The 230,686-nt window shown below is 61.1% G+C and carries 203 protein-coding genes and 2 tRNA genes (2 of these 205 cut by a window edge); 104 read left to right on the top strand and 101 right to left on the bottom strand.

Translation table 11 applies throughout. From position 1 onward, the window contains the following. Positions 1–2,797: the 5' portion of an insulinase family protein gene (locus IPK79_05330; GenBank protein ID MBK8189855.1), read on the bottom strand. 44 nt of this gene lie to the left of the window's left edge; only the first 2,797 of its 2,841 coding nucleotides appear in the window; it begins with the start codon at positions 2,795–2,797; the stop codon falls past the left edge of the window. A 142-nt stretch (positions 2,798–2,939) separates the two neighbouring features. On the opposite strand from IPK79_05330, the gene rimO reads away from it, so the two are divergent. Further along, positions 2,940–4,322, top strand: coding sequence for a 30S ribosomal protein S12 methylthiotransferase RimO (gene rimO, locus IPK79_05325; GenBank protein ID MBK8189854.1), 1,383 nt, complete (start codon positions 2,940–2,942; stop codon positions 4,320–4,322). Positions 4,323–4,356: 34 nt separating this feature from the next. On the opposite strand, the gene IPK79_05320 is transcribed toward rimO, so the two are convergent. The 11 genes from IPK79_05320 to rpmF form a co-directional block, all read right to left on the bottom strand. Further along, on the bottom strand, positions 4,357–4,806 hold the full coding sequence (locus IPK79_05320) for a bacterioferritin (GenBank protein ID MBK8189853.1): 450 nt from the start codon (positions 4,804–4,806) through the stop codon (positions 4,357–4,359). Between the two features lie 45 nt (positions 4,807–4,851). After that, positions 4,852–6,069, bottom strand: a complete 1,218-nt coding sequence (locus tag IPK79_05315) for an anhydro-N-acetylmuramic acid kinase (GenBank protein ID MBK8189852.1) — start codon at positions 6,067–6,069, stop codon at positions 4,852–4,854. Beyond that, entirely contained in the window at positions 6,053–6,538 is a 486-nt protein-coding gene (locus tag IPK79_05310; GenBank protein ID MBK8189851.1) for a YqeG family HAD IIIA-type phosphatase, read from the bottom strand. The genes IPK79_05315 and IPK79_05310 overlap by 17 nt, the downstream gene beginning before the upstream one ends. Beyond that, entirely contained in the window at positions 6,529–7,812 is a 1,284-nt protein-coding gene (fabF, locus tag IPK79_05305) for a beta-ketoacyl-ACP synthase II (GenBank protein ID MBK8189850.1), read from the bottom strand. The genes IPK79_05310 and fabF overlap by 10 nt, the downstream gene beginning before the upstream one ends. Before the next feature lie 91 nt (positions 7,813–7,903). Beyond that, the gene (locus IPK79_05300; GenBank protein ID MBK8189849.1) at positions 7,904–8,155 is read right to left on the bottom strand and encodes an acyl carrier protein; all 252 of its coding nucleotides are present in this window, start codon (positions 8,153–8,155) and stop codon (positions 7,904–7,906) included. A gap of 158 nt (positions 8,156–8,313) precedes the next feature. Beyond that, entirely contained in the window at positions 8,314–9,042 is a 729-nt protein-coding gene (gene fabG, locus IPK79_05295; protein ID MBK8189848.1) for a 3-oxoacyl-[acyl-carrier-protein] reductase, read from the bottom strand. 26 nt (positions 9,043–9,068) lie between these two features. Continuing rightward, positions 9,069–9,974, bottom strand: coding sequence for a hypothetical protein (locus IPK79_05290; GenBank protein MBK8189847.1), 906 nt, complete (start codon positions 9,972–9,974; stop codon positions 9,069–9,071). Between the two features lie 97 nt (positions 9,975–10,071). After that, positions 10,072–11,016, bottom strand: a complete 945-nt coding sequence (gene fabD, locus IPK79_05285; GenBank protein MBK8189846.1) for an ACP S-malonyltransferase — start codon at positions 11,014–11,016, stop codon at positions 10,072–10,074. A gap of 57 nt (positions 11,017–11,073) precedes the next feature. Next, a complete protein-coding gene (locus IPK79_05280; protein ID MBK8189845.1) occupies positions 11,074–12,159 on the bottom strand; it encodes a ketoacyl-ACP synthase III in 1,086 nt (361 codons plus the stop codon). Beyond that, a complete protein-coding gene (plsX, locus tag IPK79_05275; protein MBK8189844.1) occupies positions 12,156–13,175 on the bottom strand; it encodes a phosphate acyltransferase PlsX in 1,020 nt (339 codons plus the stop codon). The genes IPK79_05280 and plsX overlap by 4 nt, the downstream gene beginning before the upstream one ends. A gap of 57 nt (positions 13,176–13,232) precedes the next feature. Next, on the bottom strand, positions 13,233–13,445 hold the full coding sequence (gene rpmF, locus IPK79_05270) for a 50S ribosomal protein L32 (GenBank protein MBK8189843.1): 213 nt from the start codon (positions 13,443–13,445) through the stop codon (positions 13,233–13,235). A gap of 281 nt (positions 13,446–13,726) precedes the next feature. Here rpmF and IPK79_05265 point away from each other — a divergent pair, with 281 nt between their 5' ends. Further along, a complete protein-coding gene (locus IPK79_05265; protein ID MBK8189842.1) occupies positions 13,727–15,190 on the top strand; it encodes a matrixin family metalloprotease in 1,464 nt (487 codons plus the stop codon). A gap of 30 nt (positions 15,191–15,220) precedes the next feature. On the opposite strand, the gene murJ is transcribed toward IPK79_05265, so the two are convergent. Both murJ and IPK79_05255 read right to left on the bottom strand, forming a co-directional pair. Next, complete coding sequence (gene murJ, locus IPK79_05260; GenBank protein ID MBK8189841.1) at positions 15,221–16,861, bottom strand: murein biosynthesis integral membrane protein MurJ; 1,641 nt, start codon at positions 16,859–16,861, stop codon at positions 15,221–15,223. Further along, positions 16,845–17,594 carry a class I SAM-dependent methyltransferase gene (locus IPK79_05255; GenBank protein MBK8189840.1) on the bottom strand — a complete coding sequence of 250 codons (750 nt, stop codon included), beginning with the start codon at positions 17,592–17,594 and terminating at the stop codon, positions 16,845–16,847. Before IPK79_05255 ends, murJ begins: the two co-directional genes overlap by 17 nt. A 207-nt stretch (positions 17,595–17,801) precedes the next feature. On the opposite strand from IPK79_05255, the gene IPK79_05250 reads away from it, so the two are divergent. Both IPK79_05250 and IPK79_05245 read left to right on the top strand, forming a co-directional pair. Beyond that, positions 17,802–19,130: a hypothetical protein gene (locus tag IPK79_05250; protein ID MBK8189839.1), complete on the top strand. Its 1,329-nt coding sequence runs from the start codon at positions 17,802–17,804 to the stop codon at positions 19,128–19,130. A gap of 391 nt (positions 19,131–19,521) precedes the next feature. Further along, positions 19,522–20,754 (top strand): site-2 protease family protein, encoded by a 1,233-nt coding sequence (locus IPK79_05245; protein ID MBK8189838.1) that lies wholly within the window; start codon positions 19,522–19,524, stop codon positions 20,752–20,754. On the opposite strand, the gene IPK79_05240 is transcribed toward IPK79_05245, so the two are convergent. Beyond that, positions 20,672–21,472, bottom strand: a complete 801-nt coding sequence (locus IPK79_05240) for a sulfite exporter TauE/SafE family protein (protein MBK8189837.1) — start codon at positions 21,470–21,472, stop codon at positions 20,672–20,674. The two genes, IPK79_05245 and IPK79_05240, sit on opposite strands and share 83 nt — an antisense overlap. Positions 21,473–21,642: 170 nt before the next feature. Between IPK79_05240 and IPK79_05235 the strand changes: the two genes are divergently transcribed. Then, on the top strand, positions 21,643–23,739 hold the full coding sequence (locus IPK79_05235) for a hypothetical protein (protein MBK8189836.1): 2,097 nt from the start codon (positions 21,643–21,645) through the stop codon (positions 23,737–23,739). On the opposite strand, the gene IPK79_05230 is transcribed toward IPK79_05235, so the two are convergent. From IPK79_05230 to IPK79_05195, 8 genes are all read right to left on the bottom strand, one after another. Further along, entirely contained in the window at positions 23,736–25,100 is a 1,365-nt protein-coding gene (locus tag IPK79_05230; protein ID MBK8189835.1) for a glycosyltransferase family 4 protein, read from the bottom strand. The two genes, IPK79_05235 and IPK79_05230, sit on opposite strands and share 4 nt — an antisense overlap. Before the next feature lie 106 nt (positions 25,101–25,206). Further along, positions 25,207–26,394: a glycosyltransferase family 4 protein gene (locus IPK79_05225; GenBank protein MBK8189834.1), complete on the bottom strand. Its 1,188-nt coding sequence runs from the start codon at positions 26,392–26,394 to the stop codon at positions 25,207–25,209. Then, positions 26,394–27,629, bottom strand: a complete 1,236-nt coding sequence (gene hemL / locus IPK79_05220) for a glutamate-1-semialdehyde 2,1-aminomutase (GenBank protein MBK8189833.1) — start codon at positions 27,627–27,629, stop codon at positions 26,394–26,396. The genes IPK79_05225 and hemL overlap by 1 nt, the downstream gene beginning before the upstream one ends. 164 nt (positions 27,630–27,793) lie before the next feature. Then, positions 27,794–28,231 carry a hypothetical protein gene (locus IPK79_05215; GenBank protein ID MBK8189832.1) on the bottom strand — a complete coding sequence of 146 codons (438 nt, stop codon included), beginning with the start codon at positions 28,229–28,231 and terminating at the stop codon, positions 27,794–27,796. 65 nt (positions 28,232–28,296) lie between these two features. Next, entirely contained in the window at positions 28,297–28,863 is a 567-nt protein-coding gene (locus IPK79_05210) for a hypothetical protein (protein MBK8189831.1), read from the bottom strand. Beyond that, entirely contained in the window at positions 28,860–29,717 is an 858-nt protein-coding gene (locus IPK79_05205) for a nucleotidyltransferase family protein (GenBank protein ID MBK8189830.1), read from the bottom strand. The genes IPK79_05210 and IPK79_05205 overlap by 4 nt, the downstream gene beginning before the upstream one ends. A 25-nt stretch (positions 29,718–29,742) precedes the next feature. Then, positions 29,743–31,572 (bottom strand): N-acetylmuramoyl-L-alanine amidase, encoded by a 1,830-nt coding sequence (locus tag IPK79_05200; GenBank protein ID MBK8189829.1) that lies wholly within the window; start codon positions 31,570–31,572, stop codon positions 29,743–29,745. After that, positions 31,569–32,453 carry an orotidine 5'-phosphate decarboxylase gene (locus tag IPK79_05195; protein MBK8189828.1) on the bottom strand — a complete coding sequence of 295 codons (885 nt, stop codon included), beginning with the start codon at positions 32,451–32,453 and terminating at the stop codon, positions 31,569–31,571. Before IPK79_05195 ends, IPK79_05200 begins: the two co-directional genes overlap by 4 nt. A 409-nt stretch (positions 32,454–32,862) precedes the next feature. On the opposite strand from IPK79_05195, the gene IPK79_05190 reads away from it, so the two are divergent. Both IPK79_05190 and IPK79_05185 read left to right on the top strand, forming a co-directional pair. Next, positions 32,863–33,297 (top strand): hypothetical protein, encoded by a 435-nt coding sequence (locus tag IPK79_05190; protein ID MBK8189827.1) that lies wholly within the window; start codon positions 32,863–32,865, stop codon positions 33,295–33,297. A gap of 31 nt (positions 33,298–33,328) precedes the next feature. Continuing rightward, positions 33,329–33,784: a hypothetical protein gene (locus IPK79_05185; GenBank protein ID MBK8189826.1), complete on the top strand. Its 456-nt coding sequence runs from the start codon at positions 33,329–33,331 to the stop codon at positions 33,782–33,784. A 72-nt stretch (positions 33,785–33,856) separates the two neighbouring features. Here IPK79_05185 and IPK79_05180 read toward each other — a convergent pair whose 3' ends face one another. Then, positions 33,857–34,372, bottom strand: coding sequence for a DNA-processing protein DprA (locus IPK79_05180; protein MBK8189825.1), 516 nt, complete (start codon positions 34,370–34,372; stop codon positions 33,857–33,859). A gap of 390 nt (positions 34,373–34,762) precedes the next feature. Here IPK79_05180 and IPK79_05175 point away from each other — a divergent pair, with 390 nt between their 5' ends. Then, the gene (locus IPK79_05175) at positions 34,763–37,159 is read left to right on the top strand and encodes a UvrD-helicase domain-containing protein (protein MBK8189824.1); all 2,397 of its coding nucleotides are present in this window, start codon (positions 34,763–34,765) and stop codon (positions 37,157–37,159) included. Between the two features lie 16 nt (positions 37,160–37,175). Here the strand turns inward: IPK79_05175 and IPK79_05170 are convergent, their stop codons facing one another. After that, the gene (locus tag IPK79_05170; GenBank protein MBK8189823.1) at positions 37,176–38,171 is read right to left on the bottom strand and encodes a hypothetical protein; all 996 of its coding nucleotides are present in this window, start codon (positions 38,169–38,171) and stop codon (positions 37,176–37,178) included. Positions 38,172–38,265: 94 nt separating this feature from the next. Between IPK79_05170 and IPK79_05165 the strand changes: the two genes are divergently transcribed. Together IPK79_05165 and IPK79_05160 are read left to right on the top strand one after the other, a co-directional pair. Then, positions 38,266–39,213, top strand: coding sequence for an isocitrate lyase/phosphoenolpyruvate mutase family protein (locus tag IPK79_05165; protein ID MBK8189822.1), 948 nt, complete (start codon positions 38,266–38,268; stop codon positions 39,211–39,213). A gap of 344 nt (positions 39,214–39,557) precedes the next feature. Continuing rightward, positions 39,558–40,724: a citrate synthase gene (locus IPK79_05160; protein MBK8189821.1), complete on the top strand. Its 1,167-nt coding sequence runs from the start codon at positions 39,558–39,560 to the stop codon at positions 40,722–40,724. Between the two features lie 84 nt (positions 40,725–40,808). Here the strand turns inward: IPK79_05160 and uvrA are convergent, their stop codons facing one another. Next, the gene (gene uvrA, locus IPK79_05155; GenBank protein MBK8189820.1) at positions 40,809–43,670 is read right to left on the bottom strand and encodes an excinuclease ABC subunit UvrA; all 2,862 of its coding nucleotides are present in this window, start codon (positions 43,668–43,670) and stop codon (positions 40,809–40,811) included. Positions 43,671–43,716: 46 nt separating this feature from the next. Here uvrA and IPK79_05150 point away from each other — a divergent pair, with 46 nt between their 5' ends. The 4 genes from IPK79_05150 (at position 43,717) to IPK79_05135 (ending at position 47,936) form a co-directional block, all read left to right on the top strand. Continuing rightward, entirely contained in the window at positions 43,717–43,884 is a 168-nt protein-coding gene (locus tag IPK79_05150; protein ID MBK8189819.1) for a hypothetical protein, read from the top strand. A 92-nt stretch (positions 43,885–43,976) separates the two neighbouring features. Next, positions 43,977–45,473: a [FeFe] hydrogenase H-cluster radical SAM maturase HydG gene (gene hydG / locus IPK79_05145; protein ID MBK8189818.1), complete on the top strand. Its 1,497-nt coding sequence runs from the start codon at positions 43,977–43,979 to the stop codon at positions 45,471–45,473. 15 nt (positions 45,474–45,488) lie between these two features. Then, complete coding sequence (gene hydE / locus IPK79_05140; GenBank protein ID MBK8189817.1) at positions 45,489–46,580, top strand: [FeFe] hydrogenase H-cluster radical SAM maturase HydE; 1,092 nt, start codon at positions 45,489–45,491, stop codon at positions 46,578–46,580. A 612-nt stretch (positions 46,581–47,192) separates the two neighbouring features. After that, complete coding sequence (locus IPK79_05135) at positions 47,193–47,936, top strand: hypothetical protein (GenBank protein ID MBK8189816.1); 744 nt, start codon at positions 47,193–47,195, stop codon at positions 47,934–47,936. A gap of 43 nt (positions 47,937–47,979) precedes the next feature. Here the strand turns inward: IPK79_05135 and IPK79_05130 are convergent, their stop codons facing one another. Continuing rightward, the gene (locus IPK79_05130; protein MBK8189815.1) at positions 47,980–49,173 is read right to left on the bottom strand and encodes an acyl-CoA dehydrogenase family protein; all 1,194 of its coding nucleotides are present in this window, start codon (positions 49,171–49,173) and stop codon (positions 47,980–47,982) included. Positions 49,174–49,378: 205 nt separating this feature from the next. Between IPK79_05130 and tpx the strand changes: the two genes are divergently transcribed. Then, positions 49,379–49,912 (top strand): thiol peroxidase, encoded by a 534-nt coding sequence (tpx, locus tag IPK79_05125; protein MBK8189814.1) that lies wholly within the window; start codon positions 49,379–49,381, stop codon positions 49,910–49,912. 477 nt (positions 49,913–50,389) lie between these two features. Here the strand turns inward: tpx and IPK79_05120 are convergent, their stop codons facing one another. Further along, positions 50,390–51,118, bottom strand: a complete 729-nt coding sequence (locus IPK79_05120) for a hypothetical protein (GenBank protein ID MBK8189813.1) — start codon at positions 51,116–51,118, stop codon at positions 50,390–50,392. Positions 51,119–51,341: 223 nt separating this feature from the next. On the opposite strand from IPK79_05120, the gene IPK79_05115 reads away from it, so the two are divergent. Then, positions 51,342–51,827, top strand: a complete 486-nt coding sequence (locus tag IPK79_05115) for a pilus assembly protein (GenBank protein MBK8189812.1) — start codon at positions 51,342–51,344, stop codon at positions 51,825–51,827. A 184-nt stretch (positions 51,828–52,011) separates the two neighbouring features. Further along, entirely contained in the window at positions 52,012–52,794 is a 783-nt protein-coding gene (locus IPK79_05110; protein MBK8189811.1) for a hypothetical protein, read from the top strand. 43 nt (positions 52,795–52,837) lie between these two features. Here the strand turns inward: IPK79_05110 and IPK79_05105 are convergent, their stop codons facing one another. The 5 genes from IPK79_05105 to smc form a co-directional block, all read right to left on the bottom strand. Next, positions 52,838–53,269, bottom strand: coding sequence for a hypothetical protein (locus IPK79_05105; GenBank protein ID MBK8189810.1), 432 nt, complete (start codon positions 53,267–53,269; stop codon positions 52,838–52,840). 55 nt (positions 53,270–53,324) lie between these two features. Next, positions 53,325–54,731 carry a replicative DNA helicase gene (gene dnaB, locus IPK79_05100; GenBank protein MBK8189809.1) on the bottom strand — a complete coding sequence of 469 codons (1,407 nt, stop codon included), beginning with the start codon at positions 54,729–54,731 and terminating at the stop codon, positions 53,325–53,327. 179 nt (positions 54,732–54,910) lie between these two features. After that, complete coding sequence (locus tag IPK79_05095) at positions 54,911–55,519, bottom strand: SMC-Scp complex subunit ScpB (protein ID MBK8189808.1); 609 nt, start codon at positions 55,517–55,519, stop codon at positions 54,911–54,913. A 30-nt stretch (positions 55,520–55,549) separates the two neighbouring features. Continuing rightward, a complete protein-coding gene (locus IPK79_05090) occupies positions 55,550–56,398 on the bottom strand; it encodes a segregation/condensation protein A (GenBank protein MBK8189807.1) in 849 nt (282 codons plus the stop codon). Then, entirely contained in the window at positions 56,388–60,155 is a 3,768-nt protein-coding gene (gene smc / locus IPK79_05085; GenBank protein ID MBK8189806.1) for a chromosome segregation protein SMC, read from the bottom strand. Before smc ends, IPK79_05090 begins: the two co-directional genes overlap by 11 nt. A gap of 364 nt (positions 60,156–60,519) precedes the next feature. Between smc and IPK79_05080 the strand changes: the two genes are divergently transcribed. From IPK79_05080 to IPK79_05050, 7 genes are all read left to right on the top strand, one after another. Then, positions 60,520–61,005 carry a hypothetical protein gene (locus IPK79_05080; GenBank protein ID MBK8189805.1) on the top strand — a complete coding sequence of 162 codons (486 nt, stop codon included), beginning with the start codon at positions 60,520–60,522 and terminating at the stop codon, positions 61,003–61,005. A 78-nt stretch (positions 61,006–61,083) separates the two neighbouring features. After that, a complete protein-coding gene (locus tag IPK79_05075) occupies positions 61,084–61,437 on the top strand; it encodes a hypothetical protein (protein ID MBK8189804.1) in 354 nt (117 codons plus the stop codon). A 15-nt stretch (positions 61,438–61,452) separates the two neighbouring features. Next, a complete protein-coding gene (locus tag IPK79_05070; GenBank protein MBK8189803.1) occupies positions 61,453–61,785 on the top strand; it encodes a nucleotidyltransferase domain-containing protein in 333 nt (110 codons plus the stop codon). Beyond that, on the top strand, positions 61,751–62,170 hold the full coding sequence (locus IPK79_05065; GenBank protein ID MBK8189802.1) for a nucleotidyltransferase substrate binding protein: 420 nt from the start codon (positions 61,751–61,753) through the stop codon (positions 62,168–62,170). Before IPK79_05070 ends, IPK79_05065 begins: the two co-directional genes overlap by 35 nt. Continuing rightward, positions 62,167–62,460 (top strand): hypothetical protein, encoded by a 294-nt coding sequence (locus tag IPK79_05060; GenBank protein MBK8189801.1) that lies wholly within the window; start codon positions 62,167–62,169, stop codon positions 62,458–62,460. The genes IPK79_05065 and IPK79_05060 overlap by 4 nt, the downstream gene beginning before the upstream one ends. A gap of 54 nt (positions 62,461–62,514) precedes the next feature. Further along, positions 62,515–63,750 carry a tyrosine--tRNA ligase gene (locus tag IPK79_05055; GenBank protein MBK8189800.1) on the top strand — a complete coding sequence of 412 codons (1,236 nt, stop codon included), beginning with the start codon at positions 62,515–62,517 and terminating at the stop codon, positions 63,748–63,750. Positions 63,751–63,759: 9 nt separating this feature from the next. After that, positions 63,760–64,770 carry an ABC transporter ATP-binding protein gene (locus tag IPK79_05050; protein MBK8189799.1) on the top strand — a complete coding sequence of 337 codons (1,011 nt, stop codon included), beginning with the start codon at positions 63,760–63,762 and terminating at the stop codon, positions 64,768–64,770. Here the strand turns inward: IPK79_05050 and IPK79_05045 are convergent. Further along, positions 64,742–65,719, bottom strand: a complete 978-nt coding sequence (locus IPK79_05045) for a GGDEF domain-containing protein (protein MBK8189798.1) — start codon at positions 65,717–65,719, stop codon at positions 64,742–64,744. The genes IPK79_05050 and IPK79_05045 overlap by 29 nt on opposite strands. A 121-nt stretch (positions 65,720–65,840) precedes the next feature. On the opposite strand from IPK79_05045, the gene IPK79_05040 reads away from it, so the two are divergent. Further along, the gene (locus tag IPK79_05040; protein MBK8189797.1) at positions 65,841–67,271 is read left to right on the top strand and encodes an HD domain-containing protein; all 1,431 of its coding nucleotides are present in this window, start codon (positions 65,841–65,843) and stop codon (positions 67,269–67,271) included. Here IPK79_05040 and IPK79_05035 read toward each other — a convergent pair. The 3 genes from IPK79_05035 to IPK79_05025 all read right to left on the bottom strand — a co-directional run bounded on the left by IPK79_05035 (position 67,268) and on the right by IPK79_05025 (position 69,264). Continuing rightward, positions 67,268–67,750 carry a helix-hairpin-helix domain-containing protein gene (locus IPK79_05035; GenBank protein MBK8189796.1) on the bottom strand — a complete coding sequence of 161 codons (483 nt, stop codon included), beginning with the start codon at positions 67,748–67,750 and terminating at the stop codon, positions 67,268–67,270. The genes IPK79_05040 and IPK79_05035 overlap by 4 nt on opposite strands. A gap of 272 nt (positions 67,751–68,022) precedes the next feature. Next, entirely contained in the window at positions 68,023–68,409 is a 387-nt protein-coding gene (locus IPK79_05030; protein ID MBK8189795.1) for a hypothetical protein, read from the bottom strand. A 162-nt stretch (positions 68,410–68,571) separates the two neighbouring features. Then, on the bottom strand, positions 68,572–69,264 hold the full coding sequence (locus IPK79_05025) for an endonuclease III (protein MBK8189794.1): 693 nt from the start codon (positions 69,262–69,264) through the stop codon (positions 68,572–68,574). 61 nt (positions 69,265–69,325) lie between these two features. Between IPK79_05025 and IPK79_05020 the strand changes: the two genes are divergently transcribed. Beyond that, the gene (locus tag IPK79_05020) at positions 69,326–70,528 is read left to right on the top strand and encodes a tetratricopeptide repeat protein (GenBank protein ID MBK8189793.1); all 1,203 of its coding nucleotides are present in this window, start codon (positions 69,326–69,328) and stop codon (positions 70,526–70,528) included. On the opposite strand, the gene IPK79_05015 is transcribed toward IPK79_05020, so the two are convergent. Further along, the gene (locus IPK79_05015; protein ID MBK8189792.1) at positions 70,525–70,662 is read right to left on the bottom strand and encodes a hypothetical protein; all 138 of its coding nucleotides are present in this window, start codon (positions 70,660–70,662) and stop codon (positions 70,525–70,527) included. The genes IPK79_05020 and IPK79_05015 overlap by 4 nt on opposite strands. A gap of 222 nt (positions 70,663–70,884) precedes the next feature. Between IPK79_05015 and purH the strand changes: the two genes are divergently transcribed. Next, positions 70,885–72,489: a bifunctional phosphoribosylaminoimidazolecarboxamide formyltransferase/IMP cyclohydrolase gene (purH, locus tag IPK79_05010; protein ID MBK8189791.1), complete on the top strand. Its 1,605-nt coding sequence runs from the start codon at positions 70,885–70,887 to the stop codon at positions 72,487–72,489. 11 nt (positions 72,490–72,500) lie between these two features. On the opposite strand, the gene IPK79_05005 is transcribed toward purH, so the two are convergent. Next, a complete protein-coding gene (locus IPK79_05005) occupies positions 72,501–72,812 on the bottom strand; it encodes a hypothetical protein (GenBank protein MBK8189790.1) in 312 nt (103 codons plus the stop codon). Between the two features lie 183 nt (positions 72,813–72,995). Further along, a complete protein-coding gene (locus tag IPK79_05000; protein ID MBK8189789.1) occupies positions 72,996–73,664 on the bottom strand; it encodes a hypothetical protein in 669 nt (222 codons plus the stop codon). A gap of 257 nt (positions 73,665–73,921) precedes the next feature. Between IPK79_05000 and IPK79_04995 the strand changes: the two genes are divergently transcribed. After that, positions 73,922–74,179, top strand: a complete 258-nt coding sequence (locus tag IPK79_04995) for a hypothetical protein (protein ID MBK8189788.1) — start codon at positions 73,922–73,924, stop codon at positions 74,177–74,179. Between the two features lie 13 nt (positions 74,180–74,192). Here the strand turns inward: IPK79_04995 and IPK79_04990 are convergent, their stop codons facing one another. Further along, positions 74,193–75,335: a polyprenyl synthetase family protein gene (locus IPK79_04990; GenBank protein ID MBK8189787.1), complete on the bottom strand. Its 1,143-nt coding sequence runs from the start codon at positions 75,333–75,335 to the stop codon at positions 74,193–74,195. Positions 75,336–75,388: 53 nt separating this feature from the next. On the opposite strand from IPK79_04990, the gene IPK79_04985 reads away from it, so the two are divergent. From IPK79_04985 to IPK79_04975, 3 genes are read left to right on the top strand one after another with little or no spacing between them, the layout of a single operon-like run. Continuing rightward, positions 75,389–75,868, top strand: coding sequence for a hypothetical protein (locus IPK79_04985; protein ID MBK8189786.1), 480 nt, complete (start codon positions 75,389–75,391; stop codon positions 75,866–75,868). Further along, positions 75,865–79,254 carry an ATP-dependent helicase gene (locus IPK79_04980; GenBank protein MBK8189785.1) on the top strand — a complete coding sequence of 1,130 codons (3,390 nt, stop codon included), beginning with the start codon at positions 75,865–75,867 and terminating at the stop codon, positions 79,252–79,254. The genes IPK79_04985 and IPK79_04980 overlap by 4 nt, the downstream gene beginning before the upstream one ends. After that, positions 79,247–82,927 (top strand): ATP-dependent helicase, encoded by a 3,681-nt coding sequence (locus IPK79_04975; GenBank protein MBK8189784.1) that lies wholly within the window; start codon positions 79,247–79,249, stop codon positions 82,925–82,927. Before IPK79_04980 ends, IPK79_04975 begins: the two co-directional genes overlap by 8 nt. A gap of 31 nt (positions 82,928–82,958) precedes the next feature. Here IPK79_04975 and IPK79_04970 read toward each other — a convergent pair whose 3' ends face one another. Next, on the bottom strand, positions 82,959–84,668 hold the full coding sequence (locus IPK79_04970; GenBank protein MBK8189783.1) for a hybrid sensor histidine kinase/response regulator: 1,710 nt from the start codon (positions 84,666–84,668) through the stop codon (positions 82,959–82,961). 158 nt (positions 84,669–84,826) lie between these two features. Here IPK79_04970 and gmk point away from each other — a divergent pair, with 158 nt between their 5' ends. From gmk to IPK79_04950, 4 genes are all read left to right on the top strand, one after another. After that, positions 84,827–85,366, top strand: a complete 540-nt coding sequence (gene gmk / locus IPK79_04965; GenBank protein MBK8189782.1) for a guanylate kinase — start codon at positions 84,827–84,829, stop codon at positions 85,364–85,366. Between the two features lie 414 nt (positions 85,367–85,780). Further along, positions 85,781–86,062 (top strand): HU family DNA-binding protein, encoded by a 282-nt coding sequence (locus IPK79_04960; GenBank protein MBK8189781.1) that lies wholly within the window; start codon positions 85,781–85,783, stop codon positions 86,060–86,062. Between the two features lie 281 nt (positions 86,063–86,343). Further along, entirely contained in the window at positions 86,344–86,748 is a 405-nt protein-coding gene (locus tag IPK79_04955) for a hypothetical protein (protein MBK8189780.1), read from the top strand. A gap of 142 nt (positions 86,749–86,890) precedes the next feature. Beyond that, the gene (locus IPK79_04950; GenBank protein ID MBK8189779.1) at positions 86,891–87,940 is read left to right on the top strand and encodes a tetratricopeptide repeat protein; all 1,050 of its coding nucleotides are present in this window, start codon (positions 86,891–86,893) and stop codon (positions 87,938–87,940) included. Here IPK79_04950 and IPK79_04945 read toward each other — a convergent pair. From IPK79_04945 to IPK79_04925, 5 genes are read right to left on the bottom strand one after another with little or no spacing between them, the layout of a single operon-like run. Continuing rightward, positions 87,937–89,082: a glucose-1-phosphate thymidylyltransferase gene (locus IPK79_04945; protein MBK8189778.1), complete on the bottom strand. Its 1,146-nt coding sequence runs from the start codon at positions 89,080–89,082 to the stop codon at positions 87,937–87,939. The two genes, IPK79_04950 and IPK79_04945, sit on opposite strands and share 4 nt — an antisense overlap. Then, positions 89,079–90,092 (bottom strand): glycosyltransferase family 2 protein, encoded by a 1,014-nt coding sequence (locus IPK79_04940; GenBank protein ID MBK8189777.1) that lies wholly within the window; start codon positions 90,090–90,092, stop codon positions 89,079–89,081. The genes IPK79_04945 and IPK79_04940 overlap by 4 nt, the downstream gene beginning before the upstream one ends. Beyond that, positions 90,089–90,301: a hypothetical protein gene (locus IPK79_04935; protein ID MBK8189776.1), complete on the bottom strand. Its 213-nt coding sequence runs from the start codon at positions 90,299–90,301 to the stop codon at positions 90,089–90,091. Before IPK79_04935 ends, IPK79_04940 begins: the two co-directional genes overlap by 4 nt. A gap of 15 nt (positions 90,302–90,316) precedes the next feature. After that, a complete protein-coding gene (gene radA, locus IPK79_04930) occupies positions 90,317–91,780 on the bottom strand; it encodes a DNA repair protein RadA (protein ID MBK8189775.1) in 1,464 nt (487 codons plus the stop codon). Between the two features lie 17 nt (positions 91,781–91,797). Next, the gene (locus IPK79_04925) at positions 91,798–92,853 is read right to left on the bottom strand and encodes a hypothetical protein (protein ID MBK8189774.1); all 1,056 of its coding nucleotides are present in this window, start codon (positions 92,851–92,853) and stop codon (positions 91,798–91,800) included. A 725-nt stretch (positions 92,854–93,578) separates the two neighbouring features. Here IPK79_04925 and IPK79_04920 point away from each other — a divergent pair. The 6 genes from IPK79_04920 (at position 93,579) to IPK79_04895 (ending at position 101,186) form a co-directional block, all read left to right on the top strand. After that, entirely contained in the window at positions 93,579–94,712 is a 1,134-nt protein-coding gene (locus IPK79_04920) for a hypothetical protein (GenBank protein MBK8189773.1), read from the top strand. Between the two features lie 79 nt (positions 94,713–94,791). Beyond that, positions 94,792–95,757, top strand: coding sequence for a cysteine synthase A (gene cysK / locus IPK79_04915; protein MBK8189772.1), 966 nt, complete (start codon positions 94,792–94,794; stop codon positions 95,755–95,757). A gap of 2 nt (positions 95,758–95,759) precedes the next feature. Next, complete coding sequence (gene cysE, locus IPK79_04910) at positions 95,760–96,476, top strand: serine O-acetyltransferase (GenBank protein ID MBK8189771.1); 717 nt, start codon at positions 95,760–95,762, stop codon at positions 96,474–96,476. A 560-nt stretch (positions 96,477–97,036) separates the two neighbouring features. Then, a complete protein-coding gene (gene coaBC / locus IPK79_04905; protein ID MBK8189770.1) occupies positions 97,037–98,335 on the top strand; it encodes a bifunctional phosphopantothenoylcysteine decarboxylase/phosphopantothenate--cysteine ligase CoaBC in 1,299 nt (432 codons plus the stop codon). Between the two features lie 112 nt (positions 98,336–98,447). After that, the gene (locus IPK79_04900; protein MBK8189769.1) at positions 98,448–99,728 is read left to right on the top strand and encodes an extracellular solute-binding protein; all 1,281 of its coding nucleotides are present in this window, start codon (positions 98,448–98,450) and stop codon (positions 99,726–99,728) included. Between the two features lie 9 nt (positions 99,729–99,737). After that, positions 99,738–101,186 (top strand): aldehyde dehydrogenase family protein, encoded by a 1,449-nt coding sequence (locus IPK79_04895; protein MBK8189768.1) that lies wholly within the window; start codon positions 99,738–99,740, stop codon positions 101,184–101,186. Here IPK79_04895 and IPK79_04890 read toward each other — a convergent pair. Then, on the bottom strand, positions 101,183–101,458 hold the full coding sequence (locus tag IPK79_04890; protein MBK8189767.1) for a zinc ribbon domain-containing protein: 276 nt from the start codon (positions 101,456–101,458) through the stop codon (positions 101,183–101,185). The two genes, IPK79_04895 and IPK79_04890, sit on opposite strands and share 4 nt — an antisense overlap. Before the next feature lie 3 nt (positions 101,459–101,461). Next, positions 101,462–102,274: a glycosyltransferase gene (locus IPK79_04885; GenBank protein ID MBK8189766.1), complete on the bottom strand. Its 813-nt coding sequence runs from the start codon at positions 102,272–102,274 to the stop codon at positions 101,462–101,464. 168 nt (positions 102,275–102,442) lie between these two features. Between IPK79_04885 and IPK79_04880 the strand changes: the two genes are divergently transcribed. The 8 genes from IPK79_04880 to IPK79_04845 all read left to right on the top strand — a co-directional run bounded on the left by IPK79_04880 (position 102,443) and on the right by IPK79_04845 (position 112,246). After that, the gene (locus IPK79_04880) at positions 102,443–103,201 is read left to right on the top strand and encodes a YebC/PmpR family DNA-binding transcriptional regulator (protein MBK8189765.1); all 759 of its coding nucleotides are present in this window, start codon (positions 102,443–102,445) and stop codon (positions 103,199–103,201) included. Next, on the top strand, positions 103,191–104,747 hold the full coding sequence (locus tag IPK79_04875) for an anthranilate synthase component I family protein (protein ID MBK8189764.1): 1,557 nt from the start codon (positions 103,191–103,193) through the stop codon (positions 104,745–104,747). The genes IPK79_04880 and IPK79_04875 overlap by 11 nt, the downstream gene beginning before the upstream one ends. Beyond that, entirely contained in the window at positions 104,744–105,286 is a 543-nt protein-coding gene (gene pyrR, locus IPK79_04870) for a bifunctional pyr operon transcriptional regulator/uracil phosphoribosyltransferase PyrR (GenBank protein ID MBK8189763.1), read from the top strand. Before IPK79_04875 ends, pyrR begins: the two co-directional genes overlap by 4 nt. A gap of 128 nt (positions 105,287–105,414) precedes the next feature. Next, entirely contained in the window at positions 105,415–105,723 is a 309-nt protein-coding gene (locus IPK79_04865; GenBank protein ID MBK8189762.1) for a hypothetical protein, read from the top strand. Between the two features lie 148 nt (positions 105,724–105,871). Further along, positions 105,872–107,011, top strand: coding sequence for a UDP-N-acetylglucosamine 2-epimerase (non-hydrolyzing) (gene wecB, locus IPK79_04860; GenBank protein MBK8189761.1), 1,140 nt, complete (start codon positions 105,872–105,874; stop codon positions 107,009–107,011). A gap of 16 nt (positions 107,012–107,027) precedes the next feature. Beyond that, positions 107,028–108,233, top strand: coding sequence for a methionine gamma-lyase family protein (locus IPK79_04855; protein MBK8189760.1), 1,206 nt, complete (start codon positions 107,028–107,030; stop codon positions 108,231–108,233). Positions 108,234–108,410: 177 nt separating this feature from the next. Then, positions 108,411–110,519, top strand: a complete 2,109-nt coding sequence (locus IPK79_04850; GenBank protein MBK8189759.1) for a hypothetical protein — start codon at positions 108,411–108,413, stop codon at positions 110,517–110,519. 128 nt (positions 110,520–110,647) lie between these two features. After that, on the top strand, positions 110,648–112,246 hold the full coding sequence (locus IPK79_04845) for a ShlB/FhaC/HecB family hemolysin secretion/activation protein (GenBank protein ID MBK8189758.1): 1,599 nt from the start codon (positions 110,648–110,650) through the stop codon (positions 112,244–112,246). A 61-nt stretch (positions 112,247–112,307) separates the two neighbouring features. Here the strand turns inward: IPK79_04845 and IPK79_04840 are convergent, their stop codons facing one another. Together IPK79_04840 and lptC are read right to left on the bottom strand one after the other, a co-directional pair. Then, a complete protein-coding gene (locus IPK79_04840) occupies positions 112,308–113,252 on the bottom strand; it encodes a tetratricopeptide repeat protein (protein ID MBK8189757.1) in 945 nt (314 codons plus the stop codon). Positions 113,253–113,395: 143 nt separating this feature from the next. Then, positions 113,396–113,974 (bottom strand): LPS export ABC transporter periplasmic protein LptC, encoded by a 579-nt coding sequence (gene lptC / locus IPK79_04835; GenBank protein MBK8189756.1) that lies wholly within the window; start codon positions 113,972–113,974, stop codon positions 113,396–113,398. 166 nt (positions 113,975–114,140) lie between these two features. Between lptC and IPK79_04830 the strand changes: the two genes are divergently transcribed. Genes IPK79_04830 through IPK79_04820 form a run of 3 tightly spaced genes read left to right on the top strand, consistent with a single transcriptional unit; the run spans position 114,141 to position 118,239 of the window. Next, entirely contained in the window at positions 114,141–115,595 is a 1,455-nt protein-coding gene (locus tag IPK79_04830; protein MBK8189755.1) for a hypothetical protein, read from the top strand. Then, positions 115,577–117,004 (top strand): hypothetical protein, encoded by a 1,428-nt coding sequence (locus IPK79_04825; protein MBK8189754.1) that lies wholly within the window; start codon positions 115,577–115,579, stop codon positions 117,002–117,004. The genes IPK79_04830 and IPK79_04825 overlap by 19 nt, the downstream gene beginning before the upstream one ends. Beyond that, a complete protein-coding gene (locus IPK79_04820) occupies positions 116,965–118,239 on the top strand; it encodes a hypothetical protein (GenBank protein ID MBK8189753.1) in 1,275 nt (424 codons plus the stop codon). The genes IPK79_04825 and IPK79_04820 overlap by 40 nt, the downstream gene beginning before the upstream one ends. On the opposite strand, the gene IPK79_04815 is transcribed toward IPK79_04820, so the two are convergent. The 4 genes from IPK79_04815 to IPK79_04800 form a co-directional block, all read right to left on the bottom strand. Beyond that, the gene (locus IPK79_04815) at positions 118,236–118,628 is read right to left on the bottom strand and encodes a DUF721 domain-containing protein (GenBank protein MBK8189752.1); all 393 of its coding nucleotides are present in this window, start codon (positions 118,626–118,628) and stop codon (positions 118,236–118,238) included. The genes IPK79_04820 and IPK79_04815 overlap by 4 nt on opposite strands. Then, complete coding sequence (recF, locus tag IPK79_04810) at positions 118,618–119,874, bottom strand: DNA replication/repair protein RecF (protein MBK8189751.1); 1,257 nt, start codon at positions 119,872–119,874, stop codon at positions 118,618–118,620. Before recF ends, IPK79_04815 begins: the two co-directional genes overlap by 11 nt. Positions 119,875–119,901: 27 nt before the next feature. Next, positions 119,902–121,038: a DNA polymerase III subunit beta gene (dnaN, locus tag IPK79_04805; GenBank protein MBK8189750.1), complete on the bottom strand. Its 1,137-nt coding sequence runs from the start codon at positions 121,036–121,038 to the stop codon at positions 119,902–119,904. A 198-nt stretch (positions 121,039–121,236) separates the two neighbouring features. Next, entirely contained in the window at positions 121,237–122,241 is a 1,005-nt protein-coding gene (locus IPK79_04800; GenBank protein MBK8189749.1) for a hypothetical protein, read from the bottom strand. 588 nt (positions 122,242–122,829) lie between these two features. Between IPK79_04800 and lpxK the strand changes: the two genes are divergently transcribed. The 5 genes from lpxK to IPK79_04775 all read left to right on the top strand — a co-directional run bounded on the left by lpxK (position 122,830) and on the right by IPK79_04775 (position 129,143). Then, positions 122,830–123,876 (top strand): tetraacyldisaccharide 4'-kinase, encoded by a 1,047-nt coding sequence (lpxK, locus tag IPK79_04795; GenBank protein ID MBK8189748.1) that lies wholly within the window; start codon positions 122,830–122,832, stop codon positions 123,874–123,876. A gap of 12 nt (positions 123,877–123,888) precedes the next feature. Beyond that, positions 123,889–124,902, top strand: a complete 1,014-nt coding sequence (locus IPK79_04790) for a glycosyltransferase family 9 protein (GenBank protein MBK8189747.1) — start codon at positions 123,889–123,891, stop codon at positions 124,900–124,902. Then, positions 124,872–127,379: a Smr/MutS family protein gene (locus IPK79_04785; GenBank protein ID MBK8189746.1), complete on the top strand. Its 2,508-nt coding sequence runs from the start codon at positions 124,872–124,874 to the stop codon at positions 127,377–127,379. The genes IPK79_04790 and IPK79_04785 overlap by 31 nt, the downstream gene beginning before the upstream one ends. Before the next feature lie 367 nt (positions 127,380–127,746). Continuing rightward, positions 127,747–127,923 (top strand): hypothetical protein, encoded by a 177-nt coding sequence (locus tag IPK79_04780; GenBank protein ID MBK8189745.1) that lies wholly within the window; start codon positions 127,747–127,749, stop codon positions 127,921–127,923. Positions 127,924–128,279: 356 nt separating this feature from the next. Beyond that, positions 128,280–129,143 (top strand): hypothetical protein, encoded by an 864-nt coding sequence (locus IPK79_04775; protein ID MBK8189744.1) that lies wholly within the window; start codon positions 128,280–128,282, stop codon positions 129,141–129,143. An 82-nt stretch (positions 129,144–129,225) separates the two neighbouring features. On the opposite strand, the gene corA is transcribed toward IPK79_04775, so the two are convergent. Together corA and IPK79_04765 are read right to left on the bottom strand one after the other, a co-directional pair. Next, positions 129,226–130,263, bottom strand: a complete 1,038-nt coding sequence (gene corA / locus IPK79_04770) for a magnesium/cobalt transporter CorA (protein ID MBK8189743.1) — start codon at positions 130,261–130,263, stop codon at positions 129,226–129,228. Positions 130,264–130,336: 73 nt separating this feature from the next. Beyond that, positions 130,337–131,056 (bottom strand): pyridoxine 5'-phosphate synthase, encoded by a 720-nt coding sequence (locus tag IPK79_04765; GenBank protein MBK8189742.1) that lies wholly within the window; start codon positions 131,054–131,056, stop codon positions 130,337–130,339. Between the two features lie 372 nt (positions 131,057–131,428). Between IPK79_04765 and IPK79_04760 the strand changes: the two genes are divergently transcribed. The 5 genes from IPK79_04760 to IPK79_04740 all read left to right on the top strand — a co-directional run bounded on the left by IPK79_04760 (position 131,429) and on the right by IPK79_04740 (position 137,595). After that, on the top strand, positions 131,429–132,298 hold the full coding sequence (locus IPK79_04760) for a M23 family metallopeptidase (GenBank protein MBK8189741.1): 870 nt from the start codon (positions 131,429–131,431) through the stop codon (positions 132,296–132,298). 57 nt (positions 132,299–132,355) lie between these two features. Then, positions 132,356–133,240 carry a hypothetical protein gene (locus IPK79_04755; protein ID MBK8189740.1) on the top strand — a complete coding sequence of 295 codons (885 nt, stop codon included), beginning with the start codon at positions 132,356–132,358 and terminating at the stop codon, positions 133,238–133,240. Between the two features lie 54 nt (positions 133,241–133,294). Beyond that, positions 133,295–135,196 carry an N-6 DNA methylase gene (locus IPK79_04750; GenBank protein ID MBK8189739.1) on the top strand — a complete coding sequence of 634 codons (1,902 nt, stop codon included), beginning with the start codon at positions 133,295–133,297 and terminating at the stop codon, positions 135,194–135,196. Between the two features lie 185 nt (positions 135,197–135,381). Then, complete coding sequence (locus IPK79_04745) at positions 135,382–136,668, top strand: cation:dicarboxylase symporter family transporter (protein ID MBK8189738.1); 1,287 nt, start codon at positions 135,382–135,384, stop codon at positions 136,666–136,668. A 51-nt stretch (positions 136,669–136,719) separates the two neighbouring features. After that, on the top strand, positions 136,720–137,595 hold the full coding sequence (locus tag IPK79_04740; GenBank protein ID MBK8189737.1) for a bifunctional 5,10-methylenetetrahydrofolate dehydrogenase/5,10-methenyltetrahydrofolate cyclohydrolase: 876 nt from the start codon (positions 136,720–136,722) through the stop codon (positions 137,593–137,595). A gap of 81 nt (positions 137,596–137,676) precedes the next feature. Here IPK79_04740 and IPK79_04735 read toward each other — a convergent pair whose 3' ends face one another. The 6 genes from IPK79_04735 to IPK79_04710 form a co-directional block, all read right to left on the bottom strand. Continuing rightward, positions 137,677–137,889, bottom strand: a complete 213-nt coding sequence (locus IPK79_04735) for a hypothetical protein (GenBank protein ID MBK8189736.1) — start codon at positions 137,887–137,889, stop codon at positions 137,677–137,679. Positions 137,890–138,367: 478 nt separating this feature from the next. Continuing rightward, positions 138,368–139,015 (bottom strand): hypothetical protein, encoded by a 648-nt coding sequence (locus IPK79_04730; GenBank protein ID MBK8189735.1) that lies wholly within the window; start codon positions 139,013–139,015, stop codon positions 138,368–138,370. A 171-nt stretch (positions 139,016–139,186) separates the two neighbouring features. Beyond that, entirely contained in the window at positions 139,187–140,053 is an 867-nt protein-coding gene (locus IPK79_04725) for a GHKL domain-containing protein (protein MBK8189734.1), read from the bottom strand. A gap of 242 nt (positions 140,054–140,295) precedes the next feature. Continuing rightward, on the bottom strand, positions 140,296–141,006 hold the full coding sequence (locus tag IPK79_04720) for a response regulator transcription factor (GenBank protein MBK8189733.1): 711 nt from the start codon (positions 141,004–141,006) through the stop codon (positions 140,296–140,298). A 70-nt stretch (positions 141,007–141,076) separates the two neighbouring features. Continuing rightward, on the bottom strand, positions 141,077–141,664 hold the full coding sequence (locus IPK79_04715; GenBank protein ID MBK8189732.1) for a hypothetical protein: 588 nt from the start codon (positions 141,662–141,664) through the stop codon (positions 141,077–141,079). A gap of 89 nt (positions 141,665–141,753) precedes the next feature. Continuing rightward, entirely contained in the window at positions 141,754–142,995 is a 1,242-nt protein-coding gene (locus IPK79_04710; GenBank protein MBK8189731.1) for an NAD(P)/FAD-dependent oxidoreductase, read from the bottom strand. A gap of 132 nt (positions 142,996–143,127) precedes the next feature. On the opposite strand from IPK79_04710, the gene IPK79_04705 reads away from it, so the two are divergent. From IPK79_04705 to IPK79_04695, 3 genes are all read left to right on the top strand, one after another. Further along, positions 143,128–144,042: an NAD(P)-dependent oxidoreductase gene (locus tag IPK79_04705; GenBank protein ID MBK8189730.1), complete on the top strand. Its 915-nt coding sequence runs from the start codon at positions 143,128–143,130 to the stop codon at positions 144,040–144,042. 82 nt (positions 144,043–144,124) lie between these two features. Beyond that, the gene (locus tag IPK79_04700) at positions 144,125–145,360 is read left to right on the top strand and encodes an aminotransferase class I/II-fold pyridoxal phosphate-dependent enzyme (protein ID MBK8189729.1); all 1,236 of its coding nucleotides are present in this window, start codon (positions 144,125–144,127) and stop codon (positions 145,358–145,360) included. 38 nt (positions 145,361–145,398) lie between these two features. After that, positions 145,399–146,424: an SDR family NAD(P)-dependent oxidoreductase gene (locus IPK79_04695; GenBank protein MBK8189728.1), complete on the top strand. Its 1,026-nt coding sequence runs from the start codon at positions 145,399–145,401 to the stop codon at positions 146,422–146,424. On the opposite strand, the gene IPK79_04690 is transcribed toward IPK79_04695, so the two are convergent. Genes IPK79_04690 through IPK79_04680 form a run of 3 tightly spaced genes read right to left on the bottom strand, consistent with a single transcriptional unit; the run spans position 146,413 to position 148,759 of the window. Then, positions 146,413–147,183 carry a hypothetical protein gene (locus IPK79_04690; GenBank protein MBK8189727.1) on the bottom strand — a complete coding sequence of 257 codons (771 nt, stop codon included), beginning with the start codon at positions 147,181–147,183 and terminating at the stop codon, positions 146,413–146,415. The two genes, IPK79_04695 and IPK79_04690, sit on opposite strands and share 12 nt — an antisense overlap. An 8-nt stretch (positions 147,184–147,191) precedes the next feature. Beyond that, the gene (locus tag IPK79_04685) at positions 147,192–147,545 is read right to left on the bottom strand and encodes a hypothetical protein (protein MBK8189726.1); all 354 of its coding nucleotides are present in this window, start codon (positions 147,543–147,545) and stop codon (positions 147,192–147,194) included. Positions 147,546–147,595: 50 nt separating this feature from the next. After that, on the bottom strand, positions 147,596–148,759 hold the full coding sequence (locus IPK79_04680) for a septal ring lytic transglycosylase RlpA family protein (protein MBK8189725.1): 1,164 nt from the start codon (positions 148,757–148,759) through the stop codon (positions 147,596–147,598). Between the two features lie 737 nt (positions 148,760–149,496). On the opposite strand from IPK79_04680, the gene ribD reads away from it, so the two are divergent. From ribD to secA, 4 genes are all read left to right on the top strand, one after another. Beyond that, positions 149,497–150,933: a bifunctional diaminohydroxyphosphoribosylaminopyrimidine deaminase/5-amino-6-(5-phosphoribosylamino)uracil reductase RibD gene (gene ribD / locus IPK79_04675; GenBank protein ID MBK8189724.1), complete on the top strand. Its 1,437-nt coding sequence runs from the start codon at positions 149,497–149,499 to the stop codon at positions 150,931–150,933. Between the two features lie 114 nt (positions 150,934–151,047). Beyond that, positions 151,048–151,302 carry a hypothetical protein gene (locus IPK79_04670; GenBank protein ID MBK8189723.1) on the top strand — a complete coding sequence of 85 codons (255 nt, stop codon included), beginning with the start codon at positions 151,048–151,050 and terminating at the stop codon, positions 151,300–151,302. A gap of 135 nt (positions 151,303–151,437) precedes the next feature. Then, positions 151,438–151,710, top strand: coding sequence for a hypothetical protein (locus tag IPK79_04665; protein MBK8189722.1), 273 nt, complete (start codon positions 151,438–151,440; stop codon positions 151,708–151,710). Positions 151,711–151,831: 121 nt separating this feature from the next. Next, a complete protein-coding gene (gene secA, locus IPK79_04660; GenBank protein MBK8189721.1) occupies positions 151,832–154,900 on the top strand; it encodes a preprotein translocase subunit SecA in 3,069 nt (1,022 codons plus the stop codon). A 5-nt stretch (positions 154,901–154,905) separates the two neighbouring features. Here secA and IPK79_04655 read toward each other — a convergent pair whose 3' ends face one another. Together IPK79_04655 and aspS are read right to left on the bottom strand one after the other, a co-directional pair. Further along, positions 154,906–156,468, bottom strand: coding sequence for a tetratricopeptide repeat protein (locus tag IPK79_04655; protein ID MBK8189720.1), 1,563 nt, complete (start codon positions 156,466–156,468; stop codon positions 154,906–154,908). Positions 156,469–156,811: 343 nt separating this feature from the next. Beyond that, the gene (gene aspS, locus IPK79_04650) at positions 156,812–158,650 is read right to left on the bottom strand and encodes an aspartate--tRNA ligase (GenBank protein MBK8189719.1); all 1,839 of its coding nucleotides are present in this window, start codon (positions 158,648–158,650) and stop codon (positions 156,812–156,814) included. Between the two features lie 414 nt (positions 158,651–159,064). Between aspS and IPK79_04645 the strand changes: the two genes are divergently transcribed. The 6 genes from IPK79_04645 to IPK79_04620 all read left to right on the top strand — a co-directional run bounded on the left by IPK79_04645 (position 159,065) and on the right by IPK79_04620 (position 165,239). After that, positions 159,065–159,433: a flagellar FliJ family protein gene (locus IPK79_04645; GenBank protein ID MBK8189718.1), complete on the top strand. Its 369-nt coding sequence runs from the start codon at positions 159,065–159,067 to the stop codon at positions 159,431–159,433. 53 nt (positions 159,434–159,486) lie between these two features. Next, positions 159,487–161,976 (top strand): flagellar hook-length control protein FliK, encoded by a 2,490-nt coding sequence (locus tag IPK79_04640; GenBank protein ID MBK8189717.1) that lies wholly within the window; start codon positions 159,487–159,489, stop codon positions 161,974–161,976. Between the two features lie 75 nt (positions 161,977–162,051). After that, entirely contained in the window at positions 162,052–162,483 is a 432-nt protein-coding gene (locus IPK79_04635; protein MBK8189716.1) for a hypothetical protein, read from the top strand. Between the two features lie 50 nt (positions 162,484–162,533). Further along, positions 162,534–163,721: a flagellar hook-basal body complex protein gene (locus IPK79_04630; GenBank protein ID MBK8189715.1), complete on the top strand. Its 1,188-nt coding sequence runs from the start codon at positions 162,534–162,536 to the stop codon at positions 163,719–163,721. A gap of 181 nt (positions 163,722–163,902) precedes the next feature. Next, positions 163,903–164,499, top strand: coding sequence for a hypothetical protein (locus IPK79_04625; protein MBK8189714.1), 597 nt, complete (start codon positions 163,903–163,905; stop codon positions 164,497–164,499). An 86-nt stretch (positions 164,500–164,585) separates the two neighbouring features. Then, entirely contained in the window at positions 164,586–165,239 is a 654-nt protein-coding gene (locus IPK79_04620) for a hypothetical protein (GenBank protein MBK8189713.1), read from the top strand. Between the two features lie 104 nt (positions 165,240–165,343). On the opposite strand, the gene rplT is transcribed toward IPK79_04620, so the two are convergent. From rplT to IPK79_04600, 4 genes are all read right to left on the bottom strand, one after another. Further along, on the bottom strand, positions 165,344–165,700 hold the full coding sequence (gene rplT / locus IPK79_04615; protein ID MBK8189712.1) for a 50S ribosomal protein L20: 357 nt from the start codon (positions 165,698–165,700) through the stop codon (positions 165,344–165,346). A 74-nt stretch (positions 165,701–165,774) separates the two neighbouring features. Beyond that, positions 165,775–165,984: a 50S ribosomal protein L35 gene (gene rpmI, locus IPK79_04610; GenBank protein MBK8189711.1), complete on the bottom strand. Its 210-nt coding sequence runs from the start codon at positions 165,982–165,984 to the stop codon at positions 165,775–165,777. Beyond that, entirely contained in the window at positions 165,977–166,558 is a 582-nt protein-coding gene (locus tag IPK79_04605) for a translation initiation factor IF-3 (protein MBK8189710.1), read from the bottom strand. The genes rpmI and IPK79_04605 overlap by 8 nt, the downstream gene beginning before the upstream one ends. A gap of 103 nt (positions 166,559–166,661) precedes the next feature. Beyond that, positions 166,662–166,745: transfer RNA gene (locus tag IPK79_04600), tRNA-Leu, on the bottom strand. Positions 166,746–166,982: 237 nt separating this feature from the next. Here IPK79_04600 and recA point away from each other — a divergent pair. The 4 genes from recA to rsfS are packed head-to-tail and all read left to right on the top strand — an operon-like array spanning position 166,983 to position 170,190. After that, positions 166,983–168,113 carry a recombinase RecA gene (gene recA / locus IPK79_04595; GenBank protein MBK8189709.1) on the top strand — a complete coding sequence of 377 codons (1,131 nt, stop codon included), beginning with the start codon at positions 166,983–166,985 and terminating at the stop codon, positions 168,111–168,113. A 42-nt stretch (positions 168,114–168,155) separates the two neighbouring features. Next, positions 168,156–168,980, top strand: a complete 825-nt coding sequence (locus IPK79_04590; protein ID MBK8189708.1) for a YmdB family metallophosphoesterase — start codon at positions 168,156–168,158, stop codon at positions 168,978–168,980. A gap of 60 nt (positions 168,981–169,040) precedes the next feature. Then, positions 169,041–169,832, top strand: coding sequence for a bis(5'-nucleosyl)-tetraphosphatase (symmetrical) YqeK (yqeK, locus tag IPK79_04585; protein ID MBK8189707.1), 792 nt, complete (start codon positions 169,041–169,043; stop codon positions 169,830–169,832). 55 nt (positions 169,833–169,887) lie between these two features. Further along, positions 169,888–170,190: a ribosome silencing factor gene (rsfS, locus tag IPK79_04580; GenBank protein ID MBK8189706.1), complete on the top strand. Its 303-nt coding sequence runs from the start codon at positions 169,888–169,890 to the stop codon at positions 170,188–170,190. On the opposite strand, the gene msrB is transcribed toward rsfS, so the two are convergent. Next, positions 170,178–170,618 (bottom strand): peptide-methionine (R)-S-oxide reductase MsrB, encoded by a 441-nt coding sequence (gene msrB / locus IPK79_04575; GenBank protein ID MBK8189705.1) that lies wholly within the window; start codon positions 170,616–170,618, stop codon positions 170,178–170,180. The genes rsfS and msrB overlap by 13 nt on opposite strands. A 128-nt stretch (positions 170,619–170,746) precedes the next feature. Between msrB and IPK79_04570 the strand changes: the two genes are divergently transcribed. From IPK79_04570 to IPK79_04540, 7 genes are all read left to right on the top strand, one after another. Then, positions 170,747–171,106 (top strand): DUF1290 domain-containing protein, encoded by a 360-nt coding sequence (locus tag IPK79_04570; protein ID MBK8189704.1) that lies wholly within the window; start codon positions 170,747–170,749, stop codon positions 171,104–171,106. A 140-nt stretch (positions 171,107–171,246) separates the two neighbouring features. Further along, complete coding sequence (gene ftsZ / locus IPK79_04565) at positions 171,247–172,530, top strand: cell division protein FtsZ (protein MBK8189703.1); 1,284 nt, start codon at positions 171,247–171,249, stop codon at positions 172,528–172,530. Between the two features lie 6 nt (positions 172,531–172,536). Continuing rightward, positions 172,537–173,634, top strand: a complete 1,098-nt coding sequence (mtnA, locus tag IPK79_04560; protein ID MBK8189702.1) for an S-methyl-5-thioribose-1-phosphate isomerase — start codon at positions 172,537–172,539, stop codon at positions 173,632–173,634. A gap of 234 nt (positions 173,635–173,868) precedes the next feature. After that, positions 173,869–174,462 (top strand): hypothetical protein, encoded by a 594-nt coding sequence (locus IPK79_04555; protein MBK8189701.1) that lies wholly within the window; start codon positions 173,869–173,871, stop codon positions 174,460–174,462. Positions 174,463–174,554: 92 nt separating this feature from the next. Further along, on the top strand, positions 174,555–176,324 hold the full coding sequence (locus tag IPK79_04550; protein MBK8189700.1) for a methionine--tRNA ligase: 1,770 nt from the start codon (positions 174,555–174,557) through the stop codon (positions 176,322–176,324). After that, positions 176,321–177,118 (top strand): TatD family hydrolase, encoded by a 798-nt coding sequence (locus IPK79_04545; GenBank protein ID MBK8189699.1) that lies wholly within the window; start codon positions 176,321–176,323, stop codon positions 177,116–177,118. The genes IPK79_04550 and IPK79_04545 overlap by 4 nt, the downstream gene beginning before the upstream one ends. Further along, positions 177,112–177,351: a hypothetical protein gene (locus IPK79_04540; GenBank protein MBK8189698.1), complete on the top strand. Its 240-nt coding sequence runs from the start codon at positions 177,112–177,114 to the stop codon at positions 177,349–177,351. Before IPK79_04545 ends, IPK79_04540 begins: the two co-directional genes overlap by 7 nt. A gap of 28 nt (positions 177,352–177,379) precedes the next feature. On the opposite strand, the gene IPK79_04535 is transcribed toward IPK79_04540, so the two are convergent. Continuing rightward, positions 177,380–178,060 (bottom strand): retroviral-like aspartic protease family protein, encoded by a 681-nt coding sequence (locus IPK79_04535; GenBank protein MBK8189697.1) that lies wholly within the window; start codon positions 178,058–178,060, stop codon positions 177,380–177,382. 267 nt (positions 178,061–178,327) lie between these two features. On the opposite strand from IPK79_04535, the gene IPK79_04530 reads away from it, so the two are divergent. Together IPK79_04530 and IPK79_04525 are read left to right on the top strand one after the other, a co-directional pair. Beyond that, complete coding sequence (locus IPK79_04530; protein MBK8189696.1) at positions 178,328–179,203, top strand: GTP cyclohydrolase I FolE2; 876 nt, start codon at positions 178,328–178,330, stop codon at positions 179,201–179,203. A gap of 5 nt (positions 179,204–179,208) precedes the next feature. Then, positions 179,209–180,045 (top strand): 6-carboxytetrahydropterin synthase, encoded by an 837-nt coding sequence (locus tag IPK79_04525; GenBank protein MBK8189695.1) that lies wholly within the window; start codon positions 179,209–179,211, stop codon positions 180,043–180,045. Between the two features lie 40 nt (positions 180,046–180,085). On the opposite strand, the gene IPK79_04520 is transcribed toward IPK79_04525, so the two are convergent. The 3 genes from IPK79_04520 to IPK79_04510 all read right to left on the bottom strand — a co-directional run bounded on the left by IPK79_04520 (position 180,086) and on the right by IPK79_04510 (position 183,627). Further along, positions 180,086–181,000: a hypothetical protein gene (locus IPK79_04520; GenBank protein ID MBK8189694.1), complete on the bottom strand. Its 915-nt coding sequence runs from the start codon at positions 180,998–181,000 to the stop codon at positions 180,086–180,088. Beyond that, positions 180,997–182,670 carry a CCA tRNA nucleotidyltransferase gene (locus tag IPK79_04515; GenBank protein ID MBK8189693.1) on the bottom strand — a complete coding sequence of 558 codons (1,674 nt, stop codon included), beginning with the start codon at positions 182,668–182,670 and terminating at the stop codon, positions 180,997–180,999. Before IPK79_04515 ends, IPK79_04520 begins: the two co-directional genes overlap by 4 nt. A gap of 81 nt (positions 182,671–182,751) precedes the next feature. Then, entirely contained in the window at positions 182,752–183,627 is an 876-nt protein-coding gene (locus tag IPK79_04510) for a hypothetical protein (GenBank protein MBK8189692.1), read from the bottom strand. Between the two features lie 276 nt (positions 183,628–183,903). Between IPK79_04510 and IPK79_04505 the strand changes: the two genes are divergently transcribed. From IPK79_04505 to IPK79_04495, 3 genes are all read left to right on the top strand, one after another. Continuing rightward, on the top strand, positions 183,904–185,163 hold the full coding sequence (locus IPK79_04505; protein MBK8189691.1) for a PQQ-binding-like beta-propeller repeat protein: 1,260 nt from the start codon (positions 183,904–183,906) through the stop codon (positions 185,161–185,163). After that, a complete protein-coding gene (gene kdsB / locus IPK79_04500) occupies positions 185,160–185,942 on the top strand; it encodes a 3-deoxy-manno-octulosonate cytidylyltransferase (GenBank protein MBK8189690.1) in 783 nt (260 codons plus the stop codon). Before IPK79_04505 ends, kdsB begins: the two co-directional genes overlap by 4 nt. A gap of 89 nt (positions 185,943–186,031) precedes the next feature. Beyond that, complete coding sequence (locus IPK79_04495; protein ID MBK8189689.1) at positions 186,032–186,457, top strand: hypothetical protein; 426 nt, start codon at positions 186,032–186,034, stop codon at positions 186,455–186,457. Here IPK79_04495 and IPK79_04490 read toward each other — a convergent pair. Next, complete coding sequence (locus IPK79_04490; GenBank protein MBK8189688.1) at positions 186,454–187,401, bottom strand: universal stress protein; 948 nt, start codon at positions 187,399–187,401, stop codon at positions 186,454–186,456. The two genes, IPK79_04495 and IPK79_04490, sit on opposite strands and share 4 nt — an antisense overlap. 149 nt (positions 187,402–187,550) lie before the next feature. After that, positions 187,551–189,728 (bottom strand): adenylate/guanylate cyclase domain-containing protein, encoded by a 2,178-nt coding sequence (locus IPK79_04485; GenBank protein MBK8189687.1) that lies wholly within the window; start codon positions 189,726–189,728, stop codon positions 187,551–187,553. A 267-nt stretch (positions 189,729–189,995) separates the two neighbouring features. Between IPK79_04485 and IPK79_04480 the strand changes: the two genes are divergently transcribed. Then, positions 189,996–190,358, top strand: a complete 363-nt coding sequence (locus IPK79_04480; GenBank protein MBK8189686.1) for a hypothetical protein — start codon at positions 189,996–189,998, stop codon at positions 190,356–190,358. A gap of 198 nt (positions 190,359–190,556) precedes the next feature. On the opposite strand, the gene IPK79_04475 is transcribed toward IPK79_04480, so the two are convergent. The 3 genes from IPK79_04475 to IPK79_04465 are packed head-to-tail and all read right to left on the bottom strand — an operon-like array spanning position 190,557 to position 193,821. Then, positions 190,557–192,041 carry a menaquinone biosynthesis decarboxylase gene (locus IPK79_04475; GenBank protein MBK8189685.1) on the bottom strand — a complete coding sequence of 495 codons (1,485 nt, stop codon included), beginning with the start codon at positions 192,039–192,041 and terminating at the stop codon, positions 190,557–190,559. Beyond that, a complete protein-coding gene (locus IPK79_04470) occupies positions 192,038–193,282 on the bottom strand; it encodes a TolC family protein (protein ID MBK8189684.1) in 1,245 nt (414 codons plus the stop codon). Before IPK79_04470 ends, IPK79_04475 begins: the two co-directional genes overlap by 4 nt. A 38-nt stretch (positions 193,283–193,320) precedes the next feature. Then, positions 193,321–193,821 carry a hypothetical protein gene (locus IPK79_04465; GenBank protein ID MBK8189683.1) on the bottom strand — a complete coding sequence of 167 codons (501 nt, stop codon included), beginning with the start codon at positions 193,819–193,821 and terminating at the stop codon, positions 193,321–193,323. Positions 193,822–194,012: 191 nt separating this feature from the next. Between IPK79_04465 and IPK79_04460 the strand changes: the two genes are divergently transcribed. After that, positions 194,013–194,636, top strand: coding sequence for a lipocalin family protein (locus IPK79_04460; GenBank protein MBK8189682.1), 624 nt, complete (start codon positions 194,013–194,015; stop codon positions 194,634–194,636). A gap of 28 nt (positions 194,637–194,664) precedes the next feature. Here IPK79_04460 and IPK79_04455 read toward each other — a convergent pair whose 3' ends face one another. From IPK79_04455 to IPK79_04445, 3 genes are read right to left on the bottom strand one after another with little or no spacing between them, the layout of a single operon-like run. Further along, positions 194,665–195,528: an ABC transporter permease subunit gene (locus IPK79_04455; GenBank protein ID MBK8189681.1), complete on the bottom strand. Its 864-nt coding sequence runs from the start codon at positions 195,526–195,528 to the stop codon at positions 194,665–194,667. Continuing rightward, on the bottom strand, positions 195,518–196,390 hold the full coding sequence (locus IPK79_04450) for a sugar ABC transporter permease (protein MBK8189680.1): 873 nt from the start codon (positions 196,388–196,390) through the stop codon (positions 195,518–195,520). The genes IPK79_04455 and IPK79_04450 overlap by 11 nt, the downstream gene beginning before the upstream one ends. Then, on the bottom strand, positions 196,390–197,748 hold the full coding sequence (locus IPK79_04445) for a sugar ABC transporter substrate-binding protein (GenBank protein MBK8189679.1): 1,359 nt from the start codon (positions 197,746–197,748) through the stop codon (positions 196,390–196,392). The genes IPK79_04450 and IPK79_04445 overlap by 1 nt, the downstream gene beginning before the upstream one ends. A gap of 105 nt (positions 197,749–197,853) precedes the next feature. Here IPK79_04445 and IPK79_04440 point away from each other — a divergent pair, with 105 nt between their 5' ends. From IPK79_04440 to IPK79_04430, 3 genes are all read left to right on the top strand, one after another. Beyond that, positions 197,854–198,162 carry a hypothetical protein gene (locus IPK79_04440; protein ID MBK8189678.1) on the top strand — a complete coding sequence of 103 codons (309 nt, stop codon included), beginning with the start codon at positions 197,854–197,856 and terminating at the stop codon, positions 198,160–198,162. Between the two features lie 148 nt (positions 198,163–198,310). Further along, complete coding sequence (locus tag IPK79_04435; GenBank protein MBK8189677.1) at positions 198,311–200,428, top strand: hypothetical protein; 2,118 nt, start codon at positions 198,311–198,313, stop codon at positions 200,426–200,428. A gap of 1,193 nt (positions 200,429–201,621) precedes the next feature. After that, a tRNA-Gln gene (locus tag IPK79_04430) sits at positions 201,622–201,693 on the top strand. 180 nt (positions 201,694–201,873) lie between these two features. Here the strand turns inward: IPK79_04430 and IPK79_04425 are convergent. After that, positions 201,874–202,167, bottom strand: coding sequence for a hypothetical protein (locus IPK79_04425; protein ID MBK8189676.1), 294 nt, complete (start codon positions 202,165–202,167; stop codon positions 201,874–201,876). A 195-nt stretch (positions 202,168–202,362) separates the two neighbouring features. On the opposite strand from IPK79_04425, the gene IPK79_04420 reads away from it, so the two are divergent. Further along, entirely contained in the window at positions 202,363–203,736 is a 1,374-nt protein-coding gene (locus IPK79_04420) for a glutamate-5-semialdehyde dehydrogenase (GenBank protein ID MBK8189675.1), read from the top strand. 68 nt (positions 203,737–203,804) lie between these two features. On the opposite strand, the gene IPK79_04415 is transcribed toward IPK79_04420, so the two are convergent. Both IPK79_04415 and IPK79_04410 read right to left on the bottom strand, forming a co-directional pair. After that, the gene (locus IPK79_04415) at positions 203,805–205,634 is read right to left on the bottom strand and encodes an alpha amylase C-terminal domain-containing protein (protein MBK8189674.1); all 1,830 of its coding nucleotides are present in this window, start codon (positions 205,632–205,634) and stop codon (positions 203,805–203,807) included. 473 nt (positions 205,635–206,107) lie between these two features. Next, complete coding sequence (locus IPK79_04410; protein ID MBK8189673.1) at positions 206,108–206,821, bottom strand: hypothetical protein; 714 nt, start codon at positions 206,819–206,821, stop codon at positions 206,108–206,110. A gap of 342 nt (positions 206,822–207,163) precedes the next feature. On the opposite strand from IPK79_04410, the gene IPK79_04405 reads away from it, so the two are divergent. Continuing rightward, the gene (locus tag IPK79_04405; GenBank protein MBK8189672.1) at positions 207,164–207,652 is read left to right on the top strand and encodes a hypothetical protein; all 489 of its coding nucleotides are present in this window, start codon (positions 207,164–207,166) and stop codon (positions 207,650–207,652) included. A gap of 161 nt (positions 207,653–207,813) precedes the next feature. Here the strand turns inward: IPK79_04405 and IPK79_04400 are convergent, their stop codons facing one another. Both IPK79_04400 and IPK79_04395 read right to left on the bottom strand, forming a co-directional pair. Further along, entirely contained in the window at positions 207,814–210,507 is a 2,694-nt protein-coding gene (locus IPK79_04400; protein MBK8189671.1) for a pyruvate, phosphate dikinase, read from the bottom strand. A gap of 304 nt (positions 210,508–210,811) precedes the next feature. Beyond that, positions 210,812–211,315 (bottom strand): hypothetical protein, encoded by a 504-nt coding sequence (locus IPK79_04395; protein MBK8189670.1) that lies wholly within the window; start codon positions 211,313–211,315, stop codon positions 210,812–210,814. Between the two features lie 144 nt (positions 211,316–211,459). Between IPK79_04395 and IPK79_04390 the strand changes: the two genes are divergently transcribed. Continuing rightward, positions 211,460–211,639: a hypothetical protein gene (locus IPK79_04390; GenBank protein MBK8189669.1), complete on the top strand. Its 180-nt coding sequence runs from the start codon at positions 211,460–211,462 to the stop codon at positions 211,637–211,639. Positions 211,640–211,822: 183 nt separating this feature from the next. Beyond that, on the top strand, positions 211,823–215,365 hold the full coding sequence (locus IPK79_04385) for a calcium-binding protein (GenBank protein MBK8189668.1): 3,543 nt from the start codon (positions 211,823–211,825) through the stop codon (positions 215,363–215,365). A 24-nt stretch (positions 215,366–215,389) separates the two neighbouring features. Here the strand turns inward: IPK79_04385 and IPK79_04380 are convergent, their stop codons facing one another. The 8 genes from IPK79_04380 to IPK79_04345 form a co-directional block, all read right to left on the bottom strand. Continuing rightward, a complete protein-coding gene (locus tag IPK79_04380) occupies positions 215,390–215,794 on the bottom strand; it encodes a hypothetical protein (GenBank protein MBK8189667.1) in 405 nt (134 codons plus the stop codon). A 164-nt stretch (positions 215,795–215,958) separates the two neighbouring features. Then, positions 215,959–217,263, bottom strand: coding sequence for a histidinol dehydrogenase (hisD, locus tag IPK79_04375; GenBank protein ID MBK8189666.1), 1,305 nt, complete (start codon positions 217,261–217,263; stop codon positions 215,959–215,961). Then, on the bottom strand, positions 217,260–218,495 hold the full coding sequence (hisE, locus tag IPK79_04370) for a phosphoribosyl-ATP diphosphatase (GenBank protein ID MBK8189665.1): 1,236 nt from the start codon (positions 218,493–218,495) through the stop codon (positions 217,260–217,262). Before hisE ends, hisD begins: the two co-directional genes overlap by 4 nt. Further along, positions 218,492–219,304, bottom strand: a complete 813-nt coding sequence (gene hisF / locus IPK79_04365) for an imidazole glycerol phosphate synthase subunit HisF (GenBank protein ID MBK8189664.1) — start codon at positions 219,302–219,304, stop codon at positions 218,492–218,494. The genes hisE and hisF overlap by 4 nt, the downstream gene beginning before the upstream one ends. Next, positions 219,294–219,893 (bottom strand): imidazole glycerol phosphate synthase subunit HisH, encoded by a 600-nt coding sequence (gene hisH, locus IPK79_04360; protein MBK8189663.1) that lies wholly within the window; start codon positions 219,891–219,893, stop codon positions 219,294–219,296. Before hisH ends, hisF begins: the two co-directional genes overlap by 11 nt. Continuing rightward, positions 219,890–220,516: an imidazoleglycerol-phosphate dehydratase gene (locus IPK79_04355; GenBank protein MBK8189662.1), complete on the bottom strand. Its 627-nt coding sequence runs from the start codon at positions 220,514–220,516 to the stop codon at positions 219,890–219,892. Before IPK79_04355 ends, hisH begins: the two co-directional genes overlap by 4 nt. After that, complete coding sequence (locus IPK79_04350; protein MBK8189661.1) at positions 220,513–222,213, bottom strand: aminotransferase class I/II-fold pyridoxal phosphate-dependent enzyme; 1,701 nt, start codon at positions 222,211–222,213, stop codon at positions 220,513–220,515. The genes IPK79_04355 and IPK79_04350 overlap by 4 nt, the downstream gene beginning before the upstream one ends. Next, positions 222,210–223,082 (bottom strand): ATP phosphoribosyltransferase, encoded by an 873-nt coding sequence (locus IPK79_04345; protein ID MBK8189660.1) that lies wholly within the window; start codon positions 223,080–223,082, stop codon positions 222,210–222,212. The genes IPK79_04350 and IPK79_04345 overlap by 4 nt, the downstream gene beginning before the upstream one ends. A gap of 308 nt (positions 223,083–223,390) precedes the next feature. On the opposite strand from IPK79_04345, the gene IPK79_04340 reads away from it, so the two are divergent. After that, positions 223,391–223,696, top strand: coding sequence for a hypothetical protein (locus IPK79_04340; protein MBK8189659.1), 306 nt, complete (start codon positions 223,391–223,393; stop codon positions 223,694–223,696). On the opposite strand, the gene IPK79_04335 is transcribed toward IPK79_04340, so the two are convergent. Further along, the gene (locus IPK79_04335) at positions 223,602–225,332 is read right to left on the bottom strand and encodes a glycosyltransferase family 39 protein (protein ID MBK8189658.1); all 1,731 of its coding nucleotides are present in this window, start codon (positions 225,330–225,332) and stop codon (positions 223,602–223,604) included. The genes IPK79_04340 and IPK79_04335 overlap by 95 nt on opposite strands. A 145-nt stretch (positions 225,333–225,477) precedes the next feature. On the opposite strand from IPK79_04335, the gene IPK79_04330 reads away from it, so the two are divergent. The 3 genes from IPK79_04330 (at position 225,478) to mscL (ending at position 227,919) form a co-directional block, all read left to right on the top strand. Further along, positions 225,478–226,464, top strand: coding sequence for a hypothetical protein (locus IPK79_04330; GenBank protein ID MBK8189657.1), 987 nt, complete (start codon positions 225,478–225,480; stop codon positions 226,462–226,464). Further along, positions 226,461–227,405, top strand: a complete 945-nt coding sequence (gene miaA / locus IPK79_04325) for a tRNA (adenosine(37)-N6)-dimethylallyltransferase MiaA (GenBank protein MBK8189656.1) — start codon at positions 226,461–226,463, stop codon at positions 227,403–227,405. The genes IPK79_04330 and miaA overlap by 4 nt, the downstream gene beginning before the upstream one ends. 85 nt (positions 227,406–227,490) lie before the next feature. After that, positions 227,491–227,919, top strand: coding sequence for a large conductance mechanosensitive channel protein MscL (mscL, locus tag IPK79_04320; protein ID MBK8189655.1), 429 nt, complete (start codon positions 227,491–227,493; stop codon positions 227,917–227,919). A 56-nt stretch (positions 227,920–227,975) separates the two neighbouring features. Here the strand turns inward: mscL and IPK79_04315 are convergent, their stop codons facing one another. Next, positions 227,976–228,689 (bottom strand): hypothetical protein, encoded by a 714-nt coding sequence (locus IPK79_04315; protein ID MBK8189654.1) that lies wholly within the window; start codon positions 228,687–228,689, stop codon positions 227,976–227,978. 113 nt (positions 228,690–228,802) lie between these two features. Next, positions 228,803–230,686 carry the 3' portion of an NADP-dependent malic enzyme gene (locus IPK79_04310; protein ID MBK8189653.1) on the bottom strand. It continues 633 nt past the right edge of the window, so 1,884 of the gene's 2,517 nt are visible here — the last part of the coding sequence; its start codon lies beyond the right edge, outside the window; the stop codon is at positions 228,803–228,805.

Here is a 230,686-nt window from a genome sequence, read left to right as displayed (position 1 = left end):
CGACGATCGACAGGACCATTGGCTTTGAGAAGAGGCTCCGCGCCACGCGCTGGATATCTGCGGGCGTGACGCGCTGGATCAGCTGACCATAACGCTGATCAAACTGGTAGCCGACGCCCAGCAGTTCAAACAAGCCCAAGTAATAGGCCTGACGGGCGTTGCTTTCATGATCGAGCAGGAAAGCGCCCATCAGCTTGTCTTTGGCTTGTTGCAACTCGCGGGCGTCTGGCGGAGCGCTTTGCAGGCGCTGAACTTCGCGCTGGAAGCCCGCTAGCGCGCGCGCGCGATTTTTGGGATCCGCGCCGATATACAGCGCCAGACGGCTTTGGTCGCGCAAGCTGGGATAATAGCTCGACACCACGTAGGCCAGCCCCTGTTTTTCGCGCAATTCATGGAAAAGGCGCGAACTCATGCCCATGCCAAGCAAGGCATTCAGCGCCTTCACCGGGGCGTAATCCGGCGAGCTGATCGCGGGAGCGAGCCAGCCTTGGGCTATCCAGGCGGCGGATTGCCGGGGTTTGGCGTCCTGGATGGTTTTATTGGCGGACAGCGTTTCAACCGGCGGCGCCAGCGGTAAGGGGGTCGCAGCGGCAGACGATTTGGCGCCAAAAGCCGCCAGCAGCCACGCGCGAATCGCATCGGGATCGGCGCGGCCGACGACCGTCACTACCAGATTGTCCGGTTGCGCAAGCGCCTCATAAAAGCGGCGGATGTCTTCTGGCTGAATCTCATTCAGACGCGTCTCCACCCGTCGCCCCAGATTCCCATAGGGATGACGGGGATAGAGCGATTGGCCGAGATTTTCCAGCGCCAGCGAGGCGGGCTCGTCGCGGCTGGCCTTCAGCGATTGGGCCAGCGCGTCGCGCTCTTTTGCGAAATCATCTGCGCGGAAGGCCGGATGGGTAAGAACGTCCTGCAGAATCAGCAACAGTTCGCCCAAATCCCCCGCCACGGCGGTTCCCGTCACGTCGAGATAATCTTCCGCCGCCGAAGCGCTGAGAGACATGCCGCGCGATTCGAGTTCGCGGTTCAAGGCTTCGGCCTGACGGGCGCTGGTGCCTTTCTGCAACAGTTGTGCGGTGAGTTGCGCCACGCCGGGAATGCGTTCCGCCGCGCGTCCGCCGCGCATCATTACCTTAACGGCGACCGTATCGGCGTCCGGCTTGTTTTTGAGGATCAGCGTCAGGCCATTCGGCAACTTTTCGCGCAGGATGCTCATCGCACCAGTGGCCGTAGACGCGGACGCCGACGCAGCAGCCGATTTGGAGGCAGGTTGTGAGATGGCAAGGGCGGCGTTGGCAAGCAGCGCTTTCATCCGCGCTTCTTCTGCCGGGGGGGCGCCGAGACTGGCAGCGTCTTTGGGGATCGCCGCCACCCACACCGCACGGTTAAAGTCGAGGTATTGTGCGAGCGCGGCTTGCGCCTCTTCTCGCGTCACGGCCTGAATTCGCTGAACATAATCGGTATAGTCGCTCAGTGAGCCAATGGTGACGTTATAGCCAATCGTGTTGGCTACCCCGTCGGTGGATTCATTCAGAAAGGCGAAGTCTTTCAGCGTCTGGATTTTCGCTTTTTCCAGCTCTTCGTTGGTAATGCCGTTTGCGCGCAATTCCTGGACCATGCGGACGATTTCGGCCTGCGACTGGGCCAGCTTTTCCGGGGCCGTTTCAGCGGCGACATAGAGCAGACCAGCGTAACGCATGGTCCAGTTGCCGCCTTCAATGCTGTTGACGAGATTTTGCCGCTCTTTCAACTCTTTATACAGGCGCGAACTGCGCCCGGAGGCCAGCGCCATCATTGCGACATCGAGTGCGCAGCTTGCCTGGCGGTTTTCAACATCGGGTCCCAAAAACGCCAGCGTGGCATAGGCCTGCGATATATTCGGGTCCGCCAGAACCCGGGTCTGAATGTCCTGCGGTCCGGCCGGTTTTCCCACAGGGGGGGCGCTATAGGCGTTCGGATCGCTTGCAACGGTAGCAGGAGCCGCAGAGACGGAGGCCCCCTTGAAGCCGTTGGCGGGAAAATATTTCTGGACCAGCGCGGCGGCGCGTTGTGGCGAGACGTCGCCCACAATCACGGTATTCATGTGTTGCGGACGGTACCAGTAATGGTAATAGTTGAGGATTCGCGCGCGTGGAACCGACCCGATGCCTTCGCGCGTGCCCAGCGTGTCATAAGCGTACCCATGACCGGCGAACATCAGGCGCGAGAGGGTCATCATCAGCCGACGCTGCGGCTTGTCGTCGTCCATGTTGATTTCTTCCTGAACCACCTTGCGCTCGCGGTCAAGTTCCTGCGGCGGGATGGAGGCGCGTTGCAGCATCGCCGCATGAATGGCGAGCAACGGCTCCAGAAAGCGCGAGGGGGCGCTGATGTAGTAATGCGTAAAGTCATCGCTGGTGGCGGCGTTGAAGCGACCGCCATAAGCCTCGATACGCTGATTGATATCGGCGGCGCTCATGGCGTCGGCGCCTTTAAAAATCAGATGCTCCAGAAAATGAGACACGCCGTTGGTGGCGTCGGTTTCATTCACTGAGCCGGTTTTGACCCAGGTGTCGATCGTCACCACGGGCAAGTCGCGGCTCTCTTTTACGTACAGCGTTTGCCCCGAAGGTAGCTGAAACGTGTGAATACCGTGGTCGGCAGTCGCTGCAGACGCTGGCGCGGGGACGCCAAGGTTTTTCGCAGAAGCGCCTTCTGGCGCGGCGGCGCACGCCAGCCCGTTGAGGGTCATTCCCCCTAATGACAGGGCGAGATAGAGCGCCCCGACGCAACGCCCGATGGCTTGTCCTCTCACGCGCGCAATCTCCTCTCATCGTCTGTGACGCGCCCGCATTATAGTATGATGTCCGCCACGATCACAAACGCCGCGCGCGCGGGTTTTGTTGAATGGCTCCCTTCTGCGCGCAACCGCGATCAATCTGAGACGTTTTGTTCTGATGACGACATCTTCTCTTACGCCCGTCCCCTCCCCCATCGCCCCTGAGGGCGCCGATGCGCTGGCCTTGCCCGTCAAAGCTCAAAAAATCGGCTTTGTGCATCTGGGGTGTCCGAAAAATCTGGTGGACACGGAAACCATGTTAGGCGCTCTCACGCAGGACGGTCATACGATTGTGGCCGACGAGTCGGAGGCGGACGTAGTGCTGGTTAACACCTGCGCCTTTATCGAAAAAGCGCAGGCCGAATCGGTCGAGGCGCTGGCCCAGTTGGCTGAACAAGGCAAAAAACTGCTGATTGCCGGCTGTCTGGCGCAAAAATTCCAGGGCGATCTGCTCACGCTTTTCCCTGAGGCGCAGGCTGTTGTCGGTACGCATCATGTCGGCGATATTGCCCGCATCCTGCGCCAAAGCCAGCAAGGCGAGCGCGTGCTGGCGATTCAGCAGGATCCAGACTATCTCCTGCAGGAAGATCATCAGCGACGTCATATCACCTCGGGCGCGTGGGCATACGTGAAAATTGCCGAAGGCTGCGACTATCGTTGCTCGTTTTGTATTATTCCCTCGTTGCGCGGGGCGTTTCGCAGCCGTCCGCTGCAAAACGTGGTGGAAAATGCCCGCAGTCTGGCACAAAGCGGCGTGCGCGAGATTATTCTGGTCGGGCAAGACGCCACCAGTTACGGCAAAGAATTCGGCCTGACGCTTGCCGATTTGCTGCGTGCGCTCAACACGGTGGACGGCCTCGACTGGATTCGCGTCATGTACGCTTACCCTACGCTGGTCAGCGACGATCTTCTGACCGCCATCGCCGAGTGCGATCGCGTCGTTAAATATCTCGATTGCCCTCTACAGCACAGCCATCCAGACATTTTGCGCCGCATGCGCCGCCCGTCGTTCGATGTAGAGGCCTTTGCGGATCGCGCCCGCGCGCGCATCCCGGGCGTGGCCCTGCGCAGTTCCTTCATCGTCGGATTCCCCGGCGAGACGCAGGCGCATTTCGAGCATCTGCAAGGCGTGTTGCAACGCGCGCGATTTGAGCGCCTGGGCGTCTTTGAATATTCTGACGTGGAGGGGGCCGACAGCCGTGATCTGGACGGTAAGGTCGCCAAAAAAGAAATCGCTGCGCGCCGCCGCACGTTGATGGCCGCGCAACAGGGCATCGCCTATGCGCATAATCAGGCGCTGGTGGGCCAAACGCTTGCGGTGCTGATCGATTCGCAGAATTCGTATGGCCAGCTCATCGGGCGCACGGCCTGGGATGCGCCGGAAGTGGATAACAGCGTCCTGCTTAAAGACCCCGATGGACAGACGCTGCCCGGCGATCTGGTTCAGGCGCGCGTGACATCCGCCGGTCCGTATGATCTCAAGGGCGTGGTGGTTGCCTAAGCTCTTCTGAAATCTGAATTTGCGAGTCTGACTTTCAGCGCATCATTTTGCGCACGTCGCCAATGTGCTGCTCTTCCTGAAAGATATGCTGACGCGCGAATTCCTCGATCAAAACCGACTTGTCTTTCACCAGATCCAGCAGGCGGCGGTAAGCGTAAATGGCTTCGGACTCATGAGCCAGCGCTTCTTCGAGAATACTGCGCGTGTCGTGCTTATGACTTTCCAGCAGCGTGCCAATCTTCAGCGAGGGGTGTCCACCCAGATGCGTAATCAGTTCGCCCGCCTGCTGCGAGTGCAGAAGCGATTCGCTTGCCTGTTGCTGAAGCCAGACTTGCAGCGGCAAACGCTCCATGCCGAATACCATGAACGAATAATGCGTATAGCGCACCACGCCCGCCATTTCGCTCTCCAGAATATGGTTCAGCTGGGCGATAACGGCTTCACAATCGAAATCATACACATCAGACGACGCATGGCAGGACATGAGAGAAATCTCCCCAAATTAACGACAAGGCGAACAGGACGCAGGCTATTCTAGCACGCGCGCAGGCGCGCCGCCCCACATGAATTTACCCAGAAGGGCGCCATAGCGCGCGCCAGTACACGACGGCACGGCGCCTGCCGCTCCGCAGAGCGAGGCCCACGCCAAGAGCGCGAAGGCGAGCGCTTCTTTATAAGCGTTAGGAATCCCGTAATCGGCATGGGTTTTAAGAGCGATGGGACGCCCGAATGCACGGAGGCGACTGTCCAGAAAGCGCATCAACGTCGGATTTTTCGCGCCGCCGCCCCCAATAATCAGCGTGCGGATATCCTCTGCGGGATCAGCGCCCCAGCGCGCCAGAGAGTCGGCAATCGTCTGAGCCGTAAAGGCCGTGAGCGTCGCGATAATATCCGCCGCCGACGCGTCACCGCACGCGCTCAGAGCCGATTCCAGTAACGCCTCATTGAATAAATCGCGCCCGGTGGATTTGGGCGGCGCCGCGTCTAAAAACGCCCGCACCGCTGGATGCGCATTGAGCGCTGATAACAACGATTGACAACACGCCCCGCTGGCTGCGATCGTCCCGTCGCGATCCATCGACGCGTCAAACAGGCGGCGCATCGCCGCGTCAATCAGCAGATTGCCCGGTCCCGTATCGAAAGCGCGAATCGGGCGTCCGGCATTTTTAGGCGGGAGAAGCGTGACATTGCCCACGCCGCCGATATTCTGCATGGCGCAGCCGCTGTCGGGCTGCTGGAAGAGCCAGCGATCCGCCAGCGGGACGAGGGGCGCGCCGTGACCGCCGGCGGCCATATCCGCCTGTCGAAAGTCCGCAATCGTCAGGATAGAGGTGCGCGCCGCGATAATAGCGGGTTCTGCCAGTTGAAGCGTCCCTGACACTGAGGCGCTGCCCGGCGGCATGTGCGCCAGCGTTTGACCGTGCGAGCCAATGACGTCTATATCTTGGGCGCGCAGCCCGCCTGCCGCCATGGCCGCCAGAGCGGCCTGCGCAAAGGCCTCGCCGAGTTCGGCGTTCAGGGCGCAGAATTCGCTGGCGCTGGCCGGCGTATCCTCTAACAGCCGCAGGAGACGCGCGCGCAGGTCGTCTTCAAAAGGGCGCGTCGCTGTCGCGAGAATTTCCCATGACAGCCGACCGTCCTGACCTAAGCAAAAACGCGCCGCGCACGCGTCGATGGCGTCGGCGGACGTGCCCGACATGAGGCCCAAGGCGACCAGGGGCTCGCGTGGATTACGAAACGCGAACAACCCGCCGCTCCATCCATCGCAAAAACCGGATGGCGGGCGGCTCAAACGGCCCCATCAGCGGTTTCACCAGAGCGGTTTGAGCGCCGATGCGCCGACCGCCCCAGATATCGGTCAGCGGGCGATCGCCCACCACGAGCGTTTCATGGGCCGACAAGCCCATTTGCGCGACCGCCGCCGCCAGACTGGCTCCAAACGGTTTGCGCGCATGACCAAATACCGGCATGGACAGCGTTTCCTGGGCCGATTGACAGTAGGCGGCGCGTTTGTTGTTGCTGACGCACGCCAGTTGAAACCCTTCTGCCGCCAACACCGCCAGCCATTGCGAGATATCGGCGTCAAGACGCCCGGAGCGCGGGGCCATCAGGGTATTGTCCAGATCAAAAATCAGACCGCGCACGCCCAGAGCGCGCAGCGTCTCTATCGAGATATCAGTGACGCGCGCGGCGACCAGCGTGGGGATTAACCACATACGCCCGCAGCGTCAGTTTTTCTAAAGATAAGCGAGGCGTTGTGCCCGCCAAAACCGAATGAATTCGACATCACCGCGCGCAGATTATCCACCGGTCGCGGCTGATGCGGCACATAGTCCAGATCGCATTGCGGATCCGGGTGGTCGAGATTGATAGTCGGCGGGGCAATATTATGGCGCATGGCCAGAATGCACAGAATCGCCTCCAGCGCGCCTGCGCCGCCCAGCAGATGGCCGTGCAGGCTCTTGGTGGAACTCACCATCAGGCCTGCCTTGGCGTACTCGCCAAACACGCGTTTAATCGCCAGCGTTTCAGCCACATCGCCCAAGGGCGTGCTGGTCCCGTGCGCATTGATGTACTGAATCGCTTCCGGCGTCAAGCCAGCATCCTGCAGGGCCATGATCATCGCGCGGGCCGCGCCGTCGCCGTCAGGGCATGGCGCCACGATATCGTTGGCGTCAGATGAGCAGCCATAACCCGAGAGTTCGGCGTAGATCTGCGCGCCTCGGGCTTGCGCATGTTCCAGCGTTTCCAGAATCAGGACGCCCGCGCCTTCTGCAATAACAAAGCCGTCACGATCCTTGTCAAACGGACGACTGGCGCGCGTGGGCTCGTCTTCACGCTGGGACAAAGCCCTCGCCGACACAAAACCCGCCACCGCCAGCGCGTAAATGGGCGCTTCGGCGCCACCGGCAATCATCACGTCGGCTTCGCCGCGCTGAAGGGCGCGCAAGGCCTCGCCGATACAATCGGAGCCGGTTGAACACGCCGTAATCACAGCCTTGTTGGGGCCTCTGGCCTTAAAGGCGATGGAGACGCGCCCGGCGCCAGAATCCGGCAGCATCATCGGGACAAAAAACGGGCTTACTTTATGATAACCCTGCTGAATCGCGCGTTTAAGCTGCGATTCCATGGTACCCATGCCGCCCGCGCCACTGCCCAGCACCACGCCCAGCCGTTCGGCGACGATATTATCGCCCACGCGCAGATCGGCGTCCTTAAACGCCAGCGAGGTCGCCGCCATGGCGAATTGCATATAGCGGTCCATGCGGCGGGCTTCTTTTTTGTCCATGTAGTCTTCTGGACAAAAATCCTTGATTTCGCCGCCAATGCGGCACGTCATCTCTTCCGGCAGAATGCTGGAGAGATAGCCGATGCCGCTTTCGCCGCTCATCACCCGCGACCAGATGGCGTCCAGCGAATTACCAATGGGCGTAATCGCGCCCATTCCGGTCACGACGACGCGGGGTTTGCTCAGAGTATCAGGCGCCATATGCAGCCATGGATTCCTGTCGACAACACCGGCGGCACTCCTGCCTCAAACGCCGCCACACCCGAAAAAGAAACAATATCAGCAAGAGACGCTATTTGGAGACGTGCTGCTCGATAAAGCGAACGGCGTCACCTACGGTCTGGATTTTCTCGGCGTCTTCGTCAGGAATTTCCATGCCGAATTCTTCTTCGAAGGCCATAACCAGCTCAACCGTATCCAGCGAATCAGCGCCGAGATCCTGGGTGAAGCTGGCTTCAGATTTCACTTCTTCTTCCGAGCAGCTCAACTGCTCGACGATCACTTTCTTGACGCGATCATATGTAGTGGCGGTGGTACTGCTCATCAGACGGCGTTTAACCTCCAGTGCGATTCATCAAAACGGAAAAGGGATCTGACTCTTGAAAACTTGATGCGGCCAAAGCGAGGCTGGAAAACTGCGATGCGCTGGCATCGCCGATATGCCCTAAACCCGCGCCGTGAAGGCGCTCGCCTGCGCAGACCTTACAAAACGAGTCCGCCATCCACCTGAATGACTTGCCCCGTAATGTAATCCCCAAAGCGTACCAGAAAGAGAACCGCCTTTGCAATATCGTCGGGAGCGCCCAGCCGTCCCAGCGGAATATGCTCGACAATCTGCTCGGCCGGCAGGCCTTCGGTCATATCGGTAGCGATAAACCCTGGCGCAATGGCGTTGACGCGAATATTGCGCGCCCCCAGTTCCTTTGCCGACGCCTTGGTCAGACCAATCAGGCCTGCTTTACTGGCCGCGTAGTTGGCTTGCCCGGCGTTGCCGTAAACGCCGACAACGCTGGAGATATTGACGATCGCCCCGGCGCGGCGCTTCATCATGACTTTGGCCGCCGCCCGCGTGGTGTAAAACGCGCCCGACAGATTGGTTTCGATCACGTGGCGCCAGTCTTCGTCTTTCATTCTCAGGATCAGGCCGTCGCGGGTGACGCCCGCATTATTGATCAGCGCATCCAGACGCCCAAAAGCGTCCACGGTCTGATCTACCAGCAATTGCGCCTCCACCGAATTGGCGGCATCGGCCTGAATCGCCAGGACCCGGCGTCCAAATACCTTGACGCTGGCTTCGAGATCGCTGGCGGCCTGCTTGTTGGCCGCAAAACTAAAGGCGACGTCATAACCGGCTTCAGCCAGCGCCAGCACGCAGGCGCGCCCAATCCCGCGCGATCCGCCGGTGACAATGGCGACAGGAACATCAGACATAAGCAGCGAATCCTTTCGTAAATGGACTATTCGGGCGAGGCCTCGCCCGACGAGGCGGCGCGAAACGATGGTTTCGGCAAATTCTGGGCGTCGAGAAACGCCCGCACGGCGGCCACGTCCAGCTTATCGCCCTGTCCAAGCAACAAGCGGCGATAATCGCGAATCAGGCCAAAAGAATGCGAGTCGCGATTACGCTCCAGAAAGAGGGCGTAACTGGCCAGCGCATCAGCGCGCGGGCGCTGACGCGAATCGGCGAGAACGGCGGGATCCAGCGCGCCCACATAATCCAGCAGAATCCATTCGCGCTCGCAGTCGACGTCGCGACGCCGCACAAAGTGCGGATAGAGCGTCAGAAATTGCTCACGCGCCGTCAGCCGCCGCCGCATCTGGTCCCACGGCACGGCGGGCAAGCCTTCGATTTCCAGTGGCCGATCGATTTCCTCCGCTTGCAAAGCCCAATACGAGCGCCAGGCGGGCCCGGCCAGATCGCCTAAACGGCGGCGCAGGAGTGAAAACCGCGGGATCTGCGCCACAGCGCCGTCTTCCACATGCGCCTCAAAGCCCAAGGGGCGCACCTGCCGACGAATCGCAGACAATTGCGAGGAGCGGTTCAGTGGCTGCGAGACGCCCAGTGCTTCGAGGAGATCGCCGCGCGTCATGGCGCGTTCATAGTATGACTGTAGCCAGACGTCGACAGCATGTTCGCGAAAGGTCAGCGAATCTTGCGGCGTTACGCTTTCGCGCAGAATGCCAATCGACCGGCGAAAGCCGTTTTTCTCGCCAGTGGAGACCGCCTGCAGGCGACGCGTTAGCGCCAGCAGCCGATCCGAAAATGCCGTAGAGGCGTCGACGGCCAGAGGTTTTTCCGCGCGCGCGCAAGGCGTCAACGGCGGCGGTGAGACGACGCAGAGCGTCAGCAGCGTCATCGCCATAACGCCTAACGCCCAGGGTCGTCTCATAGCGGGTTTTAGTGCGATCAAAGCCTCGATCTCCTGTTTTGAATGAAGACAACGCGGAATTCCCGAGACGTCAGGCCACCGGCGCCGAAGCGTTCAGCGCGGAGAGGGTTTCTTCCAGAGATGCCATATCGTATACGTTATACACCCGGACGTCCGGGTAGGTTTTGCGAATCATGCCGGTCAGCACGCGCCCCGGACCGAACTCGATGATGGCATCTACGCCCAGCTCGCCAAGAAGCGCGCGCGTGGTGCGCGACCACAACACCGAGTGATTCACCTGTCGGCCCAGTTTGTCGCGAAACTGCTCGCCGCGCGTGGTGGGTTGAGCGTCTACATTGGCGATCACCGGAATCAGCGTATCGACAAACGATTCGTTGGCTAGAAATGCTGTAAATTCCGCCGCCGCCGCATCCATCAAAGGCGAATGAAATGCGCCGCCCACAGCCAGCGGAATCACGCGCTTGGCGCCTGCTTCTTTAAGGCGCTCGCTTGCTTGCGCAACGCCTTGCGGGGCGCCGGAGATCACGGCCTGATCGGCAGCGTTATAATTGGCGACTGTGACTTCTTCTCGCGGAAATTCAGCCAATGCGCGGTCGACCTGGGCTTCGGGCAATCCGAGAACAGCGGCCATCGCCCCGGGCGGGGCGGCATCCATTAATTGTGCGCGCCGCTGAATCAGTCGGGCGGCGCCCTCCAGCGAAATCGCGCCACTGGCGTATAACGCTCCATATTCTCCCAGGCTATGCCCGGCGGTATAAGCTGGCTTGAGCGCGCATCGTTCACGAAACACCGTCAAGGCCGCCAGCGCTGTGGCCAGAATCGCCGGTTGCGTATAACGGGTGCGGCGCAAGGCGTCTTCGGGGCCCTCAAAGCACACCTGGCTCAGGTCGGCGGACGTAAAACGATTGAAAACCTCAAACACATGGCGCGCCGACTCGCTGGCTTCGGCAAAATCGCGCCCCATGCCCACGCTTTGCGCGCCTTGGCCTGGAAAAATAAAAGCGAATTTAGGCATCGCGACAGACTCTCTCATTGGGTTTCTTGTGACGTGACGTCGAGATGGCGCGTTTTTTTAGGCGCCAGCGCTCACAGGTTGGGCCGGTTCGCTTTGCGCCGTCTGAACCGATTGGGCCGCCTGCGGCCGGCAATCGCTCAGCGTCCAGCGCATCACGCTTGCTCCCCATGCGACGCCGGCGCCAAAGCCGCACAGGGCGACCAACTGGCCGGGTTTGAGCTGGCCTTTGAGAACGGCGTCATTGAGGGCGATGGGAATAGACGCGGCCGACGTATTGCCGACTTCGTCGAGGTTCACGATCAGCTTTTCCGGCGCGATGCCCAGCTTTTCGGACATCGCCTGCATGATGCGAATATTGGCCTGATGCAGCGCCAGATAATCAATATCGTCGATCTTCAGACCGGCGGCGTCCAGAGCGGCCGTGATCGCCGAGGGCACGACGCCCACAGCGAACTTGAACATCTCGCGACCGTTCATCGTCACGTAAGGAGCCACGGTTTGTCGGGGTTCGGCCAGCGGACAGTTTTGCGAATTCAGAAACAGCGTGAGTTCCGGCCCCTTCGTTCCGTCGGTGTACAGCACGTTGGACAGGAAGTTATCCGGCGCGCCCGCTTGCGCCGAAACAATCGCGGCGCCGGCGCCATCAGCAAACAGCACGCAGGTATTGCGATCGCTCCAGTCGACAAAGCGCGAATGAATATCCGCGCCAATCACCAGCGCCATGCGGCGCATGCCGGTGCGTAAAAACTGCTGGGCCGTGGCCAGCGCAAAGACAAAGCCGCTGCAGGCCAGCGCCATATCAAAGCCAAACGCCTGACGCGCGCCGATGGCCGCCTGCACTTGACAGGCCACGCCGGGATAAATCGTGTCGGGCGTCGACGTGGCGACGATAATCAAATCGATGGCCTCAGCGCTGATTCCGGCGCTGGCCAGCGCATCGCGCGCGGCGGCGATCGCCAGATCCGCCACCGTCTGATCGCCAGAAACCACATGGCGCTTGCGAATACCAGTGCGCGTGGTGATCCATTCGTCGGACGTATCGACGAGACGGGCCATATCATCGTTAGTGAGCGCCGTTTCGGGGATACAGGCGCCAATGCCAATCAGGCTCAACCCGATATCCGACGGTGCGCCAATCGTCATGAACAGCCTGCGCTTTCCAGGAGACGTCCTCCCATTTTGCCTAATACGTCGCTCTCGACCGCGTGTTTTGCCACGCGCACGGCGTTAACGATGGCGTTGGCGTTACTCGATCCGTGGGCGATGACGCACACCCCGCGCACGCCCAGCAAAAGCGCGCCGCCGTGTTCATTCGGGTCTACTTTGCCTCTCGCGCTGCGCAGCGCGGGTTTTATCATCATTGCGCCCAGAGACGTCAGCCAGTGAGCGGTCAGTTCCTGTTTGAGATGCGTCATTAACATTTTGCTGACGCCTTCTACGCTTTTCAGCGCGACGTTGCCCACAAACCCGTCGCACACGGCAACGTCGGCGTTGCCGCAGAACAGGTCGTTGCCTTCAATATTGCCAATGAAATTCAGGGCCGGATCCTGCGATAACAGCTCGTAGGCCGCATGGGCCAGCGCGTTGCCCTTGCCCAGCTCTTCGCCGATATTCAGCACGCCGACGCGCGGACGCTCCACGCCGTAGACGTTGTGCATAAACACGCTGCCCATCCGCCCAAACTGCAGGAGCATATGAGGCGCGCAATCGGCGTTGGCGCCCGCGTCCAACAGGAGACACGGCGCAGCCAGAGATGGCAGCACCACGCCAATTGCAGGGCGATCCACGCCTTCAAGGCGTCCCAGCGTCAGAAGCGCCGCCGCCATTGCCGCGCCTGTACTGCCTGCGGCAACCATGGCCTGCGCATTGCCGTTTTTGACGCAGCGCGCGGTGACCGAGATCGAGGCGTCTTTTTTCTTCCGCAGCGACGTGGTGGGCGAGTCGCCCATATCGATGACTTCGCTTGCGGCGACTATTTCAATCGATAAACCGCGCGTGTCGTGTGCCTTGAGGCTTTCTTCGACAATGGCGGGCGGGCCGACCAGAAGCGGCGTAACATGATGCTCTCGGGCGGCAAGAACCGCGCCCCTGACGATCTCAGCAGGGGCGTAATCGCCTCCCATCGCGTCAATAGCGACCCGAATCGGCTGACTGGTCATACTCCCTCGTCGTCAAACGCGCTCGACAATACCGAATGACGCCAACACCGGCGGGTCTTACTCGTTGTCATCCAGTTCGAAAGTTTCCTCGGCCACGGCAAGATCGCGCACGATGCGGTCGCGGTAAAAGCCGCAGGCCCCGCACATAGTATGCGGATGACGAACCGCCCCGCAATTGGGGCATTTGCTGATTTCCGGAATAACGGCTTTCCAGCAGGCGCGACGGTGTCCCTGATCAGAGTGACCCTGGCGCTTCTTGGGAACTGGCATGGTAAAAAATCCTTGTCATGCGGGAGGGGCGCAGCGGAAACGATTCTGGCAAAAAAAAACCGCGTCGGCAAGAGGGGGCTCGCAACGCGCCGATTTGAGCCGAGGCGGCGCGCGATGAAATCCCGTGCGTACGCGTCGATTCTAATCGGGCTCTATCGCCTTGTCACGCGTCTTTTCGGAAACGTTGGCATCTACAGTTCCGGCGGTCTTGGCCCGCGCGCGTTCTATAATAGAATCACCCTCAAAAGGGACCCGATCAAAAGGAGCTGCTTGCCCGGATCATGGCCGACCTGATGGCTGATGGCTTTTACTACTGCGCCCGACTGCTGCTGCGGCAAATAGGGAGCGCGTCTGGCCTGTTGTGCGCTCTGGCTGCGTGCGCCTCTGTGGCGATCGCGCAGTCGCCGCAGCGAAATTTTCAGCCCGGACTCGGGCCTAAAATAGCGCCTATTGCGCTGCCACGCATGGTTGAATTCCTGGAAAATGTCGACAATCCCGCCGAAACCGCGCAAGCGCAAGCTCAGCTCGCCGCCGCGGAAACCCGCCTGTATGGCCGAACCTACCCGCAAGACTTGTTAAAATCCCGGCTGGGGCGAATTGAAAAAACCCTGTTCGGACAACTCAACCCGGCGCCGCGCGCCGCGCGCCTGAAGGCCATTTCCCAACGCCTTCGAGAAAGCCCGTCTCAGGCAGAGCCTCTGGCGAAACGCAACGATGCGCGGCTGATTGCTTATATGGAATCGCGTTTGCTGGGACGTTCGTACGATGCCACGCCAACCCCCGAACGCTTGTCCCAACTGGAAACGTACGTCTTTGGCCGGAGTTTCCCGTATCAGGACGCCTCGGCGCGTTTGAAGCAGCTCTCTTACGCCCTGCCGCTGGCCCCGCGTGAAGTGCGCCTGTCATCAGACGGCGTGGTTACTGCCCGAGCGCATCCCGACTCAGCGGCACCGCCAGACGAGGAAAGCCGCGAACTGCTCGCCGATCCGCCGGTGAGCGTCCCTGTTGCCGCGCAGGCGTCCGGGCAGGCGTCGGAAGCCAGTCAAACCGTTCTGGAGGTGGTGACCATGGCGGCGCCTGCGCTTGGCGCAACAGCCATTACGCCGCCTGCTCCGGTTGAGAAAGCCGTCTGGAAACAGGCGGCTGCGACGCCCTCGCTTTTGGGCCCGGATTACGCTGCGCGGATTTTAAAGCGCCCCAACGGCGCGGCCATGCGTTGGACGACCTTGCCTGTTCGCGTTTATACCGACGCCCCAACCTTACGCGAAACCGCCATGGTTGAAAGCGCGCTGGCGCAATGGCGCTTGTATCTACCCCTGACGCAGACCGTTCAGCCTGAGCGCGCCGATATTATCATTGCCTGGACGCGCACCCCGCAAAGCGCGCTGCATCCCGTCACCCGGCCCATTTTAACCCTGGATCCCGGAGAGCGTATCCGCACCGCGGTTCTCATTGAGATGACAGGAGAAAATCCTTCTGCGCGAGCCGTGGCGCACGAGCTGGGTCATGCGCTTGGTTTATGGGGGCATAGCGACGATCCCGCCGATTTAATGTATCCCGCTTATGGGCTGCGCGTTGACGATATTCCTCTGCCGTGGGACAGCGCGGCCGCCACCCCCGTCCCTCCTCAGTGTGAAAAGTTTCAGCAAGCGCCGGATGGGCCGTCGCCGCGAGACGGCCGCACGCTGCAAGCGCTGTATGCGCGTCCTGCGGATAATCTGGCGCGTTATTCGCCGTACCGCTAGTTTGTTTGGGACGCAGTGGGCTCGTCTATGTCAGGCGTCGTTGAGCCTGTTACGACGCAGGCCCACGCGCGCAAACAGGGCGTCCGCTTCCGGTACGCGCAGCGCCCACGTTAGCGCCAGATACAGCGCGGCCCCTGCCAGCGAGACGACTGCCATCAGCGTCAGATCCGCCCCCGCGCCCTGAAGGCCCCGCGCGATGAGAAAGCGCGTCAACGGGTCTGTCAGCGCCCACAACGCGAGCCCGGTAACGCCCGCCGCGATAGCTAGCTTGCCAAACGATCGCGCCATGGCCGCAACGCCTAATGTCACGCCATGACGGCCCTTGAGCGCAATCGCCAGAACGGTCATATTCAACAGCGTGATCAGCGTGGTCGACAGCGTGATGCCGCCAATGCCGTAGTGCGAGACCAGCGCCGCATTGAGCAGATATTTAACCCCAATCGCCAGAAAGCCAACGAGCATCGGTGTCACAGAATCCTGAAAAGCGTAAAATACGCGCGTTAACGTATCGCGCGCAAAATACGGCAGCATTTGAAATGCCTGAAACACCAGCGCCAGCGTCACCAATCGCGTGTCGCCTGCGTCAAAGCGCCCGTGCTGAAAGGCCACGCGAATCGCCGGCTCGCTCAGCAACAACAGCAAGGTTAAAATGGGCAGGCTGATAAACCACAGCGACACGACGCCCATTCTGAAATCGCGGCGCAGGTCGTCCCAGCGCTGATCCGCCACCGCGCGCGAAAACCGGGGGAACACGGGAACCAGAAACGCTGTTTGAAGCACGCCGATAGGCAATTGCAGCAGGCGATTGCTCAATACAACGGCAGACCAGCCTCCTTCAGCGAGTCGCGCGGCGAAGAGCATATCCACATAGGTCATTAATTGACCAATCGTTACGCCAATCATCATCGGAAACAAGACTTCGCCAATCTGGCGAAGCTCAATTGAGCGCCACGCGGCCAGAGACGGTTTCAGCGTAAACCCAAAGCGCAGAAAATCTGGTAATTGCAGGGCCACCTGAAACACGGCGCCCGCCAGCGTCGCCCACGCCAGCAAATTGCCGTTGGCATGAGCAGGATCTTCCGGAAATGCGATCAGGGCCAGAATCATCGCAACATTGAGCGCCGCAGGAGACAGCGATGGCCAGACATAGCTGTGATACACATTGACCAGCCCGTAAAAGACCCCAATCACCCCGCCCAGAAGCATCACCGGCGCCATGATGCGCAGATGCGTCGCAGCCATGGCGATCATCGCCGGATCTCCGCCGGGCAGCAGCGCGCGCAAGAGCGGCTCAGCGTAGAAAAACACCAGAATCGACAGCAGCGAGAACGCGCCGCCTGTCAGCGTCAGCACTGTACTGGCCAGTTGCCGCGCCAGCGTTGAGGGGCGCTCGCCAGCGTCAATCAGCCGTGAAAAAACTCCCACGATGGCGGTATGGAACGGGCCTCCCAACCCGCCGAGCAACACGATGGCAAACGAGGGAATCTGCACCGCGGCGAAATAGGCGTCCGACGTTATCGACGCGCCATAAGCCTGAAATATCTGCCAGTCGCGCAACGCCCCGAGCAGCTTGGCCAGCACCGTAATTACGGCGATCAGTCCGGCGGCGCGCAGAAGGCTGGGGGCCCGGCGCGCAGGCGCTTCAGGCGCGGCGTCAGGGAGTGGGGGCATAACGGCAGACGAAAATCACCTGGAAGTGCCAGTAAGTCGGAAATGGCAGACGGCGCAACCAGCGCAGCAAGCCTGCTGAGCGCGCCGGATAGCGCATTACCCAGCGATAAATCGGCGGCACGGTCGGGAAAATGCCATGGCGTTCGAGAATCTCAAAGCGATGCCGCGTAATCAGCTGCTGATATTCCAGCGCTGGCCGATCGCCGGGATGATGCGACAGGGCGGCGGTCCGCAGCAGGCGCCCGCGAAACAGCATCTTGAGTCGCGCCGTAAAATGCGCCAGATTGGGAATCGACACAATCAAGAGGCCGCCAGGCTTCATCACACGGGCAATCTCGGCGAGCGCCCTGTCTTGATCGGGATAGAGCAAGTGCTCCAGAACATCCAGACACAGCACCGTGTCGAGCGCCGCGTCCGGGAAAGGCAAATCGGTGAGGCTGCCTTCGCGGACGTACTCGCTGGCGTAGTTTTTATCCACCCCGACAATCTGCCAGCCTTCGCGGCGATAGCGATCCACCAGCACCCCTTCGCCGCACCCGGCATCCAGAATCTGATCGTCCGCAGCGTGATAGCGACGCAACGCCGTATCAATCGCTTCCAGCTTATTCACATAGATAGGATAGTAACTCCAGTTAGGATCGAGGTTGCGGTGAAAATCCCCATGGCGCGCGTACTCGCCCTTGCGAATAACGCGAGGATCTTCAGAAGGCGTTGCAGGAGGCGTCGTATCCACAGTCGAAATCTCGATTAGGCAGAATCTCTTTTGAAGCGCGAATCGGTCCGTCATTCCCATCATCTGGCGAAGGGCGCGACGGCCTTATTGAAGCACAGAAGCGGCGATTCACGCACACGCATCAGCCAAGAGAAAATCCGGCCGTTGCGCGCTATAATAAAACGCACGCAATGCAGGCGCAGGCTTTTTCTAGCGAGGCGCACGCTCATGGTGGATCCGGTTCGGTCGGTTTCGGTTCGCTATTATCCGGCGACGTTTCCGCTGCGCGATGCCCGCGTGGCGGCTTTGGCGCTCGGTCAAACGCCGTCGGCCCCGCCGCCTGCAGCAGAGACGGCGATTTCGCCCTATACGCTGGCGCTGTTTCAGTATGCCGCCAACGCCCTGCGCGCCGATCCCGCGTTTTTGGGCGCAGATCGGGCTCAATTGCCGTTATGGCTGTTGGCGCAAGCCAATTTTGCGCCTGCGCTCGCCGTGCGCGCTTCGGATCTAAGTCAGGCCCCGATGAGTGATCAGACCCGCGCCCTGTTTCAGCGCGCCATTCAATTCTACGATTTGGAGCAGCGCATTTCGCGCGACAAGCTCATGGCATTCTTCGCCGCGTTTGACGCCAACGGCCAGGGCCTGACCTACGACGCCCTGCGCGCGCTGAATCTGGCGACCATGAACCGCGAACAGGCGGAAGTCGCCAAAGCCCTGATGCGCGATAAAGGGTTGTTTCTGACGCTGGCCTCGCTGGATGGCGATCGCGGGGCGCTGTCGCTTCAGGACATCTGGATCGCGTCCGCCGATCAGGATGTGATCGTGTTGAATGCGGATGTTATCAGCCAATTGCGCTCGGCGACGCAGATTCCAGCCTCAATGCCCGATTCGACGCGCGATTTTCGAGAGGTCGCCGGCGCGTTGATGCGTTTGACCGGCCCCGCTGGACATGGCATTTCGCAAGAAGGCCTGCAACGCCTGAATTTGAACGCCGTCACCACGTTGTCGGCGCACGAAAAAGCCTGGGTTGAGCAATTACGCCAGCCCCAGACGCTGGCAACCCTGGCGCCGCTCAATATCGCGCGCGATGAGTTATCGCTGGCGGCGATGCGCGCCTACTGGGCCTTTTATCACCTGCCGGGCGCGCGTTCCGCCGAATCGGGGGCCGCCGCATTAATTCTTCCGCCCGCCAATCTAAGATTGGGGCCGGTGGCGTCGGTCGGCGGCCAGTCTGCCATGGCGGGCGATTTGAGCCAGCCCCATCCCGGGGCGGCGCCCGATCGCGCCGCGCTGCCGATGGGGATCGAGGATCTGACGGCGCTCATGGCTTTTTTACGCTCTCATGGCAGCCTGAGCTACCGCCAATTATTGGAGACAGCGGGAGAAACGCCTGAGCAGACGCATGCCTTGGCGCTTCTGCGCGACCCGGCCCGCTTTCGGGAAATGGCCGCTTTGGACGGGCATGCCGCTTCCCTGTCGATCGGCGACGTAGAAACGCGCGTCCGTCAGCGCGTGAGCGCCGCGCTTACGCCTTCGGGCGAGGCGCCAAACCCTTAGAGGGAGCAGGGGCTGGAGACGTTTTCGCCGTCGGCGCATATCCCTGCGGGGGCGCGGGAGGATATTGCCTCTGCGGCCTGGGCGGATAAGAAGGCTTGGGCATAAGCGAAATCGCGCTCATCAGTCAGACTCCTCAGAGGATCGCCATGGCGTTGATTTCCATCGCTTTAACGGCTGGCGCGCGCCGCCTGGGCGCCGTTTTATCACGGGATTCACGGGACAGGCGCGCGGCGCAGCGGTATTATCGCTGACAAGGGGCGCGCATGGCAAACGGTCCCATGCCGATCATTCTGCGGGCTTGCTCTAATCCCGTGATGAGGGGACGGCGAGGAACGCCGATTCGTATTACAATGGGCCCCATGAGTCCCCCATAACCCGAAAGGGCGTCCAAATGCCCCCGACCGCTATTCATCCCGTCGCTTCCGTCCTGATTATGCTGGGCATGCTCAGCGTGCTGATTATCGCGCACGAACTGGGCCACCTGTGGGTCGCGCGGCGCTGCGGAGTTCGCGTCGAGCGTTTCGGATTCGGGCTGCCAATGGGCCCGACGCTCTGGTCGAAAAAAATCGGGGACATCGAATACTGCCTGCATCTGGCGCTGTTTGGCGGCTATGTCGCCTTTCCTGACGATAATCCGGATTCGCCGATTCCGCCGGATTCGCCGCAACGCTTCGAGAATCGTCCGCTGCCGCAGCGCTTCGCCATTGCCATCGCCGGTATCGCGGTCAATGCGATTCTGGCCTGGCTGATTATGATTTTTGTCGCGATGATGTGGGGCCTGCCCGCCCCGCACGCGCCGGTCGCCATCAAGGAAGTCGTGAGCGCGCACATGCCAGCGGCGCAGGCGGGCCTGCGCCCCGGCGACGTCATTACGGCGGTCGATGGCAAGCCGCTGTCGACACGACGTTACGACGGCAGCTATTTCGTAACGGAAACGATTCGCGCCCACGCCCAAAAACCGCTGACATTCTCGATCCTGAGAGGCGGAAAAAATCCGCCTGTGACGCTCACGATCACGCCCAACGAAAAAGGATTGATCGGTATCCGGATGGAAGGGGGCGGGTCTCAGCGCTATTTAAATCCACTCGCCGCCGCTGGCGAGTCGCTGGCCTTTCTCGGTGATATCACCGTGCGCAATTTTGCGGGTCTGGGCAAGATCTTCAGTGGTAAAGGCAACTGGGACGACGTTGCTGGCCCGGTCGGCATCGTCAAGGCGGGCGGAGAAGCGATCCAGTACACAGGCCTGCAAACCGGCTTTCTGCTGATGGCCATTATCAGCGCCATGCTGGCCGTGATGAATCTTCTGCCCATTCCGGCGCTCGATGGCGGGCATATTCTGTTCCAGGCCATCGAGGCGGTGAAGGGCTCGCCGGTGAGCAAGAAGATCCAGACCGGTTTTACGCAGGCGGGATTTTTCCTGCTGGCGGGGTTAATGGTGTTATTGCTGGGCCATGACCTCTATAAAATTGCGCAGGGCAAATCAGATTTCCGGCGCGAACCGCCGCCTGCGACGCAGACCGCCCCGGTCGGCGCCGCCGCGTCTAAATCCCCAGCAGCAGTTCCGTCAGGGTCCGCGCCAGCGCCAGCCCCATCAAAGCCATCATCAGGCGCTTCAAAACAATAGGCGATACGCGGCTGGTAAGACGCGCGCCCGCCATGCCGCCAAAAAACGCGCCGACGGTCAGTAACATGGCTTCGCGCAGGGGCAGGATATCGGCTTGCCACTTGCCCAATAGGGCTGCCGCCGAAATCATCAGCACGGTCGCCGATCCCGCGCCAATGGCATTGCGCATCGGCAGGCGCAGCAGAATCGTCATAATAGGAATTAAAAACAGCGACCCGCCGATACCCAGCACGCCGGACAACACGCCAACGCCCACCGCGAGCAGGGCTGCTCGTGGAAGCTCCGGCAGGCGCAGCGCATCTCCCACTGACAGGACTAAGGGCGTTTGCTCTCCGTGATGCGCCTTGTTGCGGCCAAACATCGTCATTACGATGGCGATCACGGCAACGAGCAGGTATTTCAGGAAGCGATCATCGAGTTGTCCCGATAACAGGCCGCCCCAGTAGCCGCCGCCCAGCGCCGCCGCGCCCAGAGGCAGGGCGACCCCCCACAGCACCGTCTTACGCCGCGCGTGGGCCCATGAAGAAGACACGCCGCTTGCCACCGCCTGCATGGCGGAAGCCGCCGTCGCCGCCTTGACGCCCAGAGCCGCAAAGCCCATCAGCGGCAGGCCATACATCAACGCAGGAATCATCATCAACCCGCCGCCCACGCCCAGCAGGCCGGACAACACGCCAATCAACGCGCCGAGAATCAGCAGAGCAAGCGGTTCACTCATAAAAACAGGCGAAGGCGAGCGCCAAAGGCCCGCAAAACGATGCGACGCGCGTATTATCGCGCAAACGCATTACAATCTGTAACCAAAATCGGCGGACCGCGCATCTTTTTGACTGGAGGGACCTTGATGCCCTCAAGATTTCGAGCGAGCCCCGGGGAGAGCCTTCAATCATGATCACAACGGGCGCATTCACGCCGCCGCTTGCCTGGCAGAGTGTGAGCGATGCGCCAAGAGCGCTGGGCGCGCCGAGGCCGCGCTTTGGCAAAGACGCCGATTCTGGCGCGGAGGGTATGGATGGCGCTGACAGCCTGAACAAGGTCTTTCCCGATATCGCGGCCCCGTCCGTGTGTGAGGAAGACGTTGAGGCGCAAGCGGCTAAAATCACATTAAAAGACGGTTTCTTTAACGCCGTGGGCCAGTTCGCCCGTTGGCGCTGGATGGCGTGGCAAGCGTCGCGCGGCGAAAAAAAGGCCGATCAGTATCTGCCTCCCTCCGTCAAAACCGCGATTCGTCGCTACAAATGGTCGCAAGCCTATTGGCGCGATAAATGCTTTGGCGCGCCAGGCGCATGCGAGCGGATGATCATCACGCTCAAGGGGCCACCCGCCATCAAGGCTATGCAGGCGCGCGTAGAATCGACGCGTGGAGCCCTTGAAAAACTGCGCGCCATGGATACGTTTTTGCAAAACGTGGTGGGCGATAATATCCTGTCTAAAGGGATTCGCTGGATGGGCCAGCGCGAGATCAGACGCAAAGAGCGCATCATGACGCTCTACGGCCCATTGCTTGATCAAGTGCCCGCCTTGCCCATGCGCGACTATGAACCGGTTCTCAAACGCCTTCAGGCCGTCTTCAATCAAAAACGACCTCAAGACCCCATTCAACAAATCGACAGAACCCTAGGCGTCGGGTCCATCGCCCAAGTGTTTCTGGCCACTACGACGCACGGCGAGCGCGTGGTCATCAAGGCGCGACGTCCGGACGCAGCGCCGCCCGCCATCGAGGCGCTACGCGATTTCCTGTATTATCAGGCGCTCACCCAGGTGAAAGATAAAGCGGCTGCGATGCGCGAAACCAATGCCACCATCCGCGTGCTTCAGGACGAGGTCCAGCTTGAAGGCGAACAGGACAAGGCGCGGCGCGTGGAAAGCTGGCTCCAGAAAAATGGAAGCGATCTGCGCGTACCCACGGTCTTCGCCTCCTGTGAAGACGGTATCGTCCAGTCCTACGCTGGCGAGCGCACCCTCAATCAGGTCGACGCCCAGCAGCCGCAACTCAAGCAGACGCTTCTCAAGCGGATCGCCCCGGATTTGATCATGATGAGCCTGCTCTCCCCCGATAAGTATCTGGATTTCCATGGCGGCAACCTCATTCTGTCGGACGTCGCCGATGAGTCGTCAGCGCCTTCCGCGTCGCTGATTGACTTTGGCCGCATGGCGCGCCTGCATGAGACGCGCCAATCGTCGTGGCTAGCACTGATGCGCGCCGTTTATTCGCAACCTGACTTGAAGTCCGCCGCCTGCGACGATGCGGTCACAGCCGCTCTTTCTCCCCTGCTGGAGAACGGCCAGGCGCAGAAGATGGACGTAGTGAAACGCTACCAACTCCTTCAGTTTGTCTTTGACGACATGCTCGACGCTTGGGTGCAGGCCGCCCAGTGGAGCCATCATTCGCAGGGGCGCGACGAGCCGCTGAAACCGCTGTGTCAGCAAGCCCTGTCACGGGAAGACGCCCGTAATGTCCACGCCAAACTCACCAACCTGATGCGCGGCTACTTTCTGGCCCCGCCCGAAGCGGACGCCGAAAGCGACCCGCAACGCGCACTGGCCGACCCGGCGACGTTTTTAAAGATTTTCGACCAATGCGTCTACGAAAAAACCCAGTGGCGCCAATCCGATTCGCTTTTCAAGCACAACACGACGCTTCCCACGCTGCTGTCGATTGAAAAAGCCCTACCCGGCTTTGATGACGTGCTGCGCGCGGCCATGGCGGGCGATGCGGCTGCCTATCGCCAGCAACTGGACGCGCTGTGTCAGGACCCCGCCAAACGCGCGCGCTGGGCGATGATGACCTGCGTCAATCGACGCATCAACGATCTGGCGACGCGTCTGGCGACTGCCTGGCCGGGAAAAGCCACAAACGCCCAGGAAGCGGCTCATTTCAAACGCAATCTAGGCCATTACCTGCGCCAGACGTTTGGGCTGAACAAGCCTCAGGAGTACTTGCCCGCCGGGCGCGAAAAAATCGCAGCGGCAGCGGCGTCTTAAGCGCGTCCCAGCGCCCACTCCTGAGCCAGCCCGCGATACACCGACACCAGACGCTCAGCGGTCGCCTTCCAGTTGTGGCGTTCAAACACGGCCTCCTGACCGCTGCGCCCCATGCGTTGACGTCGCGAGCGATCGTCGTGCAGCGTCAACACCGCATCCGCCAGCGCGCGCGCGTCGCCTGAGCGATAGGTAAGGCCGCCCTGAGTTTCTGCCAGATAGCGTACCAGCGGCTTGCAGTCAGCGGCGATAATCGGCTTGCCGTACAGATGATAGAGATACGCTTTGTTGGGAAACGTCGCGTCGGTATGTTCATTGGCCAGATGCGGAATCAGGCAGATGTCCGCCGCCTGAATGTATGAGGCGAAAGCCGTTTCATCCAGCCAGCCGGTGAAATCCACGCAGTGGTGCAGGTCCAGGCGATCGATGAGATGATCCAGCCGCTTGCGGTAATCCGGGCGATATTCGCCTGCGGCGACAAACTTCAAGCCATGAATCTGGTCCTTGAGGGTCGCCACAGCCTCCAGAGCGGTCTGGATGCCGCGATGCTCACTGTTGAGATGGCCAACGTAGGTCAGTACAAAATCGTTTTTGTAGTGGCGAATCACCTCAGAGTCTGGCTGCACGGCCAGGAATTTATCAATATCAACGGTATTGGGAATCACCGACACCTTGGGCGCGCGTACGCCCTTGGCGAGCAGGCGGTCGCGCGCTTCTTCGACTACGGTAAGAACGCGATCGGCTTCGCGGCAGACGTAACGCTCAACACGGTCCCATTTTCGGCGCGCGCGCGCCCCGCGTTGCGGCGATTGACGACCTTTGAGCATGGCCATCAGCGCCGGGTAATGTTCGTGGAGATCGGCGACCAGCGGCAAGTCTGCCTGAGACGCCGCCGCCAGCCCCGTGCTGGCCAGACGCAAATCGTGAATATGTAGAATATCTATCTCGTAACGCCGAATAAACCGGCGAATCAGCGTAAACCAGACCGGATCCAGATTCCAGAACGTCTGCGCCGCACGTTTGGCCAGCCCGCGATACGGAAACCGCGTCGGAAACCCAATCAGGGGGACGCGATAAATCACCTGCTCAGGATCCACGCGATGCAGCCGTATTCCTTGATACTCGTCATCTACCGTCCACTCGTCGGCGTCACGCCCATACGCTTCGCCAGGCGCGCGCGCGCACAACAAATGCACCTCAAACCCTGCGCGAATCAACGCCAAGGCTTCACGCTCCACCCTTGCGTCCGGCGGGAAGCGTTGATCGAGCACCATGCCCACCCGCAGCGCCCGACCCGTCCGGGAGGAGCCGTCAGAAGCCGCCGCTGCGCCAGAAGCGGAAGAAGGGGGAATGGGAACAGACATACAGGCGAACCCCCGACAGGTGGATGGCCAAACAGCGGTTGCAAGAGAAATTGGGAAAAACGGGAAAAATCTGGAGAAATCTAAAGACCGAAAATCTCCCGAAAATTCAGCGATGGGCAGTCGTCAGCGCGGCATCATACACGGCGCGCAACGCCTGCATTTGCGTCTCTATCGTAAACCGTTGGGCCGCAGCGCGTCCAGCATTATTTGCCAATGTGCGCCGCAGATCCGGTTCGCGCCAGTAGCGCGCCAACGCCGCCGCCAGCGCGCGAGCGTCACCGCACGGATACAGCAGACCCGTACGCTCGTGTGCAATAATCTCGGGAATTCCACCCGAATCCGCGCCAATGCAAGGCGCGCCGGCGGCCATCGCTTCAATCAGCGCGCGGCCAAAAGGCTCGTCCTTCGACGGCAGCGCCAGCGCGTCGATGCCTGCGTAAAACGGCCGCAGATCGTCCAGCACGCCCAATAGACGCACGCGATCCCCGACTCCCAACGCATCGAGACGCGCGCGGATAAAAGCCTCATAAGGCGCGTCCACGAATTTTCCGGCCACCACCAGCTCAATCGGCGTCGCGTCTCCTAAAATAGCCAGCGCCTCGATTAAATCGCCAAAGCGCTTGCCTGCTGTCAGCCGCCCGACGTAGCCCACGCGTAAGCGCCCTTCTGCGGGCGGCCATAAGGGCGCGACCGGCGTTTGATTCGCCGCCATCGCCACAGCGTTTGGCATCACAACAAGGCGCGCGGTCGCCTCCTGCGAGAACTGCGCCGCCACCGCCTGCGAAATGCATAGAATCCGGGTTGAAAAAGCCTCCACCACGCGCCGAACGCCGTCTGCGCCGAGCGTCGGGCGTAACTTGGGATTATCGCTGACAAACAGCTCGCGAATGTGCCACACATGCGGAATTCCGGCCAATCGCGCGGCCAGCGCGCCTTCCAGCGATACCAGCGAATTGCTGTGAACAACATCCGCCCGATGCGCGCGCAATAAGGCGGCGAGTGCGCGCGCGCGAGGCCATGCGCTGGCTAGAAGCCCTGCTGCGTCTCCCACGCGCTGGAATCCCGAACGTTGATCGTGCTTAAACCACTGCAAGCGCCGGTGCGTCGCCAGCGTCAATCCGGGAATCGACGCCAGTCGCGCCGTGAGCGGACCCGGACGCGCGATCGAGACCACTGGCGCTATGTCAAAATCGCGCGCATGGGCCGCCATTATCGCCAGACTCTGCTGCGAGCCGAACAGATCGCCGTCGTGACAGACGTAAAACGCCCGGATCAGCCGACGCTCAGCGCCCACTACAGCAGCCTGAAACTCTCGCGCGCCGCAGCCAGCGTCGCCGTGATATCGTCGGCGTCGTGCGCAATGGACACAAACAGCGATTCAAACGGCGACGGCGCCAGATAGACGCCACGATCGAGCATCGCATGGAAAAACCGACGGAACCGCTCGCGATCGCAGGCCGTGGCGCTCTCGTAATCGATCACGGGCCCATCGCCGAAAAACAGCGTCAACATCCCGCAGACTGCATTGATTGTCACCGAGACGCCCGCCTGTTGCGCAATTTCGCGCAGGCCGTCAGCCAGACGATGGGTCTTATCGTCAAGATCCGCGTAAAAGCCATGGTCGTTAAGGCGGCGCAAGGTTTCCAGTCCGGCGGTCATCGCCAACGGATTGCCTGACAGCGTACCAGCTTGATACATACGACCCTCAGGCGCAACGCAGGCCATGATGTCGCGGCGTCCGCCGTAGGCGCCCACCGGCATCCCGCCGCCAATGATTTTACCCAGTGTGGTGAGGTCGGGTCGCACGCCGTAGCGCTCCTGCGCCCCGCCGCGCGCCACGCGAAAGCCGCACATCACTTCATCGAAAATCAGCAGCGCGCCATGACGATCGGCCAGCTCGCGGAGCCCCTGCAAAAAGCCCGGCTCTGGCGCGATGCAGCCCATATTACCCGCCACCGGCTCGACCATAATCGCCGCCGCGTCGCCCTCGCAACTGGCCAGCAAGCGCTCGACAGAAGCCAGATCGTTAAAGCGCGCGCTCAGCGTGAGGGCGGCAATGGCTGGCGGCACGCCCGGGCTGGCCGGAATCCCCAGCGTCGCGGCGCCGGATCCTGCCTGCGATAAAAACGAATCGCCATGGCCGTGGTAACAGCCGGCAAAGGTGATAATGCGCGAGCGCCCGGTAAAAGCCCGCGCCAGACGGATGGCGCTCATACAGGCCTCGGTGCCCGAATTCACAAAGCGGATTTTTTCGATGGCGGGCATCATGTCGATGACCTGGTGCGCCAGCGCGGTTTCCAACAGCGTAGGCGCGCCAAAGCTCAGGCCATCTTCCGCCGCCTGCTGAATCCGGCGAATCACGTCAGGGTAAGCGTGCCCCAGAATCGCCGGGCCCCAACTGCCCACGTAGTCAATGTAGCGGTTGCCGTCCTCGTCCCACAGATAGGGCCCCAGCGCGCGCTGCATAAAAACCGGCGCGCCGCCAACGCCTTTAAAGGCTCGCACCGGACTGTTGACCCCGCCGGGCATGACGGCGCAGGCGTCTTCAAATGCGCGTTCAGAAAACGGACGTTGCTGGGCGAGGGTTTCCAACGGGCAAGGCGCTCCTGGGACGTCTGGCGGTCAACGCCCGTCAGTGTACGGCGCCCGCGCGCCGCTCGCAATCTTTCGTCCCGACCGCGCTGGCGCGCCTGCTACGAATAAATCCGTTTCGAATGGCGAGCGTCTTCATGCGCGTGGGGCACGACGCCGACTTTGCTGGCGATGCGGTCTTTGACAAGAGGCGCTGTTGAGTCAGCATTAATCGTCACGAGCCGATCGCCCGGGTTCAACAATTGACGCAGTAGGTTCTTCGCAGTAGTAACCTCCCGTTTGGCAAACAGCCAACGTAAAATGGGATTTTCTGGGGGGCTCAGCACGCCCGACAAGCCCACCAAGCTGGCTTCCTTCCCATGCCCGGATGGGCGGTAGGCATAGAGTTTTTCAGGGCTGTTGCCGGTCCTCATATATACCAGCGAATTGCCGTTAGGTTGTTTGCTCACAGCGATCCTGATTCTTTCTGAATCCAGCAGCGCGTTGAACTCACGGCGCGAGAGCGCGCCAAAGCGTGGGGAGGTGGAGGAGGTGTTCATCACAAAGCATTTCCATAGAAGGGGAACAATTAAGGGGCTGATGAGAATCACCCATGAAAACGCCCTCAAGAGGACGAATTGCCTGCGCGCCGCCACGGCGCTCCTCGTCGCGCGAGCCATTGGGCAAGCGGCCCTAGCGCCGGAGCCAGCATCAGCGCCAGAATGGCCCAGAAAAAACCGGCGTAAGGCGCAAGCGCCTCTCCCGCAAACACCAATAAAGCGTAACGAATCACGCGCCCCGCCGTCAAGGCCGGGAGAATTTCGCGCGGGCGGGCGCCGCGTTTGAGCGCCAGAAAGCGCAGCGGATCCACCGGCAGGGGCAAAGCGTTGGCAAGCAGAATGGCCCACGGCGAGATTTTTGCGCCGTCCGGTTCGTTTTTTGACGGTGACTCTGTCTTATCGGGCGTCCGTTTGGCGCAGAAAGCCCCCAAACTTGGCAGGCGCCTCAAAATAGGCTCCAGCATCAGAAATCCCAGCATGGAGCCCAGTGCGCCGACAAAAATAACCACCCACGGGTGATTGAATTTCCCCATCCACAGGACATACGCCGAGATCGGCAACGGGGCCAAGCCGCCGCCAAACAGCGACATCACGAACAACCCCGCCAACGCCCATGCGAAGGCGACGCTCACGCGCGGGCGCCCAGCCGCATCCAGTCGCCGATTTCGACGCGAGACAGGCCGCGCGCCAGCGGTTCGGTCATCACGCGCCACATGCGTCGCTCAACAAGAATGGCTTCGGCCATAACCTGATCAGAGGGCTTGTCGACATCCATACAGCACTCCGCCCAGGGCATTTCCACGGCGCCCGTAGGGCAGTTGGCCAGGCGCGAAAAATGCCGCGCCAGCTCATGAATATCCATTTGTCGCGACAGGGCGCGAAGCAACGCCAGAGGACCCAACTTAAACAGGCTTTTCCACGGCTTCTTGCGGTTGCGATCCACCCATTCCAGCAGCGTTGCGTCAGCGTCGAAGCGCCGTTTGTCGATATAAATCAGGTTGCCGCCAGAATACGACCCGTTTTTTAAGTGAATATAGCTGCGCTTGGATTGCGGATACTGGCGCCGAACCCGCTCGCGCGCCACCAGAGCCACGCCCATCGTCAGGTCGCGCCGCTGACACTCGGCGATGAAATACGCCAGCATCTCGCTGGTGAGCAACGGGTGATCGCCGGAAATAAATACAACGGCGTCAGCTTGAGCCGCCTCTACCCTTGCCAGCGACCCCAGCAGCGAGCGCACCGCGCCGCCCTCAACCGGTAACGCCGTAAACGGCAGCGGCGAGGCGAGAGAGAGAATCGCCGGATCTTCCGCGCTGATGTACAAGCGTGGCGCAGGCGCACTCAGACCCGCGACGGCTTCGATCACGCGCAACACCATGGGTTTGCCTGCAATGGGCAACAAGACCTTCGAGCTCAGCGCGGTGCCGCCCAAAAGCGCCTGATGGCCTTCGCGCCCGCCCGTAAGAATCACGACAGAAAGTTTCATACGCGCGATTTTAGCACAAGAGAGGTCACGATGAAGAGCTAAAACCGCTCAAGGCCTGAGCGAGGGAATTTGCGACTTTTGTCGCATACTCTGGCGCGCGCACCCGGGCGACATCGCGCGGATGCGTCAGATATCCCAGCTCCAGCAGCACGGCGAGCGTTTGCGTCGGTCGGGTCATGACCAGAGAATCCTCGTAAAGGCCGTCGGCGGCGCACGAGAGGTCAAAAACAAGCGCCTGTTGCAAGTGCGCCGCCAACGCACGCGAAAACGGCTGGTAAAAATACCCGCCAACGCCCTGATGCGTCCCATCCGGCGGTTGGGGCGAGCGTCCGTCAGGTAGGGCATTATGATGCAGGCTGAGACACACGTCGCTGTCTTGCGCCATGGCGGCCCGCGCGGACAGCGAAACGGCGCAGTCGCTTTGGCGCGTCATCGCCACGCGCGTAAACCCAGCATCCTGTAATGCGTCACGCAGCGCCAGCGCCACAGCCAGATTCAGATCCTTCTCTGGCGAGCTGTCCAGCGCCAGCGCCCCCGGTTCATCGCCTCCGTGGCCAGGATCAATCAGCAGGCGCACGTCCTGGATGCGTTCAGGCAGGGTTTTCAAGCGCAGCCAGAGGCCGTCCGCATCGCGCCCCCAATCATACCCGGACAAGGAAGGGCATTCGCACGCGATTTCCAGACAATCGGGCGTAAGCTGCTCCCATCGCAACGCCGTCAAGGCAGGGTGCCGCGCCGGTTGCGGCGCAACATCGCAGGCGGCGACCGTCCGGCTCAGGCGCAGCCGAAGTTGGCGGGCCTGCGCGTCAATCAATGTGGGCCCGTCACCCGCGCCCTCGATCGAAATCTTGACGTCGGTTGGCGATTCGGCGCGCGCGCGCAGCAGGCGTACCGGACGCGCGATAAGCGTTTTTTCGGGCGTGTTTTCCATTGCCGCGAGTTTCATGTCTTCTAATTGAATTTCTTCTAGCGCGTCTGCCCGCGTCCAGCCTGCGCAACCGGCGCCCAGACGCGCGCGATGCCATCGCTCGCCCGCCGTTTCTTCGATCGAGGCGTCAATGGCCAACAGGACGCCACCCGGCTGGGGCGTCAGGCGGCGCGCCTGATGTGAAGGCGCAGTTCTGAGAATCGCCTCTTGTCCGGCCTTCACCCGGGCATAGCGCAGTCGCCCGCCAATCGTCAGCGGATGCGCCAAGGTCAAACGGATGGGGGACTCTCCCTTGCGACTGATGCTCAGGGTCAGCGTCGCGGGTTTCGGCTCAGAGTATTCTCCGGCCTCCCCCGGAATTTCCAGGACGGCTTCGCGCCACCCGGCGGCCGGCAGACGCGGACCCGCCCAGTGTAACGCGCCAAAGCAGTTAATACGCGTATCGACCCACTGACCATCTGGCGTAAGTCTGCCAGCAGGCGAAAGCGTCATTGGCGAAGCCAACAAGCCGGGCGCTGTGAGTTCAATCCTCGCGTCGGGCGATGCCAGCGCGCCCACCCGCAGGTAATCGCCCGGTTGGAGCCAGCAAGGTCCCGCAGGCGTTACCGTCTCTGAATCGATCGTAAGCGGCGACGCGGGCGGAATCGGGCGCGAGTCGCGACGCATCACCGTAAATACGTCCTGCGCCAGCATCTGGCCGTGGGCGTCTTTGGCTGTCAGCGTCAGGCGGTTCTCGCCGGGAGAGACATCCACGCTGTCAGCAAAAAACCCCTCTAAAGACAGAGAGAGCCGCTTCAAGCCCGACTCAGAAGGCGCCATCGGTTCTCGCGCAACTTCCAGCGATGCTGTTTCGGTGGGCGCGCGCCCCAAGACCAGTACGGCGTCTTCGTCGCAGCAGTGCCCGTCGGGCGGATACACGCGCTTCATGCGGCGGCCATTTCTTCGAGAATTCGCGCAACAGAGTGCGCCGGATCGGCGGCTTGGGTCACAGGCCGCCCGACTACCAGATAATCGGCGCCGTTTCTTAAGGCTTGAGCAGGCGTACAAATGCGAGCCTGATCGTCGACCCGCGCCTCAAACGCCGGACGGATGCCGGGCGTCACCAACTGAAAATCCGCGCCGCAGGCCGCGCGCAGCGACGCCGCTTCCTGCGCCGAGCAGACCACGCCGCCCAGGCCTGCGCGTTGCGCCAGTTGCGCCAGATGAACCACCATTGACTCAAGCGCCAAGTCAATTTTGAGATCGCGCGCCAGCGTCTGCGCATCCAGACTGGTGAGCAACGTCACGCCCAGCAACAGCGGCGGCGCGTTGTCTTGCGCCGGGTCTGTTGCTGGGCGCGTCTGGTCGACTTGGCGCGCGCTTTCTGCCGCGGCGCGCATCTGGCGTCCTTGACGCGCGCCTTCTACCGCGGCGCGTATCTGGTGTCCATGACGCGCGCCTTCTACCGCGGCGCGTATCTGGTGTCCATGACGCGCGCCTTCTACCGCGGCGCGCATCATGGCTTCGCCGCCCAGCGCGTGGACATTGAAAAAATCCACTCCCTGCGACGCCAGCGCCTGAGCAGCCATCCCCGCCGTGTTGGGAATATCATGCAGCTTCAGATCGATAAACACGCCGCGCGGGCGCGCTTGTAGGGCGGCAATCTCGCGCGCCAGCGCCATGCCGCCGCGATAGAACAACTCCATACCGACCTTGAATGTTACGCCAAGGCCGCACAGCGTCTGGGCCAGCGCCAGGGCCTGTACCGGGCTCATCATATCCAGAGCGATGATCAGGCGGTGCGACAGGCAAGGGGGAGTTGTCTTCATTTGAGATTCTCCTGGAATTTCCTGCGAGTGGCCCCCATGCGCAGGCGTCTCAGCGGATAAGTCGCCCGGGCCTGCATACTATCTCGTGATGCAGGAGGCAGCCCGTTGCCCATTATCATCTCCGTTGGCTGCTTGCGCGTCAACAAGCGCCTAAACGCGTCCAGCGGCCCCCCCCGACGACCCTGAAGCGCAATTTTGGCCCTTCAGGGCCGTTGGCTCTATCAAGCGCTGTCGCCGCTGTAACAGGGATGTTACGCTCACGGCCGCCCTTAACAACTTCTGCGCGCGCGCCGGTTTGATACGCCCAGTGAGATACGTTCCCAGTAAGACCCATCCCTAGTAAGACCCATCCCATGATCCGCACGACCCTGCGCTCAGATTTCAGATGCTTCAGGAGCAGCCTGTCCCCATGATGTCCGTCTCCGCCGTCTCTAACGCTGCCTCTCCCGCTGGCGCTGTGTCGCGTCTGAGTCCACCTGCGGCGGTCACGCCGTCACGCTTTGGCGGTGACCGCGACGCGTCGCTTCCGCCGAAAAGCTCGCCCACTAAGCCGACGATTCTGCAGCGCCTCACCGCAGGCGTCAAGGCCATGGGCGCCTATTTTACGCCTGCTGACTGGAAGGCGCACCATTATATTTGGCCCGGCTCACTGCCCGGCGACTTGGCGCTGGGAACCGTGAGCGGCCTGTTGCTGTCGATTCCCCTGCTGGGAATTGGTTCGATTGCCACTATTCCCGCCATGGTGGTGACGTTGATTGCTGTTATGCTGACCTCCCGCTTTATGTCCGCCTGCGGCGACCCGACTGCATCCTTTCCCACACCCTCCAGATCCTTCCTTGCCTGAATCTCCCTAACCCCAAGAGGTTTACCCTTCTATGACGATTTCTGCCCTGACGCCTGCCGCCCGTTTCGCCGGATCGATCCCGTCTGCCGCCACGCCGACGCGCTTCGGTCACCAAGAGGATCATGCCCATGTCCACGGCCCCGGATGCGGCCATTCGCATGCTCACGTCGAAGACGTCGCCGCCACGGGGGATTCACTGCCGCCGCAAACCGTGCCGCTGACCCAGCGTCTCAAGAACTTCTTCGCCCTGCCCACCAGTCCCAACGGCAACTGGAAAGGCAACGCCTGGGTGTCAGGCATCGCAGGCGCCGTCCTCGGCTCGCTGGTGTTGCCAGGTCCCGGCACATTGCTGGGCCTGATGATCGGCTGGGGCCTCAGCTTTATATTCGCGCCGACCACGCCGCCGCCGCCGGTAGAAGCCAACGACGCGCCTCTTGATGCGCCGCATGCTGAGGACAAGCCCGCCGCCAGCGACGTCATCGCCTGATTGTCGAGCCATTATGCCAACGCCCGCCCCGGAAATCAGGGCGGGCGTTTTGGATCCAGATTACGCGGAAGCTTAATCCAGAAAGAACGTCGTGACGATCTTATGCTGCTCTTCGGCGTACTCAATCGTCTTGAGCAGCGTGTGACTGTCATGGAACAGCGTCAGAATCAGTTGCTGACAGGCGTCGACAATCTCGCGATTGCACAGCCAGCTGGCGTCGGCCAGCGTCATCATCGCCCAATCCGGGTGCTCAATGATATTCGGCACGCCGATCAGCTGATTCTGCACGTCCGGCGGCTGTTGACCGATGGTCTGCGGCAGCATCACCTTGAGCTTGTCGGGGTTGGCGCGCATCGCGCCGCGAATCGTTGCGGCGTTGGCCCCAGACGATCCGCCGCTGGTGATCAGCGTATTGCCGTCTTTCACCAGCATGTAGGCCAGCGCTTCAATCAGGTTCTGGTGCGGCAGCGGGATGTTACGGCTGCCAATAATGGCGATATTCTTGACCGGCTGGCGAAACGCGCTGAATTCTGCGGCGAGCTGATCTTCGGGATCCGGGTCGTCGGCCCCCTCATCGCGGTTTTGCACGCTGAGAATCTGTCCGGCTTCCGGCAGATCCGGGTCATCGGCGCGGGCCAAAAGGGTTTTCAGGGACAGGGCGCTGAAAGGGGAAAGGGCGGCGGGCCGCAGTGTTTCTATGTCCATAAAGGGCGAGATCCAACACGCTCCAGGCAGACGCTACGCGCTCAAAGCAAACTTCGCAGAGTGGAAACACGCCGCCTTGCGAGAGGAAAGCGTTACATCCGCCAACAAAACCCGGTTGAGCGGATCTATTATAGTACAATTCCGCTGGAGCGCCAGAGGCGGATTGCCCCGCGCCAGCGTCCCGGCCCCGCCGCGTGATGACAAGGCGCCGGGCGCGACGCGAATCCGCAGCGCGCGCAACCTCGCGCAACTTGAGAAGGACGCAAGCAAGGGATGAGAGAACTCGCCGCACCGGAGGCCGCCATGCTCGACAGCCTCAATCTCGACAGTCTGAACCCGAATCAACGCGCCGCCGTCACGCACGAGACCGGCCCCCTGCTGGTGCTTGCGGGCGCAGGCAGCGGAAAGACGCGCGTCTTGACGCATCGTATCGCGCACATGCTTGCGCGCGGGCTCGAATCGCCTCGAATCTTAGCCGTCACTTTTACGAATAAAGCCGCGCGCGAGATGAAAGAGCGCATTAAAAAGCAGGTCGGCGATCAAGCCGCCCGCGACCTGTGGATTGGCACGTTTCACAGCATGTGCAGCCGCATGCTGCGACGCGATCTCTTGCATTATCAAGCGCAGACGGGCCGCACCTGGACCAATAACTTTGTCATTTACGATCAGAGCGACTCTCAAGGGGCCGTCAAGGCTGCTATTCAAGAGCTGAATCTGGATGATAAGGTCTACAATCCTCGCAATATCCGCTTTCTTATCAGCGAACTCAAAAACAAGCTCATTGACGCCTACGATTACGGCTCTTCTGCCAAGGATTTTCGTTCGGAAAAGCTTGCCCAGATTTACGATGCCTACGAGGCGACGCTCTCGCGCAATAATGCGCTGGATTTCGACGATCTGCTGATGATCACCGTCCGCCTGCTTCAGGCGCGCCCCGACGTGCTGGCGCAATATCACGGACAGTTTGAGCATGTGCTGGTCGATGAGTTCCAGGACACCAATGAGGCGCAGTACGAATGGGTGCGCTTGCTGGTAGAAGGCTGCGCCAAAACCGATCGCAGCGTCGTCGCCCAGCGCGAACTCTGGCGCACGCGCAGTCTGACGGTTGTCGGCGACGTCGATCAATCCATTTATAGCTGGCGCGGGGCCAATTTCCGTATTTGCCTTAACTTCCAGAAAGACTTTCCCGACGCGGCGCTGATCAAACTGCAGGAGAATTACCGCTCCACGGCCAATATTCTGGCGGTCGCCAACGCCATTATTGAAAACAACGCCGATCGCATGCCCAAAGAGCTGCAAGCCGTGCGCGGCGAGGGCGCGCAGACCTTCTGTCTGGAATCGCGCGATGAGATGGATGAAGCGCGCTTTGTGGTCGACAAAATCATCGAGATGGCCGATAAAAGCCAGTGTCAGCGCGGTGATTGCGCGATTCTGTACCGGACAAATTCGCAAAGCCGGGCGATGGAAGACGCCTTCATCGCAAAAGGCATCGGCTACACGATGATCGGGGGCCTCAAGTTCTACGAACGCCGCGAAATCAAGGATATTCTGGCCTATCTGACTGTTATTTTTAACGAGCTGGACAGTTACAGCGTCAAACGCGTCCTCAATGTCCCGGCGCGCGGCATCGGCAAGACGTCGCTGGACTACCTCGAAACCGCCGCCCAGCGCGAGGGCCTCGCGTTGTACCCACTGCTTAAGCGCGCTTCAGACGTCCCCGAGATGAAGCCAAAGGCGCTGAAGTCCATTGCGGCTTTCGTGGCCGTTTTAGAGACCCTCAAGGCCGATGCGCAGGAAATGGCGCTGGATGCGCTGATTCTGGCCATCCTTGAAAAAACGGGCCTTTATGAGGCGCTGCGCCTGGAAGACCCCACTGACGCAGAAGGCCGCGTCGCCAACGTCGAAGAATTCGTCAACGTCGCGCGCCGCTTCCTGCAGGAAAATCCCGGCGGCGAGCTGGTGGATTTTCTGACGCAGATGGCCTTGCTCAGCGATATCGACACCGCAGAACCTGCCGAAAACAAGCCTGTCCTGATGACACTGCACGCGGCCAAGGGCCTGGAATACCCCGTGGTGTTTCTGGTCGGGCTGGAAGAAGGCCTGTTTCCGCACGCGCGCGCGCTGGCCGATAAAGACGGCATGGAAGAAGAGCGCCGCCTGATGTATGTCGGCGTCACCCGCGCCGAAGAGCGCCTGTTTATGAGCTTTACGCGTCGGCGCATGGTCTTCGGCGAGTTGCGCTATTCCAAACCAAGCCGCTTTCTGTCGGAAATTCCCACGCATTTGCTGTCGGGCTCTTACAGTCTGGATCGTGACGCCGCCCCCTTGCCGCGCCGCGATGAAACGTCTCGCCCGGCAGGATCCGCATTGGGCCGCGCGGGCGGCAGTTTGAGCCCAGAGGGCGGCTCTCTGTCATCGGCGCGCCCGGCCGTTGCTCGCCCCGGCGGCGGATCGTCGGCGGGCAGTGGTCCGGCGCGGGCCACGCGCAGTTTTCAGGGGACCGCCGGCATTCTGAAAACCGGCCAGCGCGTGCGCCATCCCCGCTTTGGCGATGGCGTCGTCGAGCAGGTGATTGCCACCGGCGAGCGCGCTCTGTATAACATCCAGTTCGACAAAATCGAGGGCAAGAAACTCCTCGATCCGCGCTACGTCAAGCTCGAAGCGCTGTAAGCGCCAATAACAAACGCTATTCTGTGAAAAATCGCCGAATAAACGTTTTATTGCCAAGCGCCTCGGGATCGATTAGGTCCTTCGACAAGGCTTGGCCGTACTCGCCCATGAGCTGATGGCGAAAACGCAGGTTGGGTTCTTGCGCCTGAAGCGTCAGGCGGCGCGGATCATCGTTGACGCGCGGTAATTTCGCCGCCCATTCCCGAATCAGCGCATTGCTATGAGGAAACAGGTCGGCATTGGCCGGATCCAGACGCGTGTCGATAGGGATACGCCGGGCCTGCATTTCTTCGGCTATCGCTTCAAACGAATTGCGGCCGAAGACGTGACGGGCGACCTGATCCGCAAAGGTTTCTTCACTGCCGCGAAGGGAGGCCTTCAGGCCCTCTTCTTCAAGAAGCCCGTCGAGCGAACCTTGCGGATGCTCTGTCGGCTGCGCAGGAGGGGGCGCCGCCGGTCGCAACAGTCCAGCGTCGCGCAAGACGCGCACATGCTCAATATCGGCAAGATAAGCCTGTTGATACGCATGCGATTCATTCAGAGAATCAGCGACGCCTTTTTCAGACGGATTGGACTGATAACCCACGTGGTGCGCCAGCTCATGATACAGGATCCCGCGCGTCACGGCCTCTGGAAACGCGTCAAGATCCATCTCGTCGCCCAGACGCGCGCCGCGCGGCAGCGGAAATGTTTGCGGCATCGCCAGATACGGATAATGGCCCGCGTACGAGAAGCCCCTTGGGAAATAACCGGGCAGCCCCTCCCCAAGCAGAGCCTTCAGCTTGTCAGGAGGCGTATGAAGGGCCGCAGGCGGAACTTGTGAGAGAGTTGTCGATACGCCGATGACCAGCGTGTCCGCCAGAAAGCGCTTCATGCCGGGCCTTAATCCCGCCAGCGCCTGATCCACCGCGTTGCGATGAGACGGCGCCGTCCCCTGCGCCAGATAAACAGGCACGCCCTGAAGCTGCGCGTTTGTATAGCCCGATTGCCGTAACCATTCCAGAGTCGCCATGTCACGGTCTCACCCCATCGAAAAAAGATTATATAAATATAGAAACTGTTGAGTTGAATTTGATGCCATCCGCGCGCGGCCTTACAATGGCAACATGGACCCTGTGAGCGATCGTCTCCCCAATATCAGCCCGCTGCTGAATCCGGGTGTGGATAAACCCGCGCGGCTGCGTCGACTGCTGAACAGCGGCCAGCCTCTGGCGTTGCCGGGAGCCTTTAACGCCATCAGCGCGCAAATTATCGAAGCCGTGGGCTTTGACGCCGTTTACGTCTCGGGCGCAGGCCTCAACAACGGCGTGGCGGGCTACCCGGATATCGGCATGCTGGGACTGGAAGAGATGGCGCAACTGGCCGGATTCATCGCCCGCGCCACCCATTTGCCCGCTATCGCCGACGCCGATACCGGGTTCGGCGAGGCCGCCCAGACCTTTCGCGCCACACAAAGCTATGAGCGCCAAGGGCTGGCAGGATTCCATCTTGAGGATCAGGTGTTCCCAAAGCGTTGCGGCCATCTGGAGGGTAAAACGCTGATACCGGCCGAAGCCATGGCCGAAAAAATCCGCGCGGCGGTCGCCGCCCGTCTCAACCCGGATTTCCTGATTATTGCGCGAACCGACGCGCGCGCCGTCGAGGGGCTGGAGGCGGCTCTTGCGCGGGCGCAAACGTATCTGGCGGCGGGCGCTGACATGATTTTTCCCGAGGCGTTAACCACCCCCGGCGAATTTGAGACCTTTGCTCAAGGCCTGCGCGCCCGTTATCCCGCGGCGTTGCTGCTGGCCAATATGACCGAATTCGGTAAGACGCCCCTGCTGACGCTTTCCGATTTCGCCGCGATCGGGTATAATGCCGTACTATATCCAATGACGGCGTTTCGGGTGATGATGCGCGCGGTGGAAGACGCGATGCGCCAGTTGCGACGCGACGGCGGCCAGGCCGGATTGTTATCGCGCATGACGGATCGCAAGGCGCTTTACGCCCTGCTGCGGTATCCCGCTTACGACGCCTTGGGTCATGGCGACGCGACGACGCGCGACGCGCCCTAAAAACAGCGATCATCAAGAGGTTGGGATCTTGGAGCGCCCATCAGAATGCGCTCTGACAGAGCCGCGCAATGGCGCTCCCTCGATCCATCATCGGCAACTGGGCGCCATTAGCGCGCAGGCATTGAGGTCCCTCTGGCGTAGGAGGCGTTTCTATGGCATTATGGGCATCTGCAAAAAAGGCGTCTGCGGCGACGGCCTCTGATGGGGGGAGCGCTGCGAGCCATGTCGCGTCCGCCTCGCGGATACGCGCGCTTCAACGGGTTTTAGCCGCCTATGCGGCCGATCAGGCGCACGAGCGCCGCCGATTTTATTGTACAGTCCAAACGGAAGGGAAGCTCACGTCCATGTCTACCCAATCTTCTTACAGCCCCGGGCTTGAAGGCGTTATCGCAGGAGAAACAGCCCTGTCGTTTGTCAACCCCGAACGCAGCAGCCTGATGTACCGCGGCTACGATATTCGCGATCTGGCCGAGAAGTCCACTTATGAAGAAGTGGCCTACATGCTGCTTCACGGCCGCCTGCCGCGTCAAAACGAGTACGAGCATTTCTGCGATCAGCTCAAAAAAGGCCGCGAGCCGCGCAAAGAAGTCATCGACTTTATGCGCCTGTTCCCCGCCAACGGCAATATCATGGATCTGGTGCGTTCGGCCGTCTCGGTGCTGGCCCTGTATGACATCGACGTTGACGACAACGCCAAACTCGCCAATCAGCGCAAAGCCATTCGCCTGACCGCCGTCTTCCCGACGCTGGTGGCCTATAGCTACCGCTTGACCCGCGGTCTGTCCATTATCGCCCCGGATCCGGCGCTGGGCCATGGGGCCAACTTCCTGTACATGCTCACCGGCGAGCGCCCGGACGAAAGTACCGAGAAAATCTTTGATATCACCCTCATCGCTTACGCCGATCACGGCTTTAACGCCTCGACGTTTGCCGCGCGCGTGACGGCTTCTACGCTGGCCGATATGCATGCGGCCGTGGTTTCTGCCATCGGCGCTTTAAAAGGACCGCTGCACGGCGGCGCCAATGAGGAAGCGATGAAGATGCTGCTGGAGATCGGCGCGCCGGAAAACGCCGAACAGTACATCCTCAATGCGCTGGCCCACCGCCAGAAAATCATGGGCTTCGGTCACCGCGCTTACAAAAGCGGCGATCCGCGGGCCACGCTGCTCTTTAATCTGGCCAAGCAGCTCTGCGACCAGAAAGGGCAGGAAATCTGGCACCAGATCGCCACGGTGGTGCGCGATACGATGCACCGCGAAAAGAACATCTTCGCCAACGTCGATTTCCCCACGGCCTACCTGTATTACGTGATGGGCCTGCCGATGGAAATCTACACGCCGATCTTCGCGCTGGCGCGCGTGGCGGGCTGGACGGCGCACGTGATCGAGCAACACGATCACAACCGCCTGATTCGTCCCTCGGTGATCTATAACGGCCCGTTGCATCTGGATTATCCCGATATGGACGAGCGCAACGCCCCGGCGGCGGTCGCGGCCGCGCCCTCAGCGTAGGCGACCCTCTTCTCTCCGTCTTCTTCCTGCTGCTGATTCATCTCGCGCCCGTCGATCTGGCGATCGGCGGGTTTGCGTTTGGGTTTAATGCGCCGCTCGGGCGGTCGATTTGCGCAGATAGGCGCCCGTCACGCTCTGCTCGCACGCCTGAAGCCCCGTCAAATCGCCCTGATACACAATCTGGCCGCCTTCTTCGCCGCCATCCGGGCCGAGATCCAGCACGTGGTCCGCATGGGCGATAAAATCGAGATTATGCTCAATGGCGATCACCGAATGGCCATCGTCCAGCAGACGGCGCATGACCGATACGAGCGTCTCGATATCGCTGAGGTGCAGGCCCGTGGTGGGCTCGTCGAACAGAAACAGCAGCGGGTCGCCGACGCTGGCGCGCCCTTCTGCTTTGAGGTACGTCGCAAGCTTCAGACGCTGAGCCTCGCCGCCTGAGAGCGTCGCGGTCGATTGCCCCAGCCGCAGATACCCCAGCCCGATATCCAGCAGGGGCTTGAGCCGGTTGCGAATCGCGGGCGCGGTTTTAAAGAAGGCGATCGCTTCGCTGACAGTCATGCCCAGGACGTCATCAATGGCGCGGCCAAACAAATCGACCGACAGCACGCGGCGCTGATAGCGACGGCCCTGGCACTCGGGACAGCGCATGGTGACATCCGCCATAAACTGCATATCGACGGTGATGACGCCCAGCCCTTCGCATTTTTCGCAGCGCCCGCCGGCGGCGTTAAACGAGAAATCGCCCGGCGTCAGGCCAAGCACCTTGGCTTTGCGCGAGGCGGCAAAGAGCTTGCGAATCTCATCAAACGCCTTCATCAGCGTGACGGGATTGGATCGCATCGAGCGCGCTGGCGGCGATTGATCGGCTAGAATCAGATCCCGAAAACGCGTCAGTCCGCGCAATTCGCGGCAGGCAACGGCGTCCAGCTCCAGCGATTCGCCGCGCTGATGGCGATATCCCGTATACAGCGCGCCCGTAATCAGCGACGACTTGCCCGAGCCCGACACGCCGCTGACGCACACCAGACGATTGAGGGGCAGCCGTACGCTGAGATCGCGCAAATTATGGCCGGTCGCCCCGATGATTTCAATGGCGGGCCCTTCGTCTTCTGGACGCCAGACGCTGGCCGACAACCGCCGGGACTCGCGCGTCTGGCGACGCGTCAGCCATTGACCTGTTTGCGACTGCGCGGCGGCCAGTAAGCCTGGCCAATCGCCTTCATACATGATATAGCCGCCCTCATCGCCGCCGCTGGGGCCCAGATCCAGCAGATGATCCGCCGCGCGCATCACGTCCGGATCATGCTCGACGATGGCCAGCGTATTGCCGTTATCGCGCAGGGCGGTCATCACGGTCAGCAGGCGCTCGGTATCACGCGCGTGCAGGCCGACGGTGGGTTCATCGAGTACGTAAAGCGTATCGGTCAGTGCGCTGCCCAGCGCCGCCGACAGGTGAATCCGCTGGGCTTCGCCGCCCGAGAGCGTCCGCATCTGGCGATCGAGCGTCAGATAGTGCAGCCCGACCGAATCCAGATAGCGCAGGCGATTGACGATCTCGCTCAAGGGACGTTCGGCCGCCTCGCGCTGACGGCTGGAAATACGGGCGGAAAAAGCCTCAAACCACGCCAGTAAGGCCCGAACCGAGCGTTTCGAGAGATCATGAATCGACGGCGCGTCGGCGGGCGTCTCGTCTTCGCCGCAGAGGCGTACGGCGAGGGCATCGGCTCGTAGACGAGAGCCCAGACACTCGGGGCAGTCATAATAGCCGCGATAGCGCGCCAGCGTGACGCGCACATGGACTTTATAGCGCTTGGTTTCCAGCCATTCGAAGAACGCGCGCGCGCCGGGATAATCGCCTTTGCCGTTAATCACCAGCGATTTTTGCGTGTCGCTGAGGGTTTCATAGGGCGCATCCAGAGGGATTTTCGCCTTTCTGGCGGCTTTCAGTAACAGGTCTTGCAACTCGGCGTTGGCAGGCGTGGTGAAGGGATGCACCGCGCCTTCGGCCAGCGACAGCGCGCGATTGGGAATCACCTTGTCCATATCCAGCCCGATAATGCGCCCAAAGCCCTGGCAAGCCGCGCACGCCCCAAACGGGTGATTAAACGAAAAGTGATGCGCTGTCAGCGCGGGCCGCTCCCGCAGCTCAAAGCGCAGCCATTCGCCCGTGTCGGCGCGCAGGGCGACGCAGCGGTTTTGTCCGGTCTTCAGCGCGTTGGCGATGGACTCTTCCAGACGATAACCCGCCTGCTCCGGGGTGAGGCTGAGACGATCGATCACCGCCAGCGCGGTTTCATCAGGGCGCGGCGCATCGGCGCAGGCGTCCAGTTCGTGAATCTCGCCATCGCGCCACAGCCGAAAATACCCGGCCTCGCGCAATGCGTGCGTCCACAACGGCGATTCCTGCCGGCGCTCGGGCGCGATGGGAGCCAATAGCGTCAGGCGGGTTTTGGCGGGCAGCGCGCGTAATGCTGCCAGCAGGGCGGGCATATCGGCGACCGCGCGCCATTCGTCGCCCGTTGGCTCTACCCCGCGTCCCAGCGCAGCAAATAACAGGCGCAGGTAATCGAGAATCTCGGTGGCCGTGCCCACGGTTGAGCGGGCGTTGCGCACGCGATTCTTCTGCTCGAGAGCAATGGCGGGCAGAATATGCTCAATGGCCTCGACATCCGGCTTCTCGATGCGCTCCAGAAATTGGCGCGCATAAGACGACATCGATTCCACGTATCGTCGCTGGCCTTCGGCATACAGGGTATCGAAGGCCAGCGACGACTTGCCCGAGCCGGACACGCCCGTGATCACCGTAATCGCCCGGTGCGGAATCACGCAGCTAATGGTTTTCAGGTTATGCGTACGGGCCCCGCGCACCAGAATCGCCCGCCGGACGTTGCGCCCGCGCGGCTCGTCAGAAGTTAAAGAAGACGCGGGAGAAGACGCCATACGCGCGCAAGGCTCCACTGACAGGGAAATGAGACGCAGGGTGGAGATGAAAGTCTACACGCCTCTTACTATCGTCTCTATTGTGCCGGAAACGGCCGCCGCTGGCGAGCGACTGCCGAGCGGCGAGGCGCGACTTGTCAAAAGTCAAGGCGCGCGCCGCCCGAACTGCGCTACGCTGAAAACCGCGCTGAGCAACCTTGCTGCGCGCAATTGAGTCGCTTGAGGGGCGTTTCCTGCATCATACTTGAATCGCCCCCGCCATTCGGCGATGATCCCAGACGCCCGCTCTCGTTAAAGGATTCCGACATGAAGCATATTGATGAAGGCCGCATCGCCGACTTGCGCGAACAGGGCCGCCGCGCCAGCCGCGCCGATATTCTGGCCATTCTGGAGAAATCCCGCGCGCTCAAGCGTCTGACGATCGCCGAAACCGCCGCCCTGTTAGCGGTTGAAGACGCCGACCTGCGCGAGCGCCTGTTTGAGACCGCCCGCTGGGTCAAGGACGCCATTTACGGCAAACGCGTCGTCCTGTTCGCCCCGCTCTACGTCAGTAACTTTTGCGTCAACCAATGCCTTTACTGCGGTTTTCGCAACGATAATGACGATTTGCCGCGCAAGGCCCTGTCGATGGAAGAAGTCGCCGAGCAAACCCGCTGGCTGCTCAAGCGCGGGCATATGCGCGCGCTTCTGGTGGCTGGAGAATCTGCGCCGCCGGGCATGCGCCCCATCGATTACCTTACCCAATGCATTGAGACCATCTACGCCACCCAGGTCGGGCCGTTTCGCATCAAGCGCATTAACGTTAACTGCGCGCCCTTGAGCGTCGACGATTTCAAAAAGCTGAAAGCTGCTGGTATCGGGACGTATCAGCTTTTTCAGGAAACCTATCACGACGCCACCTATCGCGCCGTTCATGTTCGGGGTCCCAAAAGCGACCCGGATCGTCGTCTCGACGCCATCAACCAGGCCTTCGAAGCGGGGCTGGACGATTACGGCGTCGGCGTCCTCTACGGTCTCTACGACTACCAGTTCGAAACGCTGGCGATGATGCAGCATATCGAGTATCTGGAAACCACGCTGGGCGTCGGCCCGCATACGATTTCGATGCCCCGAATCGAGCCCGCGCAAGGCGTCGCTTATGCCGATAACCCGCCAGCGCCTGTCAGCGACGATGATTTCCGAAAGATCGTCGCCGTCCTGCGTCTGGCCGTGCCGTATACCGGTTTGATTCTGTCGACGCGCGAGACGCCGACGCTGCGCGATCAATTGCTGGATCTGGGCATTTCGCAAATCAGCGCCGAATCGGCCACAGCCCCCGGCGGTTACGGCGATGACGAAGCGCCCGAGCTGACCCGCCGCACGCAAGCGCTGGTCGCCCTGTTGAGCGGCGAAGCGCCTACTGCGGACCCGCTTCCCGTTTCTGCGGTCGCTGCCGCCTCTCCTCCGCCTAATGGCGCCGGCGGTCAGTTCATGACCAGCGATCAGCGCACGCTCGATGAAGTCGTCCTGGCCCTGATGGAAAAAGATTACACGCCGAGCTTTTGCGCGGCCTGTTATCGCAAGGGGCGTACCGGCGAGGTCTTTATGCATCTGGCCCAGCCCGGCGCCATTAAAATGCAGTGCGGCGTCAACTCGCTGGCCACGTTGCAGGAATACCTGCTGGATTTCGCCTCCGACGAGGTGAAAACCGCTGGCAAGGCCTTTATCGAGCGCGCCATGACTCAGATTGACGAGCCCAGCCGTCGCAAGGTCGAGCAACTGTTCGCCCGCATCGCCGCTGGCGAGCGCGACGTCTACGTGTAGCGAGGGCGGCGGCTTGTGACAAGCATCGCGATCGACGCGTCCAAGTCCCGGGTGGCGGCGCGTTTGTACGAAGAGCGGGCCGCGCTGGACGACGACGCCTGCCGAGCGCTGTTGTTGACCTGCCTGCGCTGGGACGATCCCGCCGACGTCGCCCGCCTGCTGGGCGTCGCCGACGAGGTTCGCCGTCAGCATAAAGGTGACGGGATTCTGCTGCGCGGGATTGTCGAGTTTTCCAACCAGTGCCAGAATGCCTGCCATTACTGCGGCCTGTTTCGCGAAAACGCGGACCTGCCGCGCTATCATCTCGATGACGAGGCCATTTTCCACGCGGTTGAGATGATTGCGGGCTTTGGGATTCAAACCGTCGTGCTGCAATCCGGCGAAACCGACGATGACCGTCCCGAGCGCGTCGCCGGGTGGATTCGCCGTATCAAGGCGCAATTCCCGTCGATGGCCGTGACCCTTTCTCTGGGCGAAAAATCTGCCGGCACGCTGGCCCTGTGGCGCGCAGCGGGGGCCGATCGCTACCTGCTCAAGATCGAGACGACGGATCCCGAGCTGTACGCCGCGATGCACCCCGGCATGAGCCTGTCGCAGCGGATGGCTTGCCATCAAACCCTCTTATCGCAGGGCTACCAAACCGGCAGCGGCGGTATTGTGGGCCTGCCCGGTCAAAGCTGCGAGTCGCTGGCCGGGGACCTGCTGTATCACCGGCGCTGGCAGTTTCAAATGACCAGCGTCAGCCCGCTCATTCCGCACCCGGCGACGCCTCTGGCGGACTTGGCGCCCGGCGATCTTGATCTGACGCTGAAAGTCATCGCGCTGATGCGTCTGCTGGTGCCCGACGCCAATTCCCCCGCAACCACGGCTATGGGGAGCATGCAGGGCGTCGATAACCGCCCGCGCGCCTTACAGGCGGGCGCCAACGTCATTATGCTGAATTTCACTCCCCCGGCCTATAAAAAGCAGTATGAGATTTACCCGGGCAAGCGCTGCCTCAACGAAGCCTTTTGCGCCGTCGCCTGTATCGAGAAGATGGCCGCCGGTATTGGCCGCCATGTGGATTTCGCCGCTGGCCATGCGCGCGTCGGCTTGCCCGCTTCCTGAAAAATCCCGCTTAAAAAAAGCCCGACAAAGCGACGTCGGGCAACTCAAGTGGGTTCTTTTTTAGTGAGGGGGAAATTAAAAAATCCAACAAGCTGAAAAGGCTACAAAAGCCCCGGGCGCGCCATCATCGCGCGGAAATTCATTGGCCCCAGCCTAGCGAAATCGGGCGCGGGTGTCAACCTAACTCTGGTTAGTAACATCGGGCGACTCTGCCCGCTCATTCCTCGCTCTTGCGACGATCCTGCGGCGTCCGTCCTTGGCGCATCGACCGCTCTGGCACGCCTGCCCCTGCGCAAGCGTTGATCAACGCTGTCTGTGGCTCGTCTCAAGGCGCGCCGCATCTGCCGCGATTGATCTCCAATGCCTTACCGGATCCGGTATTTTGATCTGACTCGCACCTTGCCCTGTCTCCTGAAACTGCCCTGAAGCTGTCCTGAAGCCGTGGGCCGGGCCTTATAAATCTTAAGATTTAAACACTAGACAAATATAGATATATGCAGTATTGTACTAGTATTGCTATGTGTTTGATGTCTGGCTCGCTTTCCGGGGTTCTGGTTTTAAAATTCTGGACGGGTTGATGCCTGGCGTTTTGCCTTCTGGAGGTATTCTGTCGTGTCTGTCACGCTGATGCGTTCGCGACCTGCCCTGTTTTTCATGACCCTCATGAAAGACGGCCAGCGGATGCGTGATCTCACCCGCGCCGTTTTTCATGCCCCACAACAAGCCGTCTTCGCCTGGGCCCGCGGCCTTTGCCCCGCGCGTCGAAACGACATTCCCGTCTCCAGACGCCGCCCGCTCAACTGCGCCGATTCATGGCGCGCTCCCGATCTCGCGTCCACAACGGGCAGCGTCGAAGCCGACTGCAGGCAGGCGGCTTCAGCAGCGGTTCTGAAACCCGCCGCGCGCCGTCCGGCCTCGCGCGCGATCCCGCGGCAGACGTTAGCCCCCGCTGCGGTTTGCAGTCGGCAAACGCCGCGCGCGGCGCTCTCTCCCACCCAGGTTTTACAACGCTGGCTCACGCGCAAGACCTTCTGGCGGCGCCATCACGCCATGACAGGGCGCGATGGGCGCATTGCCCTGCTGGATGACGTCTGTGGGGCGGCGTTTACGAACACGAGCGCGATGCAGCGACGGCGTCGCCTCGAACGGATGCTGCGCCCACGCAATGAGCGAAAAAGGGACCCATGGCGCGCAACCCAAGCCAACCGGCGTTCTGACGGCGGGCGTTTCTGGCGCTTCGCCCTTACGCCTGCGTCTTCACAATCCGTCGATGCCCCAAGCGCCGCTGCCCGCTATCTCCATGACAGAAGCCCGCCCCAAAAGCTGCCCCGCGCGGCATTCTTAAAAAGAGGCTAGCGCTTCAGGCCCTTAACGCCCCAGCCAATCGGCGGCCGTCCCCTCAGGACAAGCGGTCCAGCGGGGTGGACGGACTGTCGGGACCGTTGGCCGGACGTAAGCCCAACTCATCCTGCGCCAGAATCATACGCTGAATCTGGCTGGTTCCCTCATACAGGGTGAGCACGCGCGCGTCCCGGTACAGGCGCGCCACGGGATATTCTTCGGAATACCCATATCCGCCGAAAATTTGAACGGCGTTATAAGCGGCGCGATTGGCGGCTTCCGAGCAAAACAGCTTGGCCATCGACGTCTCGCGCGTATTGCGAACGCCGAGATCCTTTTTATGCGCCGCCCGCAGCACCAGCAGGCGGCCCGCTTCGGCGTCCACCGCCATATCAGCGATCATCGACTGAATCATCTGGAACTGGCCTATCTTCTGACCAAAGGCCTCACGCTGGCGCGCGTACTGCGTACAGGCGTCAATACACGCCTGAATCACGCCCACGCCGCCTGCCGCGACACTGAACCGCCCCTGATCCAGGCAGTACATAGCAACCTTAAACCCTTGCCCGACGTCTCCCAAGCGTTGAGAGTCGGCGACGCGGACGTTTTCCAGAAACAATTCCGCCGTATCAGAGCTTTTTAACCCCAACTTGGGATGAATCGCCCGCGCGCTGAAACCGGGAGAATCGGTATCTACCAGAAACGCCGCCATGCCGCGCGTTCCAAGCGCCGGATCGGTCTGAGCAATGATAATCGCCAGATGCGCGATGCTGCCGTTGGAAATCCAGGTTTTCTGGCCGTTGAGCGTCCAGTGATCGCCGTCTCGCGTGGCCGTCGTCTGCTGATTAGCCGCATCGCTTCCAGCATTGGGTTCTGTCAGGCCAAAACAGCCGATGCACTCGCCGCTAGCGAGCGCAGGCAGGTAACGCGCCTTCTGTTCAGCCGTACCAAAGGCCAGTAGCGGCTTTTCGACCAACGAGATTTGCACCGAAAACAGGGTCCGGGTCGAGGAACAGACGCGCGCAATGGCTTCGGTCATCAGCGCATAGGCGATGTGGTCCACGCCCTGGCCGCCGTATTCTTCTGGCAGGATAGCCCCAAAGAAGCCCTGCTCGGCGATTAGCCCCAGCAACTCGCGATCAAAGCGCTCCAGCCGGTCATTTTGCGCCACGCGCGGGGCAATCTCGCGATCCGCAAACGCATTGGCCCAGCGCCAGATTTCGCGCTGAGACTCGCTGAGGGTAAAATCCATGGCGCCCGCCTCCCGTCCAAGCCGTTACCCCTCTATTATAGGCCCTGTAGGCGCAACGCCATCTTTCAGCCGGACGATTTTGCGTGTCGTCGCGCTTTCGTGCTACCCTGTGGCTCTGCGCGCAAGGGTTTCCCTCACTGGGCGCAGGCGGGCGAGCGCAAGGCAAGCCCGCAGGAGTTCATACATAAAGTAAGGAGTTGAGAAGATGTCTACCCCTGAACGTCAAGGCGTCATTACCTTTAAAGGCAACCCGCTTACCCTGTTGGGCGCGGACGTGGCCGTTGGCGCCAAAGCCCCGGATTTCACCGTTCTGGCCAATGACCTGTCGCCCGTCACGCTGCAAAGCGGCCAGGGCAAAACGCGTCTGGTCGTCTGCGTGCCGTCGCTCGATACGCCCGTGTGCGATACCGAAGCGCGCCGCTTTAACGAAGAAGCCGCCAAACTGAGCAACGTCGAGACGCTGGTCGTCAGCATGGATCTGCCGTTCGCCCAGAGCCGCTGGTGCGGCGCAGCTGGCGTCAACAACGTCCAATCGGCGTCGGATCACCGCGACGCCTCGTTCGGCGTGAACTATGGCGTCCTCATTAAAGAGCTGCGCTTGCTCGCGCGGGCGATTTTCGTGATTAACGCCGATAACACGGTCGTTTACAAGGAAATCGTCCCGGAAGTGACGTCAGAACCCAACTACGAAGCCGCCTTGAAGGCCGCTGCCAACGCGCAGCCCGCAGGCGTCCGCTAAGGGTTCTTTCCCGAGCTTACGGCCTTATGGCTCCCAAAGCCCTCTCGTGTTCACCGGCGAGGGGGCTTTGGCCTTGCGGCAAGCCAATCACCAATCCTGACGCCCTAAAGAAAACGCTCCCGTTGAGGGGAGCGCCGCTCTCGTTAAAGGGGGATTCATACGAGTAAGGGGGGGTGTTACACAAGCAAGCTGTATTCGGGCGCAAGGGCCGCAAGGGAAGCTTTTGTCGAAAGCGCGCGTCACAAGACCCCGCCTTCGGCAGAAACGCCCGATGCGCCTGAGCATGCCCAGCAGACTCCTCTCATGAGTCTTGCCCGCTCTCCTGAATCGGCCTTTGGCCTCCGCCTGCCGGTCCCCGGCGTCGATTCAAGTGGTGTTACCAGCCTTATCAGCCCGAAGACTGACCCTCCAGTTAGGGTTATTCTGCCTAAAATACCGCTTTGGTAAAACAGCCATTTGGGGAGGCGCGCCTATTAGCTATTCGGCTAGGGCGACGGCCTCGGTCTCAGAGGCGTCCACAGAAGGATGCGCCGCTTCGGGGTCCTGTTCGGGCGCTTGGGCGGGCGTCCAGCCGACGGCGCAGCGAAACCCCCCGCGGCCGTCTGCATAGGCCAGCCCCTTGCGCACCAGATAATTGGCGCGAGAAGAAATATCCGATAACGACAGTCCCTCAAGGGTTTCACCGCTAGAGGGCAACGTCACGCCGCGCGCCATCAGCGATTCCTTGATTTGTCCGCTGCTGGCCCGCCCACCGCTAAAGACCAGCGCGCGAAAGATCTCAAAGTTCAGCGAGGCGGGACGCCGCAGCACCCGCGCCGCTTCGCTCAAGGCGCGATCGGGCAGAAACGACGCGCCTTCGGCTTCCAGCGCGTCAAAATCGTGGCGCGGGCCTGAGCTGCCGCCGGACGACGTTCTGAGCGCCATGACCGGCTCCGATGTCCCTTCCAGCGGGGCCAGGCCGCTGAGGAAGGCCTCGGCCTGCTGGGCGCCAAAGTTCTCAAGAATCGATTGCAGGCTCAGACGTAAGGCGATGAGCTTGCGTTTGGTAAATTTCAACTCGCGCAGGCGCTCAATCTGCTTTTCAAGCCGCTCGATCTGGGGCTGAAGCCGATCCAGCTCGGCTTCGGTTTCCTGTAGCATCTGCTCCAGGCGCTTATGGCTGGAGATGCTCTTGCTGGCGACAGATTTTGGAGACGGACCCGACATAAAGCCTCTGCACGACTGCTGATACGACGGGACGCGCTCGCCCCGCCTCTTATTATAAGGCAATCGCCCGGCGCGCAGCGGAACCCGCCGATGACATTTTGTTACCATCCGCCGCCCGGAATTCAATTTTCCGCCTGCTGCGCCGATACCGCTGATAAACGCGAGGCCTGCCCCCACCCTCCTCCCTTATCGCCCCCGCCTCGCCAACGGTCAGGATACGGTTATGACGACGTTCACCGCGCCATCGACTTCAGGCATTTCTCCCTCTCCCGCCCGCCTCTGCCGCCTGCGCCCGCGCGCTCGGGGGCAGAATCTGGCAGAACTGGCGCTGACGCTGCCCTTCCTGTTTGTCGTCATCTTCGCCGCCGTCGAACTGGCCCATGCGTGGCAAGCCTACGAAGCCGCCAAGCTGGCCGCGCTGGACGGCGCCTATACGGCGGCCGTGTATAACGACGCCGCGCTCGGCGAAACCCAGCTCAAGAATCGAATCGCCAGTGCAGGCCTGCCGCTGAAAAGCGCCGCCATTAAGCCGTTGCTGAGCAACGCCGCCGACCCGGCCTCCACCATTGGCTATACAGCAGATGTCACCGTGACGTACAACCCTCTGTGCGGCGGATTCTCGGTCCCCACGCTGAGCCAGCCCATTGTGGTGATTCCCGGCGCATTCGATATCCAGTATAAAGGCGTGGGCTACCGCAACGTCTACTAGCGATAACCTTTTAAGACAAGACCTCCCTCAAAAGCATTGGTGTGAGCGGATTCAGGGCAATTCTTACGCCTTTCTTAAGGCTAACAATCCATCCCTTTGGAATGTTTTTATTTCTGAAGAGAAGTGCAATCCCCACCCCCACGAGATGCAGAGATTACCCCCCCTACTGACTGAGGAGAGGTTTATGAGCAGCGTTCAATTGTCTAAATTTTCGGGCGATACCGGTATTTTCAAAAAATTTGACAAAGACAACAACGGCCTCGACAAGAAAGAAATTAATGCGGCCGCGCAAGACGCCATCAAGAATAAAGACTACAACACCGCCGGTTTATTAGGCACCATGGCCGTCGGCGGCAAAGACAATCAGGGCCTGATGCATGACGTCAATAAAGACGGTCGCATTTCCCAGGACGAACTTAAGCAATTCGCCGGTCTGGCGGGGAAAAAGGACGAAATCGACACGGCTGACTTTTCTGCCGGTTTCGGCGACGCGGCCAAGGACAATAACTTCTTCGCCATGCTGGACACGGCTTCCAACGCCCAAGGCGCCGACAAATCCGGCGCCAGCGAAGGGGCTGAAGAATCCGGCGACGGCGGTTCGGAAGAGTGCAGCGGCGGCGACTGCGGCGGATCGAAATCCGCTTCGGAGCCGAGCGCAGCGGGTCAAGCCGGCCAATCTGCGCCCTCGGGCGGCGGCGGCGAATCCGGCGGCGGCGGCGCTCCCGCAGGCGGCGCTCAGGGAGCCAATCAGCAACAGCAGCAACCGCAAAACATCCAGCAGATTATGGCGATGATTATGCAGTTACTGCAAGTGCTGATGCAGCAAATGGGCGTAACCGATCCGACGCAGCAACAAGGTCAGACCCAGCCCGGCGCGGCCACCAACGGCCTGACGGGAGCCACCGGCGCGACGGCCGGCGGCGCAGCGCCTGCCCAAGTTGGCGGCAACGTCCGCCCGTTATTCTAAGGCCTTTAACGCCTGAAAAAACGCCATTGCGACAGCCTCGGACTCAGTTGAGTTCGGGGCTGCACGTTTGATCCACCTCAGTGAGCCGGGCCTCGTCCAGAGGCTTGTTCTCGCGCAGGTAGGCGTCGAGATCGCCTTGCGAGAAGCGATCTTTGAAGGTTTCGACGTAGCAGGCGCAATAGCCCTGCATGCGCGCCTCATCCACCGGTTCGCCCGTGGGCGTGGAAACGCCGCCTTCGGCGGGATTCAGGCAGTCGGCGCGTAAATCCTGAAAAAACGTTTGATACACCGGCGCCGAGAACTTCACGGCCTCGGGCGGCTGGGTCAGGGCGGGCGACACGCCGCCGTGGGAGGCCGCGCCATCGACGCCGGGCCGCGCACAACCCGTCAGCAGGACGCAAACGCCCAGCGAACAAAGCAGACTGGCGGAAACTCGCCTGATCATCACCGGCGTTTTGAAACCTTTCGCATCCACACCATGCCGGCCCAGTGTAGGCCGACCGCGCCTGAGACGCAAGCCGACGATGACGCTAAAAGATCTCGATCTTTTTGTCAGCCGGGTTGAGGAATTTGGTCCAACTGTGGCGAAACAGCAGTGAGACTTCGCCCACCGGGCCGTTTCGCTGTTTGGCGATAATGATATCGGCGGTGCCCGGGCGCTCGGTTTCGCGGTTGTAATACTCGTCGCGGTAGATGAACATCACCAGATCGGCATCTTGTTCGATGGAGCCGGATTCGCGCAGGTCGCTGAGCATGGGCTTCTTCTCCTGGCGACTTTCGACGGCGCGCGAGAGCTGAGACAGCGCAATGACAGGGGTTTGCAGCTCACGGGCGATGCCCTTCAACCCGCGAGAAATCGCTGAAATCACCTGCACGCGATTGTCGATATTCGACGAGCCGTTGCCCGAGCCTTCCATGAGTTGCAGGTAGTCGATGACGATCAGGCCGATGTCGCCGGTTTCCATCTTGAGCTTGCGGGCCTTGGCGCGCAGCTCCATCACCGTCATACCGGGCGAATCGTCAATGTACAGCGGCGCATCGCCGAGTTTTCCCATCGCGTTGGACAGCTTGGCGAAGTCTGATTCGGTGAAGTGCCCGGTGCGAATCTTCTGCGCGTCGAGTTCGGCTTCTGAGCAGAGCATGCGCGTGACAAGCTGCTCTTTGCTCATCTCCAGGCTGAACACCAGCACCGGCTTCTGTTCGCGCAGCGACACATGGCTTGCGATGTTCAGGCAGAAAGCCGTTTTCCCCATCGAGGGACGCGCGGCGACAATAATGAGATCGGATTTCTGAAGGCCGGAAGTCATCGTGTCCAGCTCATAGAAGCCGGTGGCCATGCCCATCAGCGCGCCCTTGTTCTCGAAGCGCTCCTCGATTTGCTCAATGGTCGTCGGCAGGATGTCTTTGACATGGGTCAGCTTGTCGGGCATGCCTTGCTGAGCAATGGCAAAGATCGTCTGCTGGGCCTGATCAATGGCCGTCTCGGCGTCGGTTTCTTCGAAGGCGGTCTCAACAATGGACGAGCCGCCATGGATCAGGGCGCGCAACAGCGACTTGGAGCGAATAATACGCGCATAGTATGCCGTATTGGCCGACGTCAGGTGCGCCTGAGCCAAGTCCATCAGGTAAGAGCGCCCGCCGACATCATCGAGCAGGTTCTTGTCCTTGAGCCATTCCGACACCGTGATGATGTCGACCGGCTCGCTCTTGTCAACCAGCCCGCACACGGCCGAGAAGATCTCCTGATGCGCCGGACGATAGAAATCGTGGGGCTTGAGCAACTCCAGCACCTGATTGAGCGCCTGACCATCGACCAGCACGCCGCCCAACAAGGCTTGTTCGGCATCAAGGCTTTGCGGCGGCACGCGCTCCAGCGCGCTTTGGAAATCGAGGACGTTGGCGCCCGGCTCCAGGGCGGCGGCAGGTTTAGCGGCCATCGACATACGGCCCTCTTGGGGGTTGGGGCCTCTGGCGCGCCTGCGGGCAGGCGGCAAGGGGCGAGACGCGCTCCACCATCTTTGGGGCGTGTCTGAGGCTCTCATCATAGCAAATCGGCGCGACCCGCGCAGTCAGTTTGAAGTTTTCCTGCGGGCAGCCTACGCAGTAGACCCGCCCCTCAGGGCTCCATGGCAAGATCTGGTTCGAGCAGATCCTGTTGGCGCGCGCCGCCTTCTTGCAACTGGTCGACCCCCATCAGCGACATCAGCGCAGCCAGCTCTTTCTTATCGCCCGTCAGACGAAAATGCTCGTAAAAGCCGGGGCTCGCCTTGAGGCGATACGATCGCCCCTCGCGCCGCTTGGTCACCAGTTTTTTGGCCAGCAGTTCGGGGATATGATCATAGACGGCGGCGCCGCGAAAGGCCACCAGTTCGGATTGCAACAGCGGGCCCTTGATGGCGATGGCCGACAGGGTGCGTAACGCGCCCTGCGATAGTTCCATGGGCATCATCTTGTCGATGACGGGGCGGTACTCGTCGCGGGCCTGTAGAATATAGCCGTCGGCGTCGTCGACCTCCAGCGCGCAGCCTTCACGAAAGGCGTAGTCGCTGATCAGCTCCATCAGAGCGATTTCGACGTCATCGCACGAAGCGTCGGCCAGCTCAGCCAGTTCCGGGATTTGCAGGGGATGATTGGTGATAAACAGCGCCGCCTCAATGCGCCCCTTCAGCGGGGGCGCGGCGTCCGTCACGTTTAAGACGTCGGCGCTCTGGTCATCCGGTTCCATCAACGGGTCAAACCCTCCCACAGGCGCGCCCTAACTGGCCAGCTCGGCGGGCGTCGCCTCAGAATCCGCCGCCAGCAGCGCATCCGGCGCGACATCCGTATCATACGAAACATACAGCTCGGCGTAAAACTCATTCTGGCGCATGGACACGTCGCCGCGCGCCGCCAGAAACAGCAGGGCCAGAAACGCCGACACTTTGTCGATGCGGCCCTCTTCCATCAGCGTCGTCAGGCTGATTTCCTCGTTTCCCAGCAGCAGGCGCTCCAGCACCGAGGCCAGGCGCGCAATGGTGTCCTCGATAAACTCGTCGTGCGCGAGATTCTCGATATCGTCGGAGGTCAGATGGCTGTAGTCGGTCATGGCGCGGCGGGCGTCGTCGCTTTCGACGCGGCGGCGCAACGAGCGCTGGGCTTCAAGCGCCTCGTATTTCTTCAGCTCGTGAATAAGGTCTTTCAGCGTGACGCGGCGGATGCGCTTCTGCTTGGCGCTATTACGGCGCTGAATCAGCTCTTCGAGCGATTTGAAAGGCGAGCGCCCCTGTTTGAAAGGATTCACGCCCAACTCAGGATCGGCTTCGTCCAGCCAGCCGCCGAGATCGTCTTCTGTCGCGGCTGGCATCAGGTAATCAATGCCCGCCAGCTTATCGGATTTCATCCGCAGGAGAATCGCCAGATACAGCAGAGTCTTGCCGGTAATCTTCAGGTCGGCGTCGCGCCGCTCGGCCACCGCGCGCAGGTACTCATCGGCTACTTGCGCGATATCAATGTTCCAGGGGTCGATAGCCCCGGATCGCGTAAGCTGTAACAGGATTTCCAGCCCGTCATGCTCGGGTTTGGCCGATTTGACAGCGGGCGCGGGGGCGGACGGTTTAACCGGCATGGACAATCCCCTCCTCTTGCGATGTCTCTACGGCCGACGGCTCGGCAGCGGGCGATTTAGCGCGGCGACGGCGCGAGGCGATCACCGGCAGCGGAATCGGCGGCGCGGGCGCCGCGTCGACCTCGGCGTCTTCACGGATTTTGACGCCCGTTACCTTGGTAATGCCGTCGCGTTTCTGCGTGACGCCCACGGTGCGGTTGGAATGCTCGATCATCGGCTTGCGAAGCGAGACGACAATGAATTGCGCGCCCTTTTCGGCCTCCGCCTTCACCATCTGCGCCAGCTTCTCGGCATTGACGCCGTCGAGATTCATATCTACCTCGTCCAGCGCATAGAAAGGCGCCGGCAGCGCGCGTTGCAGCGAAAAGACAAAGGCCAGTGACGTCAGCGACTTCTCGCCGCCGCTCATCGCCTCAATGCGCTGAAGCTTCTTGCCGCGCGGCTGCGCCATAATCGTCATCCCGCCATTGAAAGGCTCTTCAGGATTGGTCAGGACCAGGCGGCCCAGCCCGTCCGCCAGTTCGGCGAAAATCGATCGAAAATGCCCGTCGACCTGATCAAAGGCCTCGCGAAAGGCGTCGAGTTTGAGGTTTTGATAGCTGGCGATGCGGGTTTGCAGGGCTTCTTTCTCCTGCTCCAGGGTGGTGATTTTCTCGCCCAGAGCGGTTTGCCGCGAAGCGACGTCGTCATATTCGGCGATAGCCAGCATATTGACCGGCTCCATTGCCGCCATACGCTTTTGCAGGCGATCCAGATTCCGCTGGACCTCCTCAGCCGAGGGCAATTCGCCCGCGATGGCCGCATCGGGATCGCCGCCCTCGCCCAGCGCCTCCGCCAGCGCGGCGCGTAACTGGCGAACCTGGGGCTCCAGTTCGCGACGACGCGTTTGCAGGGCGGCAATACGCGTATCGATAGCGGCGCGATCGTGCTCCAGCGCGTTGCGGCGCTTCTCTTCTTCGATCAAACGGCGTTGCGCAGCGTCGCGTTCGTCTTGAAGCTTGCGCAACTCATCGTCCAGCACGGCGGTTTGCGCGTCGAGATCCGCAATTTGCTGACGCGTGATCTGGATTTCCTCTTGATGATCGGCCTTCTCGCGGGCCATCTTCTGGTTTTCCTGACCATGCTGGGCAATGCGCTGTTCGTATTCCTGAATACCCACCGACTGATAGTTCTTTTCCATCTCCTTGCTTTGTCGATCGGCCTGCGCATTGCGGATTTGCGTTTCAAAATGGTCTTTTTGAAATGCAACGTCAGCGATTTCCTTGCGCAGTTCAGCGATTTGATCAGAAGGCAGCTTGCTTTCCAGCGCATCCAGCTCATCGCGCAGGCGCTGGACGACAGTTTCGCGCTGAGCGCAGTCTTTAGAAGCCGATTTCAAGCGCGCAGCCAGACCATCTGGGGCGTCAGACGACGCCACGCCCGGCGTCGAGCCGCCCAGACGATCCTGCAGCTCTTCACGTTGGCGATTAAGGGCGTCGCGCTCGGTTTGCGCGCGCGTCAGCGCATTGATACATTGCGCGTAAGCGGCTTTTAAGTCATCCAGACGCAATTCCAGCTTCGTGACGGCCTGATCGAGCGCGTCTTTCTCCGCTTCGGCCTTTTGCAGGCGGGCCTGACACTTTTCAAGTTCCTGCTCCGCCTTGCCGGAATTGGCAAAACGCACGCCAGCCCGTCCGCCGCCGGGCGCAGAGCCTCCCGTCAACGCGCCGGAGCGCTCCAACAGCGATCCGTCGAGAGTAACCATGCGGAATTTGCCGAGATAGCGACGCGCATCGGCCAGGGTTTCGAGAATCAGCGTTTCGCCCAGCGCAAAGGCAAAAACCGGCTCATAAACCGGATTATATTCAACCAGATGGATCGCGTAATCGACAATGCCTTGCCCTCTGGGCAGATACGGCAGTTCGCGAGGCCGTTGCATCTTGTTGAGCGGTAAAAACGTCGCCCGTCCCACTTTGTGCCGTTGCAGATAGGCGATCGCATCTGAGGCAACCTGATCGGTCTCCACCACCACGCTTTGCATGCGCCCGCCCATAGCCACTTCGAGCGCCAGTTCGTAGGATTTTTCCACGCTGCCCAGTTGTCCGAGCACGCCGTGAATGCCCGGGAGGTTGGAATGCAGGATAGTTTCCACGGGACGAGCGAGATTCAGCTCGTCATAGGCTCGTTTCTGACTTTCCAGACGCATGACGTCGCGCTGGAAGGCCTGAACATTGCTGTGCGCCTCTTTCATCGCCAAACGTTTCTTGCTGAGATCCAGCTGGGCCTGTTGCAACTGGACCTCGAAGGCGGCCTTTTCGAGCGTCTGATCATCGCACTGACGCGAAACAGCCGCCAGTCGCTCATCCAGCGATGCCTGCTGGGCGAGCGCTTCTTGCAGACCTTGTTCACGCAAGGCGCGTTCGCTTTGACGATGGCGGGCTTCGCCTTCCAGCGTCATCACTTCGCGTTGAAGCCGCGTCAGCTCGTCTTCTTCGGCTCCGAGGCGCTTGCGGACGTCGGCGCGCTGGGCGCCCAGTTCGCTGGTGGAGTCCGTCACGGCGTCAAAGCGTTTGTTGAGCTTGTCGTATTGGCGCGCTTCCTTGTCATACAAGGCTTGCAGCTCTTTAATCTGGTGATCAAAGGCGGCCGTCTGCGCATCGATAGCTTCAATATTCTGGCGCTGACGGGCGATCTCGGCCTTCATCGTCTCAACGCCCTTGAGATTATCCGCCGTGCGCTGATCGATAAAGGCGATGGCGTCTTCTTTGCGCGCCGCATGCCCTTTGAGGGATTCAATCTGCTTTTTAAGAGCGATTTGCTGGTCTTCGCCCTTGCGTTTGACCTCTTCAGACAGCCTGAGCAATTGCTGACGCGTGGCAGCCACGGCCTCACCCAGCTCCTGCAAGGCTTTTTCGGCCTCCATGCGCTGGCGACGTCCGTCAACAATAGCCTCCTGCGTGTCGCGCAGGCCACGCTGGGCGTCAGCATACTGTGAAGCCAGCAGCTTATGCTCCCAGCTCTGGCGCTCGGCGCGGAGCGTCTGATATTTCAGCGCTGTTTCGCGCTCGGCGGCCAATTGTTCGAGCCGCGCTTCGATTTCGCGCAACAGGATCAGATTGCGCTCAATGTTGGCGCCGGTGGCGTCGAGTTCGCGCTCGGCCTGCTCGATTTTACGGTCGAATTCGGCCACGCCCGCAATTTCATCAATGATTTTGCGGCGTTCGACAGCGGACATGCCCACAAAGCCCGCCACGTCGCCTTGCATCATCACATTAAAGCATCCCGGCGAGATGCGGTAACGGCCCAGCGTCTCATGGATCTCCATCAACGTGGTGGGACGCCCGTCGAGGTAATACGTGCTGGCATAACCACCCGCGCCGCCCTTAATACGCCGCGCGACCGTCAGCAGCGAGGCGTCATCGCTCTGGCTTTCAGAGACATCATCGGGCAGAGCGACGCCTTCCGTGAGCACGTCTTGCGCCGATACGGTCAGTTGCGCGGCCTGCTCGCCCGGCGCCATCTCGTGAGGCTCTTTGCGGAAGGTGATGGCGACCGTACATTCGCGCCGCCGCGAGAGATTATTAATGAGGTCAGAGAGTTTTTCGGCGCGCATGGTCCGAGAACTGGACAAGCCGAGGCAAAACAGGATGCTGTCGACAATATTGCTCTTTCCCGAGCCATTGGGCCCGGAAATGGTGGTAAAGCCCTTGCGAAACGGGATAGCCGTGCGTTCGGCAAAGGACTTGAAATTATCGATATCGATCTGGCAGATATACATGCGCTAGCCGGCGAGAGCGACGCGCGCGCCTTGAAAAGCGCATCGCCAGCCGCCTCGTCTTGGGTCAGGAACTCTCTTGTCCTTATACATCAGTCCGGTATCCGCAGAACAGGGCCTCGACGCGCTTGTAGCGGGTGGCGCTGACGGGCGCTCGTCGGGATGTCGCTTTGGCGTTGCCTCCATTATACCCAATAACCGCCCCCCTGTCCTCCCCTCTTGCCGTCGCGTAAAGCGTGCCGCTTTTATAAAGCAAATGGCAAAAACGCGCTCGCGCCCGCTTTATCGCAAATTGTTACAACAGCAGGCAATTACCCCCCGCGACCCGGTTTAAGAAGACCACAATCGATCACCAGGAGACTCCCACATGCGCCCCATTCGTTTTGGCCAAACCGTCATCTCTTGTGACACGAGATATCTCTCGACGCTGGAACGGATGGTTTATGACGCACAATTCCTACGTGATTATCGAGGATTCAATATTACAACAGATAATAGTGACGAACGCATGTTCCGCGTCACCATCAACCCTCCCTCTGGCGAGGCAGAGAATGAGACGCTTCAAGAGCAATTACGACAAAAAGAGGCGAGTTTAGTGGAATTGCTGGTAGGAAACTTTAACCATAAACTGTACCACAATCTGGGGCACGATCCCCGTAAACACGATAGCCGCCTAGAGGAGATGGGCCCTGAAGAGGCAAACGCCTTCGTAAAAGAGTTTGTTCTTCCCCAAATGTATATGAATGGCCGCCCTTGGGGCATGCATGTCGAATCTGACAATCCGTTTCTGGTAGGAAAAACACTGAACGGCGCTCCCGACGGAATGTTTACAGTCGGTCCTCTCGACCCCTGAACAGCTTCGGCCACAAACTCCTAAACGGAGCGATATGATATGATCGCACGGGTGTGTAAGCCGTAAGGAGCTTTGCGGATGAATCCAGGGTTTGTTTCACGCGCGATGATGGCGCTGGCGGTGGTCGCAACCGTCGCGCTGGGCGGTTGTCAGGAATTGCGCGAAAGCGGCGTCATTGTCCCGAAAACCACGCTGACGCACGCCATTCTTCAGGATCAGGAAGTGTTTGACCAGTGGGTCCGCGACGTCGAAGCCAAAAAGACCGGCGCCACGGAAACCGAAGTGCGTCAGGAAGTCTATGCCCAGGGCGATGCCTACGTGAAGGCGCATCCCGAAGACGAATCGCTGTATAACCTGCGAATCCGCAAGTCAGAAGAAGGCCCCTCCATCAAAGAGAAGGCCAAAAACCTGATTGACAAAGTGCTCGACTGACGACAACCGCCCGCCATGGACGCGCTTCCTCTTGAAGATCCAGCCAATCGGGTCGTAACGGCGCTGGTCGATACGCTCAGCCGCTTTCCGGCAGTCGAGCGGGTGATCCTGTTTGGATCGCGCGCCAGCGGCGCTCAGCGCCCCTTCTCAGATATTGATCTGGCCGTGAGCGGCGTAGCCGACGATCGCGATTGGACCTTTATCCGACAAATCGCCGAAGAAGCCCGCACGCTGCTCAAAATTGACCTGATTCGGCTGGAGACCGTCGACGAGGCCGTTCGTAAAAGCGTCCTACATGAAGGAATCGTACTCTATGACCGCTTCGCTGCGCGCGAATCAGGCCTTTGACAAATTCCAAAGGGCGCTGACGAATTTGCAAACAGAGCTGGACAGCGACGCGGGCGACGCCAAATCCCGAAATTCGGCGCTCCTTACCTTTATGCTGACCTTTGAAACATTCTGGAAGGCTCTCAAAGCAGCCCTCTCCGCCTGTGAAGGCGTGGACGCCGGCACGCCTAAAGAAGCCCTTCGCTCGGCCCGACAGGTCGGATGGCTCTGCGGGGACGAGGCCCAGTGGCTGGAAATGGCCGATGACCGCAACCTCATTGTCCACACATATAATGACGAGCAGGCCGAGACGATTTTCAGGCGGATCAAAGGCTATGCGCCCGCGCTTACGACGGCGCGCGATGCGCTGACCACAGCCCTGAACTCCAAAATAATGTCTCCATGACCGAAGGACGCTGCGCAGCGAGCGATTCCAGCGCCGTTCAGGCGTTTCATCTGTCGTTGACGATTGCCTCGTGGATGGACGACAACGGCGTCGCGCGCGCAGCCACGCCCAACGCCCGGGATCTCGAAGCGGCGATCATCGCGCAATTGCCGCATGCGCAGGCGCGTCTTCTGCGCTGGGCCGTCGTCGCCATTGAGCGGCAAGCGCCAAGCGACGAGGCGAGCGGGGCCCGTGTTACACTGAAGGTGGAAGGCGCGTACCGCCTCCCGCTGTCAGCCGCCGCCCCGTAATCCCCCTATCCTATCCCTATGACGCCCGTCTCCCACGCCATCGACCAGATTTTTATGGAGCAGGCCCTCTCGCTCGTCAAGGGCGGAGAAGCCCTGCCCTCGGTAGAAGCCCTCGCCAAGAGGCTTCAGCGCGCCGCTATCGAGCAAAAACCCCTGCGTGTCAAGCTGGGCCTCGATCCGACGCGGCCTGATTTGCATTTAGGCCACTCCGTGGTGCTCAAAAAGCTGCGGGCGTTTCAGGATTTGGGGCATCACGCGATTCTGATTATTGGCGACGCCACGGCGCTTATCGGCGATCCTTCTGGCAAAAACGAAACCCGGCCGCCGCTGTCGGCTGCGGAAATCGCTGTGAATGCGCAGACGTATCTTGATCAGGCGGGTAAGATCATCGACGTGCGCAAGGCGACCCTGGCGCGCAACAGCGACTGGCTCTCGCCGATGACGCTGGCCGACCTGCTGCGGCTGGCCGCGCGCGCCACCGTTGCGCAGATTCTCGAGCGCGATGACTTCTCCAAGCGCTACGCCGACGGACGCCCCATTTACCTGCATGAATTGTTCTATCCGCTGATGCAGGGCTATGATTCGACGCAAGTAGACGCTGATGTCGAATTAGGCGGCAGCGATCAGCGCTTCAATAACCTGATGGGCCGCGAACTGCAAAGCGCCGACGGCAAGCCTGACCCGCAAATCGTGGTGCTGGCCCCCTTGCTCGAAGGGACTGACGGCAAGATTAAAATGTCGAAAAGCTATCCCGAGCATTGCATCAACCTGACCGATTCGCCAGAAGACTTCTACGGCAAGCTCATGTCCATCCCGGATGAGATGATTGCCCGTTACGAGCTGCTGTTGACGCCCATGAGCGAAGCGCAAATCGCCCAGCAGGTCGAGATGATGCAGCGCCCGGCCGATCAGGGCGGCGTCAACCCGCGCGACGTGAAGGCGACGTTGGCGAAATGGTTGGTCAGCCAGTATTTTTCGATCGAAGAGGCCGATTCGGTTGAGCAGGCCTTTATTCGACGTTTTCGCCATAAGGAAATCCCGGACGCCATGCCCGAAGTGTCAGCGCCTGCCGATACGGACCTGAGCTTGAGCGCCTTGATGACCGAGCACGGCATTTCGCCCAGTCGCAGCGAGGCGCGTCGCCTGATTGTCGGCGGCGGCGTCCGTCTCGACGGCGAAAAAGTGTCGGATCCTGATTTGGCGATTTGTCGCGCGGCGGGCGATTGTCTGACGCTTCAGGTCGGCAAACGGCGCTTTCTGCGTCTGCGTTTCGACGCCGCGACAGGATAGGGCCCTGGCATGTCAGACGCGTGCGCAGAAGCGCTCCTGGCCATTGAAGGCCTCAGCGTACATTTCCCCACAGACACAGGGGAGGCCGCCGCCGTGCATCGGCTCGATCTGACGCTGAATCGCGGGCAGATTCTGGGGCTGGTAGGCGAATCGGGCTGCGGCAAGAGCCTGACCAGTCTGGCGATCCTGCGCCTGGTCCCACAGCCCGGGCGCATCGTGAGCGGGCGCATCTGCTTTGAAGGACAGGATCTCCTCACGCTGCCTGAGCGTCAGATGCGCAAAATTCGTGGCGCGCGCATCGCGATGATTCCGCAAGATCCGCTCACCTCGCTCAACCCTGTCTATACCATCGGCGATCAACTGGTAGAGGCCATTCAGTTGCATCAGCGCCTGTCGCGCGCCGAGGCCCGCCAGCGCGCCGTCGCGCTACTCGATCAGGTCCGCCTGCCGCAGGCCGCTCAACGGCTGGACGATTACCCGCATCAATTTTCCGGCGGCATGCGCCAGCGCGTGATGATCGCCATGGCGCTGAGCTGTTCACCCGACGTCTTAATTGCCGATGAACCCACCACGGCGCTGGACGTTACGGTGCAAGCGCAAATTCTGCGCCTGATGCAGGAGATTCAGCGCGAGCGCCAGCTGGCCATCCTGTTGATCACCCACGATTTGGGCGTAGTCGCCGAAGTCTGCGATTCCGTAGCCGTGATGTACGCCGGACGTCTCATCGAGCAAGGCCCCACCGCCAGCCTTTTTGCGCAGCCGTCGCATCCGTATACCCAAGGCTTGCTGCGATCGCTGCCTGTAGCGGGGCGCCAGCGACTCGAACCCATTGAAGGGCAGCCGCCCACGATTACAGAAATCCCGTCTGGCTGCGCTTTTGAGCCGCGCTGCGCATTTCGTATGCCGCGCTGCGTTGATACGTTTCCACCCGCCTTTGCGGCCGCGCCGGACCAGCCGGATCATACGGCCCGATGTTTCTTGTTGGAAACCCCTAGCCGAGCGTCGGCTGAATCTCGCTGAAATACGCGATGCGATCCACCGGCCGCTCCACTTCGTCGCGACGCTTGGCCTGGTGCAAGGCATGGCGCGCGTATCGCAACAGGGCGTCGGCGTGGATGTCGGCGGCCTCTTCCGGGGCGTCGCCCGCCAGCGAGGGATAGGCAACCACGCCAATATGCAATTCCAGAGACTCGCAAACCGCTTCGCCGTCAGGCGTCGCGCCCGCAAAGGGCGTTTGCGAGAGCGATTGTAGAATTCGCGTCGCCAGGGGCTTGCAGCCTTTTTCGGAGCTGCGCGGCAGCAACAAGGCGATCTCGCCGTCGCCGATGAGCGCCGCAATATCCTCTTGCCGCTTGCGTTCGCAAATAATGCGCGCCGTATGGGCGAGCAGGGCTTGAGACACGTCGTAACCATAACCGTCCCGGTACATCGCAAAGCCGTCAATGGCGATGGCCAGACACGCAAAAGGGCTCAAATGACGTCGGGCCAAGGAAATTTCTTCCTGAAGGCGCGCCATGAAGGGCCGCTGATGATACAGGCCCGTGATGGGATCAATCTGCTCGGCGCTGGCGGCCAGCGCGGCGCTGGAGCGCAAGGCGGCCTGAATCCGGACGAGGGCCTCAGTAGGCGAGGCGTCGGCAGACAGGATATCCGTCTGAGAGCCCATGGCAAACGCGACGTCAGGCGCCGCCAGCGTCTCGCCGTCCAGAGCCTGTTCAATCAGCGCGACGCAGGCCAGCGAGGGAAATTGAGCGCGCCAGGATTTCGCGCGCGCATCCGCCTCAGGCCATCGGCCCGAAAACAGCAGCGCCGCATGAGGCGTTGCGGCCAGCGCGGCCTTCAGGGCGCTTTCATCGGGCGGGGCCTGCAGGGGCGTTGAGGCGCCGGTCGCGGCCCAGACCTCGCGCAAACGCGCAAACGCCTGAGGCTGAGGACATGCGGGATCATCGAAGAAAAACAGGGTCGGCATACGGTTTATTATAGCGGGCGCCGCGCCATTGGCGGCATCCGTTATCCCGATGAATCGCAAAAACGGGCTGAGGCAAAAAGGCGGTCGCCTCGCAAAAAGCCTGTATTAGAATACTTGCACAATGCCGCGCGTGTGGATCAGAGTCGTCGTGCCGCCTTTCGCCAATATCGCCCGTCTGGTGACGGATCGCCCGCTTTCTGCGGCCCCCTCGGGGCCGTCTCTAATGGATATGGTGGTCTTATTGGCCAGCGGAGCGGATTTAGCGGAAGGACGCGCCGTCGGCCACGCGCAGCGCGTCGCCCTGCTGTCACTGGCGCTGGGAGATGCGCTGCAATTGTCGCCGCGACGCAAGTCGACTCTGCTGTTTGCGGCGCTGCTGCATGACGCAGGTCTGATTCCGTTAATTGGCGCGTTGGCGCCGCGCCTGCCCACCGGCGTTTCAGAAAAGCGCTGGTTCGCTGTACAGCCGCGCATGGCGCTGGATCCAGCCGCCCCCGCATACGAGGCGTTCCGGACGCCCGCCATGCCCGACGCCTGTCAGAGCCTGTTTGAATCGCACCCAAAACGCGCAACGTCCCTGGTTGAGGCCCTGCTGCTTTCCGCAGACGTTCATGAGGCGATTGCCGCCACACACGAGCGTCTCGACGGCAGCGGATTTCCCCACGGATTGAGCGGCGGGCAGATTCCGCCCGAGTCGCGCATTATCGCGCTGGCCGACGCATTGGACGCGTCTCTGGGCGATATCAACAGCGCCGCAACGCGATCGCAGATTCTGGAAGCCTTTTTCGATCCAGAGCATGCGACGGCCACTACCCTTTTTGACCCGGACGTTCTGGCGGCAGCCCGACGCTTGTGGGCGCCCCAAACCGGCGATCAGCGCGGCGACACGTCGCTACAGGCGATTTACGGCCCGGCGCCCGACAAGGCCTTTCGCCAGAGCGTCACGGCCGCCCAGTACCCGGAGCGGTTCGCGCCGCTCAGTGGGCGATCGCTGGCGTCGATCGCGCGCGCATTGGGCGCCCTCAGCGATTCGTTGTTACCCGTCTACGCCGACGACCACAGCGAGCGCGCCGCAGAACTCGCGCTGGCCATGGCGCGCCATCTGGAGATAGATGACGCCTCCTGCGGGGCGCTCTATATCGCGGGACTGCTTCAAAACATCGGCATGTGGGGCGTTCCGGGAGCGATTCTGGCCAAACCGCAACCATTAAGCGAAGAGCAACGACTCGCCATGCAGGATCACGCCCGCTTTACCGGCGATCTACTGGCGCGCGCGGGCGGATTCGGCGAAATCGCGCTCTGGGCGGGCGAGCACCACGAGCGGATGAATGGCAGCGGGTATTATCAGGGCAAAAAGGGTCGCGACATCTCGGTCGGCGGGCGTATTCTGGCGCTTGCCGACGCCTACGTGGCGATGACGTCGCCGCGCCCCTATCGCGAAGCCTTTGAGCCCGCCGAGGCGCTCGCGCTGATTCAGCAAGGCCGGGTACGGCTCTATGACGCAACCCTGAGCGGCGTGTTGCGCCAAGTCGTCACCAGCGGACGCAGTTAAAAGCTGACGCGATTGCGAAACGTCGCCAGCAGTCGTGCCCGTTGCGGCGGCTCCAGCCAGGGCGCGCGCGCCAGATCCTCCAGCGCGCGCAAGGGCGTTTGGCTGCGGGCGCGCATAAGCTTCAGGGCGACGTTGTCGTCGACGCCGGGCAAGGTTTTCAACTCGCTCCAGCTGGCCAGATTCAGATTGATCGTCGCCGCCACGCTTTGCGTCGCCCATAAACGGCGATCAGCGCGATCGTCTGACGAAAACGCCCATTGCACGCGCGATCGCGCCTCCACCCGCGCCATGCTCAACGAGCAAATCGCCACAGAACCGATCGCCATGGCAAGCGCCGCCAGAATCCGCGCAGCCCGAATGCTGTTCTTCACGCGCCGCAAGACCCTCCGAGCGCCTACCTGAGCCTCTTGATCGTTACCGGCGAGATTATAGCCAAAAGACGACGAAAAAACCGGCGGAAAAGCGTCACATTGCTTCATATTAAGGCCTGTTTATTCAAGCCCTGGCAGGCATGGATCGATATCGCCCTCATGTGCGGCGTCCTATATAGCGGGGATGCCGCCACTCCAACCTCCCCCTCCTACCCCCTATAGCACTAAGCTACCGTCCCCACGGTAGCTTTCTTTTAAAATAAAAGGCTTGCTGACATGGCCAAAGCGCCGCCCCAGAGGACGGCGCCAAGCCAGAAACTCATATTTGAGACGATAGCACTGCGAAACACTCGGGATGACAGGAGGAGGGGGATCAGACGTTAATAACCGCCGTAACCGCCGCCAAACATGCCGCCGCCGTAGCCGCCGCCGCCGCCAAACATACCGCCGCCGCCTTGACCGCCGGAACCGCCGCCAAAGAAGCCAAAACCGAGCAGGAAGGGCGAAATACCCAGCGTGGAAGGCGTCGGACCCACGTTAATCGGGACCGATTGACCGCTGGAAATGCCCAACAGACGGTTGATGTTAAACGAGCTGGCCGCCGGGGTGAAGAAGAACAAGGGATCCACAAACGGGGGCGGAAAGCCAAACCCCGTAATGCCGGGGAATCCAAAAGACTGCTGCGAAAACCCGCCAGCGGACGTACTCGGGCCAAAGCCCGTCATGTAGGGGAATCCGCCGCCTTGGGCAAAGGGGGAAACGCTCATCGTAAATCCTCTCCTATCGTCTCTCTGTCTGATGAGGGGGCGCAAATGAGTTTAATAGAGCTTCTTAATTAAAATAAAAACAATATAAAGACAGAAATTGCCCTCGGACGAGGAATTGTATCAACGCCCGTTACCTGCGAATCGATCGTCGCGCGTGCGGCGTTATCTGTGAGCGGGGACAGGGCGCGGCTTGACGGCGATTTTTGCGCAATGAGCCGCCACCGGACAGCGGTCGCATTGCGCGCCAATAGGCTTGCAGCAGTCTTTGCCGTGGCACACCAGTACGCGATTAACGGTTCGCCACCAGCGCGGCGGCAATTGCGCGCGCAGGGCCATTTCGGTTGCTTCTGGGGTACGGGCGTCGATGTAACCCAGGCGGTTCATGATGCGATGAACATGGGTGTCCACGCAGATGGCGGGCTTGTCAAAGCCCAGACTCACCACCAGATTGGCGGTTTTACGTCCCACGCCTTTCAGCGTCAGGAGAGCGTCGAGATCGTCGGGCACCGCGCCGCCAAAACGCGCGATTAACTCTTGTGAGACGTGGATAATCGTGCGCGCCTTGTTGCGGTAAAACCCGATCGGGTAAATCCATTGGGCCAGCGTCTCGGCGTCCAGCGCAGCAAACGCTTGCGGGGTCTGCGCGCGCGGAAACAATTGCTCGCAGACGGTCATGGTCAGCTCATCCTTACTGCGCAAGCTCAGCAGGCAGGCAACCAGAACCCGAAACGGCTCGCAACCGGTCACCTCTGACATCGGATGGTACGGGTAGGCGCGCTCGAGAATCGCCAGCGTCGCGTCGATATCGAGTCCAGAGCCGCCGACGGGCGGCGAGCCGGGCATCGCAGAAGGCATCTCAGAGATCCTCTTGAGACAGGAAGCGGCCCGAGGCGGACCGCGCTTCAATGGTATCAGGATGGATGACGCTTTTAAACAGGCGATGGGCGCGTATGACGCCGGCCGTTACGCCGAAGCCCGCCAGCGGTTTCAGCAGCTCGTCAACGCCTATCCACATCACAGCGAACTGTGGCTCAATCTGGGCAATGTCGAATATCGCCTCAACGAGCTGACGTTAGCCGAAAAATACTGGCAGCGCTGCCTGGCGATGAATCCGCTGGAAGCCAACGCTTACCTCAATTTGGGCAACCTCTGCTTTAAACAGGAGCGCTGGCGCAAGGCCGTCGACGCCTGGGAGCAGTTCACCCGCCTGAAAGACGCTCATGCGGGCGTGCGGCTCAATCTGGGGCTGGCCTACGAAAAACTGGGCGATATGGACAGCGCCATGGCAGCCTACAGTCGCTTTATGGCCAGCAGCCCCATGGCCGTGGAAGCCGTTCGCTTGCGACAGCGTTTTGAAGCAGGCCAGAAGCGGCGTGACGCGCGCCTGAGAGAAGCCGAAGCCGCCATGGCGCAAGGCGCGCTGTCCCAAGCGCGAGACAGCTTTGAGCAGGCGTTTACGGATTTCCCAGGAACGGCCCAAAGCTACAAGGCTTATGCCGCGCTACTTTACAAGCTGAACGATTCGCCCGCCGCGCGGACGTTTTACGAGAAATCGTGTCGACTGAACGATCAGGATCCCGTGACACTGGTGAATCTGGGCGTGATTTACGAAAAATCGGGCGCTGTTTTCGATGCGTGCTGGGCGTATCAACGCGCGCTGGCTTGTCGCTGCGAGCAGCCCGACGCCGTAAGCCGCCGATTGTCGGCGCTGATGGCCGCGCAACCGGATCTCCTCTCCATTGCGCTGGACGAGGCCCGCCGATGGCGCGAAAAAGGCGACGGGCGCGCGGCGAAACGGCGTTACGATCAGCTGCAGCAATGGCCCGACTTGCCAGAAGCAATTGCCGAACTGCTGCAAAGCGCTTGTGAAGTCCTCGCCGTTGAAACCGATCCCCGCATGCGCGCAGCCGCCGCCGCTTTTTCGCTCGGAGAAGAAGCCTATGATCACGGGCGATACGATCAGGCATTGGGCCATTTGACGCGCTATCTGGAACTGGCGCCGCATGGCCAGCGCGCAGAACAGGTTGCCCTTAAGAAGGCGGAAATCGAACGTCAGATGGGCGCCGTGATTCAGTCAATGCTACGGGTCGAAAGCGCGCAGCGAGAGGCGAGACGCTAGCCTGTGGCCGCCGTCACTTCTCCACAGGGCGTCACGTCCTGGCCGGGCGGCAGCAAGATGCTTTTCGCCCACATCATTTGGCACACCAGCGCGATTATCAGCGCCGCCAACCACGAAAGTCGTGAACTCGTCATGGGATTCAAGCCCCATACCATCTCTCTGGGCGTCTCTCTGCGGGTAAACCACTCACCCGGTTGATCGCCTCATGGATGTTATGCCCGGCCCGTGAGTTTTCTAAACGGCTTCTCAACCGGGGCGCGTCCTTTTCAACGGGGGTTTTCGTTGTTGTGGCTGTTTGGGCTGTTTGGGCTGTTTTGGCTACAATAGGAGCGTCCCCCAGCCAAGGAGCGCGCGCCATGTCGTTTGTCCCGGAGAATCGCCCGTACGCCTTTATCAGCGTTTACGACAAACAGGGGCTAGAACCCTTGGCACGGGCCCTCAGCGAGGTTTACGGCTACGGCCTGATTTCAACCGGCGGCACGCGCGCCTTTTTACAGGAACGCGGCGTGAGCTGCATCGATAGCGAAACCATCACGGGCTTCGGCGATTTGCTCGAAGGCCGCGTAAAAAGCCTGCATCCCGATATTTTCGCCCCCATCCTCGCCAAACGGGGCAAAGCGGGCCACGAGACGCGATTTACGATTGATGTCGTCGTCGTCAATCTCTATCCCTTTGAGAGCGCTCGCCTGACGCCGCAGGCAACGCAAGATCCGCTCTATCTGCTCGATTACATCGATATCGGCGGCTCGTCCCTGATTCGCGCTGCGGCCAAGAACTATCCCGCCGTCAACGTCCTGTGCGATCCGGCGCAATACGACGGCTTTCTGCAAGAGCTTAAGCTGGGCGGCGGGCACAGCAGCCTGCCATTTCGCCAGAAGCTGGCCTTGCAGGCCTTCCAACGCTCCCAGGCCTATGAGTCGGCGATTTCTCAGGAGTTTGAGCGTCAGACTTCAGACGCCCACGCGACACCAAGCGGTAACGCCGCCGGCGAATCCGCCTTACCGGCGCGCGTGACGCTGGATCTGCGCAAAATCCGCGATCTGCGCTATGGCGAGAATCCGCACCAGCGCGCCGCTCTCTACGGCCTGGGCCATACTCAGGCCGATTTTACCCAGTTACACGGCAAAGAGCTGTCGTTCAACAACCTGCTGGATATGCAGGCCGCCTGGGCATTGGCCTGTGAATTCAGACAATCGGCCGTCTGCGCGATTATCAAGCATAATAACCCGTGCGGCGTTGCGCTGGGCCGCAATGCGGCAGACGCTTATCAACGCGCGTTTTCGGTGGATCCGCTGAGCGCCTTTGGCGGCGTGGTGGCCTTTAATGCCCCTGTGTGCGCAGAAACCGCCCGCCAGATGAAAGACGTGTTTCTGGAAGTCGTCATCGCCCCGGCCTTTGAGCCGCAAGCGCTGGAGATTCTCGAAAGCAAGAAGAATCTGCGCCTGATTCAGCGGGCACTGCCGCCGGCAGACGCGCCCGCGCCCATGGATCTCAAGCCCTTCGGCGCGCATGCCTTTCTGGCTCAGGTCGCCGATGGCGCGGTCGCAAGCGATATCGCCGATCGTCTGCGCGAAGGCTCCTTACAGGCGATCAGCCAGCGCCAGCCGACCGACGAGCAAATGGCCGACCTGCTCTTCGCCTGGCGGGTCGTCAAACACGTTAAGTCTAACGCCATTGTTCTGGCCAAAGACGGGCGGACAGTGGGGCTGGGCATTGGTCAGACCAGCCGCATTGGCGCGCTGGAAATCGCGCTGCGCCAGGCTTGTGACGAGGCCAAAGACGCCGTGATGGCTTCCGATGGTTTTCTACCCGCAGAAGACAATGTCGCGGCGGCGGCGCAAGCCCGCGTGGCGGCCATTATTCAGCCCGGCGGCTCCATTAAGGACAAGGACGTCATCGCGCTGGCCAATCAGAGCCAGATTGCCATGGTGGCCACCGGCCTGCGCGAGTTCCGGCATTAGCGCGCCCGCGTTTAGGCAAACTGCGCGTTTAAGATTTCTGCAAAAGGATTCCCCCGGCTGGCGGTCTTGTTCCCATCGGCAGACGAACGAGGATTCTCATCACGCCGGGTCGTTCGAGGCGGCGACGCATGTTGGCTGGCGCCAAACAGTTGCGCGTAGGAGGCCGTCGTGGTCGGCGCGGCGGTTGCGAGTCCAGGCTGGGCGAACCCAAAGCCCGGCTTGCGAGACAGTTGCGCGAGCAATTGCTGTTCGTAGTTGGTTGCATCTGCCTGCCGTGGCGTCGGCGACGCGTAGGGCGTCGTCCCTTGAACAATCTTCGTCATAATTCCTGCACCCCCTGAATACCCCTGCGGCAATCCCCCCATCCGCCTACCGAGGCGGAAGATTGCCTTCATTTGCATAAAAACAATCTTAAGAGGATTGATGCGACTTCGTTACGTTCTCTTTACGTTTCCTGCCCAGAATTGGCTTTGACGGGCTTTTATGGGCTTCGTCAGGCGCGGATGCTAGGGCTCGCTACAGGAAAGGGCTCCCACATCTGCTTCTTGCAGAAAGCGCGTCAACAGCGCCGGTTCAAACGACGGAACGACGCTATACGTGAACGCCAGATTCTCAGACCCGTCCGCAGACGGGGCAAGGCGAACGGCCGCCAGTTGCAGGGTGCGCGGCTGGCGGTGGCGACTGGTATAAAAGCGCGCGCTTAATTGTCTCGACGCCTGTCTCGCAGCCCCGCCAAGCCCAGCATCAGGCGCAACGTCCAGAACCGACAGGCGCTCCAGCGTCAGACGCTCGGGTTTCGCTGGATTTTTAAGCGCCAGCAGGCCATTGGCGACGGTTTCAAGCTCTTGCGCCGTGAGCGCCTGCTCGAACAGACGGTCGGCCCAGGCGCGGTTCACGCCGGACATCACCACAAAGCCTTGGCGGCGCTGGCGATGGTCCGCCGCGACCGCCTCCACGCCCGCCAGTTGAATCGTCCGCCGCAAGCGATACGCCGAATGCGGATGCGCCATGATCCACTGCCGCGCGCAACCGGCCGTCAATGGAGGACGTGACGCTTTTTGAGGCAGCGGCGCCGGCGGATGCAGAAGCCCCCACGCCACCGCCAGCGCGACCAGCGCCGTGGCCATGGCGGCCCAAACCCAACGGGAGCGAATTTTTGAGAATTGTTGCATCATGTAAACATCTCGTCACAACCGACCGTCTCTCACGCCGTGAATTTCAGAATGGCGCCCGGGCGTCATTCTGGCAATCGCCCGCGGCAGGGTTTCATTTTGAAAGAGCGCTCGCTATAATAAAAGAAGGGATAATAGTGAGTATACTTTTTGAACTTTTAGCGTGTTGCGCAAGTTTCAGCCAGTCCGCTCCGTGTCCCAAGCGCCCGCCTCCGCGCGCTTGAAAGGCCCCGCCAGAAAGGTCTGTTCAGAACCCGGCGATGTATTTTGACGAATGCGTTCACATTGAAGAAGACGATCAGTGCTTCACATGCGAGTATTACCGGAAAGGGGTGTCATGCCCCCTGCTAGAAGCGCTGGCCTTGGGCGTGGTGGACCTGCACGGGGATGTCCGGGTGCGTAACTGCGGATTCTATCGCAAGTTTGAGCGCCGCCTGCGGGTGGTGGAAGACGCTTCCGCCTCAGAAAACGCGCCTGAGACGCCCGACGCGCCGCCCGACGTAAAAAACGCAACCTAGCGCAAGTAACGCCCTACGACCGTCTGGCCAGCGTAAAGCGCGCCAAGGCGATTAAGGCGTCTTTGGCGTCCGACGGGGGCAGAAACCCCAGCGCATCGATGGCCTGATCGACGCGCGATTGCGCCAGCGCTCGCGTCTTGTCAAAGACGCCGGCAGCGCTCATCACGCGCTGAATGTCGGCAAGAGCTGTCTGAATCGCTTGTGGCGATTGCGCAGCATCGAAATCCTGGCCTTGGGCCTTAAACAGCGCTTGCACCGCTGAGCGCATATCGCCGCCATACGACGATTCTAAAGCCAGCAACGCGGGCGCATTCAGCAAGCCGTTGCGCAGATCGTCCATCACCGGCTTGCCCAGTTCGGATTCGCTGGCCGTAAAGTCGAGCAGATCATCCATGATCTGGAAGGCGATTCCCACCTGCTCGCCAAACGCGCGCAGCGAAGCGGCGTTGTCGGCGCAAAGCCCATTGAGATGCGCCGGGGCCTCGCAGCAGGCCGCAAACAGACTGGCGGTTTTTCCGATGGTTTTGCGCCGGTAACTGTCCCAATCGCTGGCGCTGACAGAATAACTGGCGCGGATCTGCTCGACTTCGCCATCGCACAGCGCCGCCAGAACGTCTGAAAACAACGAAACGACGCGAATATCACCCACAGCGGCCAACTTGCGACTGGCCTGGGCCAGGAGGTAATCGCCCGCCAGAATCGCCACGCGATTGCCGAAAGAGGCCCGAACCGTCGGACGGCCGCGCCGCAGATCCGCATCGTCCAGCACATCATCGTGCAAGAGCGTCGCGATATGAATCAACTCGGCGGCGGCGGCGGTTTCCAGATGCCCCTCGTTTGGAGAGGAGCCCGGCGGCAGCGTCGCCAGCGCGCACAGCAACGTCAGCAGGGGCCGCAACAGCTTGCCGTCGGCGCCCAGCGACTGATCGAGCGCGACCATCAGCAACTCGCCCTCTGGCGGGACAATGGCGCGCATCCGCTCGCGAACCGTCTCCAGCCATGGCGCAGCTGGCGCGATCAGATCGCGCAGCGCAGGCGTCGGAGAAAGGGCCGTCATGGCGCTATTATCCGCGAAAGGCGCGCGCGCCGTCAAAACAGGTCGCTTTGCGTACAGGGCTAAAAATGCGACAATAGACGCCAGACGCTGAAAATCCATTTATCTCAAGCATGCATCATCCAGAAGTGGCATCAGAAACGGGAGGCTCACCGATGAACGCCGCGCACGCGCATCTGTTGCTGAATCATTTTCCGGTCATCGGGATGCTGGTGGCGCTGAGCGTCTGGCTCATCGGCCTGAAAACCAGTCAAAACGCGCTATGTCGCGTAGCCTTAGGATGGTTTGTAGTCATTGGCGCCGTGTCGCTGCTAGTCTATTTCAGCGGCAACGGGGCCGAAGCGATCGTCGAGTCGCTGCCTGAGGCATCGCGCGACCTGATTGAAGTTCATGAACGCTGGGGATTGTTTTCGCTGCTGGCGTCGCTGGCAGGCGGCGCGCTGGCAGCCATGTCGCTCTGGCAACTTCAGCGCGCGGGGCGCTTGCAGCGCGCCTTACAGGCCGCCGTAACGGGTCTTGCCGGATTATCCCTCCTGCTGGCGGGGTATGCGGGCTATTGGGGCGGGCAGATTCGCCATAGCGAGATTCGCGCCGATTTTACAGCGCCCGCCGAAGACCGTGACGATCGCCGATGACCCGCGCGCTGCTTAAAGTCAGCGGCCCGCCGGGCAGCGGCAAGTCGGCGCTTTTGACGCGCGAAGCGTTACGCGCCATCGATGAAGACGGCCTGACGCCGCAAAGCGTGTGTCTGCTGGCGCTGGCGCCCGCGCAACAGGCGACGCTTGAAACCTTACTGGCGCGCGCAGCGCAGGGGCGAAGCAACGACAACTGGCGGCAGATTCGCATCTGGACGATGGCGCGGTTTTGCCAATCGCTGTTGCGGCGTTTTCATGCGGCGTGCGGCGAACAGGGGGCCTTTACGGGCATCGTGTCGCCGGTTGAAGCGCGCTGGCGATTCTACAGTCTGTCCTGCGCGATGGCTGAACGTGAATTGACGCCACTTTCGCGGTGGCGCGCGCCGTTACGCCAGCCCTCGCTTGCAACGGATATGTCTCGATTGGCGATTGCGCTCGACGCGCTTCCCCTGCCATTAGAAGCGCGCGAGGGGTGGTTTCATGCCTTATGTGAAACGCCTGACGCCGCCGAGACGGCCTCTCCCTTTAAAGCGATTGCAACCCTGTTGGCGCGCGACGTCGCAAGCCGTGCGCGGCGCGGGCGCCTGACCTTCCATGAAAGCCTGATGGCGTGCGAGCGCCTGCTGAAAGAAAACGACGACGCCCGGAATTTTCTCGCCCAGGACACCCGCCTGTTGCTGATTGACGAAGCGCAAGAGCTGGGACCGCTTCATGTTGGCCTGTTACAGGCGTTACCCGAGGAGACGCGCCTTGCGCTGGCAGGCGTCGACGGGCTGTGTCTGCGCGAGACGCAAGGGGCGCAACCACAATTGTTTGAGGATCCGCGTCGTTTCTGGAGCCAGTCCGATCTGGCCATCACCTTGGCGCCCGCGCCTCACGAAATGACGTGCTGGCGCGACAACGCTGCGCTAATTCACTGGGCTGACGCATGGCTGACGCAGGGGGGCGCCGTCCAAAGCGGGATTCTGGCGCAAGGCGTCTCGTTTGACCCGCAAGCCTTGCGCGACGCGGCGCGTTTTGGATGCTTTGCAGACGCAGACAGCGAGGCGCAGGCGATCGCACAGGCGCTCAGACGTGAACGCCGCCAGACAGCGACGCCCTGGTCACAGATGATGATCGTCTTACGCAGCGCGCATCGAGACGATCCCCTCTTCATCACGCTGACGGCGGCGCTGGCGGAAAGCGGCATCCCGTTTCAGTCGCCCCATGCCTCAGCGCCAGAGACGGCAGATGCGACAGAATCGAAGCCTTCGCAAGAGGAAGCCGGCGGCGTGACGGCGCAGCGGGCGCTGTACTGGGGCCTCAAGACGCTGGAAAGCTGCGCGCGCTGGCAAGCGCTCGATGAAGAAGCGACGGCCGATCAAGCCGCGCTGCGCCGCGCGCACATGGGCGATCTGCTGGCGCATGCGCGCGCCTGGCATAACGCCACAGTGAATGACGACGGCGCGCTCGAGTCGGACATCGCGCAATGTCTGGGCGAATGGGAGGCGCTGGCGCAGGAACGCTCGCCGCAAGCGAGTTGGGACGCCATCCGCGCGAAACAGGCGGATGGCGCCTTGCCGCCGCCGTTTCAACGCCTGCTGGATGCCGGACAACGCTATGAAAACAGCCCGCGCGATCTGCTCGCCTTATGCTGGACGCTCGCTTGCGCGGGATCCCACGCGCCGGTATCGCCGCATCGCGCCAACGCCGCCGCCTGGGGCGGGTTTTTCAGCGCATTGCAAACATGGCGGCGCGACGCCCAGGGCGAGGCCGCTTGCGCCGATCGCGATCCGCTGCGGGATGTCGACGTGTGGTTTGCGGACCTCTGGCCTGTCGATGAGGGGAGACCGGCAACCCCTCGCGATGCCGTATGGCTGCTGACCCCTTTGCAGGCCCAGGGCCGTGAAGCGACGGTCGTCTTCACGCCGTTTCTCACACAAGGCGCGTTTCCGCAAAGCGCGCAGACGTGGCCCGTGTTGGGGGAGTCCGGCCGTGAGCGTTTCGCCGAAGGCTGGCGCGTCGTGTGCGCTGGCGAGATGCCGCCGGCGGCGTTCGATCCGCCCGCGCAACGGCGCGTGCGCGCCCTAAGCGAAGAGGCCCGGTGGCTGGCGCTGGCCTTGACGCGCGCGCGACGGCAAGCGTACGTCTCCACCCATCTAGCGACGCAGAACCGGCAAGGCGTAAGCGAGTCTACGTCGCCATCTGAGTTCTGGACGTCTTTGACGACGACTTACGCTCTGCTAAGCGAGAGCCCGCTTGAAAAGCTGCAAGCAGGAAGTGGAGACGGATGGTTTCCTGCCGCAGCCATTGACCCGCTCCCTGCGCCCGAGCCCTCCGGCCCGACGCGCCATTATACGGGCCGTTCGCCATGGGCGCATCTGAGTCGCCAGCCAGACGCCCTGCTGTTTGCGCCGGAGGAAACGCTCACGCTGAGCGCGAGCGGGGTCAAGAATTATCAGACCTGTCCCCGACAGTTTTTCTATGGGCGGCTGATGTCGCTGGGAGGCGCGTCCACGCCGCAGGCGGCATTGGGAACGGTGATGCATGAGGTCATGGCGGTTTTCAATCGACAGGGCGCGCCTTATACTGCAGACCATCTGCAAGGGCTCGCCCGCGATCTCTTTCAGTCGGCGGACGCCGCAAATGGCGAAGCGCCGGACCGCGCGCAACCCAGCCTCTGGAGCGAATCCACTCGGCGCGCCATCGCCCGCCTGACGCCCATCCAGCGAGAAGATGCCTATACGGAGCTGACCGGCGCCATCTGCGACCTGCAACGCCAAGGTTATTTTGAGTCCCCGCCCCGCCGCACGCTGGTCGAGCAACGTTTCTCATTTGTCCTGCCGCAAGCCGGGCGCTGCCAGATCACCGGCCAAATTGACGCCCTTCGCCAGAAGCTGGATGGACGTTGGGACTTAATCGATTACAAATGGGGCCGTTCTCTTTTCCCCCAGCCCAAGGCAGACAACCGGCTCAAGCAGCTTCTGGCCTCTTTTCAGCCCCCGCCTGCGGATGCCAACCCGACGGGAAAACCGCCCGCCGCGCGGGATTATCAAATTCCCCTCTATGCGCTGGCCTTACGCGAAAGCGACACCCTGCGCCGATTGCTTTCGCCTGAAGACGGCGCGCCGCAGTGGGGCGATGCGGGCCTGCAAATGCTGCGTTCGCCGGTCCAGGGCGGCAATGGGAGCGTCGCGGTAAGCACGCCGCTGGAAACGCTGGGGCCGCTGCTTGATGAAGTAGCGCGCGATATTCGCCAGCGGGTGAGCGATCCGGTTTTATCCAGCGCGCATCTGCCCGCCACGCCGGGGGCGTGCTGCGCCAGATGCGGATTTCAGGAAATTTGCGACGCGAGTGCGCCGACAATCGAGGACGACAACGCGGAAGGAGGGCCGGACGATGACTAGCTTGCCGCCGACCGGCCTGCTCACGCCGCAAGCGCCGGTTCTGAACGCCGATCAGGCCCGCGCCGCGCATGCCGATCGTCACATCGCGCTTCAGGTTCTGGCCGGCGCCGGCGCGGGAAAAACCCTGCTGATTGGCCAGCGCTTTTTGCATCTGCTGGCAGAGCTGCGCGCACAGGGCGTGGACGACCCTCAGACGCGCATTCTGGCGGTCACCTTCACCATCGATGCGGCCGCCGAGATGCGCACGCGCATCCAGAAGTACCTCGGGGCCGAACGCCTGGACGACGAGGCGGCCATCTGTAATTTTCACCGGTTTTGCAACACGCTGTTGCAGCGTCACGCGCTGGCCATGGGCCTGCCGCCCGGCTTTCGGATTCTTCAGGGTCTCGAACTGCGCTTATTAATGACGCGCCTGCAAGATAGCCTGCATCATGGCGATTACAGCGATATCGAAACGATTCTGACGCATTGCGACTTGAAAAACGACGTAGCGCAGGACGTTCTGTCGCTGGAGGCCATGCGCACGCTGCCCGCGCCGTCTATCGCCGAGTTGATTTCAGAACTACCCGGCCTGTTAGGCGCGATTAAAGCCACGGGCCTTTCACCGAAACAGTTTCATGAGATGGCGCATGCGCAGACCCGTCGCCTGAACGACGCCTTGCGCACGCTGCCGCAAGTGGGGATGGATGGGACTTTTCTAGGAGATTGTCAGCACTATGCCGCCCTCTGGGATACGAAACTCCGGCCCTGGACCGCGCCGGGCGGCGGCTTTGAAGGCTCTGAAGCCGATCGCGACGCCTTTATGGAAGCGCGGCTTCGCAAAGTCCGCAGCGCCCGCCCCGATGACTTCGAGCCTTATTATCAGGACCGCCTCAAATGGCTGAGCCAATGGAAAGCGCAAGGCGAGTTCGGCGCTTTGATGCCCTTTGTCAGGCGCCATAGCGGCAAGATGATGCGCGACGCGACGGATCTGTCCGCCATCGGGAGGATCGGCGCCGACGAGAGCCGCCTGATCGACTGGGCCGCTGCCGCATACGCCCTCTATCAAGAAACATTGCGACAGGCAGGCGCTTGTGACTTTGACGATCTTATTAATCACACGCTCACGCTGCTGGATCGTCGCCCGGATATTCTCGCCAGCGTTCGGCGGCAATTCGAAGCCGTCATTGTCGACGAGTTCCAGGATTCCAATGGCAGTCAACTGGCCCTGTTGCGCCGCCTCATACGCCCCGAAGCGCCTGCATTGACTGTTGTGGGCGATCTCAAACAGTCGATTTACCGATTCCGCTACGCCCGCCCCGATAATATGGAGCGCGCCTTCCAGGGACTGGAGAAGGTCTGCGTCACGTTGCGCGAAAACTACCGCTCGGAATGGCCCATTCTGGCAGTGGCCAACGCGCTGGCGCAGCAAATTACCGGCGATGAGAGCCAGCGTCTGGAAAGCGGCCTGCCGCGAGACGATCAGGCCCCACGCGCGCAGTGGGTGGAATTGGCGTCCTGCGATCCCCTTCACGCCAAAGAACCGGCGGCCAGCTATTACGATCGTCAGGCGCGCTGGATCGCGGCGGAAGCGGCGCGTTTAATTGCGGATGCGGCAGCGGAGCCCAAAGAGATAACGGTGCTGGTGAAAAGCCATCATAAGGGTGAAGGCGTCGCGCGTGCGCTGGCCGATCTGGGCATTCCATCGCTTAAGCGCAAGAACGCTGGTTTTTTCGAAGAACCGGTCATTCGCGACGCCATGGCCCTGCTGCGCTTGCTGCGCACGCCCAGCGACAACGCCGCCTGGACGCGGATTCTGCAAAAAAAACTCTCTCAGCGGCAACTGTTGCAGTTAGGTTCGCGGTCGCTTTCTCCTAAACGCTCTCTATATGAGGCGCTTAACGCCTTAAGCGACGCGTCTTGCTGGCCCGAACTGGACATGACCGTGCGTCGGGCGCTGCTTTCACTGGTAGAAGAACTCCGCTTTGCGCGCGCGATGATGCGCCGCAGCGATCCCGCCGCCGCCTTTACGCGTCTGGCGCAAGCCATCGGTCTGATTGACGCTGAGGCGCCCGCGTCTCAGCAAGACGATGCGCGGATGTCGCTCAACGCCTTTCGCCGACTCTTATATCAGTTGGCGCGTCAACAACCCCAGGCCGGCGGGGTTCCAACCACGATTGACGAGATCCTGATAACGCTGGAAAGCGCCCGCGAAGACGCGTCGCTGGAAATCGCCGCTGACACGCAGACAATTCAAGGCGATGCCGTCAACGCCGTCTCGATTATGACCATTCACGGGGCCAAGGGGCTGGAGAACGAGGTCGTCTTCGTCGCCTACGCCCATGAAAAGCCAAAATCCAGTCGCAGTCCGCTGCTGCGTTTTGATCCGCTGAACGCAGAAACCCCGCGCGATGACGGCTATGGGCTGATACTGGGCAAACATCCCGCGTCGGGGGAGGCGGATCGGGCCACGCTGAAGAAAAAGATGTATCGCGCCCGCTGGGAGGCCCCGCAGGCCGAAGCCGAAGAGAAACGACTGTTTTACGTGGCGGTGACGCGCGCCCGCCGCCGCCTGATCGTCGTGCGAAGCGACCAGTCATGCGCCTGGACCGCCGCTGAGGCCTTTTCGCAGGAGGTGCGCGAATCGGCCATGACGATTCTCAGCGAGGCGGAAGATCCCCAAGCCGTTACCCGCCAGATTCCCCAGGGAGAAGCGGCGCAGGCGCTCAAAGCGCGCGTGGCGATTCGACTCGAAATGCCCGCGCGCCCACAACCCGCATCCGTCGTCGATGAGTCCGCTGTTACGCCAACGTCGGGGACTTCATCGCCTTCGCCTGATGCCTCTTTAGAGGTCGACCTCGCCGAAGCCCCGCCCGTACGCTTGAGTTTTTCCGCCTTGCGCACGCTGGCGCAGTGCCCGGTGCGGTACTGGCTTTCTCACACGTGCGGTCTTCCAGAGCCGCCGCCTGAGGCAGCATCGCCGCAAGCCACTGGCCTGCAAGGGATCCCTCATCAAGCCATTGGGCATGTTGTTCATGCGTTGATTGAGCGTCATTACGGCCTACGCGGCAAGCCGATGGAAGCAGCCCAGCGAGACGCGCTCCTGAGCGCCGCCTTGGGATCGCGTGAATTCAACGCCCCCGACGACGAGGCGCGCGCACGGGCAAACGCCTTATTTGACGCCTTTCTAGAATCGCCTTTTACCTGGGATGCCCTTGCGGCGCAATCGCTTCGTCCGCAAGCCGAAGTTCGGCTTCGCTTTCACTGGCCTTCACGCGGATGCCTTGTTGAGGCGACGCTGGATGCGCTGCTTTACGACACGCGCTCGCAGCAACCCGCACGCATCCTGGAATTCAAGACCAATCGTGCGCTGGACGACGACAAGCGCCGGATCTACGCCCAACAACTGGCGCTCTATCGCGAAGGGCTTCTGGCCAGCGGGCAAAGCGATGCGCGACTCGCTGATGATTATCTGACGCTGGTTCATTTGACGCCGCATGGCGTGCAACCGATCGCGATTGACGACGTGTTGCGCGATCCGGCGCAAAGCGTGTCGCCCTTGCGGATGCTGGCCGAATCGGCGCAGGCCATTGAGACCGAGAGCGAGTGCGCCCCCCTGCGCCCCGAGCGCGTCGATTGCGCCGCCCTCGGCTGCCCGTATCAACGCGTCTGCCCACGCGCCAAAAGAATCTAACTGAAGAAAAATTTAAAGCGGATCGCAGCCTTCAGGGATTCAGCGAGCCGTCGCGGACCATCGCCGCGACGACGCCAGCGCCATGGTCGTCGCCCGCTGTCTGAACCGGCTCAAGCGGCAGGCGGACGTAGAAACAACTGCCTTGCCCTTCCACGCTTTCCACCCAGATATCGCCGCGATGAGCCTCGACAATCTGCCGACTGAGATACAGGCCCAAGCCTGTGCCGGAATTGCGCACCTTGCTGGCGCTCTGGAAAAACCGCTGAAACAGCGCCGCCTGATCCGCTTTGGGGATGCCGCGCCCCGTGTCGCGCACCCACAGCGTCATCGTCGCGCTGTCGGTTTCGGCGCGCGCGCCGACCTCAATCCGGCCGCCAGAAGGCGTATGGTGCAAGGCATTGCCCAGCAGATTCATAAACACGCGGCGCAATTCCTGCTTATCGCCCCACAGCGGCGCCAGGGCGGGCGAGATTGACAGCGAGAACGTCTGCTCGCGCGATCGGGCCAAGGCCTCCAGCTCGCGGCAGATGCCCGACAATAGCGGGGCGGGCGGCACCGCGTCCAGCACCAGCCGCTGACGACCCGACTCATATTTGTAGACTTCCAGCAGAACGTTCACCAGTCCCAGCAAGTCGCGCTGACTCTGGATCAACATGGCGGAAAATTCGCGTTGACGATCCGTGAGCGGCCCCAGCGAACCATCTTCGAAGAAGGCCAGCGTTTGAATGGCCGCCAGCAAAGGCGTTCGTAAATCGTGGGTAAGGGTAGAGACAAAATCGTCGCGCAGACGGTCCATTTCTTTTCGTGCGGAAATATCGCGCAGCACCAGGACAAAGCCCAGCAAGGCCGTGGGGGCCGGGGCGGCCGGGCCGAGAGAGGCATCTGGTTCCTGGGCCGCCTGGCGCAGGACGCCTCCGTCAACGGGGTCGCGCAAGGGGGCGACGCTCGCCTCCACGATGGTTTCGCCCAAGGCCGCCTCGCTCGCCATGCAGACCTCTGCGCTCAACAGCAGGCGACTGATGGGCGGCGCGCCTGCCGCCACGGTGAGAACGTCATCAATCGGCCAATCGAGGGGCAGCGGCTCTGAGGACAGGCGTTCCGGGTCGGCCAGACGACGGGCGCGCCAGAGACGACGCGCAGCGGGGTTCATGGTTTCGATGCGCCCTTGCGGCGACAGCGTGATAATACCATCAGCGGTTTCTTCCACAATGGAGGCGAGTTGTCGGTGCGCGCGTCGCCAATCGGCGGTGCGAGCTTCTACCAGCGTTTCCAGACGTTGATTGTACGCCTGAAGCTGACTCTGCGCGTCGGTGAGTTCGCTCACGGCGCGGCGCAAGTCGGCCAGGAGGCGCGCCCGTTCCAGACCGTTCTTGATGCTGAGTTTGAGGACGTCGTTGTCCCAGGGTTTTTCAATGTACTTATAGATGCCAACGGCGTTAATGGCGGCGATGGCGTTTTCCTTATCGGCATAGCCGGTCAGCAGAATCAGCGTGCTTTCGGGCAATTTGGCCTTAACGGCCCGTAAAAAGGCCAGCCCATCCATTTCAGGCATGAGAAAGTCGGAAATCACCACGTCAGGGGCAATGTCGGCTAACGCTTCGAGCGCCTGGCCCGGATGGTTAAAAGGAAACGTCTGGTAATCGGTATCGAGCGCCAGCATGGTGCAGACGCTGGCTGTGACCATCGGCTCATCGTCAACAATCATCACGCGCGGCGCGCCCGAATGCTCAGCGGCGGACATACGTAGCCATTCTCATCGTCATTCTTATCTTTAAGACAGGATTCCAATATCCTGAGAGTCAACCCTTTGTTATTATTATAGACGTGTTCTCATCATCTCCCGCCCTCCCGCCCGAGGATTCTTCGCAGCGCGCCGTCTCTTGCCGCCCGGCGCGCGTGATGGTCATCGCAGGGCCGTCGGGCGTCGGCAAGGGCACCATGTGCCAGCGCCTGATCACCGCATCGCCATGGATACGCCTGTCGGTTTCGGCGACCAGTCGCCCGCCGCGTCCGCAGGAGCAAGACGGGGTCGATTATTTTTTTTGGTCTCGCGCGGCGTTTGAGGCGCAGATCGAGGCCGACGCCTTTCTGGAATGGGCCGAGTACAACGGCAATTTCTACGGAACGCCCAAAGCAGGCGTTGACGCGCAGCGCGCCCAAGGCTTTACCGTTCTGCTGGAGATTGAGACGGCGGGGGCCATGCAGGTCCGCGCCGCCATTCCTGACGCCTGCCTGATCTTTCTGGCTCCGCCCTCGCTGGGCGAACTGGCCCGGCGTCTTCAGGGCCGCGGCGCGAACGCGCCCGACGATATTGCCGCGCGTCTGGCGATTGCCGAAAAAGAGCTGGCCATGGCCGATCAATTTGACGCCCTCGTGGTGAATGACGATGCGGATCAGTGTTTTGCCCAGCTCTACGCCCTGATGGCAGGGACGCTCTAGATTCTTCGGCTGATGGGCCGCAATTCGCCCCAACAAGCGCCCTATTCGCGTCGAGTTGTTTCTTAACAGACCCCGAGAGCCCTCTCAAAGTCGTTCCATGCGCGATGCTCTCGCGGAAATTAATTTTTGAGGACATCGCGCTCTTCTTCTATATAGAAGCTAAAGCGCCAATTATTAACAATTGTAAACTTTCTGGCGTGGCATTCAGGGTTTAATTTGAGAGCGCTTGCGTGTCGTAAACGCCTTTGACATAAGAGATTCGGCCAATATTGCTACGAAAGTAGGGATTTGATGCCCGCAAAAGGCTTCCCGCATTTGAAGTTCATCTGTATAATCGCCTTGTACGCGCTGGGGGATGCGCTCCCCACGTTCAGGCGACGTACTGTAGCCACATAGGATGGAGGAATTCCTCTCGTGAACAAGGAAGAACTGATACAGGAAGTCGCCCGCAAGACGAAACACTCGCAAAAAAGCGTTTCGGACGTGGTAAGCGAAGCGTTGAACATCATTCAGCGTACGGTCGCCAAGGGCAAACGGGTGACGCTGGTCGGATTCGGAACGTTTGAGCCGCGCAAGCGCGCCGCTCGTACGGGTCGCAACCCGCAGAACGGCAGCCCGCTGAAGATTCCCTCCAAAACCGTTCCCGCTTTCTCCGCCGGAAAAAAATTCAAAGAGCTGGTCTCCGGCAAGAAATAACGCCGACCATCTCCGGCCTTCAATCGCCGACGGGTTCGCCCGTCGGCGATTGCTTATGACAACTCCTGATCCAGAAGAGGCGGTCCACGCGCTGCATTCATGATTCGTTACATGCAAATGCCCCATTTGGAGGAGGGCAATCGCCCGCCCCCCCGGTACGATCGTCATGAAGTCCGACGCTGGGCGACGAGAGGGGTTTCTCGCCAGCGCCCCGGCATGACTGGTTTTTTAATCTTCGTTCGTAGGGATGTCCACTCACCCAAAATAGGAGAGAGACGTTGATGCGCCTATCGTCCGTTCTGGCGGCGTCCAACAGCGCTTCGCCCTTGATTCCGCTGGGGGTTGCGCTCGCCGGCAAGGCTCTCGATCGATTGACAGCAGGCGCAGGCGGACGCGCAGGAGATTTTCAGGGCCTGCTCAGCCGCAGCGTCACCGCGCTGGAGAAACTCGCCCATCGCGTCGCATCGCCAGACACAGCGCCTTCTCTGGGCGGCCTGACGCAATCGGCGCGCTGGCTGGCCTCGGTCGATACCGATCGAAACGGCCAGTTAAGCCGCGCAGAACTTGAAACGGCCGCAAGCAAACAGGATCCCATGGCGCAATCGCTCTTGGCCCGCTACCAGCAACTCGCCTCTGCCGACGGTCAGCCCGACGGCGTGAGTCTGGCAGATTTGGCGATGCGCTGACGCAGACTGCATCCGCTCCATCCTTCGAGTTAACCGTCACACGCCGCTCTCTTTCCCGTTCAGGTCTCGCTATCGCCTTTTGTGTCAATTGGTCTTGCCTTGCATTGCATTGCGCCCACCCCCACAGGAGATTCACCCGTTGATGAGCGCTTCCCTCTTGATAGTAAACACGTCCAGAGCCCGACGGATCGAGCCCGATCCGTTTGACGCTGCCTATTATTACGCTCTGGGCGCCGGCCATGCCCGCTACGGACGTTGGGACAAAGCCGCGCAGGCCCTGCGGCGCGCAGTTGACCTTCATCCGGCGCATTATCAGGCATGGACGGCGCTTGGTGAAGCCCAACTTGCGCAAGCGCTTCTGCCGCAAGCCTATCAGTCGTTCAGCCACGCCCTGCTGTCTGCGCCCGGCCATGCGCCTGCGCTATTGGGGCAAGGCCGCGTGGCCTGCGCCCGGCTACAATTTGCGCGGGCCGACGTTCTGTTTCGTCGCGCCCTCAAAGCGGATCGCGGGCTAGGACGCGCCTGGGCGGCGCGCATCCAGCTTCGGCGCCTGCGGCAGGATTTCGACGGCGCGCAAGCGCTTCTCACTCAGGCGTATTGCGCGGCGACGGACGCCTCGCAACGCTTCTGGCCACAGTGGGCAGACGCGCTGATGAGACGCGATCAAGGCGACAGCGCTGAGGCACAACGCCTGTTGCGCCAAGCGATCGCCTCGTTAAACCCTCCGCCGCCGTTGGAATCCTATCGCCTGCTGAATACGCTGGCGGAATTAACGGAGTTTTCCGGCCCGGACGGTCTGTGCGACGAGAGTACGTCGCCAGAGATAATTGGCGCATTAATTGCGCTCTATAGCCAGAGTCTTGCGCTATATCCCGCCCAAGCGGCGCAATGGCGACGACTGGCCCGCGTTTACATCCGCGCGGGAGATTTCGATCAGGCAATGGCCTGTCTGGGTAAGGCGCTGGAAGAAGACCCCAGCCTGATCGTCTGCCAGTACGAGCGCAGCCGGATTCTGTACTGGCTGGGCGACTTGCAAACCGCCAACGAGGCGCTGGGAGAGGTCCTCGCCCATGCGCCCGGCCATCGGGCGGCCTACGATGATCTGGCCCGCAACCTGCTGGAGTTGGGCGATACGCTGGGCGCGCGGCGCGCGGTCAAGCGCGCGGCTGATTTTCCTGTTGAGGGGTACTAAAGGCCGTCGCTTGCAACGCCTTCCAGAATTGAATCGTCGGCCAGCAACAGCCGCAGCGCGCCGGTCGAACCGGCTCCGACATTCAGCGGGCCGATGCGACACGCCTGACCCATCAGGCTGTCAGCGATCACGGGCGCAACGCGGACAATCTCGCAACGCTCCAGAATCACGCTGTTGCGCAGACGACAATCGACCAGCCGCACGCCGTCGCCGACACTGACGTCAGGCCCCAGCGTAGCGTCTTGCAGTTCGCAATCGTCGCCAATGACCACAGGGCCGACAATTCGACAGCGCGTCAAACGCGATCGCGCGCCCATGCGGACGGCGCCCTCAATCTGCGTTTGATCGCAGCAGGCCTCGCGAATCGAGGCGGAGTCCGGCGGCATCTCCGCCAGAATCCGGCGATTGGCGGCCAGCAGGTCGTCTTTTTTGCCGGTATCCAGCCACCAGCCTTGATGAATTCGACTCAAAACGCCGCAGCCGTCATCAATCAGACGCTGAATGGCGTCTGTAATCTCGAGTTCGCCACGCGCGCTGGGAGCAATTTTGGCAATGGCGTCAAAAATCGCCGGGCGGAACAGGTAAACGCCTACCAGCGCCAGATTCGACGGCGGATTTTGAGGCTTTTCAATCAATTGGCGCACGCCACCGTCTTCATCCAGCGTGGCAACGCCAAAAGCGCAGGGGTTTTCCACGGGCGTGAGCAGAATCGACGCCGCCTGATCGCGCGCAGCCTCAAAAGCGTCCATTAAACCGCGCAAATCGCCATTAATCAGGTTGTCGCCCAGATACATGATAAACGCGTCGTCGCCCAGATACGGACGCGCGATGGCAACCGCGTGAGCAAGACCAGCGGGCTCAGCTTGCGGAATAAACGTGATGCGACAAGGCGTTTCGCCAGGATACGACTGCTGTTTGTGACGCTGCCAGCGCGCCAGCGCTTCTTGAATCGCCGCGCCGGTTTCCGGGCTGATGATGACGCCGAAATCGCGAATACCCGCCTCCCACAGCGATTCCATGGCGTAATACAGAATCGGCTTGTTGGCCACCGGCGCCAATTGCTTGGCCATGGCGTAGGTAAGCGGTCGCAAGCGCGCCCCTTTGCCGCCTGCCAGCACCAGCGCCTTGCAAACGACGCTCATGATCGCGCGGCGACGCCGAGGACGGGTAAGTCGGATAGCGACGACGGCCTTTCCAGCGCGTGCGGACACGGACCGTTGACCCCGCGCAGAAAATCCCACATCGCCAGCGTATGCACGCGGGCGTCCAGACGCCGATCGGGATCGCCGCCCAGTCCTTTTACCAGACTACGCGCCCATCGAAACAGCGAATACGCCAGAATCGAGAGACCTGTCAAGGGCGTCGCATACGAGAGTAAGACCTTGAGACGATTACGCTGATAATAATAGCGCGTGGCGGCGCTGCGCTTGCCTGTGCTGGCGCCTTCTTTATGAAACACGCGCGAGCGGATGGCCAGCGTCACGGGATAGCGCTTGCGGGCCGCTCGCAGGCAGTATTCTACATCTTCGAAATACAGAAAATACCGCTCGTCGAGTGGCCCAATGCGTTGAATCACTTTAATGGGAATCAGCATGCTGGCGCCGCTCAGCGCCGTCAGAGGCATGCCGTCATAAAGGGCGGTTTCCGCCACGCCGCGCGAGCCGCCTGTGCGCCAGTTGATGGCGACGCCCGCCTGCTGAAAGCTTCTGTCGGGATACAGCAGCAACGATCCGGCCAGACCGCCGGTTTTTTCGGCTTCCGCCACCAGATGCGTCAGCGCGCCGGGCTCGACCACCGTATCGTTATTGAGGAGCCAGACGTAGTCGGCGCGGTTATGCAAGGCGACTTCCACGCCCAGATTATTCCCGGCGCTGAAGCCGCCGTTTTCGCGCGCCTGAATCAGCCGCCCGCTAAAACCGCCGGCGCGCAGGCGCTCGACGGAATCATCGCGCGAATCGTTATCAACCACGACGATTTCAAAGCGCGGATACGTCAGCTCTCCCAGCGAGGCGAGACATGCCAGCGTGTCATCCGCCCCACGGTAATTCAGCAGCACGATCGTCACCAGCGGCGAGAGCGCGGCCTGACGATCGGCGCGCGATGCGGGACGCTCCGACGAGGGGGGCGGCAGCGACGGCGTTTCCGCCATCACGGCTGCGAGACCTCTTCATTTAAGGCCGTCAGGAGCGTGTTGGTATCAATCTGATTGACCAGCGCGCTCGCCTTGAGCGACTCATGAGCCAGCGCCTTATATGTCGGGTCAATGCCGAGACGTCGAAACACGGCTTCGGTGCGCGGATAGCGCGTCACGATTTCAGGAATGGACATATCGTCGGTAATAGGAGTCTCAGGGGTCGTCACAGGCCAGCACTCTCGTTAGGGGATCTGCGGATGGGCGGCATTATAGCCCGTCTGCCGCGCGGAACCAAGAGGCCGCGCGGCAGACGGCAGACACGCCAGTAGCGCATCCATCAGGTTGGCGACCGGCAGCAGCTCAAAGGCGTCAGCATCCGCCGGAGCCCCCAGAGTCGAATCCGCCGGAAGCGCCAGGCGTCGCAAGCCCAGCCGAGCCGCTTCCTGAATGCGTCGATCGGCCATCCGCACAGGCCGCACTTCTCCTGTCAAACCGATTTCGCCAGCCAAGGCCAGAGATGGACGCACGCCGACGTCGCGCCAACTGGAGACAATCGCCAGCGCCACGCCGAGGTCCGCCGCCGGATCGTCGAGCCGCAAGCCGCCGACCACGTTCACATAGGCGTCGTGGCGCGATAAATCGAGGCCCACGCGGCGCTCCAGAACCGCGATAATCTGATGAAGCCGGTTAAGTTCAACGCCATTGGCCAGACGCCGGGGCGTACTATAGGCGGTTTGTCCAACCAGCGCCTGTACCTCAACCAGTACCGGACGCGTTCCTTCAATGGCCGCGACAATGACGCTGCCCGGCAAGCCCTGACGACTGGTCTGAGACAAAAACAGGGCGCTGGGATTGCTCATCTCGCTCATACCGGCCTCGGTCATCTCGAAAACGCCGATCTCGTGCGTGGCGCCGAAGCGGTTTTTCACCGAGCGCAGGATGCGCAGCGTCTTATATTTATCGCCTTCGAGATACAGCACCGTGTCAACCGTGTGCTCCAGCAGCTTGGGACCCGACACGGCGCCGTCCTTGGTGACATGGCCAATCAGAATGATGCAGATGTTGCGGGTCTTGGCCAGCGTCATCAGCAGGCTGGCGCAGGCCTTGATCTGCGTCACGCTGCCCGCCGCGCCGGAGGCGTCCGGGTGATACAGGGCCTGAACGCTATCGACGATTACCAGCGTGGGCGATTGCGCCTCCAGGGTTGCCGCCAGCGCCTGAACATTCAACTCGACGCACAGTTGCAGCGCCGCCACGCGCAGCCCCAGCCGTTCGGCGCGCTGGCGGATTTGAAACGGGGATTCTTCACCCGCCACATACAAAATACCGTCGGCATCCGGCGACAGGCGTTCGGCCAGTTGCAGCATCAGCGTGGATTTCCCGATGCCCGGATCGCCGCCCAGCAATACGTAACTGCCCGGCATCAGGCCGCCGCCCAGCACGCGATCAATTTCGGTAAATCCGGTCGTCAGGCGCGCGCCGGATTCTCCCGTCACCGCCCCCAGCGCAATCGTCGAAGCGGCGGCCACGCGCGCAGTTCTTGCCCCAGACGAGAGGCCCAGCGCCATCGCGCGAGCTTCTGCGGGATCCGTCACGGATTTTTCTACGAGTGCGCCCCACGCGCCGCAATCGGGGCAACGACCCAGAAACGAGGCCGTAACCGCCCCGCAGTCGCTGCATTCATAGAATCGTTTCGACTTTGCCACCGGCAGGCTCCGCTGCGTTATGGGGAAGAACGCGTCCAAATCGGGGGATGCCGATCCATGCAGCGCTGCAGTAAACGCTGGGCCAGGCCGTCCTGCGGCTCTCCCGGATCCACGCAAAACGCGCCCGGCGCCCCGGATTTCGTCCATTTGATGACAGCGCCGCCGCGCTCCATTAATTGTCGCTCGCCCCAGCTCAACCCGCGCCGATGCGCGCGCTGGGCCGTAAATCCAATCAAGACGTTGGTACGCGCAAGCGCTTCAAGCGCTGTCAGCAGCGAGGCGCGATCGCTTTGCAAAGGCGCATCTACCGGCAAAACAAAGCCGCACGGGTTGCGCCCGTAAGTCCAGGCCAAGTCCACCGCCCGCGCCAGCATCTGACGCGCCGATCGCAAGGGCGCGCGCGCAAAGCGTCGTCGCAGCACGTCGCGCTGGGTTTGACTCATACGCTGACCGAAGGCGCGAAAATCGCCTTCCATCAGCGCGCGCAGCGCTTTGACGCCTGCCGGACCGTAAAAGCGCAAGAGCCACTGATTAAACGCATCCGGATTGGCCTCGTAAAAGCGCAGGATTTTATCGCGATAGCGCGCCAGCTTGGCTTCAGTCTGCGCAAATCGCATCAGGCGGCGCATTTGCAGCATGTGCGCCCCATGCTCATCGCACGGATCCACATGGGTAAAGCGTCCGGCCGCATCCGGGCGTCGCCCCGCCAGAACCGCCGCCTCACCAGCCAGCGGCAGTCCCCAGAGGCTATAGCCATGAAACAGGTCCACTTCCAGAAACGCCATCGGCGCGCGGCGATAAAAGCGAAACACGTGGACCCTATGCAAGGGCTCGCGCGACTGCGCCCAGTGACGGCACTCCGTCAGGGCATCCCACTCAAAGCGCCGGGCGACGGCTCGCGCCACGTCGCGCCACGGGGCCATGTCCTCTGCGGCCATCACCAGATCGATGTCATGGCCAAACTGAGGAAAACGCTCGTAATTACGCAGCAAGGCGTACCGGACGCCCGAGCGTTCCAGATCCTGAAACAGCGCCTCGACGGTCGCATCCTGAATTTCAGTGGCCGTCACCATCGCCCCGCCTGCGGCCTTGCGCCGGATTCATCCAACAACGACGCGATTGTAGCGCTTTTCGCCGTCCCCTGTCCAGCCCGCGCGCAGCCCCATTCAACCAGAGCGCGAGCCTTGAAACCGTTCGCCCGGGCCTGAACAGCCCGAAGACGACGGTCGCTGATTTTGTTTGAACTCCCAATCTAAAAAATAGCGAAGTGATCGATGCGCCACCCTTTCAGAGCACTCTGCGACCCATCGCAGGCTGAGCTGAAAGTTCCCTGGCAAGCGACCGATCAAACTGGATCGACCACGATACAACGAGAGAAAAGCTTGTTTTCTGTATTCAGACAACACATGGCTCTGAAAAAATGGCTCTGAAAACAAGCCCGATTTTTGAATAAGGGTTGATTCTACATTATTTAGAGAGAGATTTCAAGGGGTTCTTTCGAGCCGACTTTCGCGTAAAGGCGATTGGATTGAAATGAGAAAGGGCATTGCATAAAGCGCTTTCAAACGCCAAAAGTCCTTGCAGGCAAAGGGATCGCCAGAACGCCCACGTCGTATTCAGCAAACCAGCAATTGCTAAGAGATTCTTAAAGGCGTCACAAAAAGCATGTCATCTGTTTTTATGCACTTGGAATCGAAATAGGTTGGTTTCCTTCAAGTCATCGTTTTATTGCCGCGCCGAGGGCGCAGGCGTTGTTATCAGGGTGGGTATAAAGCGACCGTAGGGGGGTTGCAATACGATGTGGCCTTATAACACTTCACCATCAAGCGTTGCCGGGTTTGTACCCGCGATGGTTCCGGTCATGGTTCCCGTCAATGCCGCAGGACAGCCCGTCGCCCTGACGGCGCCGGCTTCCGCGCAAGCCTTTTTTGGCGCAGGCCCTCAAGGAATGGGCGGCATGGATGGCTTCGCCGCTTCCAATCCTTTTGGCGGGCCGCCGATGATGGCGCCCCCGCCCGTCATGGGCAACCCGATGGGTGGCGGCATGGACGCCGGATCAGGTCCGCCGCCCATGCTGATGATGTTCATGATGGGCCTGATGATGGCCATGGCGTTTGCCAGCGGCGGGCAAGGCGATATGCCCTTTGCGGCAGAGAATGGCGGCGGATTCGGTCCGCAGTTCCCAGACGGCGCCCCGCAAGGCGGCAGTTTCGGCTCGCAGTTTCCAGATGGCGCCCCGCAAGGCGGCGATTTCGGCTCGCAGTTTCCAGAAGCCGCCGCACAAGGCGGCGGCTCCATGGGGGATTTATTCAGCGCCCTTCTCCCGATGCTGTTTCGCAGTTTCGGCTCGGCGGACAGCGCGAGCGGCGACAGTTCGTTCGCCTCGCGACGCATGCCCGATGGCGGCGTTGCCTTTCTGGGCAGCCGCCGCCGCAGAGCCGCAGGCCCCGACGGCGAAGTAGATGTTCGGGAAAGCGTTCGGGGCCGGGCTTGGCCCAAACAAGGCGCAACTGATTCCAAGAGGCAAGCAATTATCGACACTGCCAATCGCTTAGGAATCGACCCTGTTGATTTGGCCGCCGTCATATCCAAGGAAACCGGAGGAACTTTTGACCCAAGGATTCGAGGCGGAGAAGGAAAAAGATATAGAGGACTAATTCAATTTGGCCCTTCCCAGCGAGTCACTTATGGCTACAGCCCTCATCATACTTTTGAAGAACAGGTTCGAGGCCCTGTCTATCGCTACCTGAAAGATCGAGGCGTTCGTCCCGGCATGGGGGCTAAAAATATTTATGCCGCCATCTTAACGGGTAGGGCAACCGGTAATATTCATGCTCGAGACAGTTTTGGGACAAGTGTCTCAAATGCGCTGCCCGGAATCACCAGGGGGGGGCATCGCCAAAACGCGTTAAGGTTCCTTTCCAAGGCCTAAGTCCCTCAGAAGCCATTGCGCCTTCTTTCCGCTACAATGATCGCGACTCTGTGGATCGCTGTGGAGAGGAGACGCGCGGATGAATATCGCCCAAGACGTAACCGAGCTGATCGGACGCACGCCGATGGTGTGGCTCAATCGCGTCCTTGGACAAAGTCCGGCGCGCATCGCCCTGAAACTGGAATCGATGGAGCCGTGCAACAGCGTTAAAGACCGCATCGGCCTGAGCATGATTGCCGAAGCCGAGAAGCGCGGCGACATTACGCCCGGCAAAACGGTGTTAATAGAGCCGACCAGCGGCAACACCGGCATCGCGCTCGCTTTTACGGCGGCGGTCAAAGGATACCGGCTGATTCTGACAATGCCCGACACCATGAGCATGGAGCGCCGCGTGGTGCTGCGCGCTTTTGGAGCGGAGTTAATCCTCACGCCCGGCGCCAAAGGCATGCGCGGGGCCATCGAAAAAGCCCGCCAACTGATGGCAGAAACCCCCGATAGCTGGATGCTGCAACAGTTTGATAATCCTGACAACCCCAAGATTCACCGCGAAACCACCGGCCCGGAAATCTGGGCGGATACCGATGGCGCCGTGGACATCGTGGTCGCTGGCGTCGGCACCGGCGGGACAATCACCGGCATCGGACAGTTTTTAAAAAGCCGCAAGCCGCAGGTCCGCATGATTGCCGTGGAACCGGCGGAAAGCCCCGTGCTTTCTGGCGGCGCGGCGGGGCCGCATAAAATTCAGGGCATCGGCGCGGGCTTTGTGCCCAGCATCGTGAATCGCGACGGCATTGACGAAGTGCTGACCGTCGACAGCGAGTCCGCCATGGCGATGGCGAGACGCTTGCCCCGCGAAGAAGGCCTGCTGGTCGGAATTTCATCCGGCGCGGCGGTTCAGGCGGCGCTTACGGTAGCGGCGCGCGCCGAGAACGCAGGCAAGCTCATCGTGGCGATTATTCCCAGCTTTGGCGAGCGGTATTTGTCTTCCGCGCTGTTTGACGCTTACCGCGAAGAAGCCCGCCTGATGGAAACCGCTGAGGGATAACGATGCGCCTCAAAAAGCGCTGGAAGCTGGTCAGCGGTCGCGTACGCGAAGACATCCGCGCCGTGATGCAGCGCGACCCGGCCGCGCGCAGTCCGCTGGAGGTGCTGTTGTGTTATCCCGGCGTACACGCGACCTGGCTGCATCATGCGGCGCACTGGTGCTGGCGCAACCGTCAGTGGACAACGCTGGCGCGGGTGATTTCACAATTCAGCCGCTTCTGGACCGGTATTGAGATTCATCCGGGCGCGCGCATTGGCCGACGCCTGTTTATCGACCATGGCATGGGCATGGTCATCGGCGAAACCACGTTCATCGGCGATGACGTCACGTTGTATCAAGGCGTCACGCTGGGCGGCACCGGCAAAGAAAAAGGCAAGCGCCACCCGACGCTGGGCGATCGCGTGATTATCGGGGCGGGCGCCAAAGTATTGGGCTCCAACACCATTGGCGACGACTCGGTCATCGGCGCCGGGTCGGTCGCCTTTATTGATGTGCCGCCGCGTTGCACCGTCGTGGGCATTCCAGGGCGCATCGTCACCCGCGACGGCGTGCGCGTGGAGCAGGCGCAATGCGATTCGCAAGCCGAAGAATCGCTTCAAAAGACCATTCAAACCATGCAAAGCCAGCTCGACGACATTCGGCGATCGCTGGCCGACGCGGAAGAAGCCCCGCGCAACGGCGATCCGTGGCTCATGGCCACCCCGGGCGAAGGCATTTAAAAATCGGCAAAAAAAAACCTCTTTGTTGCAAAGAGGTCGATCCAATTTTTTAAGTTGGGAGTGAGGGGGAAAGAAACTTGGGGGGTGCATTTCCACCCATCTGATTGGGTGGGGATAGTAATATAGTCCTTCAAAAGATCGGATCAATGCTTCGCGCACAATCTTAAACAATTCTTTACAACTTGGCGCATGAAGGTCCCGAGCGACTTTTTTGAAAAACGGCCGACGAAAAAAAGACCTCTTCTGTGAAACAGAAAGAGGTCAATCCAATTTTTAGGTTGGGAGTGAGGGGGAAAAGTAAAATAGCATCCATAACGCCCTGAGGCGCTGGATTTCTGTTTTAATCTTCAGTTTTTGTTCGCTCTCTATTGGCGTGCGGGTTGATAGTAGGGTATCCCTTCAAGCCAACATTGCAACCCTGCCGCCATGAGGCGCGAAACGACTGTTACAAAACTTTATAATCTTGGCCGATTACGCCTTCCTGGCAGGGCGGTTTTCGCGCGCCGCGCTTTCGTGTACAGTAAAGGGCGGTCTCTCATAACCGGGGTTGGACGACATTGATGATGACGTCAGGATTTATGTTTCACGGAAAAACCATCGCCCTGGGCGTCACAGGCGGCGTGGCAGCCTATCGCGCGGCAGACCTGACGCGCGAGCTGTACCGGCGCGGCGCCAAACGCGTGGTCGCGCTGATGACGCCTGCGGCCGAAAAATTTCTGGCCCCGCTGACGCTCGAAGCCCTGACGCGCGAACCCGTGCATCGCGAGGCGCTTGCCATGGACGCCCACGGCACGCCGCAGCATATTGCGCTGGCGCAAAGCGCCGACGCGCTGCTGATTCATCCGGCGACCGCCAACACCATTGCCAAACTGGCGCACGGCATGGCCGACGACGCCGTCACCACGGCCGCCATCGCATTTACAGGAAAACCCCTGCTCATTGCCCCTGCCATGAATACGCGCATGTGGCTGAACCCGATGGTGGTGCGCAATCTGGACACGCTTCGAAAAGTCGCTGGGGCCACGGTCATCGAGCCCACCAATGGCCTTCTGGCTTGCGGCGAGACGGGCGATGGCCATTTGGCGCAAATGGAAACGGTTCTACAATGGCTGTATCGCTCACTGCACCCTGAGCGCGACAGTTACGCGGGCGTTCGGGCCCTGGTGACCGCAGGCGGCACAGCCGAATCGATTGACGGCGTGCGCCTGCTCTCAAATCGCAGTTCCGGCAAGATGGGCGTTGCGATGGCCGACGAGCTGTTCGCCATGGGGGCTGACGTGACGCTGGTAGCGACCACATCAACCTCTTCCGGTCTGAATCTGGCGGATCGCCCGTATCAGGTGATTTTTGTCGATTCGGCGGCGGCAATGGCCAAGCGGCTGCAAGAATTATGGCCGTCTCAGCATTTGCTCGCGATGGCCGCCGCGATTGCGGATTTCCGCGCTCAGGCGACGTCTCCGGCCAAGCTGCGCCGGGTTTCCACGCTGACCCTGGAATTGGAGTCCACGCCTGATATTCTGGCCATGCTGGCCGCGCGTAAAAAACCTGGGCAGGTGATGGTCGGCTTTGCGGCCGAATCCGGCGATCTGCCGCAAAAAATGCGGGAGAAGCTGGTGCGCAAGGGCGTCGACGCCATCATCGGCAACGACGTCAGTCGCGCGGATATCGCGTTCGATTCGGACGATAACGAAGTCACGCTGCTCTTCGCCAATGGCGAAAGCCAGTTTTTCCCCAAGGCGCCCAAGCCGCAGATCGCCCGACAAGCCTTGATGCGCCTGCGTCAACGCTTCTGGCCGGATTTGCCGCTGGACGAGGCCTTGCTCGAGCAAGTGGCGCGCGGCATCGGCTGTACGTTATAACATGGGGCGCAGACGGAACGTCTGGAGCGGATTTCGCGCGGCGCCAAGCCGTTTGACCTCTCTGGGCCTGATCGCGTCGGCGTTTATGGCTTTTAGCGCGATCCTCGCGCTCATGAGTCTGAACGGATGCGGGGCTGCGGCGCCCTCGCGCGCCTCGGCGCCCATCACGCTGGAACTCTGGACGTTGCAGTTAATGACGTTTTCAGACGTGATTCAGCCTGCGCTGGATGACTTTGAGCGGGCGCATCCCGGCGTGCGCGTGCAATGGACCGACGTTCCCTTTAATGAGGGGGAAAAGCGCGCGATTACCGGCATTCTGGGCCCCAACGTCCCGGACGTGATCAATTTAAATCCGGATTTCTCGGCGATTCTGGCCGCGCGCGGCGCGCTGGTCAACATGGCCCAGGCCGTCAGCGCCCAACAGCGCGCGGCGTTTCTGCCTGTGGCCTGGCAGGCCGTGACGCTCGCGCCGGGGAATGCGACGACGACAGACAAGCGCGCGGCGGGCGAGATGACCTTCGCCGCGCCATGGTATCTCACCTCGCGCGTCACCCTGTATAACCGCCGGTTGCTGGAGCAAGCCGGTTGGCGCGAGCCGCCGCGCACGATGCGCGACCTCATCGCATTTGCGCGTCAATTGCGCCAACGCGCGCCGCATGCCTATGCCGTGATGCCCAATATCGCCGCCAGCGGTAATTTTCTGAAAGAACTCCAGAAAAACGGCATTGCGCCTTATGACAGCCATAATCGCGCCGTTTTTGCGCAAGAGGCGGGGGTCGCGCTGCTGCGTCAATGGCGCGCGCTTTACGCCGAGCGCCTTGCGCCCCCGGAATCCCTGACCGAAGGGCCGCAAGCGGCCGTGGATCGCTATCAATCCGGCGCGCTGGCCATGCTGATGACCGGCCCTAATTTTTTAACGACCATTCGCGAAAACGCCCCCGCCGTTTATCGCGACACTGCGGTAGCGCCCCAGTTTCCCCAGGACGTCGCCGGCCAGAAGACCGCCATGACCGATTTCGCCACCATGGCGCTAGTCGTTCCCAAGCGCAGCCGACACCCCCAACTGGCGGTAGAACTTGCGCTCTGGCTCACCCAGGCCCGCTACCAACTGGCGCTGTGCGATCGCGCTCCCGTCTTGCCCTCCGTGGTCGCCGCGCTGCAAGACGCCCGCTTTCGGCAAGAACAATCGCGCGATCTGGCCACGCGCGCGCGCAGCGTCAGCGCAGGCCAGTTATTGCGCGCGCGCGCGGCGTATCAAATCCGGCCGCAGCAGAAGGCCATTAACGACATCATGGACTGGCGCATCCAGCAGGCGCTTTTGGGTACAATGAGCGAGGAGACCGCCATGGCCAAAGCCGAGGACGCCATTAACGAGGCGCTGAAAGGTCGTTAAGGACTGTTTATGTCAACCCTGCTTCAACCCGCAGCCGTTCAGCCGCTCTGGATTGGCGGCGCGCCTGTGGCGGCTGCTGACGCTGAACTTCAGGTGTTTAATCCGGCGGATCCGGCGCGCGAAGTGGGACGCTGTTACCAGCTGGGTCGCGACGGCGTCGCTTACGCGCTGAAAGCCGCCGAAGAAGGGTTCCAGCGCTTTCGACGATCCTCGCCCGCCGAACGCTGCGCCATTCTGGCCCGTCTGGCCGATGGCATCGACGCGCACGCAGAAGGGCTAGCCAAGCTGATTACGCGAGAAGCGGGCAAGCCCATCGCTCTTTCTCGAGCCGAAACCGCCCGCGCCAGCGCCCTGTGTCGGGCCTACGCCTATGAGCCCGCCATCGCCGAAGATAGGTTTTTCCGCCTGGAAGGACGCGAAGCCTGGGTGCGCCGGGCCCCGATTGGCCCGGTTCTAGCCATTACCCCGTTTAATTTTCCGCTGAATCTGGTCATGCATAAACTGGCCCCGGCCATAGCCGCCGGCAATTCAATCGTCATCAAGCCCGCCTCCACCACGCCGCTGACGGCGCTGGCGCTGGCGAAACTGGCGGTTGAAGCGGGCTATGAAGCCATTAGCGTCACGCCATGCGCGCCCGCCGTGGCGGAGCATCTGCTGGCAAGCGACGTTTTTCGCAAATTCTCGTTTACCGGCAGCGCCGACGTAGGCCAACGGCTCAAGGCCCTCTGCGGGATGAAAGACGTTACGCTGGAGCTGGGTGGCAGCGCCGCCTGTCTCATTGAGGATTACGACAGCGAGCAGACCCATGAGATTGCCCGCCGCGTGGCGCAAGGGGCGTTCTGGTACGCCGGGCAAATCTGCATTTCCGTTCAGCGGATTCTCATTCACAAGCGCCACGCCGAAGAGATGACAGCCGCGCTGATTGAAGCGGCGCGCGCCATGCGCGTAGGCGACCCGATGGATCCGCAAACCGACGTGGGTCCCCTGATCACGCCGGAAGATTTCTTCCGCACCCGACGGCTGATTAAATCCGCGCTGGAGCAAGGCGCCAATGCCCTGTACGGAGGCAATTCCTATAACACTTACACCATGAATCCGTGCCTGCTCAACCGCGTCGCGCCCGACGCCGCGATTAATCAGCAAGAGGCCTTCGCCCCGCTGGCCACGGTCATGACCTACGAACGCTTTGAAGAGGGCCTTTCCATCGCCAATCAGTCTCCCTACGGGCTTCAGGCGGGGGTGTACACCAACGACGCCCGAAAAGCGCGCGCCGCCTTTGACGCATTGGATGTCGGCGGGGTGCTGATCAACGATATTCCAACCTTCCGGCTCGATTACCTGCCTTACGGCGGCGTCAAGAATTCCGGCATCGGCCGCGAAGGCGTGTTGTGCGGCCTGGACTCCATGACCACGCTGAAAACGCTCATCAGCTTTCCGCCGTCGGCAGACGTCCGCTAGAAGCCCAACTCCGCAGGCGAGCGATTCCAGGCGCAGGGGAAATCGCTCCCGGCGCTTGGACAATGACCGCATCCACCGGCGCCGTGGGCATGCGCGTCTGGCATCGGCGGATCAGAAGAGGCGCTTGCGCCCATCAAGCCCACTGCGCTGGCAATACGCCGTCGCCCCAGAGCCCCGCATTCGGGACAAACGATGCGCGGACGCTCGTTCATGCCATGGCGCGCCTCAAACGGATGGTCGCACGCCTCGCAGCGATAGTCGTAAGTCGGCATGGCTTAAGCGGCTCCTGAGGACGATGCGGCAGACGAGCCGCTGACCAGTTCGCGCGCCCGCAGACGCGCCCAGATAACTTCCAGAGCCTCTCCCAGCGCAAACGTCAGACCACTGACGCCGTCCAGGAAGCCGCCGCGCCAGATAAAGCGCTGCCGCAGCGTTTTTTCGAATTCCCGCAAGAGCGCCCATGCGCCCGGCTTGCCCAGTCGCCGCAATTCCCCGGACTCGACCCGGAATCCCGCCTGACGCTCGGCGCGGCGACGCGCGCGGGCCACCCACAAGGCGACCGTGGGCGCAGGCTCGCAGACAATGGCGCCGTCCAGAGACGCCAGATGGCCATCCGCCTCAAAGCCGCCGGAGCCATCGTGATCGTCGCTGTCTTCGATATAACGCGCAGCCTCGCGGCGAAACAGACGGCATTCGCGCCGCAGCGGCGCGCCATGGCGCAGACGCCGCCCCTGCCAGAGGGTGTGAATCGGAATGCGCGCGCCCTGCTCAACGCTGGCGGAAATCAGCAGGCCGTCAATCTTGTGGGCAAGCATCTCGTCGACCCATTCGTCAGGCGAGAGCGACAACACCCACGGGTGACGCGCCTGAGAGACCGCAAAACGGCGCAGGACGCACAGATCCTCGCAGGGGTGATAGAAAACCCGATCGGTATACTCGCGCGCAATGGCCAGCGTGTCGTCCTGGCTGCCCGCATCGACGATGACAATTTCATCCGCCCAGCGCAACGAGGCCAGCGCTCGCGCGAGAGTAGCGCCATCATCGCGCGTGACCAGCGCGGCGGTAATTTTCTGGGAGCGATGGGACATAACGTCAGGGCGGCTCTCGTCTGGGGGGCGCGTCTGCGCGGCAGGCGCTATTGGTATTATATATCAGGCTGGAAAATAGACGGACTTTCTGGCAAGATAAGGGCGGCGGCGCGCCTTCTCGCAGGTGGCGCGGCGCGAGAGTCCGCTTTAGACAAGACGCCTTTTTTTATGTCCGGACACTCCAAGTGGTCTCAAATCAAACGCCAGAAGGCGGTCAAAGACGCTAAAAAAGGGGCCGCCTACGCCACCAGCGCGCGCGATATCATGGTCGCCGTCAAGCTGGGAGGCCCGGATCCGGCGGGGAATTTTCGGCTGCGCACCGCCATTGATCGCGCCAAAGCCGCCGGATTGCCGAATGACAATATTCAGCGCGCCATCGAAAAAGGCAGCGGCGGCGGCGAATCCGACGCAATGGAAGCGATCGCCTATGAAGGCTATGGCCCCGGCGGAACGGCGCTTTATATCGAAGCGCTGACCGACAACCGGCATCGCACGGCGGGCGATATTCGAAGCTATTTCAATAAATACGCCGGCAATCTGGGGGCCGACGGCTGCGTCGCCTGGATTTTCGAGGAAAAAGGATTAATCCGCATCCTCAAGACCGCCATCGAGGAAGACAGCGCTTTCGAAAAAGCCATTGAGGCCGGCGCCTGCGATTTTGACGCCAGCGCTGACGACGCGTGCTATGAAGTCACCACTGCCCCTGACGCGCTCAATGCCGTGTGCCTGGCCCTGTCGCAAGCGGGCGTGGCCATCGCGTCAGCCGAAACCACCCGCGCGCCGCAAACGTCCGTAGTGGTGCAGGATCCCCTGCACGCCAAACAACTGCTCAAACTGCTCGACGCCATCGAGTCGCACGACGACGTGCAAACGGTGTACGCCAATTGCGAAATCGACGAGGCGCTCCTGGAATCGCTTGGGCGCTGAGGCGCCGTCGGCTTTTATCGCAGCGCTGTCAGAAGAAGCGTTTGCGCAGCGCATTCGCCGGTTTTTTCAGACGCTGGGCGCTTTGCGCGATGTGGCCCTGTTGCTGGAAGGCATGCCGCGCTGGCCGTACGCCGTCGCCGCGCGCGATGACGTCAATCGCTGGACCCTGATAGGCTTGGGAGCCCGTCAGCGCGTGCAGATTCAGGGCCAGACGCTGAGCATCCGCGACGCCGCTTCAAACAGCTTCGAGGAAGCGCTCTCCTGCGCGCCTGAAGCCTGCGATCGGTTGTTTCAGCGCTTGCGCGAAGTGGGGGCGTCGTGTCGCCAGTTTTCGGATGTAAACGCTGATCTCCCCTTTTCTGGCGGCCTGATGGGCTGGATCGGCTACGAGTTCGGCCAGTATTGCGACCCGGCGCTCGCCGATGCGCTGAATCGCCCTCAAAAGCCAACGCCGCCGGCGCGCGACTGGCCCGATTTGTGGCTAGTCGAATGCGAGGACTGGCTGGTGATCGATCGCCGCGCGCGCGCGCTGACGATTCTCAGCGAGCGCGCCTCTGCGATACAGGCCTATCGCAGCCAATGGCGCGCGGCCATGGCGGCAGAGGTCGTTGAAGAGCCGCCCCCACAGACGTTTTGCGAAGCCGACGCGGCCTTTCGCGATAGTTTTGAGGCGTCGCTGTCGCCTGCGCAGTTTCAGGCAGGCGTGGCGCGCCTGCAACGCGCCATCGCCGAAGGCGATATTTATCAGGCGAATCTCAGCATCCGGTTTTCGCGCACGCTCTCGCTCGATCCGCGCTTACTCTACGAAACGCTTTGCCAGCGCAACCCATCGCCGTTTTCGGGTTGGGCGCAATGGCCGGGGCATTGGCTGCTGAGCAATTCGCCCGAACGGCTGGCAAGCGTGGCCGCCGCCGGGGCCGCTCACATGCGCCCCATTGCCGGCACGCGCGGGCGCGGGGCGTCGGCGCAAGAAGACGCGGCAATCGCCGAACAGCTGCGCGCCGACCCCAAAGAACGCGCCGAACACCTGATGCTGGTAGATCTGGCGCGCAATGATCTGGGACGGGCCTGCCGCGCGGGCTCGGTCAGCGTCAACGAACTGCTGACTATTGAACGCTATTCGCACGTGACGCATCTGGTCAGCGCCGTCAGCGGCCAGATAAAGCCAGGCGCCGACGCCTGGGACGTGCTGCGGGCGACGTTTCCCGGCGGCACGATTACCGGCTGTCCTAAAATTCGCTGCGTGGAGCTGCTCGCCGACGTGGAGCCGGTCGCGCGCGGCCCTTATACCGGCGGTCTCGGGTATTGGGATGCGGCCTCGGGACGCATGGATCTGAATATTCTGATTCGCACGGTGACGCTGCGTTCTGAGGGCGACGGTTTACGGTATAATGCCGCCTTCTCGGTCGGCGCCGGCATCGTGGCGGATTCGGTCGCCGAGCGCGAGTACCGCGAATGTATGCGCAAGGCCGCCGCGCTCTGGGGCGCGCTGTTTACCTGTCAGCGCCCGACGTCGACGCCGCCACAGGAGGCTCCGCCGCGATGATTCTATTCGATGAAAGCGATATCGCCCGCACGCTGGCCCGTCTGGCGCACGAGATTCTGGAAAGCAATCACGGCGGCGACCATCTGGCCTTGATGGGCATCGTGACGCGCGGGCGCTATCTGGCCGAACGCCTCGCCGCACAAATCGGGGCCATTGAAGGAAAAGCCATTCCCTGCGGGTATCTCGATATTACGCTATACCGCGATGACGTTGGGCGTCAGTTCCGTCCGGTCGGCGAAAGCGAGGCCCCCTGCGATCTCAGCGGCATGCGCGTCATTTTAGTCGATGACGTGCTACATAGCGGGCGAACCGTCCGCGCGGCGCTCGACGCCCTCAGCGCTTATGGACGGCCCGCCTCGGTACAATTGGCCGTATTGCTCGATCGCGGCGAGCGCCAGTTGCCCATCGCCCCGGATTTTGTCGGCAAAGTTGCGCCTGCGGCCCAAGGCGAGCGCGTCGTGGTACGACTGCGCGAAACCGACGGATGCGAGCAGGTCAGCGTCGAACAACACGCCGCCAGCCGTTCAGTCGGGGCCTAAGACTCAGGGCGCGCCACCAGGAAGCGCCCCGCTCCCCACAGACGGCGCTGTGTTATACTATTCGCCATTCCCCCTTTGATGTGACTGTTTATTGTCTGTGACGTTATGTAGTAGGAGATAGACTCCTCATGAACAATCGCGTTCTGAAATCCGGCGCGCTGGCTGTCAGCCTGCTGGCGATGATTGCGACCACCACGGGCGCCGCCATCGCAGAAAATTCCGATCCGCCGCATTCCGGCAAAATCACCGGTCGCTCGGTCGCGGCTGGCGTCTTGTCTTTCCTGATCTGGCCCGGCATCGGTCAGGCCGTCAACAGCGATCGCGGCAGAAAAGTGGGCACGCACGCCGTTGCTGGCCTGTTCCCGCCTTTCCGCTTCTGGTCGGGTTATGACGCCCTGGTCAACCGCAAAGGCGGTTACTGGGAAGGCCGTCTATAAATCCATTGGCCCATTGGCCCGAAAGAGGGGACTTGTTTCCCCTCTTTCGGATTTTTGGGGGAATCCCCGACATCGATTTCACGGTGTCTTTTAGTCTCGCTGTTGATTTTCGCTTGAGTAGAAACGGACAGGTGTCGTGTCTGGCAAAATGAACGTCATGGTCGTCTTCGGCACGCGTCCCGAAGCGATTAAGATGGCCCCCGTGGTCCAAGCGTTGCGCCAACGCAGCGACGCGTTTGAAACCTGCGTCTGCGTCACCGCCCAACACCGGCAGATGCTCGATCAGGCGCTTTCTCTGTTTGACATCGAGCCCGATGTCGATTTAAACGTCATGCGACCGCATCAGGATCTGTTTCAGATCACCACAGCCGTCCTCAATGGCCTCAAGCCGGTTCTCGAAGAACGGCGCCCCGATATTGCGCTGGTCCATGGCGATACCTCTACCACCATGGCGGCAAGTCTTGCCTGTTACTATCTCAAGATTCCGGTAGGCCACGTCGAAGCGGGCCTGCGCACGTTTGATCGCTATTATCCGTTCCCCGAAGAAATGAATCGCGTGGTGACCGACAGCGTGGCGACCCTGTATTTTGCGCCCACCGGCGGGGCGCGCGACAATTTGCTGCGCTCCGGGGCTTCGCCGTCTCACGTGTTTGTAACCGGTAATACGGTGATAGACGCGCTGTTTTATACGTTGTCGCGCAGCGCGGATCGCTTGCCGCTGACGCTGGACCCCGCCAAGCGGCTGATTCTGGCGACCATGCATCGCCGCGAGAATTTTGGCGAGCCTATGCGCGAGATCTGCCGCGCCATTCGCGATCTGGTCGATGGCTTCTCAGACGTGGAAGCCGTCATTCCCGTGCATCCCAATCCCGCCGTGCGCGAGATGGTCACACAGATGCTGTGTGATGAGCCGCGCATCCATTTAATTGAGCCGCAGGAATACGAACCGTTCTGCGCGCTGATGAACCGCGCCTCGCTGATTTTAACTGATTCCGGCGGCGTGCAGGAAGAAGCCCCGTCGCTCAAGAAACCGGTGCTGGTTCTGCGCGACGAAACCGAACGCCCTGAAGCCGTGCAAATGGGCGTCGTCAAACTGGTCGGCCCGCATTATGCGCGCATTATGGAAGAAAGCGTTCGTCTTTTATCCGATCCCGCAGCCTATGACGCCATGGCGCGCGCCGTTAGTCCGTATGGCGACGGCAAAGCAGCGCAGCGCATCGCCAGTATCCTGACGCATTATCACGCCGGGACGCTCGCCGAGCTGGGCGACGCCGAAATGACAACCTAGGGGCGCTCGAAGACAGATGCGGGATATTGCGGCCCTGATCGCGCAAGCTGAACAGGAACTGAGCCAAAGCGTCTGGCCCCGGTTTGACACAACTTATTACGTCGCGTTTGAGCGCGTCTTGAACGCCTTTACCCAGCAGCGCATTGGCGAAGAGCATTTCGCCAGCGTCACCGGCTACGGCCACGATGATTTGGGCCGCGCGGCGCTGGATGCCGTCTTTGCGCACGCCCTGCAGGCCCCGGCGGCGATAGCGCGCTTTCAGTTCGTCTCCGGCACGCATGCGCTCTGCGCCGCGCTCAACGGCTGTCTTCAGGCGGGCGATGCGATGGTCTCGCTCACCGGCGCGCCCTACGACACGCTGGAAGAAGTCATTGGTCTTCGCGGCGACAGTCCGCTGTCGTTACGACGGCGCGGCGTCGCGTATCATCAGTTCGACGGGCTCGATACCGCCGCCGACGACGCGCTGAAAACGGCGAAAATGGCGTATCTTCAACGCTCTCGCGGCTACAGCCTGCGCCGCACGCTGACCATCGACGATCTCGACGCCCTCTGCCGGCAGATTCGCGCCATACGCGCCGATATTATAATTATGGTCGACAACTGCTACGGCGAATTCACCGAAACGCGCGAGCCCACCGCCGTCGGCGCTGATTTGATGGCCGGGTCGCTGATTAAAAACCCCGGCGGCGGGCTGGTTCCCACCGGCGGCTACATTGCGGGGCGCCGCGATCTCGTCGGGCAGTGCGCCGACGCTCTAACCGCGCCCGGTATCGGCAGCGCGGGCGGCTATTCGTTTGATCTGACGCGCCTGGCGTTTCAAGGACTATTTCTGGCGCCGGGCGTGGTGCGAGAGGCCCTTAAAAGTATGACGCTTGCCGCCTGGCTGTTCGAGCAGGCCGGCTATGACGTGGCGCCGCGATTTGACGAGCCGCGCGGCGATATTATTCAGACCCTGACGCTGGGAGACCCCCAGCGTCTGGAAACCTTCTGCGGGCTGTTACAGGCGGCCAGCCCGGTGAGTTCAGCCGTTAAGCCCATTGCCTCAGAGGTTCCCGGTTATGGTGATCCGGTCATTATGGCCGGAGGCACGTTTATTCAGGGCGCGACGCTGGAACTATCGGCAGATGGGCCCCTTCGGCCTCCTTATGCCGCGTTTCTACAAGGCGGGCTCACGTATGCCCATGCGCGCGTCGCCTTGGCGCGCATGTTGCAAGCTCTGTAAGCGCCCGCGCCGTTTTGACGGGAACCTGCCATCTTTTTTCGCTTCTGATACAATGACCCTACCCGCGCATAAAGATTTTATGAGCCCTGATAAAGAACCTGTAAAGACGGCTGCAGGACGGCCTGCCGCCTGCGATTTCCCGCCCCATGTCCCCCCAGTCCAGAGGAGACGCCCCGCGTGCCGAGCCTGTTCGCGAATCGCTTCATCCCGTCGATAAAAGCTCCCCTAGCCCTGCTGGCGCTGAGCCTGTGTCTGACGCATGGTCTTTCGGCCCGCGCCGCCGACGACGCCCCGCCCGCCTGGTCGGCGCTGCCCGAGTCCGTCGGTCTTCAGGAGCTGGAAGGGCAAGCCGCGCCCGGCGCGGTGATTCCCTCTGCCGATCCGGAAAAGCCCGCCGCCGCCCCTGCGATCATGGGCTCTGAAGCCGCACCGCTGGAAGCCAAGGCCGTGGTGGTCGATATTGTCAGCGACACGCTGAACTACGACACGGCCAAAAATATTTACACGGCCACCGGCGCCGTCCATGTCATCGTCTCCGAGCAGAACTCCGAACTCATTGCCGATAAGGTCGTCTACGACCCCGCCCAGGAATTGATGATCGCTGAAGGGCATGTAGTCATTAACAACAAAGGGTCGCAGACCTTCGGGGCCTACGCCAAGATTGATCTCACCCGAAAATCCGCCCTGATCACCAGCCCCATTACGCGGCTTGAAGAAGTGCGCATCAAGGCCGAGCAAGCCTTTGTGGGCGATAAGGTCGTCGAACTGAAAAACGGCGTGATGATCATCCCGGCCAAAAATGCGCCCAATCCGACGATTCAAGCCAACGCGCGAAAAGCCATGCCCGACGATCTCGCCGCCGGTAACGACGATCTGTCGCAACTGGACATGGGCCATCCCCTTCTTAAATCTGGCAATTCCCAGAACGAGCCGTCGCCCGAGCAACTGGAGCGCGAGCTCGCCGCCGCCAATCAGCCCAAGCGCTTTGCCGATCGCTTTTACGTCAAAGCGCGCAGCATCGAAGTCACCCAAAACGAAACCGGCTACAACGATATTAATATCGTGGACCCGCGCCTGAAGTTTGGATCCGTGACGCTGGCCCGCTTACCGCAAATGGATTTCTCGCAGGATGAAAGCACCGGCGATGTCGAATATCTGGGCCCGGATATCGGCGTGGATCCCGATTATGGCGGTTTCTACTTCGGTCCCGGCTGGGATTTTCGCCTGGGCAAGGGCATTGTTAAATTCTCGCCCGTCCTGAGCTATGGCGTCGGCTCGCGGCGCAAGCGCGGCGGCCAGGACATTGAAAACGTCAGCGGTCCCGGCGTTGGCGGCATCCTGCACTATATGTCGCACACCACGCAACTCAACATGGGCTACAACGCCAAGGTCGGATCGCCGGTGATTTTCGGCGAGCGCAAATTATTCGACGGCAAAACCCGCTTAATGGTCGGCGCCAACGAAGACTATAATCAGGGCTTCCTCGGCTGGGAGCGGCCCAAATATATCGCGCAGATCACCGATTCGCGCAAACTGTACGAAAAGCACAACGTGCGCCTGACCACCTTCGGCAGTCTGGGCGTGGCGCACGATGAGTTCTTCCCCACCAATCAGGAAGATTTCTTCGTCACCCCCAAAGACCCCGAATCCGAACCGGTTACCGCCGGCCGCATGCAGTTGCAGGCCAGCATCAGCAACGTTCTGCCCATGCTGACCATCGGCAACGAAAAGAAGCATCTGGATTTCGGTCTGGGCGGACAAGTCGCGCTGGCGGGTTATACCACCGGCGACTTTATCGGCGTGTTTCGCGCAGGCCCCAGCGCGCGCCTGACGCTGGGCGATCGCTTTACGTCCTACAACCGGTATTTCTACGCCGCCACGGCGGGAGAAACGCCTTTCGTGTTTGATACGTACTATCGTGGACGCAATAACATCCAGTCGACCAACCAGTTTCGGGTCAATAAATTTCTCACGCTGGGCCTGCGCAGCAATATGAGCCTGAACCGCGACAATTCGCAAAATGCGCTGTTTACCGGCAACTCGGTCTTTATGCTGGTCGGCCCCGACGATCTCAAGCTGAATCTGGCCTACGATTTTGTGCGCCAGCGCTCGTTTTTCGGCATTAACATGTTGCCGGGCCGCAGCACCAAGACGGTTCGCTACGATTCGATGAAAATCTACCAGCCCGAAGACTTCGGCGAAGCCCCTACGGCGACCCCTGTCTCTCAAAACACGCTGGGCGGCGTCGAAGACGTGGGCATGATGAACGGCGGACGCGCGCGCTAAGGCGCATTCTCATTTGAATGCACGATCTCGCGCGACTCTTTGCGCATTATTCTGGAACTAATTTAAGAAGCGGTCCATACTGGACGCATCTTAAATAGACGCTGCCCAACCGTAGAGAGTTCTTGCTGATGTTTCACCCCCGTCGCGCTGTGTATGCGGCCTCGTGCCTGCTCGCTTTCTCATTTGTCATGGCTCCGATGGCCATAGCTGGCAATCGCAACGCCAGCCAACTCAACGCGCAGAACAACCCGCTTCTTATGTCGCCCATACCGCCTGCGATTGAGCTTGGCGTCAAACCCGCCAAGCCTTTTGAAGGGCGCGTGCTCGAAGTCGTGGATTTGGACAGGACAAGCGAGTCCCAAAAGCCTGCCACGGTCTCGGTCGACAACGTGACGCTTTCCGGCAACGGATGGAACCGGCAATGGGCGATCAAGCGCGCCATTCATCCCCTGCTAAAAAAACTGGATCGCGACAACGGCGCTATCGCCCCGGCTGAACTGGAAACCCGCCTGAAAGACGCCACCCAGTTTACGCCCTTCAAACTGCAAGGCCGTGTGGTGAAAGAAGAAGCGACGGGTGAATCCACCCTGCATCTGGACGTCTACGAGCGCCAGCCGTGGCAACTCACCCTGTTTTCCGACAATGCGGGCCGTCCCGGCACGGATTTATATCGCGCTGGCGCGCAAATCACCAATAATAACCTGCTGGGGCTGGGCGATCAGCTGTCGATAACCTATAGCGGCGTCACGCGCTCACAATACGCCACAGCGGAATACGCCCTGCCGCCGCTGAATCGCCGTGGCGGCGAACTGCGCTTTCGCTATCTGTACCACAACAGCGACATTGACACCGATTATCTCGCGCTGCGCCAGGATCCCAATACCAACGGCACAAGCCATATCGTCAAAGCCATTTTTACCCAGCCGCTGGATAAACAGCGCCATTTTTCGCTGTATACCCATCTGACGTATGCGCACCTGAATTTTGAGCGCAACGGCTATTTAACTTATGGCGAGGACTTCGGCCACCTGATTACCGGTTTTAAGGCCAGCGTCCCCGACCGGTTGGGAAAAACCGATATGGACGTTTTTTACCTGCGCGGGATTGCCAGCGACGTTCATTTACGTAATTACTGGCTGATTAACGGCAGCCTGTCACGGATGACGCAATTACCGTTTCAGCACAAGCTGTTCCTGAAATCCCGCTTTCAATACGCCAACCATTATCAGGCCACCGGTCTGGAACTGCCCCTGGGCGGATTCACCTACGGGCGCGGCTATACTGAAGGGCTGGTGAATTCGGATCGCGGCTACGCCATCACCATCGAAGATCAATTCCCCATTCCGCTGCTCAATAAAGTCTGCCCCTGGGTGGACAAGCGTCTGCGCGCGGTCGCCTTTGTGGACGCGGGACAGGGCTGGCTGGATAAAACCAACAAGCGCTTTGTAGCCGGTCAATCCAATGACAGTAACCGCACGCTGGTTCTGTCCTCAGGCTTAGGGCTGCGCGCGCGACTGACGCGCTTTATGCAGGCCTATATGGATTTCGGCTTTGTACTGGGCTCCAAACCGGATCATCTGGAGTTCGGCTCAGCGCCGCGCGTGCGGATTCACTTCGGCGTGCGCTCGGATCTGCTGGCCAGTCATTGGGACAAGCGCGAGAACCGTCCGTTTACGGCGTATCACCGCCATAAACCCCATCACGCATCCTCCTCAATAACGCGCTAAGGCTTCATATATCAAAGCAAACGGTCGCCACAAGCGGGCGTCTGACATGGAATCGCCGAATTTAGCGATTTTCCAGCAGCTTCTTTTCCAGAAGCGCAATATGTTCGCGCACCTCATGCGCTTCATCGGCATGATGCGAATGCGCTAAATAGAGCTTAAACGTCTCAATGGCGTTCTGGAATTGTTCCAGCTTTTCGTAGGCGTAGCCTAAATTATTATAGGCTGTGGCGTAATCTTCATCGAGTTCAATGGCTTTTTGATATTGTTCGATGGCTTTATCCGGCTCATTTTTACAGTAATACCCCAAGCCCAGTTGATTATACGCCTTGGCGTAATGCGGATCCACGGCGAGGGTTTTCTGGCAATACTGCACGCTATTATCCCAATCGCCCATTTTGGCAAGCGAGATCGCCATCTCATAGTTGCCTTCCAGATTATTCGGGTCAGCGGCGAGAACTTTTTCAAAGGCTTTGATAGCTTCGTCGGAGCGCTTGCGGCGGTCAAGAAGTTTGCCCAGAAACAGCCAGGCGTTAATATTACTGGGGTCTTGGTCAACGGCTTGTTGATAGAGCGCAATGGCGCCGTCGAGATCGCCTTCGGCTTCGCAGATCAGCGCCAGACAATAGGCGGTATCGGGATCGTCGGCCTCCACCGCCTGCGCTTTTTCCAGATAGGCGCGCGCCTCGACGAGATCGCCTTCGCTATAGCACAGGCGGCCCAAATTATAGAGCGTATGGAGATCGTCCGGCTCAATGGAGAGGCTTTTTTCAAACATGGCGCGCGCGCCGGCCAAATCGTCCTCGCGCTCAGCGATAAGCCCTTGCGTGTAATAGGCGTTGGCGTAATCGGGGTCCAGCTCCAGGGCTTTTTCGAGATCGCGCCGCGCGGCGATCAAATCTCCGCCCTGATAGCGATCCACGGCGCGATTATAATACCAGGCGGCATTGCGGTTGCGCAGACTAAAATAATAGTAGGCCCCGCCGCCCAGCAGACACACGGCTATCAATGCGCCAATAACAATCGCCGTATAAATGAGTTCGCCCTTTCAAAGCTAAAAAAGCGACCGGTTCAACATGACCGCAAGAAAGGCCCAACCCGCCCTTCCCTTCTATTTAAGCATAGAATCGGCCCCTCAGCAGCCGTCGCCGCTCAGATTTCCACTGCCGAGCGGACGTCTCCCTGAAGGGTCATCCGCGAAAAATCGAGCGAAAAGTGGCACCGCTGCGCCGTGGACGTCGTTCCGCCCGCCATTGTCACCCGCACGCGGCCCTGGGCTTCAACGGCGCCATCGGACGCAGGCCAGGTCAGGGTATCGGAAATCAGCGTATTATCGGCCTGATCGATCGACTTGACCTGCACGCCGCCCGTCAATCGCACGCGTTTGCCTGCATTGAGCGTTTCGCCAGCCGGCGACTGAAAGCGCGCAACGGGTTTGCCTTGCGCATCGTAAAACGTGCCGCTGACGCCTTGCAGCTTGGCGCCGCTGCGGTCTTTAAAATAGCGAGCGCGCTGCACCAGCAGATCCCATTTTTTACGATCCGCCTCGGTAATGGTAAACGTCACGTTCTCGCCAATGATTTCGCTCTGAGAGGCCGCCGTTGTTTTCTGGATCGACTGATTCGCCTGCTTCACCTGAACGCGCGCCACCCACAGCGAGGCCGCCCCGCCGGCGACAATCAGCGCCAGCAAGCCATATATCCAGAGTTTGGGACGAGACAGAGCCAGCATGGGCGCCCCTCTTTTTGAGCATCGTTTGAAGGCCCTCTCAGTATATCCCGAGGACGTCTGACGCGAAAGAGGCGCGCGGATCGGCGGTATTTCTCTTGTCTTTTGGCTCGCCGCGCCCTATAACGAGAAGACGCACCCGTCTAAATCTGCCGATCGACCTGCCGCCATGACCTGCTTTCCCCCTGCGAGCGCCTCCAGAGAAGATGACGACGCCCCGGCGCCCTCGTTTTCTCTGGAGACGCTCATTGAAACGTCTCCACTATTCGCAGGCGCTTTAGAAGACCGCAGCCCCATTCGCCGCCGTCAAAATCACGATTTTATTCGAGAAGCCATGACGCTGAGCGCCGCGCCCGCCGCAAGCCCTGAGCAGGCGCAACGATTTTATCTGGGATCCATCGATTATTTAGTCGGCGGCGAACCCAACGCGCCCGTTTTTTATCCGATTGAAATGAACGGCAGCGCCGTCATTGGCGCCTCCAGCCTGCCGTTTTTTGCGCTGAACGCCATCACAGACGAATTCACCCGTCTGGGCGAGCGCTTATCTCAAAAAAGCGCGCCCTTAATGATGATTCCTTTTTCAAGGGGCGGCAACGCAAAAACGCCTATTAAGGCCCTGCACGAGCGCATACTCTATGCGCAAGCGGTCAAACAGGGATTTCTCAATCAATCGTGCGCCGGGCGCATCGTGACGTCCGCCGAACTGCTTAGCGAAGGCTGGAAATCGCCTGAAACGCCCACAGTGGTATTGGGGTATATTCACGACTTACTGCCGTTGATCGCTGCGCAGCCGGATCGTCTCGATTTAAATCAGCGACGGCTCGACGCCATGACGCATGATCAGTTCTGCGATATTTTATTTCAGCAGGCCCCGGCGTCGTTTCGCAATTGCCTGTCATACGAACCCATTAACCGGATTTTTCAGGCGTCGTCTGATAAGACGTTATTTTTTGATTGGTATAATCAATTTATTTCAGCGCGTCCGTCGCCATTTCTCAGCGGGCCGCTGTGGGCGCGCGCCTGCGATTCAGAAGAGAGCTTAATTCAGTGCATTTCAGAAGCGCTTGAAAGCGGGCGGCGCGTCGTCATTAAACCCCGCGCCAGCGCTTTGGGCAGAGGCATTGAATTTTTTCTGTCGAAAACTTCTCCTCAGGATGTCACTCAAAGAGTACAGGCCTCAATCGCCGCCTGCCAGAATATTTATGGTCCGCAGACCACGTGTTTTCCGTACGGGGTTTTTGAGTTTATTGACGCTGCCGTCATTCAACCGGGATCCGTCGCCGGTCACGCAAGTCCGTTTGAAGGCCATAAATTTGAACTTCGTATTTTTATCTGGCGCAGCGGCCAGACGTTTTACGCAGCGCCCTCCATTGCTAAAATCGCCTCTGCGGCCTATGATGCGCAACGTCCTGATCGCTTCTCCCTGCTCAATAATATCGCCGCCGCCAAAACCAGCGCCGACGAATCGCCGTTGCAATTCGCCTTACCGCTGGCCAATGCGCAGACGCTGGCATTATTAGGCTTACCGCCGCAATCGGTTCTGGATCTCTGTCAATTTTCCACCCGTTTACTGCAATTGATGACGCAAGAGGACCCTATTACATCATGTCGTCTACCCCTTTAATGGATATTTCGTTATCCACGCTCATCGAAGTTTCCCCTTTATTGGGCGGACGCCTGGAAAACCGTGAAGCCGTGAGAAAGCGACAAAATCTTGAATTAATCCATTCAATAATTGACAAAACCAGTATCAAGCTTGAAAGTAAATACGCCAAACGATTCCATTTTGGATCCATGGATTTTTTAATCCAGAAAAAAAATGGAGCTATTTCATTTTCACCTATTGAAATGAATGGCACAGGAATGGCAGGAATTTCTAATAATCCAACATTTGTGATAGAGACTCTCTTGTCAGAAATGAAGAACATCACAAAAAACCTTAATTCTAATGAGCCTGCTTTATTTTTAGCGCCCTTCTCAGGGACTCAGGAACTCAAAACATCCGGCACCACGCAACTTCTTCATGAACGAATTTTATTCGCTCAGGCTTTGAAAGAAGGATTTAAAGAAAAATATGGAGAGGCGCAAATAATACCTCTTCAGAATTTAACCAAAGAAGGGAAATTTACGAACGAAAAACCTACAATTGTATTAGGATTCCTCAAGGATTTTATCCCCTATCTTCGATTCGAAGAAGGCAGTTTAAAATTATTGAATCGCACTGTAAACGGGAGCATTCACGATCAATTTTGTGATATTTTATATCATAAATTTATAAAAAACTGGGATAAAAAATTACCAAATTTTATTAATCATATTTTTCCAATCACTACTGACAAAGCTGCTGCTCTTGATATTTTCAATCAGCTTTTATCTTCGCAATCGTTTCCACACTTGGGAGTGTCCTCTTTCACAGAAAGCTGTAAAGATCGTAATGACTTGATAAAGTCTGTTTTAAAAGCGCGTCAAGAAAATCGTTCTGTCGTGATAAAACCCCATGCGAGTGGTTTAGGAAGAGGGATTGATTTCTTTATTAGCCCTGAATCCGAGCAATCGATTATTCAAAAAATTGATCTATCAATTGAATCTTGCCAACGATATTATGGGGTTGGAGAACATGTATTTCCATACGCCGTATGTGAATTTATTGATTCTCCTGTCATCGATTTTCCCGGTAGTATTTTTCATGGTCATAAATATGAACTCCGATTTTTTGCGTTTCGAGATGGGGATAGAATTCACGCCATTCCTTCTATTGTTAAGATATCGTCTATGCGATACGATTCTGAAAAAATTGATCGTCTGATGTTAATGAACAACGTCGCTATCACCAAAAAAATTACCAATAAAACAGGGCTCGATTATATTCTCCCTTTATCAAACTATGAAACATTAGACTTGTTAGCTCTCTCTTCTGAGCATTTGTATGAAATTTGCGGATTTTTAACGCGTTATATTGATTACGCTCTTCGAAAAATTGAGCCTCTGCCCCCATGGCGATTAACCTCTTCTACCTTCAAAGCGGCGATTTAAAGCGGCTGACCCCGTTTTTTTCGCTTTATACGGCAATGTTCGCCATGTTGGCGCTGGGCGACGCCGTATCGCTGTCCATGTTTGTGCATCGGGTAGGGGCCGCCGCCTTGCCGGGGTATTACGCCGTCACGGCGCTGCTCAATATGGCGCTGATGGCCCTGTATATGACGCTGGCGCGCCGCTTCTCCTCAACACGGCTGTTTCAGGCGATTTTAACGCTGAGTATGGCCTCGTTTCTCGGCGCATGGGGCGCCCTGCACTGGATGACGCATCCGCCCACGTGGTGTTACGGCCTGCTCTTTGTCAGCCGCGAAATCTCTTTCACCATGGCGCTGATGCACTTCGGCTCGTATTTGCAGGATTACTTCACCCGAAGCGAGCTGGATCGCGTCCTGCCAGCCATTTACGCGGGCGGCCGTCTGGGCGGGGCGTTGGGCGGGGCGCTGCTGGGCGCGCTTGCCGGGGTTTTCAGCATGCTGGATTTTGTGCTGGCCTATGCCGCGCTGGCCCTGATTTGCATCGCAGCGCTTGAACTGATGCAGCGCCGTCTGCCGTTGCGCGGCGACGTGATTCAGCGCGATGCGCCCGGCGGCGGTCTTCGCGATTTCTGGCAATTCCTGCGCGGGTCGTCCATGTTGCAATGGATGAGCGCAAGTTCCATCACGTTTATCCTGTGTCGATGGCTGTTGAATTACCAGTACAGCCGGTTTTTTCAGACGCATTTCACCAATGAAAACGACATGGGCGGATTCCTGGGCTGGTATCTGACCCTTTCGCTGATGATTTCGCTAGTCGTCCAGCTTTTTATCGTCAATCGACTGGTGGCGCGCGTTGGCATTAAAGCCTGTACCATCGGCTATGCGGTCATCATGACAGCCGGCATGGCGCTAAATTTAACCCCGCCGACGCTGATCATCGCCGTGATGAATCGCTTTCTGGAAACGGAGCTGCGTACAGGCTTTTACAACCCGCTGCGCATGCTGCTCACCAACCGCTTTGAGGCGTTTCGCCGTCGCCAGGCCCGCGCCTGGACCATGGGCGTCATGACGCCGGTGGGGACGCTGGCGGCCTCCGCCTTACTGGGAATCGGTCTGGCGGGCGCGCCGCTAAGCGCCATCGCCTGGTTGGGAACGATCATGGGCGGCATCAACTGGGCAAGCACCGCCCGATTGACCCGCACGTTTGAATCGCGTACCGGGTCCCGCCATGAGGCGTCTCGCCCGCTTACGCTCTAGCGCGTCATTAACTGAATCCGATCGATCGTCACGCCCGTCTGCGCCGAAAACGCGTTCAAACGCGCGCGAATCGCCTCCAGTTGAAACGACAGGTCCCCCGCCGTCGCCCCGTCTTCGACGCCCACTTGCAAGACCTGCGCCTCTCCCTGACGAATAATTTTCAAAGCCCGGCTGCGATCGCGATAAGGCGGCGGCGTCAGTTCGCGCCACAAGGCCAGCATGGCCAGTTCTGCGGCTTTTCGCTCCAGCCCCAGCGATTCTCCCACCTGAGGCAAGACGTTGGCCAGGGACGTCAACTCCGATGCAGCGCGCCGCGTCTGAATCCGGGGAGATTTCGCCCGCCTGGCGCCCCGTCCCGCCCGCTTCTCGTCGGAAAACTCAGAGGCCACTCACCAGCGCCTCTTCTGACAGCGGGGCCAATGAGACCGGCGCCAAGGCCCGCTCGCAATACGCGCCGCCGCGCGCCTCAAAAGCGGCCGCCGTAGCGTCTGAGGCGCGCATCAAGCGCCCGACCGCCTCTTTTAAGCGCCCTTCCAGATGCGTCGTCGTCAAAAACACCTGAATACCGGGATCGAGTCGGTCGATTAACTCGCTTTGACGCTTGGGATCGAGTTCGGCCATGACATCATCCAGCAGCAGCGCCGGCCAGTCTCCCAGACGCTCAGACAATAGCGCCAGTTCAGAAAGTTTCAGCGCCAGCGCGACCGTGCGTTGCTGTCCCTGACTGCCGTAAGCGCACGCATCGAGCCCATCGAGCGCAAAATCCACGTCATCGCGATGCGGGCCCACCAGACAGGCCGCGCGACGCCACTCTTCCGGCTCGCGCCGCGTGAGCGCCTCGGCAAGAATCTGCGCCCACGCCGTCTCATCCGCCGGATCGGACAAATCCGCGCAGGCGGTTGGCGCATCGGCCAGCGCATGGCAGCGGTATTGCATCGTCAACGTTTCGCGCCCCGCCGACAAGTCGGCGTAGGTCAAGGACGCGCGCGCGCCCAATCGCTTCAAATAGTCGGCGCGCAGGGCATTGACCCGTCCGCCGGTCTGCGCCAATTGGTCGTTCCAGATGGCAAGCTGGGCGCGCGCGTCGCCACTCATGCCGGTTTCAAGCGCGGTTTTCAGCAGGCGGGCCTTTTGCTGACGCACGCGCTGATAGTCGGCCAGATGCGTAAAATGGCGCTTGTCGTACTGGACAATGGCCGCATCCAGCCACTGACGGCGATAGTCCGGCGCGCCGCGCAGCAGCAGCAGGTCGGTATTAAAAAACGAGACTGTCGGCGCATGGCCCAGCAGCGCCGAGCGCGTGCGAACCGGCGAGGCATTCAGCAAGAAGGAGGTTTTAAGGCGAGAGGCGTCATTATTTTCGCTGAGCGAAAGTCGCGCGCCCAGTTCGCAGCCCGCGCCGCCGCGCGTCATCACCGTGGCGCTGAGCATGGCTTCCTGCGAGCCCGCCATCAACAGCTCGCGCTCTTGCCGGGTTCGCGGCGATCGCGTATACGAGAGCAGGTAAATGGCTTCCAGCAGATTGGTCTTGCCTTGTCCATTCTCACCCAGAATCAGGTTCACGCCCGGCGAAAAGCGCAGCGTCTGATCCGTAATATTACGAAAACGTCGAGCCGTCAGCCCATGGAGTTTCATCAATGCGTCCTGCGCCCGCCAGCGGGATTATTTCACCTGAACCGGCATCACCAGACACAGGTAATCATCGCGGTCGCGCGATTTAAACACTGTCGGGGCCAGCGCGCCATTGGTTTCCATCCGCACGTCGTCGGATTCAATCACCTTGAGCGCATCCAGCAAAAACTTGTAGTTGAAGGCGATGATCAGCGGCTCGTCGTTTTCAAACGTCACATTCATCGCGTCGCTGGCGTCGCCCACATCCGGCGTGTTGGCCGCAAGGCTCAAATGATCGCCTTCGAAGGTGAGTTTGACGACATTGGTGCGCTCGTTGGCCATGACGGCGGCGCGCTCCAGCGAGGCGATAAAGGCCTGGCGATTGGCCAGCGCCACGATTTTATTTTCCTGAGGAATCAGTTGGCCGTATTGCGGGTACTGACCGTCGAGCAGGCGCGACAGCACGTACAGATGCGGCGTTCGCAGCGAAATTTGCCCCTGACTGATGGCCAGCCGTACTTTCTCATCGGCCTCCAGCGAGCCGCCCGCCAGCTTGACGAACTCCTGAAGCGCCTTTACCGGAATAATCGCGCTGACGCTGGCGCTCTCGCCCAAGGCGGGCGGCGCGCTCAGCGCTTCAATGGATCGCGCCAGCCGCGAGCCATCGGTGGCGGCCATTTCAAGCGATTGCGCCGTGAGTCGAAAGAAGACGCCGCCCAGCACGTTATTGGACTCATAGCTGGCAGCGGCGAAAGCCGTCTGGTTGATGGCGCGAATCAGCGCGCGGCCATCCACTTCGAGATACTGCTCCTGATCAATGGGTTTCAGCTCGGGGAAATCGGCGGCGGGCAGGGTCCGCAGTTCAAACGAGCTGGATCCGCAGCGAATCCGCGCCGTTTGCGCGCTTTCATCCACCTGAAACGACACGGCGACGCCCGGCGGCAGCTTGGCCATGATATCGGCCAACTTGCGCGCCGACAGCGTGGTTTGTCCGGGCTCGCTGACCTCGGCCTCCACCGTCGTTTCCAGCGCAAAATCGAGGTCCGTCGCCGACAATTTCAGCTGGTTGTCGCCCTGCGACTGAAGCAGCACATGCGCCAGAATCGGCTGAATGGGCCTCGAAGAGGTGGCGCGCTGGGCGGCGGCGATGGCCTGCTGAAAGAGATCCCGCTGTACGGTAAATTTCATAGTGAGCCGACTCCTATAGTCATTCAGATGAAGACTACGGGTATCATAGGTCATGCGACAGCTCTGGGGCAAGGCGTGGGGGCGCTTTGTAACGGCAAGCCCTGAGACCTCCTAAAAACTGTCCAAAAAGCCCCCCTTTCAAAGCAACAGGGCCCCGATGCTGTGCGAGGCCCTGTCCTGTTATTGTTTAAATGGAAATTACCGAACCTTTTTAGCGCGATTATAGGTCGTGGCAGCCGGGACGCCGCCCGCATCCTGAATGGCTTTCCTGGATTCTTCAAGCGACGCAGATTTTGGCCGTTTGTAAAGGGTCGCCTGAAGCTCCTCGCGCGTCACGGTGCTGTCGTCGCCATCGAGCTTGGCGGCGTTTTTAGCGGCGTGCGCATCGACAAATGTGGTCGATTGACTAGACCGCGAAGGCGTCACCCAATCAACGGTTAATTTATTGCCGGCCACTTGCGCGGCCATGCGAAGGGCTTTACGTTCATCGGCGGTGAGCAGTTTATCGCCTTTGGCAGACGCTCTGTCTTCCTGAAGTTCCAGTTGAATTTCTTCGCGGGTCAAACTGCTATGATCATCTAAATACCGTTTCTCAGATAACTTCTCAAGACCGCTTGCCAGCGCGCTTGCCGACACAGACTGGATTTTTTGGTCATCGGGGGTATTTAATTCATTCGCCTTCGCCTCGGCTTGCTCCGCCTCGCCGTAGGTGTAAGGGCCATATTTAGTCGTGTCGATGGTATGCGGATCATTTTCCGGGCCATAGATCTGGTTCGGCGGAACCATGCTCCCCGAATAACCGAGATCGAAATTAGGCGTTTTAGAAGCCGGGGCAGCCGCCTGTTGTGTCGTCGCGCTGGCAGCGCTCGCAGGGGCAGGGGCAGCTTCGCTGGACGCATCATCCGGAAGCTTTGTCGCGTCCTTAATGGCCTGAGTGTTGGCATGAGTGGCTTCTCTGGACGAAAGAGACGCGCCCCAGCCAGCCGGACTATCCGAAGTAGACGGCTCAAACACGGCGTCTAAATTTTTCTTCCAGCCTTGCGACGAAGCTGTCGTCGACTGGGATTGAGGCGCTGCAGAGGCCGATTTTGGCGCAGCGGCTGCGGGCGCAGGATTGGCGGCCGCTTTGTGAGACTTTGCCTCTTTTTTCAGTTTATACGAATGCCAATCGGGGCTATTACCAGTCACTCTCGAATTATTCATGTGTCTCTTCTCTCCATCTTCCGCTCTAAACCGTTGAGGCCTTTCGGCTATGCGGTCGCATCCTCTCTCGGGACAATCACGCTTCCTATCAAACTCTGACGCAACGACCTTCAAAACACCTTGCATAAAAATAAAAACAACCAAAAGAGCACGATTGCCCCCTCTCCCCAACCCATAAGAATTTCTTTAGAATTAGATGCGAAGGGTAGTTAAGCAGATTCTTAGAAGACGGGCGATGATGGGCTTTCATTCCTCTTTCGATTGACCGACAAAGGCGATACATGGAACGATCCCCCGACATAAGCCCCCAACCCTCCCCAGAAGAAAGATCCAAAACCCGTTATTTAAAAGAAGTCATCATCATCTAAGGAGCCAAACCCTGTCGAAAAAGGGCTGAAGTGCCTTCAGAGAGAGCCAAACGGGGTGTTCAAAAGGGGTAGAAAGACGGCGCCAAAGGGGGCGTCTTTTGAACACCCAAGCGTCGCAATCGCAAATTTCCCGCTCTTTCGCCCACTTCCCCGCACGTTATTCTGCCGCTTTTCGACTGGTTTTCGACATAATAGAGGATCAGACCCAAAGAGGATTGCTTTGAAACAGCGAATCGCCCGCTTTCACGATTCCCCCAACGCGCTGTCCGGCGCGCGAGGGCTGGCGCGCGCTGCATCGTGGCCCTACGCCGCCGTCGTCGCCTCGCGAAACTGGCTCTATGACCAGAACTGGCTGGCCGTAACGCAAGCTGCCGCCCATGTTGTCAGCATCGGTAACCTCACCACCGGCGGCACGGGTAAAACCCCGGTGACGCTGGCCCTGGCCGAGCGCTGGCAGGCCATGGGCAAACGCGTCGTGATTCTCACCCGAGGCTACGGCGCGCGCCAGCCGCTGGCGTATGGACGCCCGCAATCGCCCGATCACGGAGACGAAGCGTATTGGCTGCAATGCCTGCTGCCCGACATCCCGGTGATTGTCGGTCGTCATCGCGCCGATAACGCCCGGCGCGCCGTCGAAGACTATCACCCCGATATTCTGCTGCTGGATGACGGCTTTCAGTATCGCCGCCTCGCCCGAGACGTCAATATTGCGCTGATTGACGCCGAGCGCCTGTTCGGCAACGGGGCTCTCCTGCCGGTCGGTCCCTTACGGGAACCTCTGAGCGCGCTGCGCCGCGCCGACGCCCTCTGGCTCACCAAAACCCCGTGCGATGACAGCGAATCGCGCCTGCGCGCCCTGCTGCGCGAGGCGGGCATTCCTGCGCCCCCGATAATTCGAGTTCCCTTCGAGCCGCTGGGCCTGTTTCGCCTCAGCGATGACGCGCCGCTGACCGCAGAAGCGCTGGCGGATGCGCCGACGCGAGCGCTGTGCGGCATTGCGCATCCGGCGTCGTTTGAGCGCACGCTGGCGCAACTGGGCTTGAGGCCGAGGCAAACGCTTTGTTTTGCGGATCATCACGCGTATGATGAAACGGACGTCGCCGCCCTGGCCGCGTCGCGGGTCGAAGGCGAATGGCTGGCGACCACGGAAAAAGACGCCGTGAAGCTCAAGCCCTTGCTGAGCGGGCCGCTGGCCGCGCGAACGGCGGTCGTCCGTCTCCGCGCGATCGTGCCGCCGCTGGATTTTTCTTTGAATCTGCCCCTCTAACGGTTCGCTTGCGTGTCCCCTCCCGATTTTGCTCTTGACGCCCCGCTGCGCATTCTGGTGATGCGCTATCGCTTTATTGGCGACACGATTTTAACCGTTCCCTTCTTGCGCAACTTACGGCGCCAGTGCCCCCAGGCGCGCATCGACGCGTTGCTGGCGCCGGGTTCTGCAGAGGCGCTGTCCGCCTGCCCCTATCTCGATGAACGCCTGCTGTACGACACAAGCCGTCAGCGCGCCTATGAATCCCCCGACAATCGTCCGCCGCAGTCGTTCTGGCATTACGTGCGCCTGTTAAAGTCCCGTCGCTACGATGTCGCCTTTGTCCTGAAACGATCGTTTTCTTCGGCGCTGCTGGCGGCCTTGGCGGGAATTCCGACGCGTATCGGCTTTGACACCGAGGCCCGGCGCTGGCTGCTGACCCGCGCTGTGCCGTACCGACGCGATCGCCATGAGGCGGATTGCTTTCTGGACGCGCTGCAAGCCGCCGGCTTGTCTGTCGATGACGGTCGACTGGAAGCCTTTGTTGAAGACGACGCCCGCCGGGCTATCGCTGCGCGATGGGCGAGCGAGGGCGCAGAAGACGGACCTCATGCGCTGATTCACCTCACTTCTTCCAACGCCCAGAAAGAATGGCCGCTGACGCTCACGCAGGACGTCGCGCGCTGGTTAATCGAGACATGCGGTTATCGCCTGCACGCCTGCGGATCGGCTCTCGACGCCCCGCGTTACGAGCGCCTGCGCGAGGCTTTGGCGCCATCGGCCCGCGCGCGCCTGAGCAACTGGTGTGGACAAACCACGCTGGCGCAGACTCTTGCCCTTATCGAGCGTGTGGAAGGCGTCATCGGCGTGGATTCCGGCGCGCTGCATCTGGGCGCGGCGCTTCAAAAACCGGTGGTGGGTCTCTATACGCCGATGACCCATCTGGAAAAATGGGCGCCGCGCGTCACGCCGCGCGCCCTGGTGACGACGCCGTCTCAAGAGGAGGTTCAGCGCGCATGTCACGCCTGTTTACCCAGCCTGCGCTAGACGTCCTTGCCATGTTGGAGTGGCCTGCCCTCGATGCGCGCCTGCAAGCCGACTGCTGGACGCCCTATGGGCGCGATTCCTGGCGGGAAGTCGCCTTTTTGCCCGATCAGGAGGCGGTCGCTGCGCACCTGCGCGACGTCATGCTGCTGCGACAATGCATTGAGCGCGCAGGCGAAGCCCCCGTTGCCAGCGAAGCGCTCAGCGATATTCGCCCGGCGGTGGCCCGCGCGCTTCCCGGGGCCAGTCTTGGCGCGCGCGAATTGGGCCAGATTTTGCAGACCCTGCGCCTGAGCCGCGCGCTGACGGGCCATTTTCAAAAGGCTTTTCGCAAAGCTTTTCAGGAGGACGCGCGCGAGAAAAATCTCGAAGAAACGTCCTTTTCGCGCCGCCTGCTGTCGATAGAATTTCCGCAACCCCTGCTTGACAGCCTATCTCAGGCCATCGATGCGCAAGGCGACGCGCTCGACAGCGCCAGCCCTGAACTGGCCCGCCTGCGGCACGAAGAACGTCGCCAGCGCGAGCGGATTCACGAGCGCTTGCAGCGCTTTCTCAGCGATCCGAACACGGCCGGCGCGCTGCAAGAGCGCCTGATCACCGAGCGAGACGGTCGCGCGGCGCTGTTGGTCCAGGCCTCCTTCAAGTCGGCGCTTCCCGGCGTGATTCACGGGGCGTCGGCCAGCGGGGCGACGCTGTACATCGAGCCTCATGCCGTGGTCGAACTTAATAACGCCCTGCGCGAGATACAAGAAGGCATTCTCGAAGAAATCGCGCGCATCTACCGCGCGCTCACTGCGCAAATCGCAGAAGCGCGCGCGGCGCTCGATGACTGGCTGGACCTGTTGGGCGAGCTCGATCGCCGTCTGGCCGCCGCCCGTCTGGCGCGGGCGTTGCAGGCCGAGGCCCCGCATCTGATCAGCGATGGCCCGCCGATGATTCTTCTCAAACGCGCGCGTCACCCGTTATTGTTGCTGCAAGCCCCGGATCCCGCGCTGATTATCGCAAATGACGCGTCGTTGGGACAGGACGGCGAGCGCACGCTGGTGATTACCGGGCCTAATACCGGCGGTAAAACCGTTTTTCTCAAACTGCTGGGTCTGCTCTCGCTGATGTTGCGGGCCGGACTGCCTATTCCGGCGGGGGCAGACTCTCAGATGTCGCTGCTCGACCCGATTCTGGCTGATATTGGCGATCAACAAAGCCTGTCGCAGAATCTCTCGACGTTTTCTGCGCATGTGGGCTATCTGTCGCGCTTTCTGGAGACGGCCGCCGCCCGGCCCAATGGCTTGTGCGGCGCTCTGGCGCTCATCGACGAGATTGTCGCCGGAACTGATCCCGCTGAAGGCGCGGCGTTGGCCCGCGCCATTCTCGAAGCCCTGCATCAGGCCGGGGCGCTGACGGCGGTGACGACCCATCTGGGCGAACTCAAGGTCGAAGCCCGGGAACGAGACGGGTATGTCAACGCCAGCGTGGAATTTGACGCCGAGCGTCTGCGCCCGACCTATCGCCTGCTGATGGGCGCGCCCGGCGCCAGCAACGCCATCGCCATCGCTGAGCGTCTGGGCTTGAGCGCGGCTGTTATCGCCCAGGCCCGCGCCTTTCTCAGCGCCCCGCAACGCGACGCCGCCGCCTTGATTGAATCCCTCGCCCTTAAAAACCGTCAGGCCGATGAGGCTCTGTCTATCGCCATCGTGGCGCGCGAAGATGCCCAAGCGGCCTTCACCCAGGCCGATGCCTTACGCCGTCAAGCGCGCGACGAGAAGCGCCAGACCCTGCAAACCTATAAAACCGGCCTGCAGCACCGACTACGCGCACTGGAAGCCGAACTCAAAGATGTCCAGCGCCAGTTGCGCGCCGACCCCGACGCGGCCGCCCGGGCGCTCAAACAGGCGGATGCGGCGGCGCGCGATCTTTTCGATGAGGCGCGCGAGGCCTTGGATCAGGAATCCGCTGATGCGCCGCTGCCTGCGTTTTCGACAGGCGATCGCGTAAAAAGCCTGCAATGGGGCCTGGAAGGCGAAATTCTCTCATTTAAACCCGATGGTTCTGCGATTCTTCAGGCGGGACAACTGACGATCACAGCCCCGCTCAGCGATTTAACGCCGCTTCATGCTGCGACGCCGCGCCCGCGCAAGAAATCCCCTTCGCGCCTTGCCAGAAAATCTGCGCCGCCGGAATCTCAAAGCCCCTCAAAATCCTCTCCCGAAGCCCCGCAAGCGGACACGCCTGCGGCGACCCTGTCGCTCCACGTGCTGGGGCTTCGCGTGGAAGCGGCTCTGGAGGCCGTGATCGCGTTTCTCGACGAGGCCATGCTCAGCGGCGAAGGCGCCGTGCGGATTATTCACGGCCACGGCAGCGGAGCCCTTAAGAAGGCGATTCGCGCCTATCTGCGGCAATCGCCCTATGTCGCGCGCTATGCCCCCGGCGCGCCAGCCGAGGGGGGGGACGGCCAAACCGTCGTGATTCTGGCAAATCGCTAGCGCTTGGCGCGGGTCTGCGGGTATTGTAAACGCGCCTTTGCGTGACTTGGCCCTGGAGGCGCGCTATGATACACTGACAAGGCCTGATTGAGGTTCTCTGCGTCTGTTTCTGTTTCTGGTCCTTTTTTGAGTGAAGGCTTTTCTGCTTGATAATTCATGAGGGGGCGCGTCTGGGATCATCCGGCGCAAACCCGCTAGCGACGCAGACAAATGAGTCGTTAAAAAAATATACTTTCGAGGCAATTTTCTTCAGAACCGGGTTTTTATATAAATATAGATAGTATATTCTTCTCCCGTTTTTCCCGCTCTATCAGAGTCGTCGAGCGATTGAAGCCAGAGCGGCCCCCTAGCGAAGGATTGGCATCCGATGCGTTCAAGCGTGGTGGAATTTATCATTGATGAGCGGCTGGAACCGGCGCGTATGACTGAAAACGCGTTGCTCTGGTCGACCGGCATGCGCCGCGAGCCCTTGAACACCGCGCGCACGGTCTTTAAGAATTACGTGTTGTCGTGCGAGGTCTTCCACGTCGACAGTCAGATCTAGGGAGAGGAACCCTTCACGCCACAGGGCGCTTCAAGGTGAGGAAGCGCCCTGTTTGGCGTTGAAGCGTCCTCAGCGGCGCCCGTGCAGAGAGCTGACAGTGCGCGTCCGGCTTTCTTCTATATAAGAAGTGGGTGAGAATTATTGGCCGGGATTGTTGAGATCGTCTCGCAAAGCGCCTTCAGCGCCCGATGAGCCCTTTGCGCAACGTGAGAGGCGTCTCGAAAACGACAATTGTAATATATCTTTAAATTGCCCCCAAAGCACTAGCCATGGGGAGGGAAATAAGATATAATTTTTATATATGTATGGGGTTTACGCTTTGTTTGTTTGACATGTAAAAGAGGCTAATCGCGATCATGTGGGCCAACGCGCCTTCTTATCGTTATGCGCCATTTTTTATGGCGCTGCTGGGGAATCTGGGGCTGTTCAGCACCCTGATGGACGCGCTGTACGCCGATTCCGAGCAGAAAGTCCGCGCGTGGGCGAGTTATTTTAACCGGTTCTGGTTTCCGGTGCTGATGGAGCGCGTCATGCGTCGAAAAACGCCTCCAGAGACGGTTTCAGGCGCTCATTCAGCCGACGGGCCTGACTTGAACCCGGTTGAGAGTGCGCTGGCGCTGGTTGATCATTTGATCGCAATGCTGCAAGCCCCTGTTGAAGCGCGATCGCGGGCGTCTCAGCATCTCCAGTCTTCTGCCGACGCGCCGGATGCGTTTGATGCGCCTGCGCTGGACTATCGCCCGCGCCGCCGGGCGTTTCAAGACGTTGGCGATGGCCTGCTTTGTGCGTCATGGGGTGAACCTACGCCCAACCCGCGCGCCGAGCGCGGAAAATCCCCGCATTTCCCGCGCCAGCGGCTGCTAGAGCTGTTGCAGCGCCAGCGGATTCTCTTGAGCAATCCGGCCTGGGGCAGGCCCAACTACACGGGCTGGTGGCAAGACCCGGCGATTGCCCCCGAGCGCCTCGACGATATCGCCCGGGCGCTACAGCCGCGCCCGACGCCGACGCTGCTGAGCGCGCTGACGCGCGCGGCCGGCCCCCCGCCGCCTGATACGCCCTCCCCCGATTTAGCGCCGGCAGAAAATCCGGGCATCCGCCGTTTATCCGGCGTCAGCGATCGCGATCGCCGTCTGCTGAGCCAGTTAAAGCGCGAAGTGAATCCGTCAGAGTCGCGCCCAGAGCCCAGACGCTTTGGCGACGACGCCCGCCATCCGCCGTAACGCCGGGTCTTTGGCTCTATTCTCTGGCTAAGGGACGCGCCGCGCCCCTATTGGCGTTGGTTTTCACGCGCCAGCGGGCAGGCTAAAACCAGCGTTTGGCGCGAAACCAGATCAGCATGCCCGCCGTCATGGCGATCATCACCAGCCAGACGGCCGGGTAACCGAAACGCCAGTAGAGTTCCGGCATGTAGTGGAAATTCATCCCATAGACGCCCGCAATGAAGCTCAGGGGCATGAAAATCGTCGCAATAATGGTCATCACCTTAATCTGCTGATTAATCCGGAAATTAATCTGAGACAGGTAGATATCCAGCATCCCGGCGATCATTTCGCGGTAAGTGTCGATGGTTTCAGCAACATAGGTCAAGTGATCCTGCAAGTCGCGCAAATACACGCGCGTTTGCTCGCTGATCAAGGCAGAGTCCCCGCGTTGCAAGGATCCTACGACTTCGCGCAAGGGCCAGACGGCGCGCCGAAGCGTCATCATCTCGGCCTTCACGCCCTGAATCCGCTTCATAAGCGCCGGATCCGGCTGTTCGCGCGTCAGTCCGTCGCTTAACGCGTCCAGTTCTTCGCCAAAGGCTTCCAGCACCTGAAAATACTGGTCCACGACAATATCCATCAGCCGGTAGGCCAGATAATCCACGCCCTGCTTTCGGGTAAAGCTCTGCTCATCGCGCAGGCGCTCCTGCAGCGACTCGAACAGCTCATCGTCGCGCCGCTCCAAAAAAGTCGTCAGAACGGGGTCGCCCAGGACCATGGCCAGTTGCTCGGAAACCGCTTCCAGCCCTGGCCCGCGTCCCGATTCCGGGCGATGTGTCCGCAGCGTGCGCAGCGTAATCAAGACCCCATGGTCATACACATCGACCTTGGGCCGCTGATCCGGGTGGTGAATATCTTCCAGCGCCAGCGGATGGATTTCCAGCGCGTGGCCCAAGGCGTTTAAGGCGTTAACGTCCTCCAGCCCCTTCACCCGAATCCAGCCGACGCGATGCGCGCGCGCCCGGGCCAGCGCTTGGCCCGGCAGACAGTCCGGCGTCTCGTCAATATGCGCGGCGTCGTAAGACGTGACCGAGATCCGGGCGCGTTTATCCGGCAGCGTATCGGTAAAGGGGGTCAAGACAGCGCCCGGGGCCCGCCCAGACTTTTCGCGTCGGCGTCGCAGGTTGCGCAGTTGGCGCTTGAGGCCCATTTCAGCTAACCAGCGCTTTCATCCGGCGCACGGCTTGGGCCAGCCCACAAAAGATGGCCTCCGAGACGATGCTGTGACCGATGTTCAGCTCATGCAGACCCGGCATCGCCAGAATCGGCTGGACATTCTCATAATGCAGCCCATGCCCCGCATTTACCTGAATTCCCATGGCCACCGCCCGTTCGGCGGCAGTCCGCAAGCGTTGCAGCTCGCGCTGGCAGCTGTCGGCGTCCTGATCGAAGGCTTCCGCGTAGCGCCCGGTGTGAAATTCCACGATGCGGGCGCCCGCCGCCGCGCTAGCCTGCAACTGGGCGTCGGAAGGCTCGATAAACAGGCTCACGGCGATACCCGCGTCATGAAGGCGCGCCAGCGTTGATTTCAGCGGCACAGCCATCGCCATGACATCGAGACCGCCCTCGGTGGTGAGTTCCTGGCGACGTTCGGGCACCAACGTGACCATATAAGGCGCAATTCGCAAGGCGATGGCGGTCATCTCCTCGGTCACGGCCATTTCCATATTCAGGCGCGTGGCCAGCGCTTCTTTCAGGCGGGCCATATCGCGATCGCCGATATGCCGGCGATCCTCGCGCAGATGCGCCGTGATTCCGTCCGCCCCGTTGGCTTCCGCGATTAAGGCCGCGCGAATCGGGTCCGGGTACGCCACGCCGCGCGCATTGCGCACAGTTGCGACGTGATCGATATTGACCCCTAATAACGCCATACAACACCTCGCAAGCCGCAATCACAAGACGCTCGCCCGGGGCCGCGCAGGCCGCTTTCAGGCCGTCTTGCGTCTGGGGAGAGAGCCATCGGGTCCAGACGCTTGGCCCAGAGACGTCTCCCAGAATTCCATAGCATAGATCAAGCCCGCTGCGCCTTTCAAATGCCAGCCCCATGGCTTAATGTTTATTTACAGTCACTTGGGCGCGCGTCAAAAGGCCGACCGGGGCGGCTTTGCCATGTTGCGGGTCCGGCCAGGGATCGATGTAACTGAAATTTAAGCTTGGGAGGGCATGAGGTCCCTGTTACACTGCCCGCCATCGAGCCCGGCGCCGCTTGCGCCTTTTGCCTCCCCTATTGTCCAGTTATAGAGATGAGACTTATCAGGATGAGACAGAGCCTGCTTCTTAAGCTCGCCTATGGCCGTTTAGCTTCGCGCGGCTGCGCTCAAAGCGCCTTTGCCGTTTGCTTGGCGTTGGTCGCCGCTTTTTCCGCCATGGCCGTTTTCCATCGCGTCAACGCATCGTCCGACGAGGCCTTTTCGCCGATTTCTCCGGGCGTCTCGCTCAGCCTGGCGCTGGATGACCGCGCCCTGTGCGCCAATCCCGCGCTGAGCGCCATCGGTCGCGATCGCCATCAATTGAGCGCCATGGCGGCCTTTATGCTGAAAGGCCCGCAGCCGGTCGTCCAAGCCGCGCCGCTGCTGGAGCCCATTGGCCAGAGTCGCGCCCTGCGTCTGGCGATGGTCGCTCCGCCCGTTATTCAGCTCAAGCCTCTGGCCGCTCTCACCGCAGGTAGCGCCCGGGCCCGCGCCTTTGACGGCAGTCGCTCGCCCAGCCGCGGATTTTCCGGCTTGATGGGCGGCGCGTCTTCTGCCATGAAAACCCCGCTGGCCGCCTTTGAAATCTCTTCGCGCTACGGCTGGCGTGGACGTCATTTCCATAATGGCGTCGATCTCACTGCCCCGATTGGCTCTCCTGTGATGGCCGCCGCCGCTGGCCGCGTCATCAGTGCCGGAATGGAATCCCAGTACGGCAATCTGGTGGAAATTCTGCACGCCAACGGCCTTAAAACCCGCTACGCCCACCTCAAGGCCATGACGGTCCGCCCCGGGCAGATTGTCGCGCAAGGTCAGCGCATTGGCTGGGTGGGCATGACAGGCCGCTCAACCGGGCCGCATCTGCACTTTGAAGTGACGCTGGCCGGAAACTCTCAAAATCCGGAACGCTTTCTTTGGCGCTAGCGATGGTAAAATAGCGCTATCGTGCGGCGTTAGCGTCAGGTCGGGATACAGATTCGCTTGCTGAAGGTTCTTGCGCTTTTTCTGGATTTACTCAGCGTCTTGTTCGCCCTGTTGGCCCCGGTGGCCATTGTCCACTGGCTATTGAGCATTATCGGCGTCCCTCAGCTCACGGGCTTTATCGACGCCCTACGGGTCGTCTTTGATCCCATGAATGCGCTGATAGATAGTGCGTTAGGCGGTCATGTCCCGCATATCGCCTATCAGGGGCGCGATATTACCGTGACGCAAGGCATACTGGGCTTTATCCTGACGCTCGTGTTCTTCCTGCTCGCGGGGCTGGCCACGGCGACGCGCTCGATGGACAAGAAGCTTGCCGTTGCCCGCGATTTAAGCCGCAGCAAGGCGCGCGCCGAGCAACTGGCGGCGGTTCGAGATGTTCAGGACCGCAAAACCTCCAATGCGACGAGTATTCTGGTGGAAATTCTCTATCCCTTTGAGCAGACGGCTGAAGGCGCCGCGCGGTTTCAGGGATTCTCCGAATACGGCGGGCGTCTGGTCTCGAGCCGACCGGAAGCCTGGGTTCTGATGTTCAACTCGCCGGATGACGCCCTGCAATTCGTTGTCAGCGCGGCTAAATCGCTTCGCCAGTATTATGCGACCCTACGCCCCATGGACCCGCAACCGCCGTTTCGCATTGCCCTGCACGCCACCGAGCCTTCGGATACCGCCACGCGCGAAGGCGTCGGCTACCTGCACCTGATTCTGCGCTACGCCGCCGACCATCAGGTGGTGTTCTCGCAGGAGCTGCGGGATTTGATGGCGATTCGCCCGCCCAAGACCGACTATGATATCCAGAGCATTGGCATGTTTGACTTGGGCCAGGCCGCGCATCAGGAGATCTTCCGCCTGTTTTACCAGCCGCGCCAGCATCACGCCCAGTAGCTGGGTCCTGATGCGCTTGCGATTGCGTCCGCTCCTCCCTGCCTGTGTCGATTGATGCCGCTTCTTCGCTCTCTTAACGCGCCTGCAAGCGCCTCATCAGAGCTGCCCTTCGCTCTGAACGAGCCCTTAAGCGGCGCGTTGGCCCTGCTGAGCCCTGGCCTGAATCCGGCGCGCGCGCGCCAGCGCCTGATCTGGGCGTTTCTGGCTCTGATGACCGATCCCATCGATCCGCTGCGCCAGCGCCAACGGCTGTTTCCGCTCACAGAAGACGAGACGCCGCTCGCGCCTGAACCTGATCGCTTATGGGAGCAACTGCGCTGGATTTGCCAGTTGTTTGCGCTTGGCCCCGCCCATCTTGGCGCGCTTTATGAGCGCCTGCTGCATCTGGACGCCTCTGGCCGACGCAAAGGCGGCGGATGCTTCTATACGCCCGACGCGCTGGCCCGCGCCATGGCGGACTTTGTGATGACGGCCCTCGCCCGCCAAAACCGCCGCCTGTCGACCGGCCTCGCCTTGCTCGATCCGGCCATGGGAGGCGGGGCTTTTCTGCGCGCCTGCGCTGATGTCTGGCTGTCGGACAGCGCGGCGCCAAACGCCGCCATCTGGAAATCGCTGCACGGCGCGGATTTAGACGCGGGCGCCCTCGAAGCGGCCCGCCTGTCGCTATGGGCCCAGGCTGGATGCCCGAGCGCCACGCCGCCGCTGCGCTTTATGGGAGAACAACTTCAGGTGGCAGACGCCTTGCTGGAGCCCATCGCGCGGCAATTTGACGGGATTATCGGCAATCCGCCCTATCTGGGCGTCAAGCAGGCGCTGGATGCCGGGAAACGCGCCGCCTACGAAGCCGCCTTTCAAACCGCGCGCGGTCAGTATGACCTTTACGGGCTATTTATCGAACGCAGTCTGGCCTTGCTCAAACCCGGCGGGATTCTGGCCTTTTTGCTGCCCAAACCCCTCTTGGTGAACGAGCATCAGCAAGCGGTGCGCCGTCTATTGCTTGAAAACCGTCTGCTGGCGGCCTGGGATATTGGAAAAGACGCCTTTTCGCCGCAAGCGGCCGTGGAAACCGTTGCCTTGTTCGTAGAACGCGCCGGTCTCACGCCTCAAAATCCTGAAAAGCCTTTTATTGCCTGCCGATGGGACCGCCGCGCCGCCGAAGCCAAACCGGCAGCCGAAATTTTTCAGTCGGACATGAATCGCTTCGAGGAACGCGCCCTTAACTTGTGGCTGACGCCGCCGCGCGTGTGCTTTCTCGACGCCATGGCGGCGCATAGCTGTCCGCTGGCCTCTCTTTTGGCCGAAGACGGCGCGCGCCATCAAGGTCGCGGCATTGAGGCGGGTAAAAACCGTTGCGCCAAAAGTCGGCGCAGCGAGGCGGATCGCCCGGTGCTTAGCGGGCAAGACGTAAGCGCTTTTCAACTGCCGCTAACGCCGCGTCATTTCATTCGCCCCGATGCGCTGGACGCTAAAACCCTCAAACCCATGGCATTGTATCAGACCCCGCGCCTGTTAATCCGTCGGGTGGCGGACACGCCGATTGCCGCGCTCGATGAATCCGTCGGCTGGCTGACGCTCAACACGCTGTATAACTTCCATCTGCGCGACAACGCCCTTTTACCCGCCATCTGCGCCCTGATTAATTCCCCGCCGGCGCGCGCGTGGTTTCGACTTCGCTATTACTTTAGCGAAGCGCTTTTCCCGTATTTGCGTCAACAGCAGATTCTGGCGATTCCCATTCCGTCCGCCGATCGCCTGACGCTCGCCATGCCAGACCGCGACAACGATAGCAAGCCTTCGCGGGGCAATGTGTTACAGGAATTAACATTTATTTATCGCCAGTTCTGCGAGCAGCGCCCGGATTCTGGCGCGCGGGCGCTGCTCCATGAGCGACTTCTGGCGGTTTCATGCCTTGCTTATGGCGTCCAAGCTTCGCCGGACTGGCTTGAGACGGCATAAGGCCCCTGTTCAGCGGGTCAACTTTCGGGTATGTTTTGACTTATCGCCAGTGGAGATACATTCCCGTTTCGCCGCCCGTTTTCGGGACGAAGCCGGACGAACCCGCAAGGACCCGTGATTTGAGCATCCGCGCCCTTTTTGCATTCCGCAGGCTGTCTTCCTCAGGAGGGGCTCGCCGTTGGCGCATGCCCTCGCTGAGCGCGCAAGTGTTGATTGCCGCCATTGCCGGCGTTGCCCTTGGAGCGCTGGCGCCGGGAGTCGCTTCCCAGCTTCAGCCCTTGTCGACGCTGTTTCTGCATCTGATTAAGATGCTGATCGCCCCGCTGCTGTTCGCCACGCTGACGGTGGGCATTGCGGGCATGGGCGACCATAAGCGTCTGGGCCGCGTGGGCGTCAAGACGCTGCTGTATTTTGAAATCGCTACGACGCTGGCGCTGGTCATTGGTCTGGGCGTCGCCAACCTGTTTCAGCCGGGTAGCGGCATGCATCTGACTCCCAGCGCGGCCGCCACGGCGCAACTGGCCGCCATCGGCGCCAATGCGGCGACCCAGCACTCCCATGGGCTGATGGAGACGCTCGTTTCGCTGGCTCCCACCAGCGTGGTGCAGGCCATGGCGGAAGGCAATGTCCTGCAAATCGTGGTCTTCTCGGTTTTCTTCGGCCTGGCGCTGGCCGCAGCGGGCGAAAAGGGCCGTCCCGTGATGCGGGTGCTGGAAAGTCTCAACGACGTGATGTTCAAATTCGTCGGCTATGTGATGGTCTTTGCGCCTCTGGGCGTCTTTGGCGCGCTGGCAGCGACGATTGGTTCTCACGGTCTGGGGATTCTGGCGGTATACGCCAAATTGGTCGGCTCCCTTTACTTTGCGCTCATTGTGTTTGTCGTACTCGTGCTGGGCTCTGCCTGCGCGGCGGCGCGCGTGCCGCTGATGAAAATGGCGCAGGCCGTGCGCGAGCCGTTCTTCATCGCCTTTACCACGGCCAGCAGCGAGGCCGCTTTGCCCAAGGCCATGGAGACAATGGAGCGCTTCGGCGCGCCCAAGGGCATTGTCAGTTTCGTGATGCCGACCGGCTATTCGTTTAATCTCGACGGCAGTACGCTGTATCTGTCGCTGGCGGCCCTGTTTGTGGCGCAGATGGCCGGCATCGAGCTGTCGATTCAGCAGCAGGTGATGATGATGCTGATGCTCATGCTCACCAGCAAAGGCGTGGCTGCCGTGCCGCGCGCCTCGTTGGTTGTGCTGGCGGGCGCCCTGGTCAGTTTCGGCTTGCCGGTCGAGGGCATCGCCGTCATTCTGGGCGTGGATCATCTGATGGATATGGCCCGCACCTCGGTTAATCTGCTGGGCAATTGCGTCGCCACCACCGTGATTGCGCGTTGGGAAGGCGTTCTGGATGACGTCAAGATGCATGCCTTCAAGGGCGGCAAAAGCGTCCCCGCGCCGGAATCCCGCTTGCAGCCCCGTATTGCCTGATTCTGTCAGCGTGACTGTATCAGCCGGTTTTTGTAGGAAGGAGGCTCTCTGATGCCTGCTGTGTCTGAAGGCGCGCGCCTTCTGGATGGAAAGAGCGCCTCGCGCGCATTGCTGAGTCAGGTGTCGCGGGCCGTCGCCGAATTGACCGCCTCAGGCGCGCCGCCGCCTAAACTGGCCGTGGTGCTGGCGGGAGACGATCCGGCAAGTCAGGTCTACACGGCCCGCAAGACCAAAATCGCGATCGAGACCGGCTTGCTGTCTGAGCGGCTGACCTTTCCCGCAGACGTCAGCGAAAGCGTTCTGCTGGGCGAAATTGAGCGTTTGAACGCCAATCCGACGGTCCATGGCGTGCTGATTCAGTTGCCATTGCCCGCGCATCTGTCGACGGCCCGGATTCTGGCCGCCGTGGATCCGGCCAAAGACGTCGACGGCTTTCATCCGCTGAATCTGGGGCGCCTGCTGGCGGGCGACCTGCCCCCCGCCTTGCCCTGCACGCCCAGCGGGATGATGACCCTGCTGAACAGCTATGACATCCCTCTGGCGGGACGGCACGCGGTGATTGTCGGGCGCTCGACGATTGTGGGAAAACCCATGGCGCTGCTCTTGCTGCACGCCAACGCGACGGTGACGCTGTGCCATAGCAAAACCCGCGACTTGCCCGCTGTCTGCCGTCAGGCGGATATTCTGGTGGCGGCGGTAGGCTCTGCGGGCCTGATTACGGCGGATTACGTCCAGCCCGGCGCCGTCGTGCTGGATGTCGGCATTAACCGCAGCGCAGACGGGCGTCTGACGGGCGATGCGGACTTTGAGTCGGCTTGCCGCAACGCGGGCTGGATAACGCCGGTCCCCGGCGGCGTGGGGCCCATGACCATTGCGGCGCTGATGGCCAATACGCTGGCCCTGTATCGCGCCTCGCGCTCTTCTTAAGCTTATTCTTAGACCTCATAGCCGTCAGGCAAGAGCCGCCGCGCGGCGGCGTTGGCTGAAAGCTTTACGCGCAGCGCGCTACTAGTTGGCGAACGCCGAAATGGCGGCGTACTGCTCAGCATTGTCCTGCTGAGAGGCGAAGCCCCCTGCGCCGGGGCTCCAGTAGGACAGGCCCACTTGGGCCAGACAGAACAGAATCAGCAAGGTGATCGCAGACGGCAGGACAATATCCGCGATCAGCGACTTTTTGCCGGTATCGGCGACGGACTCAGCAGGCAGCGGATGGGATTTCATGGAGGCGTCCCTCGCGTAATTGCGCCAAAACACCCGTGGGGTCCGGCTTAAACTGACTGGACACTGGACGTTGCCCGCGCGAGGCGGGCGCCTTCAGGCGTCGATCTCTTCTCAGCTTCTGGACATGACTCTCGACCTGTTGTCGGATACGGTTTCGGACAGGATGTCAGGTTTCTGTAACCGCCTCGTCTTCTCGAGTGAGCGCGCGCCAGAATGGGGCATTGCGCATGCGCGCGAATCACGCCGGAGTGGGGAGCGGTGGACACAGCCTATGCGAACGGGAATTGAATACCAATCGTCAATCAGAATGGGGCCGCGATGAGAGGCGTCACGATTTCACCTCAGGTCGTGAGAAGATCCTGTTCACATCGCGCGATCTCAATTACATGGTGTATTGTAGGGCTTTTTCTAACAGAATGTAACCCTTTTGCATTCAAGATGTTACATTTTTTAGCGACCCGTGTATAATGAAGGGTTTTCAATTTTCGCGCGACATGCCGGGGACAATCATGGCAACGGCCGCAGGCCCGCGCTCGATCATCTGATAGTACTCTTCCAGGCTGCGATCGGGCATCGGCGAGCGCAAGAAGGGATTGGTCTCGTAGACCGACGGCAGCGCGGGGCTGCGGGTTGGCTGAGTCAAGGCGTTGGGCTTATTTGGCGGCGCGAATAACGCATCGAGCCCCTTGTAAGCGCCCAGCGCGCCGGCGATCATCGAGGCGGCGCCCAGCCACCAGCCAACAGGCCCTTTGATATTGCGCGCCAAACCGCCTGCCGCCAAACCAATGAGCAACGAGCCGGCGTTCATGAGCAGTTCCTTGCCGCCAGACCAGAGCGCGCCCCAGGGGCCGTCTTCGTAAGCCCCTCGCACGGTATCGCGAACCGTGTTCCAGGCGGCGATTGCGCCGAGCCCCAGAGCGGTGATCATCATCGGGCCCTTGAGGGACTTTCGCATGCCCTCTCCCAGCGAGCCAAAAAGCTTGGAAAACCAGTGCATGGAGCCGCCCTTGCGAAAAACGTCATTGGCGTAAACGGCGCGAAGCGCGTGCCCTTCCCGGCCAAACGTCTTTTCCACGCGCTTTTGAAAACTGGCGTTAAAGCCTGTCCGGTTAACGGTCGTTGACACGGTGAATCTCCCCTCGCTGTGGCGCAAAGCCTCTGCGGCCTCGCCCCAATAGAATCACGCTCTCTTGCTAAACTCAGTGACGCCCGCATCTCCCCTTGGCGCGGGACACTGATATTAAAACCGCTGCGCCGCTTTTTGTGCTAAGCAATCCTGAAAAACCCGAGAATCGCGCTAGCTGGCTTTCCTCAGCGTAAAATGAAACGTTGATCCTTGATTGGCAACGCTTTCCACCCAGATATCGCCGCCGTGGTACGAAATAATATGCTTGACGATGGACAGGCCGAGCCCTGTGCCGCCCATATCCCGCGATCGCGCCTTGTCCACGCGATAGAAGCGCTCAAATAGACGCGGAATGTGCTTGGGCTCAATGCCGATGCCGGTGTCTGACACGCTGATCTGAATCATTCCCTTGGCGTTTTCTTGCGCCGTGAGGGTGATGACGCCTCCTTCGGGCGTGTATTTTATGGCGTTATCCAGCAGATTGGTCAGCACCTGTTCCAGACCGCCGACGTTGGCGAGCGCATCGCCCAGCGGGTCGGCGACCTTGAGGCGAAACGTCAGACGCTTGCCCTGGGTGTTGCTCTCGGCCAGCGAATAAACGCGCTGGATCATGGCATTCAGCGCCGTGGGCGTCAGTTCGGGCTGAAAATCGGGCGATTCGAGCTTGGACAGATCCAGGAGATCCGTCACCAGTTGCGAGAGGCGTTGCGAGTGTCGAAAAATGACGTTGACGAAGTCCCAGGCGAGATCTTTTTCGTCTAACGCGCCTTCCAGCAGGGTTTCGGCGTAGCCATGGATGGCGCTGAGAGGCGTGCGCAGCTCGTGCGAGACGTTCGCGACAAAGTCGCGGCGCATGCGCTCAGTGCGGCGGATCGCCGTTTCATCGCTGAGCAGAATGACGCAGCCCTGAATGCGATCGCCCGATCGCAGCGGGGCCAGATGGGCTTCAAAATACTGGCGCATACCCGATCGCCCCAACTTGAGCGCCAGATGCCGCGACTTCCCGGATTCCAGCGTCTGAAGAGCAGCGTCTGCCAAAGCTCGTCGCTGGGGATGACCTCGCAACAGGGCTTGCCCAGCGCCTTCTCATCGAGCCCCAGAGACTTCTGAATCGCCGCGTTCAGCAGCAGGGCGTTTCCCGCCTCGTCGCACACCAGCACGCCGTCTTTCATCTCTTGCAGGACGCTGAGCAGCGCGCCGGGATCATGAAACAGGCGGCGAATCTGACCGGAAGACTCCAGCATGGGCAGCGACATGAGCGGGATTCCTGTCTTAAAGCGCTATGGGGCGGCGTGAGGAGACGCGGCGCTGGACGTGGTGGTCAGGCGATAGCCCACCCCGCGAACGGTTTCTACGGCGTCGCGCGCTGCGCCGAGTTTACTGCGCAAGCGTTTGACGTGCGCATCGACGGTGCGATCGAGCACCTCGACGGCTTCTTCTTGCCAGACGCTTTGCAGAATCTGTTCGCGCGTCTTCACGACGTTGGGATATTGCGCCAGCACAAGCAGAATCTGGAATTCGAGCGACGTCAGCGGGGCCTCAACGCCATCGACCGTGACGCGATACTCGCCGGGATAAATCGCCATCGGGCCAAACAGAAGGGTTTCTGGGGTCGTGGGGCGCGTTCGACCGAGCATCGCGCGCACGCGCCAGAGCAGCTCCTTGGGGCTGAAAGGCTTGACGACGTAATCTTCGGCCCCGGCCTCAAAGCCGGAAATCCGGTCAATCTCCGATGAGCGGGCCGTCAGCATGATAATCGGCGTGCGGGCCAGCGCCTCATGGGACTTGATCTCGCGGCAGACATCGATGCCGGAGCGATCCGGCAGCATCAGGTCCAGAATAATCAGGTCGGGGCGTTTGTCCCAGGCCAGTTCCAGCGCAATCTTGCCATTGAGCGCATAGACCACGTCGTAGCCTTCTTTTTGAAGGTTATAGCGCAGCAGATTGACGAGATCGGGCTCATCTTCCACGATCAGAATGGTGGGCTTCATCGGCGGGCGCTCCTGGCATCAACGCGGAGAGAGAGGGCAAGCCGCGTTCGGCGCTGATTATAGCCGAGGCTTACGCTTGCGCATAGAGGCCGCCGGCGTTGGTAAAGCGCGGCTGCGCCATGGCGCCGACGCCAAAGGCGGGGGCTCTCATAGGAGACATCATCGGCGGAGACGTCATGGGGGCCAGTAAATGCACCGTGGAGAAGACCGGCGCGCTGACCGGCGGTTTTTCAGAGGGCGGAGTCGCCGGGGGCTGAGCGTCGAGACGGCCATTGGGACCCCAGACGGCGCGCGGGGCAATCAGGCGGCTGATGTATTCGGATCCCGCAAACGCCGGCAGCGTCATCATCATACGGAGAATGGCTTCGTGGGAGGGTTTCGTGAGAAAGGCGACCGCTTTCTGGCTCAATCCTCGGATGGGAGGCTGCTTGGAAACGGCGCTATAAATCAACTGGATGCCGAGCATCGCGGCAAAAGCCAGACCTGCCTGCGATCCTTCACGCCTCAACGTGTCTTGCTTCACCTTAGACGGGGCGTATTTGTCGTCGTTAATCCGAAACATTGGCCCGACCAAGCGCGGAGCCAAGCCCAGGAATGCGTAGGCAACGTCATGCTGAAGGGTCTTGGCGGTGAGCAGTTTGGAAACGGGCGTCGGCAAGCGAGGGGGTCTTTCACGGAAATGTCTGACACGACGTATCGTATGGCAGAAGTTTGACAAACAGATGACGTTTTGAAGAGGAGAAAGTCTTATGACAACATGGCTTGTCCCGCCGTCCAGCCCGCGCTCCAACAGGCCTGAAAGTTGAATCCGCCCGTCAGGCCATCAATATCCAGAATTTCGCCCGCAAAATGCAGACCGGGGCGCAGGCGGCTTTCCATGCGGGTGAAATTCACTTCGGATAGCGCCACGCCGCCGCAACTGACGAACTCTTCTTTAGAAGGGCTTCGCCCCCCAATAGGCAGCGTGAGGCGTTTCATCCGCTCGGCCAGTCGTCGCAGCGCGGCGGTGGGGATCTGATCGGCGCGCGCCTCAGCGGCGATCTCGACATGGCTGAGCAACGCCCGCCAGAAGCGTCTGGGAAGCGTTCCCCAAATGGCGTTGGCCGCCTGACGGCCGCCCGCTTCTGCGCGAAACAGCGCGAGCAGCTCGCTGGTCAGGGCGTCTTGCGAGCGCGACGGCGCGAGATCCAGTCGCAAGGTTGCCTGATACTGGGCGTCCGCCAGCGCGCGCGCGCCCCAGGCCGACAAACGGTAAGCCAACGGCCCTGAGACGCCGTGATGGGTGATGAGCAAGTCTCCTTCGGCTTGGGCGACGCGCTTGTCACGAATCAGCAGCGAGCCGCCGACGCCTTGCAGCGTCACGCCCGCCAGATCGGCAATCAGCGGGCTTTGTGCGCGAAACGGAAACAGCGAGGGAACCGGCGCAATCACCCGATGCCCCAACCCCTGAGCCAGCCGCCAGCCGCTGGGACTGTAGCCGGTCGCCAGAGCGATGGCCTGGGCGCGCAGGGTCGACGCGTCGTTCAGCGCGATTAAAAATCCGCCGTCGGGCTCGACGTTTAGACTGTCGATGCGGGCGTTGACGCGCAGGGAAACGCCGCGCGCGCGGGCTTGCGCCAGAAACAGCGCGATCACGTCCTGGGCGCTGTCGCTTTGAGGGAAGACGCGGCCGTCGGCCTCGGTTTTCAGTGGCAGGCCGCGCGCTTCGAACCACGCCATGGCCTCAGCTGGCGAAAACCGGCTGAATAGCGACAATAAGGCCTTTGAACCGCGCGGATAGCGGGTGATGAGGTCTTGCGCATCGAAGCAGGCGTGCGTCAGGTTGCAACGCCCGCCGCCCGACAGACCCACTTTTTGCAAAGGACGCCCGCCCGCCTCGAGTATCGCAAGTCGGGCTTGGGGTCGGCGCTCGGCCAGCGTGAGGGCCGTAAAGAACCCGGCCGCCCCGCCGCCGATAATCACGGCGTCTACGCGTTCAATGGCTGTCATGGCCGTATTCTCCGACAAGCGCGCCGTCTGCGAAATGGCTTGCAGGCGCCTGTCTGCGTGCTACAGTCGGAGAAGCGCGTCACAGACGCTTATATAGGCTGGCCGCAATTGACGCAAATCGAGCATGCCAACATGACCGACATTCTCTCCAAACCGCTGGGATTTATCGGACTGGGCGCGATGGGAGAGCCCATGGCGCTGAATCTGTTGCGCGCAGGCGCGGCGCTGACGGTGTGGAACCGATCGGCGCCCGCGCGCGATCGCCTCGCGCAGGCTGGCGCGCGCGTGGCTGGCAGCGTCGATGAGGCGTTTGCCGCGTGCGAGACGCTGATCTTAATGCTGGCGAACGCCGATGCGATTGACGCGGTCCTTCAGCGCGGCGAGCCCGCCTTTGGCGCGCGGGTCGCCGGGCGCACGGTCATTAACATGGGAACGACCATGCCGGCGTACTCCAAGGCGCTCGAAGCCCAAATTCTGTCTGTGGGCGGGCGCTATGTCGAAGCGCCGGTATCGGGATCGCGTCAACCCGCGCAGGCGGGCCAACTGGTGGCCATGGCGGCGGGCGAGGCGCAAACGATTGAGGCCGTGCGCGATATCTTCCAGCCGCTCTGTCGAGACGTCGTCGACTGCGGCGCCGTCCCCAACGCGCTGCTGATGAAACTGGCGGTGAATCTCTTCCTGATCGCCACTGTGACCGGACTGGCCGAGTCGGTTCATTTTGCGCAGCATCAGGGGCTGGATCTGGGAAAACTGGCGGCGATTCTCAACGCGGGGCAAATGGCGAGCGACGTATCGCGGGTCAAACTGGCCAAATTGCTGGCGGGCGATTTCAGTAAGCAGGCCGGGATTGCAGACGTGCTGGAGAATAATCGCCTGATCGCCTGCGCGGCGCAAGAAGCGGGCGTCGCCGCGCCGTTGCTCGACGCGTGTCACGCCCTGTACCGCGAAACCTGCGAGCAGGGTCTCGGCGAGTCCGACATGATCACGGTGATTCTCGCTCTGCAAGCGCGCACGCAGGGACTGATGGGGAATCGCGCCTCCCCCTGACATCCTCCCGAAGTCGGGCGCTTTTATGCGATAATGGGGCGGTTTTCTGTAGCCGCCTTGCGGTTTTTCTGGAGTTGTCTTCATGTCTGTCACGGATTCCCCGGCGTCTTCTCCCTGCGGCCAGCCCGCGCGCGCCAGCCAGACGCCCCTTTCTCCGCGTCTGGCGCAAATGCCGACCTACGTCTTCGCGCTGCTCGACGATCTCAAGGATCAGGCGCGCGCGCGCGGCGCGGATCTCATCGATCTGGGCATGGGTAATCCTGATCAGCCTACCCCCGCGCCTATTATTGAGGTGATGCGCGAGGCCCTGCTGAACCCGGAGAATCATCGCTATCCACACTTTAAGGGCAAGCCCGCCTTCCGTCAGGCGGCGGTTGACTGGATGGCGCGCCGCTATGACGCGCGCGGACTGAATCCCGATACGGACATCCAGCCATTGATCGGCTCAAAAGAAGGGCTGGCGCACCTGAGCTTCGCCTATGCCGACGCGGACGCCTGTAACATCGTTCATGCGCCTTATTATCCGGTGCATACGCGCGCCACCTGGCTTGCGGGCGGCCATGTCTATCATCAGGCGATGACCGCCGAAAACCAGTACATGCCCGATCCCAACAGCATCCCGGCGGATGTGGCGGCGCGCGCGCGTCTGTACTTTGTCAGCTACCCCAATAATCCCACCGCCGCAACTGCCACGCGCGCGTATTATGAGCGCCTGGTGGACTATTGCCGTGCGCATCGTCTCACGCTGGTCAGCGATCTGGCCTATAGCGAGATTGCTTACGACGGTTACCGGCCGCCCAGCGTGCTGAGCATTCCGGGCGCGAAAGACGTGGCCGTGGAGTTTCACTCGTTCTCCAAAAGCTTTAACATGGCGGGCTGGCGCATCGGCTTTGCGGCCGGCAATCCCGATGTGATTAAAGCCCTGTATAACGTCAAGACCAATCTCGATTACGGCGTCGCCTCCGCCATTCAGGACGGCGCCATTGAAGCGATGACGCACGGAGAGGCGTATCTGCCGGCCATTGTCTCGACCTATCAGCGCCGCCGCGACATGATGGTCGAGGGATTCCGCGCCCTGGGCTGGACGATTGAGCCGCCCAAAGCCACGATGTACCTGTGGTTTCCCATTCCCGACGCGTTCAGCGATTCGATGGCCTGGGTGCGCCATCTGATTGAAACCGCAGACGTGGTGGTCACGCCCGGCGTGGCGTTTGGCGAGGCGGGCGATCGGTTTTTCCGCGTGTCGCTGGTCTCGCCCGAGGAGACCTTGCAACGCGCGCTGGCGCGTCTGCGCGAGAAAGGCGTGTCGTATGGCTAACGCCGACGCCTGTCGATTATAAAAGGGAGATTCCGCGAATGCCGACCCCTGATTTTTCTGGAAAAACCTTTCTCGTCACCGGGGCCGCCGGATTTATCGGCTCGCACCTGACAGCGCAGTTGCTGGCGCGCGGCGCGCAGGTCGTGGGCGTCGACGACTTTAACCCGTACTACGACCCGGCTATTAAAGAAGCCAATGTCGCCCCCTTCGCGCATCACGACGGTTTTGAGCTGTATCGCTGCGATATTCGGGACTTACAGGCGCTGACCGCTGTCTTTCACCGTCGCGGAGGCGATATGGTCAGCGGCGGCATTGTTCATCTGGCGGCGCGCGCGGGCGTGCGGCCTTCGCTCAAAGAGCCGCGCCTGTATCTGGAAACCAACGTCACAGGCACGTTGAATCTGCTGGAACTGGCGCGCGCGCACGAGATTGGCAAGTTTGTCTTCGCCTCTTCCAGCTCAGTCTATGGCGACAGCCCAGACACAGCCCCCTTCAACGAAACCCAGGACGTGTCGCGCCCGATTTCGCCGTATGCGGCCACCAAGGCCATGGGCGAGGCGTTGTTGCATACGTACAGCCATCTGTACGGGATTCAGGCCGTCGCGCTGCGTTTCTTTACGGTCTACGGCCCCGGTCAACGCCCGGATCTCGCCATTCACAAGTTTACGCGCCTGATCGATCAGGGGCTGTCCATTCCTGTCTTCGGCGACGGCAGTACGCGGCGCGATTATACCTATATCGACGATATTATTCAGGGCGTAGTGGCGGCGATCGCCTACGAGCAAACGCCGTTTGAGATTTTCAATCTGGGTGAATCCCAGACGACGACGCTCACCGCGCTGATTGAACGTATCGAGGACGCTCTCGGCAAGCGCGCGGTGCGTGATCCGCAACCGGCGCAGCCCGGCGACGTCTCGGTGACCTTCGCCAATATCGATAAGGCGCGCCGTGTCCTGGGCTATCAGCCTCAGACGCCGGTCAGCGAGGGGATTCCGCGTTTTGTTGACTGGTATCGCGCCTATTACGCGGGCCATCGCCAGCCGGCGGTCGTGTTAGCGCGATAACAATCCCAATCGTAGCAGGCCTTCTTCCAGCGTGCGGTTCAGCCGCTCGCGTCGCGCGCGTGGATCGGTTATTTCAGGCAATCTCGCCGCCAGACGCGCCTCTTCGCCAGCGGCGGCAGATTCCAGCCAGAGGGCCAGCGCGGCGTTCATCGGCGTGGACGGCGATTCGCGGTTCAAGAAAACCGCAGGCGTCGCGAGTCCTGCGTAAGGCGTCAGCGACGGCGGCGGCGCGTCGGGCGTCATCACGATCAGAGGAACCGCAGGCGGCTCGATTGCCTGCCCTGTGGAGCCGATGACAGTGGGCGCAACGGCCGGATGAAAGCCATCGAAGACCAGCGCGCCATATTCGGCGAGCAGGCGCGGCAGTCCGTAGGCCAGGGCCCGCATCGCGCCGGGCGATAACGTCGGGCGCAGGGCGCCCAGTGAGAGCAAATCCAGATTGTCGCCGCAATCTATCAAGGCGTCGCGAAAGCGCCAGTCGAGCTGTTCGCGTTGCTCATGATGCGCCGCGCCCGTGGCGGTGAGAAAGTGGGTAAAGGCATCCGCCCCCCCAAACAGACGCTCCAGCTCTGAGGGTGATGATGCAGGCGCGTGGCGCGCCGTTAAGCCGTGATTGGCGCTCAGATCGACCAGCAGCGTCGGCGCGCGGGCGGCCAGAATCGGCCCCAGGGCCGCCGCGATTTCTGTTTTACCGCTGGCGGGCGGACCGACCAGCCAGAGGGTCAGGCGCGATAAGCGATAACGCGAAGACGACGGCACCGGCAGGCTTACCGGGCGGGGGTGGATGTCGACAGCGCCGTTTCCAGCGCCTTTTCAAGGGCGGCGATTTTCAGCTCCAGCGTTCTCACGGCATCGGAAGCCGTTTCTGCCGTCACTTCGGCGCGTTCGCGCTTGCGCTCGTCTTGCAGCCGCTTGCGGTTTAAGCCTCGCTGACGGGCCTGCATCAGCGCCAGAACGGCCAATGCGGCCAGCGCGCTCATCGACAGGGCGCTGGTCAGCGCTTCGGGCGTCAGAAACGGAAACAGTCGGCTCGCCAGCACGGCCCAGCCGCCGACGCAGCCTAAGGCCAAGCCTGTCCATAACAGGCCAGCAGAAAGAGAAAATGCCCTGAAAGCTGCCATTCAAATGCGCCTCGCAAGTGAGGGTGCGACGCGATTCATCTTATCTCAAATCAGAGATTGGCGGCGGCTTTTTCCATCGGCGTCAGCTCATCCATCCACAGCGTGAGCGGATCGCCAACGTGAGATGCCGGGTCGGGTTGCGAAGAAGACGTGGGCGGCGCGGCCTGCTGGGGAGCCAGCGGCTGAAGCTCCAACCCCTTGGGCGGTTTGGCGTTCAGATCGCGCGCCGGAATATCCTCGACCGCAGGCGTGACAATGACTTCTTCTTCTGGAGACGGCGCGATAACCGGCTGCGCCGCTGCTGCGGGAACCGAGGCCTGTGCCAGTTGGGCGACAGCGCGCGCGTCTACTTCCAGTTGCGGTTGAATAGCGGGCGCCGGGGAAACTTTCAGCGCAAGAGGCGCTGCCGTCTTCACCGATGTGCGGGCGACGGAGGCCGATCCCGCGTTCTGGGTCGCCGCGCGCCAGACGGACGCCGACAACTTGCCGACAGATTCAATCGATACCGGGGCGACGCCCGATCCCAGCATGCCCAGCGCAACGGCCGCGCCGCGGGAGACGTCCAGAATCCGCCCTGCAATGAAGGGGCCGCGATCGGAGACGCGTACCACAACGCTTTTGCCCGTTCGAGTGTTGCGCACGCGCACCAGCGTACCAAAGGGCAGCGATCGATGGGCGGCGGTCAGTTGATTCATATCAAAGCGCGTGCCGTCTGCGCAGCGCCGGCCATGGAAGCCGGGCCCGTACCACGACGCCATGCCAGACCCCAAGCGGGCGCCGCCGGACGCCGAAAATTTATCCAGCGACACGGCTTTGCTCGTCGCCACCGGCGTGCGGGTCTCTTCGCGCGTGATCAGGCTTCTCGAAGCAATCGGCATGCCGTGGCTAATGGCGGGCGCGCCCAGCGCCTGGCGAATCTGATTGGCCCAGATGAGCGCCAACTGACGCTCGTCGGCCTGACGCGCCAGTTTGGCGCTTTGCGCGTCCAACTCAGCCAGATCGGCTTTACCTGCGCGCAGCACAGGGGTTTTGCCGGATAATCCCGGCGTGATCGCCCGCGCGTCGCCTTGCGCCGAGAGGTGCGCGTATAAGCCATCGGCCATGCGTTTGGCGCGCATCAGAGCCGAGGCGCCCTTGAACGCGGAGCGAAAGCGCGCGACTTCGCGGTCATTGATATAGACGCCCGCTTCTGTCGGCGCATTTTTAACGGCCATGGCCCGCACGCGGAACACTTTTTGGCCATCCTGACAATAATATTCGGAAGCCAGATTGCTGCTGCGAGGGGGTTTTGCGGGCGCATCCGCAGCGGCGATCAGCGTCTGATCCAGTGGTTGCGCGGAAGTGGTCATGAAAAAGCTAAATGCAAGGCCGATAAAACCGCTCAGGGCAAGGCCTTTTGAAATGCCAGAATGCGTCATAAATCTCCTAATGCTCAGCCAAGCTGAGATAAACTGAGATGGACGGGATTTTAGCGACAAGGCGCTAATCGGGGCTCTACCTGAAGACTGGCGACCACTCTACTATGAATTTTTAAAAAATCACAATGGCCTACCTAGAGGATCTTGCCTCTGAGGGGGTCATATCGCCTCTCAATTGAACGTCTATTGATGGCTGATTTCCATGAAAAATCCGCGCGGGCAGCTAATTTTTATAAAAGCAACGATCTGAAAATCCGGGCCGGAAATTTAATTGTAAAGATTTCAAAACGCCATCCGCCCCGCGTCTCCGCCTCCTCTGGCAGGAGGAGACGGGAACGCTTGCCCTGTGCTGAATATAAACCGATGGCGTGTCGCAAACGTTTTCCCTGAGGCGATTTTTATATGAGACGCCTCATAGTGTCGCCCGAAAAAGATCGAATCAGACGCATCGCGGGCGGCCCGTCGCGAGCGTTTGGCGAAGGCGGGCGGGGAGGGCGCGCGCCAATCGTAAAATTCGCTTTATAATAGTGGCCATGGAAGACCTTCGCAGCGACGACGTTCGCAGCCTTGAAGCGTATTATATGGCCCGGTGCCTGACACTGGCGGCGCGCGCCACGCGGCGCGTGAGCCCCAATCCGCGCGTGGGCTGCGTCGTGCTGGACGCTCAGGGACGCAAGGTTTCTGAAGGCTATCACAGCGAGGCGGGCGGCCCGCATGCCGAAGTCGTCGCGCTGGATCGCGCCGGCGATCGCGCGCGCGGCGGCACGCTGTTTGTGAATCTTGAGCCGTGTGCGCATCATGGCAGAACGCCGCCGTGCGTCGATCGCATCATTGAATCCGGCGTCGAGCGCGTGGTGTGCGGCACCCTCGATCCCAATCCGCTGGTGGCCGGGCGTGGGCGCGATTGCCTGCAGAACGCTCGCATTTCGGTGCGTTACGGTTTTTTAGAAGACCGCTGCCAGGCGCTTAACGAGGCCTTTTTCCAGTATATTCGCACGCAACGGCCGTTTGTGACCATTAAACTGGCCATGACCGTCGACGGGCGCATCGCCGATCGCGTCTCGCGGCCCGCGCGCTTTACCAGCCCCTCGTCTCAGCAGTATGTCCATTATCTGCGAAATGAACATGACGCGATTCTCTCGACCGCCGAAACCCTTCTGGCGGATAATCCGCGCCTGACCGTCCGCGACTGGCCGATGCCTGGGCTGGCGCAACCATGGCGCGCTATTCTTGATCGCCGGGGGCGGCTGACGCCAGACGCCTTTCATGTTTTTGACGCCGAAGCGGACGATGCGCCGCCGCGCGCGATGGTTTTCACCCGCCCGGAAGCTGCCAGTGGTCCCTATGGCGAGCGGATGCGCGCCCATGGCGTGGATGTCATCGCGGTGGCGGATGAAGGAACGGGTCTTGATCTGCGCGAAGTTTTCGCCCGTCTGGGTGAGCGCGCCGTCACCAGCGTCATGACCGAAGCCGGGGGGCGTCTGGCCGGTCGCCTGCTGACGCGGCGGCTGGCCCATAAACTGGTGTTGTTCTATGCGCCCCAAGCCTTGGCGGATCCCTACGCTCCGAGCGCGTTTGCCGCGACCGAGCGGATTCTGTCGCTGGGCGACGCGCCGTTGACGGTCACGCGCGCGCGCCGTCTGGAGGGCGACTGGGTGGTGGAGGCGTTGGCCCAAGGCGCGCCGCGCGGGGTGAATATCGTACGTTCCTATGGCCCGACGCCGCTGGGCGCGTCGCCGCCCTCCATTGCGTTTGCCCCCATGACGTCCGCCGCTCCGCCGGACTCGGATGCGCAAGCGCCTTTTGCAAAAGCATCTTCTGAAATATCTTCTGAGACGACCGCCGAAACCGCCGACGGCGCCCCCTCTCCTGACTTCGCTTCTGACTCGTCTTCTGAGTCCCCGCAGGACCCGCATGCTGAGCGGGAAGCGCCTGTTCCGCAAGACGCCCTGGCGACGGCCATTCCTTAGTAATTTTTAATAAACGGGCGATAAGGCGAACAAAACCATCCGCAATGGGTTTTATGCGGATAGATAGGTTTTGGTGGGACGCTTTGACAGGCCAATGTTGGGGGAATGGTTTCCATGGGAAACGCTTCAGGAGTTTGCAATGCGTTTTTAAACAGCGCGACGCCTTACGCCAGCGCGCCTCCGTCGTCTGCTTCAGGCCGTGATCCGGGCGGCGACTTTGTGAATCAATTTTATGGAACGCCCTTTGGGGCGCGCGTGTCGCCCAAGCATGACGCCTGTATGCGCTATTGCATAGACGTTACACCGCTCGGTTCAGACGTGGCCCCGCAGGACTATGGGTTAACGGATCCGGCTTCGCAGTGCCGGTAAATTTTCAGGCGCCGGCGCGCCAGTCGGCAATCGTTAGGTAGAACGCCAGAGTGGGGAGGTTCGAAAATACCAATGAACAGGATTAGTATCGGCATGTCGCTTAACCAGCCATTCGTGAACGCGAGAGGCTTCAACATGACCTTGCAGGATGTCGAATCCATGTACGGCAATCCCATGGCGGTGATGAATGGATTCTCGCTGTTTAACCAGCAATTTGGCAATCAGGGCATCGAATGGCTGGTGGGCCAGGTGATTCCCGATCCTTCGATGGGCGGCGGCAGCCCGTATGGCTGGGGCGGCCAGCAGTTTGCCTATAACGGCGGCGGCTGGGGCGGCTCGCAATTCGGCTACGGCGGCGGCGGCGGTTGGGACGGCCCGCCGCAATGGAACTGGGGGATGAACTGGTAAGGGCGCCGCGCGCGCGGCGCGTCAGGAAGCCCGCTGCGTAAATCGTCGGCGTCTGACCGCGCGGCCTGTCTGTGCTAGAATGCCAGCGTCGTTGTCTGGCAAGAAATGAGCGCTGCAGGTCATGTTCGGCTCTTTTAACCTGATTCACAAGATTCTGGGCGACCCGAACGCGCGCAAGGTGCGCAAACTCGACCCGACGGTGGATATGATCAACCGTTTCGAGCCGGAGCTGGAAGCGCTGAGCGATGATGAGCTGCGGGCCAAAACCGCCTGGTTTCGCGAAGAACTCGCCAACCGACCGCGCGATCCCGATCCGGGACGCGATTTCAAGCTGGAGCAGGAAGCCCTCGAATGGCTCCTGCCGGAAGCCTTTGCGGTGGTCCGCGAAGCCGGACGTCGCACGCTGGGGATGCGTCACTACGACGTGCAACTCGTCGGCGGGATGATTCTGCACAAGGGCGGCATCGCCGAAATGCGCACCGGCGAAGGCAAGACGCTGGTCGCTACGCTGCCGGTGTATCTCAACGCCTTGACCGGACGCGGCGTGCATGTGGTGACGGTCAACGACTATCTGGCCAAGCGCGACGCCGAGTGGATGGGCGCCATCTACCAGTTTCTGGGGCTTTCGGTGGGCGTGGTCCTGTCCGAGCAGCGCGGTTTTGACAGCTTCGCCCAGAAAAAAGCCGCTTATGCGGCGGATATTACGTATGGCACCAATAACGAGTTTGGGTTTGATTATTTGCGCGACAACATGGCCGGATCGCTGGCGCAAATGGCCCAGCGGCCGTATTACTACGCCATTATCGACGAAGTGGACAGCATCCTGATTGACGAGGCGCGCACGCCGCTGATTATCAGCGGTCGCGTGGAGCAATCGGCGGAAACATATCAGAGTATGGCGCGTCTGGCCCCGCTGCTGCAGAAAGACGCCGATTACACCGTCGATGAGAAGGCCCGAAACGTCATTCTGACCGAAGACGGCATTGATCGCGCCCAAGACCTGCTGAAAGTCGACGATCTGTTTGACCCGCGCAGCAATCTGGCCCATCACCTGCTGCAGGCGCTCAAGGCCAAAGAATTGTTTCGTCGCGATATCGATTATCTGGTGCGCGACGGCGAAGTCGTCATTGTCGACGAGTTTCGCGGTCGTACGATGGAAGGCCGTCGCTGGAGCGATGGCTTGCATCAGGCGGTGGAAGCCAAGGAAGGGGTCCGTATCCAGGACGAGACCCAGACGCTGGCCAGCATTACGTTTCAGAATCTGTTCCGGCTGTATCCAAAGTTGGGCGGCATGACCGGGACCGCGCTGACCGAAGAAGCCGAATTCGGCAAGATTTATAATCTGGAAGTCACCGCCATTCCCACCAACCGGCCCGACGTGCGCCAGGACGGGGGCGATGTCATCTACAAGACCGAGCAGGTTAAGTTCTTTAAGGCGGTTGAAGAGCTGGTGGAGAGCCATCGCGCCGGACGCCCGGTGCTGGTGGGCACCACGTCGATCGAAAATTCCGAGCGCATCTCCGCGCTGTTGAGCACCCCTGCGGAAATGACGCGGCATCTGCGCGAAAAAGCCCAGCGACTGGCCAAAGCCATCGAAGGCGATAAGGATCTCTCTGCGCGCTGGGCCCCGCTGCTTAAAAACCCCGAAGCTGTCGACGCGCAGACGTTGTTACAAGCTGCCGAGCAAGACGGCGTTTCCGGCGACTTCGCCGATTTTATGCAAGGCCTTGCGCGCACGCGCGACACGTTGCAGGCGATCCGCGACGGTATTGCCCATCATGTTCTTAACGCCAAGCGTCACGAGCAGGAGGCCATGATCGTCGCGCAGGCCGGTCGCGAAGGCGCCGTCACGATTGCGACCAACATGGCCGGGCGCGGCACCGATATTCTACTGGGCGGCAACGCCGAGTATCTGGCCAAAGACCGCTTTCTGCAAGCCGGTCGCGACTGGCGCGACGCCTCGCCGCAGGAATTTGAAGCCGCTCTGGCGCAGATGCGCGTCATCACCGAGGCCGAAAAAGAACGCGTGGTGGCGGCTGGCGGGCTGCATATCATCGGGACTGAGCGCCACGAATCACGCCGCATCGATAACCAGTTGCGCGGACGCGCGGCGCGCCAGGGAGATCCGGGCTCGACGCGCTTTTACCTGTCGCTGGAAGACTCGCTTATGCGGATTTTCGGCGGGCACAAGGTCTCAGGGCTGATGGATTTTCTGAATGTCGATGAGACCATGCCCATTACCGCGCCGATGGTCAGCCGCGTCATCGAAAGCGCCCAGCGCAAGGTCGAAGCCTATCACTTTGAAATGCGCAAAAACGTCCTCAAGTACGACGACGTTATGACCGAACAGCGCAAGCTGATTTACGGTCAGCGGCGCCAGGTACTCGAAGGCCGGCGTTTACGCGAAAGCGTCACGCACATGCTGAGTCAGGAGATTGAGCGCCTGACCTCGGCCAGCATCGCGCCCGATATCGATCCGGCGGATCGCGACCCCGAGATGATCGCTGACTTCCTGATGCATCTGCACGGGCTGATTCCGCAGCTGGCGACGCTGACGGCCGCGGATCTCGAAGACAAGCCGTATGGCGCGCTGTTAGAGCGTGTCCAGGAAGAAGCCCTGCGCGTTTATGAAGCCCTCGAAGCCCAGATTAGCCAGGTTGCCGCTGAGCTGGACGCCCAGCACGGCATTCAATTGCTGGGGCTGCACGATGACGCCGCCGAAGCCGACGCCCTGAGTCTCGTCAATGGCGCTTCCCCTGAGGCGGGCGCGCGCGCCGATACGTCTCCTCCTGAGGATCAGGATAGCGCCGAAGAGGCGCATTACCGACACCCCTTACGCCGCATCGAGCGCGATATCCTGCTCTCGGTGATTGACGCCAAGTGGATCGATTATCTGCACAGTCTGGACGCCTTGCGCGACGGCATCGGTCTGCGGGCTTACGGCCAGAAGGATCCGCTTCTGGAGTACAAACGCGAAGCCTTCGAGATGTTTCAGGCGATGACCTACGATATTCAGCGTGAGAGCGTCGCCTTGTTGTTCCGCGCCAACATTGAGATTCAGGTGGATCGTCACCTCGACGACGCCGGGGACGACGATGCGTTTGTCGACACGGCGCTCACCGACGCCCTGCTCTCAACGGCTCCCGGTCCAGACGCGGGCGGCGGCGTTACCCGGCCGCCTCTGGCGTAAGCGCATCAGCCTTCGACGGCTTGTGACAGCGCGTGAATCAGCGTGTCGAGCTGCGAGTCGTCGAGTTCGCCGGTCACGTCGTTGACTTGGCGAGCGCGTTCAAAGCAGCGAACAGCCCGTTCGCGCTCACCCATAAAGCGATGGGCGCGTCCCAGATTATAGAATGCCAGCGCGTACCCGGAATTCAACCCGATGGCGCGCTCAAACAGCGCCATGGCATCGCGCACGCGACCCAGATGATCCAGATAAATCACGCCGAGATTGTTATAGGCGATATCGTATGAGGGATCGCGGTCGATGGCGCGTAGATAGTAGTCGACGGCGGCGTCAATCTCGCCGGTCTGCCACTTGAAGTATCCCAGACACGCCAGCGCTTGCAGGTTGTCGGGCTCCAACCGCAGGGCGTCGGCGTACACGCGTTCGGCATCGGCGAACTGACCTGCTTCGTAATAGTAAGCGCCCAGTTGCAAATAGTGATCCGTCTGCCGCGGTTCGGCGGCAATGGCGCTGAGCATGGCCAGTTGCGCCGCCTGCGGATTATCAAGCAGGTCGTGATACAAATGCGCCAGATTCACGGCTTGCAGTGCGCGATCGCGCGGATGCGCCTGCGAGCGTAAAAACGTTTGATAATAGCCGCTGGCCTGTTCGAGATCGCCCAGCGCGGCGTACAGATCGCCGAGACGGCGATACGCGTCGGCGCGCTGCGGGGCGAGCGTCAGCAGATGCTCCAGCAGGGCGATGGCGTCTTCATGGCGATCCGTCGCCTCAAAAAGGGTCGCGAGCCGATCACAGGCCAGCGCGCTCAGCGGATTGCGTTTAAGGACGCGACGATACCAGTATTGCGCCTCGTCGAGCATGCCGCGCGTCGCGCATAAGTCGGCCAGACGAATCTGCACGCCGTTGAGACCGGGGAAGCGTTCGTGCAGGGATTGCCAAACGACCCTCTCGGCGTCGTCGTCATGATGAAACCGCGCGCTCAGCGCCTGGAATCCTGCCAGCAGCAGGGGGCCCCAGACGCCGGGCAGTTCGCGCATGCTTCCTATGCCTGCCGCCAGCCCAGCGCAGAAGGCGGCTCCCCACAACAGAAACGCCATGAGAAAGGTCGCGGGCGTTCGGACGTCATAGGCGCGGGCCAACAGCCGCAAGGCCATGTGCGTGTCGCCCAGCGTTTTGCTGAAGCGCAAGGCTTGCCAGCCCCATTGCCGGGCTTCGCCCGCATTGCGTTGAAACAGCGCGATGCGCGTCAGCGTCAGCGGCGCAGCGGCTTGCTGGGGCTCGAATGAGAGCGACTTGAAGGCCAGCGAGCGGGCTTTGTCAAAGCGGGCGCGATCGAGGTTGACGCGGGCCAGCAGGGCCAGCGCGCGCGCATGATCGGGTTCATGCTCCAGCGCCTGAGCGAGTAAATCCATGGCGCGATACTGCAAATTGTCGCCTTGTCTGGGATGCGCCGATTGGCGTATCAAGGCTTCAGCCTGACAAGTGAGTTCGTCGGACAGCGAGCGCGCCTGAGCGGCTTTCGCAGACCGGTTACCTGTTAAATTCCAGCTCATGACCACTTCCCGGAACACAGACGGTTCCCCCTCTTCTATCAACGCCTCGTTAAACCACTGGGTGAATGGATGCAGGTGATAACATCAACGCTGTGACACGGTGAGCTATCGACGAGCCCGCGCAAAGCTTTAGAAAATCGCCCGCTCTGTTACATTTTTTAACGCCAGGGGGCGTCTCGCTTCGCTACTGAAACCATACGCAGGTCCCTGGATTTTTCAGTAACAATAAATTAACAAAAAACGGCGTCAGCTCGCGACGAGGGCCTCATCGAATCTCGGCGCGCCCACGCGAAACAAGCGCGCTGAACCCTCCCGTCGCGCAGATTCAAAGTGGTTTTTCGGGCGAAAAAACGCGCGCGCCCTAGGCTTTGGATTTGCTCGGGGTCTTGGCCGGCGTCGGGGCCCACTGCATGTGCAGTTCTCGCAATTGCTGGGCGCTGGGCTCAGAGGGCGCGTCGGTGAGCGGACAAGCGGCATTGTTGGTTTTAGGAAAGGCAATGACGTCGCGAATGCTATCAGCGCCGGACAACAACGCGGCGATTCGGTCAAACCCGAGCGCCAGGCCGCCATGAGGCGGCGCGCCGTACTCGAAGGCTTCCAGCAGAAAGCCAAACTTCTGGCGGGCTTCTTCTTCGCTGAGCCCCAGCAGGCGGAAAATCTGGGCCTGAAGCTCGCGCTGGTGAATCCGAATGGACCCGCCGCCGATTTCGTTGCCGTTATAGACCAGATCGTAGCCTTGGGCCAGCGCCGTTTGCGGCGCGCTTTCAAGCAGGGCGGCATCTTCGACGCGCGGCGAGGTGAACGGGTGGTGATTGGGCGACAGGCGGCCCTCGTCATCCACGTCAAACATGGGGAAATCCACGACCCACAGCAGTTCATGGCGATTAGGGTCGATCAGATTGTGGCGACGGGCAAAGTGTTCGCGAAAACGGCCCAGCGTCGCACAGGCTTTGACGAAGGCGTCGGCCATAAAGAAGACGACATCGCCGGTTTGCGCGCCGGTTCGCTCAGTAATGGCGGCCTTTTCGGCGTCGCTCATATATTTGAGGATGGGCGACTTGAGCCCTTCGGCGGCATACACGATATAGGCCAGACCTTTGGCGCCAAAGGCGCGGGCCTGATCCTGCAAGTCATCCAGCTCTTTGCGGCTGTAGTCGGCGGCGCCAGCGACGCGCAGGGCTTTGACGGCGCCGCCCGATTGCGCGGGCGCGCGAAAGGCGGTGAAATCGCTGGCGACAAACACGTCGGTCAGGTCGACAAATTCCAGCTCATAGCGCAAGTCGGGTTTGTCCGAGCCGAAGCGGCCCATGGCGTCATGCCACGACATGCGCGGTAGCGGCAGGGATACGGACACGCCCGCAACGGCAAACATCTCGCGCGCCAGCGATTCTACCAGCGTCAGGACGTCTTCCTGCGTGACGAAGGCCATTTCGATATCAATCTGCGTGAATTCCGGCTGACGGTCTGCGCGCAGGTCTTCGTCGCGAAAGCAGCGCGCAATCTGGTAATAGCGCTCCATGCCCGCCAGCATAAACAACTGCTTGAAGATTTGCGGCGACTGCGGTAAGGCGTAGCACGAACCCGCATGCACGCGGCTGGGCACCAGATAATCGCGCGCGCCCTCAGGCGTGGCTTTAATCAGAATGGGCGTTTCCAGCTCCAGAAATCCCGCAGCGTTGAGGGTGCGGCGCACGGCCTGGGCCAGCTCATGGCGCAGGCGCATGGCGCGATGCATTTTCGGGCGGCGTAAATCCAGGTAGCGGTACTTCAGGCGCAATTGCTCATCGACGGCGTCGGCCTCATCGTCGATTTGAAACGGCAGGGGCTTGGCGCGGTTGATGATTTCCACGCGCTCGGGATAGACCTCGACCTCACCGGATGCAAGCGCCGCATTGACGGTGTCTGCAGGGCGCCGCGTGACCGGTCCGCTGATGGAGACCACGTCTTCGCTGCGCAGGCCGCTGAAGGCGCGGTGCGCTTCGGGATTCCGCGAGGGATCGGCAACCACTTGCAGCAGACCGCTGCGATCGCGCACTTCAATAAAGATGATGCCGCCTAAATCCCGGCTGACCTGCACCCAGCCGTTGACGGTAATCGTTTGCCCCTCGACGCTGGCGTCAACATCGCCGCAAAAGCGGGTGCGGGGGGTAAAAGCGGCGGAAAGCGTCACGGGCGGCTCCAAAACGGTTGACGGGGACATGGCGGATCTTCCTCTTGATATAGCATCTTTGTGAGGGGTTTGAAAACAGGGGGCGTGCTGACAACTAAAACGCCGGGTAAGAGGGGATTGCGCGACCATACCCGGGTCGTCGCGGGCGAAGGCTTGGCAGAAGGCTGTCACAAAGGCAGGACGCAGGACGAGGCCCGTTCTGCCCCCTGCTTCTCATGGAATCCACCGACTGAACGAGGCCAGAGCGGGCGCGGCGCGCTACGCTAAACATGACGCCACAGAGAGAGAAAAACCACTTGTCTTGAAAAACGCGCGCCCATCGGGGCGACGCCTGATCAGACGCGAAGCGAAGGGGATGCGATCATTTCGACGCGACCATTTCAATTCAGGCTGCAAAGCGCGCTGGACTTTCGCGCCCGCGAGCTGGAAGACGTCCAGCACCGTGTGGCGGCGGAAGAATCGCGCCGTTTGAAGATTCTCGGGCGCATCGCTGAAATCGATGCGGCCATTGAAACCTCCTATGTCGATTACCGCCGCCTGTCCGAAGAAGGCCTGTTGCCGATGGCGTCTTCGGAGAATTTCAGCGGTTATCTGGCGCGGATGAAGACCCAGCGCGGCGATCGTCAGCGCGATCTGGCCGAGCAGGAAAAACGACTCGACGCCGTTCGCGAAGAACTCAAAGCCGCCATGATCCGCAAAAAATCGCTCGAATTGCTCAAGGACAAGCAGGCCAAACGGCTTAACGCCTTTTTACTCAAAGAAGAAGAGAAATTTCTGTCGGAAATGACGTTATTGCGACTCGCCCGCACGTAAGCGGCGATCCGCAGGGGATTCAGAGTCAGAGAATAGGGGATATTGCAGGCTTGATGACGCCCATCGACGCGCAACTGCCGCCGCTTCCCGCCTTGGGGGGAGGGCTCGCCTCTGACGCCGCCGCCGCGCCCGCTGGCGGCGAGACGCAGGCCTTGGCGCAAGTTTTTGACGGCTTGCTGCAAAAGCTATTGACGCCCCCGGCGACGCTCAGCGCGCCGGCTGCGCTCACCGCCGCTGAAACGCCCGTTGCGGCGATGTCAAAAGACGCCTCGCAGACGATCATGGATCCCGTAACGCCCGGCGAGACGCCGATTCAAGCGCTCGCCCCGATTAACGGCTCGCCGCTCACGGCGCGTCCTGCGCTGGCGCTTTCCATTAGCGCTTCGCTCCTTGCGCTGACGCCGGGGCCGGTGGCTGTTTCGACGCCGCCGCCTCCCGAAAACGCCGCTTCTGAGACGACGGCGGGACTGAATGCCGCGCCTGCGCCAACGATCGCCTGCGGCGCTCACGATCCGGCTGCGCTGGCCGTGATGCCGGCAACGGCGCCGACATCTCAGGCGATTCCTGATGCGCAGGTAAGCGCTGCGCCCGACCTGCCAGGCGTGACGCGTGAGCAGTCGCCGCACGCGGCCTCTGAACACGCGCCCGTGACAAATGTCCAAACGCGGGAAGCCGCCGCGCCCGATGAAACGGCGGGAGACATCCGCCCTGAGAAATTCGCTGAAAAACCCGCTGAAAAATCTGTTGAAAAGCGCGCTGTACAAGGCGACGCGCCTGCTTCTCAGCCGTCAGATCCCGTCTCGGATGGCGCTTTGCCGGTTGTCGGCAATGAGTCCCCCGCGCCTGCGCCTGAAAAAACGCCGCCCGCGACGCCCAATCCTCCGGCGCATCCAGCAATCGTTTCGACGCCGCAAGCGTCTGTCCCGGTAATCGCGCCCATCGCCTCGCCCGTTACGCCTGCGGCGTTCGCGACGCAGACAGCGGGGCCATCGCCTGAGTCGGCCTCTGTTGGGTCGCCTCGATCGAGTCGCGCTCCCAGCTCGACTCCGGAAACGTCCATTCGCGAAACGTCCATTCCCGATGTTCCGCCCGGTCTGGATCGCGCGGCGGCGGCGCGCTTGCAGTCCCTCGCGTCTCCCCTGCCGCCCGGGATCGCCATCGCGCAACAAGTCATCGCCCAGACGCATGCCAGCCAGACTTCGGCGGTGACGAACGCTTTCGCCGCCGCACAGGCGGATGCCCCCGTACTGACAGGCGATTTGTCGCTGAGCGGCCCTGCGTCCGACAGCCTCCAGGCGACGGCTGAGAGCGCGCCAACCCCATGGCAATCGTCTCCTTCAAAATCAGTCGCCTCCGACTCTGGCATGATGGCGCCCTCTGCCCCCGGCGCTGAGCGGCTGACGCCGCCTCAGCAGCCGACACAGGCGCTTTCTCCTGCGCTGACGGCGCAAAGGGCGACCGCACAGGTTCAGCAAATCCAGGATCAAACGCTGGCGAAAACGCCGCCGCCTGAATTGGGGCTGGCTCTGAAGGAGACAGGGACTCCCGCGTCTGCGCCGGATGCCAACGCCGCACGGGTCTCGTCCTCCGCGCCGGAACAGGCGGCGCCCGCGCCGGTCGTTTCTGTCAACGTCTCCAAAGCGCCGCCCTCGTCTTATGCGTCGCTTTCCACCTCGGCCCATTCTCAGGAAACGCTTTCGTCATCTGAAAAATCGGCGCATAAAGCGTTTGAAGGCCTGTCGGGCGACGCTGCTCGCGCATCTTCTCTGGACGTGTCTTCCCGTGAAGTTTCTGGGCCAGAATCGACCCCGCCGTCGCTGTCGCCAGCGCCGTCGCTGTCCGTCGCCGCCAGCGGATCGAGCGTTCATGCGGCTTCCGGCGCTGTAACGATTGAAAGCGCTGGGTCGACGCACGCTTCCGCTGCCGCCCAAGCCGCCCCGCATCTGAAGGACGCCATGGCGTCGGGCCGTAAAGAAGTGATTCTGCAACTGAAGCCCGAATCGTTGGGCGAGGTGCGGGCGCAGCTCAGCGCCAGCGGACGCCATGGCGTCACCGTTCGCCTGGAAACCGTCACTGAACAAGCGCGTGAGGCGCTGTTGCAAGACGTAGACGCGCTGCGCCGATCGATTGAAAGCCAGGGCGTGCGGGTCGATCGGATTCAGGTGGCCTGCCACAGCCGCGCGGTCAGCGCCAGCGCCGACGGGCAGGGCGCGCGTTTCGATTTCGGGCAATCCGGACAGTCGGGGCAATGGACGTCTCAGGGTCAGTCCGCCCAGTCCAGTCTGTCTGACGGCTCAGGCGGCGCTCATGGGGGTCGCCGCGATGAGGCGTTTAGCGCAGCCTGGCAACAACAGTCTCAACAGCAAGGCCATGGCGGCTCTCGCCAGCACGATGCGCGCGCTTTTCACGGCAATGCGCGCCCTGACGCCCCATCGCGTTCAGAGGCGACCCATGCGGCTGAGCGTTTTCTCGGCGACGGGCGTCGCGACGCCGACCCTCTGGCGGCCACCCGCGTTTCGGGGCGCGTCAGCGTATTGGCCTGATAGAAATTTTCTTAAAGAAAGAGAGAGAAATAAATCAGTCAGACATTCAAATCGGTTAATTGGGAGGAACCCCTTGTGGTCAACGTTCAAAACATTATCAGACAGCTCCAGACCGACACCACGCGCATGCAATACCAGCAGGGGCGCGGCAACGTCGGCACCGGCAAGCTGGACAGCAACGCGTTTATGAAGCTTCTGATGGCGCAATTGACCCATCAGGATCCGATGAACCCTATTGAAGACGCGCAATTCATCTCGCAACAGGCGCAATTCGCCCAGCTGGAAAAAACCGACCAGATGCTCAGCGTGATGAAGTCCTCCAACCTGCTTGGACAAGCGGGCTCGTTGGTGGGACGCACCGTGGATATCAAGGCGACCGACGGCTCGCTCATTCGCGGACGGGTCGATAGCGTCAAAATCAGCGCCGACAGCGTGAATATCAACGTAGGCGGCAAGGCGTACGCCGTCGATCAAATTCAACAAATCTACGCCAACGCCGCCAGTTAGACGGTGACATTCCCCAACAGGCAGAGAGAGAGACCGGAGGAACCCCATTCATGACAGCAGGACTATATTCAGCCGTTTCAGGCATTCGGGCGAATCAGACGCGCCTGAACGTGATTTCCAATAACATTTCCAACGTCAACACGATCGGCTTCAAATCCAGCGACGTCACCTTCGCCACCGTGTTTTCCAACACGCTGTCCGGCGGGACGACGCCCAACGGCTCGCTGGGCGGCACCAATCCCAAGCAGATCGGTAACGGGACGCTGGTACAAGACATCCCCGTGGACTTCAGCCAGGGCGGCACCCAGTACACGGGCCGATCGACCGACCTGATGATTAACGGCAGCGGGTTTTTCGTGGTCGAGCGCATTGACCCCAACCTGGGCACCAGCAATACGGCCTACTATCTGACGCGGGCCGGCAACTTCAGCCTGGATTCCAACGGCAATCTCGTGACGGCGGCGGGTAACCGCGTGCGAGGGACGGCCCAACTGTCCGGCAGCTTGCCGACCACGCAAACCAACGTCAACATTCCGCAAGAAATGCTGATCGTTAAGGATATGAACGCCACCGCCAACGTCATTGGCACGCACTTCGCCCAGATTGGCACGCCTGCGGCGACCATCGCGCTACAGCAGACGGCGGGCACCGTGTCGCAGAACATCGCGACCGTCAGTCTGGTCAATTTCAGCGTGGGACGTAACGGATCCATCTCTGCGACCTATTCTAACGGCGATATTATCACTGTTCGGGTGGATCAGGGGACGATTAACCCGGTCAATCCCTCGGCGACGCGCACCGAAATTATCCACATGCCCGCAGAAGGCGGCACGTATGGCGCCGATAACGACGGAAACGGCGTGTCTTCGCAGCCTTTAACCGATTCCGGCATTGTGGATCAAATTACCGGCTTCAACGTGTTTAACGCGCCGCCCGGCGGCGTCGCGATGCAAGGGATGCAACTCAACGTGCAGACGGCCACGGTTACCAATCCGGCGGGTCTGGTGTACGACGGCAGCAATAACTTCCTGCCCGGGGCCAACTCCGGTACGGTGTATTTTGGCCAGCCCAACACCGGCAACCGGGGCGGCGTGACCAGCGGCTCTCTGGAAACGTCGAACGTGGACCTTGCGGGGCAGTTCTCTAACATGATCATCACGCAGCGGGGCTTGGAAGCCAACAGCCGCGTGGTGCGAACGCAAAGCGAAGTGTTACAGGCTATCATCAACATCGTCTAACGTCTCTCCGCCTTCATCCCACTGTTGCGCGGGAAGTCTGACCGGCTTCCCGCGCAGCTTTTTGCCCGCCGTTAACGCCTTGTAACGCAGGGACCGAGGGGCAATCTTGCAAAACCCGCAGACCTCATTACGCTATTCAGCAGAGTCACCGAGCGATTGTCAGCAAGAGGGGAGACGCGGTATGCAAGCATCTTTCAGCAGCGGCGGCGCCATCGCGCGCTTGCGCGAGAAACTGGCCGAACTGCGCTATTGGGCGCTGGTGGGGTTCTTCTCGTGGGCCTATGACTGGACGATGACGCGTCTCAACGCCCCGCAGCGGCGCAGCGCCTATCGCGCCATTACGCAACCTGCTGCGCCCTGGGTGATGCGCGATGCGGATCTGGCCATCGAGTGGTTTCTCGAAGAAAGCCGCTGGAGCGACTGCGACCCGGAGGACGAGCGTCCTGTGGGAGACGACGCTCCCGAGAGAAGCCGCGCTGAGATCGCTGACGCCTACATGCGCTATTGCGTGGAAGGGCGAAAACCGCAGCGCGAGCGCATGGTCAAATTCTTGCCCGATGGCGAGTGCATGGTTCTGGAAGGAAATCGCTACAAGGCCGTGGCATACGAGCTCAATGAGCTCTTTCAGCGAGACTGGGAAGCGCCCGCCGCCCCCGTCGGGAGCGCTTCCCTCCAGAGCCGGCTAATACGAGACGATAAAACGTCACTCGCCTCTGAGACGCACGATAACCGACGTTCACCCTCAGTGCTGCCCCCTAAACGCTTGCCTAATTCGTAAAAACGCGCGATCCGCCAAGCGCCGCTTATCCCCCCCAAAAAACGCGGATGGTCACAGAAACGTCGAGAGAAGAAGGATACGCCTGCGTGATGACACTGGATACGATTTATCAAAGCCTGGTCAACACCCTCGTGCGCCTGCTCAACCCGCACCGACTGCGCGAAGCGCTGGATCAGCGTCTGGCGTCGGACGTGGCGGCGCAGTTGTCGAGTTCAGCCGTCGAAAGCCGCATGCGCGAAATCGAACGCTATCTGGCCAGCGTCGGCGACGTCTTTGATCTCGATGAGGATGACGACGCGGACCTCCTGGCGGATCTCGACGCCGCCGACGGCGATTCTGACGACGGGAGCGAGGCCGACGAGGCTATACTGGAAGCAGATTGCGCCATTTACGCCTTGCTTCAGGAAAACAACTGGCGCGAGTGGAAAGAAGACGAGCGCCGGGGGATTCATCAGCCCCCGCGTGAAAAGAGCGTCTATGATCTATATGACGCCTATCTCAGCAGCCAATTGCAACAGCAACAGCGCCCCCCGCAAACGCCCGGCGCGGGACAGGGCCAGCCCTCCTCGCCCGCCGTCGCGCGCCGCGAGCCTCGCGGAGAATCTGTCGGCGCGTTGGGCATGTACAAATTTACCGAAGACGGCGAGTGCATCACGGTAGCGGGCGGTAAATGGCACGCAGTGGCCTATGAACTGGAAGCCATGTACCGCAAGGCGGACGACTGCCCCTGGGACCGCTAAACGCATTGTGAACGCGCGCCCTGCTGAAAGCCAGTTTCTGCTCAAACGCCCTCCCCGTCATAACCGGGAGGGCGTTTGGGTAAAAGCGACAGGAAAAAGAATGCCTAGCTGATGGCGGTTTTCACCTGCTGAACGACCAGCGCAAAGGCTTCCGGCTGACGGGCGGCCAGTTCGGCCAGATGCTTGCGATTAAGCGTCACGCCGGATTTGGCCATCGCGCCGATAAAGCGGCTGTAAGACAAGCCATGTTCGCGTACGGCGGCATTAATGCGCTGAATCCACAAGGCGCGCATTTCGCGACGACGATTACGCCGATCGCGGTAAGCGTACTTGAGCGACTTCATCACGGCCTGGTTGGCAACCTTGAACAGTTTGCCGCGCGATCCGCGAAAGCCCTTGGCCAGCTTCAGAATTTTCTTATGGCGCTGGCGGGAAACATTTCCTCTTTTGACTCTGGACATCGGGGACAATCCTTACAGATAAGGGGGGAGGGGAAAAACCGGGAGCGAAAGCAAAAACGCGAGGCGCGCGCCGCTTAACGGCAATATTGCGGATAGGGCAGCTCGGCGCAAACCCGTTCGAGATTGGCCGAATGCACCAAGACCTTGTGATCCAGATTGCGTTTGCGCCGCGAGGTTTTTTTCTGGTTCAAGTGGCCGCGGCCCGCCTGTTTGCGCGTCACCTTACCGGTGCCGGTCACGCGATAGCGCTTGGTGGCGGATTTGTGATTCTTCATTTTAGGCATCGTCGGAATCCTGTTTGGCCGCAGCCTCAGACGGTTTGGGCGCGGCGGCGCGAGTGGGATTAAGGTGAAGGGTAATGTTGCGCGCGCCCTCCAGACGGATCATCCCCTGAAGCGCGCCGACGTTTTCCAAGTCTGCTACAAACCGGCGAGCCAAGTCAAATGCCAGACTCGAATGCTGAACTTCGCGCCCCTTGAGGCGGATGGAGCATTTAACGATATCGCCTTCCAGCAGAAACTGTCGCGCGCGATTGGTTTTGACGCCATAGTCATGATCGTCGATGCGAATGCCCATCTTGATTTCCTTGATGGCCGTCACATGCTGTTTTTTCTTGGCTTCGCGCGCCTTTTTCTCGGCTTCGAACTTGAACTTGCCGTAATCGGCCAGTTTCACGACCGGCGGCGAGGTGCTGAGGTTCATCACCACCAGATCCAGGCCGCGCTCTTCGGCCATTTGTTCGGCCTCGGCGCGGGTCAGAATATGGTGTTCGTCCCCATCAATCAAACGAACTTCAGAGCACTTGATACGTGGCGTCAGAAGTTGCGGCCCCTTGGATTCCGGGGGCTTGGGCGGCATGCTGCGAATCGGAGCGTCCTCCAGCGGAAAAATTGACCCAGCGCGCGCGTCAGGACGTCGGCGCTGCCCATGTGAGTATTGTATACCTTAAAAAGGCGAAAAATGCGGAAGGGGGGACTTGAACCCCCACGGCCTCACGGCCACATGCTCCTGAAACATGCGTGTATACCAATTTCACCACTTCCGCGCGGCGAGCCGTTGACGCAAGGCCAACGACGTAGGGCATACTCTAGTATAGACCCGCGCTCCTCGTCAAATCCTCCCGGCGGCGGCCTTGCCCCGGGGCTTGGAAATATCTCAAAACGTAACACCCCTTTACGAAAGTTTCGTGTATGATATTAGAATAAATTTTCGATTCGCCCGATAGATTTGGATACGGATGAGAGCGGGCGGTTTTGTGCTTGTTCGACAGGAGTTTGCGTCAATGGCCGTCAAGGAAACGTCTCGCGACAAAACAGAAAAACCGGGCGTGGGGGGCCCTGCCTCTCAGCTGGATCGTGAAAAGCTGCGCATGCTGGATCTGACGATGGAGAAAATCGAAAAAGAATATGGCAAAGGCTCCATCATGCGTCTGGGCGATCGCGCCTCCATGGCGCTGAAAGTCATTCCCACCGGGGCCCTGTCGCTGGATCTGGCGTTAGGGGTCGGCGGCGTGCCGCGCGGACGGGTCATTGAGATTTACGGCCCGGAATCCAGCGGGAAGACCACCCTGACGCTCAACATTGTCGCCGAAGCTCAAAAAGCGGGCGGCATCGCTGCGTTTATCGACGCGGAACACGCGCTCGACCCCGAGTACGCCCGGCGTCTGGGCGTCAATATTGACGCGCTGCTTATCAGCCAGCCCGACACTGGCGAGCAGGCGCTGGAAATTACCGAGCAACTCGTCCGCTCGGGCGCGGTCGATGTGGTGGTGGTCGATTCGGTCGCGGCGCTGGTTCCCAAGGCCGAAATTGACGGCGAAATGGGCGACTCGCACGTGGGCCTTCAGGCGCGGCTGATGAGCCAGGCCCTGCGCAAGCTCACCGGCATTATCGGCAAGACCGAAACCTCAGTGATCTTCATTAACCAGTTGCGCCAGAAGATCGGCGTTATGTACGGCAACCCGGAAACCACCACCGGCGGCAACGCGCTGAAATTCTACGCCAGCGTGCGCCTGGATATTCGTCGCACGGAAACCCTCAAAAAAGACGGCGTGGAATACGGTAACCGGGTCAAGGTGCGCGTCAAGAAGAACAAGGTTGCCCCGCCCTTTAAAGCCGCCGAATTCGACATCCTGTTCGGTCAGGGGATTTCCTCAGAAGGCTGCGTGCTTGATGTGGCCACCGAATTGGGCGTCATCAAGAAAATGGGCGCCTGGTACGCTTATAAAGATGAAAAACTGGGTCAGGGCCGCGAACGCGTGCGCGACATGTTGCAGCAAACGCCGGACCTGCTCGCCAAGATCGAAGCCGAAGTCCGCAGCCTGCTCAGCTCGGGCAATCTGGCCGCGGCTGCAGAGGCGCCCGCCGAAGCGCCCGACGCTGACGAGATGACGCTGGAAGAAATTCTGAGCTAAGCGTCTTTTCTTTTCTGTCGCATTGCGCCATGATCCTTACTTATGGCTGCAACTGCGTCGAAGACGCTTGATATTCTGTTTTTTGGCGACCTGGTCGGAAAACCGGGGCGAGTGGCTGTGCGCCGTTATCTGGCGTCGCTGGCGCCGGATTGCCGCCCGGACGTCGTGATTGCCAATGGCGAGAACGTGACGCACGGCTTTGGCCTGAGCGAAAAGCATTATCACGAACTGCTTGCCATGGGCGTTGATATTATCACCGGCGGCAATCACAGCTGGGATCGCCCGGATATCCTGCACTACGTCGAGCGGGCCGAGCGTTTCGTGCGTCCCGACAATCTGCCTGCCGCCACGCCGGGGGTGGGGCATCGCGTAATAGAGGTCCATGGCTTTCGCATTGGCGTCATTAACCTGATTGGCCAAGCCTTTATGGGCAACTATAATTCGCCCTGGGAGCGCCTTGAACGGGTAGTTCAGACGTTGAAGGCCCAGACGCCGATTCTTTTTCTGGATTTTCATGCCGAGGCCACGGCCGAAAAAATCGCGATGGCGCACTATTGCGCCGATCTCGGCGTCAGCGCCATGGCCGGGACGCACACCCATGTCCAGACGGCCGATGAGCGCGTGCTGAAAGGCGTCATGGGCTTTATCACGGATGCCGGCTTTAATGGCGCCCATGACAGCGTCATCGGCATGGACGCCGAATCCTCGCTGATGCGCCTGAAATCTGCGCTGCCAGCCCGGCTTCAGGTGGCGATGACGCCGACCTTGCAGGTGAACGCCGCGCGCTTTCGCGTGGAGATTGCAAGCGGGCGCTGCGTCGGCGTCTCGCGGACGTTTCAGTTGCTCGATCCGCTTCCTGCGGGATAGCGAAAGCGCCCATTCCGGGCTATAATAAAAGCGCTGGTTATCATAACAAGAGGATTGCCGTTGCCCCACTCGCCAGACGTCGCTCTCTCCGCCTTGCCGGGCGCGCCTGCCTCGCCCGACGCTCATGGAGAACCCGCGCCGCCACCCAGCGAGTTAGAAGCGGCTCTTGCCTTGACGCGCGCCAGAATCACGGCGGCGCAAGCGTGGCTCGGGCGTTACCTGTCGCGAGAGCGCTTGTCTCATAGCGCGGGCGCTTGCGAAAAAGCGGTGGAACTGGCCCGCCTATTCGCTTTGCCAGACGCCGTGGTTGAGCAGGCCGCCATGGGCGCGCTCCTGCATGATTGCGCCAAATGGATGTCGCCGCTGGAACTGGCGCAATACTGCCAGGCGTACGGCATTGAGACGCAAGCTGCCGATATGGCATGTCCGCAGACCCTGCACGCGCTGGTCGGCGCGCATCTGGCTGAGCGTGAATTTGGCGAGAGCGATCCCGAGGTCTTGAATGCCATTCGTTCGCACACCACCGGACGTAGCGGCATGAGCGTTGTTGAGAAACTCACGTTTATCGCCGACAAGATTGAAAGCAACACGCGCAACCCGCTCTTTGTCCGAAAAACGACGGAATGCCTCGATTACCGCAACGTCGCCAGTCTGGACGTCGCCGCGCTGTACCTGCTGGACGCCACGATCGCCTTTATGCTGGAAAAGCGCCAAATGATTCATCCACGGGCCATTGAGGCGCGCAATGATCTGATTGCGCAACTCAAAGAGCTCAGGGACGCTCACCAGACGCCGCAAACCGAGAGGAGGAACGTGCGCATTGACCCCGCCAATCGACATCAACGCCTTTGAAACCGCCGTTTGCGCCGCCCACGCCGCAGAGGCCAAAAAAGCCAGGGACGTTTGCATGTTACGCGTGGGCCCTGTCACCACGCTGGCAGAATATTTCTTAATCTGTACCGGGGAAAGTCAGGCGCAGCTTAACGCCATTGCTGACGCCATCGCCGAATCACTTGCCAAACAGGGGCATCACCCTATTGGCCAGGAGCGCGATCGTCAGGGGAAATGGATTCTACTGGACTATGGCGATGTGGTCGCGCATGTGATGCATCCCCAGGCCCGTGAATTCTACGATCTTGAATCGTTCTGGAGCCATGCGGCGGCGGTAGACGCCTCGCAATGGAGCCCCTCGGCCCGTCAGGCGTCCTGATCCGCCTGCAACGGTTTCTCCGATCGCGGCTGAAATTGCAGGGACGCCGAATTGACGCAGTAGCGCAGGCCGGTGGGCTGGGGGCCATCCGTAAACACATGGCCTAAATGGGCGTCGCACCGCTGGCACTGGATTTCTATGCGTCGCATGCCATGGCTGTCATCCGGCGTCTGGCGAATGCCGCTTGCCTGAGCCGCCTGCCAGAAGCTGGGCCATCCAGACCCGGAGTCATATTTGCACTGCGCGTCAAACAGCGCCTGTCCGCAACACGCGCACAGGTAAACCCCGTCTGCATGATGGTCGTAATACGCGCCGCTGAAAGGCGCTTCGGTTCCTTTTTGACGGGTGACGGCGAATTGTTCGGGCGTCAGAACGGCCCGCCATTCGGCGTCTGTCCGGGGGAGGGCATGGTCGCGCGGGGTGGTCATCGTTATAACCTCCTGTTTCTGTGGCCTCGCGCGCGGTGATGATGCGATGACGCGCGATCGCGTTTTGGCGCCATTTTTCACAAAAGAAGTCTGTCAGACGGCGCCGGTTGCCGCTATAATAGCCCACGATGAAAAGCGCGGGAATTTTAACCGGTTGCGCCCTCGCCGGGCTGGGAGCGGGGCTGGCGCTGGCGTGGAACGTCGATGCGTCCATCAGCGAGGAGCGCTCGGTCTATCTGGTCGTCGCGCTGGTCATTACCATGGAAACCCTGTTCCACGGGTTGAAGCTGTATCTCGAAGAGCGCTTTGACCTGCGCACGACCCTGCTCAATTTTGGCGTGAATCTGCTGGCCGCGTTCTTCTTTTTGAAGATCGGCTTTCTGACGCATGTCGATTTTTACATGGCCCTGTTTATCATTTTTGGCATGCGAATGTTTAGTAATCTTTCCGCTCTCTCACAAAAACTGTTTGCAAACCCTTCTGTTTGAGACGATAATAGGCCACTCTTTCCGCGCTGTGAATGAGAATTCATGCGCTGCGCCGCCAAAAGCGCTGAAATGCCGCGCCAAGCGAGCGATTCCACGCCCGATTCCATAGCCCGCACACGTAGTTCAAGGGGACGATTTGAATGCAAAAAGAGAAGTTCTCCGACGATGGGCCCGCCTCGCTTTTTTCCGCGCGAAGCGAAGATATTGGCCGTCTGAACGCCACCATTAAAGTCGTCGGCGTCGGCGGCGGCGGCGGGAACGCCGTCAATCGCATGATCGACAACGGTCTGACCGGCGTTGAATTCTGGGCGATGAATACCGACGCTCAGGTACTGGAAATGTCCGGCACGGGCAACCGCCTGCAACTCGGGCACAAGATTACGCGCGGTCTGGGCGCCGGGGGCAATCCGGCAATCGGGCAAAAAGCCGCCGAAGAAAGCCGCGATGACGTCATGGCTGCGCTCGAAGGCGCAGACATGGTCTTTATCACCGCTGGCATGGGCGGCGGCACTGGCACCGGCGCCGCTTCCATTGTCGCAGACATCGCCCGCGATCTCGGCGCGCTGACGGTCGGCATTGTGACCAAGCCGTTCATGTTCGAAGGCCGTCGTCGCCAGCAACAGGCGGCGCAAGGGCTGGAAGCCATTTCGGAAGCGGTCGACACGCTGATCGTCATCCCCAACGACAAGCTGCTAGACGTGGTGGAGCGTCGCACCTCCATGCTCGAAGCCTTCAAAACGGCGGATGACGTGCTGATGCGCGGCGTTCAGGGCATTTGCGACATTATCACCGTCCCTGGGCTGATTAACGTCGACTTTGCCGATGTCAAAGCCATTATGTGCCATGCGGGCTCCGCCATTATGGGCGTGGGCACTGGCTCAGGCGAAGGCCGTGCGCTGGAAGCGGCGCGAATGGCCATTAATTCGCCGTTGCTGGAAACCTCGATTGAAGGCGCCAGCGGCGTCATCTTCAACGTGACCGGCGGCCCCGACATGACCCTGCATGAGGTGAATGAAGCGGCTGAGATTATCTACGAAGGCGTGGATAAGGACGCGAACATCATCTTTGGCTCGGTCATTGATGAGCGCATTGCGGGCGAAATCCAGATTACGGTGATTGCCACCGGCTTCCAGCTCAAGAGTCAGCAGCAACGCGCGGGGCAAGCCGCCACCGGCGTTCGGACGCTCTTTGAAACTGCTGTTTCCGCCCCTGCGGGCGTGGCTTCTGCGACAACGGACGCCGCCGGCTCCAAGGGCTTGCCCTTTATGCCGCCGCGTCTGGAAGAACAACCGCTGCCGCCGCCGCCCCGTAAAAATGGCGATGCGGTTTCCGGTAATGGCGCTCACGGATCGCACTCTCCGGTGCGAGAAGCGGCGCGTCGCTTGCTGGATCTGCCGGACTTCCTCAAGCCGGGCAATAAATAACCGTTTATGACGGCCGTTTCACACCATTGCGCGCGGGTGTCTCCCGTGGCATGGGAGCGCCTTGGCGATCGATACGTCGCGCGCCTGCTGGATCAAACGCTGCTGCCGCATCAAACGCGCTGGCTGACGATTGAAACCCCGGAGGCAATGGCCGACGCCATTACGCGGATGATCGTGCGCGGGGCGCCCGCCATTGGCATTGCGGCCGCTTATGGCCTGGCGCTCGGGGCGCAGCGCGCGCGCGGGGCCACAGCTTCCGTTGAGGCGATGACGCGCGCGCTCAGCGACGATGCGGCGCATTTGCTGGCCGCGCGACCCACGGCGGTCAATCTGCACTGGGCGTTGGCGCGGCTGCGCGCGGTGTGGGAACGCCCGGATTCTCAAGCCCTCTCATCGCGCGACGCCCTGCAAGAGGCTTTAATTCGCGAAGCGCAGGCGATTCATGAAGATGATCGCATAGCCTGTGACGCGATTGGGGCGCATGGCGCGACGCTGATCCCTCAAGGGGCGCGTATTATTACGCACTGTAACGCTGGGGCGCTCGCCACCGGCGGACGCGGGACGGCGCTGGGCGTGATTCGCTCGGCTTTTGAGCGTGATAGCGCCATCACAGTTCTGGCCGATGAGACGCGCCCGCGCCTTCAGGGCGGTAAGCTCACGGCTTGGGAGCTGCGACAAGACGGCATCCCCGTTCATGTTATTCCCGATGGCGCGGCGGCCAGCCTGATGCGGGCCGGTCGCGTCGATGTCGCCATTGTCGGCGCGGATCGCATCGCTGCCAATGGCGATACGGCCAACAAAATTGGCACCTACGCCTTGGCTTTGGCTGCGCGGGCGCATAATATTCCTTTTTATGTGGCGGCTCCCCTGTCCACGTTTGATTTTTCGGCGCAATCGGGCGCAGAAATCCCGATTGAGGAGCGTGACGCGCGCGAAGTGACCCATCATGAGCATACGGCCCTTTTTGCGGCAGATACGCCTGTGCTGAATCCGGCCTTTGACGTCACGCCCGGAAATTTTATCGCCGCTTTTATTACCGAGTGCGGCATTATCCGCCCTCCCTACGACGAATCCCTTGCCCAACTGGCGACATCGGCGTTTTAAAACGGCGAATTTTAATCCTTTGGGCAGCAAAAGATACACCTTTTGGACGACTTCCGTTTCGGAGGTCGTTCGTATAATGGACTCACATTCAGTCAACATTCCCTTGTCCAAGTAGATTGGATTTTTCTCATCTTCGTGTCAACCACTCAGGTCCGTTTCGGATCTGGGTGTTTTCTTTTGGGAGAGCGCCGGGCGTGCAGCCCGTATAATCAAGCTATGAAGGGAGGCGCCTACTTGCGCTCGCACACGTTTTTTCTGTCGTTTCCCCTGCTGATGCAGTGGGTGACGCGTCTGCTGGGCGTGGTGGCGCTGGCGGCGCTGATAGCGTCGGCGCTTGTCGTGATTCCGGCTTTCTTTTTCGCGCATTTGCCCTTAACGCTGCTGATGACACCGATCATGCTGACGCTTCTCCCGACGCTGCTGCTGGGTTTGGGCCTGTTGCCGTTTCTGGCCTTGCTGTGCTGGCTGGCCTGTCGTGTTTTTCGCCTTCGGCTCGATGAAGCTGGCGTGACCCTTTCGCTGGGTCCTTACCAGCGGGCGATGCTCTGGCTGGAGACGCGTCAGACGCAGGCCGCGCGTCTCTTTGGTCTCCCCTGCGTCCTGATGGAAGGGTTGGCCCGTGACGCGCGTCTTCGCGTTCCTACCGGCCTGATACGCGATGGCGAATCGCTAGGCAAAGCCTTGCTGGCGTTTACCCCCGCGCATCGCGCCGCATCTGCCGCGCTCTGGCGCGACGCGCCCACGACGCCGCCACAAGAGGCCTCCCAAGACGTTCAGGAAGACTTCGAGCCCGAATTTCCTGAAGCAGACGAAGAAGAAAGCCCCTGAAGACAAGCGCCAAAAACGCGCCCGCGAAAACCAGCCCGAAAAATCTGTAATAACGCTTTTCCCCGACCCTGGGTTTGCGCGACAATACCCCGATGACGCCATCACCTCGCCCCTCCTACGCTATTACCACCGCCATTGACTACGTCAATGCGCCGCCGCACCTGGGCCACGCCTACGAGAAAATCGCCGCCGACGTCATGGCGCGCTTCCAGCGCCTGATGGGGCGTGACGTGTTCTTTCTCACCGGCAGCGACGAACACGGCGCCAAAGTCGCCCAGACGGCGGCCACTCAAGGCTTGACCCCGCCCGCGTATGTCGATGCCATGGCGGCGCGCTTTCAACAAGCCTGGAAATCGCTCCATCTCAGTCATAATCGCTTTATTCGGACCACCGAACCGGCGCATTACGCTGTCGTGGAATCGCTATGGCGTCAAATGGTGGAGAAGGGCGATATCTATAAGGCGTCTTATACGGCGCGGTATTGTTCCGGCTGCGAAAGCTTCCTGACGGATCGCGATCTGGATGATCAAGGCCAGTGCCGCATTCACCGCCGCGCGCCCGAGCCAGTCGCCGAAGAAAACTGGTTTTTCCGCCTCACCCGCTACAAAGACGACTTGCGCGCCCTCATTGATAGCGGGACTTTTGTCCGCCCGGCCTTTCGCGTAGCAGAAACCCTGAATATGCTGGAAGAGCTTGAAGATATCAGCGTCTCCCGTCCCAAAACTTCTGTCGCTTGGGGTATCCCGGTTCCTGATGACCCGGATCAGACGATTTACGTGTGGATTGACGCCCTCAGCAATTACGTCACCGGTTTGGGCCTCGGCCAGGATGCCGCGCAATTTGAGCGCTACTGGCCCGCAGATTGCCATTTGGTGGGCAAGGACATTCTGCGTTTCCATGCCCTGTATTGGCCAGCCATGCTGATGTCGGCGGGTCTGGCGCCGCCGCGATCGGTTTTCGCCCATGGCTTTATCAATCTCAACGACGCTAAAATCAGCAAGAGTCTGGGCAATGTGGTCTGCGCAGACGACCTCATGACGCGCTTTTCGCTGCCCAACCCGGACGCCATCCGCTATTACCTGATGACGGCGACGACTTTTGGACAGGACGGCAATTTCACCGAAGACGATTTTAAGCGCCGGGTCAACGCCAATCTGGCCAATAATCTGGGCAACCTGCTGAATCGCGCGTTGAATATGACCCAAAAATACTTCGACGGCCGCGTTCCGACGCCGCCCGGACTGGAGGCGAGCGCCCTCTACGTCGAAGACGCCGCCGCTCTGGACGCCCTGCGGGCCGAATATGACGCGCTGGAGGAAGGCTCAGAAGCGCGCGCCGCCTGGAAAACCGGCTATCATTTTCCGCAGTCGGGCATTCGTTTTCTGGCCGCGCCCTGGCGCGCGAACGCCGACTATTTATCGGGCGAGGCCGTCGCGCGCTTTGCCGATGATATTCGCTATAAATACGAATTGTTCGACTTTGAGTTTGCGCTGTTTACGCTGTTTGAGCGTATCATCGCGCCCGTGAATCTCTTCATAGACGAGAAAGCGCCCTGGACGCTCGCCAAAAACGGCGAAACCGAACGTCTGGCGGCGGTCTTATACAGCGTACTGGAGCGCTTGCGACAGATTGCGCTGCTGTTATCTCCCGTCTGTCCATCGATGGCGGCGCAGATCTGGTCGCAACTGGGCGATGACGTGGATTCATCGGGTTTAGAGCCACTGCTCAACGGCAGGCCCGCGCGCTGGGAAGCCCTCTACGACGCCCTTGAGCCGGGTCGGCCCATTCGGCTGACGGGGCCGATTTTGCCGCGTCTGGATGATGATCTGGCCGGGCCGGACGGCAAAAAGAAAAAGCCATGACGCCTGCGCCGCTGGCCGACACGCATTGCCATCTGGATTATATCGCTCGAGATGCGGATCCGGCGCAGGTTCTGGCGCGCGCTCAGGCCGAAGGGCTTTCGTTTCTGGTGAATCCGGCGGTGTCGCGCGCCAACTATCAGGCCGTGATTGATCTGGCCGAGCGCTTTGATCCGGTTTACGCGGCGATTGCCGTGCATCCTACCGACGTTTCATCCGTGGCCGACGATCCCGACTGGTTGTCGACCATCGAGGCGCATCTGGCGCACCCCAAGGCGCTGGCCATCGGCGAAACCGGTCTGGATTATTACTGGGATGAGACGCTCAAAGATCTGCAACAGACCTGCTTTGCGGCCTTGCTGCGCTTGGCGCGCGATCGCGATCTCCCGATTATCGTCCATCTGCGAGACAAGGCGGGCTGTTGTGCGGCGCAAGACGATGCGGCGCGACTCATTCGCCAGACCCCCGGCGTGCGCGGCATTATGCACTGCTTTGCGGGCGATCTGGCGTTTGCGCTGGAGATGATCGCCTGCGGCTTTGACATTGGAATTGCGGGCAATGTGACATTTAAAAATGCGCGGCAGTTACAGGCCGTGGCCGCCGGCATTCCCCTGGATCGCTTACTGCTGGAGACCGATGCGCCGTATCTGAGCCCTGCGCCGTTTCGCGGTCAGCCCAACGAGCCTGCGCGGCTGCGGCAGACGGCTGAATTTGTGGCGCAATTGCGCGGCGTCGCGTATGATGATCTCGCGCGCCGCACCACGGAGAACGCCCGCCGGGCCTACGGTTTATGCTGATTCTGCTGCCGACAGACGTGATGACGGAAAACGCCAGCCAATGGTTGACGTCACAGGCGGTTGCGCATCGGCTGATCGCGTTACCGCAACGCCTGTGCGGAGAATCCGGCGCGAGCAAGGGGATTTTTCTGGATTCGCGTGACAATATGGACGTTCCAATGCGTCTGTCACGCGCGCGCTTTGTGGTCATGCGCGTCTTTCGCGAGTTCGACGCGGAGCCTGAGGTCCAATAGCCCGCGCTCCCTGGGCAGAGAAGAGACTTTAGCCGCCGGTTGCCGCGTCGTTGAGAGAAAGCGCGTCAGCGGTTGCGTCCACCACGGGCTCTGCGGTCAACGTCAGCGCGTTGCGGCCCATGGTCACCTCCATGTGACGGAAGATATTCATCCCCAACAACCCAGCCAGCAAGAGATCATCGCCCAGCGGATGCACGACGGCTTCGACGTTGCGCACCTCAATGCCGCCCAGCGACAGCGATTCAATAAGAACCCGGGGCGCAGACACCACCCCGTTGGCCGTGTGAATGCTCACGCGCGGCGCGTTGTCGGCGACCACCACGCCCAATTGGCGCGCCATTCGCGGGGTCAGCACGGTATACGTGGCGCCGGTATCCACCAGAAACGCGCCCACCACCCGTTTGTTCAGAATCGAGGTCACGGCCACGCCCATCGCCGTTTGCGTAATCACCGGCGCTGAGACTGTAATGCGCTTATCGCTTGCCTGCGTGCGCAGTTTGGCGAGATTCTCGCGGCCGCGCTGGGCGATATACGGATTTTGAGAGCGGCCCATCGTCTCAAAAAATGATTCTGCCGCTGCGCGCTGACGGGCCGCGGATGCTTCCGCCGACAACGTCGCGTCTTCAGCCGTTTGCGCCCATAAAGGCGTCAAACATCCCATGCCCGTCAACAGACAGGCGATTAACCACCCGGTCTTCGCCATTGCCATAACATCCCTGTTTTGAGTCAACATCCCTGATTAATATGTCTCGCCTTGGGCAAGGCATCGACTGCGGACGCTCCGTTCTTGAATAATCCCCCCCGGATTGTTACGTCTCGTTACGCAAGCGGCGATTCGGCAATCGTGCGCGCAATGGCGGTTTTGAAATATCAGCCGCCATGCGCTACGCTAGAGCGAGACTTCCTTACCAATAGAAAGGTTCGATCGTTGCGCCCTTCTGATCTCCCTTCCGCCGCCCTGCAACCGCCGGATGCCTTGCTGGACGTGCAGGCATACGCCGACGCGCGCGGCGTGGCCTTGGCGCGCGCTGGCGTGCGCGATGTGCAAATGCCCTTTCGCCTGCTGCAAAAAGACGGCCGCGCGCAGACTGTCGCCGCCCGCGTCTCGATGACGACCCGTCTTGCCCCGGAGGTAAAGGGCGCGCACATGTCGCGCTTTATTATCCAGTTGGCGGAATGGAGTCGCCTGCATACGCTGAGCCTCAACTTCAACGCCATGTTGCAGGAAACCATGATGCGGCTGGAGGCCCCTGCCGCCGCGCTCGACCTCAGCTTTCCGTATTTTATCGATAAGAAGGCGCCGGTGACCGATCATAGCGCGCCGATGGCCTATCGCTGCTCGTTTCACGCCCATTTAAACTGCGCCAATCCCGACGCGCCGGAATTCCAGCTTATTTTGGGCCTGACCGTTCCCATTGCGACGCTGTGCCCGTGCAGCAAGGCGATCTCTGACTATGGCGCGCATAACCAGCGCGCAGAAATCCGTCTGCTGAGCGTGATGCAAACCACCGACAACGGGCCGCAGACCCTGAACGGCGCCCATCATCCCGGCGAGGATCATCCGATGGTATGGATTGAAGATCTCGTCAGCGCGCTGGAATCGTGCGCGTCGTGTCCCGTTTATCCCGTGCTGAAGCGCGAGGACGAGAAATACGTTACCGAGCGCCAGTATGACAACCCCAAGTTTGTGGAAGACGTCGCGCGCGACGCCATTTTATTGCTGCGCGATCTGCCCGGCGTGGCGGGCTTCGCCCTAGAGGTTGAGGCGCTGGAAAGCATCCATGGTCACAACGCCTGGGCCGGACACGAAGAAGGGTTTTCGCCTCTAGGCCTGCGCCCGGCGTTTCCGTAGCCGCCATGGCGCGCATCACCCGCAAGACGCGCTTTTGCGCCGCGCACGCCTTTTGGCTCGACGGCGCCGATGACGCCGAAAACCGCCGCCGTTTCGGGCTGGCGGCGCGACGCCATGGCCATAATTATGAACTGGAAGCCGCCATTGACGGCCCCATCGACCCGCAAACCGGTATGGCGATGAATCTGCGCGATCTCAAGGCGATTCTCGACGAGGTGGTGCGCGCCCCGCTGGATTTTGCCGACCTTAACGCGGATGTGCCCGCTCTGGCAGGCCGCCTGCCGTCGCTGGAAACGCTGGCGGACTTTCTCTGGCCTGCGCTGGCCCAGCGCGTCAGCGCAGCCGGTTTGACGCTGGCGTGGATTCGACTCTATGAAAGCGAGGATCTCTTTGTGGAACGTCACCCTCATTCGGCTGCTGCGCTCACGTTGCACCGACGCTACGATTTTTGCGCCAGCCACCGGCTGTATAATCCGTCGCTGAGCGAAGCGGAAAACGCGCGTATTTTCGGCAAATGCGCCAACCCCAACGGCCATGGACATAACTATGAGCTGACGGTTGCCATCGCAGGGGAACCGGACCCGCAAACCGGTCTGTTGACCGATTTGCCTGCGCTGGATGACGCGGTCGGCGAAACACTGCTGCGCTGGGTGGATCACAAGGATCTGAATCGCGATGCGCCATTTCTCAGCGGCGTCATCCCAACGGCGGAAAATCTGGTCGTCGCCTTCTGGCGTCAACTCGCCCCTCAGATTCCGCCTCCGGCGCGGCTTGCCCGTCTGCGCTTGCTTGAGACGCGCAATAACTTCGCCGAATACGCCGGTGAAGACGAGTCCGTCTGACCCGGTAGGCTCGTCCGCGAAGACGTCTTGCGGCCATGTCTTATGTGACGGTCGCTTTCAGGATCCGGCGAATCGGCAACAGATCAATGGCGTCTTCCGTCAGGCGTTGCAGGTTGCCCAGACTGGCGGCGCGCACGCTCACGGCGGGGCTATAGGGAATCACGCCCAAAAACGGCGCGCCGATGAGGGTCTGGCTGACCCATTGGCAGTCGCGCTCCCACGCGCCGGCGGCCATCGGCTCGACGGCGGCGGGCGAGACGGTTTCCACCGCCAGCCAGCCGACCACGCTGAGCGGATGCGCGGCGAGAAAGGCCATGGCCAGCCGCAGCCGCGCAACCATCTGCGCGGATTTCGAGACGGTTAGCAAAAGCGGTAAGCCGAGCGCGCGGGCAAAAACCATGGCGTCGACCAGGGTCAACGCTTGCGAAGCCTCCTCGCGGCGCCAGCCCCACGGCGCACCCACCCCGCCCGCGGCTTCAAACAGGCAGGGCGCGGGCAGGCGGCGACAGCGGCGCAGCAGCGCTTCCCAGTCTGAGGCGCTGATATCGTTGGCGGGATCCGCGACCATCGGCTCGGGCAGCGCTTGCGCCAGCGCCGGATCGATGGCGCGACTCAGAAAGGCTTGATCGCCTGCGCGCGAGGCGGCCCACGGAGACGTGATCAGCGGAGAGGGCGTCAGCGACCGGGATGCGCAAGAGGCATCTGAGGATCGCGCCCGCGTCAGATGCGGCACGTCCACGCTGGCCATGGCGCTGTCGCCGCCGCCCGGCGTATGAGCGAGCATCACTGGCTTAAAGGCCATCGCCTGCGCGCCGCTGGCATAAAGCGCCGCTGTCAGGCCAGCAGCGGCGACCGTTTTGCCGCTGCCCGCATGCGCGCCTAAAATCAGCAGCCCCTCGGCCATTAGTTCGCCTTCGCGCAGCGCGGCGGCGGAGTCGGCGGCTGGTGACGTCATGCGTCGTCGTCTTCCGGGTCGTCGCGCTCATTCGGCGGGGCCGGGCCCGGGTCTGGCTCGTTCGATAGCAAGCCCAGCCGTTGCCGCACGTGGCGAATTTCAGACAGGCGATCTTTGAGCCGGCCCATGAGCTTCAGCTTCAGCAGATCCCGCAGGGTCTCGCCAATCGCTTCGCCCGGCGGTACGCCCAGATCGAGCAGGTCGTCGCCGTTGAGTTCAGGGCGCTGGCCCGCGTACTTGTCGCGATAGGCGCGCAGGGCCAGTAAAACGGTTTTCATCCGCGCGGGGCGATCGTCGTAATACACGGCGGCGGCGGCGACAGCGGCCGACAGCGGCCGGTCGTGAAACGCCGTATACACCTCGTACGGCGACGACGATTCCTGAATGCGATCCAGACCGCCAAGATCCAGCAATTGACGATAATGGACGATTTGTTCACGCTCCACACGCGTCAACCCCAGTCGATGCGCCGTCTGCGCCAGATCGCTCCCGCTGGCCCCGCCGAAAATAAAGCACAGGAACAGTCGCCAGCGAAAATCCGGGCCCAGCGACGTTTCGCCCAGCGCTTCGCGTAAGAGCGGATAATGACGCCAATAGCAGGCCATCGCATCGCGGGCGTGCGCGCCAGCGGCTTCTGCGTCAGCGGGATCGAGCGCCATGGGATCCGGCGCCGTCATATTGGCCAGCCGCGCGCAGCCGCGCTCGCGAAAATAGCCCATCCACCGGCGTTTGACGGGCGTTTCCTCCGCCTCGCAGAATTTCCGCAGCTCATGCTTGATACGCTCGCCGCCGCCGTGATAGGCTCGGTCGCCATATTTCAGGAATTGTCGTAACAGCCGCTCAGTGCCCGGCGCGAGCTGAAAATCCAGCCGCGTCAAAAACTTGAAGGCCCGCAGAATCCGGCTGGGGTCTTCAAAAAACGACAACGGATGCAGCGCGCGAATCAGCCGCGCGGCGATATCGTCCATGCCGCCAACGCGATCTTCAATCACGCCCAGCTCATGGACAGCCATTGCCAGCGTATTGACCGTAAAATCGCGGCGAATAATATCCTGAGCTAGCGGCGCCCCGCGCTGAATGACTTCCGGCAGCGCACCGCACGCCGCATAGCGCTCGACGCGCGTGGAAGCAAGATCAAAGCGCAGGGCCTGCTTATACAGCAGCGTCACGGTGCCGAAATCGGGATAGCACGCCTCCACGCTGAAATTACGCGAATGCGCCACAATAAACTGACTCGCCCCGATGGCGGACCCTTCGATGGTCAGATCAACATCCTGAATATCCAGCAGGCGCGCGTTATACAGTAGCAAGTCGCGGATATTGCCGCCGATGACATAGGCGCGCAGTTCGCCTTTACGCAACAGCGATTGCATCTCGTACAGCGCGGCGGCCACATAGGCCGGAAAATACGTCGTCAGCCGACGCGAAATATCCAGCGTCTGAAGCGGCGCGGCTTGCGGGTCCGGCAAGCCGGGATAGTCAACCGGCGCGCCGATGGCGTCAATCGGGAGATCGCCCAGACCCATGGCTGTCATCCGCGCGATGTCGCCTCGCGTCACCGCCAGCATGTGGCCGTCGGCTTCAAACGTGAGTCGCTCATGGCCGTCCAGCGCGGTCAGGGCGGCGCGCGCCGTGGTGGCGGCATTCAATTCGATCGTGGGGCTCGTCATCAAACGCCTCGCGGGGATGCTGGTTTGGCGATTGTACCAGCATTCCCCGCGCAAGGCATTATGTGGTTAAAAAGGAATTGATTAGGTCTTCTGTTCTGTTTCTAATTCTGTCATTTTGGCTTGATGGTCTTTATTCGTGGTTTTAATGAAATCATATTTTACACCGCTTAAATCCAGATCACCCCGGTTCTCTTTTCGCCATTGAGGATCTTTCATTAGAAGCGCTAAGCCGATGTCCTTCAGAACAGACCGATTGAAAATATCACCTTTTTGATAGGCGAAATCTGGCGCCGAATCAATTTTTTCATCCGTGTCCGAACATCTTTCCAGCAGGTTATCCAGATACTTAATTTGTCTTTCTTTTACTTTGGCATCATCGGACAGTTTGAATGCGGTATGGCCTTCCTTAATTTTTTCGATAAAGCTTGAAAGACTTTCTACCTCTAAATGGGCTTTTTCACGTTTGTTTTCGATAGCCTCGCCAGGAGAATTATTATCCCCCTCCACCGACGACGATTTACCTCCGTCAGCCTCTTCGAGGCGGCTCAAGCGCGCATCCATCCGCTGAAAATATTGCTGAAAGTATTGCGCAAATTGATTCGCGAAGTTATTAAACATCTGCGCTTGCGGCTGCATACCGCCTGGCGACTGCATCATGGGCTGCCCCATTCCTTGGGCGGCGGGCGCGCCGTTTTGATTGCCCAGCAGCGCCATCACATCTTGATAAAGAGACCCCGCGCTTGAAGGGCCGTATTGCTGATACAAAGCCGCTACCTGTTGCGAAGCCGGATCGCCGCCAAACTGAAACCCTTGCTGCCCGGTAAAATTGAAGCCTTGTGTCGAGGGCGTCATAGTCGCAACCGGCGCGAAGCCCCTGTCAGGGACCGTAACCGCTGTATACCCTGCGACGAGCCCATTCGGACCTTGTGCATAACTTGGTACAAGCACTTGAACCATGGTGATAGAACCCCCCAACCTAATTCGTGCGCTATGTCGCTTCCGGCAGGCAAAAACCTATCAAGACGAGGAGAGAAACGGCCTGCGAGATGCGCTTTTAGAAGATGAAACCCAACCTGTATTAATAAAAAAACCAAATTCGCGGGTTTGATGCTAGCTTGCTTTAAAATGTTACATTCTATTAAATAATGCCCCTCGCATGCCTGCGCGCTTGTGCGGGGCGTCATGGGCGGGGATAATAACGGGCGTGGCGCAAATGGCGTGGAGGCGATGGCGATGACATACCCCCGATGGGCGTTTAAATTTCTGATAATGGGATTCATGGCGCTTGGCGCGATACAGGCTCAGGGCGACGCTCAGGCCGCTGCGCCCACAGATTCGCTGACGGCTGCGCCTGTGGACTCTGGCGCGCGCGGGTCGTTTTGGCGACGTCGGGCCGCCGTACCTGCGCCCGATAAAAAAGCAGCGCCTGTCGCGAAAAAAGCCGACAAAAAATCGTCGCAGCCGTTGGCGGCTGGTAAAATTGTCTGGCAAACCCGTCTGGACGGGCCGGTCGCCGCCGAACCCGTCGCCGACGCCGATAGTCTTTTTGCGCTCAGTCAGGCGGGCGTTCTGTACAGCCTCGATCCGCGCGATGGCCGCATTCTGTGGCAAAAAACCTTAAAAGCCTCCACTGAGGCGTCGCAAGGCGAACCAACCGCCCCGCCCGATCGGGAGGCGGGCGCGCAGGCCGCCCCGGCGCTCAGCGCCGACCACGTCTTTGTGGCTCTGGCGTCTGGCGAGGCGATCGCGCTGGAGAAGGCGAACGGGCGCGAACGCTGGCGCGTTCAACTCGGCGGGCCCGTGACGGCCGCCCCGTTGCCGTGCGAAAACGGTTTGCTGCTGGTGGCAGATCAAAGCGGCGCGCTGAGCGCCCTCAATGCGCAAACCGGCGAGCTGCGCTGGCGCTACGACGCCCAACGGCTGCTGAACGCCTCGCCGGTGGCCGGTAAAACCGCCGCCTACGCCGTGGATTTTGAAGGCGGCGTGACGGCCCTGAATCTGGAAACGGGCGAAACCCTCTGGAAAAGCGAGGTAGAGGGCCCGTTGACCGCCGCCCCCATTTTGACGCCGGATGTGTTGCTGGTGAGCAGCGGCGTCGGCGCGCTGTTTGCGCTGGATGTCAAAGATGGCGAGCGGCGATGGAGCTATACCAGCGGCTCGCCGATGCTGGGCAGCCCGATTGTCGTCGGGCGCGACGTCATGGTCGGCGATATCAACGGCGCGGTGGGCTGCGTGGCGCTGGAAAGCGGATCGCGCGTATGGCAGCGCGATCTCAACGCGGCTATCTTCTCGCCCCTGCGGCTGATGGGTAAGTCCACGCTGGTGACCGGCGACGGGGCGGGGCGCGTGGTGGCGCTCAACAGCCATGACGGGCGCCGCATGGGCGAGGCGGCCTTGCGCAGCGTCATCGCGGCGCCGGTGGCCGTGCATGGCGCGCGGATGTTCGTGGGCGCGCAGAATGCCACCCTCAGCGCGGTGGAATGGCCCAAATGACGGGCAACGACGCGACAGGCGCCGTGCTGGCGGTGATTCCCGCGCGTTGGGGCTCGACGCGATTTCCGGGCAAGCCGTTGGCGCTGGTGCATGGCAAGCCGATGATCCAGTGCGTGTGGGAGCGCGTGCGTCAGGCGCGCGGCGTGGATCGCGTCATTATCGCAACCGATGACGCACGGATTCTGGAGGCGGCGACGGCCTTCGGCGCCGATGCGCGTATGACGCGCGTCGATCACGCCAGCGGCACGGATCGCGCCTGGGAAGTCGCCCAAACGCTGGCGGGCTACGACTGGATTCTCAACGTACAGGGAGACGAGCCGCAGATCGATCCTGCGCATCTGGAAGCCGCGCTGAAGGCCCGCGCGCGCTGGCCTCAGGCGGATATCATCACGCTGGCCAGCCCGATAGCGGCTTGCCAGAGGGATTCCATTACAAGCGATCCCAATATCGTCAAGGTCGTCTTGCGCGGCGACGGCGAGGCGCTGTATTTTTCGCGCGCGCCGATCCCGTGGCGGCGCGACCCGCAGGACGCCGCCAGTCCTATTGGGCCTCAAGCGCTTTCGCAGGCGGGCTTGCGGCATCTGGGCCTGTATCTGTATCGCCGCGAGGCCCTGGCGCGCTTTACGCAGTGGCCGCCCTCTGTCCTGGAAGGAATTGAAAAGCTGGAACAGTTACGCGCGCTGGAAAACGGCTTGCGCGTTTACGTAGAAACCGTCGACCGCCCGGCGATCGGCGTCGACACGCCCGAGGATCTGGCGGCATTACTGGCCTCAGGCTAAGGCCTGCGATTTTCGGAATTTTCAGGCAATTGTCGCCCTGCAAGCGCGTTTCATGGGGAGAGATATCCCTTAGCAGAAGACATGCCTCCATGAATATGACGATAGCGCCCCGATTCAGCGGCCGTGTGGTACTAGACCCCTCCTTAAAGAGGGATGCCGGGTTGCGCAAAGCGCAGCAGGCCGCCGCTCGAACAGCAAAAGACCTGCTGCCGGTCGATATTGAATTAAGATACAGCCACAAGCGTCATGAAAATTCTGATGCCCCCGCGCGCGGCGCTGATGGTGGCGATCCGCCGGTTCAGGTTATTGAGGCTGTCCGCATAAAACGCAAAGGGCTGCCGTTCTGGAAAAAAACGGTCTCAGAGAAACTTCTGGGTTCTTATCACGCCCCGACAGCACCCCATCCCCATCCAGCGGAACCCCCGCTAGCGTTCATCCAGCGGGTCATTGAGGAGGTTGTCGCGGAATTGCGTCAGGAGGCGCAAGCGCTCTGTCCATCCGCTTGTGGGGGTTAGCGCACCACCAGAACGGATTGATGGCTGGATTGCACCATGCGGTAGCTGACGCTGCCCAGCAGCCAGCCGGGTAAACCACGGCGGTTGTGAGATCCCATCACCACCAGATCCGGGTCGAGCGCGTCGGCCTGGCGCAGCAGTTCGGCGCTCGGCGCGCCGCAGGCGACTTTGGTATCCACCACATTGATGCCTTCGGCTTGCAGGACATCGCGCGTCATCTCGACAATCATCGATCCGTTCTGACGCAGCGCCTCTTCTACCGCTTCTGCGTTAACATAGGGCGCGATGACGGGATTTTCCATATAAGCGACGTTCTCCAGAATCGTCATGACGGTCACGTCCATCGCGTCGGTCCGCAGCAGTTGAGGCAGGCGCGCCGCCGCGTGATTGGACACTTCCGAGCCGTCGGTGGCGAACAGCACGCGCATGCGCGCCGGATCTTTCAGCGGACGGCGAATGACCAGGACCGAAGACGGCGCATGGCGCGCGATGCGCAGGATAAAGCTGCTGGCGTCCTTATCGCGCAAGGGATTTTCCTTGGCGACAATGGCGACCAGATCCGGGTGAAGCCGCTTAATTTCATCGAGATTAAACTGGCAGGCCTCGTCGGAGGTGTCGCAGACGGAATCCGAAGCGACATGGAACTGATGCTGGGTCATGGTCTGATAAAACTGCTGGCGAATCTGCTCGATTTCATCTTTGCGATCGCTGATATTGCGCCAGAACATATCGGGATCCATCTGGATCCAGCCTTTATGCGACACGCAATCCATGACCTGGGCGAGCGAGACGTCGAGGTTGTCCGGGCGAAACCAGCGCGGCAGGTCCGGGATGGCCCACGCGCCGTCCAGATGGCCTTCGAGCATGAGCTTGAGCCGTCGAGCGGCGGTATCAGCGCCTGCTGCGGATGTCGAACCGGGGGAAGAGTCGGCCGATGGCTTCATGAAAAACGTCTCTCCTTGACTGAAACAGGCCCAATAACCCAAATAGGCCCAACAAAGCGGAATCGCGTGAGAAGTAACAGCGTCTGGCGCGAAGGATGGCTTTCTCTGGCCTGCGGCGTGAAAAAAGACCAATTTCCCGCGATTGTACTTTACTGCGATCCGCCGTCTGTGTCCAGACGGGGCGCGTCTTCGGGCGTTGCGGCGCGGGCGGCGTCGCCCAGCGTAAAGATCTGCAGCGGCGTTTCGCGACCCCGCACGGTAATCACGTCGAGCGCCTGCAGCGGATAGGGTTTTTTGAGCGCCGCAACCGTGTATTCGCTCAGAATAATCGGCGTATGATACACCTTGGTCTGGTCCTGCAGGCGCGCGCACAGGTTAATCGTATCGCCGACCGCAGTATACGCCACGCGTTCAGGCGTGCCGAGAAAGCCCACAAAAGCGTTACCGCTGTTCAGCGCCACGCCGATATCGAGCAGCACGTCGTATTTCTGGATCAGGAGTTTTTCGGCGTTCCATTTTTCGATGAGCTGGCGCGTCACGGCGATGAGATCCTGCGCCGCTTCCAGCGCCTCGTCGGCATGCTCGGGCGTCGGCCATGGCGCGCCGAAGATAATCAGCACCCCGTCCCCTAAAAATTTGTCGATAATGCCGCGGTGGCGCATCGTCACCCGCTCGGTCTCCGTGTAAAACTCATTGAGGATATCTTTGAGATCGGTCGGCGAGAGGCGCTCGCTGAGGCGCGTAAAGTTGCGGAGATCCACAAAGGCGGCGCTGACGTCCATCCGGTTGCCGCCTGCCTGAATGCCCTTGTCCATTTTCTGGATTTCCAGAAACACTTCTCGCGACACCAGTTTGGACAGATTGCGCTGCAACACGCGCACTTCCTGATTCTTCATGACTTCGCGAAACACCGATCCGCCGGCCAGCGCCACGATCATGAAGACCTCCGGCGTCAGGACGTCCATCACGATGCCCCAGCCAAACAGGGTTTGCGCCAGCCAGTAGAAAAAGATCATCAGGGCGGCGGTATATAAGAATGTCGGGCCCAGTCGTTGCAGCTTAAGACGCAGGTAGAAAATCGGCGTTGCGAATAAAATCAGCAGGGCCGCGTTCTGCCAGGGCGCCAAGGGGCGCATCACGGTCTGGTCATATAAATTATCAATGCCGGTCGCCAGAATATCTGCGCCCAGATGCCGCGCCGACATCGGCGTGCGCAGAAAATCGCTGTGTGTCAGCGACGACGAGCCGATGATCACGACGCGATCGCGCAGCATCGCCTTGTCTTGCGCCGTCAGCGATCGCGGACCCGATTCGCAGGCGTCATACACGCGGCAAACGGGAATGGCGTAATGACTGCGGCTATACAGGGCCTGCGGATCGCGCAGCGTTTTAAACCAGCGCACCAGAATATTGCCGTTACGATCCAGCGGCGCCACCCGCCCGCCTTTGGGGGCGTGCTCGGGGAAAATCCGCAGCGCGCTGCCTTGCGCGTCCGACTGAATATCGACAAACCAGTTGCTGTCGCCGCCCTCCATGCGTCGCTGGCTCTCCAGCGCCAGCAGGCGCGAGGCGGCTTCCACCGAAATCGCCAGATACACCCCATCGGTCCCCGGCGCGCTCACGGCAAACGGCTGGGTAAAAATGGGGCGAATCGCCCGCACCACGCTATCGGGGTCGGTCACCATATTCACCAGCCCCAGATCCAGCCGAAAATAGGCCGGAATCCGCGCAGCGTTGTTATCGGCGTAATGCAGGGCATGGCCGACGACCAGATTGTCAAATTGCGCCATCTGCTCAATAATCGGCCCGTCACGCGCGGGGCTGAGGCGCGAGAAAACGCTGTCAAAGACAATCAGCGTCGGCTGATAGCGCTGCAGGCGCTCAAACAGCTCGACATACGTTTCGCGATGATTCTCATAGCGCCGAAACCGGGCTTCTCGCTTGAAACGCTCGGCCAGCAGCGCTTCCGACTCTTCGTCGATCAGCAGCAGCGTCGCCTTGCTATGCGAGGCTTCAACGGCCGAGCGGCGCATAAAGTCGTCGCGAATGGCGGGCTCATTGCGCTGGGCAATCTGGTAGACGCCAAACAGCAGCGCCACCGCCCCCAAAAACGGAAACAGCCGGTGATAAAAGAAAACCGGATACTGCCGAAACAGTCGAATCAGCGCGCGAATAGCGTTTTTCTCCCGAAGCCGTGGGCGGTAGGCCCCATCATAAGCCCGCCTCTTGCGGGCCGTTTCCGCCCCGGAGCCCCCACCCGGTCTTGATTTGAGGGGTTTCGCCTCCAGGCCGTTTATCGCCTGTCTGCGTTCATCATGGGGTCCCAATGGGGTGGCATCTCATTGTAACGGCAACGCCCCCCCTGCGGATGCCCCGCTTGCACGAGATTGGCCCTGGCGCCGCACGCGACAACGATATCTGACGGCGATACGACGTTTGTATGAACAAACGTAACAGCTTGGCGCAATTCACTAGCACAAAACCCTGAAATATTGTTTTTATACACACATAGAGAAAAAGAGACGCCCTCCTTCTATCCATCCACCCCATCTTCCTCACGGATAGACGACGAGGCCCACAGGAGACTCCCCATCATGAGCAATATTCGTAAGGCCGACGGACTTGGCGCTGTCCCCAAGCAGCACGAAGTCGCCAAGAGAGAAGTTGCCAAACACAACGCCGAGGCCGCGCAAGCGACTCGCGCCGCCGCCGAACCCGCCAAAACGCATGCGGTTGACAGGCCGACGGCCCATGCTCAATTCGCGCTGGTCGGCCCGCAAATTACTAGAACGCATGCGGGTAGAGATTCGGTTCGCGAAGAAGGCCTGCCCCGCAGCGTGGGCAAAGCGGTGGCGAATAAGAACCAAGTCGACATCGCGGCGATTCTGGGCAATCTGGACACGGCCTCGCTGCATCCCAGCACGCTGAACGGCTTGCAAACGCTGAACTTCAGTTAATCCGCGCGCCGCTGAGACGCTCACTTTTTTCAGTCTCTGATCGACTTCTCATTCCCAAGGCGGGCGCTGGCGCGCGCGCGGCGGCAATGGACATCACGTCATCCTCTCTTTTCAGTTGCCCGTGTTTGAAGATCGGGTTGTTTCGTTCTTGCGCAAGACTGCCTGAGGGGCGGGTCTGCGCCTCTCCCAGCCGCGCGCTTACGCCGGGAAATACTCGCGCCAGCGCTGGCTGACCCTTGACGCCGTCTCGGCGTCCATCGTTATCTCATCGGGCCACGGACGGGCGAAGCCTTCCGCGGCCCATTTCTTCGTGGCGTCGATGCCGACTTTCGAGCCAAAGGCCCAGCGCGGCGTCGCATGATCCAGCACATCCATGGGCCCGTCGGCAAACATCATGTCGCGGCGCGGGTCGGTATCGTTAAACACGTGCCAGGCGACGCTGGACAGGTTCTGCACGTCGACATGCGCATCGACCACAATGACGTACTTGCTGAACATCAACTGACCAAAGCCCCACAGGCTGCTCATGACCTTCTGCGCATGGCCGGGAAAGCGCTTGTCGATGCTGATGATGACGCAATTATGGAAGACGCCCTCCCACGGCAGGTTCATATCCACGATTTCCGGGATAAACAGTCGCAGCAGGGGCAGGAAAATCCGCTCGGTGGCCTTGCCCAGATAGCAGTCTTCCTGCGGGGGCTTGCCGACAATGGTGGTCTGGTAAATCGCATCGCGACGATGCGTGACGGCGCTGACGTGAAACACCGGGTAATCGTCGGCTTCGCTGTAATAGCCGGTATGATCGCCAAAGGGGCCTTCACGCCGCCGCTCGTCGAGCAGCACATAGCCTTCCAGGACGATTTCCGCATCGGCGGGGACTTCCAGATCGATTGTCCGGCAGCGCGTCAACCGCACCGGGGCGTCTTGCAGAAAACCCGCCAGCAGCAATTCATCGATGCCGGGCGGCAGCGGCGCGGTGGCGCTATACGTGACCGCAGGCGACGGGCCAATGACCACAGCGGCTTCGAGCCGGTCGCGTCCCAGACGCCGCGCGGCTTCGTACAGGCGCGCCCCGTCGTGATGCTTCTGCCAGTGCATGCCGGTGGTGACGTTGTCATACTTCTGCAGGCGGTACATGCCCACGTTGCGCTCGCCGCTGGCAGGGTCTTTGACTATGACGCAGCCCAGCGTGATAAACGGGCCGCCGTCTTGCGGCCAGCACTGCAAAATCGGCAGCGCGTCGAGCATGGGACGGGCCGGATCCGCCAGAATCACCTGCTGACACGGCGCCGGGCCGGGGTCGAGCTTGGGCAGAAAGCGATTCAATTCGGCCAGTTTGGGCAGCATCAGCAGCTTATCCCACCAGTTGGCGGGCGTCGGCGGTTTGAGAAACCCCAGCATCCGCGCCTGAATCGCCTCGTAGTGATCGACGCCCAACGCCGCCAGCATCCGATTATGAGAGCCAAAGGCGTTGATGAGCAGCGGCATGGCGCTGTCGTCCACGCGGGTAAACAGCAGGGCCTTGTTGTCCGTCGGCGTCGGCGCTTTGCTGATGCGATCGGCGATTTCCGCGATTTCCAGATGCGCGCGCACCGGCGCGTCAATTACGGCCAGTTCGCCCGTCTCGCGCAACGCCTGAAGAAAGGCGCGTAAATCTGTCGGGGCGCGGCGTCGACTGCTCATAAGCCCGCCTGAGACGGATCCGCGTTGCGGACCGGTCGCAAGACCAGCGCGCGCGTCGCATCCGGGGTTAAGTCGCCAACCGCGTACAGCAGACGAAACTGCGCATGGTTATAATCGAGTTGGGCGTCAATCAGCGCGATTTGCGCTTCGTCGTCTCGCACTTGGGCGTCCAGCGCGTCTTTTTCGCTGCTAAAGCCCGCCTTTTCGCTAATCTGGACCTGGCGCAGCGCGGTCCGGGCCAGCGCGGCGCGCTCTTCGGCGATGCTCAGGCTTTGACGCGCAAACGTCAGCGTTTGCCACGCCTGAATGACGCTGGCTTCGGCGGCTTGCCGCGCCCGTTTGAGTTTCATATCCAGTTGCGCCAGCGTCGCCTGCATCAGCCGGGTCTGGTTCTTATCAAACTGGTTGATATTGGCGCGCAGCAGGTTATAAATGGACAGGCGGCGGTAAAACAGCTCGCGCGAGTCGGGCCGTTTGTCGATCGGCTCGGCCAGCAGCGTCTCCAGTGGCGGAAACGCCTGTTGATACTGCGGAATTTGAAAGCGACCTTCCGAAAATGATAAATCACTTGGCCTCAGGCGCGCTTTGGCGGGGAAATCGCCCATCGCCAGCGCCAGTTGCGCTTGCGCCAGCGGCCGCAGGGACAGCGATTGCTGATAATCTTCATCGCGCTTGAGGAGCAGACTTTTTTCAGCGATTAAATCCAGTCCCGTGCCGTCGCCCGACTCAAAGCGACGCTGGGCGAGCAACACGGATTTAACCCCTTGCCTGATGCGCCGATAATCCAGATACGATTTCAGCGTGGCGCGAACGTCGTTATAATAGGCTGTGACGCACGCCAGCAAGGCTTTCTGCGTGACGGCTTCCAGATGTTCGCGCGCCGCCTGCGTATCGCTTTCAGCCGACCCTTCTAAAAAGCTAGCGTTAAAGTACCGAAAGAAGAACAGCAGGCGTTTATTTTTCACCATGGCCCGTTTGGCCTGCATCTCGCTGATTTTCTCTTTCGCCGCCTGAATATCCGGGTTGTTTTCAAGCGTCTGGTCCAGGGCTTGCTGGAGCGTCAGCGGCGTGGCGTCGGCTGCGGCCAGCGTCCATGGGGTGTGGGCAAAGCGGGCGTTCAGCGCCGTCTCCACGTCAGAAACGCCGCTTCCGGCCTGAGCGAAAGGCGTCATCGTCAGCGCCACGGCGCACAGCGCCAGCCCCACGGCCAGAGAAACCCGAAGTCGTCCAATGCATTGCATACGGCTATCTTAGCAAAATCCCGCCGCCGACGCGCCGACTAACGCTTTCGGTCCGGGAACGCGATCACGACGCGCGCGCGGCTTTTAGCGACCAACTGCTTTTCCAGCGTCTGCTGACAGGTCTTCAGGGCCGATAGAATGGCTAGGCGCGCGCTCTCAGGCTGGATGGCCAGCGCCGTATGACCACACATGGTAAAAAACGTCTCGATCGCGCTTTCAATATGCTGCCAGTGCGGCTCTCGCGTGCGGGGATCTTCGTTACCCCGACTCAGAATTTCGAGGAATCGGCCGCTTTTGAGATCGGGAGTGAGCCACACGTGAGGCTTGTCTCTCAGGACCTTTAAAATGACGGCTGGCTTTTCGATCTGGAAAATGCTCGTTAAAACGCCTTGGAATCGTCCCATGAAAAGGCCTTTTAAGTAGTCTTCATCGTTGCTCCCTTCTAGTTCGGGGAGATCGCTTGCCATGGCTGCGGCAAAATTCAGGGCGCGCGCCACTTCACGTTGACCTTGAAAACGAACCGACAGCGGAGCGAGCATCTGGAGAGTCTTTCTGAAGAGGGGGCGTCTCCTTCATAACGCGCGTGATGGCTCGCGATTGCTCCGGGTTTGGCGGTCTCAAGGTCTGCGGGGTCTTATGATTGCCGAAGCGGCGAATCTCCGCGATAATCAGACAAGCGGCGCGCGAGCGCTCGACGCATCCGAATCGCCGAAACAGGAGACGGTCTGATATGAAACGCTTATACGGATACGGCGTCATGGCGCTGTTTGTGGCGCTTACCGCCGGGCTCATCTGGGGCGTCTCCGCCAGCGAAAAGTCGCCGAAGCTTGCAAAGCCTGCAACCGTCGAAAAAGTCGATCTGGCGCGCTATATGGGCAAATGGTACGAAATCGCCAGCATGCCGATGTACTTTCAGCGCCGATGCGTTGGCAATACGACGGCGACCTACTCGCTGAAGCCCAACGGGCGCGTGTCGGTCCTCAATGCCTGCGACACGCGCGAGGGGCGCATCGACGCCAGAGCCGAAGCCCGCGTCATGGACCCCGAAACCGGCGCCAAGCTGAAAGTCTCTTTTCTCAAACTCCTGACGTGGCAATACTGGCTCGGCGGCGACTACTGGATTCTCGCGCTGGAGCCAACCGCCTATCGCTACGCCATTGTCGGGCATCCGCACCGGCGCTATGGCTGGGTGCTTTCGCGCACGCCGCAACTCAGCGACGAGGACGCGCGCGCGATTCTCACCAAGCTGGAGACGCTCGGCTACGATCCGTCTCGCTTTATCAGCACGCCGCAGACCGGCGGCTGGTCAGTGAAGCGGTCCCTGCCTGAGGCGATTTCAGCTTCGACGCCCTAAGCGGCGCGGCTTGCTGCATCGCGCGCGCTTATTCTTTGACGCCGCCCGCGAGCAAGCCTTGCAGGAATTGGCGCTGCGCCGCCAGAAACGCCAGCGCCACGGGAATAATCGAAATCACGCCTGCGGCCATCAGCAGTGTCCAGTCGGTGACATCGCGAAACGCGCTTTTGAGTGCGGCGACCCCAACGGGCAACGTGCGCATGGCGTCCGAATTCGTCGCGATCAGCGGCCACATCAGGTTATTCCAGCTGCCGATAAAGGCGAATACGGCCAGCGCCGCCAGCGCCGGACGCGCCAGCGGCATCGCCACGCGCCAGAAAATCCCCCACGGTGAGCAGCCGTCCAGCCGCGCGGCGTCTTCGAGATCGGCGGGCAGGGCGTTAAACCACTGGCGCATCAGAAACACGCCGAACGCCCCGAATAATCCCGGTACAATGAGCGCCCAATACGTATCAATCCAGCCGAAGGTTTTCATCAGAAAGAACAGCGGCGCGATATTCACCGCCGGCGGGATCATCAGCGTGGCCAGAAACGCCAGAAACACCGCATTCTTGAACCGGAAGCGCAGGCGCGAAAACGCATAGCCCGCCATGGCGCACAGCAGGGTTTGTCCCAGCGCGGTCGCCAGCGCCGTTATGACGCTATTCGTCAGATACGTCCCCATCGGAACCATGGTCAACAGGCGTTCATAGTTTTGCCACACCGGCGGCCACGACGGCCAGAGGGCGGGCGGATAGCGATACGCCTGCTCGGGCGCAATCAGCGAGGTGGACAGCATCACCCAGAACGGCGCGAGCATCGCGATCGCCCCGGCGCTTAAGACCAGAAACGCAAGCCGGTCGCCCCAGCGCGTGGCTTTTATGCGCTTTGCTGTCGCCCTGTTAGTTTTCATACAGCACCCATCGCCGTCGCATTCGCCATTGCCACAGGGTCAGCGCCGCCAGCGCGCAAAACATCACGCAGGCCATGGCCGACGCCGGGCCGATTTTGTAAAACTCGAAGGCGTTCTTGAATATCCAGTAAGCCAGCAGATCCGTGCGATGTTCGGGTCCGCCCTGGGTCAGCAGAAAGGCCGTGTCGAAGGTCTGCACGCTGTTAATCAGCGTGATAATGGCGACAAAGAACAGCGTCGGCGATAGCAGGGGCAGCAACACATGCCAGAATCGTCCCCAACGGCCCGCGCCGTCGATCATCGCCGACTCCATGGCGCTGGCGGGAATCGCCTGCAAGCCGGCCAGCAGCAGAATCAGCGTATAGCCGATGTTCTTCCAGATCTTGATGGCGATCAAGGCCGCCAACGCCGTGTTGGGCTGATACAGCCAGGCGATCGGCGGCTTGAGGGCCAGCAGCCAGTTGAGCAGGCCGAATTCCGGGTCGTAAATCCAGCCCCAGGCCAGCGCGACGCTCACCAGCGGGGTGACGTAGGGCAGAAAGTAGGCCGTGCGAAACAGCGCGCGCCCGGCGACGGCGCGATTGAGCAGGAGCGCAAATCCCAGCGCCAGCGCGATTTCCAGCGCGCCGGAAGCCAGCGCAAAGAGTGCCGTATTGCCCATCGCGTTCCAGAACAGCGGATCGCCCAGAATGGCCCGATAATTCTCCAGTCCCACCCATCGCGGGGCGCTGAGCAGATCCCAGCGACAAAAGCCCAGCGCAAACGAGGCCAGCGTGGGCAGATAGGTAAACAGGGCCAGTCCGGCCAGCGTCGGCAGAATCAGCGCCCAGGCCCAGAAAGTCTCTTCGCGCGCGCGCCGCATCAGGCTCCGTCCCGCAAGAGGCGGCGGGTGGCGGCCTCCATGCTCTTGATGGCTTGTTCGGGGGTTTTCTGGCCTTCCCATACGGGTTCCAGGCCCAGTTTGAGCGTTTCCGACAACTCGCCCCAGGCCGGATGCGACTGGGTAGGAACGCCCGAGGCGATGGCTTCGAGAAAGGCCCGGCTATTGCGCGGCGACTGGCGCGTGTCCAGAAACACCGCCGATTGCGCCGCGTCGCGCCGGGCCGGGACAATCAGACCGCTGGCGGCAAAGCGCATTTGCGCGCGTCGCGAGCTTAAGAAGGCAATCAGACGCCACGATTCTTTCGGGTGGCGCGTTCTGGCCGCCATCGCATAGCCAGAGGCGTCAATGCCCACCCGTGACCCGGCAGGGCCGCGCGGCAGCGGCGCGACATCCCAGGCAAACGACGCCTGTTCGCGCAACACCGGCGTCGTCCATCGCCCGCTGATGAACATGGCCAGCCGCTGCTGTAAAAACCACTGGCTCATGGCGGCGGCGGCAATGTCGGCCTTGCGCGGGGCGATCCGCTCCGTGCTGCTCCAGCGGGCGTAGAAGTCGAGGCCGCGCAGCGCTTGCGGCGAATCAAGCGCCAGCGCCGATTGATCCGCGTTAAAAAGCTGACCGCCTGCGCTCCAGACGTACGGCAGCCAGTAAATGGGCTCGCTTCGAGAAAAAGAAACGCCGAACTGTTCGGGGCGACCGTCGCCGTCTCGGTCATAGGTGAGGGCGCGCGCGGTTTTCAGGAAGTCGGCCCACGTCCAGTCATCGGCGGGCGGCGCGAGCCCGGCGCGCGCGAATAAATCCCGGTTGTAATAGACGACCAGATCCGACACGTCTCGGGGGATGGCGCCCAGGGCGCGTTTGTCAGAAGCCGCAAAATAGAAAGCCTGTAACGCCTGCGGATAGAAATCCGTTGTCGACAGGCCGCGCTCGGCGCGCATCCATGGGGTCAGATCCGCCAGAAGCCCGGCGCGGGCGTACGCCGGAAACTGCAAACTGTTGATGAACGCCACATCGGGCGTCATATCGGCGGCGGCCAGCAGATGCAGTTTCTGGAAGTATTGCTCAGGAATATGCAGCAATTCCACGCGAATCGTCGGATTCTCGCGCTCAAAGTCGCTCAGCAGGCTGCGGAGCGTCTGTATCTCCTGTGCGCCGCCCCAGGTCGAAAGCCGAATCGAGGGGCGCATGGGTTTTGCGCGGAGAGCCGCATCCGGGGCGGGGCTGCACGCGCTGAGCGTCAGGCAGCCCAGCGCCAGAACACAGGCTAAAACCGCCGAGGCCATGCAGCGCAAGGGCCACAGGTAACAGTTTTTATCGATTCCGGGGGCTTGGGTCAATTTTGGGCGTCATCAGGTTTTTGATGGGATAAGGAGCGCGGCATGCGTCTTCCTCATTGTACTCCAGCCGTTCGCCCGACGAACGCGGAAGGGAGCGTCCCGGCCATGCGATGGTCGCCTTCGTTTGAACAAGTCCTCGAAACCCAGCCCGCTGACCGCCTGCAAGCCCAGTTGCTGTGGCTGCTGCAAGGCGGCGAACCGCTGGAAACCGCTTCGCCCCAGATAAAAAGCGCGCTGGCGGCGCTCGAGGCTATGACTCCGCCGGATTGTCTGCGCCGCCTGGAGCGCCTGACGCGCGCCGACGTGGTGCGACTGGCGATGCTTCAGGAATTCGGCGCCGGTTTTTCCAGCACGCCCGCGTTTGATGCGCTGGCGCGACTGGCCGAACAACGCGCGGCGCTCAAGGCCCTTTAGACACCCTCTCTTCAGCGTCTGATACCGGCCATGGCGCCCGTCCTTCCGCAGCCGGGCTGAAATGCGTCGGCCCTGTCGGCGCGCTGTGCGCGGGGTTTTCGTCGTATAATAAAGCCTTTCCTCCTCCGGCAAGAGGGAGCGACGCTGGATGCGGGCCCGCCAACGGTTTAGACGCCATCACCCCGACGCGCTCAACGCGCAGCCGCCCGCTTCGATGACAGGCGGCCTTTTTGCGCTGGCGCTGGCGTTGCTTTTCGCCGGGCCGGCCCTCGCGGATTCCCGACGTCTGGTCGTGGCGCAAGGCGCGGATCTGTCGATGCAGGTCCGGCTCGACCCGTCGCTGGCCCCCGATGCGCAAATTCTGCGCTACCCCTCGCGGATGGTGATTCTGCTGCCCGATAAGGCCTTTCCAGAGGGATTTGCGGCGGGGACCCTGCGCGTGGATCCCGCTTCTCGCCCGCGCGTGTCGATTGCCCGCCAAAACGGGGCGACCGCCGTCACCATTCGCGGCGATCGCGTCGGACTGGGCCTTCAAGACCTGTCGCGCCTGGAGTCGTCTGCGGGTCCGGGATCGTCTGGCTTGGGGACGACGGGTTCGGCTGCCAATGGGGCCTCCCCCCCGTCAAGCGCTGATGCCCGCTCAGCGCCGGGCGCGCCGTCAGCTGGGGTTCAGGCGGCGAAACCCGCGACCGCGCTGGCTTCTCCGCTGGCGCTTCTGGCTCAGGTCCTGCCCGTTTCGTCGCCCTCGCCGCAAAAGGCCTCGCGAGCGATCGGCGCGCCCAGCGCGCGCGCAGCCGTCTCATCTGCGCCCCAGCCTTCCAATCGGCGGAGTCTGTTCTCACAAACGCCGCCCCCACAGACGGCGCAGGCCGCCCCCGCCCCCGCCGAAACCGCCTCTTCTGAGCCGCTGGTCCCACCGCTGACGCAGACGCCCTCTCAAACGGCTCCGCAGCCGCAATCAGTAGAAGCGCTCCCTTCTGGATCGCGTCTGGATGACGTGCCGTTGTCCGCGTTAATCGGGGGACGCGAGCCGCTGCTGTCCAATGCGACGCTGATTCGCATGGCGCTGGGTCTGTTAATCGCCCTGGGACTGGTGGTAGGCGTGCTGCGCTACGGTCTGCCCCGTTGGCGTGGGGGCAGCCTGCTGCAATCAGGCCAAAACTCCGCTCAACGGCACGGCTGGCAAGCAATGGCGCCGCGATCGACGCCTTCTCAATCGAGTCGCAGCAGGCCGCCGCGACCGTCTTCCCGACCGCCTCTGCTCACCCCGAACGCAGGGGAGAGCGCACGCCACGGCGGCGGAAAACCACCGGGCCGGGCCTCATCAGGCGGCGGTCTGCTGGGGGTTGTCCGCGACTGGCTTGAGCGCCGCCGCCAAGCCGAAACCCAGCGCCAGCGCGAGGCCGTTCGGCAGATGAATCCCGCGTTTGATATTCTGGAAACCCGTGAACTGGGCGGCGGCAAGACGCTGCACCGGGTGGATTTATGGGGCCGTCAGCTTATTATCGCCACCTCGCCGCGCACCATCTCCTTGCTGGCGGTGCTGGATGACGAGGGGCATGACCTGTACTTCAACGACGCTCAGGCCGAAAATGGCCGCCTGCTGGCGCAGATGGTCGGCGAGCGCGACGCCTTGCGCGATATCTTCCGTCAGGCTGAGCGCCACTGGACGCCGGTCGCCGATCTGCCCGAATTTGCGCAGACCCAGCCGGTGGAGCGCGCCAATCGCGCCGTGCGTCTGGAGGCGACCTTCGACGACCTGTACCGCAAGTATCTGAACGAGCCTTCTGGGGAAACGGTTGACGACGCTTCCTGGGCAGAATCGGGCGCGTTACTGGAAGATGAGCCCATGGACGGCGATCCGGAGCCTGAGACGCTGGATTCTCTTGCGCGCGCGTGTCTTTCATCTCAGGCCGCTTCTGGGCAAACGACGTCTGCGGCGTCGCTCAGCGGCAAGCGTCCACTTGATCCTGCCAATCCCGCCAATCCCGCCCATGCCGATGAGGCCATTACCGCCCGCGCACCACGGGCAGCGGCTCGACGCGCCAGCGGCTTCTTGCCCGCGACGCCTGCGCTGGCGCCTGCTAGAGCGAAGCGCCCGGAACCAACGCCACCCGCTTCGACAGAACGGCTTTCTGCGTCCGATCGCCCGCGCCGCGATCGCCCGCCGACGCCCCCACCGCAGCCCATGGCATCCCCGCGCCGCCAGCCGGACGACTGGATCGTACTGGCAGATTATGAAGATGAGTTTGAATCGGACGATTAGCCCGCCCTAAAGCCGGATGGGGCGAAAAAGGCGGCGTCAACGCGCTGAAATCAGGCATTTTAGACGAAAAAGGCGCGGGCTTGTTCTGAGGCGCGGGCTTTTGCTCCAGAGCGGCCATCATCGCAGCTGCCTGCGTGGCCATACTCGCCGCCATCGCTGCAATGGCGCTATCGGCCGAAGACAATCCGGCGCCGGGTGCCAGCGCAGCGGCTTCGGCGGTTTTCAGATCGCTTTGAATCGCGCTGAGTTTGGCCGACGCCCCCGGCCCTGGGGTCATGTCGACCGGAAGCGAAGGCACGGCGATGGGAACAGACCCGGCGCTGGCGTAGGTAATGCTGCGCGCGCTGCCATCGGGCATTGGAATCGACAGGGTGGAGAAGTCCAAATGCACGCCGCCTGCCAGATGCGCGCCAGCGGACTGGTGAGCGGCCTCATGGGCGCGGGTATCGGCGTCTTCGGCCATGGCGCGCGACTCCACGTCGGCCGCATGCCGTTCGGCCTGGGCCATCGCATCGGCGCGGCGCGCCGTCAGCCGAGGGGGTTTGGAATCGGCGGCGGGTTTGGTAAGGGGCGATTTCGATTGCCGCAAGGCAGGGGGCGCTTGAAGCGTTGCGGCGGGCAGGTGAGCCGAAGGGCCCTGCTGGCTTTTCCCCTGACGGGCGAAGGTGTCCTGAGCGGCTTGCTCGGAGGCTTGCTGAGAGGTTTTCTCGGACGCTTTTTGGGGGCTTAAAAAGCCAGCGCCCAGCGGCCCACGGACCGTCGGGGTCATTTTCTCGCGCACGCGCGTCCAAAACGGCTCGAATACCGGGTCATTGGCCGCGGTACGCGAGGCGCGCGCCATCACCGCAGCAATCCGCGCGACTTCGCCGGCCTGATGGTCGGCGTCCTGCTGATACTGTATCGCCGTAACGGCGGCCAGCGCGGCGCTGGCGACAGCGCTTACAAACGGGCCTACGCCCATTGAAGAAACCTCGGGGATTGAGGGAGATGCCGCCTGCGCACAGAACGCGACTCAGAAGCAACGCGGCGCGCGATGACGCGCCAAGCGCTTCGCTGCTCGATAGACCCTTCCCGTTAGAATGCGCAAGAGCATGATTATAGCCGAACTTGCGCCCGTTGAAAAGCCCGCCGCCTCAAGCGCCTTGCCTCAAATTGACATCGCCGATCGGCCCCGATAGAATGCCATCAACCGTTGGGGAGTCGCCAAGCGGTAAGGCAGCGGGTTTTGGTCCCGCCATTCGAGGGTTCGAATCCTTCCTCCCCAGGTTTTTCTTTTGACCCAGAGGGGTGAGAGGGGGAGCGCGGCGCGTGACAGGCTCCCCAAAAATGAAGCCCCGGAAACAAGCGTTTCCAGGGTCGTTGTCCGCAGGAATGGTCCCCATTCCATCCCTTATCGAGACAAAAAAGCGAGATTTCCCCGATTAAAATGGATCGTCTTTCAGACGTTAGACGCAGGAACTGGCGACCATCGCTTCGAGTTCACACGTCATATTGAATTTAACGCGCAGCGACAATTCGCGCAGCTCGCGCGTATCGGCTTGTACGCTGCTAATCGCCATGGTCGGGGCGATCAGGCGACCCTGATATTCCCCTTCGGCGGAATAAAGCCGCATTTCAAAACTCTTTTCGTTTACGGAAATTAATTGACCGCGATAATAAGCGTTGGCGTTGGCAATCGTGGTGCCCAGCAGAATGTATTGATGCAGCAACGGTAACACGCGTTCAAACATATCTGTCATTTCCAAATCTCCACCTCATTCACTTGACGTTCACTCAGACCCTGTATGTTATTAAAAACATTTTTTTGGCCGGAGTTGACTGATTTCGGGTTAAAAAAAGGTTATGGTTTCTCATACAATAGACGTAACCCTTGGCGTTCCAAGGCCGCCGCCCGGGGGCGCAGCCCGGCCCCAATTTGCTGGAGGATTTGCCCGATGACGTCCGCAGAACAGACGGCCGCCGTGGCCGTAACGCACGACGACGAGATGGCTGCGCGTTTGCAGGGCGCGCGTCAGGCCTCGTGGGCGATGGCCACGCTCAGCCCGCAGCAGAAGAATCAGGCGCTGGAAGCCTTCGCCGCCTTGCTCGAATCGGGCGCCGAGCGCTTGCTGGGCGAGAATCAGCGCGATCTGGACGCGCAGGCCGGGCGCATTAAACCGGCCCTGTATCAGCGCCTGAAGCTGGATCGCGGCAAGCTGGCGCAACTGGCGAGCGGGATTCGCGACGTGGCCGCGCTCGAAGACCCGGTGGGGCGCGTGTCGCTGCGCACGCGGCTCGATGACGGTCTGACGCTGGAGAAAGTGTCGGTCCCGCTGGGCGTGATCGCCATTATCTTTGAATCGCGCCCGGACGTGATCCCGCAGATTCTGTCGCTGGCGCTGAAAAGCGGCAATGCCGTGGTACTCAAGGGCGGCAGTGAAGCGCTGCATTCGAATCGGGCTTTTATGGCGCTGGTCAAAGCGCTTGGAGACGCCTGCCCCTGGCTGCCGCCCGACTGGGCGCAATTGTTCGAGTCGCGCGATGAAATTCGGCGCCTGCTGGCGTTTCCCGAATACGTCGATCTGGTGATTCCACGCGGATCCAATGAGCTGGTGCAGTCGATTATGGCCGCCACGCGCATCCCGGTGCTGGGCCATGCGGACGGGGTGTGTCACGTCTACGTCCATGCGCGAGCCGATCTCGACAAGGCGCTGGAACTGGCGATTGACGCCAAAATCCAGTATCCGGCGGCCTGTAATGCGGCGGAAACCCTGCTGCTGGATGCGGCCATCGCCGACGCCTTTCTGGATCGATTCGCCCCGCGCGCGGCCGCTGTTCCTATCGCCCTAAAGGCCTGTCCGCGAGCGCTTGCGGCTCTGACGGCGCGCGGACTCCAGGCCGAGCCGCTGAGCGACCCGCTTGCATCGCAAACGTCTACGGGCGACGACCCATGGCGGCGCGAATACGGCGAAAACACGCTGGCCATTGCTATCGTGGATTCTCTGGAGGCGGCCATGGCGCACATCAACCGCCACGGCTCGCATCATACGGATGCTATCGTTACGGAGGAGGCGGCGGCAGCCGAGACGTTTACGCGGCGCGTGGATTCGGCTTGCGTCTTTGTCAACGCTTCGACGCGCTTTGCCGACGGGTTTCGTTTCGGTTTTGGCGCGGAAGTGGGCATCAGCACGGCGAAAACCCATGCGCGCGGTCCCGTTGGACTGGACGGGCTGGTGATTTACAAGTATCTGCTGCGGGGAGAAGGTCATTGCGTGGCCCGTTACGTCGGTGAGCAGGCGCGACCGTTTCGCCACGAGCGGCTTTTGTAGAATCCTAACAGGCAAGGCCCGCACTGGAATCGTGCGGGCCTTGCGGCAATCGGGGCGAGACGGGGCGCTTAGGCCGCGTCTTGCGAGAGAATCACCAGGGCGTAGGCGCCGAGGCCCACGTTGGCGTTCCATGCGTGCTCGTCTTTTTCGGCCTCGTAGGCTTCCGTGTCGACGCTCTCGAAATCGTCGATATACGGGTCGTAGACCTTGGAGCTGCTGTTAAAGCGCACCTTCCACAGGCCGGGTTTGGGCATGCCGATGTTGTAGTTTTCGTGCGGGATGTTGGCGAAGTTGGCGACCACGATGACGTTATCGCCCGCGCCGCCGTTGTTCCAGCGGTGGTAGGCAATGACTTTCTGCTCATCGTTGACGTGGAACACGTCGCAGTGATGGCCCATTAATCCTGCCGTCGTCCCGTGGACGTTACGCCGCAGTTTGATTAAGTCGCGGTAGGCGTGAATAATCCCCTTGTATTTTTTGGCGAGGAACCAATCCAGCGGATCGGTGTCTTCAAACCACATGTTCTCCAGCATTTCCTGGCCCTGAAAAATCATTGGAATGCCGGGAGACGTCAGCGCGACGCCCGCGCCGAGAATCGATCGCTTTTTGCTGAAGAAGCTGCGGTTATCGCCTTCTTCATGATCAATCTCATAGGTCACGCGCGCCTTGCCGTTGGCCACGTCGTCGTGCGATTCTGAATAAATGACCCGCTGAAACGCGTTGTCGTTGTATTTCTTTTCGACGATTTGCTTCACCAGATTCATAGACCGGTCGGAATCGTTGGGGGCGATAATCTGCGAGCGAATCACATGGACAAATTCGGTGTCCCATTGCGCATCGAAGCCCGCGCCGCCTTCTCCGACGGATTTAACCACCCACGGCTCGCTGCCGATATCTTCGGCAATGGTAATTTTGCCGGGGAATTTCTCGTTTTTGGATTCGTTAATCCATTGCAGCAGGCTCCAGCCTTCGGTCAGATCGTCGTCGACCGAGACATGATCAACCTTGCGAATATAAACCGTGGCGTCAAAGCGGGCGCCGTCCAGTTTAAATTCATCGAGCCACATCATCACGTTATCGTGAATAAAATTGCGGACTTCTGAGCGGCCGTAATCGAAGCGGGTGTGTCCCCACGGCGTGCTGGCGCGGTGATCCTGATAGAAATACACGCCGCCTTTGTCGTTTTCCGACCAGCCGTCGAATTGCCATAGATCGAGATTATCCGGTCCGGCATGGTTATAAACCAGATCGAGAATGACAGATAATCCGTGTTGATGGCAGGTGTCGACGAATTTTTTGAGTTGCTGGGCGCCGCCATAAATATTTTCGACGGCGAAGAAATCCGACGGGTTATAGCCCCACGAATAATCGCCGGGGAAGGCGCAAATGGGCATAATGGCGATCGCGTTGACGCCGAGTTCTTTGAGGTAATGAATTTTTTTCAGGCAGTCGTCAAACGTCGAGGGTTTTTCCTCCTTGGCGTTGAACGTGCCGACGTGAATCTCATACAGCACCAGCTCATTCCAGGCGGGCATGGCAAAGTCGGGGGCGCGCCAGTCGTAGTCGTCCTCGACGATAATGGATGCGGTGTGCTCGTCGTTGACTTCGCGGCCATACGGGTCACGGCGCTCAACCCAGTCGCCGTTGGGCGTTTGGAGTTGAATGCGGTACTCGTCGCCGGGCTGTCCGCCTTCGACGACAGCCGACCAGACGCCGACATCGTTTTTTTCCAGCGCGACGGCTTTGTCTTTCCAGTTCAGATCGCTAAACGTGCCGGTGACAAATACCTGTTGCGCATGCGGGGCCCACACCCGGAAGATGCAATGCGAACGGCCGTTTTCATGGCGCAAGGACGCGCCTAAACGTTGAGACTGAACGTCTACGGAAGAAGGGGTCATGGTTGTCATGATCAAAAATGCCTCCATAAAACACAAACGCAGCAATGGATGACGCGAGGGTGACGTCTCTTCTCTTCTTACCAGTTTCAATACCCGATGAAGGTCTCATCCGGTTGACGATTGTACTATGCCTTGCGCGCGCTCGCCTAGTGATGCGGCTGGGCGGGCGGCGATGGAAGGGCGTATAAGTCGCGTTTATCGCCGTGGGCGTACGTTTTATTTGTTAAGGGATGTTCCGGCGCGGGGCGTGAACCGTCATCGAAGCCAACGCCAATAGGGGCGCGGCGCGTCCCTTAGCCAGAGAATAGAGCCAAAGACCCGGCGTTACGGCGGATGGCGGGCGTCGTCGCCAAAGCGCCTGGGCTCTGGGCGCGACTCTGACGGATTCGCTTCGCGCTTTAACTGGCTCAGCAGACGGCGATCGCGATCGCTGACGCCGGATAAACGGCGGATGCCCGGATTTTCTGCCGGCGCTAAATCGGGGGAGGGCGTATCAGGCGGCGGGGGGCGGCCGCGCGCGTCAGCGCGCTCAGCAGCGTCGGCGTCGGGCGCGGCTGTAGCGCCCGGGCGATATCGTCGAGGCGCTCGGGGGCAATCGCCGGGTCTTGCCACCAGCCCGTGTAGTTGGGCCTGCCCCAGGCCGGATTGCTCAAGAGAATCCGCTGGCGCTGCAACAGCTCTAGCAGCCGCTGGCGCGGGAAATGCGGGGATTTTCCGCGTTCGGCGCGCGGGTTGGGCGTAGGCTCACCCCATGACGCACAAAGCAGGCCATCGCCAACGTCTTGAAACGCCCGGCGGCGCGGGCGATAGTCCAGCGCAGGCGCATCAAACGCATCCGGCGCGCCGGCAGAAGACTGGAGATGCTGAGACGCCCGCGATCGCCCATCAGCAGGGGCTTGCAGCATTGCGATCAAATGATCAACCAGCGCCAGCGCACTCTCAACCGGGTTCAAGTCAGGCCCGTCGGCTGAATGAGCGCCTGAAACCGTCTCTGGAGGCGTTTTTCGACGCATGACGCGCTCCATCAGCACCGGAAACCAGAACCGGTTAAAATAACTCGCCCACGCGCGGACTTTCTGCTCGGAGTCGGCGTACAGCGCGTCCATCAGGGTGCTGAACAGCCCCAGATTTCCCAGAAGCGCCATAAAAAATGGCGCATAACGATAAGAAGGCGCGTTGGCCCACATGATCGCGATTAGCCTCTTTTACATGTCAAACAAACAAAGCGTAAACCCCATACATATATAAAAATTATATCTTATTTCCCTCCCCATGGCTAGTGCTTTTGGGGCAATTTTAAGATATATTACAATTGTCGTTCTTTCGGCGCTGAGGGCGCGACCACCCCGGGCTTCCATGAGACAGTATGGGTGGACGCGCTGCACAGGTCTGCTTGTACGTCGCCTCGGCGCGCGCCGCGTTTCCCCCGATTTTGGCCCGCCCCTGTGATGATAACAGCCCTTTCCCCTTCTTCGTCTTTGCCGGACGCATTCTACAGGCCCCAGACGCCTGCGCGGGCGCATTTTGGCATGGCGCTGAGCTCGGATCATGCCGCGCGTTTGCAGGACGTCAACGCCCGGACGGCGTGGTCGCTGGCCCCAAAAAAGCGCTTTGACGCGTTTCTCGCCGCGCTGGCCGACCCGGCCGTCTCGTTACCCGATCTGTTCACTGGCGGGGTTGCGGGCGCCGCGCTGCCCGAATCGCTCCCGCAGACGCAAGCGGCCCGTCTGAGTCGGGAGCTGTGCGACCGCGCGCAAGCTCTGTCCATCCCCTCGTTAACGGCGCTGCTGAATGACTTGCAGGCGGCTGAGACGGTGGTGGATCCGCGTCTTTCCGCGCCGCTGCTGGATGTTCTGGAGGCGCGGACGTTGCCCAGGGCGCCGTCGCGGCTGGAATCTTTCTTAGCGAGAATTCAGGCTGTTGCTGGGGCTGCCCGTGAGGCGGCTGCCAATTTTTTCCCGCGCGCGACAGGCCGTCCCGGCCTTCTCGGCGACGAGACCGTGGGTCCTCATCAATAGAATAGCCGCCTCTCTCCAGAGCGATGCCCGGCGGCGTGAGAAGCCCCTGTGAGAGGCCGTGCGCCGCGCGTCGCGACAGACGCGCTCAAAACGCCGACCGGCGGCCTCGTTGAACAAGGCCGCCGGTTCGACATGAAGCGCTGAGTGCGCCCGCGTGCGGGTTACACGCTGGCGAGCATGAAGTCGCTTTTCTTTTGTTTTTCCAGAATCGCGCCCTGGGCAGCGGCCAGACGCGCCACCGGAATGCGGAAGGGCGAGCAGCTGACGTAATCCAGCCCGACGAAGTGGGCGAATTGTACGCTGCGGGCTTCGCCGCCATGTTCGCCGCAGACGCCCAACTTGAGGTTGGGTTTGACCGAGCGGCCTTTTTCCTTGGCGATTTCCACGAGCTGGCCCACGCCCTGGCGATCCAGGACCTCGAAGGGGTTGGTTTCAAACAGGCCCATTTCGAGGTAGCGCTTGAGGAACTTCTCCTCGGCGTCGTCGCGGCTGAAGCCGTAGGTCATTTGCGTCAGGTCGTTGGTGCCGAAGCTGAAGAACTGGGCGTGCTCAGCGATTTTATCCGCCGTCAGCGCCGCGCGCGGAATCTCGATCATCGTCCCGAAGGCGTAATCGATCTGCACGCCCGATTCGTTCATGATCTCTTGCGCCATGGCCTCCAGCTTGGTTTTGGTGAATTTCAGCTCGGAGGCGTCCGAGACCAGCGGGATCATGATTTCGGGTTTGACGTCAACGCCCGCTTTTTTCAGCGCCACGGCGGCTTCAAAAATGGCGCGCACCTGCATCGCGACGATCTCCGGGTAGATGACGCCCAGACGGCAGCCGCGAAAACCCATCATGGGGTTGGCTTCCGAGAGCGTTTCGACGGTTTTCAGGAGATCCTGCTTTTCTTGCAGCTCGCGGCTGTTGGGCGACTGAATCGACAGGCGCGCGGTTTCTTCCACCAGCTCGTCGCGCTTGGGCAAGAACTCGTGCAGGGGCGGGTCGATCAGACGTACCGTCACCGGCTTGCCAGCCATTGACTTGAAAATCGCCTTGAAGTCGTCGCGCTGCATCGGTAACAGCTTGTTCAGCGCCGCTTGCCGGGCTTCGGTCGTCGTGGCGATGATCATTTCCTGGACGACCGGCAGGCGCTCGGCCGCCATGAACATGTGCTCGGTGCGGCACAGGCCGATGCCGCTGGCGCCGAGTTCGACGGCGCGTTCGGCGTCTTCCGGCGTATCGGCGTTGGCGCGCACGCCCAGACGGCGATAGCCGTCCGACCAATCCATCAGCGTGGCGAGATCGGCGTTCATTTCCGGCGGCAGCGTGTGGATGCGGCCTTCGTAAACTTCGCCGGTCGAGCCGTCAATCGACAGCAGGTCGCCCGATTTGAGGGTCTTGCCGTTGGCGATCAGGGCTTCGGCTTTCATATCCACGGTAATCGACTCGCAGCCGACGACGCAGGGCTTGCCCATTCCACGGGCGACCACGGCCGCATGGCTGGTGTTGCCGCCGCGGCTGGTGAGAACGCCGCGTGCGGCGATCATCCCATGGACGTCGTCAGGGCTGGTTTCCACGCGCACCAGCAGCACGTCTTCGCCTTTGCTGGCGCGTTCGACGGCTTCATCGGGGCAGAACACGATGACGCCGGTCGCAGCGCCGGGCGAGGCGTTGATGCCGCGCGCCAGCAGACGGCCCGACTTTTCGGCTTCGGCCTTCTGCGCCTGGTCAAAGCGCGGCAGCAGGAGTTGCGGCAACTGGTTGGCGTCGACGCGCAACATACCGTCCTCTTTGCTGATCAGCCCTTCGCCGACCATCTCAACCGCGGTGCGCACGGCAGAGGCGACGGTGCGTTTGCCGTTGCGGGTTTGCAGCAGGAACAGGCGACCTTTTTCGATGGTGAATTCCATGTCCTGCATGTCTTTATAGTGTTTTTCCAGCTTGTTGGCGATTTCCATAAACTGGCGATACATCTCCGGCATTTCTTTTTCCAGCTCGGAGATTTTGTTGGGCGTGCGAATCCCGGCAACAACGTCTTCGCCTTGGGCGTTGGTGAGGTATTCGCCGTAGATCAGGTTTTCGCCCGTGGCCGGGTTGCGGGTAAAGGCCACGCCGGTGGCCGAATCGCTGCCCATGTTGCCGAAGACCATCGCCTGCACGTTCACCGCGGTTCCCAGCGTGTGATCAATGCCGTGGAAGTTGCGGTACGCAATGGCGCGCGGAATATTCCACGAGTGAAAGACCGACTCAATGGCCATTTGCAGTTGCGTCATGGGATCCTGCGGGAACGGCTTGCCGAGGCGCTTCTCGGTGTGGGCCTGATACTGGGCGGTGAGTTCCTTGAGATCCGCCGCGCTTAAATCGGTGTCGAGTTTCGCGCCGCGCTTGCGCTTCATCTCGTCCATGATCTCTTCGTACTCGTCGCGGTGAATCCCCAGCACGACGCTCGAAAACATGGTCAGAAAGCGGCGATAGCTGTCCCAGGCAAAGCGTTCGTTGCCGGATTGGGCGATAAGGCCCTGAATGGTCTGGTTATTGAGCCCCAGATTGAGAATCGTCTCCATCATGCCGGGCATCGAGAACTTGGCGCCGGAGCGGACCGACATCAGCAGCGGATTCTGGGCGTCGCCAAACGTACGGCCCAGTTTGGCTTCGACCGCAGCGACGGCTTGCTTGACGCTGTCGAGCAGCCCTTCGGGGAAGCGTCCGCCGAGTTCGAGGTATTCGTTACAGGTGGCGGTAGTCAGCGTAAAGCCGGGGGGCACGGGCAGGCCCAGATTGGTCATTTCCGCCAGATTGGCGCCTTTGCCGCCCAGCAGGTCGCGCATGCTGGCGTTGCCTTCATCAAACAGGTACACGCGTTTGGTGGCCATAGTCGATCCTCATCGTTCATCACTTGCTACTATGCAATTTGCTAATACGCACAAACCGTCGCAATCGGGGAGATTTCGCGCGCGCCGGCGTCGGGGGCCGCGCAAAGCCTGTGTGGGCGACAGGCGTCTACTGTAACAAAGACAAGGCGCGTAAGAAACGCTTGATTGCCTATGGCAGCGCCGGAGGCGTTCTTATGGCCAGCGGGCAAGCCGGCTCGTCTCCCCGGCGATCCGCGCGCCTGAGACGCTTTCGGACAGCGTCGCGCTGTAAATATTTGTAAAATCAAGGGGCGGCGTCCAGCCGTCACGGCGCGGCGGCTTGCGCCATGCGCTGAAACAGAGGCGGCGCGCTGAGCGGGGTCGCCCCGAACGACGCTCGGCCCAAGCCGTCTAAAGCCGTCTCTGGAGGGCGGCTGACGGACGGGAGGTTTTGCGCTTGCCCCGCCTGTCCTGACGACCCCGCCGCGCTGACGCCGCGATACGCGACCGCCCGCGCCACGACCTCGGCCAGGATATTGCTGACGATCGCCACGCCCAACGTCGCGCCGTTTTTAGACATCCGCAGCGTGTGTGTCAGCTTTTGCGCGAGCGCTGACGTAAACAGCCCAAACGTCCACGCCAGCGCCACGGAGGTCGCTTCGCGCCGGACAACCCGCGTCCGGTTGGGCGTGACGCCTTGCTGCAACAGCGCAGGATTGCCCGCATCCCAGATGCGAAACGCGCCGCCGACCGAACGCGGGGCCGCAGCGATAAAGGCGGTGGCAATGGTTTGAGCGTTGAGAAGCGATTGAACGTTGAGAAGCGACATGAGGGCGATCCTGTTGGGGCGTCAGCGAAAATGCGGAAGCAAAAAACCCACCGCCACGAGGCGATGGGTTCGGAGATGTCAGACGCTGAAATGCGTCAGTGAATCACAAAGATCCTCTCGCCCTCGCCGCGCGCGCGCAGACACATGGCCATACAGGGCATGGCGAGGGTCAGCGGGCTGGGGGGCGCAGAAAAGATCGTCAAAGACACGGCGGCAAACCTGATGCAAAACGATGTCTGGTCAGTATATGCGATTCAGGCAATGCGTCAAGATCATGCGACTCAGGCAGCGACGGCGTTTGCCGCAAGCGGCGCCATGGCGTAAACATTTGTGAATGCCGCGGCTCCCTCCCCTCACGGCGATTTTTGGGAATTCTCAGAAATCATGCTTCGACACCCTTCAGAAGAAGGGGGCCTCGTCGATAGACAAATTATGTGGACCGATGCCTCTGTTGCGTCGCGGTCCAAACGACTGGTTTAGAGAAGACGAGATATTAGTGAGGACAGAATGGTTGCGATTGTGCAAGGGACGGCATTTGAAGATGAGCTGCAGGGCGGCGATCACGGGAATCTGATTCTCGGCGGCGATAGCGCCGATCTGCTGCTGGGCGGCCTTAGTAACGATACTCTCAATGGCGGCCGCGGCGCGGATCGCATGCAGGGCGGGCTGGGCAACGACGTGTATTACGTCGATGAGGCGGGCGACGTGATCGTCGAAAACGCCGACGCCGGACTCGACACCGTGCGCAGTTCCATCTCCTATACGCTGGGCGCGAATCTGGAGAATTTAATCCTTGAGGGGACAGCCAACCTCAACGGGACCGGCAACGCGCAGAATAATGCGCTCATCGGCAATGCGGGCGCCAATACGTTATCGGGCGGCGCGGGCAACGATGTGCTCAATGGTCTGGCCGGGGCCGATACGCTGATCGGCGGGCTGGGCAACGATGTCTATGTCGTCGACAACGCGGGCGACGTCGTGATTGAAAATGCTGACGAAGGCCGCGATACGGTCAATGCGCTGGTGGATTACACGCTCGGCGCCAACGTCGAAAATCTGACCCTGCTGGGAACGGCTAATCTCAACGGCAGCGGCAACGCGCTGGCCAATTACCTCATTGGCAACGCGGGCGCCAATACCTTATCGGGCGGCGCGGGCAATGACGTGCTCAATGGCATGAAGGGCGCTGATACGCTCATCGGCGGTCTCGGCGACGATTTATACGTGGTCGACGACGCGGGCGACGTGGTCAGCGAGAATGTCGGCGAAGGCCGCGACACCATTAACGCGCTGGTGGATTATACGCTCTCGGACAACGTCGAGAATCTCACCCTGATTGGCACGCTGAACCTGTCGGGGACCGGCAACGACCTGAACAATTCGCTGGTCGGCAACGTCGGCGCCAACACGCTGTCTGGCGGCGCGGGCAACGATGTGCTCAATGGTCTGGCCGGGGCCGATACGCTGATTGGCGGCCTTGGCGACGATTTATACGTCGTGGATAACGCCGCCGACGTGGTGATTGAATCTGCGGGCGAAGGCCGCGATACGATCAACGCGCTGGTGAGCTACACGCTTTCCGATAACGTCGAAGTCCTGACCCTGCTGGGAAGCGCTAATCTCAACGGCACGGGCAATGCGCTGTCCAATTACCTCATTGGCAACGCGGGCGTCAATACGCTGTCCGGCGGCGCGGGCAACGATGTGCTCAATGGTCTGGCCGGCGCCGATACGCTGATCGGCGGCGTGGGCGACGATACCTATGTCGTGGATAACGCGGGCGACGTGGTCACTGAGAACGTCGGCGAAGGGCGCGACACGGTTCAGGCCCTGATAAACTATACGCTGGGCGCCAATCTGGAAAACCTGACCCTGCTGGGCGCGGACAATCTGGACGGGACCGGTAACGCGCTGAATAACTCGCTGCTGGGCAATGCGGGCGATAATGTTCTCAATGGCGGCGCGGGCAACGATATTCTCTCCGGCGCTGCCGGTAACGATACGCTTAACGGCGGCCTGGGACTCGATAAACTCTATGGCGGTCTGGGTAACGATACGTATGTCGTGGATAACGCCGGCGATCTCGTGGTGGAAAAGCTCGATGAGGGCGTTGATACCGTTCAGGTTAATTTCACGTATACGTTGGGGGCCAACGTCGAAAACCTCACGCTGCTGGGCGTAGACGCCCTGAATGGCAATGGCAACGAGCTGGACAATTATCTCATTGGCAATGCGGGCGCCAATACCCTCACCGGCTTTGCGGGCAACGATACGCTGGATGGCGGCGAAGGCGCCGATATCCTGATCGGCGGCGCGGGCGATGACATCTATGGCGTCGATGACCTCAATGATGTCGTTCAGGAAGATGTCGGCGGCGGCAACGACACTATTTACGCCACCGTCAACTACACGTTGGCGGCCAACGTCGAAAATCTGATTCTGGGAGTGATTCCAAACGGCGGCGCCATGGCGCTGGGAGTCCCCTCCGGGCTGGTCGGCGTGGGCAACGATCTGAACAACGCGATCGTAGCCGGCTCTGGCAATGATACGCTCGATGGCGGTCTGGGCGCCGATACGCTCAGCGGCGGCGCGGGCAATGACGTCTATATCGTCGATAACGCGGGCGACGTGGTAAACGAAGCTGCCAATGCGGGCATTGATACGGTGCAATCCAGCATCTCGTATACGCTGGGCGCCAACGTCGAGAATCTGACGCTGCTGGGATCAAGTAATCTCAATGGAACCGGCAACGCGCTGAATAACGTGATTATCGGTAACGCAGGCGTCAATACGCTGGATGGCGGCGCGGGCAATGATACGCTCGATGGCGGCGCGGGGGCCGACAGATTGACCGGCGGGCTGGGAGACGACGTCTACGTCGTGGACAACGCGGGCGACATCGTCACCGAAAGCGCGAATCAGGGCGCCGATACGGTGCGCGCGTCAATCAGTTATACGCTAGGCGCCAATGTCGAAAATCTGACACTGCTCGGGTCAAGTAATCTCAATGGAACCGGTAATACCGTCGATAACGTTTTAATCGGCAATGCCGGGGCCAATACCCTTAACGGCGGTTCGGGCAATGATACGCTCGATGGCGGCGCGGGCGCCGATACGCTCATCGGCGGCTCAGGTAACGACACCTATGTGGTGGATAATGCCGGCGATGTTGTGACCGAAAGCGCCAGTCAGGGCACGGATACGGTGCAATCCAGCCTTTCCTATACGCTGGGCGCCAACGTTGAAAACCTGACGCTGCTGGGATCCGCCAATCTCAACGGAACTGGTAATACCCTCAATAACGTCTTAACCGGCAATGCCGGAGCCAATACCCTCAGCGGCGGTTCTGGCAATGATACGCTCGATGGCGGTCTGGGCGCCGATACGCTTGTCGGCGGCTCGGGCAACGATACGTATGTGGTGGATAACGCCGGGGATGTTGTGAGCGAAACCGCGGGTCAGGGAACCGATACCGTGCGCGCCTCAATCTCCTATACGCTGGGCGCCAACGTGGAAAATTTAACCCTGCTGGGCGTCAACGCATTGAACGCCACCGGGAACACGGCCAGTAACGTCATCACCGGCAATGCCGGCAACAATACGCTGGACGGCGGCGCCGGCTCTGATACGCTGACCGGCGGCGCGGGTCAGGATATCCTCATCGGCGGGGCGGGCGCGGATACCTATCAGTTGAATGCCGGCGATGGGGTCGACGTCATCCGTGACAGCTATACCTCGACTAAAGAAGTTGACAAGGCTGTCTTTGGGGCCACCGTCGATAAAAACAGCATCGCCTTCTGGCTCAAAGACAACACCTTACAGATTGCCTACGGGGCGGGTTCCGATCGCGTGACGGTGGAAAACCAACCCACTCAAGGACTGGAGCGCGTCCAGACCAGCGCGGGCAGCTTCCTCACGGCCAGCGATATCAACGCGCTGGCGCAATCCATGAGCAGTTACGCCGCCAGTCAGGGCATTGTCATCACCGACGTGAGCGACGTCAAGGCCAACGCCGCCTTGATGCAACTGGTCAACGCCGCCTGGCATTGACGCAGGCGCTCGCCCCGTGCGCGTCTACCCGGTTTTGCCGCCTGCTGCGCGCTTAGTGTCTATGTGAGCGACTGGCGCAGAGGCCGGAACTTGGGAAAAATCCGGGAATTGAACCCCGTTTTCTTTCAAGAACGCTTTCAATTGATCCGTATACTGTTTTTCCCGCCTTTGAGCGTCCCGGATTTGTTTAGGCGTTGCATTTTGGGGCGGATCGATGCGAACGCCCATTTCAAAGACGTCGGCTTTTGATCGGTATTGGTTGGATTGTCTGTCGCAAAGGCCTTTTTGCGTGATGTCGGCGTCCTTTTCCCAGCCCCAATGGGTTTGCATCGTTAAAAGCGTGCGAGGATTGAGTGCGTTTGAAGCCTCATCGGTATGGGGGTGAAAAACTGCAAAACTACCGCCAAAGCGCGGCGCGCCGACGTTCATCGGGGATTCCTCCTTAAGCGGCGCCTGCGCGAAGGCAGCAACGCCGGATATTCTTAACCGTTGGCTGATGACATGAACAAGAAAAGACTTCAAATGATGCTAGTGAGTTGAATTTTATGGAGCCCCACTGTAGAGAAAAGAGCGGGACATTGCAAGGGGAATTCTCATTCGGAGGGGCTCCCTGCGGCCCGATCGCCGGATGGCGTCCATCGCGCGCGGGCGGCGGCCGCATGGGCGCTGAGGCCTTCCAGCGTCGCCAGTTGCGCCGTGGGCTGCGGCAGCTCAGGACGCCCGGCGTCGGCGCGGATCCACGACTGGGGGCGCAAAAAGGTAAACGGCGTGAGCCCCCCGCTGAAACGGGCGCGCCGCGCCGTGGGAAGCGTGTGATTGGGCCCGGCCACGTAATCGCCGTAAGGCACCGTGCTGGCGTCGCCCAGAAACAGCGCGCCGTAAGCCGTCAACGACGCGGCCACCGCATCCGGGTCGCGGGTTTGCACGCTGACGTGCTCGGGCGCCAGTTGATTGCAGGCGGCGATACAGGCGGGTAAATCCGCCAGCGTCAGCAAGGCGCTGGCCGCAAGCGATTGCGCCACAAACGGCGGCGGCGCCAGCTCGGCGACGACCATCGCCAGCGCCTGGGCCACGGCGCGCGTCATGGCCGGATCGTCGCTGAGCAGATAGGCGCGCGCATCGGGATCATGTTCGGCTTGCGCGAGCAAATCGAGCGCGACCCAGCGCGGGTTGGCCCCGGCATCAGCAATCACGACTACCTCGCTGGGCCCGGCCAGCATGTCGATGCCGATGACGCCCTGTAATTGACGCTTGGCCTCGGTCACGTACGCGTTGCCGGGACCGACGACGATATCAACCGCCGCGATGCGCGGCGTGCCATAGGCGAGCGCGGCCACGGCCTGAGCGCCGCCCATTCGCCAGTAGCGGCGCACTCCTGCCAGACGCCCTGCGTAGAGCACGGCGGGCGAGAGTTGGGGCGAAACCAGCGTGATATCGGGCACGCCCGCGACTTGCGCGGTGAGCGCCGTCATCAACGCCGTGGAAGGCAGCGGGTAACGCCCGCCGGGAACATAGCAGGCGGCGCTCGCCACGGGCTGCCAGCGCAGGCCTGCGGCAAATCCTTCGCGATGCTGCTCGACAGGCTGCGCGGCGCGCATCACGGCGTGCGCAAACTCCCGGATATTGTCGGCGGCAAATGTCATCGCGCGTCGCACGTCGGGGCAAAGCGCGTCGCCAGCAGCCATCACCTGCGGGTCGTCGCCGGGCAGCATCAGGGGCGAGGGATCGCCGAAGCGTTCAGCCAGACGCGTTAACGCGGCATCGCCGTCTGCGGCGACCTCGGCCAGAATGTCGGCGACGGCGCGTTCGCGTTGACAGGCGGCGTCGTCGGGCGCGTCGCGGCGGGTCTTATCGCGCAGAAACGCTTGGGCCGCCTCGCCTGCGAGCATCGGGATCATTTATGGCGTCCGCCGAGTTCGGCTTCAATGTCGCGCCAGTCGAGCCCTTCGCGCACGGCCAGCGCGCTGAGGAAGAACACGGCGTCGGCGATTTCCCAGATCACGTCGTCGCGCTCGCGCGCCTCAATGGCCTCCTGGGCTTCTTCCATGATTTTGGCGGCCAGGAGCTCAGGATCCGCAAAGAGCCTGGCCGTGTACGATCCGGCAGGCGGATGCGCCATGCGATCGCGCAGAATCTCAAACAAGGCCGGGAGTGAAAAGCGTCGGTTTCGCTGCCCGGATCCAAAGCAGCTATAAGCGTGCGTATGACAGGCGGGACCGGATTGACGCACGGTAAACAGCAGCGTATCGCGATCGCAATCGGTGCGGCAGGCGAGCAGTTCTTGCTGGTGACCGGAGGTTTCGCCTTTGCGCCAGAGCTTTTGTCGGCTGCGGCTGTAATAAACGCCATGGCCGTTTTCCAGCGATTTGCGAAGCGATTCCGGCGTGCTGTAGGCCAGCATCAGCGTCTGCCCGGCTTCGTCTTCCACGATGGTAGGAATCAGCGGTTGCTTGTCAAAATCCAGCGCGCCAATGACCGCCGCCGCCGGGTCGAGCTGGCCGGTATAGAGCGCCATGCCGACCTGAACGTCGAGTCCCATCCGTGAGAGAGCAATGACTTCGTCGGTGCTGGCCACGCCGCCGGCCACCGTCAGCGGATGCGGGGCCACGGCCTGAATGGCTTGGGCCTCATCGACGGGCAGACCCGTCATGCAGCCTTCTTCGGTCACAAATGTACAGAGGTACGCGCTGCAATGATCGGCCAGCGCCAGCGCCCGTTCGCTGACCGTCTGCCCGGATCCGTGCGTCCAGCCTAGATCCACCACCTCGCCATGGCGGTGATCCAGCGCGACCATCACGCGCGCCTTGGGAAGCTGGCTTAAAAATTCCGGGGTGGCGGCGGTTCCCACAATGATGCGTTGGGCGCCTGCGCGCAGTAAGGCGTTGGCGCGCTCCACCGTGCGAACGCCGCCGCCTGCGCGCACGTCCGCCACGCGGCAGATTTGTTTAATCAGCGCCAGATTGTCGCCTTTGCCCAGGGCGGCGTCGAGATCGATGACGGCGATTTCGCCGTAACGGTTAAATTCGCGGGCCAGCGCAATGGGATCGCGCTCATCGGTCAGCACGTGCGTTTTGCCCTGGCGCAATTGCACGGCGCGGCCATTCATCAGGTCGATGCTGGGGATCATCATAATCGAATTGCGATCGCCTCCGGGTTGAGGCGGACGATCTCGCGTTTGAGCGAGTCGACCGTCCATTGGTTGTCATGAAAGATGCTGGCGGCCAGCGCGGCATCGGCGCCGCCTGCGCAAAACACGTCGACAAAAGAGGCAGGCCCGCCCCCGCCGCCCGAAGCGATGACCGGGATCGGCAGATTCTCGGCGAATTGACGGGTCAACGCCAGATCAAAGCCGGCCAGCGTGCCGTCCTGATCCCAGGACGTCAGCAGAATTTCGCCGGCGCCGAGGTTCACGGCTTCGCGCGCCCATACAAAGGCGTCGGGGTGGCCGACCGAGCGGCCCCCGTGCGTGAGCGCTTCCCAGACGGGCGGCGGCGGCACAGGCGGACGCGGCGCAGCGGCTCCGGCGATGGCGGGTTGTTTGCGCCGCGCGTCGATGGCCAGCACGCAGCATTGCGAGCCGCACTCTTCGGCGATATCGCGAATCAGCGACGGATTGCGCAGCGCGCCGGTGTTGATGGAGACCTTATCGGCGCCGCTGGCCAGCAGGCGCTTGGCCTGCGCAAGCGTCGTAACGCCGCCGCCGACGGTAAACGGGATCATCAGACGGCGGGCGACGGCTTCCACGACGTGAAACATCGTCTCACGGCCTTCGTGCGACGCCGAAATGTCCAGAAACAACAACTCGTCAGCGCCCTGATCCTGATAAATCAGCGCCAGTTCCACCGGATCGCCGATATCGCGCAGATTCTGGAACTGAACGCCTTTCACCGTGCGTCCATCGGCGACGTCCAGACACGGGATAATCCGTTTACACAGCATCCAGCCACCTCCGCAATAGCTCATGGCCGAAAGGACCGCTTTTTTCCGGGTGAAACTGGAATCCGGTCACGTTTTGACGCTGGATGGCGGCGCAGAACGGGCCGCCGTAGTCGCTTTCGTACAGCGTGATCCCGGGATCGGCGGGACGGGCCGCAAACGAATTGACGAAATAGGCTTCGCCTTCGGGCGCGTCCGGGTCGTTGACCGCGCGCAAGCGATTCCAGCCAATCTGCGGAATTTTGCGATGCGTCAGCCGCGCGACTTCCCCGCAGAGAATCCCTAGGCCCGGCGTGCCTTCGGACTCGGCGCTTTTTTCAAACAGAATCTGCAAGCCCACGCAGATGCCCAGATACGGAACGCCGCGCCCGAGCAATTCAACCAGACGCGAATGTAGGCCGCCTCGGCGCAAGCCGGCCATCGTCGCGCCAAATGCGCCCACCCCAGGCAGGATCAATGGACGGCGCCCGCTGGGCAAGAGATCCGGGCCGACTTTGACGTAAGAGACCGAGAGTCGCTCCAGCGCCCGCATGACGCTGGCGATGTTGCCGCCGCCGTAGTCAATCAGCTCAATTTGGGGGGGGCTGCTCATGCGTCTAACATACCTTTGGTGCTAAGGGCGCCGCTGAGCGCGTCGCCCGGCTCAATACGACCAGCCGCCTGGCGCAGCGCGCGGGCGAACGCCTTAAAGAGCGCTTCGAGAACATGGTGATCGTTGTCATGGCATGGCACATGCAGATGCGCCGTTGCCCGCATGCCGTCGATCAGGCCCTTGAAGAATTCGCGGAACAGGTGCGGGTCCAGCGCGCCGACCGGCAGCGCGCCCAGCGGGACGTTCCAGGTAAGATTTGGCCGCCCGCACAGATCGAGGGCGACCAGCGCCAGCGAGCCATCCATGGGAAAGGCGAAGCAGCCCGCGCGGGCAATGCCTTTATAGCCGTCGAGCGCCTGCGCAATGGCTTGCCCCAGGACAATGCCGACGTCTTCCATCAGGTGGTGCGGATCCACTTCAATGTCGCCAGACGCCTCGACGCTCAAGCCAAAACGGCCATGGCAGGCAAACGCGTCCAGCATATGACTGAAAAACGGCAACGGCGTCTGGATGTGAGGCGCGCGCGCGGCGTCCGCCTCAAACGTGACCTGAACGCGGGTTTCGCGGCTGACGCGCGAGACGCTGGCGGCGCGAGCCGAACTCTGCGCTGAAGGAGACGTCATATCATCAAAGCCTCTTGAAGTTGGGGAATCGATTGAAACACGCGCTCAGCGCCCGCTTGCGCCAGGGCTTCTGGCGAATGGGTCGTCGCCACGCCCCACGCGCGCAGTCCCGCCGCGCGCGCCGCCGCCATATCATCGACGGAATTGCCGACATACGCGCCGCCGCAGACGCCGCGCGCCGCCATGGCGGCTTTCAGCAGATCGGGCGCCGGTTTACGCGGCAGCGCGGAGCCCGCGCCGTCGAAGTCATCCTGGCAGAAGACGCGCTCGACGCAGGCGTCCAGCCGCTCGCCCCAGACGGGGGCGTACTCGTCGCGCGGGCGACCGGTGACGACCAGCGTGCGATAGCGTTTAGAGAACGCGCGCAAGGCCTCCGGCGCCGTGGGCCAGCTTTCGTGATCGCGCGCCAGCGACAGATAGAGCGGTTTTGCGAGTGCGACAATCGCTTCGCGCGAGACGTCCTTGCCGGCGCGGCGCAACAGCTCGCGGGCGGCGTCCCAGTCGTCGTTGAAGCCGCCTTCGGCCTTGAGCGCCAGAATGGTTTGGCGATCAGGGCGCTCGACGCCAAAGTGCGCCACGACGCGCATGACGACTTCATCGTAACTGCGCGAGACGTCGACCAGCGTGTCATCGAGATCGAACATCAGGGCGCGTTCGGCGCGAAACGCGTCCAGACAGGCCAGAAACGCGTCCATTTCGGCCTCCGTGCCGACGCTGACGCGCACCAGACCGCCCATATTCGGCAGCGATGAGCGATCGCGCAGCAAAACGCCGCGCGCGCGACAGAAATCGCAGAGCGCGCCGGCGTCGAGACCCACTTTGAGCAGAAAGAAATTGGCCGCCCCGGCAATCGCGCCATAGCCGCGCTCGGCGACTGCGGCGAGGACAAGCGCTTTTCGGCGCAGGGTCGCTTGCGCCTGATCGGCAACCTGCTGCGGATTTTCCAGCAGGCGCCCGGCGGTCTGGACGGCCAGCGCGTTGACGCTGTAGGGCGAGCGCGCCACGCGAAGCCACGCTATCACCTCAGGGTGTCCAATCGCCACGCCGAGGCGCAGCGCCGCCATGCCCCAGGCCTTGGAAAAACTGCGCGTCACGACCAGATTCGGCATGACGCCCGCCTGCGCCAGCACGCTCTCGCCGCCGTACTCGATATAGGCCTCGTCGATGACAAACAGCGTGTCTGTAAAGCGCTGCGCCCAGTCCAGAATCACCGCTGACGCAATGGTTGCGCCTGATGGGTTATCCGGCGTGGCGAGCGTACAGAGTCTGGCGCCCGTCTGCAAGGCCTGCTCCAGTCCGGCCAGATCATAGGTGAGATCGGCGCGCATCGGCACGGCGTGAATCCGGGCGCCTGCCAGCGCCAGACTATGCGGAATCACGGGAAACGTCGGCGTCGAGACCACCGCCACGTCGCGTCCCGGTTCGATGAAGACAAAGGGCAGCAAAAACAGGGCTTCCGCGCTGCCGTTGGTCAGAAGCAGCTCCTGGGGTTCTCGCCCGAAATACGCTGCGAGGGCGGCGGTAAAAGCGTCGTATTCGGGGTAAGCGCCGAGAAACGCCGCGTCCAGCGGCGCCGCCGCCTGCGCAAATCCCGTGGTGTTTTCGTTAAAATCCAGCCGGATTTGCTCGCGGCGGCCTTCCAACGGCGCGCTGTAGGCGCTCATCGCGGCGACTGCGGCGCGCGGGGCGATCGTCATGGCACGATCTTCGCCAGACGATACTCCAGAATATCGCTGGCCCCCAGCTTCACCAACTGCGGGATCAGCCGGGGCGCCTCGGCGGCGGAAACGGCGACCTTGACCGCATAACCCGCGCCATCGTGCAGCGGCGACACGGTGGGGGCGCGCATACACGGCAGATTCGAGACCAGCGCTTCCAGTTGCGCCGCGCCCACGTTCATTTCCAGCAGGACTTTCTTGTCGGCGTTCAACACGCTCTGAATCAACATGCGGATTTCCGCCAGCTTGCCGGCGCGGGCCGGATCGTCCAGCGCTTCGCCAGAAGCCAGCAGGCGCGTGGTGGAACTGAGCAGCTCGTCGACAATGGCCAGGCGGTTCATGGCCAGCGTCGAGCCGGTCGACGTATTGTCGATGATCATATCGGCGTCTTCCGGCGGCAGGGCCTCGGTGGCCCCGTAAGATTTAATCAGCACGGCGTCGAGCTTCTGCGCGTCCAGATAACGCTGGGCGATGACAGGATATTCAGTCGCGACGATGATGCGGCGCTTGCGGTAAGCCTCGTCCACGGCGAGCGTTTCGGGGACGGCGGCCACGATACGCACGCGGTTAAAGCCTAAATCCATGACTTCGCGCAAGTTATCGTGCGTTTCGAGGCCCTGCTCAATCACCCAGTCGAGGCCGCTGAAACCGGCGTCGTGACGGCCCAGCGCAATAAGGGCGGGGATGTTCTGAGGCTTGAGCAGCTTGATTTCAATCGCCGGATCGGAGCAAACCGGTCGGTAAGAGCGGCTGCTGTAAGTCAGATGCAGGCCAATGCGCGCCAACAGGCCTTCGACCTTTTCTTGCAGGCGTCCTTTGGGAATAACCAGTTTGAGCAGGGGCGTCATCGCGCGTCGGGTCTCCGGGTCGGGTCTTACGGGGCAAGCAGAACGGCGCTTTTACGGGATGAAAAGCGAAGCGCCATTGTCTCAAAAAGCGTCAGGCAAGTCCAACCGGGCGGGCATCTCTGGCGGGGTCCCGCCCAGAAGAAGGCGGCTGAATACCGGCGTCTTATTGTAAAATTTGTAAAGCGAGGGCTACAGTTTCGGCGCAGGTAGCCGACAGATCAGACAGGACCCTGCGCGCGGAGCGCTCGATGGGTCGTCACGCGAGCGAGCCTTGAAAAAATCGCCAGATATCGTAAGGACTCTTTCCGATGGAGCTGGTGTTTCAGAATAAACTCACGCATTACCTGGGCAACGCCAGTTTGAACGATCACGGCCGTACGCTGGTCTCGCTGCTGTTTCGCGACAGTTCGGGCGAGCGCTTTTCAATCGAGCTGCCCTCGACCAGTATTCCCAGCGAGATTTACTCCGCCCAGGGGCCCGAACTGGCGCGCGCCCTGCAAGAAGTGCTGGATAATTGCGTCAAGGCCGGTCTGAGCGGGGTGTTTCGCGACGTCGATAGTCGGACCCCGAAGTCGAAGGGACGCGAACATAACGAAGCGCTTGCATACTACTGAGCGTGACGCGATCGGCAAGGCGAAAGCCCTGAGCTTCGATGCCGCGCCGCAGGCGCTCAGCCAGCGCAGGGCGGCAGTGACACAACGCCAGAAATGCGCCGGATCGCCCTTTTAGCAGTGTTTTGAGACGTTCCTGCAGGGCTTCTGGCGGCCAGTCCACTCCGGCGTTACGGCGGCTGACGCCTGCCAGCGGCATGGACTCGGGCAGATAGTACGCCAGACCTGCGGCGTGCACGGCGCTGTGACACGCCAGCGTGATATCGCCCGAGGCGCGATGGCGCGCAATATACTGCCCGGCGCCGCGATAGTCTTCCTTGCGCAGGAATTTCTCGCCGCTGAGGACGGCGCCGGCGTTCAGGGCCATCAGGGCCGCCAGCGTCACGCCCGCGACTCGCGCCGCGCGTCTGGGCAGCGAGAGCGTCGCCCCTGCAATGAGCAGATACAGCGCAGGCGAGGCCAGAATCAAATAACGGCTGGAAAAAATCCGGTGGGTGTTGCTGATTAGATCCACCGCCAGCAGGCCGCCGACGACGCACGCCAGCCAGAGAGCCGAAAACCGCAGCCAGGCGGGCGTATTCTGCAGGATTTGCGCCAGCGGCTGCTTGCGCAAGCGGCCCCAGCAGGCAAACGCGCCGGAAGCGAGGACGATGGCGCTGACCCAGAGCTGAATCCACACAGATTTGGGGCTGACGAGTTCGGCGCCCAGTTTCCACAAGCGCTCGATCAGCGTCAGCGGCCGCCAGAGTCCGCTCAGCGACCCGTGGCCAATGTTCGCCAGAAATGCTTGCTGACGCAGCCACATCGGGGCCCAGCAGGCGGCAGCCGCCGCCGTGGCTGCGCAAGCGCCTATCAGGGCGATTCGCGCGCGCCGGTCGTCGCGAGTGGCCCTCCAGAGCCAGAGGATCTGAAACGCCAGCGCAAAGACGTAAAAATAATGCGTGTAGAGGCCTGCGACCTGCAGCGCGGCCCAAATCGCCCATGTCCCCCATTTAATACGCGCAACGGCCGAATCTCGCTGGCATCGCTGCGCGATTACCAGCGTCAGCGCGGCGCCCAGCAGGACGAGAAGCGTCAGCAGCGGGTACAGGCGCGCCGTCTGACTGTAGATAATCTGAAAGCCAGACAGCGTTAGAATCGCGCAGGCCGCCAGCCCCAAGCGATTTCCGCCTGCCAGACGGCCCAGCCATGCCATGGCCGGGATACAGAGAATCCCGCAGAGAACCGAGAAAAAGCGCGCCCGCACCGGGTCCGGTCCGAAGAGGCGCATCCACAGACGCATCAGCGTGGGATACAGCGGCGTCTGAACGTTATGCGCAATCCCGTCGACAAAGGCGCTCCAAGGCCGCCAGCCCATCGCCAGATGTCGATAATACGCCGGGGCGCTGGCGTCTGGCGGATCCAGACGATAGGCGTCTGGCAGAATCGTCGCCTCAAACAGCCGGTTGCCGGTGGCCGAAGAGGCGGTAAACACTTCGTCTTGCCACAGGCTTCGCGATTCAACGCCCCACAGGCGTAAGCCCCCCGCCAGCAGCGTAAGGGCGATTACGATCAGCCAGAATCGCGCCTGCGGCGTCCGGCGTCCGGGGGCGCTGAGGCGGCGCCGAAAAAAAGTCGCGGGGGCGAAAAGCGCTAACAAAACGGGGGCGGGCCTTTCTCAGCCGTCGGGCGTCCGACGGCGCCGGGGGTGATCTCTATGCGTCACAGTATAGCGCGCCCATCGCGCCGGTCGGGGGAGGCGGCGGCGGCTGGTTTTTAAAAACAGGCTGCGGTATCCTGAAGCCATGGCCAGCGTCTTTCATCAGCTTAAACTCAGCGCCGGAATCTTACGGCGCAAGGGCCTATTGTTGAACATGCTGGCGATGTTTCTGCTCTTGATGCCGCTGTTGATTCAGCCGACGATCAAGGGGCTGTTTATTTTCAGCGGCGAGGCCTTGGCCTGGCGTCTGGCTCTGGCGGCGATTGTTTACTGGCTGCTGTTTTCTGCCTTTAGCGCCGGATGGTTCAATATGATTGCTGCGGCCGTGCGTCAGGAGCTGGCGCCTAAGGCGACGGCGCACAAAGCCTTTGCGTCTGCGGCGTCGCCAGCGTTGCCGGGGCCGCCCGAGCCGACGCGCGTGGCGCAAACGCGCGAGCTGTTGCGGGCTTTTCTGCCGGGGGTGGGCGAGTATTTTATGCCGTTTGCCATGGGCTGGCTTATCGCCTTTATTGCGCTCGGCGCCATTCTGGCGGGGATTCATGCGCATTTGACGGCGAGCGGCGCCTATCCGGTGGCGCTGCTGGAAGACATGGCGCGGTTTTCGCGCGATCTGCCCGCGGCTCAGCAGGATCCCAAGGCCCTTGAACGCTTCCTGATGTCTCAACCCGTGGGGCAATTGAGCCGTCTGGGTCAGGTGATGCTCGAATACATGGGTGGTATGGCCGTCTTTTACCTGTTCTGGTGGATGACCGGCTTCTGGGCGCCGCTGGTCATACTCGCCAAACGCTCGCTGCCCAAGGCGTATCTGGAAAGCGTCGGGCTGTTTCTGCGCCGCGCGCCGGGGCTGATCGCGGTTGCCCTGTTATTGACGGCGCTGGGTCTGGCCGCGTTGTTTGTCGGGCAGTTTCACATGATTCTGGAAATTATCGCCCTGTTTCTCCTGGTGGCCTTAAAGGCGACGGGGCTGGTCTTTATGTTTGTTCATGCGTATCAGGCGCTGGCGGATCAGGATGCCCAGCGTCCGCCGGGGGAACGGACGATTCTGGCGTCTGCCGTCAATTCGACGCCGTGAGTCCGGCGTCCGCCTGCGGTCCGCGTCGCCCTCTGATTGCGCTGGTCGGTCCGACGGCAACCGGTAAAACCGCTCTGGCGGTCGCCCTCGCCCAGCGGCTGCATGGCGACGTGATTTCCGCCGACTCGCGCCAGATTTATCGCGAGCTGACCATCGGCTCCGCCAAGCCTTCTGAAGCGGAGCAAGGCGGCGTGAGGCATTATCTGCTGGATGTGGCAAGCCCCTTGGAGCGCTACAGCGCTGCGCGCTATCGTGATGACGCGCTGGAAGCCTTGCGCGACATCGATGCGCGCCAACGCCTTGCCATTATTGCCGGCGGCACGGGATTCTATTTAAACGCCCTGCTTCAGGACGGGTTTATTCCTGAGATTGCGCCGGATGAGACGTTTCGCGCCTCGCTTCAAGATCAGAGCGATGACGCCTTGTATGCGAGCCTGCTGCGCCGCGATCCGCGCCGGGCCGCGCAACTGCATCCGCATAATCGCTCGCGGGTGGTGCGCGCGCTGGAAATTATTCACTTTAGCGGCGCGCCGACGCCGCAGCCGACCGCATCGGCGCAGACGCCGGGGGCGGTGATCTGGCTGGGGCTGACGTTTGATGATCGCGACGCGCACCGGGATGTGATTGACGCGCGGATTGACGCGATGCTCGCCGCCGGCTGGCTCGGCGAAACCGAGGCGCTGATGGCGCGTTACGGCCCGCAGGCCCATGCATTATGCGCCACCCATGGCTACCCCGAGCTGATGCGCGTGGCGCAAGGCGAATGGACGCTGCCGCAAGCCGTGGCCTCTATTCGCACGCAGATTCATCAGTATGCGCGGCGCCAACGGACGTGGTTCCGGCGCAACGGGGAGATTCACTGGATCGCGCGCGATACGATGACGCAGGACGAGGTGTTACAAGCGGCTTTAGACAGGCTGTCGTCTGCGGCGATCGTGTGAATCAGATGCCCCGCTTGTGCTTTACCGTCTGGCATGCGATGCCGTATACTCAATCCCGTCGCGTTTTTTCAGGAGTCTGTCTCTGATGTGGAAAGATTTTAAACAGTTTTTGCAACGCGGGAATGTGCTGGATCTGGCCGTCGGGGTCATTATCGGGGCCTCGTTCGGCAAAATTACCCAATCGCTGGTCGATGATATCATCATGCCGCCCATTGGGCTGTTATTGGGCAAAGTGGATTTTGCCAACCTGTATTTTTCGTTGACGGGCGGGACGTTTTCCACCCTGGCCGAAGCCCAGAAGGCTGGGGCCGTGACGATTAATTACGGGTTGTTCATTAATGCGCTGGTCAACTTCCTGATTGTCGCCTTTGCGGTGTTCATGCTGGTGCGCCAAGTGAATCGCCTGATGACCAAGCCGGTCGAAGCGACGCCCACGACCAAGCCCTGCCCGTTCTGTTGTTCGCCCATTCCGATTGAGGCCAAACGCTGCCCGCAGTGTACCTCTGAGGTCTAAGCGACGTTTTTCAGCAATAGTAGGCGCGGTCTTGCGAAGATCGCGCCTGCGGCTTTTCAGAAGGGATTGAAGCCTGTATTGTCCTGATGGTCTTGGACGGCTTGCCAATAGGCTGTTAATGCGTCGCGCTGCTCTGGGGGAAGGTCCTCTGTGTTGGTTTTGAGCCCCCTAATCCGGGCTCCCCGGCTGGCGTTGCGGATCGGCGCGTCATACGAAACGCGGACCCCGCTGTCCGGATTCGTTAATTCCAGACAAAAGCGATCCGCTTGCGTCATGTGAAGGCCGGTGAGAATCCAGGGGGCGTCCCCTCTTAGCCAGAGTTGATCGTTGCCGTCCGCCACGACCTCGTAAGGGCGCCCGGGCTTCATGAAATGGGGTTCCGCCACTACGAGGTCGCGCCTCCCGTTCTCGACGTTAAGGCCTCGGGGCGACTGTTCCAGCAACTGTACAGTAGACTGTCGGCTGTCCTCTGGCGGATCCGGGCGGCAGGTCACCAGGCTCACTTGCGTCTGATAGGTCGCGTTTTCGGAGAGTTCTTCTATACAATCCGCCGTGATCGCCCTCCGAGTGCCGATTTTCCATAGCTTGGGATCAGAACTCTCGATCAGCCTATCTTCTTGTCCCAGAATCAGAGACAGGGTTTTGCCGCGCATCCGGTCGGCCCGCACCTCAAAGACTTCCGGTACGCCGTTTTGGCCGTTGATGAGGTCGCCGTTTTTAAAGTCTTCCAGCCGATGAAACGCGGACCAACTGACCCCCGATGTTCCCATGACGCATCCCCTTGCTGGCTTGCTCAAATAACTTTTCTAATGGCATGAAAACAAAAGAATGAAATTTGTGCGCCCGCATTTTTGAGGCGCCTGATCCGAGCCTTGCCCGCGCCTTACCCGGCGCCGGTGGCGGCGAGATGACCTTCGTATAAAAAGCCCTTGAGCTGGCGCTGAACGTCGGCCGGGGCCATGGGCTGGCGCGCAACGCCGGTGGCGATGGCGGCTTCGGCCACCGCGCCTGCGACTGCGGGCGACACCCGAAAATCCAGCGATGAGGGAATAATCACCCGTTTGGCCAGCTCTTCTTCGCCGATCAGCGAAGCGATCGCATGGGCGGCGGCGAGCTTCATCTCGTCGTTAATGCGCGAGGCCCGCACGTCGAGCGCGCCGCGAAAGATGCCGGGAAACGCCAGCGAGTTGTTCACCTGATTGGGGAAATCGCTGCGCCCGGTGGCGACCACGGCGGCGCCAGCGGCCAGCGCCTCATTCGGCATGATTTCCGGCGTGGGGTTGGCCAGCGCAAAAATGATGGGATTGGGCGCCATCGTCTGCACCATCGCAGGCTTGAGCATACCGGCGGCAGACAGACCCAGAAACGCGTCGGCTCCGGCCAGAACGTCTTCCAGCGCGCCGCGTTTGTCGGCCAGATTGGTGACTTCGGCGATCTGCTCTTTAAAGGGATTCATGCCCTCTTTGCGACCTCGCCAGATCACGCCTTTGGTGTCGCAAATGGTGATATCGCGCACGCCAGCGCGCATCAGCAGTTTGGAGACGCTCAGCGCAGAAGCCCCAGCGCCATTGACGACCAGATGAATCTCGCTGAGGCTTTTGCCCAAAGCCTTCACGGCGTTGAGCATCCCGGCGACCACGACCACGGCGGTGCCATGTTGATCGTCGTGAAAGACGGGGATATCCAGCTCGTCGACCAGCCGCTGTTCGACTTCAAAGCAGCGCGGCGCCGCGATATCTTCCAGATTGATGCCGCCAAAGACCGGCGCAATGAGCTTGACCGTCTTGATGATCTCTTCGACCTCTTGCGTGCGCAGGCAAATGGGCACGGCTTCGACGCCGCCGAAGGTTTTAAACAGCACAGCCTTGCCTTCCATCACCGGCAGGCCTGCGCCGGGGCCGATGTTGCCAAGTCCCAGCACTGCGCTGCCGTCGGTGACAATCGCTACCAGATTGTTCTTGAGCGTAACGTCGTAGGCCTGTTCCGGGTGTTCCTGCAGCAGGCGGCAGGGTTGCGAGGCGTGGGGCTGGGCGTACAGCAGGTTATAGATGTGCGTATCGCGAATGGGCACATGCGCGGTGATTTCCATCACGCCCTGATAGCGTTTGTGCAGTTCCAGCGCCTCTTCGTCGCGGGTCTTGGGTTGCGGCGAGGGCGGCTCGACCCAGGCGCCGGGGCCTTCGTAGACAAAGCGCATCACTTTGTCTTCCACTGCCTGAGGATCGACTTGCCGCTGGGCCTGGCCGCCCGCCATGGCTTCGGCTGCCACGGCGCGCGCCACTTTGGCGGCAATGCGGTAGTCCATGGCATCCGGCAGAATGCAGGCCTCGTTGAGCTGATTTTCGCTCACCAGCTCGGCCACGGCGCGCGCGGCGGCCGTCAGCATCTCGTGGGTGACGCAGGTCGCGCGCACGTCGAGCGCGCCGCGAAACAGGCCGGGATACACCATCGAGCAGTTCATTTGATTGGGAAAATCGCTGCGTCCGGTGGCGACCACGCGCGCGCCAGCGGCCCGGGCGTCTTCGTAAGGGATTTCCGGTTCTGACAGCGCCAGCGCCAGTACAATCGGATCCGGCGCCATGGCGCGAATCATCTCGCCGCTGACCAGATCGCGATGCGCCAGGCCGATGAAGATATCGGCGCCCACGAGCATCTCGGCGAGCGAGCCTTTTTTATCATGGGGATTGGTGAGGCGCGCCAGCTCGGATTTAATCCAGTTAAGTCCTTCCGTCCGGCGGTAATACAAGGCTCCATGGCGATCGCAGAC

Source organism: Vampirovibrionales bacterium, assembly GCA_016712355.1.
Lineage (GTDB): Bacteria > Cyanobacteriota > Vampirovibrionia > Vampirovibrionales > Vampirovibrionaceae > JADJRF01.
The sequence above is the reverse complement of the archived record's forward strand: the minus strand, read 5'-3'. Positions and strand labels throughout refer to the sequence as shown.

What these genes read in the sequence shown, in the direction of transcription:
- IPK79_04785 (MBK8189746.1), top strand. Translation starts at nt 124,872, where the DNA reads ATGTCACGCCTGTTTACCCAGCCTGCGCTAGACGTCCTTGCCATGTTG.
- IPK79_04510 (MBK8189692.1), bottom strand. Translation starts at nt 183,627, where the DNA reads ATGGTTCAAGTGCTTGTACCAAGTTATGCACAAGGTCCGAATGGGCTC.
- IPK79_04395 (MBK8189670.1), bottom strand. Translation starts at nt 211,315, where the DNA reads ATGTCGCTTCTCAACGTTCAATCGCTTCTCAACGCTCAAACCATTGCC.
- IPK79_05120 (MBK8189813.1), bottom strand. Translation starts at nt 51,118, where the DNA reads ATGTCGGGTCCGTCTCCAAAATCTGTCGCCAGCAAGAGCATCTCCAGC.
- recA (MBK8189709.1), top strand. Translation starts at nt 166,983, where the DNA reads ATGGCCGTCAAGGAAACGTCTCGCGACAAAACAGAAAAACCGGGCGTG.
- dnaN (MBK8189750.1), bottom strand. Translation starts at nt 121,038, where the DNA reads ATGAAATTTACCGTACAGCGGGATCTCTTTCAGCAGGCCATCGCCGCC.
- coaBC (MBK8189770.1), top strand. Translation starts at nt 97,037, where the DNA reads ATGATGACGTCAGGATTTATGTTTCACGGAAAAACCATCGCCCTGGGC.
- hisF (MBK8189664.1), bottom strand. Translation starts at nt 219,304, where the DNA reads ATGCTGTGTAAACGGATTATCCCGTGTCTGGACGTCGCCGATGGACGC.
- hisE (MBK8189665.1), bottom strand. Translation starts at nt 218,495, where the DNA reads ATGATGATCCCCAGCATCGACCTGATGAATGGCCGCGCCGTGCAATTG.
- IPK79_04880 (MBK8189765.1), top strand. Translation starts at nt 102,443, where the DNA reads ATGTCCGGACACTCCAAGTGGTCTCAAATCAAACGCCAGAAGGCGGTC.
- IPK79_04540 (MBK8189698.1), top strand. Translation starts at nt 177,112, where the DNA reads ATGCTGATTCTGCTGCCGACAGACGTGATGACGGAAAACGCCAGCCAA.
- IPK79_05200 (MBK8189829.1), bottom strand. Translation starts at nt 31,572, where the DNA reads ATGAAGCGCGTGTATCCGCCCGACGGGCACTGCTGCGACGAAGACGCC.
- IPK79_04975 (MBK8189784.1), top strand. Translation starts at nt 79,247, where the DNA reads ATGACTAGCTTGCCGCCGACCGGCCTGCTCACGCCGCAAGCGCCGGTT.
- IPK79_04550 (MBK8189700.1), top strand. Translation starts at nt 174,555, where the DNA reads ATGACGCCATCACCTCGCCCCTCCTACGCTATTACCACCGCCATTGAC.
- IPK79_05130 (MBK8189815.1), bottom strand. Translation starts at nt 49,173, where the DNA reads ATGGATTTTACCCTCAGCGAGTCTCAGCGCGAAATCTGGCGCTGGGCC.
- IPK79_04410 (MBK8189673.1), bottom strand. Translation starts at nt 206,821, where the DNA reads ATGTGGGCCAACGCGCCTTCTTATCGTTATGCGCCATTTTTTATGGCG.
- IPK79_04505 (MBK8189691.1), top strand. Translation starts at nt 183,904, where the DNA reads ATGACATACCCCCGATGGGCGTTTAAATTTCTGATAATGGGATTCATG.
- IPK79_05045 (MBK8189798.1), bottom strand. Translation starts at nt 65,719, where the DNA reads ATGCCGACCCTGTTTTTCTTCGATGATCCCGCATGTCCTCAGCCTCAG.
- IPK79_04465 (MBK8189683.1), bottom strand. Translation starts at nt 193,821, where the DNA reads ATGCTCGCTCCGCTGTCGGTTCGTTTTCAAGGTCAACGTGAAGTGGCG.
- ftsZ (MBK8189703.1), top strand. Translation starts at nt 171,247, where the DNA reads ATGCAAAAAGAGAAGTTCTCCGACGATGGGCCCGCCTCGCTTTTTTCC.
- IPK79_04545 (MBK8189699.1), top strand. Translation starts at nt 176,321, where the DNA reads ATGACGCCTGCGCCGCTGGCCGACACGCATTGCCATCTGGATTATATC.
- IPK79_04570 (MBK8189704.1), top strand. Translation starts at nt 170,747, where the DNA reads ATGAAAAGCGCGGGAATTTTAACCGGTTGCGCCCTCGCCGGGCTGGGA.
- IPK79_05005 (MBK8189790.1), bottom strand. Translation starts at nt 72,812, where the DNA reads ATGACGAAGATTGTTCAAGGGACGACGCCCTACGCGTCGCCGACGCCA.
- IPK79_05095 (MBK8189808.1), bottom strand. Translation starts at nt 55,519, where the DNA reads ATGGAACCGGATGACCAGAGCGCCGACGTCTTAAACGTGACGGACGCC.
- gmk (MBK8189782.1), top strand. Translation starts at nt 84,827, where the DNA reads ATGGTCATCGCAGGGCCGTCGGGCGTCGGCAAGGGCACCATGTGCCAG.
- IPK79_04760 (MBK8189741.1), top strand. Translation starts at nt 131,429, where the DNA reads ATGAGACTTATCAGGATGAGACAGAGCCTGCTTCTTAAGCTCGCCTAT.
- IPK79_04735 (MBK8189736.1), bottom strand. Translation starts at nt 137,889, where the DNA reads ATGAAATCCCATCCGCTGCCTGCTGAGTCCGTCGCCGATACCGGCAAA.
- IPK79_05195 (MBK8189828.1), bottom strand. Translation starts at nt 32,453, where the DNA reads ATGAAGACAACTCCCCCTTGCCTGTCGCACCGCCTGATCATCGCTCTG.
- secA (MBK8189721.1), top strand. Translation starts at nt 151,832, where the DNA reads ATGTTCGGCTCTTTTAACCTGATTCACAAGATTCTGGGCGACCCGAAC.
- rimO (MBK8189854.1), top strand. Translation starts at nt 2,940, where the DNA reads ATGACGACATCTTCTCTTACGCCCGTCCCCTCCCCCATCGCCCCTGAG.
- IPK79_04605 (MBK8189710.1), bottom strand. Translation starts at nt 166,558, where the DNA reads ATGCCGCCCAAGCCCCCGGAATCCAAGGGGCCGCAACTTCTGACGCCA.
- IPK79_05290 (MBK8189847.1), bottom strand. Translation starts at nt 9,974, where the DNA reads ATGGCGATGACGCTGCTGACGCTCTGCGTCGTCTCACCGCCGCCGTTG.
- IPK79_04665 (MBK8189722.1), top strand. Translation starts at nt 151,438, where the DNA reads ATGACCTTGCAGGATGTCGAATCCATGTACGGCAATCCCATGGCGGTG.
- IPK79_05185 (MBK8189826.1), top strand. Translation starts at nt 33,329, where the DNA reads ATGACGATTTCTGCCCTGACGCCTGCCGCCCGTTTCGCCGGATCGATC.
- IPK79_04695 (MBK8189728.1), top strand. Translation starts at nt 145,399, where the DNA reads ATGCCGACCCCTGATTTTTCTGGAAAAACCTTTCTCGTCACCGGGGCC.
- IPK79_04780 (MBK8189745.1), top strand. Translation starts at nt 127,747, where the DNA reads ATGCGTTCAAGCGTGGTGGAATTTATCATTGATGAGCGGCTGGAACCG.
- IPK79_05160 (MBK8189821.1), top strand. Translation starts at nt 39,558, where the DNA reads ATGTCTACCCAATCTTCTTACAGCCCCGGGCTTGAAGGCGTTATCGCA.
- IPK79_04405 (MBK8189672.1), top strand. Translation starts at nt 207,164, where the DNA reads ATGGCGCTGAGCTCGGATCATGCCGCGCGTTTGCAGGACGTCAACGCC.
- hydG (MBK8189818.1), top strand. Translation starts at nt 43,977, where the DNA reads ATGAAGCATATTGATGAAGGCCGCATCGCCGACTTGCGCGAACAGGGC.
- IPK79_04710 (MBK8189731.1), bottom strand. Translation starts at nt 142,995, where the DNA reads ATGACAGCCATTGAACGCGTAGACGCCGTGATTATCGGCGGCGGGGCG.
- rsfS (MBK8189706.1), top strand. Translation starts at nt 169,888, where the DNA reads ATGTTACGCGTGGGCCCTGTCACCACGCTGGCAGAATATTTCTTAATC.
- IPK79_04985 (MBK8189786.1), top strand. Translation starts at nt 75,389, where the DNA reads ATGAACGCCGCGCACGCGCATCTGTTGCTGAATCATTTTCCGGTCATC.
- IPK79_04765 (MBK8189742.1), bottom strand. Translation starts at nt 131,056, where the DNA reads ATGGCGTTATTAGGGGTCAATATCGATCACGTCGCAACTGTGCGCAAT.
- IPK79_04525 (MBK8189695.1), top strand. Translation starts at nt 179,209, where the DNA reads ATGGCGCGCATCACCCGCAAGACGCGCTTTTGCGCCGCGCACGCCTTT.
- IPK79_04400 (MBK8189671.1), bottom strand. Translation starts at nt 210,507, where the DNA reads ATGGCCACCAAACGCGTGTACCTGTTTGATGAAGGCAACGCCAGCATG.
- uvrA (MBK8189820.1), bottom strand. Translation starts at nt 43,670, where the DNA reads ATGGCGTCTTCTCCCGCGTCTTCTTTAACTTCTGACGAGCCGCGCGGG.
- IPK79_04425 (MBK8189676.1), bottom strand. Translation starts at nt 202,167, where the DNA reads ATGACAGATATGTTTGAACGCGTGTTACCGTTGCTGCATCAATACATT.
- IPK79_04625 (MBK8189714.1), top strand. Translation starts at nt 163,903, where the DNA reads ATGCAAGCATCTTTCAGCAGCGGCGGCGCCATCGCGCGCTTGCGCGAG.
- IPK79_04515 (MBK8189693.1), bottom strand. Translation starts at nt 182,670, where the DNA reads ATGACGAGCCCCACGATCGAATTGAATGCCGCCACCACGGCGCGCGCC.
- IPK79_05300 (MBK8189849.1), bottom strand. Translation starts at nt 8,155, where the DNA reads ATGAGCAGTACCACCGCCACTACATATGATCGCGTCAAGAAAGTGATC.
- IPK79_04720 (MBK8189733.1), bottom strand. Translation starts at nt 141,006, where the DNA reads ATGAAGCCCACCATTCTGATCGTGGAAGATGAGCCCGATCTCGTCAAT.
- IPK79_05000 (MBK8189789.1), bottom strand. Translation starts at nt 73,664, where the DNA reads ATGATGCAACAATTCTCAAAAATTCGCTCCCGTTGGGTTTGGGCCGCC.
- IPK79_04750 (MBK8189739.1), top strand. Translation starts at nt 133,295, where the DNA reads ATGCCGCTTCTTCGCTCTCTTAACGCGCCTGCAAGCGCCTCATCAGAG.
- IPK79_04800 (MBK8189749.1), bottom strand. Translation starts at nt 122,241, where the DNA reads ATGAATAATTCGAGAGTGACTGGTAATAGCCCCGATTGGCATTCGTAT.
- IPK79_04990 (MBK8189787.1), bottom strand. Translation starts at nt 75,335, where the DNA reads ATGGATTTTCAGCGTCTGGCGTCTATTGTCGCATTTTTAGCCCTGTAC.
- IPK79_04685 (MBK8189726.1), bottom strand. Translation starts at nt 147,545, where the DNA reads ATGGCAGCTTTCAGGGCATTTTCTCTTTCTGCTGGCCTGTTATGGACA.
- IPK79_05035 (MBK8189796.1), bottom strand. Translation starts at nt 67,750, where the DNA reads ATGAAGCAATGTGACGCTTTTCCGCCGGTTTTTTCGTCGTCTTTTGGC.
- fabD (MBK8189846.1), bottom strand. Translation starts at nt 11,016, where the DNA reads ATGCCTAAATTCGCTTTTATTTTTCCAGGCCAAGGCGCGCAAAGCGTG.
- IPK79_04495 (MBK8189689.1), top strand. Translation starts at nt 186,032, where the DNA reads ATGAATATGACGATAGCGCCCCGATTCAGCGGCCGTGTGGTACTAGAC.
- IPK79_04420 (MBK8189675.1), top strand. Translation starts at nt 202,363, where the DNA reads ATGACGTCCGCAGAACAGACGGCCGCCGTGGCCGTAACGCACGACGAC.
- IPK79_04865 (MBK8189762.1), top strand. Translation starts at nt 105,415, where the DNA reads ATGAACAATCGCGTTCTGAAATCCGGCGCGCTGGCTGTCAGCCTGCTG.
- hemL (MBK8189833.1), bottom strand. Translation starts at nt 27,629, where the DNA reads ATGCCCGGCGGGGTCAACAGTCCGGTGCGAGCCTTTAAAGGCGTTGGC.
- IPK79_05030 (MBK8189795.1), bottom strand. Translation starts at nt 68,409, where the DNA reads ATGAGCGTTTCCCCCTTTGCCCAAGGCGGCGGATTCCCCTACATGACG.
- IPK79_04995 (MBK8189788.1), top strand. Translation starts at nt 73,922, where the DNA reads ATGTATTTTGACGAATGCGTTCACATTGAAGAAGACGATCAGTGCTTC.
- IPK79_05165 (MBK8189822.1), top strand. Translation starts at nt 38,266, where the DNA reads ATGGACCCTGTGAGCGATCGTCTCCCCAATATCAGCCCGCTGCTGAAT.
- hisD (MBK8189666.1), bottom strand. Translation starts at nt 217,263, where the DNA reads ATGATCCCGATGCTCGCAGGCGAGGCGGCCCAAGCGTTTCTGCGCGAT.
- IPK79_05060 (MBK8189801.1), top strand. Translation starts at nt 62,167, where the DNA reads ATGACCGAAGGACGCTGCGCAGCGAGCGATTCCAGCGCCGTTCAGGCG.
- IPK79_05150 (MBK8189819.1), top strand. Translation starts at nt 43,717, where the DNA reads ATGAAAGTCTACACGCCTCTTACTATCGTCTCTATTGTGCCGGAAACG.
- IPK79_04845 (MBK8189758.1), top strand. Translation starts at nt 110,648, where the DNA reads ATGTTTCACCCCCGTCGCGCTGTGTATGCGGCCTCGTGCCTGCTCGCT.
- IPK79_05240 (MBK8189837.1), bottom strand. Translation starts at nt 21,472, where the DNA reads ATGAGTGAACCGCTTGCTCTGCTGATTCTCGGCGCGTTGATTGGCGTG.
- IPK79_04520 (MBK8189694.1), bottom strand. Translation starts at nt 181,000, where the DNA reads ATGACGTCACCAGCCGCCGACTCCGCCGCCGCGCTGCGCGAAGGCGAA.
- IPK79_05175 (MBK8189824.1), top strand. Translation starts at nt 34,763, where the DNA reads ATGAGAGAACTCGCCGCACCGGAGGCCGCCATGCTCGACAGCCTCAAT.
- IPK79_04340 (MBK8189659.1), top strand. Translation starts at nt 223,391, where the DNA reads ATGGAGCTGGTGTTTCAGAATAAACTCACGCATTACCTGGGCAACGCC.
- wecB (MBK8189761.1), top strand. Translation starts at nt 105,872, where the DNA reads ATGAACGTCATGGTCGTCTTCGGCACGCGTCCCGAAGCGATTAAGATG.
- IPK79_04415 (MBK8189674.1), bottom strand. Translation starts at nt 205,634, where the DNA reads ATGACCCCTTCTTCCGTAGACGTTCAGTCTCAACGTTTAGGCGCGTCC.
- IPK79_04855 (MBK8189760.1), top strand. Translation starts at nt 107,028, where the DNA reads ATGCGGGATATTGCGGCCCTGATCGCGCAAGCTGAACAGGAACTGAGC.
- cysK (MBK8189772.1), top strand. Translation starts at nt 94,792, where the DNA reads ATGAATATCGCCCAAGACGTAACCGAGCTGATCGGACGCACGCCGATG.
- IPK79_04895 (MBK8189768.1), top strand. Translation starts at nt 99,738, where the DNA reads ATGTCAACCCTGCTTCAACCCGCAGCCGTTCAGCCGCTCTGGATTGGC.
- IPK79_04830 (MBK8189755.1), top strand. Translation starts at nt 114,141, where the DNA reads ATGACCTGCTTTCCCCCTGCGAGCGCCTCCAGAGAAGATGACGACGCC.
- IPK79_05025 (MBK8189794.1), bottom strand. Translation starts at nt 69,264, where the DNA reads ATGCCTTCTGCGATGCCCGGCTCGCCGCCCGTCGGCGGCTCTGGACTC.
- IPK79_05090 (MBK8189807.1), bottom strand. Translation starts at nt 56,398, where the DNA reads ATGCCGGTTAAACCGTCCGCCCCCGCGCCCGCTGTCAAATCGGCCAAA.
- IPK79_05065 (MBK8189802.1), top strand. Translation starts at nt 61,751, where the DNA reads ATGACCGCTTCGCTGCGCGCGAATCAGGCCTTTGACAAATTCCAAAGG.
- IPK79_04640 (MBK8189717.1), top strand. Translation starts at nt 159,487, where the DNA reads ATGACGCCCATCGACGCGCAACTGCCGCCGCTTCCCGCCTTGGGGGGA.
- plsX (MBK8189844.1), bottom strand. Translation starts at nt 13,175, where the DNA reads ATGACCAGTCAGCCGATTCGGGTCGCTATTGACGCGATGGGAGGCGAT.
- ribD (MBK8189724.1), top strand. Translation starts at nt 149,497, where the DNA reads ATGGAAGACCTTCGCAGCGACGACGTTCGCAGCCTTGAAGCGTATTAT.
- IPK79_05055 (MBK8189800.1), top strand. Translation starts at nt 62,515, where the DNA reads ATGGAGCAGGCCCTCTCGCTCGTCAAGGGCGGAGAAGCCCTGCCCTCG.
- IPK79_05265 (MBK8189842.1), top strand. Translation starts at nt 13,727, where the DNA reads ATGGCCGACCTGATGGCTGATGGCTTTTACTACTGCGCCCGACTGCTG.
- IPK79_04705 (MBK8189730.1), top strand. Translation starts at nt 143,128, where the DNA reads ATGACCGACATTCTCTCCAAACCGCTGGGATTTATCGGACTGGGCGCG.
- IPK79_05115 (MBK8189812.1), top strand. Translation starts at nt 51,342, where the DNA reads ATGACGACGTTCACCGCGCCATCGACTTCAGGCATTTCTCCCTCTCCC.
- IPK79_05230 (MBK8189835.1), bottom strand. Translation starts at nt 25,100, where the DNA reads ATGTCTGTTCCCATTCCCCCTTCTTCCGCTTCTGGCGCAGCGGCGGCT.
- IPK79_04455 (MBK8189681.1), bottom strand. Translation starts at nt 195,528, where the DNA reads ATGAAAACTAACAGGGCGACAGCAAAGCGCATAAAAGCCACGCGCTGG.
- IPK79_05205 (MBK8189830.1), bottom strand. Translation starts at nt 29,717, where the DNA reads ATGAAACTTTCTGTCGTGATTCTTACGGGCGGGCGCGAAGGCCATCAG.
- cysE (MBK8189771.1), top strand. Translation starts at nt 95,760, where the DNA reads ATGCGCCTCAAAAAGCGCTGGAAGCTGGTCAGCGGTCGCGTACGCGAA.
- dnaB (MBK8189809.1), bottom strand. Translation starts at nt 54,731, where the DNA reads ATGGCCGCTAAACCTGCCGCCGCCCTGGAGCCGGGCGCCAACGTCCTC.
- IPK79_04460 (MBK8189682.1), top strand. Translation starts at nt 194,013, where the DNA reads ATGAAACGCTTATACGGATACGGCGTCATGGCGCTGTTTGTGGCGCTT.
- IPK79_05215 (MBK8189832.1), bottom strand. Translation starts at nt 28,231, where the DNA reads ATGAACACCTCCTCCACCTCCCCACGCTTTGGCGCGCTCTCGCGCCGT.
- IPK79_04980 (MBK8189785.1), top strand. Translation starts at nt 75,865, where the DNA reads ATGACCCGCGCGCTGCTTAAAGTCAGCGGCCCGCCGGGCAGCGGCAAG.
- IPK79_04490 (MBK8189688.1), bottom strand. Translation starts at nt 187,401, where the DNA reads ATGAAGCCATCGGCCGACTCTTCCCCCGGTTCGACATCCGCAGCAGGC.
- IPK79_05050 (MBK8189799.1), top strand. Translation starts at nt 63,760, where the DNA reads ATGTCAGACGCGTGCGCAGAAGCGCTCCTGGCCATTGAAGGCCTCAGC.
- IPK79_05015 (MBK8189792.1), bottom strand. Translation starts at nt 70,662, where the DNA reads ATGACGAGTTCACGACTTTCGTGGTTGGCGGCGCTGATAATCGCGCTG.
- IPK79_04385 (MBK8189668.1), top strand. Translation starts at nt 211,823, where the DNA reads ATGGTTGCGATTGTGCAAGGGACGGCATTTGAAGATGAGCTGCAGGGC.
- IPK79_04900 (MBK8189769.1), top strand. Translation starts at nt 98,448, where the DNA reads ATGAGTCTGAACGGATGCGGGGCTGCGGCGCCCTCGCGCGCCTCGGCG.
- smc (MBK8189806.1), bottom strand. Translation starts at nt 60,155, where the DNA reads ATGTATATCTGCCAGATCGATATCGATAATTTCAAGTCCTTTGCCGAA.
- IPK79_05235 (MBK8189836.1), top strand. Translation starts at nt 21,643, where the DNA reads ATGATCACAACGGGCGCATTCACGCCGCCGCTTGCCTGGCAGAGTGTG.
- msrB (MBK8189705.1), bottom strand. Translation starts at nt 170,618, where the DNA reads ATGACCACCCCGCGCGACCATGCCCTCCCCCGGACAGACGCCGAATGG.
- murJ (MBK8189841.1), bottom strand. Translation starts at nt 16,861, where the DNA reads ATGCCCCCACTCCCTGACGCCGCGCCTGAAGCGCCTGCGCGCCGGGCC.
- rplT (MBK8189712.1), bottom strand. Translation starts at nt 165,700, where the DNA reads ATGTCCAGAGTCAAAAGAGGAAATGTTTCCCGCCAGCGCCATAAGAAA.
- IPK79_04745 (MBK8189738.1), top strand. Translation starts at nt 135,382, where the DNA reads ATGCCCTCGCTGAGCGCGCAAGTGTTGATTGCCGCCATTGCCGGCGTT.
- rpmI (MBK8189711.1), bottom strand. Translation starts at nt 165,984, where the DNA reads ATGCCTAAAATGAAGAATCACAAATCCGCCACCAAGCGCTATCGCGTG.
- IPK79_05020 (MBK8189793.1), top strand. Translation starts at nt 69,326, where the DNA reads ATGGATGACGCTTTTAAACAGGCGATGGGCGCGTATGACGCCGGCCGT.
- IPK79_04435 (MBK8189677.1), top strand. Translation starts at nt 198,311, where the DNA reads ATGCGGGCCCGCCAACGGTTTAGACGCCATCACCCCGACGCGCTCAAC.
- IPK79_04700 (MBK8189729.1), top strand. Translation starts at nt 144,125, where the DNA reads ATGTCTGTCACGGATTCCCCGGCGTCTTCTCCCTGCGGCCAGCCCGCG.
- IPK79_04955 (MBK8189780.1), top strand. Translation starts at nt 86,344, where the DNA reads ATGCGCCTATCGTCCGTTCTGGCGGCGTCCAACAGCGCTTCGCCCTTG.
- IPK79_04950 (MBK8189779.1), top strand. Translation starts at nt 86,891, where the DNA reads ATGAGCGCTTCCCTCTTGATAGTAAACACGTCCAGAGCCCGACGGATC.
- IPK79_04945 (MBK8189778.1), bottom strand. Translation starts at nt 89,082, where the DNA reads ATGAGCGTCGTTTGCAAGGCGCTGGTGCTGGCAGGCGGCAAAGGGGCG.
- pyrR (MBK8189763.1), top strand. Translation starts at nt 104,744, where the DNA reads ATGATTCTATTCGATGAAAGCGATATCGCCCGCACGCTGGCCCGTCTG.
- lptC (MBK8189756.1), bottom strand. Translation starts at nt 113,974, where the DNA reads ATGCTGGCTCTGTCTCGTCCCAAACTCTGGATATATGGCTTGCTGGCG.
- IPK79_04440 (MBK8189678.1), top strand. Translation starts at nt 197,854, where the DNA reads ATGCGATGGTCGCCTTCGTTTGAACAAGTCCTCGAAACCCAGCCCGCT.
- IPK79_05110 (MBK8189811.1), top strand. Translation starts at nt 52,012, where the DNA reads ATGAGCAGCGTTCAATTGTCTAAATTTTCGGGCGATACCGGTATTTTC.
- IPK79_05080 (MBK8189805.1), top strand. Translation starts at nt 60,520, where the DNA reads ATGCGCCCCATTCGTTTTGGCCAAACCGTCATCTCTTGTGACACGAGA.
- IPK79_05040 (MBK8189797.1), top strand. Translation starts at nt 65,841, where the DNA reads ATGCCGCGCGTGTGGATCAGAGTCGTCGTGCCGCCTTTCGCCAATATC.
- recF (MBK8189751.1), bottom strand. Translation starts at nt 119,874, where the DNA reads ATGAAACTCCATGGGCTGACGGCTCGACGTTTTCGTAATATTACGGAT.
- purH (MBK8189791.1), top strand. Translation starts at nt 70,885, where the DNA reads ATGTCGTTTGTCCCGGAGAATCGCCCGTACGCCTTTATCAGCGTTTAC.
- IPK79_04920 (MBK8189773.1), top strand. Translation starts at nt 93,579, where the DNA reads ATGTGGCCTTATAACACTTCACCATCAAGCGTTGCCGGGTTTGTACCC.
- IPK79_04925 (MBK8189774.1), bottom strand. Translation starts at nt 92,853, where the DNA reads ATGGTGACGGCCACTGAAATTCAGGATGCGACCGTCGAGGCGCTGTTT.
- IPK79_05310 (MBK8189851.1), bottom strand. Translation starts at nt 6,538, where the DNA reads ATGTGGTTAATCCCCACGCTGGTCGCCGCGCGCGTCACTGATATCTCG.
- IPK79_04350 (MBK8189661.1), bottom strand. Translation starts at nt 222,213, where the DNA reads ATGACGATCGCCCCGCGCGCCGCAGTCGCCGCGATGAGCGCCTACAGC.
- mscL (MBK8189655.1), top strand. Translation starts at nt 227,491, where the DNA reads ATGTGGAAAGATTTTAAACAGTTTTTGCAACGCGGGAATGTGCTGGAT.
- IPK79_04535 (MBK8189697.1), bottom strand. Translation starts at nt 178,060, where the DNA reads ATGGCAATGGCGAAGACCGGGTGGTTAATCGCCTGTCTGTTGACGGGC.
- IPK79_04775 (MBK8189744.1), top strand. Translation starts at nt 128,280, where the DNA reads ATGTGGGCCAACGCGCCTTCTTATCGTTATGCGCCATTTTTTATGGCG.
- IPK79_04970 (MBK8189783.1), bottom strand. Translation starts at nt 84,668, where the DNA reads ATGTCCGCCGCTGAGCATTCGGGCGCGCCGCGCGTGATGATTGTTGAC.
- IPK79_04355 (MBK8189662.1), bottom strand. Translation starts at nt 220,516, where the DNA reads ATGACGTCTCCTTCAGCGCAGAGTTCGGCTCGCGCCGCCAGCGTCTCG.
- IPK79_04680 (MBK8189725.1), bottom strand. Translation starts at nt 148,759, where the DNA reads ATGGCCGTTAAAAATGCGCCGACAGAAGCGGGCGTCTATATCAATGAC.
- IPK79_04820 (MBK8189753.1), top strand. Translation starts at nt 116,965, where the DNA reads ATGGCGATTAACCTCTTCTACCTTCAAAGCGGCGATTTAAAGCGGCTG.
- hisH (MBK8189663.1), bottom strand. Translation starts at nt 219,893, where the DNA reads ATGAGCAGCCCCCCCCAAATTGAGCTGATTGACTACGGCGGCGGCAAC.
- fabG (MBK8189848.1), bottom strand. Translation starts at nt 9,042, where the DNA reads ATGTCTGATGTTCCTGTCGCCATTGTCACCGGCGGATCGCGCGGGATT.
- IPK79_05070 (MBK8189803.1), top strand. Translation starts at nt 61,453, where the DNA reads ATGGACGCGCTTCCTCTTGAAGATCCAGCCAATCGGGTCGTAACGGCG.
- IPK79_04475 (MBK8189685.1), bottom strand. Translation starts at nt 192,041, where the DNA reads ATGAGCAGTCGACGCCGCGCCCCGACAGATTTACGCGCCTTTCTTCAG.
- fabF (MBK8189850.1), bottom strand. Translation starts at nt 7,812, where the DNA reads ATGGCGCCTGATACTCTGAGCAAACCCCGCGTCGTCGTGACCGGAATG.
- IPK79_05245 (MBK8189838.1), top strand. Translation starts at nt 19,522, where the DNA reads ATGCCCCCGACCGCTATTCATCCCGTCGCTTCCGTCCTGATTATGCTG.
- IPK79_04740 (MBK8189737.1), top strand. Translation starts at nt 136,720, where the DNA reads ATGCCTGCTGTGTCTGAAGGCGCGCGCCTTCTGGATGGAAAGAGCGCC.
- IPK79_05170 (MBK8189823.1), bottom strand. Translation starts at nt 38,171, where the DNA reads ATGGCGACTCTGGAATGGTTACGGCAATCGGGCTATACAAACGCGCAG.
- aspS (MBK8189719.1), bottom strand. Translation starts at nt 158,650, where the DNA reads ATGTCCCCGTCAACCGTTTTGGAGCCGCCCGTGACGCTTTCCGCCGCT.
- IPK79_04630 (MBK8189715.1), top strand. Translation starts at nt 162,534, where the DNA reads ATGACAGCAGGACTATATTCAGCCGTTTCAGGCATTCGGGCGAATCAG.
- IPK79_04470 (MBK8189684.1), bottom strand. Translation starts at nt 193,282, where the DNA reads ATGCAATGCATTGGACGACTTCGGGTTTCTCTGGCCGTGGGGCTGGCG.
- IPK79_04330 (MBK8189657.1), top strand. Translation starts at nt 225,478, where the DNA reads ATGGCCAGCGTCTTTCATCAGCTTAAACTCAGCGCCGGAATCTTACGG.
- IPK79_04590 (MBK8189708.1), top strand. Translation starts at nt 168,156, where the DNA reads ATGGCTGCAACTGCGTCGAAGACGCTTGATATTCTGTTTTTTGGCGAC.
- IPK79_04825 (MBK8189754.1), top strand. Translation starts at nt 115,577, where the DNA reads ATGTCGTCTACCCCTTTAATGGATATTTCGTTATCCACGCTCATCGAA.
- IPK79_04890 (MBK8189767.1), bottom strand. Translation starts at nt 101,458, where the DNA reads ATGCCGACTTACGACTATCGCTGCGAGGCGTGCGACCATCCGTTTGAG.
- rpmF (MBK8189843.1), bottom strand. Translation starts at nt 13,445, where the DNA reads ATGCCAGTTCCCAAGAAGCGCCAGGGTCACTCTGATCAGGGACACCGT.
- mtnA (MBK8189702.1), top strand. Translation starts at nt 172,537, where the DNA reads ATGACGGCCGTTTCACACCATTGCGCGCGGGTGTCTCCCGTGGCATGG.
- IPK79_04315 (MBK8189654.1), bottom strand. Translation starts at nt 228,689, where the DNA reads ATGGGAACATCGGGGGTCAGTTGGTCCGCGTTTCATCGGCTGGAAGAC.
- IPK79_04390 (MBK8189669.1), top strand. Translation starts at nt 211,460, where the DNA reads ATGGCCATACAGGGCATGGCGAGGGTCAGCGGGCTGGGGGGCGCAGAA.
- IPK79_04670 (MBK8189723.1), top strand. Translation starts at nt 151,048, where the DNA reads ATGGGAAACGCTTCAGGAGTTTGCAATGCGTTTTTAAACAGCGCGACG.
- IPK79_05190 (MBK8189827.1), top strand. Translation starts at nt 32,863, where the DNA reads ATGATGTCCGTCTCCGCCGTCTCTAACGCTGCCTCTCCCGCTGGCGCT.
- IPK79_05320 (MBK8189853.1), bottom strand. Translation starts at nt 4,806, where the DNA reads ATGTCCTGCCATGCGTCGTCTGATGTGTATGATTTCGATTGTGAAGCC.
- IPK79_04380 (MBK8189667.1), bottom strand. Translation starts at nt 215,794, where the DNA reads ATGAACGTCGGCGCGCCGCGCTTTGGCGGTAGTTTTGCAGTTTTTCAC.
- IPK79_04450 (MBK8189680.1), bottom strand. Translation starts at nt 196,390, where the DNA reads ATGCGGCGCGCGCGCGAAGAGACTTTCTGGGCCTGGGCGCTGATTCTG.
- IPK79_04885 (MBK8189766.1), bottom strand. Translation starts at nt 102,274, where the DNA reads ATGTCCCATCGCTCCCAGAAAATTACCGCCGCGCTGGTCACGCGCGAT.
- tpx (MBK8189814.1), top strand. Translation starts at nt 49,379, where the DNA reads ATGTCTACCCCTGAACGTCAAGGCGTCATTACCTTTAAAGGCAACCCG.
- IPK79_05250 (MBK8189839.1), top strand. Translation starts at nt 17,802, where the DNA reads ATGGTGGATCCGGTTCGGTCGGTTTCGGTTCGCTATTATCCGGCGACG.
- IPK79_05075 (MBK8189804.1), top strand. Translation starts at nt 61,084, where the DNA reads ATGAATCCAGGGTTTGTTTCACGCGCGATGATGGCGCTGGCGGTGGTC.
- IPK79_05280 (MBK8189845.1), bottom strand. Translation starts at nt 12,159, where the DNA reads ATGACGATTGGCGCACCGTCGGATATCGGGTTGAGCCTGATTGGCATT.
- IPK79_04480 (MBK8189686.1), top strand. Translation starts at nt 189,996, where the DNA reads ATGAGCAATATTCGTAAGGCCGACGGACTTGGCGCTGTCCCCAAGCAG.
- kdsB (MBK8189690.1), top strand. Translation starts at nt 185,160, where the DNA reads ATGACGGGCAACGACGCGACAGGCGCCGTGCTGGCGGTGATTCCCGCG.
- IPK79_04345 (MBK8189660.1), bottom strand. Translation starts at nt 223,082, where the DNA reads ATGACGCCCCTGCTCAAACTGGTTATTCCCAAAGGACGCCTGCAAGAA.